Origin of the sequence: Amedibacterium intestinale, assembly GCF_010537335.1 — a bacterium.
GTDB lineage: Bacteria > Bacillota_I > Bacilli_A > Erysipelotrichales > Erysipelotrichaceae > Amedibacterium > Amedibacterium intestinale.
The window spans coordinates 1672471-1903156 of the sequence record NZ_AP019711.1 but is presented as its reverse complement, the minus strand read 5'-3'; the positions used below and the strand labels follow the sequence as shown (position 1 = coordinate 1903156).

Annotated in this window: 201 protein-coding genes, 2 pseudogenes, 1 CRISPR repeat array, 3 riboswitches and 2 other annotated features (2 of these 209 running past the window's edge); of the genes and pseudogenes, 155 read left to right on the top strand and 48 right to left on the bottom strand. The window is 33.3% G+C overall.

Going from position 1 to position 230686, the window contains the following annotated elements; translation table 11 throughout:
* Positions 1-400, top strand: the final stretch of a protein-coding gene (gene mfd / locus A9CBEGH2_RS09535; protein WP_163104666.1) for a transcription-repair coupling factor. It extends 3050 nt beyond the left edge of the window; 400 of the gene's 3450 nt are visible here — the last part of the coding sequence; the start codon falls outside the window, past its left edge; the stop codon is at positions 398-400.
* 235 nt (positions 401-635) lie between these two features.
* The gene (locus A9CBEGH2_RS09530; RefSeq protein ID WP_115716305.1) at positions 636-1475 is read left to right on the top strand and encodes a phosphatase PAP2 family protein; all 840 of its coding nucleotides are present in this window, start codon (positions 636-638) and stop codon (positions 1473-1475) included.
* A 282-nt stretch (positions 1476-1757) separates the two neighbouring features.
* Here A9CBEGH2_RS09530 and A9CBEGH2_RS09525 read toward each other — a convergent pair whose 3' ends face one another.
* Complete coding sequence (locus A9CBEGH2_RS09525; protein ID WP_115716306.1) at positions 1758-2210, bottom strand: DUF1307 domain-containing protein; 453 nt, start codon at positions 2208-2210, stop codon at positions 1758-1760.
* A 288-nt stretch (positions 2211-2498) separates the two neighbouring features.
* Here A9CBEGH2_RS09525 and A9CBEGH2_RS09520 point away from each other — a divergent pair, with 288 nt between their 5' ends.
* From A9CBEGH2_RS09520 to A9CBEGH2_RS09510, 3 genes are all read left to right on the top strand, one after another.
* On the top strand, positions 2499-3494 hold the full coding sequence (locus tag A9CBEGH2_RS09520) for an IS1595 family transposase (RefSeq protein WP_163104664.1): 996 nt from the start codon (positions 2499-2501) through the stop codon (positions 3492-3494).
* Positions 3495-3635: 141 nt separating this feature from the next.
* A complete protein-coding gene (metK, locus tag A9CBEGH2_RS09515) occupies positions 3636-4814 on the top strand; it encodes a methionine adenosyltransferase (protein WP_115716307.1) in 1179 nt (392 codons plus the stop codon).
* 61 nt (positions 4815-4875) lie between these two features.
* Positions 4876-5982, top strand: coding sequence for an SLC13 family permease (locus A9CBEGH2_RS09510; RefSeq protein ID WP_163104662.1), 1107 nt, complete (start codon positions 4876-4878; stop codon positions 5980-5982).
* A 17-nt stretch (positions 5983-5999) separates the two neighbouring features.
* Here A9CBEGH2_RS09510 and A9CBEGH2_RS09505 read toward each other — a convergent pair whose 3' ends face one another.
* Complete coding sequence (locus A9CBEGH2_RS09505) at positions 6000-6440, bottom strand: MerR family transcriptional regulator (RefSeq protein ID WP_115716310.1); 441 nt, start codon at positions 6438-6440, stop codon at positions 6000-6002.
* Positions 6441-6539: 99 nt separating this feature from the next.
* Here A9CBEGH2_RS09505 and A9CBEGH2_RS09500 point away from each other — a divergent pair, with 99 nt between their 5' ends.
* The 39 genes from A9CBEGH2_RS09500 (at position 6540) to A9CBEGH2_RS09310 (ending at position 49158) form a co-directional block, all read left to right on the top strand.
* Positions 6540-8300 (top strand): 1-deoxy-D-xylulose-5-phosphate synthase, encoded by a 1761-nt coding sequence (locus tag A9CBEGH2_RS09500; protein WP_163104660.1) that lies wholly within the window; start codon positions 6540-6542, stop codon positions 8298-8300.
* A 218-nt stretch (positions 8301-8518) separates the two neighbouring features.
* Positions 8519-8725, top strand: a complete 207-nt coding sequence (locus A9CBEGH2_RS09495; RefSeq protein WP_163104658.1) for a DUF4177 domain-containing protein — start codon at positions 8519-8521, stop codon at positions 8723-8725.
* A gap of 124 nt (positions 8726-8849) precedes the next feature.
* Entirely contained in the window at positions 8850-10205 is a 1356-nt protein-coding gene (locus A9CBEGH2_RS09490) for an NCS2 family permease (RefSeq protein ID WP_115716313.1), read from the top strand.
* Positions 10206-10535: 330 nt separating this feature from the next.
* On the top strand, positions 10536-11729 hold the full coding sequence (locus A9CBEGH2_RS09485) for an AAA family ATPase (protein ID WP_115716314.1): 1194 nt from the start codon (positions 10536-10538) through the stop codon (positions 11727-11729).
* Positions 11730-12413 carry an RloB family protein gene (locus tag A9CBEGH2_RS09480; RefSeq protein WP_115716315.1) on the top strand — a complete coding sequence of 228 codons (684 nt, stop codon included), beginning with the start codon at positions 11730-11732 and terminating at the stop codon, positions 12411-12413.
* Positions 12414-12551: 138 nt separating this feature from the next.
* Positions 12552-13220 carry a response regulator transcription factor gene (locus tag A9CBEGH2_RS09475; RefSeq protein WP_115716316.1) on the top strand — a complete coding sequence of 223 codons (669 nt, stop codon included), beginning with the start codon at positions 12552-12554 and terminating at the stop codon, positions 13218-13220.
* Positions 13217-14170 (top strand): sensor histidine kinase, encoded by a 954-nt coding sequence (locus A9CBEGH2_RS09470; protein ID WP_163104656.1) that lies wholly within the window; start codon positions 13217-13219, stop codon positions 14168-14170. The genes A9CBEGH2_RS09475 and A9CBEGH2_RS09470 overlap by 4 nt, the downstream gene beginning before the upstream one ends.
* A gap of 79 nt (positions 14171-14249) precedes the next feature.
* Entirely contained in the window at positions 14250-15017 is a 768-nt protein-coding gene (locus A9CBEGH2_RS09465) for an ABC transporter ATP-binding protein (protein WP_118277795.1), read from the top strand.
* Entirely contained in the window at positions 15007-17040 is a 2034-nt protein-coding gene (locus A9CBEGH2_RS09460; protein ID WP_118277794.1) for an FtsX-like permease family protein, read from the top strand. Before A9CBEGH2_RS09465 ends, A9CBEGH2_RS09460 begins: the two co-directional genes overlap by 11 nt.
* Before the next feature lie 399 nt (positions 17041-17439).
* Complete coding sequence (gene lysS / locus A9CBEGH2_RS09455) at positions 17440-19362, top strand: lysine--tRNA ligase (RefSeq protein ID WP_118277793.1); 1923 nt, start codon at positions 17440-17442, stop codon at positions 19360-19362.
* Positions 19363-19644: 282 nt separating this feature from the next.
* Positions 19645-21141 (top strand): RNA/DNA-binding domain-containing protein, encoded by a 1497-nt coding sequence (locus tag A9CBEGH2_RS09450; protein ID WP_118361099.1) that lies wholly within the window; start codon positions 19645-19647, stop codon positions 21139-21141.
* Positions 21142-21482: 341 nt separating this feature from the next.
* Complete coding sequence (locus A9CBEGH2_RS09445; protein ID WP_118277791.1) at positions 21483-22040, top strand: RNA polymerase sigma factor; 558 nt, start codon at positions 21483-21485, stop codon at positions 22038-22040.
* Positions 22027-22692 carry a hypothetical protein gene (locus A9CBEGH2_RS09440; protein ID WP_118361097.1) on the top strand — a complete coding sequence of 222 codons (666 nt, stop codon included), beginning with the start codon at positions 22027-22029 and terminating at the stop codon, positions 22690-22692. Before A9CBEGH2_RS09445 ends, A9CBEGH2_RS09440 begins: the two co-directional genes overlap by 14 nt.
* 22 nt (positions 22693-22714) lie before the next feature.
* Complete coding sequence (locus tag A9CBEGH2_RS09435; RefSeq protein ID WP_115716339.1) at positions 22715-23095, top strand: hypothetical protein; 381 nt, start codon at positions 22715-22717, stop codon at positions 23093-23095.
* Positions 23096-23509: 414 nt separating this feature from the next.
* Complete coding sequence (locus A9CBEGH2_RS09430; protein WP_115716340.1) at positions 23510-24115, top strand: TetR/AcrR family transcriptional regulator; 606 nt, start codon at positions 23510-23512, stop codon at positions 24113-24115.
* A 171-nt stretch (positions 24116-24286) separates the two neighbouring features.
* Complete coding sequence (locus A9CBEGH2_RS09425; protein ID WP_115716341.1) at positions 24287-24772, top strand: hypothetical protein; 486 nt, start codon at positions 24287-24289, stop codon at positions 24770-24772.
* A 166-nt stretch (positions 24773-24938) separates the two neighbouring features.
* Positions 24939-26315: an MATE family efflux transporter gene (locus A9CBEGH2_RS09420; RefSeq protein WP_115716342.1), complete on the top strand. Its 1377-nt coding sequence runs from the start codon at positions 24939-24941 to the stop codon at positions 26313-26315.
* A gap of 317 nt (positions 26316-26632) precedes the next feature.
* Positions 26633-28003, top strand: coding sequence for an MATE family efflux transporter (locus A9CBEGH2_RS09415; protein WP_199594499.1), 1371 nt, complete (start codon positions 26633-26635; stop codon positions 28001-28003).
* 30 nt (positions 28004-28033) lie between these two features.
* Positions 28034-28717 (top strand): carboxymuconolactone decarboxylase family protein, encoded by a 684-nt coding sequence (locus A9CBEGH2_RS09410; RefSeq protein WP_163104654.1) that lies wholly within the window; start codon positions 28034-28036, stop codon positions 28715-28717.
* 30 nt (positions 28718-28747) lie between these two features.
* Positions 28748-29785, top strand: a complete 1038-nt coding sequence (locus A9CBEGH2_RS09405) for an aldo/keto reductase (RefSeq protein WP_163052218.1) — start codon at positions 28748-28750, stop codon at positions 29783-29785.
* Positions 29786-29807: 22 nt separating this feature from the next.
* Positions 29808-30206: a cupin domain-containing protein gene (locus A9CBEGH2_RS09400; protein WP_118276826.1), complete on the top strand. Its 399-nt coding sequence runs from the start codon at positions 29808-29810 to the stop codon at positions 30204-30206.
* A gap of 15 nt (positions 30207-30221) precedes the next feature.
* Positions 30222-30704 carry a flavodoxin gene (locus A9CBEGH2_RS09395; protein ID WP_163052217.1) on the top strand — a complete coding sequence of 161 codons (483 nt, stop codon included), beginning with the start codon at positions 30222-30224 and terminating at the stop codon, positions 30702-30704.
* Positions 30705-30884: 180 nt separating this feature from the next.
* Positions 30885-32573: an FAD-dependent oxidoreductase gene (locus A9CBEGH2_RS09390; protein ID WP_232057276.1), complete on the top strand. Its 1689-nt coding sequence runs from the start codon at positions 30885-30887 to the stop codon at positions 32571-32573.
* A gap of 163 nt (positions 32574-32736) precedes the next feature.
* Entirely contained in the window at positions 32737-33216 is a 480-nt protein-coding gene (locus A9CBEGH2_RS09385; RefSeq protein ID WP_163052216.1) for a GNAT family N-acetyltransferase, read from the top strand.
* A gap of 194 nt (positions 33217-33410) precedes the next feature.
* Positions 33411-33580: riboswitch (cobalamin riboswitch) on the top strand.
* Positions 33581-33655: 75 nt separating this feature from the next.
* Positions 33656-34141 (top strand): cobalamin adenosyltransferase family protein, encoded by a 486-nt coding sequence (locus tag A9CBEGH2_RS09380; RefSeq protein ID WP_232057275.1) that lies wholly within the window; start codon positions 33656-33658, stop codon positions 34139-34141.
* 69 nt (positions 34142-34210) lie between these two features.
* Positions 34211-34630 carry a DUF4430 domain-containing protein gene (locus A9CBEGH2_RS09375; RefSeq protein ID WP_115716348.1) on the top strand — a complete coding sequence of 140 codons (420 nt, stop codon included), beginning with the start codon at positions 34211-34213 and terminating at the stop codon, positions 34628-34630.
* Positions 34631-34643: 13 nt separating this feature from the next.
* On the top strand, positions 34644-34901 hold the full coding sequence (locus A9CBEGH2_RS12725; protein WP_118276816.1) for a cysteine-rich small domain-containing protein: 258 nt from the start codon (positions 34644-34646) through the stop codon (positions 34899-34901).
* Positions 34902-35022: 121 nt separating this feature from the next.
* Positions 35023-35919, top strand: coding sequence for an ROK family protein (locus A9CBEGH2_RS09365; protein ID WP_163104652.1), 897 nt, complete (start codon positions 35023-35025; stop codon positions 35917-35919).
* A 248-nt stretch (positions 35920-36167) separates the two neighbouring features.
* Positions 36168-37505, top strand: coding sequence for an APC family permease (locus A9CBEGH2_RS09360; protein ID WP_163104650.1), 1338 nt, complete (start codon positions 36168-36170; stop codon positions 37503-37505).
* A gap of 194 nt (positions 37506-37699) precedes the next feature.
* On the top strand, positions 37700-38689 hold the full coding sequence (locus A9CBEGH2_RS09355; RefSeq protein WP_163104648.1) for a nucleoside hydrolase: 990 nt from the start codon (positions 37700-37702) through the stop codon (positions 38687-38689).
* A gap of 18 nt (positions 38690-38707) precedes the next feature.
* The gene (locus A9CBEGH2_RS09350) at positions 38708-39262 is read left to right on the top strand and encodes an ECF transporter S component (protein ID WP_115716352.1); all 555 of its coding nucleotides are present in this window, start codon (positions 38708-38710) and stop codon (positions 39260-39262) included.
* 92 nt (positions 39263-39354) lie between these two features.
* The gene (locus A9CBEGH2_RS09345) at positions 39355-39912 is read left to right on the top strand and encodes a TetR/AcrR family transcriptional regulator (RefSeq protein WP_118276811.1); all 558 of its coding nucleotides are present in this window, start codon (positions 39355-39357) and stop codon (positions 39910-39912) included.
* 327 nt (positions 39913-40239) lie between these two features.
* A complete protein-coding gene (locus A9CBEGH2_RS09340; protein WP_118276810.1) occupies positions 40240-42210 on the top strand; it encodes an oleate hydratase in 1971 nt (656 codons plus the stop codon).
* 123 nt (positions 42211-42333) lie between these two features.
* A complete protein-coding gene (locus A9CBEGH2_RS09335) occupies positions 42334-42957 on the top strand; it encodes a flavin reductase (protein WP_118276809.1) in 624 nt (207 codons plus the stop codon).
* Between the two features lie 140 nt (positions 42958-43097).
* Positions 43098-43538, top strand: a complete 441-nt coding sequence (locus A9CBEGH2_RS09330; protein WP_197739428.1) for a transcriptional regulator, SarA/Rot family — start codon at positions 43098-43100, stop codon at positions 43536-43538.
* 20 nt (positions 43539-43558) lie between these two features.
* Positions 43559-44617, top strand: a complete 1059-nt coding sequence (locus tag A9CBEGH2_RS09325) for an FUSC family protein (protein WP_163104646.1) — start codon at positions 43559-43561, stop codon at positions 44615-44617.
* 85 nt (positions 44618-44702) lie between these two features.
* Positions 44703-45578: a YitT family protein gene (locus tag A9CBEGH2_RS09320; protein WP_118361057.1), complete on the top strand. Its 876-nt coding sequence runs from the start codon at positions 44703-44705 to the stop codon at positions 45576-45578.
* A 158-nt stretch (positions 45579-45736) separates the two neighbouring features.
* The gene (locus tag A9CBEGH2_RS09315; RefSeq protein ID WP_163104644.1) at positions 45737-48445 is read left to right on the top strand and encodes an EAL domain-containing protein; all 2709 of its coding nucleotides are present in this window, start codon (positions 45737-45739) and stop codon (positions 48443-48445) included.
* On the top strand, positions 48442-49158 hold the full coding sequence (locus tag A9CBEGH2_RS09310; protein ID WP_178085862.1) for an SDR family NAD(P)-dependent oxidoreductase: 717 nt from the start codon (positions 48442-48444) through the stop codon (positions 49156-49158). Before A9CBEGH2_RS09315 ends, A9CBEGH2_RS09310 begins: the two co-directional genes overlap by 4 nt.
* 29 nt (positions 49159-49187) lie before the next feature.
* Here A9CBEGH2_RS09310 and A9CBEGH2_RS09305 read toward each other — a convergent pair whose 3' ends face one another.
* Genes A9CBEGH2_RS09305 through A9CBEGH2_RS09295 form a run of 3 tightly spaced genes read right to left on the bottom strand, consistent with a single transcriptional unit; the run spans position 49188 to position 50248 of the window.
* Positions 49188-49469 (bottom strand): ArsR/SmtB family transcription factor, encoded by a 282-nt coding sequence (locus A9CBEGH2_RS09305; protein WP_118276804.1) that lies wholly within the window; start codon positions 49467-49469, stop codon positions 49188-49190.
* Complete coding sequence (locus A9CBEGH2_RS09300; protein ID WP_115716360.1) at positions 49420-50052, bottom strand: 4Fe-4S binding protein; 633 nt, start codon at positions 50050-50052, stop codon at positions 49420-49422. The genes A9CBEGH2_RS09305 and A9CBEGH2_RS09300 overlap by 50 nt, the downstream gene beginning before the upstream one ends.
* Positions 50045-50248 carry an ATP-binding protein gene (locus tag A9CBEGH2_RS09295; RefSeq protein ID WP_118276803.1) on the bottom strand — a complete coding sequence of 68 codons (204 nt, stop codon included), beginning with the start codon at positions 50246-50248 and terminating at the stop codon, positions 50045-50047. Before A9CBEGH2_RS09295 ends, A9CBEGH2_RS09300 begins: the two co-directional genes overlap by 8 nt.
* Positions 50249-50402: 154 nt before the next feature.
* On the opposite strand from A9CBEGH2_RS09295, the gene glyA reads away from it, so the two are divergent.
* Together glyA and A9CBEGH2_RS09285 are read left to right on the top strand one after the other, a co-directional pair.
* A complete protein-coding gene (glyA, locus tag A9CBEGH2_RS09290) occupies positions 50403-51632 on the top strand; it encodes a serine hydroxymethyltransferase (protein WP_118276802.1) in 1230 nt (409 codons plus the stop codon).
* A gap of 89 nt (positions 51633-51721) precedes the next feature.
* Positions 51722-52204 carry a GNAT family N-acetyltransferase gene (locus A9CBEGH2_RS09285; RefSeq protein ID WP_118276801.1) on the top strand — a complete coding sequence of 161 codons (483 nt, stop codon included), beginning with the start codon at positions 51722-51724 and terminating at the stop codon, positions 52202-52204.
* Between the two features lie 2 nt (positions 52205-52206).
* Here the strand turns inward: A9CBEGH2_RS09285 and A9CBEGH2_RS09280 are convergent, their stop codons facing one another.
* Positions 52207-52416 (bottom strand): hypothetical protein, encoded by a 210-nt coding sequence (locus A9CBEGH2_RS09280; RefSeq protein WP_118276800.1) that lies wholly within the window; start codon positions 52414-52416, stop codon positions 52207-52209.
* Positions 52417-52949: 533 nt separating this feature from the next.
* Here A9CBEGH2_RS09280 and A9CBEGH2_RS09275 point away from each other — a divergent pair.
* From A9CBEGH2_RS09275 to A9CBEGH2_RS09250, 6 genes are all read left to right on the top strand, one after another.
* Positions 52950-55223 carry a choice-of-anchor I family protein gene (locus tag A9CBEGH2_RS09275; RefSeq protein WP_163104642.1) on the top strand — a complete coding sequence of 758 codons (2274 nt, stop codon included), beginning with the start codon at positions 52950-52952 and terminating at the stop codon, positions 55221-55223.
* 234 nt (positions 55224-55457) lie between these two features.
* Positions 55458-56429: a choloylglycine hydrolase gene (bsh, locus tag A9CBEGH2_RS09270; RefSeq protein WP_118361051.1), complete on the top strand. Its 972-nt coding sequence runs from the start codon at positions 55458-55460 to the stop codon at positions 56427-56429.
* 395 nt (positions 56430-56824) lie between these two features.
* Positions 56825-57862 (top strand): ABC transporter permease, encoded by a 1038-nt coding sequence (locus A9CBEGH2_RS09265; protein ID WP_147360159.1) that lies wholly within the window; start codon positions 56825-56827, stop codon positions 57860-57862.
* A 1-nt stretch (position 57863) separates the two neighbouring features.
* On the top strand, positions 57864-58829 hold the full coding sequence (locus A9CBEGH2_RS09260) for an iron chelate uptake ABC transporter family permease subunit (protein ID WP_115716857.1): 966 nt from the start codon (positions 57864-57866) through the stop codon (positions 58827-58829).
* A 2-nt stretch (positions 58830-58831) separates the two neighbouring features.
* Complete coding sequence (locus A9CBEGH2_RS09255; protein WP_115716367.1) at positions 58832-59584, top strand: iron ABC transporter ATP-binding protein; 753 nt, start codon at positions 58832-58834, stop codon at positions 59582-59584.
* Between the two features lie 48 nt (positions 59585-59632).
* A complete protein-coding gene (locus A9CBEGH2_RS09250; RefSeq protein WP_232057274.1) occupies positions 59633-60589 on the top strand; it encodes a siderophore ABC transporter substrate-binding protein in 957 nt (318 codons plus the stop codon).
* Positions 60590-60778: 189 nt separating this feature from the next.
* Here the strand turns inward: A9CBEGH2_RS09250 and A9CBEGH2_RS09245 are convergent, their stop codons facing one another.
* The gene (locus A9CBEGH2_RS09245; protein WP_163104640.1) at positions 60779-61678 is read right to left on the bottom strand and encodes an NAD(P)/FAD-dependent oxidoreductase; all 900 of its coding nucleotides are present in this window, start codon (positions 61676-61678) and stop codon (positions 60779-60781) included.
* A gap of 28 nt (positions 61679-61706) precedes the next feature.
* The gene (locus A9CBEGH2_RS09240; protein WP_118277694.1) at positions 61707-62717 is read right to left on the bottom strand and encodes a YeiH family protein; all 1011 of its coding nucleotides are present in this window, start codon (positions 62715-62717) and stop codon (positions 61707-61709) included.
* A gap of 122 nt (positions 62718-62839) precedes the next feature.
* Here A9CBEGH2_RS09240 and A9CBEGH2_RS09235 point away from each other — a divergent pair, with 122 nt between their 5' ends.
* Complete coding sequence (locus A9CBEGH2_RS09235) at positions 62840-63742, top strand: LysR substrate-binding domain-containing protein (RefSeq protein WP_163104638.1); 903 nt, start codon at positions 62840-62842, stop codon at positions 63740-63742.
* Between the two features lie 43 nt (positions 63743-63785).
* Here A9CBEGH2_RS09235 and A9CBEGH2_RS09230 read toward each other — a convergent pair whose 3' ends face one another.
* The 6 genes from A9CBEGH2_RS09230 to A9CBEGH2_RS09205 form a co-directional block, all read right to left on the bottom strand.
* Positions 63786-64508, bottom strand: a complete 723-nt coding sequence (locus A9CBEGH2_RS09230) for a TatD family hydrolase (protein WP_118277692.1) — start codon at positions 64506-64508, stop codon at positions 63786-63788.
* Complete coding sequence (locus A9CBEGH2_RS09225) at positions 64501-65238, bottom strand: ABC transporter ATP-binding protein (RefSeq protein WP_118277691.1); 738 nt, start codon at positions 65236-65238, stop codon at positions 64501-64503. The genes A9CBEGH2_RS09230 and A9CBEGH2_RS09225 overlap by 8 nt, the downstream gene beginning before the upstream one ends.
* A 12-nt stretch (positions 65239-65250) precedes the next feature.
* Positions 65251-66237 carry an ABC transporter substrate-binding protein gene (locus tag A9CBEGH2_RS09220; protein ID WP_118277690.1) on the bottom strand — a complete coding sequence of 329 codons (987 nt, stop codon included), beginning with the start codon at positions 66235-66237 and terminating at the stop codon, positions 65251-65253.
* A gap of 7 nt (positions 66238-66244) precedes the next feature.
* The gene (locus A9CBEGH2_RS09215) at positions 66245-67003 is read right to left on the bottom strand and encodes an ABC transporter permease (RefSeq protein ID WP_115716374.1); all 759 of its coding nucleotides are present in this window, start codon (positions 67001-67003) and stop codon (positions 66245-66247) included.
* 725 nt (positions 67004-67728) lie between these two features.
* On the bottom strand, positions 67729-68163 hold the full coding sequence (locus A9CBEGH2_RS09210) for a very short patch repair endonuclease (RefSeq protein ID WP_118277689.1): 435 nt from the start codon (positions 68161-68163) through the stop codon (positions 67729-67731).
* A complete protein-coding gene (locus tag A9CBEGH2_RS09205; RefSeq protein ID WP_163104636.1) occupies positions 68164-69654 on the bottom strand; it encodes a Sau3AI family type II restriction endonuclease in 1491 nt (496 codons plus the stop codon).
* A gap of 143 nt (positions 69655-69797) precedes the next feature.
* On the opposite strand from A9CBEGH2_RS09205, the gene dcm reads away from it, so the two are divergent.
* Positions 69798-71039, top strand: coding sequence for a DNA (cytosine-5-)-methyltransferase (dcm, locus tag A9CBEGH2_RS09200; protein ID WP_118277687.1), 1242 nt, complete (start codon positions 69798-69800; stop codon positions 71037-71039).
* A 457-nt stretch (positions 71040-71496) separates the two neighbouring features.
* Here dcm and A9CBEGH2_RS12535 read toward each other — a convergent pair whose 3' ends face one another.
* On the bottom strand, positions 71497-73686 hold the full coding sequence (locus A9CBEGH2_RS12535; RefSeq protein ID WP_232057273.1) for a PDDEXK family nuclease: 2190 nt from the start codon (positions 73684-73686) through the stop codon (positions 71497-71499).
* 19 nt (positions 73687-73705) lie between these two features.
* The gene (locus A9CBEGH2_RS09190) at positions 73706-74686 is read right to left on the bottom strand and encodes an FRG domain-containing protein (protein WP_118361047.1); all 981 of its coding nucleotides are present in this window, start codon (positions 74684-74686) and stop codon (positions 73706-73708) included.
* Between the two features lie 734 nt (positions 74687-75420).
* On the opposite strand from A9CBEGH2_RS09190, the gene A9CBEGH2_RS09185 reads away from it, so the two are divergent.
* The 4 genes from A9CBEGH2_RS09185 (at position 75421) to A9CBEGH2_RS09170 (ending at position 79206) form a co-directional block, all read left to right on the top strand.
* Entirely contained in the window at positions 75421-76092 is a 672-nt protein-coding gene (locus A9CBEGH2_RS09185) for a DUF3990 domain-containing protein (RefSeq protein ID WP_118277595.1), read from the top strand.
* Complete coding sequence (locus tag A9CBEGH2_RS09180) at positions 76070-76711, top strand: helix-turn-helix transcriptional regulator (protein ID WP_118277589.1); 642 nt, start codon at positions 76070-76072, stop codon at positions 76709-76711. Before A9CBEGH2_RS09185 ends, A9CBEGH2_RS09180 begins: the two co-directional genes overlap by 23 nt.
* 167 nt (positions 76712-76878) lie before the next feature.
* Positions 76879-78084 (top strand): Fic family protein, encoded by a 1206-nt coding sequence (locus tag A9CBEGH2_RS09175; RefSeq protein ID WP_118277588.1) that lies wholly within the window; start codon positions 76879-76881, stop codon positions 78082-78084.
* Between the two features lie 546 nt (positions 78085-78630).
* Positions 78631-79206: an ATP-binding protein gene (locus tag A9CBEGH2_RS09170; protein ID WP_118277587.1), complete on the top strand. Its 576-nt coding sequence runs from the start codon at positions 78631-78633 to the stop codon at positions 79204-79206.
* 549 nt (positions 79207-79755) lie between these two features.
* Here A9CBEGH2_RS09170 and A9CBEGH2_RS09165 read toward each other — a convergent pair.
* Both A9CBEGH2_RS09165 and A9CBEGH2_RS09160 read right to left on the bottom strand, forming a co-directional pair.
* Positions 79756-80634, bottom strand: coding sequence for a nucleotidyl transferase AbiEii/AbiGii toxin family protein (locus A9CBEGH2_RS09165; RefSeq protein WP_118277586.1), 879 nt, complete (start codon positions 80632-80634; stop codon positions 79756-79758).
* A gap of 12 nt (positions 80635-80646) precedes the next feature.
* Positions 80647-81240 carry a type IV toxin-antitoxin system AbiEi family antitoxin domain-containing protein gene (locus A9CBEGH2_RS09160; RefSeq protein ID WP_118277585.1) on the bottom strand — a complete coding sequence of 198 codons (594 nt, stop codon included), beginning with the start codon at positions 81238-81240 and terminating at the stop codon, positions 80647-80649.
* 265 nt (positions 81241-81505) lie between these two features.
* On the opposite strand from A9CBEGH2_RS09160, the gene A9CBEGH2_RS09155 reads away from it, so the two are divergent.
* The 8 genes from A9CBEGH2_RS09155 to A9CBEGH2_RS09120 all read left to right on the top strand — a co-directional run bounded on the left by A9CBEGH2_RS09155 (position 81506) and on the right by A9CBEGH2_RS09120 (position 95123).
* Positions 81506-82981 (top strand): TIGR02677 family protein, encoded by a 1476-nt coding sequence (locus A9CBEGH2_RS09155; RefSeq protein WP_232057336.1) that lies wholly within the window; start codon positions 81506-81508, stop codon positions 82979-82981.
* Positions 82978-84108 (top strand): TIGR02678 family protein, encoded by a 1131-nt coding sequence (locus A9CBEGH2_RS09150; protein WP_118277583.1) that lies wholly within the window; start codon positions 82978-82980, stop codon positions 84106-84108. The genes A9CBEGH2_RS09155 and A9CBEGH2_RS09150 overlap by 4 nt, the downstream gene beginning before the upstream one ends.
* Positions 84108-88130, top strand: coding sequence for a TIGR02680 family protein (locus tag A9CBEGH2_RS09145; protein ID WP_163104634.1), 4023 nt, complete (start codon positions 84108-84110; stop codon positions 88128-88130). Before A9CBEGH2_RS09150 ends, A9CBEGH2_RS09145 begins: the two co-directional genes overlap by 1 nt.
* Positions 88127-89398: a TIGR02679 domain-containing protein gene (locus tag A9CBEGH2_RS09140; protein ID WP_158572271.1), complete on the top strand. Its 1272-nt coding sequence runs from the start codon at positions 88127-88129 to the stop codon at positions 89396-89398. The genes A9CBEGH2_RS09145 and A9CBEGH2_RS09140 overlap by 4 nt, the downstream gene beginning before the upstream one ends.
* A 210-nt stretch (positions 89399-89608) precedes the next feature.
* Positions 89609-92947 (top strand): type II CRISPR RNA-guided endonuclease Cas9, encoded by a 3339-nt coding sequence (gene cas9 / locus A9CBEGH2_RS09135; protein ID WP_163104632.1) that lies wholly within the window; start codon positions 89609-89611, stop codon positions 92945-92947.
* 100 nt (positions 92948-93047) lie between these two features.
* On the top strand, positions 93048-93941 hold the full coding sequence (gene cas1, locus A9CBEGH2_RS09130) for a type II CRISPR-associated endonuclease Cas1 (protein ID WP_115716387.1): 894 nt from the start codon (positions 93048-93050) through the stop codon (positions 93939-93941).
* On the top strand, positions 93931-94254 hold the full coding sequence (cas2, locus tag A9CBEGH2_RS09125; RefSeq protein WP_115716388.1) for a CRISPR-associated endonuclease Cas2: 324 nt from the start codon (positions 93931-93933) through the stop codon (positions 94252-94254). Before cas1 ends, cas2 begins: the two co-directional genes overlap by 11 nt.
* Positions 94251-95123: a hypothetical protein gene (locus A9CBEGH2_RS09120; protein ID WP_115716389.1), complete on the top strand. Its 873-nt coding sequence runs from the start codon at positions 94251-94253 to the stop codon at positions 95121-95123. Before cas2 ends, A9CBEGH2_RS09120 begins: the two co-directional genes overlap by 4 nt.
* A gap of 55 nt (positions 95124-95178) precedes the next feature.
* Positions 95179-96072: a CRISPR direct-repeat array (repeat unit 36 nt; unit sequence GTTTTGTTACCATATGGATTTTTGCTAGAATGAAAC).
* Between the two features lie 441 nt (positions 96073-96513).
* On the opposite strand, the gene A9CBEGH2_RS09115 is transcribed toward A9CBEGH2_RS09120, so the two are convergent.
* Positions 96514-96699 carry a hypothetical protein gene (locus A9CBEGH2_RS09115; RefSeq protein ID WP_115716390.1) on the bottom strand — a complete coding sequence of 62 codons (186 nt, stop codon included), beginning with the start codon at positions 96697-96699 and terminating at the stop codon, positions 96514-96516.
* 287 nt (positions 96700-96986) lie between these two features.
* Between A9CBEGH2_RS09115 and A9CBEGH2_RS09110 the strand changes: the two are divergent.
* The 7 genes and pseudogenes from A9CBEGH2_RS09110 to A9CBEGH2_RS09080 all read left to right on the top strand — a co-directional run.
* Positions 96987-97562 (top strand): annotated as a pseudogene (locus tag A9CBEGH2_RS09110) (IS1634 family transposase); the annotation flags it as partial.
* Between the two features lie 99 nt (positions 97563-97661).
* Complete coding sequence (locus A9CBEGH2_RS09105) at positions 97662-97961, top strand: transposase (protein WP_118278062.1); 300 nt, start codon at positions 97662-97664, stop codon at positions 97959-97961.
* 20 nt (positions 97962-97981) lie between these two features.
* Complete coding sequence (locus A9CBEGH2_RS09100; protein ID WP_232057272.1) at positions 97982-98848, top strand: IS3 family transposase; 867 nt, start codon at positions 97982-97984, stop codon at positions 98846-98848.
* A gap of 27 nt (positions 98849-98875) precedes the next feature.
* Positions 98876-100045: pseudogene (locus A9CBEGH2_RS09095) on the top strand (IS1634 family transposase); the annotation flags it as partial.
* 1221 nt (positions 100046-101266) lie between these two features.
* A riboswitch (purine riboswitch) is annotated at positions 101267-101366 on the top strand.
* Between the two features lie 60 nt (positions 101367-101426).
* The gene (purD, locus tag A9CBEGH2_RS09090) at positions 101427-102662 is read left to right on the top strand and encodes a phosphoribosylamine--glycine ligase (protein ID WP_115716392.1); all 1236 of its coding nucleotides are present in this window, start codon (positions 101427-101429) and stop codon (positions 102660-102662) included.
* A 14-nt stretch (positions 102663-102676) separates the two neighbouring features.
* The gene (locus A9CBEGH2_RS09085; RefSeq protein ID WP_115716393.1) at positions 102677-104347 is read left to right on the top strand and encodes a formate--tetrahydrofolate ligase; all 1671 of its coding nucleotides are present in this window, start codon (positions 102677-102679) and stop codon (positions 104345-104347) included.
* A 164-nt stretch (positions 104348-104511) separates the two neighbouring features.
* On the top strand, positions 104512-105345 hold the full coding sequence (locus tag A9CBEGH2_RS09080) for a DUF2238 domain-containing protein (RefSeq protein WP_115716394.1): 834 nt from the start codon (positions 104512-104514) through the stop codon (positions 105343-105345).
* A 63-nt stretch (positions 105346-105408) separates the two neighbouring features.
* Here the strand turns inward: A9CBEGH2_RS09080 and A9CBEGH2_RS09075 are convergent, their stop codons facing one another.
* A complete protein-coding gene (locus A9CBEGH2_RS09075; RefSeq protein ID WP_115716395.1) occupies positions 105409-106893 on the bottom strand; it encodes a DUF1846 domain-containing protein in 1485 nt (494 codons plus the stop codon).
* A gap of 306 nt (positions 106894-107199) precedes the next feature.
* Between A9CBEGH2_RS09075 and A9CBEGH2_RS09070 the strand changes: the two genes are divergently transcribed.
* From A9CBEGH2_RS09070 to A9CBEGH2_RS08995, 16 genes are all read left to right on the top strand, one after another.
* Positions 107200-108465: a UDP-N-acetylglucosamine 1-carboxyvinyltransferase gene (locus tag A9CBEGH2_RS09070; RefSeq protein ID WP_163104628.1), complete on the top strand. Its 1266-nt coding sequence runs from the start codon at positions 107200-107202 to the stop codon at positions 108463-108465.
* 50 nt (positions 108466-108515) lie between these two features.
* Complete coding sequence (locus A9CBEGH2_RS09065; protein WP_118277627.1) at positions 108516-109949, top strand: DEAD/DEAH box helicase; 1434 nt, start codon at positions 108516-108518, stop codon at positions 109947-109949.
* A 245-nt stretch (positions 109950-110194) separates the two neighbouring features.
* Positions 110195-111160, top strand: coding sequence for a 3D domain-containing protein (locus A9CBEGH2_RS09060; protein WP_232057271.1), 966 nt, complete (start codon positions 110195-110197; stop codon positions 111158-111160).
* A 61-nt stretch (positions 111161-111221) separates the two neighbouring features.
* Complete coding sequence (gene rnmV, locus A9CBEGH2_RS09055; protein ID WP_118277628.1) at positions 111222-111767, top strand: ribonuclease M5; 546 nt, start codon at positions 111222-111224, stop codon at positions 111765-111767.
* Positions 111764-112615, top strand: a complete 852-nt coding sequence (gene rsmA, locus A9CBEGH2_RS09050; protein ID WP_163104626.1) for a 16S rRNA (adenine(1518)-N(6)/adenine(1519)-N(6))-dimethyltransferase RsmA — start codon at positions 111764-111766, stop codon at positions 112613-112615. The genes rnmV and rsmA overlap by 4 nt, the downstream gene beginning before the upstream one ends.
* Positions 112605-113444, top strand: a complete 840-nt coding sequence (ispE, locus tag A9CBEGH2_RS09045) for a 4-(cytidine 5'-diphospho)-2-C-methyl-D-erythritol kinase (RefSeq protein ID WP_118277630.1) — start codon at positions 112605-112607, stop codon at positions 113442-113444. Before rsmA ends, ispE begins: the two co-directional genes overlap by 11 nt.
* A 139-nt stretch (positions 113445-113583) precedes the next feature.
* On the top strand, positions 113584-114783 hold the full coding sequence (locus A9CBEGH2_RS09040; protein WP_232057270.1) for an O-antigen ligase family protein: 1200 nt from the start codon (positions 113584-113586) through the stop codon (positions 114781-114783).
* 77 nt (positions 114784-114860) lie between these two features.
* Complete coding sequence (locus A9CBEGH2_RS09035) at positions 114861-115946, top strand: radical SAM/SPASM domain-containing protein (RefSeq protein ID WP_163104624.1); 1086 nt, start codon at positions 114861-114863, stop codon at positions 115944-115946.
* 160 nt (positions 115947-116106) lie between these two features.
* The gene (locus A9CBEGH2_RS09030; RefSeq protein WP_115716403.1) at positions 116107-116310 is read left to right on the top strand and encodes a DUF1146 family protein; all 204 of its coding nucleotides are present in this window, start codon (positions 116107-116109) and stop codon (positions 116308-116310) included.
* A 2-nt stretch (positions 116311-116312) separates the two neighbouring features.
* Positions 116313-117959, top strand: a complete 1647-nt coding sequence (locus A9CBEGH2_RS09025; protein ID WP_163104622.1) for a cache domain-containing sensor histidine kinase — start codon at positions 116313-116315, stop codon at positions 117957-117959.
* Entirely contained in the window at positions 117952-119547 is a 1596-nt protein-coding gene (locus tag A9CBEGH2_RS09020) for a response regulator transcription factor (RefSeq protein WP_158572274.1), read from the top strand. The genes A9CBEGH2_RS09025 and A9CBEGH2_RS09020 overlap by 8 nt, the downstream gene beginning before the upstream one ends.
* Before the next feature lie 17 nt (positions 119548-119564).
* Entirely contained in the window at positions 119565-120476 is a 912-nt protein-coding gene (spoIID, locus tag A9CBEGH2_RS09015; protein ID WP_163104620.1) for a stage II sporulation protein D, read from the top strand.
* Positions 120477-120517: 41 nt separating this feature from the next.
* Positions 120518-121138, top strand: a complete 621-nt coding sequence (locus A9CBEGH2_RS09010) for a M23 family metallopeptidase (protein ID WP_163104618.1) — start codon at positions 120518-120520, stop codon at positions 121136-121138.
* Positions 121139-121272: 134 nt separating this feature from the next.
* Positions 121273-122259: a rod shape-determining protein gene (gene mreB / locus A9CBEGH2_RS09005; protein WP_115716862.1), complete on the top strand. Its 987-nt coding sequence runs from the start codon at positions 121273-121275 to the stop codon at positions 122257-122259.
* Positions 122260-122290: 31 nt separating this feature from the next.
* Entirely contained in the window at positions 122291-123388 is a 1098-nt protein-coding gene (locus tag A9CBEGH2_RS09000; RefSeq protein ID WP_118362137.1) for an MraY family glycosyltransferase, read from the top strand.
* Positions 123389-123452: 64 nt separating this feature from the next.
* Complete coding sequence (locus tag A9CBEGH2_RS08995) at positions 123453-123776, top strand: PTS sugar transporter subunit IIA (RefSeq protein ID WP_163052162.1); 324 nt, start codon at positions 123453-123455, stop codon at positions 123774-123776.
* 65 nt (positions 123777-123841) lie between these two features.
* Here the strand turns inward: A9CBEGH2_RS08995 and A9CBEGH2_RS12595 are convergent, their stop codons facing one another.
* Positions 123842-124690 (bottom strand): patatin-like phospholipase family protein, encoded by an 849-nt coding sequence (locus A9CBEGH2_RS12595; protein ID WP_118278028.1) that lies wholly within the window; start codon positions 124688-124690, stop codon positions 123842-123844.
* Positions 124691-124921: 231 nt separating this feature from the next.
* On the opposite strand from A9CBEGH2_RS12595, the gene A9CBEGH2_RS08985 reads away from it, so the two are divergent.
* Positions 124922-125245 carry a cyclic-di-AMP receptor gene (locus A9CBEGH2_RS08985; protein WP_115716411.1) on the top strand — a complete coding sequence of 108 codons (324 nt, stop codon included), beginning with the start codon at positions 124922-124924 and terminating at the stop codon, positions 125243-125245.
* 250 nt (positions 125246-125495) lie between these two features.
* Here A9CBEGH2_RS08985 and A9CBEGH2_RS08980 read toward each other — a convergent pair whose 3' ends face one another.
* Positions 125496-126302: a polysaccharide deacetylase family protein gene (locus A9CBEGH2_RS08980; protein WP_163104616.1), complete on the bottom strand. Its 807-nt coding sequence runs from the start codon at positions 126300-126302 to the stop codon at positions 125496-125498.
* 112 nt (positions 126303-126414) lie between these two features.
* Here A9CBEGH2_RS08980 and A9CBEGH2_RS08975 point away from each other — a divergent pair, with 112 nt between their 5' ends.
* The 8 genes from A9CBEGH2_RS08975 to A9CBEGH2_RS08940 all read left to right on the top strand — a co-directional run bounded on the left by A9CBEGH2_RS08975 (position 126415) and on the right by A9CBEGH2_RS08940 (position 139472).
* Positions 126415-127518 carry an amidohydrolase family protein gene (locus A9CBEGH2_RS08975; protein ID WP_163104614.1) on the top strand — a complete coding sequence of 368 codons (1104 nt, stop codon included), beginning with the start codon at positions 126415-126417 and terminating at the stop codon, positions 127516-127518.
* Positions 127519-127533: 15 nt separating this feature from the next.
* The gene (locus A9CBEGH2_RS08970) at positions 127534-129237 is read left to right on the top strand and encodes a GNAT family N-acetyltransferase (protein ID WP_163104613.1); all 1704 of its coding nucleotides are present in this window, start codon (positions 127534-127536) and stop codon (positions 129235-129237) included.
* Between the two features lie 125 nt (positions 129238-129362).
* Positions 129363-130511 (top strand): Rpn family recombination-promoting nuclease/putative transposase, encoded by a 1149-nt coding sequence (locus tag A9CBEGH2_RS08965; RefSeq protein ID WP_163104611.1) that lies wholly within the window; start codon positions 129363-129365, stop codon positions 130509-130511.
* 199 nt (positions 130512-130710) lie between these two features.
* Complete coding sequence (locus A9CBEGH2_RS08960; RefSeq protein WP_115716416.1) at positions 130711-132078, top strand: MATE family efflux transporter; 1368 nt, start codon at positions 130711-130713, stop codon at positions 132076-132078.
* Between the two features lie 70 nt (positions 132079-132148).
* Complete coding sequence (locus A9CBEGH2_RS08955) at positions 132149-134053, top strand: NAD(+) synthase (protein ID WP_115716417.1); 1905 nt, start codon at positions 132149-132151, stop codon at positions 134051-134053.
* A gap of 1064 nt (positions 134054-135117) precedes the next feature.
* Positions 135118-135831, top strand: a complete 714-nt coding sequence (locus A9CBEGH2_RS08950; protein ID WP_157964981.1) for a Crp/Fnr family transcriptional regulator — start codon at positions 135118-135120, stop codon at positions 135829-135831.
* Between the two features lie 15 nt (positions 135832-135846).
* Positions 135847-137196, top strand: coding sequence for an MFS transporter (locus A9CBEGH2_RS08945; protein ID WP_118277834.1), 1350 nt, complete (start codon positions 135847-135849; stop codon positions 137194-137196).
* Between the two features lie 35 nt (positions 137197-137231).
* Positions 137232-139472 (top strand): CehA/McbA family metallohydrolase, encoded by a 2241-nt coding sequence (locus A9CBEGH2_RS08940; protein WP_115716421.1) that lies wholly within the window; start codon positions 137232-137234, stop codon positions 139470-139472.
* A gap of 29 nt (positions 139473-139501) precedes the next feature.
* On the opposite strand, the gene A9CBEGH2_RS08935 is transcribed toward A9CBEGH2_RS08940, so the two are convergent.
* The gene (locus A9CBEGH2_RS08935) at positions 139502-139993 is read right to left on the bottom strand and encodes a VanZ family protein (RefSeq protein ID WP_163104609.1); all 492 of its coding nucleotides are present in this window, start codon (positions 139991-139993) and stop codon (positions 139502-139504) included.
* A gap of 147 nt (positions 139994-140140) precedes the next feature.
* Here A9CBEGH2_RS08935 and A9CBEGH2_RS08930 point away from each other — a divergent pair, with 147 nt between their 5' ends.
* From A9CBEGH2_RS08930 to mnmG, 12 genes are all read left to right on the top strand, one after another.
* Positions 140141-140455, top strand: a complete 315-nt coding sequence (locus A9CBEGH2_RS08930; RefSeq protein WP_163052152.1) for a hypothetical protein — start codon at positions 140141-140143, stop codon at positions 140453-140455.
* Between the two features lie 2 nt (positions 140456-140457).
* Positions 140458-141939 carry an RDD family protein gene (locus A9CBEGH2_RS08925; RefSeq protein WP_118277836.1) on the top strand — a complete coding sequence of 494 codons (1482 nt, stop codon included), beginning with the start codon at positions 140458-140460 and terminating at the stop codon, positions 141937-141939.
* Between the two features lie 211 nt (positions 141940-142150).
* Entirely contained in the window at positions 142151-143023 is an 873-nt protein-coding gene (locus A9CBEGH2_RS08920) for a hypothetical protein (RefSeq protein WP_118318165.1), read from the top strand.
* Positions 143024-143114: 91 nt separating this feature from the next.
* Positions 143115-143319 (top strand) — a binding site (T-box leader).
* A 37-nt stretch (positions 143320-143356) separates the two neighbouring features.
* Positions 143357-145318 (top strand): methionine--tRNA ligase, encoded by a 1962-nt coding sequence (gene metG, locus A9CBEGH2_RS08915; protein ID WP_118278049.1) that lies wholly within the window; start codon positions 143357-143359, stop codon positions 145316-145318.
* 3 nt (positions 145319-145321) lie between these two features.
* Positions 145322-145564 carry a hypothetical protein gene (locus A9CBEGH2_RS08910; protein ID WP_118318167.1) on the top strand — a complete coding sequence of 81 codons (243 nt, stop codon included), beginning with the start codon at positions 145322-145324 and terminating at the stop codon, positions 145562-145564.
* A gap of 102 nt (positions 145565-145666) precedes the next feature.
* Entirely contained in the window at positions 145667-145870 is a 204-nt protein-coding gene (rpmE, locus tag A9CBEGH2_RS08905) for a 50S ribosomal protein L31 (protein WP_115716428.1), read from the top strand.
* 227 nt (positions 145871-146097) lie between these two features.
* Complete coding sequence (locus A9CBEGH2_RS08900) at positions 146098-146694, top strand: NAD(P)H-dependent oxidoreductase (protein ID WP_163104607.1); 597 nt, start codon at positions 146098-146100, stop codon at positions 146692-146694.
* 77 nt (positions 146695-146771) lie between these two features.
* Positions 146772-147368, top strand: coding sequence for a thymidine kinase (locus A9CBEGH2_RS08895; RefSeq protein WP_118277597.1), 597 nt, complete (start codon positions 146772-146774; stop codon positions 147366-147368).
* Between the two features lie 203 nt (positions 147369-147571).
* Positions 147572-148204: a DUF4230 domain-containing protein gene (locus A9CBEGH2_RS08890; protein ID WP_118277598.1), complete on the top strand. Its 633-nt coding sequence runs from the start codon at positions 147572-147574 to the stop codon at positions 148202-148204.
* Between the two features lie 277 nt (positions 148205-148481).
* A complete protein-coding gene (prfA, locus tag A9CBEGH2_RS08885; RefSeq protein ID WP_115716432.1) occupies positions 148482-149561 on the top strand; it encodes a peptide chain release factor 1 in 1080 nt (359 codons plus the stop codon).
* Positions 149554-150408, top strand: a complete 855-nt coding sequence (gene prmC, locus A9CBEGH2_RS08880; protein ID WP_163104605.1) for a peptide chain release factor N(5)-glutamine methyltransferase — start codon at positions 149554-149556, stop codon at positions 150406-150408. Before prfA ends, prmC begins: the two co-directional genes overlap by 8 nt.
* A gap of 188 nt (positions 150409-150596) precedes the next feature.
* Positions 150597-152453, top strand: coding sequence for a tRNA uridine-5-carboxymethylaminomethyl(34) synthesis enzyme MnmG (mnmG, locus tag A9CBEGH2_RS08875; RefSeq protein WP_163104603.1), 1857 nt, complete (start codon positions 150597-150599; stop codon positions 152451-152453).
* 376 nt (positions 152454-152829) lie between these two features.
* Here the strand turns inward: mnmG and A9CBEGH2_RS08870 are convergent, their stop codons facing one another.
* Entirely contained in the window at positions 152830-153651 is an 822-nt protein-coding gene (locus tag A9CBEGH2_RS08870; protein ID WP_163104601.1) for a M55 family metallopeptidase, read from the bottom strand.
* Between the two features lie 169 nt (positions 153652-153820).
* Here A9CBEGH2_RS08870 and A9CBEGH2_RS08865 point away from each other — a divergent pair, with 169 nt between their 5' ends.
* Together A9CBEGH2_RS08865 and A9CBEGH2_RS08860 are read left to right on the top strand one after the other, a co-directional pair.
* Positions 153821-154429, top strand: coding sequence for a cytidylate kinase-like family protein (locus A9CBEGH2_RS08865; protein WP_115716492.1), 609 nt, complete (start codon positions 153821-153823; stop codon positions 154427-154429).
* 131 nt (positions 154430-154560) lie between these two features.
* Positions 154561-155127 (top strand): beta-glucosidase, encoded by a 567-nt coding sequence (locus A9CBEGH2_RS08860; protein ID WP_118277605.1) that lies wholly within the window; start codon positions 154561-154563, stop codon positions 155125-155127.
* A gap of 909 nt (positions 155128-156036) precedes the next feature.
* Here the strand turns inward: A9CBEGH2_RS08860 and A9CBEGH2_RS08855 are convergent.
* Both A9CBEGH2_RS08855 and A9CBEGH2_RS08850 read right to left on the bottom strand, forming a co-directional pair.
* Positions 156037-159240, bottom strand: coding sequence for a UvrD-helicase domain-containing protein (locus A9CBEGH2_RS08855; RefSeq protein ID WP_118277606.1), 3204 nt, complete (start codon positions 159238-159240; stop codon positions 156037-156039).
* Positions 159224-161896, bottom strand: a complete 2673-nt coding sequence (locus A9CBEGH2_RS08850) for a PD-(D/E)XK nuclease family protein (RefSeq protein WP_157964983.1) — start codon at positions 161894-161896, stop codon at positions 159224-159226. Before A9CBEGH2_RS08850 ends, A9CBEGH2_RS08855 begins: the two co-directional genes overlap by 17 nt.
* A gap of 306 nt (positions 161897-162202) precedes the next feature.
* Here A9CBEGH2_RS08850 and A9CBEGH2_RS08845 point away from each other — a divergent pair, with 306 nt between their 5' ends.
* Positions 162203-163516 carry an MATE family efflux transporter gene (locus tag A9CBEGH2_RS08845; RefSeq protein ID WP_118277610.1) on the top strand — a complete coding sequence of 438 codons (1314 nt, stop codon included), beginning with the start codon at positions 162203-162205 and terminating at the stop codon, positions 163514-163516.
* Between the two features lie 71 nt (positions 163517-163587).
* Positions 163588-164265, top strand: coding sequence for a LytR/AlgR family response regulator transcription factor (locus A9CBEGH2_RS08840; RefSeq protein WP_115716496.1), 678 nt, complete (start codon positions 163588-163590; stop codon positions 164263-164265).
* 27 nt (positions 164266-164292) lie between these two features.
* On the opposite strand, the gene A9CBEGH2_RS08835 is transcribed toward A9CBEGH2_RS08840, so the two are convergent.
* From A9CBEGH2_RS08835 to A9CBEGH2_RS12720, 3 genes are all read right to left on the bottom strand, one after another.
* On the bottom strand, positions 164293-164589 hold the full coding sequence (locus tag A9CBEGH2_RS08835) for a YciI family protein (RefSeq protein WP_115716497.1): 297 nt from the start codon (positions 164587-164589) through the stop codon (positions 164293-164295).
* Positions 164590-165865: 1276 nt separating this feature from the next.
* Entirely contained in the window at positions 165866-167311 is a 1446-nt protein-coding gene (locus tag A9CBEGH2_RS08830) for an ISL3 family transposase (RefSeq protein ID WP_163104599.1), read from the bottom strand.
* A gap of 94 nt (positions 167312-167405) precedes the next feature.
* Positions 167406-167705, bottom strand: a complete 300-nt coding sequence (locus A9CBEGH2_RS12720; protein WP_353511646.1) for a DUF6431 domain-containing protein — start codon at positions 167703-167705, stop codon at positions 167406-167408.
* Between A9CBEGH2_RS12720 and A9CBEGH2_RS08825 the strand changes: the two genes are divergently transcribed.
* The 6 genes from A9CBEGH2_RS08825 (at position 167637) to A9CBEGH2_RS08800 (ending at position 172095) form a co-directional block, all read left to right on the top strand.
* Positions 167637-167804, top strand: a complete 168-nt coding sequence (locus tag A9CBEGH2_RS08825; protein WP_157964931.1) for a hypothetical protein — start codon at positions 167637-167639, stop codon at positions 167802-167804. The two genes, A9CBEGH2_RS12720 and A9CBEGH2_RS08825, sit on opposite strands and share 69 nt — an antisense overlap.
* 327 nt (positions 167805-168131) lie before the next feature.
* Entirely contained in the window at positions 168132-168842 is a 711-nt protein-coding gene (gene rsmG, locus A9CBEGH2_RS08820; RefSeq protein ID WP_118277935.1) for a 16S rRNA (guanine(527)-N(7))-methyltransferase RsmG, read from the top strand.
* Positions 168843-168863: 21 nt separating this feature from the next.
* Positions 168864-169628, top strand: coding sequence for a ParB/RepB/Spo0J family partition protein (locus A9CBEGH2_RS08815; RefSeq protein WP_118277936.1), 765 nt, complete (start codon positions 168864-168866; stop codon positions 169626-169628).
* A gap of 14 nt (positions 169629-169642) precedes the next feature.
* Positions 169643-170422 (top strand): ParA family protein, encoded by a 780-nt coding sequence (locus A9CBEGH2_RS08810; RefSeq protein WP_115716500.1) that lies wholly within the window; start codon positions 169643-169645, stop codon positions 170420-170422.
* Positions 170423-170437: 15 nt separating this feature from the next.
* Positions 170438-171325 (top strand): ParB/RepB/Spo0J family partition protein, encoded by an 888-nt coding sequence (locus A9CBEGH2_RS08805; RefSeq protein WP_115716501.1) that lies wholly within the window; start codon positions 170438-170440, stop codon positions 171323-171325.
* Between the two features lie 109 nt (positions 171326-171434).
* Positions 171435-171532: riboswitch (TPP riboswitch) on the top strand.
* Between the two features lie 44 nt (positions 171533-171576).
* Positions 171577-172095, top strand: a complete 519-nt coding sequence (locus A9CBEGH2_RS08800; RefSeq protein WP_115716502.1) for an energy-coupled thiamine transporter ThiT — start codon at positions 171577-171579, stop codon at positions 172093-172095.
* A 394-nt stretch (positions 172096-172489) separates the two neighbouring features.
* Here the strand turns inward: A9CBEGH2_RS08800 and A9CBEGH2_RS08795 are convergent, their stop codons facing one another.
* The 3 genes from A9CBEGH2_RS08795 to A9CBEGH2_RS08785 form a co-directional block, all read right to left on the bottom strand.
* Positions 172490-173026: a DUF5662 family protein gene (locus A9CBEGH2_RS08795; RefSeq protein ID WP_115716503.1), complete on the bottom strand. Its 537-nt coding sequence runs from the start codon at positions 173024-173026 to the stop codon at positions 172490-172492.
* Positions 173027-173263: 237 nt separating this feature from the next.
* Complete coding sequence (locus A9CBEGH2_RS08790) at positions 173264-174607, bottom strand: dicarboxylate/amino acid:cation symporter (protein ID WP_118362169.1); 1344 nt, start codon at positions 174605-174607, stop codon at positions 173264-173266.
* 99 nt (positions 174608-174706) lie between these two features.
* The gene (locus A9CBEGH2_RS08785) at positions 174707-176170 is read right to left on the bottom strand and encodes a sodium-dependent transporter (RefSeq protein ID WP_115716505.1); all 1464 of its coding nucleotides are present in this window, start codon (positions 176168-176170) and stop codon (positions 174707-174709) included.
* 150 nt (positions 176171-176320) lie between these two features.
* Between A9CBEGH2_RS08785 and A9CBEGH2_RS08780 the strand changes: the two genes are divergently transcribed.
* Both A9CBEGH2_RS08780 and A9CBEGH2_RS08775 read left to right on the top strand, forming a co-directional pair.
* A complete protein-coding gene (locus A9CBEGH2_RS08780) occupies positions 176321-176590 on the top strand; it encodes a hypothetical protein (RefSeq protein ID WP_115716506.1) in 270 nt (89 codons plus the stop codon).
* A gap of 12 nt (positions 176591-176602) precedes the next feature.
* The gene (locus tag A9CBEGH2_RS08775; RefSeq protein ID WP_115716507.1) at positions 176603-177073 is read left to right on the top strand and encodes an S-ribosylhomocysteine lyase; all 471 of its coding nucleotides are present in this window, start codon (positions 176603-176605) and stop codon (positions 177071-177073) included.
* Positions 177074-177310: 237 nt separating this feature from the next.
* Here the strand turns inward: A9CBEGH2_RS08775 and A9CBEGH2_RS08770 are convergent, their stop codons facing one another.
* Positions 177311-178336 (bottom strand): Rpn family recombination-promoting nuclease/putative transposase, encoded by a 1026-nt coding sequence (locus A9CBEGH2_RS08770; protein WP_163104597.1) that lies wholly within the window; start codon positions 178334-178336, stop codon positions 177311-177313.
* 300 nt (positions 178337-178636) lie between these two features.
* A complete protein-coding gene (locus tag A9CBEGH2_RS08765) occupies positions 178637-179629 on the bottom strand; it encodes a Gfo/Idh/MocA family protein (RefSeq protein ID WP_118277611.1) in 993 nt (330 codons plus the stop codon).
* A 133-nt stretch (positions 179630-179762) separates the two neighbouring features.
* On the opposite strand from A9CBEGH2_RS08765, the gene A9CBEGH2_RS08760 reads away from it, so the two are divergent.
* Both A9CBEGH2_RS08760 and A9CBEGH2_RS08755 read left to right on the top strand, forming a co-directional pair.
* Positions 179763-180194, top strand: coding sequence for a (deoxy)nucleoside triphosphate pyrophosphohydrolase (locus tag A9CBEGH2_RS08760; RefSeq protein WP_118277612.1), 432 nt, complete (start codon positions 179763-179765; stop codon positions 180192-180194).
* Complete coding sequence (locus A9CBEGH2_RS08755) at positions 180160-181383, top strand: HD domain-containing protein (RefSeq protein WP_118277613.1); 1224 nt, start codon at positions 180160-180162, stop codon at positions 181381-181383. The genes A9CBEGH2_RS08760 and A9CBEGH2_RS08755 overlap by 35 nt, the downstream gene beginning before the upstream one ends.
* A gap of 124 nt (positions 181384-181507) precedes the next feature.
* On the opposite strand, the gene A9CBEGH2_RS08750 is transcribed toward A9CBEGH2_RS08755, so the two are convergent.
* From A9CBEGH2_RS08750 to A9CBEGH2_RS08725, 6 genes are all read right to left on the bottom strand, one after another.
* On the bottom strand, positions 181508-181792 hold the full coding sequence (locus A9CBEGH2_RS08750) for a hypothetical protein (RefSeq protein ID WP_118277614.1): 285 nt from the start codon (positions 181790-181792) through the stop codon (positions 181508-181510).
* 205 nt (positions 181793-181997) lie between these two features.
* Positions 181998-182924: an ABC transporter ATP-binding protein gene (locus A9CBEGH2_RS08745; protein ID WP_118277615.1), complete on the bottom strand. Its 927-nt coding sequence runs from the start codon at positions 182922-182924 to the stop codon at positions 181998-182000.
* 1 nt (position 182925) lies between these two features.
* Positions 182926-184008, bottom strand: coding sequence for an ABC transporter ATP-binding protein (locus A9CBEGH2_RS08740; RefSeq protein WP_118361637.1), 1083 nt, complete (start codon positions 184006-184008; stop codon positions 182926-182928).
* Positions 184009-184011: 3 nt separating this feature from the next.
* Positions 184012-184941: an ABC transporter permease gene (locus A9CBEGH2_RS08735; RefSeq protein WP_163104595.1), complete on the bottom strand. Its 930-nt coding sequence runs from the start codon at positions 184939-184941 to the stop codon at positions 184012-184014.
* A gap of 1 nt (position 184942) precedes the next feature.
* Entirely contained in the window at positions 184943-185887 is a 945-nt protein-coding gene (locus A9CBEGH2_RS08730) for an ABC transporter permease (RefSeq protein ID WP_115716516.1), read from the bottom strand.
* 77 nt (positions 185888-185964) lie between these two features.
* Positions 185965-187596, bottom strand: a complete 1632-nt coding sequence (locus A9CBEGH2_RS08725; protein WP_118277617.1) for a peptide ABC transporter substrate-binding protein — start codon at positions 187594-187596, stop codon at positions 185965-185967.
* Positions 187597-188067: 471 nt separating this feature from the next.
* On the opposite strand from A9CBEGH2_RS08725, the gene A9CBEGH2_RS08720 reads away from it, so the two are divergent.
* Entirely contained in the window at positions 188068-188646 is a 579-nt protein-coding gene (locus A9CBEGH2_RS08720) for a hypothetical protein (protein ID WP_408609168.1), read from the top strand.
* Between the two features lie 12 nt (positions 188647-188658).
* Here the strand turns inward: A9CBEGH2_RS08720 and A9CBEGH2_RS08715 are convergent, their stop codons facing one another.
* Complete coding sequence (locus tag A9CBEGH2_RS08715; RefSeq protein WP_115716519.1) at positions 188659-190026, bottom strand: MATE family efflux transporter; 1368 nt, start codon at positions 190024-190026, stop codon at positions 188659-188661.
* 142 nt (positions 190027-190168) lie between these two features.
* Here A9CBEGH2_RS08715 and A9CBEGH2_RS08710 point away from each other — a divergent pair, with 142 nt between their 5' ends.
* From A9CBEGH2_RS08710 to A9CBEGH2_RS08685, 6 genes are all read left to right on the top strand, one after another.
* Positions 190169-192031, top strand: a complete 1863-nt coding sequence (locus A9CBEGH2_RS08710; protein WP_158572273.1) for a SpoIIE family protein phosphatase — start codon at positions 190169-190171, stop codon at positions 192029-192031.
* 114 nt (positions 192032-192145) lie between these two features.
* Positions 192146-193345, top strand: a complete 1200-nt coding sequence (gene tilS, locus A9CBEGH2_RS08705; protein WP_232057269.1) for a tRNA lysidine(34) synthetase TilS — start codon at positions 192146-192148, stop codon at positions 193343-193345.
* Between the two features lie 27 nt (positions 193346-193372).
* Positions 193373-193915: a hypoxanthine phosphoribosyltransferase gene (hpt, locus tag A9CBEGH2_RS08700; RefSeq protein WP_118277620.1), complete on the top strand. Its 543-nt coding sequence runs from the start codon at positions 193373-193375 to the stop codon at positions 193913-193915.
* A gap of 32 nt (positions 193916-193947) precedes the next feature.
* A complete protein-coding gene (ftsH, locus tag A9CBEGH2_RS08695) occupies positions 193948-195954 on the top strand; it encodes an ATP-dependent zinc metalloprotease FtsH (protein ID WP_118277621.1) in 2007 nt (668 codons plus the stop codon).
* Positions 195955-196043: 89 nt separating this feature from the next.
* Positions 196044-197375 carry a tRNA uridine-5-carboxymethylaminomethyl(34) synthesis GTPase MnmE gene (gene mnmE / locus A9CBEGH2_RS08690; RefSeq protein WP_118277622.1) on the top strand — a complete coding sequence of 444 codons (1332 nt, stop codon included), beginning with the start codon at positions 196044-196046 and terminating at the stop codon, positions 197373-197375.
* A 15-nt stretch (positions 197376-197390) separates the two neighbouring features.
* The gene (locus A9CBEGH2_RS08685) at positions 197391-198158 is read left to right on the top strand and encodes a TatD family hydrolase (RefSeq protein WP_118277623.1); all 768 of its coding nucleotides are present in this window, start codon (positions 197391-197393) and stop codon (positions 198156-198158) included.
* Between the two features lie 49 nt (positions 198159-198207).
* Here the strand turns inward: A9CBEGH2_RS08685 and A9CBEGH2_RS08680 are convergent, their stop codons facing one another.
* The gene (locus A9CBEGH2_RS08680; RefSeq protein ID WP_115716526.1) at positions 198208-198567 is read right to left on the bottom strand and encodes a metal-dependent transcriptional regulator; all 360 of its coding nucleotides are present in this window, start codon (positions 198565-198567) and stop codon (positions 198208-198210) included.
* A gap of 42 nt (positions 198568-198609) precedes the next feature.
* Complete coding sequence (locus A9CBEGH2_RS08675) at positions 198610-198969, bottom strand: arsenate reductase family protein (protein WP_115716527.1); 360 nt, start codon at positions 198967-198969, stop codon at positions 198610-198612.
* Positions 198970-199183: 214 nt separating this feature from the next.
* Between A9CBEGH2_RS08675 and A9CBEGH2_RS08670 the strand changes: the two genes are divergently transcribed.
* From A9CBEGH2_RS08670 to A9CBEGH2_RS08595, 16 genes are all read left to right on the top strand, one after another.
* On the top strand, positions 199184-199348 hold the full coding sequence (locus tag A9CBEGH2_RS08670) for a hypothetical protein (RefSeq protein WP_157964986.1): 165 nt from the start codon (positions 199184-199186) through the stop codon (positions 199346-199348).
* Positions 199349-199451: 103 nt separating this feature from the next.
* Entirely contained in the window at positions 199452-200069 is a 618-nt protein-coding gene (locus A9CBEGH2_RS08665; RefSeq protein WP_232057268.1) for an L-threonylcarbamoyladenylate synthase, read from the top strand.
* A 99-nt stretch (positions 200070-200168) separates the two neighbouring features.
* Positions 200169-200389 (top strand) — a binding site (T-box leader).
* A gap of 47 nt (positions 200390-200436) precedes the next feature.
* Entirely contained in the window at positions 200437-201090 is a 654-nt protein-coding gene (locus tag A9CBEGH2_RS08660) for an amino acid ABC transporter permease (protein ID WP_115716529.1), read from the top strand.
* Positions 201083-201808 carry an amino acid ABC transporter ATP-binding protein gene (locus tag A9CBEGH2_RS08655; protein ID WP_118277624.1) on the top strand — a complete coding sequence of 242 codons (726 nt, stop codon included), beginning with the start codon at positions 201083-201085 and terminating at the stop codon, positions 201806-201808. Before A9CBEGH2_RS08660 ends, A9CBEGH2_RS08655 begins: the two co-directional genes overlap by 8 nt.
* A 19-nt stretch (positions 201809-201827) precedes the next feature.
* Positions 201828-202613, top strand: a complete 786-nt coding sequence (locus tag A9CBEGH2_RS08650) for an ABC transporter substrate-binding protein (RefSeq protein ID WP_158572272.1) — start codon at positions 201828-201830, stop codon at positions 202611-202613.
* A 216-nt stretch (positions 202614-202829) separates the two neighbouring features.
* On the top strand, positions 202830-203498 hold the full coding sequence (locus A9CBEGH2_RS08645; RefSeq protein ID WP_118277853.1) for an HAD family hydrolase: 669 nt from the start codon (positions 202830-202832) through the stop codon (positions 203496-203498).
* Between the two features lie 94 nt (positions 203499-203592).
* A complete protein-coding gene (gene rpiB / locus A9CBEGH2_RS08640) occupies positions 203593-204033 on the top strand; it encodes a ribose 5-phosphate isomerase B (RefSeq protein WP_115716533.1) in 441 nt (146 codons plus the stop codon).
* A gap of 241 nt (positions 204034-204274) precedes the next feature.
* Entirely contained in the window at positions 204275-206860 is a 2586-nt protein-coding gene (locus A9CBEGH2_RS08635; RefSeq protein ID WP_118277854.1) for a purple acid phosphatase family protein, read from the top strand.
* Positions 206861-206905: 45 nt separating this feature from the next.
* On the top strand, positions 206906-208033 hold the full coding sequence (locus tag A9CBEGH2_RS08630; RefSeq protein ID WP_232057267.1) for a YibE/F family protein: 1128 nt from the start codon (positions 206906-206908) through the stop codon (positions 208031-208033).
* A gap of 157 nt (positions 208034-208190) precedes the next feature.
* Complete coding sequence (locus A9CBEGH2_RS08625) at positions 208191-209126, top strand: substrate-binding domain-containing protein (protein ID WP_118277855.1); 936 nt, start codon at positions 208191-208193, stop codon at positions 209124-209126.
* A gap of 79 nt (positions 209127-209205) precedes the next feature.
* Entirely contained in the window at positions 209206-210147 is a 942-nt protein-coding gene (gene pstC / locus A9CBEGH2_RS08620; RefSeq protein ID WP_118277856.1) for a phosphate ABC transporter permease subunit PstC, read from the top strand.
* Positions 210144-211388, top strand: coding sequence for a phosphate ABC transporter permease PstA (gene pstA / locus A9CBEGH2_RS08615; RefSeq protein WP_199594555.1), 1245 nt, complete (start codon positions 210144-210146; stop codon positions 211386-211388). The genes pstC and pstA overlap by 4 nt, the downstream gene beginning before the upstream one ends.
* An 11-nt stretch (positions 211389-211399) precedes the next feature.
* Positions 211400-212158, top strand: a complete 759-nt coding sequence (pstB, locus tag A9CBEGH2_RS08610; RefSeq protein ID WP_118277857.1) for a phosphate ABC transporter ATP-binding protein PstB — start codon at positions 211400-211402, stop codon at positions 212156-212158.
* 12 nt (positions 212159-212170) lie between these two features.
* A complete protein-coding gene (gene phoU, locus A9CBEGH2_RS08605) occupies positions 212171-212809 on the top strand; it encodes a phosphate signaling complex protein PhoU (RefSeq protein WP_118277858.1) in 639 nt (212 codons plus the stop codon).
* A gap of 194 nt (positions 212810-213003) precedes the next feature.
* A complete protein-coding gene (locus A9CBEGH2_RS08600) occupies positions 213004-213606 on the top strand; it encodes a hypothetical protein (protein ID WP_118277859.1) in 603 nt (200 codons plus the stop codon).
* 102 nt (positions 213607-213708) lie between these two features.
* Entirely contained in the window at positions 213709-214569 is an 861-nt protein-coding gene (locus A9CBEGH2_RS08595; RefSeq protein WP_118277860.1) for a YitT family protein, read from the top strand.
* A 149-nt stretch (positions 214570-214718) separates the two neighbouring features.
* On the opposite strand, the gene A9CBEGH2_RS08590 is transcribed toward A9CBEGH2_RS08595, so the two are convergent.
* The 3 genes from A9CBEGH2_RS08590 to A9CBEGH2_RS12715 form a co-directional block, all read right to left on the bottom strand.
* Positions 214719-214877, bottom strand: a complete 159-nt coding sequence (locus A9CBEGH2_RS08590) for a hypothetical protein (RefSeq protein WP_157964912.1) — start codon at positions 214875-214877, stop codon at positions 214719-214721.
* Positions 214867-216267, bottom strand: coding sequence for an ISL3 family transposase (locus A9CBEGH2_RS08585; protein ID WP_174766936.1), 1401 nt, complete (start codon positions 216265-216267; stop codon positions 214867-214869). The genes A9CBEGH2_RS08590 and A9CBEGH2_RS08585 overlap by 11 nt, the downstream gene beginning before the upstream one ends.
* 118 nt (positions 216268-216385) lie before the next feature.
* Positions 216386-216865, bottom strand: a complete 480-nt coding sequence (locus A9CBEGH2_RS12715) for a DUF6431 domain-containing protein (protein ID WP_353511641.1) — start codon at positions 216863-216865, stop codon at positions 216386-216388.
* A gap of 420 nt (positions 216866-217285) precedes the next feature.
* Here A9CBEGH2_RS12715 and A9CBEGH2_RS08580 point away from each other — a divergent pair, with 420 nt between their 5' ends.
* The 6 genes from A9CBEGH2_RS08580 (at position 217286) to A9CBEGH2_RS08555 (ending at position 225354) form a co-directional block, all read left to right on the top strand.
* On the top strand, positions 217286-219190 hold the full coding sequence (locus A9CBEGH2_RS08580) for an AAA family ATPase (protein WP_118277995.1): 1905 nt from the start codon (positions 217286-217288) through the stop codon (positions 219188-219190).
* Positions 219191-219565: 375 nt separating this feature from the next.
* Positions 219566-220504, top strand: coding sequence for a HipA domain-containing protein (locus A9CBEGH2_RS08575; RefSeq protein ID WP_197739426.1), 939 nt, complete (start codon positions 219566-219568; stop codon positions 220502-220504).
* Positions 220505-220615: 111 nt separating this feature from the next.
* Complete coding sequence (locus A9CBEGH2_RS08570) at positions 220616-220852, top strand: hypothetical protein (RefSeq protein ID WP_118277994.1); 237 nt, start codon at positions 220616-220618, stop codon at positions 220850-220852.
* Between the two features lie 253 nt (positions 220853-221105).
* Positions 221106-221822 carry an AAA family ATPase gene (locus A9CBEGH2_RS08565; protein WP_163104593.1) on the top strand — a complete coding sequence of 239 codons (717 nt, stop codon included), beginning with the start codon at positions 221106-221108 and terminating at the stop codon, positions 221820-221822.
* 465 nt (positions 221823-222287) lie between these two features.
* Positions 222288-224102, top strand: coding sequence for a glutamine--fructose-6-phosphate transaminase (isomerizing) (glmS, locus tag A9CBEGH2_RS08560; protein WP_163104591.1), 1815 nt, complete (start codon positions 222288-222290; stop codon positions 224100-224102).
* A gap of 292 nt (positions 224103-224394) precedes the next feature.
* Positions 224395-225354 carry a hypothetical protein gene (locus A9CBEGH2_RS08555; RefSeq protein ID WP_163104589.1) on the top strand — a complete coding sequence of 320 codons (960 nt, stop codon included), beginning with the start codon at positions 224395-224397 and terminating at the stop codon, positions 225352-225354.
* A gap of 632 nt (positions 225355-225986) precedes the next feature.
* Here A9CBEGH2_RS08555 and A9CBEGH2_RS08550 read toward each other — a convergent pair.
* Positions 225987-227237 (bottom strand): aminopeptidase P family protein, encoded by a 1251-nt coding sequence (locus A9CBEGH2_RS08550; protein ID WP_163104587.1) that lies wholly within the window; start codon positions 227235-227237, stop codon positions 225987-225989.
* Positions 227238-227343: 106 nt separating this feature from the next.
* Between A9CBEGH2_RS08550 and ispD the strand changes: the two genes are divergently transcribed.
* The gene (gene ispD, locus A9CBEGH2_RS08545) at positions 227344-227991 is read left to right on the top strand and encodes a 2-C-methyl-D-erythritol 4-phosphate cytidylyltransferase (protein WP_118277965.1); all 648 of its coding nucleotides are present in this window, start codon (positions 227344-227346) and stop codon (positions 227989-227991) included.
* Positions 227992-228205: 214 nt separating this feature from the next.
* Here the strand turns inward: ispD and A9CBEGH2_RS08540 are convergent, their stop codons facing one another.
* Positions 228206-229549, bottom strand: a complete 1344-nt coding sequence (locus tag A9CBEGH2_RS08540; protein WP_321191735.1) for an MATE family efflux transporter — start codon at positions 229547-229549, stop codon at positions 228206-228208.
* 220 nt (positions 229550-229769) lie between these two features.
* On the opposite strand from A9CBEGH2_RS08540, the gene A9CBEGH2_RS08535 reads away from it, so the two are divergent.
* Positions 229770-230686 carry the start of a glycyl radical protein gene (locus A9CBEGH2_RS08535; protein WP_118277967.1) on the top strand. It continues 1435 nt past the right edge of the window, so only the first 917 of its 2352 coding nucleotides appear in the window; it begins with the start codon at positions 229770-229772; its stop codon lies beyond the right edge, outside the window.

Below are 230686 nucleotides of genomic sequence, written 5' to 3'. Positions count from 1 at the left end.
AGATTATGAAAAAATTACATTATATCAAAGGATTGAAGCAATTCAGACAAAGGAACAGCTTCGTGATATGATGGAAGAAATTAAAGATAATTATGGAAAACTTCCAAAATCAGTACAAATGCTGTTTGAGAAAAAACGACTGGATATTTTAATTAATGAACCAATAGTAGATACATTTATGGAAGAGCCAAAAAGAATTCGTATCAGCTTTTCAGAAAACTGGTCAAATCGTATTGATGGGGTTAAATTCTTTGAACGTATGACAACGATTTCTAAAAACATTCAAATGCGTTTTGTGGATAAAAAGATTTCTGTCTTCTTTCCAAAAAGCAAAGACTGGCTGTTTAAAGTCATTGAAATATTGGAAAGCTGTGAACGCATGGAGTTAAAAGAAGAATAAAGATATAGAAAAAGGGACGTAACAGTTAAGTGATTTTAAAAGTATCACGTAGACTATACGGCCTTTTCTTTTGGATTATTTTATTTACATATTATAGATAAAAAATCTTTTTTTATCATATTAGATAGTTATTTTTTAGTTTACGATAATTTAACAGAATCTTGATTGTATAAAGATAAAGGGAAGATAACTATTGTGTTAAACTTACGAAGTCATAATATGAAGGAGAAAGTGAATGGAAAAAAATAGTTTTAATCAGAAAAAATTCTTCTTAATAGGAATCTGCATCTTTATTATTTTAATGGGGATATTTACATTTACAGATTTAAAAATTGCGATGTGGATATATAATCCGAATAGTATTTTTGGAAGAGTATTTGAAATTATTGGAACATTGCCACTACCAATTGTTGGCGTTTTTGCATGTGTTGCCCTTATTATAAGTAGTGAATGTAAGTTTTGTTTAAAAACGATTATCTCTTGGATTTTTGGTGTAATATTATTGGGATATAACCTTCTTGTAGGGACTATTTGTATAGTGTATCAAGTAAAAGAATCATTGATTCCTATGGTTTTATTTATGCTTATTTGGTTGATCGTTTCAATCTTGCTTTGTTTACGCATAGTACGAAATGGAAAAAGAGAAGAATTAAATCGTGCTGCAATTGTTGGTGTAGTAGGTTGTGCGGTTGCGGTGTTTGGGGTTTCGTATATTAAATCATTTGTTTCTAGAGAAAGATTTTATAGATTAGCAGATCCGCTAAAAGATTTTACTTATTGGTTTGAAATTCAATCTGTAAAAATACAAGATGCAAGTTTTCCGTCAGGACATTCAGCACAAGCAGCAGTTAGTTTTTTCTTGATGTTTGTACCTACTTTTGCGAAAAAATTTGATACGTTAATTTATAAAAGAATTGCCATTGTTTTTGCATCGGTATTTACACTCTGTGTTATGATTTCACGAATGGTTTTGGGAATGCACTTCGCAACAGATGTGTTGTTTGGAGCTACAATGACAATCATAACTTATTTTGTGATGTGGCATATAACAGGCTGGTATCATAAAAAAATATAGATTGAAGAATCTATAGAGAGAATAAGGAAAGCATAGTGAATAAGCTGTGCTTTTTTATTACAAAGCAAATACCACGTGCTGTGCGCGTGGTAATAGAATTTTAGTGTAAAAATCTCCTATGTAATATAATGAAATAGGTGAGGTAGTCAATACAAAAGCATAGGAGGGCGTAGCTAAGCATTGAGGCTGCTAGGCCTCAATGCTCGAAAAATTATGCAAAACAATAGGAACTTATATGGCAAGTTTATACCACCTGTTTTATAGGTGGTATAATTGCATTTGTTATTTGCAGGTAGCACCAGCTGCCTCAAAGTTTTTTACTGCATCTGTTAATTTCAATTCTTTCATTTCTTCTGTAATACCAATGGCCTTTAAGGTATTGGCATCTGCTTTCTTTAAATCAAATGTAACTTCAGCGTTTAAATCTTTTCCTTCAATGGTGAAGTTTGTTTCAACACCGGTTCCCTTTTCAATATTCATTTGTTTAAGTGCAGCATCTCCCATAGTTTTTAAATTATCTTCTGTTAAAACAGAGGCATCTCCTCCAAGCAAGGAACCAGGGATTTTAATATTCATGCCAAGATTATCTACAACTTCATTTGTGGCATCCATCTTGATATCCATGGTAATTCCAGACATATCAATGGAGCATGTTTTGGATTCTTTCTTGTCAGCGTTTTGTGTACACCCTGCCAGTATGATAACTGTAGCGGCAGCGACTAAAAGTTTTTTCATATGTTTTCCTCCCTGCTGTTGTACAGCTTCTTATATTTAAAGTATAACATATAAACTGAGGTTTGAAACCCTTTACAATTAACGTTTTATGGGAATGTTTGTAATTTTGATGATGTTTTATCTGAAACTATATAATAATCGGAATAGAATTATAAGATTATTGTGAAATAAAAAGTGGAAAGATAAAATCTTCGCTTAATTTAACCAATGGGTACCTAAATATGACTTCTTACATAAATAATGTAACAAATAGATATATGATTATTTCAGAAACAGGAGGAACAATCCATGAAACAATCAGAATTATTAAAATCTATTGCTGCTTTAACACCATACCAAAAGAGAAAATTAGAAATCTATGTTATTGATGCTTTGAACCTTAATGAAGAAGACAGGGATTTGAAGCCAAAACGCTGTCCATATTGTGGCAAGGAATCCAGAATGATCAAGAAAGGGTTTAAAAACGGGAAACAGCGTTATATGTGTAAAGATTGTAGTCATATCTTCACTTACAATTCACACACAATTACAATGTACTCCAAAATTGAAAGAAGCATGTTTAAAAAAATCGTATTAGATACATTAAGTTTTGTTTCCGTTAAAAAGACAGCAGCCGACTTGGATCTCTCTGTCCCTTGTATATTTGAAAATCGCCATAAAATCCTTTGTGCACTGGAAGTATTGCTGGACAGCGAAAATATGAAATTAAGCGGAACCATAGAGATTGATGAAACTTTTGAACTTGAAAGCCAAAAAGGGTGCAGGAAGATACAAAGAAAAGCCCGCAAACGAGGCGGGCCATCATCTTATAGAGGATTATCTCATGAACAAGTCTGTATCGTTACCACAACAGATAGAAATGGTCATGAGATATTCAAAGCAGTCGGTTATGGAAAACCAACCAAGAACAGTATACTAGAAAACTTCCTAAAAAATCTAGACCCAAAATCAATTATTTATTCCGATGGAGCATTTTGTTATGATGAACTGGCCAAAAAGGCAAACTGCAGTCTTGTACAATTAAAATCACATTTGTCATACAACACCGTAGAACATATCAACACAGTGAACAGTATACATTTGCTAATAAAAGGTCAATTGATTGCATACAGGGGTATCGCAACAAAATACATGAATCGATACATGAGCTTGTTTGTATTTGTTCGTAGATTTCAGGAAATGGATGATAATGAAAAACTGCCTATCATCTTACGAAGATTGAAAGATTTAAATTTTACCATAACAAGAAAATCTTTAAAAACATATAATTTGCTTTATATTTAAAGGTTCATTTGTTATCTAGGTACCTTTTTGTTAAATTAAGCGAAAATCTTTTGTTTTTTTACTTGTTTAGAAATAGGAAAAGCTGTAAAATAGTAATGCTCAAATTTAGTATTATAAATAGAAAAGAAAAGAGGGATGTATATGTTAAATAAACAGTTTTTTACTTCTGAGTCTGTAACAGAAGGTCATCCAGATAAAATTTGTGACCAGATTAGTGATGCAGTCTTAGATGCGATTTTAGAAAAAGATCCAAATGCCCGTGTAGCGTGTGAAACTTGCTGTACAACAGGTATGGTTATGATCATGGGAGAAATCTCTACAAATTGCTATGTGGATATTCCTTCCATTGCGCGTGATGTTGTATTAGGTATCGGTTATGATCGTGCAAAATATGGATTTGATGGAACAACATGTTCTGTTTTAACATCAATTGATGAACAGTCCAGTGATATTGCGATGGGTGTAGATCACTCTTTGGAAACAAAAGAAGGAAAAGAAGAAGATAACAATGGTGCAGGAGATCAGGGTATGATGTTTGGTTATGCCTGCGATGAAACTCCAGAATTAATGCCATTATCGATTTCTTTGGCACATCGTTTAGCAAAACAGTTAACAAAAGTAAGAAAAGATGGAACTCTTACATATTTAAGACCTGATGGAAAAACACAGGTAACAATCGAATATGAAAACGATCGTCCAAAACGTGTAGATACGATCGTTATTTCTACACAGCATTCAGACAGTGTATCATTAGAAACCATTCGTGAAGATTTGAAGAAACACGTAATTGATGTAATTATTGATAAAGATTTGATGGATGAAGATACAAAAATTTATATCAATCCAACAGGACGTTTTGTTATCGGTGGTCCTCAGGGAGATAGTGGTTTAACAGGACGTAAAATTATCGTTGATACTTATGGTGGGGTTGCTCGTCATGGTGGGGGAGCATTCTCAGGTAAAGATCCTACAAAAGTTGATAGAAGTGCAGCGTATGCAGCTCGTTATGTTGCGAAAAATATTGTTGCGGCAGGACTTGCAAGTAAATGTGAAATTCAGTTAGCTTATGCGATTGGTGTTGCTCATCCAGTAAGTATTCTTGTCGATACGTTTGGTACAGGAAAACTGGCTGATGAAGAAATTGCAGATATCGTAAGAAAAGAATTCGACCTTCGACCAACAAGCATTATCAAGACATTGGATTTAAGAAAACCAATTTATCGTCAGTTAGCTGCTTATGGACACATGGGTAGAGAAGATTTAGGTGTGAAGTGGGAAGATACAACACCTGCAGAAAACTTGAAAAAATATTTGAAATAAGAAAAAACCTTGGAGCTTCCAAGGTTTTTGTATGGAGAAATAAAGTTAAGGGGATATTCGAATGAAAAAAATAATCGGCTTTTGTAAAAAAGATGCAGTATTAAGCATATCTTTTATACTGTGTTTCTTATCGTGCTTTATGATTCCGCCAAGTAAAGCATATATAGGATATATAGATTTTCATACTCTTATTCTTCTATTCTGTTTAATGTTAATTGTAGAAGGATTAAGGGAACAGTATTTTTTCTCCTATGTTGCGGATATTCTTTTAAAGAAAATACATTCTGCAAAGGGACTTGTTTTTTCTTTGGTTTTTCTTTGTTTTATCAGCAGTATGTTTATAACAAATGATGTTGCCTTGATTACTTTTGTACCCTTTGGTATCTTGCTTTTAAACGCAGCAGGAATGGATTCAAAAATTTGTCTTACAGTTGTATTTATGAGCATTGCGGCAAATCTTGGAAGTATGTTTACACCGATTGGAAATCCACAAAATTTATATTTATTTTCCTTATCACAGATGAAATTAACGGAATTTTTATCACTCATGTTTCCGTATACACTGATTTCTGCTGTCTTATTCATACTATTTATTGTTGTGTTTTATAAAAACAAGGAAATTAAAGTATCTGTATATCAAGATAAAAAGTTGAAGTATAAAAACATAAGTATCTATATATTGTTGTTTATTTTATGTTTGCTGTGTGTAGGAAATATATTATCTGATTGGATCTTAGTTTGTATCGTTGTAGCGGTAATTCTTCTGTTAGATGTTTCCCTATTTTCAAAAGTAGATTATTCGTTACTGCTTATTTTTCTTTTCTTTTTTATCTTTATAGGGAATATAAATACCTTGGAGGAACTGCATGAAATTTTATCACAGTGGCTGTTGCATCATGAAAAAATATTTGCGATCATATGCAGCCAATTTATTAGTAATGTTCCTTGCGCAATGCTGCTTTCAGCCTATACAGAAAATTATGCACAGCTTATTATTGGAACCAACCTTGGTGGACTTGGGACATTGATTGCATCTATGGCAAGCTTAATATCTTATAAACAGATTGCAGTTCAATATCCAAAACAGAAAAAGAAGTATCTTCTTATTTTTACGGCATGGAATCTCTTGTTTTTGATATTGCTGCTAGGAGTCAGTACATTTATATAAAAGATGTTATTGTAATATTATCTTTCATGTGTTTCTTTATATAATTTTTGTATATGAGAAGGATACTCAGATACTTTCATGTTTTTTACATGTTGTTCGGTTCCTTCTTTTTTTGCAGTTTCATAATACCACTGTTTAAATTCAATGAGCTTTAAAGATTTCGTTAATAAATTTATTTGATTTTTAATGTTTTCTTCCTGTTTATACATAAAATTCAATCTTGTATCAATCGTTTCATCGCCTAGAGCACACCAATCCATAAACTGTTTGATATCTTGGATGGTTAATCCTGAACTTTTTAGACAATGAATCATTTGAAGGGCTTCGATATCTGCATCTGTAAATACACGTATGCCGCCTTTTGTTCGATTTACATTTTTTAAGAGTCCATGTTTATCATAGTAACGTAATGTAGAAATAGATACTCCTGTTCTTTTTGAGATTTCTCCAATTTGCATAAAATCCTCCTTAAATTATACTTGACCTAAAGTTAGGTTTAGATATTACAATAAGTCTACCATTAAGTTTTTTATTGGTCAAGAAAGGAAGGATATACTATGTATAACGTATTAAACAAAATAAATGGACCCGAGGATGTTAAAAAATTAAGTTTAGAGGAACTAAATGAACTGGCTGAAGATATTCGAGAAGGTCTTTTTCATCGTTTGACAAAAATTGGAGGACATTTTGGACCTAACTTTGGAATCGTGGAAACAGAAATTGCGATGCATTATGTGTTTGATTCTCCTAAAGATAAATTTGTATTTGATGTTTCACATCAAAGTTATCCACATAAGATGTTGACGGGAAGAAAGTTAGGATATATAGATGATGCGCATTTTAAAGAGGATTCCGGATATACAAATCCAGAAGAAAGTGAGCATGACTTATTTAATGTTGGACATACTTCAACTTCCATTTCTTTAGCAACTGGCCTTGCGAAAGCTAGAGATTTGCTTGGAAAAAAAGAAAATGTAATTGCCTTGATTGGAGATGGTTCCTTATCAGGAGGAGAAGCTTTGGAAGGTTTGAATGTTGCCGGTTCTGAATTGAATTCTAATTTGATCATTGTTGTGAATGATAATCAGCAGTCTATATCTGAAACACATGGAGGCATTTATAAGAATTTAAAAGAGTTAAGAGATACCAAAGGAAATGCCGACAACAATATGTTTAAGGCAATGGGATTGGATTATATATATGAAGAGAATGGAAATGATATAGAAGCGATGATTCGTGTATTTGAAAAAGTAAAAGATATTGATCATCCAATTGTGGTACATATCAATACTTTAAAAGGAAAAGGGTATCAGAAAGCTATAGAAGATAAGGAAAACTGGCATTGGGTTCTTCCTTTTGATAAAGAAACAGGAAAAACAACGATTTCTTTCGATGGAAGCGAAGATTATACATCAATCGCAAGAGAATATATCATGAACAAGGCAAAAGAAGATAAAGCGTTTATGGTGATAACACCAAATATGCCGGCAAGTGTAGGTTTGAGTCAAAAAGATCGAGAAGCTTTAGGAATGCAGTTTGTAGATGTAGGGATTGCAGAGGAGCAGGCTGTAGCGATGGCTGCAGGAGCTGCAAAACAGGGAGCAAAACCATTAGTTGTAACAAATACAACCTTTATGCAGAGATGTTATGATCAAATCAGTCATGATGTATGTATCAATAATAGTCCAGTTACCATTCTTTTGAATTATACTTCTTTTGACGGTTTGACAGATGTAACACACTTGGGTATCTTTGGGTTATCCGCATTCTCCAATATACCAAACTTAGTAGTGCTTTGTCCTTCTTCAAAAGAGGAGCTTGTATCTATGCTTTCCTGGTCTGTTGATCAAAAAGAACATCCAGTAATGATCATGTTGCCGGGGAATAAAGTAACAAGTAGAAATGCAGATACTTCTTATGATGCGATTCATACATTTAAGGTAGAACAAGAAGGAGAAAAAGTGGCAATTCTTGCCCTGGGAGATTTTTATCAAAGAGGAGAAGAACTTGCACAGAAAATGAAAGAAACTTTCCACATTCAGCCAACTTTGATCAATCCAAGATTTGCTTCTGGAATGGATATTAAACTATTAGAACAGTTAAAAGAAAATCATGAACTGATGATAACGCTGGAAGATGGTATTTTAGATGGAGGATTTGGTCAAATAATAGCTTCTTACTATGGTGATAGCAATATCAAAGTAAAAAACTATGGTTTACAGAAACATTTCTATGATCGCTATGATCCAGAAGAATTATTAAAACAGGAGAAGATGGATACGCAATCGATACTGGAATATATAAAAAGCGTTTTATAACTTGTGTATAAGAATACATATGAATAGAAAAAAGGTGTTGTTGGGATAAAACAGCATCTTTTGTTTATACCAGTGTAGAGTTATTCTTTGTTATTGGTATTAAGTATTTTACATTTCATAAAGAAAGCTATATAAAATTGTTGGGATAAAAACTTTTTCTCCTGTCCGTTTTTTTGATATAGTATATAGAGAAGTTACTATAATGTGAGGTGAAAGATATGACAAAGGTTGGATTTGTCAGAGTAAAATCAGAATTGTGTGGTTATGGATTAGGAAAAGGTACAAAGTATTCTTTTGATGGTGTGGAGGAGATTATCAAAAAGAGAGTGGAAAACGGGTGGAGCTTTGAAGGTTATATTCCCATTGAAACAAGAGGAACAGGGGATATAGAAACTATGTCCTTGATCTTTCAGAAAGAAGAGTAAAAGCTAGATTTAATATAAAATGTTTTTATGTAATATTTTATACATTTTTTAAATATTATTTTGAAGAATACAATAATAATGGTATAATTACACCGTTGTTTTTCAACAAAAAGGAAGGTATTGTATGTTAGAAAAAATATTTAAATTAAAAGAAAAGAATACAAATGTTAAAACGGAACTGATTGCCGGTTTAACGACATTTCTTGCCATGGCCTATATTTTAGGTGTTAACCCTGCAATTTTAGGAGATGCAGGAATGGATACACACTCTGTATTCATGGCAACTGCAATTTCTGCGGCATTTGCTTCTGTTGTTATGGGGCTTGTCGCAAATTATCCAGTCGCATTAGCTCCAGGTATGGGAGTAAATGCATTATTTGCTTATACAGTTGTATCAGAGATGGGGTATTCCTGGCAGGCTGCATTAGCTGCGGTATTTGTATCCGGTATTGTCTTTTTGATTATTTCTGTTACAGGAATTCGTAAAATGATTATCAATGCAATTCCTGTACAGTTAAAACTGGCAATTGGTGCTGGTATTGGCTTCTTTATTGCTTTTGTTGGTTTAAAAAATGCAGGTATTATTGTCGCAAGCAGTTCTACATTTGTTGCTTTAGGTAAATTTTCTACACCAACGGTCTTGCTTGCAACCTTTGGAATTTTGATAACAATTTTCCTGGTTATCAAAAAAGTGCCTGCTGGTGTCTTTGTAGGTATGGTCATTACCGCAATTGTAGGATTGATTGCTCATGAAGCATTTGGAGTAAGCGTATTGGATTCAGTAACAAAAGCGGAACTTATGCCTGCTTTACCAGGAAATGCAATTACTACAAATTTTGATATGTCTACACTTGGCGCATTTGCATCAGGGTTTGGTGAATTGTTTGCGAATCCAGGAAAAGCATTCGTAATTATCTTCTCTTTCTTGTTTGTTGATTTCTTTGATACAGCAGGAACGCTAGTTGCGATTGGGAATAAAATTGGTTTAGTTAACGAAAAAGGAGAACTTGAAAATGCAGAACAGGCATTAGTTGCGGATTCTATTGGTACAGTAGCTGGTGCTGTTTTAGGTACTTCTACCGTTACTTCTTTTGTCGAAAGTTCAAGTGGTGTTGGTGTTGGAGGAAGAACAGGATTAACTGCGGTTACTGCAGGGGTATTATTCCTTCTATCAATCTTTATTTCTCCAGTTGTTTTAAGTACAGCGGTAAGTGCCGTTACTGCTCCGGCATTGGTTGTTGTTGGTATTATGATGGTACAGCAGCTAGGTGGAGTAGACTGGAATGACATGGTATTTACGTCAGCTGGATTTGTGACAATCTTAGTTATGATTTTATCTTATTCTATTTCAAATGGAATTGCGTTAGGATTTATTACTTATGCTGTTGCGATGATTGCGGCAGGAAAAATTAAAGAAATTAGCCCAATTATTTGGGTTCTTGTATTGATTTTCGTATTATATTTCGGTTGGCTGATTTAATATATACTTATAAATTTATTTGGGCTTTGACAATGATTTTTTGTCGAAGTCTTTTTCTTTATAAAGAATGAGAAAAGTATATAAATGTTATATAAAATGTAAGTTTTATCTATCTTCAGTTGAATTTATTAAAGCTTGTATCACTAAAATAAGTTCTTATAAATGAAATCTCTAAATCTAATTTTATTTCTGTAATAGCCAACATAAATCAATTATTATGATTGGATAATTATATTTTATTGATAAAATAAATAAAATTGTGAAATTATCACAAAAAAATTGACATAATAATCAAAATCTGAGTATATTATATATGGGAGGTGTTGATATATGTTGGTTCAATTTACTTTAAAAAATTTTCTTTCTTTCAAAAATGAAACAACTATAGATATGACAGCAATTCATGCATATAAAGAGCATGAAAGTAACTTGATTGATATTGGAACAAAGGAAAAGTTCCTGCGAGTAGCGGCAATTTATGGAGCAAATGCAAGTGGTAAATCAAATTTATATTTAGCAATGCTTTATTTTCAAAGAATTATTGCGAATTCATTTAATAATATAGATAGGAACGGAAAAAAGGCAATTGATGAATTTTATTTTCCTTTTTCTTTTGTAAAAGAGAAAAAGAACACAGAATTTGAAATTGTGGAAATCGTTGATGGATTTGAATATAAATATGGATTTGAATATAATGATACATCGATTGTAAGTGAATGGATGTATAGGAAAAGCTTAACTACAAATAGAAACATAATTATTTTTGAAAGAAGTATAGATGAAATTCATTTAGGACCATCCATCAGAAAAGAATGTGAGTTGTATAAAGAACAAATTCCTCAAGATACCTTGGCACTTTCCTTTTTTAATAAATTAATATTAAAAACAGATGTTTTTAGTACAGTGTATTCTGCAATTATGGATACCTTAATTGTTCCTACCGATTTATATGATGATAGTAGTTTATTAAAGCCTGTTTTACCAAAAATCATTGATGAAGAAAAAGGAAAATTGTTAGAGTTCTTAAGAGCAATAGATACAGGCATTGTAGACATTGGTTATAAGAAAAAAGATGATGATGTCTTTTTCTATACAAAACATGTAGGAAAAGACAGAGAAGAATATCCGCTAGCATTGTTTAATGAATCAGAAGGTACAATCCGAAGTATTTTGATTTATATTAACGCAAAAACAGCTATATTAACGAATAAATCCATGTTTGTAGATGAACTTAATGTTAAGTTGCATCCTTTACTTTTAAAATTTATTATCGATTTGTTTTATGATGAAGATTCAACTGCACAGCTGATTTATACAACACACGATACAACTTTAATGGATAAAAAATTTTTTAGGAGAGATCAGATCTGGTTTGTTCAAAAAGATGAATTTGGATACTCTGAACTATCTTCTTTATCTGATTTCAAAGTAAGATCTGATGCATCTTTTGAAAAAGATTATTTAGCTGGTGTGTATGGAGGTATTCCACTTCTTAAAGATTTTGAAATAAAAGAGGATAAGTAAATGGGAACGGATGACTTGTTTAAGAAGAGAAGAGCAGCAAGAAAACAGAGAAAACATGAATACAAAATACCAAAAGCTAATTCATTTTTGATTGTAACAGAAGGAGAGAGGACAGAACCTTTATATTTTGAAGGGATAAAAAAATTGATTTCAGAAAAAATAGGTGGGATGGTTGATGTTGTAGAAATACCATTCATTGATATACAAGGGCAAGGAAGTTCAACAGGAAAACTAATAGAAATTACAGACCAAATTGTAAAAGATGCGAAAGTTTTGTATCAAAATATATGGATTGTATTTGATAAAGATGATTTTACTGATTTTGATGATGCAATAGAAGAAGGAAAAAAGAAAGGTTATTTTATAGCTTGGAGTAATCAGTCATTTGAATACTGGTTATATTTACATTTTTACTATTCTGATGTTGCTTTACATCGTCATGACTGGGTAGAAAAGCTAGATAAAATATTTAAAGAATACCAGCTGGGAGATGGATGTTATAGAAAAAATTACGAGAATATCTATGAACTTGTAAATATGTATGATGGTGTAAAGACGGCAATAAAAAATGCGAAGCGAAGAATGTCTGGATTTAACAGTGAAAGAATTAAACCATCACAATTTGATCCAGGAACACAAGTTTATAAATTGGTAGAATGTCTTTTATCGTATTTGGATGAATAAATGTAAACAAGGAGATGATACATTTCATCTCCTTGTTTACATATCATTTCCTAGGAAATAAAAAGTGACATCTATGTTAGAATCCATCTATTCTTATCATTCTTATAGTATAATAAACGAAAAGAGAGTAGGGAGAATATGGTGAAAGTCGCAATTGTAGAAGATGATAAGGTTATTGCGGAAGAGTTATGCAATTATTTAAAAGAGTGGAATTTTTCTGCAGTATGTATGGATATAGAAAAAGATTTGATAAAACAGCTAGTACAGGAAAAAGCCGATATTATTTTGCTGGATGTACATTTGCCGGGAGTGAATGGTATCAGTTTATGCAGACAGCTTCGTCAGCAGCTAGATACCCCCATTCTATTTATTTCCAGTGACGCAGATCGAATGCAGATGGTAAGTGCCTATGAATATGGCGGAGACGATTATATCGTAAAACCCTTTGATAAAATGGTATTGATTGCGAAACTAAACGCATTGGTACGTAGAATGAAACAAAAAACAGGGGGAGATGTTTTATGCTGCCAAGGGGTAGAACTACATTTGCGTACATGCCAGTTAACCTATCAGGGAAAAGAAATGGAAATTACACGAAATGAATTAAAGATTTTAGAAGTATTAATGTCAAATCCAGGTGTTATTGTATCACGCAGTGATTTGATGATGGCCTTATGGAATAGTGATTGCTATGTTGATGATAATACATTAAGTGTAAATATAGGAAGATTAAGAAAAAAATTGGAGGATATCTTTCAGCTGGATGATTTTATTCATACAAAGAAAGGGATGGGGTACTATATATGAAATTTTTAAAAGATTTGTTTAGTCAAAGCATCATCATCTTTATCTTTTTATGTGTGGAATGGCTAGCCCTTTGGTCTTTTCAAATAGAATCTTCTATCATATCCTATATTTTTTATATGCAGATATTTTTAACAGCATGTTATTTTCTTTGTTTTTACATATATAAAAAAGCACAGTATAAACAACTTTGTGAAATGGATGCGAAACAATTTGTGCAGATAGAAAGTAAATCACTGATGCAGGAAGAAGTAAATCGCATGATGCGTGAAGTATTAGAAAACTATACAAAAAGCAAACAAAAATACCAAAAAGAAAATCAGGATAGAGAACGTTGTTTTGAGGTTTGGATTCATCAGATAAAAACACCGATTTTCGCAATGAAGATGCTGCTGGAATATATAGAAGATGAAAAAAGAAAAAAGCAAATGCGTCAGGAACTTTTTAAGATTGAACGTTATACGCAAATGGCATTAAATGTATTTAAAATGGATGAAGATTATATTATTGAAAAATGTTCGATAGAAAAACTGGTACAGGAAGCAATACGTACTTATACTTTGATGTTTGTGGAAAAGGGTTTGCTTTTAGATTTTGTATGTGATGATTTTGTTGTGTTTACAGATAAAAAATGGTTTGTTTTTGTTTTGGAACAGCTTTTAGATAATGCGATCAAATATACAAAAGAAGGAACGATTCACATACACTGTGACAATAATAAGATTTCTATTCGAGATGAAGGCTGTGGAATTAAAGAGAAAGATTTGAAACAAATCTTGAAAAAAGGCTATACAGGAGAAACAGGAAGAAACAGCAAACAGGCAAGTGGCATGGGACTTTATTTTGTGAAAGAAATATGTGAACGATTGCATGTAAAACTATCTTTTATTTCTCATGAAAAGGGACTGGAAGTTGTTTTAAAGCCTGTAAATGAAGAACTTTTTGATAGATGACATAAATGTAAGATGGATGTCATCTAAAGTTAAGGCAAAATCGAAAAGATTTTTTTATACTGGTAGTGGAGGTGGAAGTATGGCAATTTTAACGTTGGAACATGTTGGAAAACAATATACTTCAAAATGGAAAGGCGGACATACCGTCGCACTTGAAGATGTATCTATGCAGGTAGAAGAAAATGAGTTTGTAGTTATTATGGGAGAAAGTGGCGCAGGAAAAAGTACCCTTTTAAATCTTTTGGCCTGTTTTGATGATGTCAGTGAAGGGGATATTAAGCTGCAGGGGAAAAGTCTAGTATCTATGAAAGAAGAAGAGAAGGCAATGTATCGAAGAGATCATATCGGATTTGTGTTTCAGGATTTTTCTTTGCTGGATTCCTTATCAGTAGAAGATAATATTTTACTTCCTTGTGTCTTGTCTGAAAAAAATATAAAAGAGAAAAAAGACTATATGAATGAATTGTGCACATTGCTGCATATTGATGGACTTCAAAAACGTTTCCCTTATGAATTAAGTGGAGGACAGCAGCAGCGCGTCGCAATCGCACGAGCACTTATCAATCAGCCGGAAATTTTATTGGCAGATGAGCCAAGTGGAGCATTAGATTCGAAAAGTAGTATGCAGCTGTTAGAACAGTTTTGTGAATTGCAGAAAAAAGGACAGTCCATCTTAATGGTAACCCATAGCCCTATGGCGGCATCCTATGGAGATCGTGTTGTCTTTTTGAAAGATGGAAAAATCGTAAATGAAATCTACAAAGGAGAAGATTCTCGTCAAGAATTTTATAATCGACTTGTTCACATGTTGAGTGTGGTAGAAAGCAGGGATCTGCATGAGGATTAAATATTATATAAAGCTGGCATGGAAAGATATTAAAACGCAGCCGGGAATTTATCTTCCTTATGCATTGATGATTTCTATTTGTTTATGTTTTCAATATATTGCAGGTTACATGAATATACATTCTAATTATGAAGTATTAAAAATGGGGAAAACGTTAACTCCGTTTATTTTAGGAATGAGTAATACTATTTTTGTTATTTTTGTTGCAGTATTATTGTGGACATTTTCTATAACTTTACGTAGACAGCAGACCAGAAGACAGGGTTTATATCGAATCCTTGGATTAACTAGAAAAAATCTTTTGATCTTAAATATAGTAGAAACTTTTGGGTTGTGTATTATTTCTTTGTTATTTGGAAGTATATTATGTGCTGTATTCGGACAGCTTTTATTTATGATTGCAGGACGCTTTGCCCAGCAGCAGCTGGTAGATGGATTTGGCATAGATACATTTTTATTGTTAGAATTATGGATTTTTTATATAGGTACTCATCTTCTGATTATGATAAGAGATTCTATCTTTATTACAAAGCATAATCCATTAAAGATGTTAAGAAAAGAAAAAACACAGGAACTTCCCAAAGCAAATTTGTTTTATACAGTTTCTGGAATCGTGTTACTTGCAGCTGCATATATTATTTCTTTACGTGTAGATTATTTGTATACAGCGCTAAATGTATTAATGTGGGCTGTTATCATGGTTATCATAGGTACGTATTTTTTATATAATGGTGCAGTAATTTATTTATTAAGAAAACTGCAAAGCAAAGAGAAAATATATTATCGTTCTAAACATATGTTATCTATTTCTAATTTGTTGTTTCGCTTAAGAAGCTATGCGACATCTATGGCTTCTATTACCATTTTATTATCCATGTTAATTTTAACTTTTTCTATGTGCACTTCTTTATATAGCGGAGTAGAAGATACTGTAAGAAAAGACTTTATGGATTATGAATTTAAACTATATGGTTTATTGGATGGGAATGAAGGTAGAGAAGATGATGAATATAACAATGCTAGGACTTTAAATGAGCAGAAGCTTTCTTCATTGATTAAAAAACATCATTTAACGGTAGAAAAAGATACAAAACTGCGTATTGTACAAACATCAAATACAGTTGCTTTACGTGAGAATACGATGTTCATGGGAGCTGTGTTTGCAAGTGGAGATGATGCAGGAATCTATCAAGAAACTACAGATAAAGTTTTAGGAATTAATGCTTTTGGATTAGATGGATATAATGAACTTGCATCAAAGAAAGAAACTTTAAAGGATGATGAAATTCTCCTTTTAACAAATCAGCCCATTAAAGATGTTAAGGTACGTATGTTGAAAGATGATGGAAGTGAAGAGATCATTCAATTTAAAGTAAAAAGAAAGCCATTAAAACAAGACAGTTCTACAAAAGATGTGATTATGATCGTACCTGATGAGAAAGCTGCTTTGTTTAGTCAATATTTATATGGAGTATATGATGATGAAATCTTAAATACACCGAGCAGTTATTATTATATGTCTTTATCAGGAAGTAAGGCTGATAAACTGGCGCTTGGAAAAGAATTACAAAGTGATAAGTATTATCTGGAGTGTGAAGATTACTATACTACTTTTAATATAACCTTAGCAATGTATGGAAGCTTCTTATTCTTAGGAATCTTATTCTGTATCATTTTTATCTTCTCCATTTTCCTAATTCTTTATTATCGTATGCAGGAAGATTTGTACGAAAATAAAAGACAATTTTCTATTTTGTATCGAATGGGATTGACAAAAAGAGAAATTGCCAGAGAATTTTCACGAGAACAGCGTATCATTATTTTAATGCCGCCTATTTTGGCAGTTGTTCATTGTCTGTTTGCATATCCTTCTTTCCATGAGTTCGCAGCTATCTTTGATTTTGGAGAAGGAAGTTTCTCTATGCGTATTCTTGTATTGTGCTGTTTGTTTGTAATCACAGCGTTTGCTATCTATCACATTATCTTACAAATGGCTTTGCGCAGAAAAATTTTAGTGAAATAAGGAAAAATAATCTTTACTTAAGAGAAAGATACAGTTAAAGATATTGTTTATCTTCACTTATAGCATAATTTTTGTTTGAAAAGTAATTATAAATTGACAAATGTTTTTCGCTTATACTATAATCTATGAGGTAATATGGCTATGAAGAGAAAGTACATAAGGTAAGCATGCGAAGAGAGTCTTGTATAAGCTGGGAAAAGATGATGAGGACCTTATGGAAATAAAGACTTGGAGCTTTCCAACAGGACGTAAGATTCACGTTACGAATCGACTTGGAAAAAGTCACTAAGGTTAACAGAGCAATCTGTTAGCGAATTAGGGTGGTACCACGATGCTCAAGCTCTCGTCCCTATATGGAGGAGGGCTTTTATTTTTGTATAAATAGAAAAGGAGAAGACTATGGAAAAACTGACAGAACAGGAAATCATCCGTCGCCAGAAAATGGAAGAATTAAAAGCGATGGGAATTGATCCATTTGGACACGCCTATGAAAGAACACACAAATCAGGACAAATTCGAGAAGAGTTTGGAGAACTTACAAAAGAAGAATTAGAAGAAAAGAATGTTACAGTAAAAATTGCTGGACGTATTATGACAAAACGTCGCCAGGGGAAAGCTGGATTTATGCACATTCAAGATTTGGATGGAAAAATTCAGATTTATGTACGTAAAGATGTACTTGGTGATGATGCGTATGAAGTATTCAAAAAATCAGATTTAGGAGATATTGTAGGTATTGAAGGAAAAGTCATGAAAACAAATCATGGAGAACTTTCTGTTAAGGCTGAAGTTTATACACACTTAACAAAAGCACTTCGTCCTTTACCTGAAAAATTCCATGGATTAACAGACAAGGAAGAACGTTTCCGTCGTCGTTATGTTGACTTGATTATGAATGAAGAAGCAAAACGTATTGCGATTACTCGTCCACGTATCATTCGTGCTATTCAGCATTATCTTGACAGCAAAGGAATGGTAGAAGTGGAAACTCCAGTACTTCAGCCAATTTTAGGAGGAGCTGCTGCACGTCCATTTATTACACATCACAATACGTTAAATATGCCTTTCTATTTGCGTATCGCAACAGAACTTCCATTGAAACGTTTGATTGTTGGTGGATTAGAAGGTGTTTACGAAATTGGACGTTTATTCCGTAATGAAGGAATGGATGCTACACATAACCCTGAATTTACAACTGTAGAAGCTTATATGGCATATTCTGATTTAGAAGGTATGATGGATCTTATTGAAGGTCTTGTAGAATATGTAGCAAATGAAGTTTGTGGTACTACAGAAATTGAATATCAAGGAAAACAGATTTCTTTAAAAGCACCATTTAAACGTTTGCATATGGTAGATGCTATCAAAGATGCATGCGGTGTTGATTTCTGGAAAGAAATGAGCTATGCAGAAGCTTGTGCATTAGCAAAAGAACATGGCATTGAAGTTGAAAAGAAACATAACAGTGTAGGACACATTGTAAACTTATTCTTTGAAAAATATGTAGAAGAAACTTTGATTCAGCCTACCTATTTATATGGACACCCAGTGGAAATTTCTCCATTGGCTAAGAAAAGCGAAAGAGATCCTCGCTACACAGATCGTTATGAATTGTTTATCAATGGAAAAGAATATGCAAATGCATTCTCTGAATTAAATGATCCAATCGACCAGAGAGAACGTTTTGAAAACCAGTTGAAACTTCGTGATCTTGGAGATGATGAAGCAAATGAAATGGATGTAGATTATGTAGAAGCTCTTGAATACGGACTTCCTCCTACTGGTGGAGTTGGTATGGGTATCGACCGTTTGGTAATGTTATTGACTAATCAGGATACAATTCGTGAAGTATTGTTATTCCCTCATATGAAACTAGTCGATGGAAACAAATCTAAAAAAGCAGAAAAACCTGTAGAAAAAACAGTAGAAGCTACAACAGAAAAAGTTGATTTCTCAAATGTAAAAATTGAACCATTGTTTGAAGAAATGGTAGACTTCGAAACATTTGCGAAATCTGATTATCGTGCAGTTAAGATTAAAGCATGTGAAGCAGTACCAAAAAGTAAAAAACTGTTAAAATTCACATTAGATGATGGTACAGGAGTTGATCGTGTAATTCTAAGTGGAATTCATGAATACTATGAACCAGAAGAACTTGTAGGAAAAACAGCAATCGCAATCGTAAATCTTCCACCACGTAAGATGATGGGAATCGATTCATGTGGAATGCTGATTTCAGCAGTACATGAAGAAGATGGAAGAGAAGGATTAAACCTATTGATGGTTGATGATCGTATTCCTGCAGGTGCTAAACTATACTAATACACTTAAAAAAGCTCATTATAATGCGTTATAATGGGCTTTTTAACAGTTTTAGAAATACGTATTTTAAATTTATATTTTGTTGTTAAAGGAAAATAAAAAAGATAATTGAATGATAATAAATGTTGGTAAATTTAATACAAGCGGTGACAAAATGCTCATATTAAAATATGAATGTTGAATAAAAGCTGAATACATATTTGATTTATTAATAGCTAATTAGTATAATGAAGTCGTGAGTTAGTCGTGAGTTAGTCGTGAGTTAGAAAAGGAGGATTTTATATGGCCATACCGGTTTCTATTGAAAAATTGTTAAATGAAAACATTGTTGAATGGGCAAGAATCGAATTTAAAGAAGGATGGAATCCAGACAGTACACTTAAAACTATTAGTGCGTTTGCAAATGATATAGATAATTGGGGTGGAGGATATATAGTAATTGGTGTAAAAGAGGAAAATGGTAAAATACTAAAACCAATTACTGGATTAAATGAAGAATCAGTTGATCATATTCAAAAAGAAATCCTTAAGTATTGCAAGTATTTAAAACCAAATTATGTACCTCAAAGTGAACCGGTATATTATGAAGGGAAAATGGTGTTACTGATATGGTGTCCTGGAGGGTATGAAAGACCTTATCAATGTCCTAAGAGACCAACATCTAAAAACTCTGAAAAAGCATATTATATAAGAAAGTTATCAAGCACAATTGAAGCGACAGATTTAGATGTTAAAGAATTAATAGCTTTGACTCATAATATCCCTTTTGATGATCGTGTAAATATTAAATCTGAACTAACGGACTTAAAATATCCTATTATTAGGAACTATTTAGAAACAGTAAACAGTAACTTATTGAATACTTTAGAACATAAGAGACTTGAAGATTTAGCAAAAGATTTAAGAATTGCTGATGGACCTAAAGAATATTTTAAACCTTTAAATGTAGGACTGTTATTTTTCAATGATAATCCAGAGACTTTTTTTCCATACAGTAGAATAGAGTTAGTCAATATCCCTGATCCAACAGGTCAAGGGATGGAGGAACGTATTTTTACTGGTCCAATAGATCAACAATTAAGAGATGTATTAAGTTATTTAAAGAATAATGTGATCGCAGAAAAAATATTTAAACTTAATGGTCAAGCTGAAGCAATTCGAGTAAAAAACTACAGTTATGAAGCACTTGAAGAATTTATTTCAAATGCAATTTATCATAAGTCGTATCAGCTATATGAGCCAATCACGATTCGAATTGAGAAAGAGCAAATAGAAATAACAAGTATTCCAGGTCCAGATAGGTCAATTAGTGATCGAGATATTTCGAATTATAATATGAGGACAAGGAGATATCGTAACAGAAGAATTGGAGATTTTCTAAAAGAGTTACATTTAGTTGAAGGAAGAAATACGGGAATTCCTACAGCAATCAAAAGTATTAAAGGAAATGGATCTCCTATGCCGAAATTATTGACGGATAAAGAGAGAACTTTCTTTTCGGTAATTATGCCAATTCATGAAAGTTTTAAACAGAATGGAAATATGAATATTCAAGAAAAAAAGGGTAGAAGAACAAAAAATGAAATAAAAGTGCTAATATTGGAAGTGTTAGAGGAGAAGGATTTGTCAGCTACTAGCATTTATAGAAAACTTGGATATTCAGGAAATCTTTCAAAAACATTTAGAAAATGTATAGAAGAATTAGTGTTAGATTCTAAAATAAAGTATCTTGAAGAAAATATCAACGCATCAAATAACTTGCTTACAAAAATAAAATAATAACTGTCAAAAATATGTCAATCTTCTAGGTAGTTTAAAAATAGGTATACAAAAATATGATAGATAGGAAATATATTAAATGTAGTTATAATTCTAAATGGTTAAGCATTTTCAACCACATATGAAATTAATTTGAAAACAAACCTAAAAAAGCTCATTATAATGCGTTATAATGGGCTTTTTTTGCGCTAATTCTACAATGTCTATGTTATTGTAAATATAATTAGTATACAATTTAATATCTTATATTAAAAAAATTTAAATCAGGTGTGAGAAAAATAAATCTAATTCGTTTAATAATTGAAAGAACTTAGATAATCTTTCAGAAAGGGGAAATATCAGTGGATAATGGTGCAGGTAGCTACCGCCGTTTCCTTGATGGAGATGATGACGGGATTGTTGAAATCGTTAGGGATTACAAAGATGGTCTTATTTTCTATATAAATAGTTATGTAAATAATATTCATATCGCGGAAGAGTTAACGGAAGATACTTTTTTCAAACTGATAGTGAAAAAACCAAAATATAGATACCAGTATTCTTTTAAGGCATGGCTATATACAATTGGAAGAAATGTTTCATTAGATTATTTGCGAAAGAATTCAAGAATCTTAGATAAACCAGCAGATGATTACTACAATTATGTTCAAGATGAAATTAATCTGGAAAAAGAATATTTTAAAGAGGAAAGAAAGATATTGGTACGTCATACCATTGATAGGTTGAAACCAGAGTACAGACAGGTCTTATATCTGGTTTATTTTGAAGGTTTTACAAATGAAGAAACCGCAAAGATAACAAAGAAAAACAAGCATCAAATAGAGACGCTTGTATATCGTGCAAAGCAATCCCTTAAATCAAAACTTGAAAAGGAGGGTTTTACTTATGAAGAGTTATGAAGAAATGGCAAGCAGTTTACTACAAAGAAGAGATGCTTATTATAATAAAAGGAAAAAACGTATGAAATATTCATTAACAGTTGCGGGGAGTTGTTGCCTGATCTTGCTTGTATGTTTTGGCTTGTGGCATGGATTCAAGCCTGATGCAGAAATCTCAAAAACTGCAAACATTGAACTTAACATTAATGAAAAAGATACAGCGAATCTTACAGTTACTGATGCTAATATGGATCTTGCAAAGGTTGATGCTGATATTGAAACAGTTAAACTAGATGATATAGTAGATAGATTTGTATTTCTAAAAGAACTCGAAGTTCCAAAAGAATATCAAAATATTGAAAGTTATAACGTCTTTGTCAAGAATCCAGCAACAAATATCTATGATCAATTACACGATTATGTATTCGTATATCAAAAAGATAAAAATCATCGTATTACTTTAACTTTCTCAGAATTAGAAAAGCCGTTACGAGATGTTTATTTTGATGATAATGCAAAAGAATCTAAGATCGACAATACCCCCCTTACAATATTTAAATGGGACGATGCTTATTTAACTACATTCAAATATAACAATATATTTTTTGATATAGAAACAAAAGGTATAACTGAAAATGAACTTATTACTTTATTACAATCAATCATTAAATAAAAACTAAGAAAGGATGGTTATTATGAAAAAAATAGTTTCTGTTCTGATTATATGTGTTGTTTCATTGAGTTTAATTGGTTGTTCTGAAAAATATAAAATGGAGGGAAATATATCTTCAGAATCGCAGATAGAAAAGCAAGAGAATAATGATATTGTGAAAATAGTCTATAATCAACTTAATAAAGAAATGAAGGAAGAAATAAACATTGTTAATGGAAAAACAACAATTAATAAAATTGTTTTAGAAGAAGATATGGGTGATATATTTGATGAGTCATTTATTGGAAAAGAAGTATATATTGTTGAATTTACTATAAAGGATGAAAAAGTAGTACCTAACAATAGAATTGTCTATGTCACACCTGATGAATACAAAGTTATTGGATATGGATGTGTTGATTAATTCATATTGAAATGTATAGAATTTAAAAAAGCTTTTGTATTCGTAAAATAATATGTTTTCTTAAATACACATAGAATATAAATAAAAAGAAAAGAGATTCTTGAATATGGAATTTCACCTATTGATGGTTGATGATTGTATTCCTACAGGTGCTAAACTATATTGATAAACTTAAAAAAGCTCATTATAATGCGTTGTAGTGGGCTTGTTTTAAGATTTAACAGTTTAAATTTTTAATAAGAACAAGATGTAGTGATGTCTTTATTTCAAACAATAAAAATTTATTTAAAGATAATTAAATAAAACTAAAAAAAGATTATGATACAAGTAGAATTCAACATATTGTAACAGCAGATAATCAATGTTAAAATAAGTATAAATAAAGAGAAATGTTTTTATTGCTGGAGGTTAGCTATGCCTAAAGTTTCCTATTCAGATAAAGAAAGAGAATATATTCGACAATCCTTACTGGAAACAGGACTGCAGTTTATCGCAAAACAGGGCGTGCAGCATACAACAATCGAACAAATATATAAAAAAGTTGGTATTTCTAGAACTTTCTTTTATACTTTCTTTTCTTCAAAAGAAGATTTAGTGGTAGAAAGTTTATATTTTCAACAACCAAAAATTCTTGAATATATTACAACCTTGGTAAATGACAATTCCCTTAGTTGGAGAGAAGCACTCACAACTTTTCTAGAAACATGTTGTTATGGAAATGGAATCGTTGTTCTAACGATTGAAGAACAGCAGATGATCTTTAAGCGTTTATCTTCTGAAAGTTATGCTTTGTTTAGAAGAAAACAGGAACATCTTTTTGAAGATATCCTTCGATATTTTGGGATAAAACCAAGCAAAGAGAGAGTTCAATTGTTTATTAATCTTAGCTTAATGCTGATTATATTTCAAAAAGCAATACCGACATCTTTACCTTTGCTTATTCCAGAAGCAGCGAAGGAAACCGTTGATTTTCAAATTAAGACGATTGTAAATTATCTAGAATCAATGAAACAACAATAAGATAGCCTGCAGACTTGTTAGATTATATAGTTTAAATTTAATAAGCACAAATTTTAAATTTTGTTTTTATTTATATGAAAATGAATAAAGATAAATGGAAGGAGATGAAGAAAGATTTTGATGACAGTATTCATTTTTATATAGTATGAAATAAAAACTAGGAGGTCATGTATGGGTTTATTTAATCATTTATTTAAAGGTCCACAAGTAGATATGGAAAAAAGTAATGCTAATGCAAGAAAAATGAGAGAACTGTTTAATTCTAGAGTAGAAAATGGAGATGACTATAAGATTATTTTTGGTTATAGCGAGGATGTAGGTCGCTTTAATTATGGGTTTGTGCATGGCAGTAAAACAAAAATAGGAAATTTAATTGTTGGATGGAAAGAAGAAGATGTAACGATTGTAGTCGTACCAACGATACCTGATTTATCAGAATGTGGAGAACCTACGTATTATCGTAGAAATGAAATACTGAAGGCATATAGAAACAAATATCCAACAGATGCTTTTATTATTTATCCAGATAAGAAAAGTTATATTGGAATTAATGCCTATGACTGGCTAGATGATGAAAAATTATATGTCTATGTTTCTCAAGAGAAAGAGTTGGAAGAATTTACAGATTTCTTTAAACAGAAATTTTCTACAAAATAAGTATATGTAAAAAGGTGTAACTTAAAAAAGAAGCTACACCTTTTTGATGCTTTAATTTTTATAGAAGTATAGTTTTCAGTTAATTTATATGGAAATAAGATGTTTGTTTAAAATATTTTTTTGATATTTATAAAGTGTTATAATATGGATTCGTGGAGGTATTTTTATGCAAGAATCTGATTTAAAATTATTACATGAGAAAGTTCCAAAACTGCTTATTTCTTTGGCTTTGCCAATGATATTGGCACAAATGGTAAATGCCTTGTATAACATTGTTGATCGAATCTATATTTCCTATATCCCTAATATTGGTACAACCGCATTAACAGGTGTTGGGATTTGCTTTCCCATTTTAATGCTGATTAGCGCATTTTCAGCTTTGCTTGGACAGGGAGGAGCACCTCTTGCTTCTATTCGATTGGGTGCTAAAAAAGAAAAAGAGGCACAAAAAATTGTGGGAAATTGTTTCTTTTCATTAACAGTCTGTGCAATTCTGTTAACACTTATCTTTTATATGTTTTCCAAACCGATTTTATTTGCATTTGGAGCTAGTAATGACACGATAGGATATGCACAAAGCTATTTAAATATATACTTAATTGGTACAATTTTTGTACAGTATTCTTTAGGATTAAATCCATTTATTAATGCACAGGGAAAAACAAAGATTGGGATGGCTACAGTCGCAATCGGTGCAATTCTAAATTTATTATTAGATCCTCTTTTTATCTTTGTGTTTCATTTGGGTGTAAGAGGAGCAGCCTTGGCAACAGTTATATCACAAGGAGTATCTGCTTTATGGGTCATTCGTTATTTAACAAGTGAAAAATCAAAGTTGCGAATCACAAGAGAAGATTTCAGGTTTGATAAAAGAATTTTCTGGATGGTAATTTCTTTAGGAATTTCTCCTTTTATCATGAATTCAACAGATAGTTTGGTAACTACTGTGTTCAATATTCAATTAAGTACCATGGGAGGAGATTTATATGTAGGGGCAATGGTGGTGTTATCGAGTGTCATGCAGCTTATTTTAATGCCTTTAAATGGTTTGAATAATGGAGCACAGCCAATTATTAGTTATAACTATGGTGCAGGGGTATACAGCAGAGTAAGACAGGCTGTAAAAACATCTTTTATGATTAATATGAGTTTTACGATTCTGATGTGCTTGCTTTGCGTATTTCTTCCTCAGTTATTGTATACATGGTTTACACCTGATGAACAGTTGAGAACAATCTTAGCGCAGGTCATGCCGCTTTATTATTTTGGAATTTTTATGTTTGGAGCACAGTCATCTTTACAAAATGCATTTTTATCTTTAGGACAGGCAAAAGTTTCTTTAGTACTTGCCTTGTTAAGAAAAGTGATTCTTCTTATTCCATTAATCTATATAATACCGGCAGTAACAAATAGTGGGGTAAATGGAGTATTTTGTGCAGAAGGAATAGCAGATATTTTGGCAGGAACTACGACAACGATTTGTTTTCTAATAATTGGTAAAAAACTATTAAACAAGCCTGATAAAAGACAAAGTAAGGGGTAATAATACTTTGATTTATTAACGAATGAAGATAATAGAACTTTATTTTAGTTATCGAAAAATAGCGATAATGAGATATATAAATCGATATTCAACAAAAGGTGTAACTTAAAGAATATACACCTTTTTATTATGTGTAATAATAGATGCAGAGAATTAGAAATGATGTATTTTATACAAATTAGATAGAAAAATGGAATGTATCGACTTCATGCTTAATAAGCATAAGGTTATATAAATAATAGGTATTAGACATACAGTGTCTTACTTTTTATAATAGAAGTGAATTAAAGATTAGAAATGAAGTAAGGAAAGTGATTATGAAAAGTGATAGTATAGTAATAGAAAATAAAGAAAAGAGAATGTTTTTTACAAATGAAACACTGCGTGCCATGATCATACCATTGTTTCTAGAACAGCTTCTTGTGATGCTGGTAGGACTGGCAGATACTTTTGTGGTAAGTTTTGTAGGAGAAGCTGCAGTATCTGGAGTATCACTGGTAAATTCGTTTAATACGATTTTTATATATTTATTTACAGCACTGGCATCTGGAGGAGCCGTTGTTGTTAGTCAGTATATAGGAAGAAAATGGCATACAAAGGCAAAGGAAGGAATTAGTCAGCTGCTTATGATTTCTGTTTTATTTTCGCTGTTTCTTTCTTTATGTATCTTGCCTTTTGGCAAGTCATTGTTACAGCTATTGTTTGGTCGTGTAGAAAGCAGTGTTATGGATGCATGCATTACCTATTTACGAATATCGGTATTTTCCTATCCTGCATTAGCTGTTTATAATGCAGGGGCTACCTTGTATCGAAGCATTGGAAAAACAAAGACAACGATGCATATTTCTATTTTATCCAATATCATTAATGTGATTGGAAACATCATTGGTGTATTTGTACTTCGTGCTGGAGTTGCAGGTGTTGCTTATCCTTCTTTGCTTGCACGCAGTTTCTCTGCCGTTGTCATTACCGTTTTATGTTTCAAAGAACATGATGGAATACGATATGATAAAAAATATATTTTTAAATGGGATAAAGAAATGCTGTCTCGTATTTTAAGAGTTGCGATTCCTAATGGCATAGAAAGTGGTATCTTTCAATTTGTAAAAGTAGCGCTTAGCAGCGTGATTGCATTGTTTGGTACATATCAGATTGCCGCCAATGGAATTGCGCAAAGCATATGGAGTGTTGCGGCTTTGGTTGGTGTTACGATGGGACCTGTATATATTACGGTTATTGGACAGTGCATGGGTTCAAAAGATATACAGCAGGCAGTTTACTTTTTAAAAAAACTAACAAAGATTACAGTTGTTTTTTCAATAGTATGGAATTTACTAGTTTTTGCCATTACACCATTTATGATAAATTTCTTTTCTGTCGGTGAAGAGACAAAACATTTGGTAATTCTTTTAGTTCTTGTACATAATATATGCAATGCCCTTGCCTACCCTTTTGCCGATCCATTTGGAAAAGGGTTAAGAGCTGCGGGTGATGTAAAATATACTATGTATATCTCGTTAGGAACGACCATCGGTGTACGTTTGATTCTTTCTTATTTATTTGGAATCATGCTTCATATGGGTGTAATGGGAATTGCGTATGCGATGTGTTTAGACTGGATAAGCAGAGGTCTTATATTTTATCTAAGGTTTCGATCAGGTAAATGGAAAGAATTTACCTTGATTTAAATAAGAATAGCAGAAAGGATGGAAGAAAACATGAAATTTTATGAAACAGATGCAGAATTTATGGAGAGATTTCAATATTTTGTAGAAGAGGAAGTGGAAAAGAAGCTGGATAAGGATGTAGATGAAAAAACAAAAAGTTTAGCAATCCTGGCGGCTTTGTTAGGTTCACAGTCGCTTGCGTTATTTAAAGAAAAGGTTTTAGAATATGTTACAGAAACATTGACACCGGTAGAAATAAAAGAACTCGTTTATCAGGCAGTTGATTATGCAGGTTTTGGGAAAGTATATCCATTTTTACAAGCGGTGAATGAAGCTTTCCAGGAAAAAGAAATTGCACTTCCATTAGAAATACAAAGTACGACAACACTTAAAAATCGTTTAGAAAAAGGAGAAGCTGCACAGGTAGAAATCTTTGGGGCACATATGAAGGATGCATGGAAAAGCAGCACGATCAATTATTATTTAGCTTCCAATTGTTTTGGGGATTATTATACAAGAACTGGACTGAATCTAAAACAAAGAGAAATTGTTACATTTTGTATTTTGATGGCACAAGGGGGATGTGAACCACAGGTCATTGCCCATGCGAAAGGGAATATGAATCTTGGAAATGATGCACAGTTTTTAGAAAATATCGTATTGGAATGTTTGCCTTATATTGGTTATCCTAGAAGTTTAAATGCTCTTTCCTGTGTAAACAAAGCAAAAGAGTAGTTATTTTCGTAAGAAAGGCAGGGAATAAAAATGCAATATGTCAGACTTGGTAATTCAGATTTAATGGTATCTCGTATTTGTATGGGATGTATGGGATTTGGAGATGCGCAAAACGGCCAGCATACATGGACCTTGGATGAAGCACATTCTCGTGAAATTATTAAGCGAGGATTAGAATTAGGTGTAAACTTTTTTGATACTGCCATTGCCTATCAAAGTGGTACAAGTGAGCGCTACCTTGGACGTGCACTTCGTGACTTTGCGAAAAGAGAAGATGTCGTTGTTGCGACAAAATTTCTTCCAAGAACACAGGAAGAAATTGATATGGGGATTACAGGGCAGCAGCATATAGAAAGAATGTTAAACAAAAGTCTTGAAAATTTAGGAATGGATTATGTAGATTTATATATTTATCATATGTGGGATTATCAAACACCGCTTTATGATATTATGGAAGGATTAAATGAAATGGTAAAAGCAGGGAAAGTACGCTATATTGGAATTTCCAACTGCTATGCTTATCAGCTTGCACAGGCAAATGCACTTGCGGATAAATATGGATTTGCGAAGTTTATTTCTATTCAGGGACATTATAATTTGTTATTTCGTGAAGAAGAAAGAGAAATGGCAAAAATATGTGCGCAGGATAATATTGCCATGACTCCTTACAGTGCTTTAGCTGGAGGAAGACTTTCAAAACATCCTGGGGAAACTTCAAAACGTCTAGTGGAAGACAGCTATGCGAAATTAAAATATGATGCCAGTGCAAAACAAGATCAAATCATAATCGATCGAGTGAGTGAATTGGCAGATAAATATAAGGTAAGCATGAGTGAAATATCTCTTGCATGGCTTCTTACAAAAGTAGAATCTCCAGTTGTAGGAAGCACCAAATTATCACACATTGAAGGGGCTGCAAAAGCGGTTGATTTGAAATTAAGTGAAGAAGATATTGCGTATTTGGAAGAATGTTATGTACCTCATCCATTAGTAGGTGTGATGGCACAAAATACACAGGAAACTTCTAAAAGTAAACATGTATGGTCAACAGGAAATCAGAAAATATAGAAAAGAGAAAGGAGAAAACAAAATGAAAGACAGAGAAGATCAGATTTTTGAAAGTGGAGAGAAAAACGATGCATTTGCACAGTATTTTGTTGGGCAAAGTTATTTAAACATGTTAACAACATCTCCTGTTGGAGTCGCAAATGTTACGTTTGAACCTTCTTGTAGAAACAACTGGCACATTCATCATAAAGGTGGACAGATTTTATTAGTAACTGCGGGAAAAGGATATTATCAGGAATGGGGAAAACCTGCTCAGGAACTTCATCCTGGAGATGTTGTAAATATTCCACCTGAAGTAAAACATTGGCATGGTGCTGCCAAAGATAGCTGGTTTAGCCATCTTGCGATTGAAGTTCCAGCAGATGGAGCATCCAATGAATGGTGTGAAGCGCTAAGTGATGAAGAATATAATGCTTTATAGGGAAGGAGAAGTCTTATGAAATCTTTAGTTGCATATTTTTCCTGCAGTGGAACTACAGAAAAAGCCGCAAAGTTGATTGCGGATACACTACATGCAGATTTATATGAAATTAAACCGAAAGAACCTTATACTTCTGCAGATTTAAACTGGATGGACAGCTCCTCAAGAAGCAGTGTAGAAATGAAGGATAAGTCCTCTCGACCTGCAATTGGTAATAAAGTAGAAAACATGGAAGCCTATGATGTTATTTATCTTGGTTTTCCAATTTGGTGGTATATTGCGCCAACGATTATCAATACTTTTTTAGAAAGTTATGATTTTAAAGGAAAAACAATTGTTCCATTTGCGACTTCGGGAGGAAGTGGAGCAGGAAAAACAGATATGTATTTACATGCAAGCTGCAGTGAAGAAGTAAACTGGAAATCCACTACAATGTTGAATGGAAATGTTACAAAAGAGAAAATAAAGAAATGGCTGGATAACATGCATATATCTTAAATAAGAGTAAAAAGCATAGTTTTGTAAATAAGAAGTGAAGCTATGCTTTTTTTATACATTAAATAGCAGAAAGCAAGTAACAGGATATTATGATTTATATTTCTTAGAAAGTAAAATGCTTGACACCATTGCCTGGATATCATTAAGATAGAAATAGATATATACTTAGGAGGAATTAAGATGAAATATGTAATTGTAGGAGGCGTTGCAGGAGGTGCCAGCAGCGCTGCACGTTTAAGACGTCTTGATGAGAAAGCAGAAATAATCATGTTTGAAAAAGGACCTCATGTATCTTTTTCCAATTGCTGTTTGCCTTATCGTTTAAGTGAAACGATTGGAAAAACAGAATCACTCGTGTTAATGAATCCAGTACAGTTTGCAAAGCAGTATAATATTCAGGCACGTACATCCAGTGAAGTTTTATCGATTGATAGAGATTTAAAAAAAGTAAAAGTAAGAAATCTTGAGAATGGACAGGAATATGAAGAAACTTATGATAAGCTGATTTTATCTCCTGGTGGAAATGCCATTGTTCCACCAATTAAAGGCATTGAAAATGCGAATACGTTTATTGTGAAAAATGTTGTCGATATCGCAAAATTATATCATTTCTTAAAAGAAAATAATGTAAAGAAAGTTTCTGTGCTTGGTGGAGGATTCATCGGTGTAGAAGTTGCGGAAAATCTGATTGAAGCCGGATATGAAGTTTCTCTGGTAGAGGCAATGCCTCAAATTTTGCGTACATATGATTATGATATGGTGCAAATTTTACATAAAGAAATGCTGGATAAAGGAGTACAGCTGATTGTTGGAGATAAGACAGTCGAATTTAAAGATTCTAATATGATACTTGCCTCTGGAAAAGTTGTTGAAGGGGAAGCGGTTGTTATGGCTGTTGGTGTTGCACCGGATTCTTTCTTGGCAAAACAGGCAGGCCTGGATCTAAATGCGCGTGGCGCAATTAAAGTAGATGCAAATTATCGTACAAGTGATCCAGATATTTATGCAGTTGGAGATGCCATTGAAGTATACAATGCATTAACGCATAAACCTTTCCAGCTGGCATTGGCAGGGCCTGCACAAAAACAGGCAAGAGCAGCTGCAGATCATATTTATGGACGTCCTGTACGCAATAGCGGATATATTGGTTCCAGCTGTATCAAAGTGTTTGATTATAATGCGGCAAGCACAGGACTTACAGCTGCACAATGTGAAGCAGAAGAGATTTCCTATGATATTGCCTATGTGATTCCACAGGATAAAGTAGGAATTATGCCGGAAAGTTATCCGCTTCACTATAAACTGATTTATGAAGTGCCAACCGGAAAAGTTTTAGGAGCACAGGCGATTTCCAAAGGAGATGCCGCAAAACGTATTGATATCGTAGCGACATTACTGAAATTTGGAGGAACTGTGGATGATTTAAGAGATTTGGAACTATGTTATGCACCTCCATTCTCAACTGCTAAAGATGCCGGAAACTATGCAGGTTTAGTTGCAGGAAACTTGTTGCAGAAGACATATCGTCAGGTACGTGTAGACGAAGTCAGAGGACTGGTAGAATCAAATGCATATATCATTGATGTAAGAGAAGAACATGAATTTGCAAAAGGACATCTTAAAACAGCTGTGAATATTCCATTAAGTCAAATTAGAGATCGCTTGGATGAAATTCCAACAGATCGTCCAGTGTATCTTCATTGTAGAAGTGCACAAAGAAGCTATAATGCCACATTGGCTTTACAGGGACATGGATTTCAGAATATCTATAATATTTCAGGAAGTTTCTTAGGAATATGCCTGTATGAATATTATAATGATGTTGTACAAAATCGTGAGCCTATCGTTACAGCATACAATTTCAACTAATGATCAAGAAAGACAATGAGATTCTTTATTTGAGGATTTCCTTGTCTTTTTTACATATGAGGTTTTTAAGTAGTAAAGAGATAGAAAAAAAGTTGCATCTAAAATAGAAAGTGCTATATTTAAAGTTACAGAAAGATAAATTAGCGTTTGAGAGGTTAATGATATGGATATGAACTTACATTTTAGATATGCACAGCGTAAAGATGTTTCCTTGATTTTAAGATTTATTCAAGAACTTGCAGAGTATGAGAAAATGTTAAATGAAGTAGTTTGCGATGAAGAAACTCTTGAGGAGTGGATTTTTGATAAAGAAAAAGCAGAAGTGATTTTTGCTTGTCTGGGTGATAAAGAGATTGGTTTTGCACTATTTTTTCATAACTTTTCTACTTTTTTAGGTAGAGCAGGCTTGTATCTTGAAGATTTATATGTTTCTCCAGAATATAGAGGAAATGGATATGGGAAAGCAATATTAAAGAAACTTGCAGCTATTGCTGTTGAACGAAAATGTGGTCGCTTGGAATGGTGGTGTCTTGATTGGAATAAGTCAAGTATTGATTTTTACTTATCATTGGGTGCAGAACCTATGTCCGATTGGACGGTATATAGAATTGCTGGTGAAACATTAAATAAACTTGCGAAGTAAAAAACTTCAGTTTGACCTTCTTATATTAGGAATAAGACGAATCATGTGTATTATGCTCAAGAATTTGAAGATGAAGTATAATTTTTATCATAATAAAAAAGGAATTCTTGAAAATCTACTCTAAATACCCTACTATGTATAGGGAGGCTGTTTTATAGATTCATAAGGTTTACGTATGAAGATAAAGAATATACAATCAAATACATACAAAATGGTGTAGTAATACTTAATAGGGAATAAAGATAAGCTTTAGCTGCCCCAGCAACCGTGATGTGGACAATGATCGAATACCACTGTAGAAATATGGGAAGGTGATCAAAGGATGAAACGAAGCCGGTAGACCTGCCTTTTGTATACACTTTTTCTTCTGGGCTCAAGAAAAAAGGAATTCCTTTTTGTCTGCCTAAAAACAGACTTTTTTTTAGAAAAGATGGGAAGTATGGGATATTGTGCATATAGTTTTTTAGATGAAGTATCCAGTCAATGTGATTATGAAATCGCAACCGATCGTTTAGCAAGCTTTTTAGGATTAGCCATGCATTATATAAAACATATAGATAAAGAAGATTTGTTGTTTTTATGTGAAACGATTTACCATGCAAATGGCTCTATTCGTGGAAAGAATGCAATTGATGAAGAACGTTTTAAAAAAGTAGAAGCACTCTATAAAAAATATGAAGTACTATATAAAGAATTTTATCTTCCTGTTGGATGTATAGGGGCTTCTTATTTACATGTATTACGAAGTGAATGCAAGAATATTGTACGATGGATCGTAAAGATTCAAAAAGAAAAAGAAGTAGATAAAAATATATATGAGCTTTTTAACCTATTGTCAAATTTATTTTTTGTTATGGCATTATATGAAAATAAAAATGAAAATACAGAAGAATTGATATTTCAATCTTTGTCTTATGGAAATTGAAAAACACGTTCTTTTGTGAAAACAGCAGCTTCCAGAAAAGAAAAAATATAAAATAGGAGAGAGCAGAGTATGAAAAAAACAATTATTTTATCACTGGTTTTAGGATTGGGTATTATGTTAAGTGGATGCAGTGAGAAAAAAGAACCAGCAGGTGAAGAAAAAGAAGTGACACTTCATGTTGTGGTAGAAGATAAGGTAAATGGAAAAGAATTAGTGAATAAAGATATTACACAGACAGGACAAATCAATACTTTGTATGATTTTTTAGAAAAGTGTGAAGAATTGGATGTCGTTTTTAAAGATGGAAGCTATGGAGCCTACATCGATGAAATGAGTGGGTTAAAACAAGACTTTAACAAGGGACCATGGTGGCTGTATGAAAGTGACAATAACGAAACATGTAAAGAAAGTGGGATGTGTCCTGCTGTAGAAGAATTAAAGATTCAAGATGGAGATTCTTTTAAATTCTTATATACAAAGGATATGTAGAAATTAGTTTATCATGAATAGGAATTATGCATGTTTTACCAACAGGGACTGTGAATTTTTTCCTTGTCATAAAGGAATTTCGGAAGAAAATTTTAATTGCCTGTTTTGTTTTTGCCCTTTATATGTTTTAGGAACAAATTGTGGTGGAGCATATCGTATATTAGACAATGGATGTAAGGATTGCACTTTATGTACGTATCCACATGAAAGAAAAAATTATGATGCGATAATGGGGCGTTTTCCGGAAATTGTAAGCATCATGAATAAATAGAGGGTGAGTGAAAGAGTCTACAGGGCTCTTTTTCTATAAGAAAAAATAAAAACAATAGCTGTTTTCTATATTTGAAGAGGGTATAATAAAGCTATATGTATTTTAAAGGAGAGATATTGAAATGAAATATGCAATCGGAATTGATATTGGAGGAACAAATACCAGAGTAGCTCTAATCAATGAAAACTATGAAATAAAGGAAAGAGTCCAGTTTTCAACAGATGCGAATGACCCAGATAAGACAATGGATAAGATAGCAGAAACGATTCAATCTTTTGAAACAGATATCGTAGGAGTAGGAATGTCTTGTCCAGGACCTCTGGATTTAATCAATGGAAAAATTATCCAGACTCCAAATTTACATGGGAAATGGACAGGTTTTTCTGTCAGCAAAGAGTTAGAAAAAAGAATTCAAATTCCTGTATATTTGGAAAATGATGCAAATTTAGCTGCTTTGGCAGAAAGTGTTATTGGAGAAGGAAAAGACTATGATTATGTTCAGTATCTAACTGTATCAACAGGATTAGGAGCAGGACTTGTCATGCATAAAAAAATATTCACAGGGGCTCATGGTTTTGCGAATGAAGTCGCAAATAGCTGTATGAAACATGAAGGGCCAAGTCATGGAATGATTTATCCAGGAGGCATTGAGGCTATATCCAGTGGAACGGCAATTGTCGAGCGTGCAAAGAAAAAAGGATTAAATGTTGCACATGCGGGAGAAGTAAATGATTTAGCATTAGATGGAAATGTGGATGCGAAAGAAATCATGCAGGAAGCTAAGATTTATCTGGCAAATTTTATTGCGAATATACAGGCGTATATTGATCCGGAGATTTTTATTTTAGGAGGTTCTGTCGCATTAAAAATTGATGGTTTTGTAGAAGAGGTAGAAGAATTAGTAAAAATGCGAGTATTTGATGTTGTAAAACCATATGTAAAGGTACGTAAATCTACTTTAAATGAAGATAGCGGTTTGCTTGGAGCAGCTTGTTTAGCATTCTTAACTCTTTCATAGTTCATAAAACAACGATAATATAGAAGAAAGAAACAGGGTATCGTTTTTATCCTGTTTTTTATACAGATTAGGCAAAGAATATGAAACAAGAAAGCAGAGTTAAGCTGAGATTGTTGGAACATGCTTTCTTAATGATGGAATATGATTGAGGGGTATAAAAAGTAAAATTTTATAAAGAAGTAGGATTATACTATACATATAGAAGAAAACATACTATACTATCTCTATCTATTTTAGGAGGATCATGTATGCAGGAGACAAGAAAGTATGGATTGCTGATGGCAATTGCGATGGTCATTGGAATTGTTATTGGTTCAGGAATCTTTTTTAAAGCAGATGATATTCTGGTTTTAACAGGTGGAAATGTAGCTATTGGCTGTCTTGTTTTGATCATTGGTGCCGGAGGAATTATCTTTGGGGGTATCAGCATTGCGGAATGGGCAAAGTTAACCGATGATGCCGGAGGATTAATTAGTTATGGGGAAAAAGCGTATAATAAAACATTTGCGTTTTTAATCGGATGGTTTCAGATGGTTGTATATTTTCCTGCGCTGGTAGCAGTCATATGCTGGGTAGGTGCGAATTATACGATACAGTTATTTTCAAATTTTCCTATGCTGCAATCTCATGTCTGGACAATTACGATTTTCTATATCATCTTGCTTTATCTGGTAAATACATTTTCTCCAAAAATTGCAGGTTACTTACAAACTTCTTCCATGATGGTAAAAATGATTCCTTTGTTTTTGATTGGAATTGCCGGATTATTGTTTGGAGATCCATCCTATTTACAGCTTCATTCTGTAGATGGGGCAGGTATCGTAGCGGGAAGCAGTGCGATTGTGGCGGCAGCCTTTTCTTATGATGGATGGTCTGTTGCACCAAGTATTTGCCATGAAATAAAGAATGCGAAACGAAATCTTCCACTTGCCTTAACAATTGCGCCAATCATGATTCTTTTTGTTTATTTGTTATATTTTTTAGGAATTACATTTTTATTAGGACCAGAAAAAGTTATGGAATTGAAAGATGGGGCATTTGAAGCAGCTGCATCCATGCTGGCAGGTCCATTTGCCGCAAAGCTTCTTCTTGTAACCGTTGTTATATCGGTACTTGGAACATGCAATGGTATTATTTTAGGAAGCTGTCGTATTCCACATGCACTTGCGATTCGAAATGAAATTCCATTTAGTAACAAAATAGCGAAACTCCATGAAAGATATGAAGTTTCTATTTTATCTAATTTTACAAGCTGTATATTTTCCTTTTTATGGCTGTTTATTCATTATTTAACTGTCGAAAATCCAGCGATTCAAGCCTTAGGAATGGATGTATCTGGACTTCCTATCGTTATCATGTATATCTTTTATTTCCTTTTATATATTGGTGTATTACGCTATGCATGGAAGGGTGGTATACAAAGTAAATTTTTTGGATATGTATGTCCAGTTCTAGCATGTATAGGAGCATTGATCGTTATTTATGGAGGATTATCTTCTTCAAATGGGAAAATGTATCTAATTGTTTCTATCTTGTCGCTAGCTAGTGGATACTTGATTCTTTTATACAAAAAAAAGAAAGCATAAAATTCTAAGCTTTTTATTTACAAGTTTTGTTTTTCTATGGTATATAATTACATACACTGGTTTCAAACCTCCCAGTATAATAATAGGCAAATGAAAATTTATAAATGTAGGATATCTTACTTTTTTCGTGACTTTGCTTATTATCAAAAATAGGTAAAGTCTTTTTTATTGAAATATAGAAAGTAGGAAGATATATGAAAAGAAAAATTATTATCGATTGTGATCCAGGCATTGATGATAGTCTTGCGATCATGATGGCACTAACATCAAAAGAGGTAGAAGTTTTAGGAATTACGATCGTATGTGGAAATGCGCCTGTACAGATGGGATTTGAAAATATAAAAAAAGTGTTAAAACATATGAATCGATTGGATGTACCTGTTTATCTGGGAGCAGATAAGCCATTAAAGAAGGAATATGTTAGTGCTTTGGATACCCATGGGGAAGATGGACTGGGAGAAAGCTTTTTAGAAGAAGTAGAAGGATATGAAACTTCTATTACTGCTGTAGAGTTTTTATCTCAGACATTAAGAAAAGAAGAAAATTGTTCGCTTATTGCGATTGGACCTCTTACCAACTTAGCACATTTGATTCAACAAGATAAAGAAGCTTTTTCTAAGATTGCTATGCTGGTGTCTATGGGAGGAACGTATAAATCGCATGGAAATTGTTCTCCTGTAGCGGAGTATAACTATTGGGAAGATCCAGAAGCTGCCGCAATTGTTTATGAGGAAATGGCGAAGATTGGAAAACAAATACATATGATTGGATTAGATGTTACACGTAACATCGTGTTAACACCTACCTTATTATCTTATATAGAAAGACTGGATCCTGTTCAGGGAGAGTTTATTCGTAAGATTACAAAATTTTATTTTGATTTTCATTGGGAATGGGAACATATCATTGGATGTGTAATCAATGATCCACTAGCAATCGCTTATTTCATCAATCCTGCTATTTGTTCTGGCTTTTCATCCAATGTACAAATAGAAACAGATGGCATTTGCAGAGGACAAAGTGTGGTAGATGCTTATGATTTTTATAAGAAAGAAAAAAATGCTGTTGTATTAACAGAAGTCGATGTACAGGAATTTTTCTATATGTTTTTAGAGTGTATTCTTCATAAACATAAAGAAGAGCTTGATTTGTTAGAAAGTTTGCTTGTACACACATATGCGTAAACAAAAGGAGGTATCCGCATGAAACAAAAATTTACAACTTACCATATTACGATACTTGCCTTTGCGATTGTGGTGAATATCGTTGGTGGACAAATTGCGTTGATGTTAAGACTTCCTATTTATCTAGATAGTATGGGAACTATTTTGACCTCTATTTTATATGGCCCTGTCTATGGTATGTTGACAAGCTTATTAAGCGGGATTATTCTTGGAATCACCGTAGATAGTTATGCTTTATACTTTGCACCTGCAGGGATGCTGTTTGGTTTATTGATGGGAATCCTATGGAAAAAGAAGGTTGATAAAACATGGTGGATCTTTGTTGTAGCTTTATGTGTAAGTGTTCCTACATCTTTTGTAAGTGCAGGAATTAGCGCATATCTATTTGGTGGAATTACTTCTTCTGGTTCCAGCTATCTGGTACAGCTTTTATCAAAAACACCTCTTGGTTTAACGCTTAGCTGTTTTATCGTACAGTTTTTTACAGATTATATAGATCGTGTAGTAGAAATAGGTTTGATTTTACTTGTATTAAAGAAACTTCCTAAAAACTTTATAAAAAAGAAAATCTAAAAATAAAGTATGCAGATATTATGGAATGAATAAAGTCTTTCATTTTTTACTGTTTATATCTATAATGCTTTTATAAAGAAACAGGTGAGGATATGTCAAATCGAACAAAACTGGATTTAGAAGCTGCCTTAAAAGACTGTATGTTAAAGAAACCATTTCATAAAATAACGATACAGGATTTAACGGATGCATGTCATATCAGTCGTATGAGTTTTTATTATCATTTTAAAGATTTACATGATTTGGTGGAATGGGTATGTGTAGAGGATGCAAAACAGGCATTGCAAAATAAAAAACATTCTGAAAACTGGCAGGATGGACTCCTTCATGTATTTGAAGCTGTTTATGAAAACAAGCCATTTGTAATGAATGCATACTATAATATTTCCAGGGAACAAATTGAAAATTTTCTATTTAAACTGGTACATGATTTGATCATGCAGGTTATTGAAGAAAAAGCGAAGGACGTCCAAATTAGCGAAGAACAGAAAAACTTTATAGCGAATTTTTATAAATATGGTTTTGTAGGAGTCATGCTTGATTGGATAGCGGATGGAATGAAGGAAGATTATCATTTGATTGTAGAAGATATGCGCATTGCGTTAAAGAATACAATTACAACATCCATTCAAAACTTTACAAAGAATTAGCATGAAAAATATTCTGATACAAAAAAGAGAGGATTGCCGTCCTCTTTTTGCTTTTGGTTGAATTACCAACCTCTTCTATGACATATATATTATAACAAACTTTGTCTGTGAGGATACGATTTCTAAAAACTTTCTAGGAATGAGGTGAAGGAAGATATCACTATATTGTAATGGAAATAACATTATAAATATAATTACAACAGCAATCAAAACTTTACAAATAAGGAAGTTTGATAAAAAATTTATCATTCTTGTATAAGTGTAAATGTATTTGCGTGATGATTTTGCGTATGATAAGACTGTCGATAAGAAAGGTGGTCGTATCCTATGAAAAAGAAAAGTATAGCAATGGCTGCTGCGGCTACAGCAGCATCTACCGGAGCTGTTTTAATGGCAGCAAAGAAAGTACAGCAAAAAAACAAAGAACAAAAGGCAAAAAAAGAAGAAGATATTAAAAATTATCGAAACACAGAACTTGGGAAACATGATAAAAATAAAAAAGGTATTTATTACACAAATGGGAATTATGAAGCATTTGCACGTCCAAAAAAACCAGAGGGAGTAGAGGATAAGCATGCATATTTAATCGGAAGTGGTTTAGCAAGCTTAGCTGCGGCATGTTTCCTTGTTCGTGATGGACAAATGCCAGGAGATCATATTCATATTTTAGAGGCAATGGATATTGCTGGTGGTGCTTGTGATGGTATTTTTGATTCTACACGAGGATATATTATGCGTGGAGGAAGAGAGATGGAAAATCACTTTGAATGTTTATGGGATTTATTTCGAAGTATTCCATCTTTGGAAGTTGAAAATGCATCTGTACTAGATGAATTTTATTGGTTAAATAAAGAGGATCCAAACTATTCTTTATGCAGAGCTACCATTCATCGTGGAGAAGATGCACATACCGATGGAAAGTTTAATTTAAGTCAAAAAGGGTGTATGGAAATCATGAAGCTCTTTTTAACAAAAGATGAAGATCTATATGATAAAACAATTGAAGATGTATTTGATGAGGAAGTATTTAACTCTACGTTCTGGCTATATTGGAGAACAATGTTTGCGTTTGAAAACTGGCATAGCGCATTGGAAATGAAACTGTATTTCCAGCGTTTTATTCATCATATTTCCGGTTTGCCTGATTTTAGTGCATTGAAGTTTACACGTTATAATCAATATGAATCCTTGATTTTACCAATGCAGAAGTATTTGGAAAAAGCAGGTGTTGATTTTCAGTTTCATACAGAAGTAACCAATGTTGTGTTTCAATGTGATGAAAACAAAAAAGTTGCACAGGCAATTGAATGTAAGGTAAATGGCGTAGAACAAGGTATTGTATTAAGTGAAAATGATTTGGTGTTTATCACAAATGGAAGTTGTACGGAAGGAACGATTTATGGTGATCAGGACCATGCGCCAAATGGAGATGCGGAGGTAAGAACAAGTGGCTGCTGGAATTTGTGGAAAAACATCGCAAAACAAGATCCAGCATTTGGACATCCTGAAAAGTTTTGTTCCGATATCGCAAAAACAAATTGGGAATCCGCCACAATTACAACGTTAGATGATAAAATCATTCCTTATATTACTAATATTTGTAAACGAGATCCTAGAACAGGAAAAGTCGTTACCGGAGGAATTGTAAGCTGTCAGGATTCTAGCTGGCTGTTAAGCTGGACAATTAATCGTCAGGGACAATTTAAAGCACAGGATAAAGATAAGGTTTGTGTTTGGGTATATGGATTATTTACCGATGCGATTGGTGATTATGTAAAAAAACCAATGAAAGAATGTACAGGAAAAGAAATTACGATGGAATGGTTGTACCACATAGGTGCACCAGTAGAGCAGATTGAAGATTTGGCAGAACATTCTGCTGTTTGTGTTCCTACCATGATGCCATATATCACTGCTTTCTTTATGCCAAGAGCCAAAGGAGATCGCCCTGATGTCATTGTGGATGGTGCAGTGAACTTTGCCTTCTTAGGACAGTTTGCGCAAACTCCAAGAGATACCGTATTTACAACAGAATATTCCGTAAGAACTGCTATGGAAGCTGTTTATGGTTTATTAGGAGTTGATCGTGGTGTTCCTGAAGTTTGGGGAAGTGTGTATGACATTCGTGAACTTTTAGATAGCTCTGTAAAATTAATGGATGGAAAATCCCCATTGGAAATCCGTTTGCCTGGACCATTAAATATGTTGAAAAAACCTTTACTTAAAACAATACAGGGAACCGTAATTGAAAAAGTATTAAAAGATCATGATGTGTTAAAAGAGGATATGATGTTTTAAGAAAACATAAAACATAAGACTGCTGTTTGTATTAGTGAAGTTAGGCATATCTATTTACAAATCAATCTTTTGGGTACATACTAAAAAGAGAAAGTAAATATAAAATTGAAGGAGGTATTACTTATGAATCAAAAAGCGTTTTTTAATTTAAGTTATGGTTTATATATTATTTCCACAAGTCATGATGGAAAAGATGCAGGCTGTGTTGCGAATACGCTTCAACAGGTAACTTCTTCTCCACAGCAGATGGCAGTAACCTTAAATAAAGATAATTATACAGAGCAGTTAATTGAAAAATCTGGACGTTTTTGCGGTGCTGTTTTAACACAGGATACAGATATGGAAATGATCAAAACATTCGGTTTTCAATCCAGTAAAGATGCAGATAAATTTGAAAAGGTAGAATTTAAACGTGATGTGCATGGGATAGCATATCCTATACAAAATGTGGCTTCTTACTTTAGTGTAAAAGTTGTACAAAAAGTGGATTTAGGCACTCATGTGATGTTTATAGGTGAAGTAGAAGATGCAGAAGTACTGGCCGAAAAAGAAGTGATGACCTATGCATATTATCATCAAGTAAAGAATGGAACAACACCGAAAAATGCACCAAGTTTCCAAGAAAAAACAGAGAAGAGTGGATGGAGATGCAGTATTTGCGGTTATATTTATGAAGGTGATCCACTTCCAGAAGATTTTGTTTGTCCACTCTGTGGAGCACCTGCTTCCGTATTTGAAAAGATATAAAAAGCAAATTTTTAGAAGGACTGGTTTCTTTGAAAAGAAACTGGTCTTTTTTTTCTTTTATAGGTGGGGAAAAGTTTATTGACAAGGGATAAGCATCGTCATATAATTAACAATGTTAAATAAATGGCGGGAGGGTTATTATGCAGAATATTGATTGGCAGCAAATGCTCATTTTTCAACAAGAGCTTCATCAGTTTTCCAGAAACATGCTCGTTCATAAGCAGAAGCAGTTTTTAACATCAAGTGAAAGAGAACTGTTGGCATGGCTTTATCTGGAACCAGAAAAATGTACACCCTTAATATTAAGCAAGCTTAGTGGAATGAAAAAAGAGGCCGTTAGCCGCTGCTTAAAACAGCTTTATGAAAAAAACTGTATTCAAAAACAGAAACAGACTTCTGATGAAAGAAGTTATGTGATTTCTCTTAGTGAGACAGGTTTAAAAGAGTTAAAAAAAGATTATGAAATTATGTTACAACCTTTTTATGATCTATGGAGAAGTATGGGAGAAGACTTTGAACAATTGTTTGTTTTAATATCCAGGGCAAATGAAAAAATGCAGTCTTTATCTATCGATGAATAATAAAAAAGGGGGTATATACATTGAAGTTTTATGATTTATTACAGCTTGATCCAGCTGGATTAAAAAGGTTGATTGACAAAAGCGAATCGAAAAAGCAACGTGGTTTTTTATGGGCAGCCATGTTTTTTCGCTCTATTTTACTTGTATTGTTTGCGATTGTTTTTATAGCTCCTTTATCTAGTGTCTTTGGGAAAGAAAACAATGCGATGGCAGTTTCAATGTTTTGTATTTTACTGGCTGTTCGTTTTGTGGATTTTGGATATTGTATCAAAGATTCTCTGATAAATTTGGGCATTGTTTTTTTACTGCTGCTGATTTCACCGGTTTTAAGTTATTATGTAAATCCTTTGTTTGCATTTTTCATTCATTTTTTATCCTATATCGTTATTTTATTTATTACCTGCGACAAACCAGAAATGGGGAATGGTGGACTATATAGCTTTGCGTATGTTTTTCTTTGCGGCAATCCGGTACAAGGTGTATTGTTTTTCAAACGATTTCTTTTAACTTGTTTCTGTTTTCTGATTTGTGCAGCAGTTTTTTACAAGAAACATAAAGGGAAGCATACGGATATTTCTTTTCAAAGTAAAATTAAACAGTTTGATTTTTATACAAAAAAACATCAATGGCAAATTCGTATAGCTTTAGGAATTAGTTTTATCTTAACATTAGGAGCTTTTTTCCAATTGGAACGTTATATGTGGATAGGATTTGCCTGTGGTTCTTTATTGTCTGATCATAATTTTGAAACAAAATTAAAAGAAAAGTCAATGCATAGAATTTTAGGGGTATTGGCAGGATCTGCCTTGTTTTATGTGCTGTATATGCTTATGCCAAAATCAATGCACTCCATGATTGGAATTTTTGGTGGTATATTGCTGGGATTATGCAGTCAGTATAAACATAAGACAGTATTAAATTGTCTGGGAGCCTTAATGGCCGCTACAGGAATTTATGGTATTCAGGAAGCTGTTATATTGCGAATTACAGATAATCTCATTGGTGTTGTATTTGCATTTTTATTTTTCTTTGTTTATGAATTTTTAATGGAAAAGCTTTATCAAAGAAAAATGGCGTAAAATATTTCAATTCTATTAAAAATATGTAGAAATAAACTTCTTCTATCTTTATAATAGATATGTTAAGAAAACAGGGAGAAGTAGTATGAAAAAGAATCTTGTTTATGAGTATGCATTGATTAGTTTTGCGACATTTGTGATTGCGGCAGCGGTATATTTCTTTTTGATTCCTAGTAAAGTTGTTATTGGAAGTATTTCTGGACTTGCGATTGTAATTGCGGAGCTGGTACCACTATCTATTTCTATGATTACGATGATCTTAAATGTAATCTTGTTAGTGATTGGATTTTTACTTCTTGGAAAAGAGTTTGGAATGAAAACGGTATATACCTCTTTGTTGATGCCTATATTTATTGCGGTATTTGAACAGTTTATTCCATTAAATGGTTCTTTGACAGGAAGCAGTATTTATGATATTGCAGCAGATATCTTACTGGTGGCGTTTGGGCAGGCAATCTTGTTTAATGTGAATGCATCTTCCGGCGGGATTGATATACTTGCGAAAATTTTAAATAAATACTGTCATATTGAAATAGGAAAGGCTGTTTCTGCAGCAGGTATCGTTACTGCCATGACATCCATCCTTGTATATGATATAGGAACATTGATTATCAGTATTCTAGGAACTTTGGCAAATGGGCAGGCAGTAGATTATTTTACAAGCGGGTTAAATCGAAAGAAGAAAATTTCTATTATCAGTGACAATTATGAGAAAATCGAAGACTATATTTTACATACAATGCATCGAGGCGTTACACGATATCAGGTAATCGGCAGCTACAACAAGGAAACCAAAGTGGAACTGGTAACAATTATGGATACAAATGAATATAAAAAATTATTAGTGTTTCTACATCAGTATCCTGAAAAAGTATTTGTTACGGTATCTAATGTAAGTGAAATTTTAGGAGAATGGAATTCTAGTCCGTTCTTAACTTCCAGGGCATCAAGTAAAAAATAAAAGATATGACGGGTTTGATGAAAATATCATTGAACCTGTTTTGATGTTTACAATTTCTATGCAGGAAGTTTTCTTGCTTTTTTTACATAACTTGTTATTATATTCTTTGAGTAGTATATACGATTAAATGAAGATTTATGATAAAGGGGGATATTGTTTTGTCTCAGGATAAAAATATAATTGATTTAGCAGCTACATGTATACAAAAGTGTATGTCTATACAGGAAACAGAAAAAATTATTCCATATATTCTTTCTTATATGATATCAGCTTTTCATTGTGAGAGAAGCTATGTATTTGAAAAAGATGCAGAGGAAAATACATTCACAAATACATATGAATTCTGTGCAGAAAATATTAGCTCGCAGCTGCATCAGCTGCAGAAGGAACCAATGGAGACTTTTTTATGGTGGTTTGATGATTTAAAAGTGAATGACTATGTTTTGATTGAAGATATCGAAAAAATAAAATATACATATCCAGCATCGTATGCTGCTGTAAAATCACAGGATATTCATTCTTTGATTTCTTTGCCTTTACGTATTCATAATGAAATTGCAGGTTTTATAGGAGTTGATAATCCATCAAAACAAAATATACAATCTGTTGTTGAGTTTCTTAAACTGATAAGCGGCTATGTACTTTTAGTAATAAAAAACAGAGACCTAAACAATAAAATGAAATATACAAGTTTACATGATCCACTAACGACAGCATATAATCGCTATTCTTTTCAGGAAGATATAGAAAACAGCGCCTCATGGCTTTCTGCAGGACTTATATACTGCGATATAACAGAACTAAAAAAGGTAAATGATCATTATGGTCATGCGGCAGGAAACAAGCTGATTTTACATTGGTATAAGATTTTAGAAAATGTTTTTACAAAAGATAAGATTTATCGATTAGGTGGAGATGAGTTTATCGTTCTTTGTATAAACAATAAAAAGGATGAATTTCATGAAAAAATACAGAAATTAAAAAATACAATTCAAGAAGATACCTTTCACTTAGCAATTGGCTGTGTTTGGAGTGAAGATAAAAACAAGAACATACATGAATTAATGAAACAAGCGGATTGTTTGATGTATGAGGATAAGAAGAAGTACTATTCCTTTTTGCGTTCTGGTAGCCGAAACGATTATAATTTGATGTATGATGCTACAGCGGCAAGTACTTTTACGACATTTTTAAAAAACAATTTTTTCGATACAGAATTTTTATTAGATTCTCTAAGTGATTCCAGAGTTCCTTATTATGTTTTTGCTGGGGATTTACGTTCTAATATTTTTTATATTACAGATAATATGAAAGAGAAATTTGGGTTTAAAGAGAATATCGTATTTAACCTTTTCTCTGAATGGAGAAAACGAATTTATAAAGAAGAAGATGTGCATATTTATGATGAACAGATAGAGAATATCATGAATGGAAAATGTTTATACCATGATTTAAAATATCAGGTAAAAGACTGCCATGATAATTTGATTTGGATACATTGTCAGGGAAAAGTTAAATGGGATAAAGAAAAAAAGATACCTTTGTTTTTTTCAGGAACTGTGTCTCATCAGGAATATGATTTTATTATTGATAAAACAACGAATTTTCCTAGAGAACATGTATTGATGAACAATATGCTGATACCTGTACAAAAGGATACAGATATGTATGCTATCGGGTTTTCTTTAAATAGCATTAGAACTATAAATGAAGCTTTAGGAAGAAAGAAAACAGATTCTATCATTCGTCAAATTGCATATGCTTTACATGAGAAATTTTCTAACAGTAGTTTTTTTCGCCTGGATGGAATGCGATTCATGGCTTTGTATGAAGCAAAGGATGTCGAAGAAATCAAAAAATTTATGGTAAATGTACATAAGATCATAGAGTATTATTATAATTTATATAATGTTGGCATAGATAGTCCTTGTTCTATTGGATATTTAAAATGTGATCCAAAAGATAATCCGGAAGTTATTTTAGAGAAAACATTAAATGTTATTCGATTTGCGAAAAATGAATTTGATAAAGAATATGTAGAATATGCAGATGACAATATTTATAACTACAAAGAAGATTCTAAGGTTTTCTTATCTTTAAATTATGATATCCAGCATAATATGAATAACTTTCATCTGGTGATACAGCCAATCATAGATATGAATACGAATGAGATTATTGGAGGAGAAACGTTATTAAGATGGAAGTATAAAGGACAAAATGTACCTCCACAAAGATTTATCCCATTACTGGAAAAGAGTAAACAAATTGTGAAAGCGGGTAAATGGATACTTGACCAGGCTTTAAAAAATGTAAATAGAATTCGCTGTTACTATTCTGATTTTAATATCTCAGTTAATGTTAGCTATGTGCAAATATGTGAAGAAGATTTATTTTCTTATATCCATGACACTTTAAAAAAATATGATCTTCCAGGCTCTGTATTAACTATAGAGCTAACCGAAACACATTTTGATGAATATCCAGAAAAGCTTCAGGATTTTATTGGGAAATGTCAGTCTATTGGTATACGCTTTGCATTGGATGATTTTGGAAGTGCATACTCCTCTTTATCGTTGTTATTTAAATATTCTGCAAATATTGTGAAACTAGATAAATCTTTGTTGAAAGAATTACATAATTCAAAGGATAATGAAAAGCTTTTAAAGGCAATTGTAAATGCCTGTCATGAATTTGGAAAGAAAGTGTGCATGGAAGGTATTGAAACAGAGGAAGAACTTCATTTTACAAAACGTGTATTTGCGGATACACTTCAGGGATTTTATTTTTATAAACCAATGGAATTACAGGATTTTTATGAAGTTATGAGTGCGAAATATAATGAAGAAAAGGATATACAGTCATGATAAAAAGAGTGTTAATTACAGGTGGAGCTGGTGGAATTGGAAAATATTTGGCATCCGCATACAGCAAAGAAGGATATGAAGTGTTTGTGCTTGACAAAGAATTATGTTCATTTCAAGAAAAAAATATCCATACATTTCAGGTAGACTTATGTCAAAGCGATGGAATTAAAAAATGTTTTCAACAAATACAGGAACAGTTTGGATGTATTCATATTCTTATTAATAATGGAGCAGTTAGTAAATTTCATAAGCCTGTGAATGAGATTGGAATAGATGAATTTAGCGAAGTGATTCATACAAACCTAATTGGTGCTTTTGTTTGTTGTAAAGAGTTTGTTAAACAGCATGATACTTCCTGTTTTGGAAGAATCATCAATATAGCATCGACACGTTTTCATCAAAATGAAAAAGACTGGGAGGCATATGGGGCATCCAAAGGTGGTTTGGTTTCTCTAACGAATAGTTTATGTGTTTCCTTAAGCAATACTAATATTACCGTTAATGCGATTAGTCCTGGCTGGATTGAAACAGAAGATTATGAGCATTTAACATTAGAGGATCATAAGCAGCATCCATCTGGAAGAGTTGGAAAACCACAGGATATTGTCAATGTCTGTCTATTTCTTAGTAAAGAAGAAAATGATTTTATCAATGGGGCAAATATCATCGTCGATGGTGGAATGACAAAGAAAATGATCTATGTAGAAGAATAAAGGCTCTTGTACGATGGGTACAGGAGCCTTTACTTGCAATAGAATTCTTTTAAGGTTTTCATAACACTAAGAATACGTGTATCTAAAATTTTATAATATACATGTAATCCATGTTTTTCATTATCGATTAATCCAGCCAAGCGAAGGGCAGAAAGATGCTGAGAGAGTGCCGGCATACTAATGCTTTCTATTTTTTCGTGCAGTTCACTAACCGTTTTTTCTCCTTCTTCCAACATACATAAAATCATTAATCGATAAGGATTAGCGATTAGTTTTAGTAGCTGTGAAACTTCTTTCGCTTTCAATTCCATCAATATCACCCTTGTTCTTTAATTTACAGATTGTTTGCGTCATCGTTCCCATTGGGCAGTAGGCGCACCATGTACGTGGTCTGTATAACAACATAGTTATAAAGCCTAAAACACTAGATGTCAACATAATGCTGTACATACCAAAGGCAAATTGCGCAAAACCATCCGATAATAGCGTTCCCTGATAGGCAAAACTCCATGGAAGTTTAAATGTCCATAAAACAGTAACAACTTCTTTTAAATTTTTTGTTTGAGAGAAAACTTGTATGGTTGTGATGATCATGAAGGAGAACATCGTCATAAAAAAGATAAGAAATGCATAGCGAAACCATAAAGAAGATAAAAACTTCGGTGGTTTTTTCTGTCTGGAAAGTTTCAGTTTATTTCCTAAAAGATTGAAAAATTGTCCTCGTCCGCAATAACGATTACAAAAAGATTTATTCCCTTTCCATACCGCAATAACCAAAGGAATCATGAATTCAATCATACCAAGCCAAGCAAACAGGATATTAAAAAATCCAAGGAATAAATAGAATGGTGTATAAATCCATAAATAATCATACCAGTGTTTTTTCTTATGCATGTAACATCTCCCTTTCTTTTATTTCAATAATACCAGCTGGACATGTTTTCTCGCATAAACCACATCCCACACAAGAAGAAGGTGCAACAATCGCCTTCTTTCCATTTTTTACTTGAATGGCTTGTCTTGGACAAATATTCATACAGGCACCGCAGGCAACACAGTTTTTCCCTACATAGGCAATAAATTTTGACATAGCAAAACTCCTTTCGTATTTAAGAATATACTTAAATAACAGAAATGTCAATCCTGTTATGAAAAAAGGGCATTACTCATGCATACTTATAAAAGTCTATGATAAGATAACAGTGAAATCATACAATTGAAATGTGTGGAAAAGGGAGGCACTTATGAAAGATAAGCAAATACAGGAAGCAATTTTAAAAGAAAGAGAACGTCAGTTATATAATATCGAACTTATCGCATCGGAAAACTATGTATCAAAAGATGTATTAGAGGCAGCCGGAAGTATTCTTACGAATAAATATGCGGAAGGGTATCCATCCAAACGTTATTATGGTGGATGCGAACATGTCGATGTGGTAGAAGATATTGCCAGAGAACGTGCGAAAAAATTATTTGGGGCAGAGCATGTGAATGTACAGCCGCACAGTGGTTCACAGGCAAATATGGGTGTGTATATGGCAGTGTTAGAACCAGGAGATACAGTTTTAGGGATGAATTTAACTGCTGGAGGACATTTAACGCATGGACATCCATTGAATTTTAGTGGAACCTTATATAACTTTGTAGATTATGGGGTAAAAAAAGAAGATGGACGAATTGATTATGAGGAAGTAAGAGAAAAGGCCTTAAAAGAAAAACCAAAATTAATCGTTGCTGGTGCCAGTGCGTATCCTCGTATCATTGATTTTCAAAAGTTTAGAGAAATTGCGGATGAAGTCGGTGCTTATCTAATGGTGGATATGGCACATATTGCCGGACTTGTGGCAGCAGGATTGCATCCAAATCCAGTTCCTTATGCAGATTTTGTGACAACAACGACACATAAAACACTTCGCGGACCTCGTGGCGGTATGATTTTATGTAAAGAAAAATATGCAGCGTTACTGGATAAAAAAGTATTCCCAGGAATGCAGGGTGGACCTTTGATGCATATCATTGCCGCAAAAGCAGTATGCTTTGAAGAAGCGTTGCAGCCGGAATTTAAAACCTATGCAAAACAAGTCATTGAAAACTGTCGTGTTCTAGCGGATACTTTAAAAGAAGAAGGGTTCCACATTGTGAGTGATGGAAGTGATAACCATTTATTGCTGGTAGATGTGAAAGGAAGTATTGGCATGACAGGAAAAAGAGCGGAGTATCTGTTAGATGAAGCTGGTATTACCTGCAATAAAAATACCATTCCATTCGATGAAGAAAAACCATTTGTCACTAGCGGAATTCGTTTAGGAAGTGCCGCAATGACAACACGAGGATTTAAGGAAGAACAATTTAAACAGGTAGGAAAATGGATTGCGAAAGTATTAAAAGAAGATAATGAAAAAGTATGCCATGAAGTACGAGAAGAAGTACGTGCTCTTACCAAGCAGTATCCACTTCCTAATGAAGTAGAATAAGAAAGTCGTGTTTACGGCTTTTTTATTTTGTAGATGGAAAAGATGACAGGCGTTTGTAGTATAATATAAAAATAAAAGGAGAGAGAATGATGGAAATATATGTACGCAAAGCCGAAGAAAAAGATATAGATAGAATCCTAAGTTTATTGAAGCAGGTTCTGGAAATTCATGCAGCGATTCGTCCAGATATTTTTGTTAGCGGAACGACGAAATATACGAAAGAAGAATTAAAGATGATTTTTACAAATGAGGAAACACCAGTTTTTGTAGCGGCAGACAGAAATGATACTGTTCTTGGATATGTATTTTGTATGTTGCAGGTAACAAAAAACTACACAAATATGAAAGATCGAAAAACGCTTTATATTGATGATTTATGTGTGGATCAAAACCATCAGGGCAAACATATAGGAACAACTTTGTATGACTATGTGATAGAGTATGCGAAAAAACAGAATTGTAATGATGTAACATTAAACGTATGGGAAGGAAATGATAAAGCTCGCTTATTTTATGAAAAAATAGGAATGAAAGTTAGAAAAACACAGATGGAGTATTTGTTGGAGGAATAGCATTAGGAAAATTCATCTGCTTTAAAATCTCTTTCATAAATAACATAGTCATCCGTTTCTTCAATTAACCTTGGGTTTTCATTTATTTGTATGTTTTCTATTCGTACATCATCACTAATTTCTTCTACATATAAAAAATAAAAGCTATAGGCATATTTAGCAAGTAACATAAGAGATAGAAGTATGATAATGTATGGGAATAATTTCTTCATTTTATGCACCTCTTTTTGTTTCTTTCTACAGGAAGTATAAAATAAAATTCTATACTTGTATTAAAAAATTTATAAAGAAGTATAAATTTTTATAAGAGGTATACATAAAAAGAAATGAAGAAGTGAAATATTGCATAGAGGATGTATAAACATCACAGTGATTTATCCTTATCTGCCTTTGATAAAATTTTATTTAATACTATGTAAGTCGTATTACCAATTGCTTTTTTCAGTGGGTTTAATTTACATGGATAATAATAGGGAAGTGATAACCACCCTTTTTCTTTCCAGTATATTTTATCTGGTTCTGTAAGGTTTTGAAATATTGCTTTTTAAGTGTTATGATTGAAGACCTTTGCTAGTGTTTTAGAGATGGTAAATATGAAGGTTGTTATATAAAAATGACAACGCAGTATGGATTTTATTTTTATGATGTTACTTAAATTTACATTCTGTTCATATAAAGTTTACATGCTCATAACAAATGAATTTTCTGCTTACTGTATAATTCATTTGTAATGGAGGGGTTCATAATGAACAAAATGAAAAAAATTATATTAGGAATGTTATTAAGTGGTGGAGCGACATCTTCTCTTGTTACACCACTATATGCAGAAAATTTAAATGTAAAACAAAATCTTCAAAGTTTTGTTGAAGATGCACAATTAACATTAAAAAGAGAAAGTACATTAAAGCTTGGAGAAGCAAACGCAGATGGTGGAGTTGCAGAAATTGTTTCATACAGCAGTAAAAAAGGGTATGCATATGTTGTAAATGGACAAAGTGGAAAGCTGGATATCGCCAAAGTAAAAAATGGAAAGCTAGAATTGTATAAATCTGTAGATGTAAAAACAATATTAGAAACAAAACTTGAAAATTTTGCATATGGAGATATGACAAGTGTTTCTGTAGATGATATAAATGGAAGAATTGCAGTGGCAATTCAAGAAGAAGCATATAACAAAAATGGGAAATTGGTTGTCTTGGATTATGAAGGTAATTATATTACTTCTTATGAAGCAGGTGTACAGCCAGATATGATTACCTTTGCGGATAATGGGAATTTGATTTTATCTGCTAATGAGGGAGAACCAAGAGAAGGATATAAGGATGATATGTCTAATGATCCAAAAGGAAGTGTTACGATCGTGGATACAAAAACAGATACAGTAACACATGCCGGGTTTGATAATTTTACTGCAGAAGAACTGTTACAAAATCAAGTTCTTTTAGGAAAGGTAAAGAATAAAACAATTTCTCCATCTACTGATTTAGAGCCGGAATATATCAGTGTTTCTCCTGCACAGGATAAAGCATATATTACCTTGCAGGAAGCAAATGCCATTGCGGAATTAGATTTGCATACGAAAACAATTACGAAGGTAAAAGGTTTAGGATTAAAAGATTTATCAAAAGAAGAAAATGCGATTGATTTGCAGAAAGATGAACAATATGATCCAAAAACATATGATGCATTGGCGGCTTATATGCCAGATGCGATTTCAAGTTATGAGTATAATGGAAAAACATATTTGGTAATTGCAAATGAGGGAGATGCCAGAGAATGGGGCGACTATTGTAACGAAGTTAAAATTAAAAAGAAAGATAACTTGAAAGAAGTATATAAAGATATTGAAGATGCACGTATTTTAGACAGTGATCTAACTGCAGGAATTCCTAGTGACAAGCCAGTGTTGTTTGGAGGTAGATCCTTTGCGATTTTAGATGCGGAAAATATGTCTATAGTATATGATAGTAACAATGATTTTGAAGAAAATACAGCAAGGTTTTTACCAGAACAATTTAATGTTTCTAATGATGATATTGAACTGGAAAGCAGAACAATGAAAAAAGGACCAGAACCAGAAAGTGTTACGACTGCTCAGATTGGAAAAGAAATGTATGCATTTATTGGTATTGAACGTACAGGCGGTGTCATGGTATATAATGTAACAAATCCAAAGGAAGCAAAATTTGTAAACTATATGAATTCAAGAGATTTTTCAACAGATCTAGGGGAAGACAATTCTCCAGAAGGTTTAACGATTATTCCGGCAAAAGACTCTGATACAAAAAAACCTATTCTTTTAGCTGCATGCGAAGTTTCTGGAAACCTTGTAAGTTATTCTATTGATGGAAAAGATGTGGCATATAATCCATATCAAGATGTGATTGATAAAATTGAGAATGCAAAAGCAGGTGAAACTATTGATGTGAATGAATTAAAAGAGGGACATATTCTTGATGCATCAATTTTGGAAGCTGCGAAAGGGAAAGATGTAAATATACATGCTGTATATAAAGATATAGAAATCATGTTTCATGGGAAAGATATTTTAAATACAAAAGATTTTGCACTGGATTACGACTTGAATACAGAAAAAGAAAACGTAACATTTGCATTCCAAAATGTATTACCAGGAAAAATAAGTGTGAAATTATATACAGAAAATGTATTTCAGTTAACAGAAGTGAATAAAGAGGTTTTATTTACAAACAATGGTGTAGCAGGAAGTTTAAAATTGTTGGAAAATGGAAAAGTAGAAATTTCATTTACTGCAGATGAGAAAAAGCCAATTGTAATTTCTTATGAAAATACACAGCAAGATAATACAAATGTTTCTGAAGATAATACACAACAGGATAAAGATAATGGAAATGTTGTAGATGATAAAAAAGAGGAAGATAAGCAGAGTGTTGAAGAAACTCCAAAAACAGGAGTGCTGTTTCATCCAGCAGCATGGTCATCTTTTATGGGCGCAGCAGCTGCAGCAATGCTGTATACTAGAAAAAAACTAAAAAAATAATGTTTAAAAAGTTCTATCTATTCAGGTAGAGCTTTTTAACATTTATAGAAGATTTGTTTAAGATAGATAAAAAGAGTTATACTAAAAAAGAGGTTTTGTAAAATATATGTGCAATGCATCCATATCTTTTGGTTAATATAAAGAAGAAATAGTATTTTTTAATATTTATAAATAATATCAGATGGGAATGGTAAATATATAATAAGAAATCATGATAAAGGAAGGTGGAATTATATGTGTACATGTATTGTAATCAAAGAAAAAGATAAATATTTTGGGAGAAATTTAGATTTAGAATATACTTTTAATGAGTGTGTGGTTATTACACCCAGAAATTATCCATTTTATTTTCGAAATAAAGAAGTGATTCATCATCATTATGCAATGATTGGTATGGCTACTGTTGTGGAAGGATATCCTTTGTATGCGGATGCTATGAATGAAAAAGGACTAGCAATGGCAGGACTTAATTTCCCAGGAAATGCACACTATTTTTCATGGGATGACAAGAAAAACAATATTACACCATTTGAATTGATTCCCTATCTTTTAAGTAAATATAGCAAGGTGGAAGAAGTAAGGCTGGCACTTGAAAATATACAACTATTGGATGAATCGTTTAAAAAAGAAATGCCGTTAGCACCTCTTCACTGGATGATCACTGATGGAGTAGATAGTGTAATCATAGAATCTACCAAAGATGGCTTACATGTGTATGATGATATATATGGAGTACTAACAAATAATCCACCATATGAATATCATAAATGGAATATGTACAATTACTTGCATATGAGTCCTGCATATCCAGATAACAAGGTAAGCAGACATGTAGATTTAAAGCCTTATGGAAATGGATTTGGCAGTATTGGTATACCAGGAGACTGTTCACCTGCATCACGCTTTGTACGTGCCTGCTTTGTAAAAGATAATTCTGTTTTTGGTGATGATGAAGAGGAAAATATCACGCAGTTTTTTCATATTTTAGATGCTGTTTCCATGGTAAAAGGAAGTGTTTTAACACAAGAAGGTAAAATGGATTATACAACCTATTCCTGTGGAATGAATCTTACAAGAGGAATGTATTATTATAAAACTTATGAAAATAATCAGATAACTTGTATAAAGCTATTTGATAGAGATTTAGATACAGAAACGTTATATACGTTTGAATTAAACAGAAAGCAAAATATGGATATAAGATAGGTATATGGCAATAGATATTGTTTTAATAGTTTTTTTCTTGAGATAAGTTAAAGTCAGTATGTATTAGAGATACTTTTTGAGTATTCCTTTGAAAAAGAACAGTGATGATTATATCGCATCGCTGTTTTTATATACTCACTTAAAGTGAAAGAGTAAGATTAAAACCATATGCTTTCAATTTTAGAATGTCAGCAATTAAATTTAAGAGAAATTTTGAATATAATTATTGGAAATCATTATAGGATATTTTTATACAATTACTTGTGAATGCAACAAGAAATAAGCGGTTTTATTTTATATAATAATTTTTATATGCAAAAGTTGACAAAGGCTAACAATTTTGATAAACTCAATTGTGTTAGGTGAGGCTAACTATATGGTTAGGAGGATTATTTTTGAAAAGAAGAAATATAACCGTATTATTGATTATTTTATTGTGTATTCTTTCTTTTATTTCCTTATTTATTGGAGTAACAGATATACGCATACAAGATATATTAGGTGGTGATACAAAGCAGTTACAAATGTTATTTATATCACGCTTGCCTCGTTTATTGGCAATCTTATGTACAGGAGTTGGAATGAGTGTAGCAGGATTACTTATGCAAAAATTATGTATGAATAAATTTGTGTCTCCAACTACTGGAGCAACCATTTCATCTGCACAACTAGGCATTTTAATAGCACTTTTATTTTTCCCAGCATCTACTTTGTGGGAAAGAACGTTTTTTGCATTTCTTGCGGCTATGGTTGGAACTTGGATTTTTGTGTATTTTATTCAGAAAATTCAATTTAAAGATGTTATTATGGTTCCTTTGGTAGGTATTATGTTTGGAAATATTATAGGCGGAATTACAAATTACTTAGCTTATAGATATGAAATGACACAGGCTTTGTCTTCATGGCTCGTAGGACATTTTTCACTGGTGATTCGAGGAAGATATGAAATTGTTTTCTTTATTGTACCACTTGTCTTTCTTGCCTTTATATATGCTAATCATTTCAACATTGTCGGAATGGGAAAAAACTTCTCAAAAAATTTAGGTATTAATTATAACTTTGTAATGTTTGGAGGGTTGTCTATTGCGGCTATGATTACAGCAAGTATCGTAGTGATTGTTGGAAGTATTTCTTATATCGGTTTAATTGTACCTAACTTAGTGGCGATGATAAAAGGTGATAAAATTCGTGGTACTCTGATAGATACAGCTGTTTTTGGCGCTTTGTTTGTTTTGATTTGTGATATGTTTGGACGAGTTATTATTTATCCATATGAGTTACCGATTGAATTGATTATCGGTGTCTTAGGCAGCTTGATTTTTATTGGACTTTTGTTTTATCGTTTACGAAATGGAAATAAAAGTATATCTCTTCCATGGCTTTCACAAGGAGGATGCTGTACACAACCGGTTATGAAAGATGAGGAATCATAAAATGGAAAATTATCTATTAAGATATAGAAAAACTTTGTTTTTACTAGGAATTGGCAGTATTCTTGCGATTCTTGCATATTTGTGCTTATTTATGAATATGAATTATGCTGCTTATTTTCTAAGCCTTCGAGTTCCTAAAGTTCTTGTGATGGTCATTGTAGCGTTTGCGATTGGAGGTGCATCAATCGTTTTCCAATCCATTATCCAAAATACAATTGTAACTCCTTGTCTACTCGGGATGAATTCCTTATATTCATTAATTCATACAGGCGTAGTATTCTTTTTAGGATCAGGAAGTGTCTTAATTGCGAATGCGAATGTGTCCTTTGCGATAGATGTAGTATTGATGGGAATTATTGCTACTGTTATATATAGTTATTTATTCCGTAAAACAAAACATAACGTTTTGTATGTATTATTAACAGGAACCATTTTAACAACGTTATTTACTAGTATTCAGACAACATTAACAAGAATTATGGATCCTAATGAATACGATAGTTTATTGGCAAGTCTTGTCGCAAGTTTTAATAACATCAATACGAATATTATTTTGTTTTCTGTCTTATTAATGGGAGCTGTGGTTTTTTTTCTACGAAAAGAACTTGGTTTACTAGATGTCATTAGCTTAGGAAAAACGCAGGCAATTAATTTAGGTGTGGATTATGATAAAACAATCCGTCGTTTATTGCTGGGTGTTACTTTATTTATTGCGATTGCGACTGCATTGGTAGGTCCTATCTCTTTTTTAGGCTTAATCATTGCGAATTTATCAAGAGAAGTATTTAAAACATATCGACATAGTTATTTGATATTAGGTTCTTGTTTGATTGGTACAATAATTTTAATTGCAGGGCAAATTCTTGTGGAACATGTATATAACTTTAGTATGCCAATCAGTGTATTTATTACTGTAGGTGGAGGAATTTACTTCTTATATTTATTGATGCGACAAAGGAGAGCATAGAGATGATCATAAAAAAACTGACGAAAAAATATAATGGTAAGCCGGTTGTAGATGAAATCGACTTCACGATACCAAAAGGAAAAGTAATTTCTTTTATTGGGCCAAATGGAGCAGGGAAATCAACTGTCATGGGAATGATTTCACGTTTGATTGAACAGGATGAAGGAATTGTTTCTTTTGAAGGAAAAGAGTTAAAAGAATGGAATAGTAAAGAACTTGCGAAACGTTTAGCAATTTTAACTCAGAACAATGCGACACAAATGAAATTAACCGTAAAAGAGTTGGTGACATTTGGACGTTTTCCATATAGTAATGGGAATACAACAAAAGAAGATGAAGAAATCATTGAACGTGCCATTCAATATATGGAGCTTGAAGAATTAAAGAATCGCTTTATTGATGAATTATCTGGAGGACAGCGCCAACGTGCATTTATCGCAATGGTAATTGCACAAGATACAGAGTATGTTTTATTAGATGAGCCAACGAATAATTTGGATATTTATCATGCGACCAATATGATGAAGATGGTAAGAAAACTATGTGATGAATTAGGTAAGACCGTAATTTTGGTTTTACACGAAATTAATTATGCTGCTTTTTATTCTGACTATATTTGTGCATTTAAAGATGGAAAAGTTGCAAAATTTGGAACAGTGAAAGAAGTTATGACAAAAGAAGTTTTATCAGATATTTATCGTGTAGATTTTGAAATTCAAGAAGTAGAAGGAAAACCATTGTCTATATATTATTGATAATGTTTTATAAAATGAATGATGATTGAAAAAGGAGAAGATTATATTATGTTAAAAAAATTATGTATGTTAGCGGTATGTGGTTTATTTGTGTTTAGTGCGGTAGCTTGTACAGCATCTAATAAGAAAAATGTAAACGAGGAGAAAACAGTAAGCATCTCGTCATTAAATGGAAAAAAAGAAATGACAACGATTGAGGTACCTCATAATCCAGAAAGAATTGCAGTATTAGACATGGCGGTATTAGATATGCTTGATGCTTGGGGTGTCGGAGATAAAGTTGTTGGTATGCCGAAAGGTTCAAAAATCGATTATTTGATGGATTACAATAATAATAAAGAAATCAGTAATTTAGGAACTTTGAAAGAAGTGGATATGGAAGCATTGATGGCTTGTGAACCGGATATTATTTTTATTGGAGGTCGCTTGAGTTCTCAATATGATGAGTTATCTAAGATTGCACCAGTTGTATATGTTGGTGTAGATTATGAAAAAGGTGTTGTACAAAGCGTGAAAGACAATGCACAAAATATTTCTAAGATTTTTGATAAAGAAACAGAAACGAAAGCTTTAACAGATGGATTTGACAATCGAGTAGAAACCTTGGCAAATGCTGCGAAAGGAAAGACTGCAATGATTGGTCTTGTGACAAGTTCTAATTTTAATACTCTTGGAAATGGAAGCAGAACATCGCTGATTGGGAATGAAATTGGTTTTGATAACTTGGCAAGTGATGTTGATTCTACACATGGGAATGAATCATCTTTCGAATTGCTTGTTGAAAAGAATCCAGAATATATCTTTGTATTAGATAGAGATTCTGCGATTCAAAAAGAAGGCGCTAAATTAGCACAGGATATTATGAATAATGAGTTAGTAAAACAGACAACTGCTTATAAAGAAAATCATATAGTATATTTAACTCCAACTGTATGGTATTTAGCAGAAGGTGGAATTACAGCATTGGATGTAATGTTGAAAGATTTAGAGACAGTTCTTTTATAGGAAAGAAACAGGTGTCTATCAATTTGATAGGCACCTGTTTTCTTTGCTGATTTAATAGAAAACGAGATTTCTGAATGATTAAGGGGGTAAAAATCTATAATATGCAAAAGAATGAGGTAAAATATGAGAAACAATAATGCATATTTTTATATATATGAAAACGTAAGTCTTTATTGTAAATTATATTGTTTAATGTATAGCAGCATGAATACCGGCAATGGCTCCATCTGCAACAGCAGTAGCAACTTGACGTACCTGTTTTACACAAATATCTCCAGCTGCATATACACCAGTAATTGCGGCTTGCTGGTTTTTATCGACAGGGATATATCCATTTTCTAGTTTCAGTTCAGTGTATAAAGAAGTATTAGGAATAGAGCCTGCATATACAAAGATACCACATCCACTTTCCTCGATATGTTTTATACTGTTATCTTTTAAGTCTAAGATATCCAATGCCTCTATTTGTTCTTTTCCATACACAGCATGTAAGCGTGTTTCTAAACAGACTTCAATATTTTTTGCTTCAGATATTTTCTTTTTAAATTCATCAATACATGCCAGGGTTTTCTCAAAATGCAGAATACTTACTTTTGAAGCGATTGTTGATAAATACAAAGCTTCTTTTGCTGCTCCATCACTGCCTCCAATAACATATACATGCTTATGTTTATAATCTTGTGCATCTTGAAGGGCATTAAGACCAATTCCTTTTTTATACAATTCTTTTTCTCCTGGAATGTTTAATTTTCTTGGGACAGTCCCATTTGCTAAAATAATGTTATGTGCCTGATATGTATGGCTTATGGTTTGTACTTCTTTAATTTCACCTTGTAATTTTACTTGTATAACTCGTTCAAACTGAATTTCAATATTGGCATCATTTAACTGCTGTTTTAAGCGATTGGAAAATGTTGTGCCACTTTCATCTTTCATAAGTCCACAATAATGGGTAACATGAGATACCATACTGATTTGTCCACCAATTTGTGACTGTTCTAAAACTAAAACATTACATCCGCGGCTTTTCGCATAAATGGCCGCACTGATTCCAGCGGGACCGCCACCAATAATAAGAATATCATACATATACGATTCCTCCTTTATATAATAAAAGTTATCCAATAAAAAGCTTAATCAACACAATGGCAAAAAGTATTTGACATGCCCCAATCGTTAAACCATAACCTAAAGCTTTCGGTCCTTCTGCAGCTAAATCCTTGAACTTTACACGCATACCAATGGCAGCTAATGCAATGATTTCAAACTGCTGGCTAACCAAATGAGCAAGTTCAGAAAGAGGTCTAGGAATAAGTCCTATCGTATGTAGTATGGCCATAATAAAGAAGCCTATGATAAACCAGGGAATACTGGTTTTGACTTTTCCTTCTGTATGTTTTTTCTTAGAGAATAGTTTTTGATCAGGATCTGTATTTACATGAGAAAATGCATATGCTACAAGAACAATAAAAATGATACGGATAATTTTAAAGATGGTAGCTGTTGGAACATAGGCTGGACCAACTAAGTCTGCAGAAGCAATGACTTGTCCAATGGATTGTAAAGTTCCTCCAATCATAGCACTTGTATGCAGCATTTCATGCTGGTAAAGAATACCGGTAAGAATTGGTAATAGAACCATTAGTACCGTCCCTGTAACATTCACGATCGTAATCGCAATTCCTTTATCTTTCGTATCTGCATCTAATATGGGAGAAACACTGGCAATGGCGCTAGAACCGCAAACCGCATTTCCAGCACCCATTAAAAGACGGAATTTCTTTTTCATGCCAAATGCTTTTCCAAGAAGATAGGCGGCACATATCGTAAGAAACATTTGTGTCGCAATAAATCCAATTCCTTTCAAACCAAGCGCAAAAATTTCACTTAACAATAAGGTAGCACCGGTTAATACGATGGAATATTCTAATAAATTTCTCTCAGAAAAGCTGGTTCCTGCTTGAAAACATTTTTTATTTAAAAAGGTATTTCCACAGAAAACACCAATACCTATCGCAAACAAAGCAGCTCCAATTTGCGGAACAAATTTTGCGATATATTGTGAGATTGCTGCGATAACAGCACAAACCAGAAATCCTGGTCCTTTTTGTATCATAAAATTCTTCATTTTCTTTACTTCCTTCCATTTTTTTCTTATTTCCTACTTGATTATAAATTCATAATTATATAAACTCAAATTAGATATTTTTAAGTAAATATAAGAAAATTTTATATAAAGACGAGGTATTTATGATTGATGTAAAAGTAAAGACATTTTTAACTCTAATGGAAGAAAAAAGCACGATACAATGTGCAGAAGTTTTGCATATTACACAGCCTGCAGTTACACAGCATATTCGCGCATTGGAAAAAGAATATGAAGTGAAGCTTTTTAAAAAAGAAGGACGATGTTTAGTTCCAACAGAGAAAGCTTTGGAGTTTTATCGTATGGCAAAGCAGTTGACTACAATGGAAAAGCATATTCATCTTTCCATGCAGAAACAGCCGGCTATACCACTTTATTATGGCGCAACAAAGTCCATAGCGGAAACGATCTTGCCATCCCTGACTTTTTCTATGCTGCAAGAATATCAAGGAAGAAAATTTAAACTTCTTGTACAAAATACAAAAAGGTTACTGGAGGAACTGGAAGAAGGAAATCTTCATTTTGCGCTTATTGAAGGAAATGTAAATCATCGTCGTTACGTTTGTAAAACATTACTAAATACAAAATTTATTTGTGTATGTAAAAAGAATGGAAAGTATGCAAATTGTACAAATCTGCATGAATTAATAAAAGCTCCTTTATTATTAAGAGAAGAAGGAAGCGGTTCAAGAGATATTTTAGAACATACCCTTCATTCTTTTGATGTGGATATTGAAGATTTTACGATTTGCCATGAATTTGAAAGTGTTTCGCTTATACTGTCTTTAGTTAAGCAGGATGCAGGTATTACGTTTATATATGAGGAAGTCGCAAGAAACTATATAGAGCAGGGGATTTTACAGCCTTTGCTTCCAGATATGTTTTCTATTGAGCGACAATTTACATTTGTTGCTTTGCCTGCTATGCCTTTTACAGAAGATAATGAAAAAATGTATGTATTTCTAAAAGAAAAATTAAAAGATGCATCCAGTGTTATGGATATTTGATACAGATAAATAAAAAGACTTTTCTGTTGAAAGAAAAGCCCTTTTACAATGTTTTCTGTGTTAAAAAGCGTTGTAGATTGTGATAGGTAATTTCTAAAATTTCTTCTGCGGTTTTCTTTTTGATATCTCCTATTTGTTTGGCAATCGTATATAAAGAAGACAGATATTCATCGTCTTGTATATTTCGATGAATGGCCCATGATATCGCATCAATTCCATCACTTTCTATTAACAGGCGATCACAGGGAACAAGCTGGCATACTTTTTGTACACTTTTATCAATGGAAGGGAAAGGACCGATACTGAAGTAACAGTCTAAATCCCTATATTCTTCTATGTATTCCATACAGGAATACCAGTGTACATGATACGTATTTGGATAAAGACGAATACATTCAAGAATTTCTTTTTCCATTCCTTTTGTGTGAAGAACAACTGTTTTTTTATGTTGCATGGCAAATTGCAGCTGTTTTTCAAAGATGTTTTTTTGGATATCAATATCTTTCTTGCACCAGACATTATCCATTCCAATTTCTCCAATTATCTGTGCTTTTTCAAGAAAGGGAAGCATTTCTTTCCAGGTGATGGTATCGCACTTCCATGGGTGGATTCCACAAGAAATGGCATACGATGGATGTTTGGATAGAAATGCTTCTGCTTCTATGCATTCCTTAGGTGTCGTACAGCTGATGATGCCAGATAAAGGATTTGTTTCAAGAATCTTTTTCATCTTCTCACTTAAATGGAAATGTGCATCGCTATACATGATTATTTCCTTTCAACATCTCATGAATGTTTGTACGCAGTTCACTTTGTGCATACAGCCATTCTCTTGTACGATTAGTTTCTGTAATACAAATCTCTTTTTGAATAGAAGCTGGATGCCCATTTAAGATAAGGATACGATCGGATAAATAAATCGCTTCATCAATATCATGGGTTACTAGAATTGTTGTTTTTTTCAGTTTGCTTTTCATTTGTATAAGCCAATCCTGCATATCGCTTCTGGTAATGACATCCAATGCACCAAAAGGTTCATCCAGCAATAAAATATCTGCTTTGCATAGGGCAGTGCGAAGAAAAGCTGCTCTTTGACGCATACCGCCAGATAACTCTTCTGGATATGCATTTTCATATCCACTTAATCCAAAAACAGGAAACAGCTGCATAGCTTGTTTTTGTGCCTGTTTTTTTTCTTTATGAATGCTTCCATATAAGCAAACATTATCTAATATCGTTTTCCATGGCAGTAATAAATCTTCCTGTGGCATATACGCAAAATGTTCTTTTGCATCTTTTACTTCTTTTCCATCAATCCGTATTTTTCCATCATCTGCATTTAGAATACCTGCCAGTATATTTAAGATCGTACTTTTTCCACATCCACTTGGACCTAAAATACTAATGAACTCTTCTTCCTTCACATCTATAGAAAGATGGGAAAGAATCTGTTTCTTAGAAAAAGACATGGATATATCTTGTAGCTGTAACTTCATAAAAACCTCTGTTTATTTTACAAATTCATTTGTGTATTGTGTATCTGCGGATATTTTTTTATCAATCAAGCCATTTTCATACATGAAATCTGTATAACCATCCCATACACTGTCTTTCATAACACCCCAGCTTTGCGCATCTTTTGCGTATTCTTCTGATAAATATGCCTGGCTTTTCTTTAAGAAAGCAATGTCATAGTCTGGAATATATTCGTGTAAGATTTCTGCGGAAGCATCTGGATTATCAATTGCATATTCATATCCTTTTTTTACGGCATTCATAAATTTCTGGACAGTTTGTGAATCTTTTTCCAGCATTTCATTGTTTGTGATAATTACTGGTGTATAGTAATCTAGACGTTCATCTAGTTCATTTAAAGGCATATAATTGAAGTTCATTCCTTCCATTTCAGCTTTTGTGATTGCCCATCCTTTAAATTCCCATAATAAATCAATTCCACTATTTAACTGGGATAAACCATTTCCATCAGCACCTACCATTTTTAATTTTGATGGATCGGCATTTACACTTTTCATGACTGCATTAATAACGGCTTCTTCACTTGGAGACTGCCATCCTGCATATGTTTTTCCTTCAAAATCTTTTGGAGAAGTAATGCCGGAATCTTTAAGAGCGACAAATCCGGATGTGTTGTGCTGTATGATTGTTGCGATTGCCTTGATTGGCATTGGGTCTTGTGCAGTTAATGCATAGGTAACATCTTCCTGATAACTAACTCCAAATTGTCCTTTTCCAGCTGCGACAAGAGCTGCAGAAGTGTTGTTGTCACCAGGTTCAATAATGTTGACTTTTAAACCTTCTTCTTTAAAGTATCCATTTTTCTGTGCTACATAAATTCCTGTATGATTGGTATTTGGTAAATAGTCCAAAACTAAAGTTACTTCTTTTTCGTTTGTGGATGTTGTCTGTTTATTTGCACATCCACTTATCGCAATGACACATAACATTGCCAGTAATCCTGATATAAATTTTTTCATACGTTTTCTACTCCTTATGTTCTTTTTTCGCATGTGGACAGAGCCATTTTTTAGCGATATCCACACATCCATTTAACAATAAACTTAAGATAATAACGACGATTACACTTGCGAATACCTTATCTAGCATATACCCATTTTTCATTCGCAGCATATAGTAGCCAAGTCCAGCAGAAGATGAAATCCATTCTCCTACGATTGCACCGCCAATACAATAGGTGGCACCAACTTTTAGCCCAGAAAATAAACTGGATGCAGCAGCTGGAATTTTCACCATGGTGTAGATTTGAAAACGGCTTGCCTGAAAGCTTCTTAATAAATTGATTTGTTTCTGGGAAACTTGTGCCATACCATCCGCAAAAGAAATGGTGATAGGAAAGTAGCACATAAAAATAACAATCAAAACTTTTGGTGCCATGCCAAATCCAAGCCAGATACTGAATAATGGCGCTAAAACCATGACAGGAACAGTTTGTGTAACTACCAAATGTGGATAAACACTGTTTCGAAAAGTCTTGGATATATCCATAAGGATAGCTGTTGACATCGCAAGAACAAGCGCGATTCCAAGCCCCAGCAAAGCTTCCACAAGCGTTACCATGGCATGGGAAAACAACACACTTCGATTCTCATATAAAGAGATGAGAATACGAGATGGTGAGGGTAAAAGGTATAAAGGTACATGGAATACATCTACACAAAACTCCCACATACCAATAAGTGCAATGGCAACCGCAATCGGCATCCATACTTCTCTTTTTTTCATACATCAATCCCCTCCATACGTAAAAAAAGCCATATCATATTTGTATACGATACAGCTGAAAGACAAATATGATTCCTACAACGGCATTACCCGACAGGTTCAATGGGTCGAAACTTTACAGCTTCCTCTCAGGTCGAAACACGACCTCCCCGCTATTGTTTATTGCGATATAATTATATATTTGATGAAAGTGTGCGTCAATATGTAATTTTTTATGTGAAGTGTGAATAAAGAAGTTTGCATTTATCTTATACAAAAAGTGAGGAGAAAACGATGTACATATTTAATTTATAAAATATTATAATTGTTATTTACTTGATTAAGATGTTTTATAATTGTTTTGATGGCCAAATGCTTTAATAAAAATGCGCCAAATACTTTAATGTATTTCGGCCAAATACTGCAATGAAAATCGGCCAAATGCTTTAATTGATAAAAAAATATCATTATTTTTGAAGCAATGTGAATATTCCTAATACTTATATTGTTATGTACATTAAAGATGATTTTAGAGTCAATCCATCGGAGAAATTAGATATAAATAAATGTTAGAATATAAGTTCAATAAGTCAATTGTATTGATGAAGTGGCTATGACATCACAATAGAACTTTTAGTATAATTTCTTTTTTTAAGGTATTTATTAGCTCTTTGAAATTATAAAGTTTTAATATTTGATGCTAGATTATATAAAAATACATATTGTCTGCGTAACAAAGACTCTATCTACATATTCATTTTTTGTAAATCAACAAAATCATCAATAATACTGACACAGTGCTCTACATCTCTTAAAATTTCCTTACTCCAAAAATGAATAGGAATCCATCCTTGTTCTTTCAATTGATTATCATTAGAAATATCTCTTTCTATATTTTCTTGAATTTTCTCAATCCAATAATCTTTATTATTTTTTATTTTAAGTTTATGTTTTTCAAAATCTTTTCCGTGCCAAAATTCGCCGTCAACAAAAATGGCGATATAATATTTTGTAATTGCAATATCTGGTGAACCAGGTAATTTTTTATAATTTAATCTGTATCGATATCCTTTATGCCACAAAGCTTTTGCAAGTAAGATTTCAACTTTGTTATGCTTCGACTTGATTTTGGACATTCTCTTCGAAATGTCAGGTGTAGTTATGAGTTTTTGATGTTTCATTTACTTTACCTTTAATTGAGATAGGATATAAGTGTTATTAATCCAAAAGCTTTGTGTTGTCATATATTCTCCATTGGGTAATTCATTAGCATCTCTTTCTATGTTTCCAACTATATATCCACTCTTTAATTTATATGCAGATTTTTTGGCGTGTGGACGAATATGTATTATAGGATTATCCGATTTTTTTGGAAGATTATTTTTAATGATTTTTCCATATTGTACAAACTTAACATCATTTTTTATGCAGTCTTGAATATTCTTCCAACCATTATATACAATTGTATTCAAATCATTATAAGGCATATTCCAAAGTTGTGAACCTAGTAATTCATAACAGTCTCCAACGTTTTTGAATATAACGAATAAGAATTTGGTTTCTTCAAAATAATTAAAAATTGTAGAATTTTCCCATTCTTCCTTTACTAAATCTTTAAAAAGAAACGGCGGAAAAGACATATTTTCACGTATAGATCCATTTTGTTCAATGCGTATGGATTTAACTACAATATTTGCTTTTATAAATTCTTTTGCATGATTTCCTTTTATACCTAACATTTTGTATGCGAGGTCAACCCACTGAGCTTTGTTGTTATTATATTCTCTGTTAAATTTATGACACAATTCTTTATCTGTTTTTCCAATATACTGGTTAATAAGATTGGTTACATATGTTTCAAAAGTTATTCCGTCTAGTTCAGCTGCGTTTTTAATAATTGGTTCATATGGGACTTTTTTCTTTTCTACATATTCATGTAGTATATAGTCCATATAGTTGCGTTTAAAACAGAAATTACGTTTCTTTGCGGGAATATGTTCCCCGTAATATTGTGGTTGTAAACTTTTTAAGGCTGTTGCACCCTTTGTACAAGCGCCTAAGTAGATAGTATCTCCTTCGCTTAATTCATGAGCTAAACCAGCTTCGATTTTATTATTTATTTTATTGTAATCATCAATGATGATTTTTAAATCTTCCTTTGGGGGAGAAAATCGACTTACATAAATTATAGGATAATCTAATCTTTCTTTTGATTTATCCCTTAAATAATGTACTAGAAGGATACGTTCAATCTTTTTCCAAAGATGGCTTTTATAAAAATCATGCTCAACAGGTTCATTATATGAAATGTTTGTTATAGATAATCTCTCACCTGCGCTATATTCGCCATTTTTCTTCTTGTTAAGACAAGTTTGCTTTAATTCCATGCCAACTTTTGAGAAATCGGCATCTTGATTACTGTTAGGCTTGTAACCAAAATAATATTTTTCTAAAAAATTTCCTAACTCACCTTTTGATTTTTGATTTGTAATATAATCAGGTTCCTCTTCTTCGATGGATATATTATCATAATTATATTCGTACGGGTTTGTATAGCGCTTTTTACTAGATTTTTCATATTCGCTTAGTATATCTCTAAAAGTTCTGTTTATTAATTTTTCAGCATAATTAAAGATACTATCTTCATTTCTGTCATCATAATTAAACAACATATAAAAACCTCCTTAAATTTTCCCATCGATCTTGTATTTCACAGTGTAATTTTGTATAATAATAAAATCTAAATACATTATATCAATGCTTGATCAATCCTGCTAGATGATGTATAATTATTTAGAAGAAATGGAGGCCATTTATGGAGAAAACGGTAGTTGAATTATTTGCTGGGGTAGGCGGATTCAGAGTTGGTTTAAATGACGTTCATAAATTTGATGAAAATGGAAGAGCAATTGAAAATAGAGATTGGAATTTTGTATGGGCAAATCAGTGGGAGCCTTCTACAAAAGCACAACATGCTTATGATTGCTACTGTACTAGATTTGGAAAAAGTAAAAATCATTCTAATGTAGATATTAGCTTGGTAAATAAATCGGAAATACCTAATCATTCTTTGCTTGTTGGTGGGTTTCCTTGTCAAGATTATTCTGTAGCAAGAAGCTTATCCGGAGAGAAAGGAATTGAAGGTAAAAAAGGTGTTTTATTTTGGCAAATAGCTGAAATATTACAAGAAAAACAAACTCCTTTTGTATTGTTGGAAAATGTGGATAGACTTTTGAAATCACCAGCAAAACAAAGGGGTCGAGATTTTGGGATTATGCTTAGAACTTTCTATGATTTAGGCTACAATGTGGAATGGAGAGTTATTAATGCAGCTGATTATGGTTGTGCTCAAAAAAGAAGAAGGGTATTTATTTTTGCGTGGAGAAAGGAGCTACGTTATAACGAAACTTTAGGAAATGAATATGATGTTTTATTAACAAGAAATGGTTTTTTTGCTACATCATTTCCAGTAGAGGAAGAAATGAAAAATAATAGGTTGCTTGACTTGAAAGACTATAAAGATACTGTTGAAATGACTTTAAATTTTAAAGGTAATTTTGAAAATACAGGGATAATGATAGAGGGTAGAGTGTATACAGGAAGAACAATACCTGTATATGAAAAAGCAATCAAGTTGGAGGAAATTAGGGAAAAAAGAGCTGGTTTAGAGAAATATTTCCTTACTGACAAACAAGATGAAAAGTTTACTGTTTTAAAGGGAGCTAAAAAGGTTCCTAGAAAAAAACCAAATGGTGAGGAGTATTGTTATTCTGAGGGAAATATGGCTTATCCTGATGATTTGAATAGTCCAGGAAGAACCATGTTAACTAGCGAAGGGACCAGTAATAGAAGTACACATGTAATTGAGGATCTTGAAACAGGAAAGAAACGCTTTCTTACACCTATTGAAGCTGAAAAACTACAATCATTTCCTGCTAATTGGACAGATACAGGTATGCCGGAAAGAAGAAGGTATTTTATGATGGGCAATGCATTGGTAACGAGAATTATTAATAAATTAGAAAGAAATTTGTCAATGATAATTGAAGAAGAATGAAAATAGCTAATTGTATATTTGGTATGTATATCATTGACTTTAATTAAAAAGCGAATAGAGTCTTATGTGCATGGCAATGGATTTTTTATGTTAAAAAAGCTCCTATGTTATTGTGATTAACCAGCCAATACACAATAACATAGGAGGAATAACAACAGTAGTTTATTAAATCGGTGCTCCAAGAATAGTTGGGGGTTGCAGAATTTAAACTTTAAGAATTCAAGGGGGGAGCATATACTCCAAAACGCTTTGAAACATTGTTTGGAGCTGGTAATTTAGTTAACTGACTAGCTCCTTTTTGTCGTGTGAACACTTCTGATATCCTTATTGATTTCAAATGTAATGGGCAACATTTGCGGATTTCTGCCACAGGGTAATTTATTAAATGATTTTTTATACAATATAAAGGGTTCTATATAGAACGAATATAATTTTTATGAAATGTAATTCGTGTGAATTACTTCTTTTTATAATATTCTTGATTTATTATTTTTTCTACAGTATTTTTGTTTGCCCAAAAAGTTCTTTTGGTTATTCTTTCTCCATTTGTAAATTCAAAAGTATCGTCTGCATTAGCTGCTTTTGGTCGAACATGAAAAGATTTCTTGGAGCTGACTTTAGGGAATAAAAGAGGATCTCCTTTTTCAAATGCTCGAGTTGTTAATTGGAATACTTCTTTAGCATCGAATAAATAATTTGAAAAGCTGAAATTTTTTATAAATTTTACTTGATAAATTTTATCTGACATTGAATCTTTCTCAATGATAAATACTGGAAATTGTTTAATAATCTCTTTTTTAAACATAGAATTATCAAACTCAATAGGTTTATCATCTGCAAATAGTTCATTAAAGCAACTATTTGGAAATGGAAATGCTTCATTGCATTTTTCGTTTGTTCTTGTGATTACTCTAAAATATGGAATGTTTTCTCCCGTTGTTTCCAAGTAATCAGAAATTACATTTTTGACTGAATATGGAGATTTTATATTTTTTTCTAAATATTCTTTTAAATCATCAAGTTTAATAGTACAGTTGCTTGCCTTTTTTTGATTTATATCATTTTCTACTTTGAATCTATTGAATAATGAATCTGTTTTAAAATCAGATAAAGATAAATTTTGTGATGAATTTGAAAATTCATTTATAAAATCTCTATATTGTAAATCGAAACATTCTTCAATATTTTCGAAAAGGTCTTTTTGGAATTCTGATTTATAAATCATATAGCTACCAAAATAATTTTTGCCATAGCTATTTAACACTATTTGCTTATCTTCTTTATACAATGTATCTCGTTCTTTTTTTGTATCTTTCCACCAGAAGTCTAATTCTACCAACAAATTAAAGGAATCTAAATAAAACTTTTCATTTTTACTAATATCATCATAAGCACTTTCGAGTAAGTTCTTGATTTCTGTTTTGCGGAGATTTTTACTTTTCCCTGGTTGAAGTTTTATTATTAGGTATTTTTTTGTAAATTCAAGAACATTTAGGCCTTCTCCATAAATAGGATGTGAACCTTCTTTTAGGATTTCAATTCGTATTTTCTTTAACAATAAGTTTAATTTATAAACTATTTCTGAATCTGCGAGAATATGTTCCTCTAAAATTGGTACTTGAGTATTTAAACCGCAGGTAATAGGCTTAATGAATTCTTCTTCTCCTTGTATAAAGATAGTTTTTACCATGGTCTTGTTACATGCTTCATTAAGATAATCGATTTCGCTAAAATTATTAAGATCAATTTCAAAAGCTTTGAAGATTTCCGGGATACTCTTCTTTGCATTTTCTAGTTCTAAGTAAAAATTGGTTAGAGTTTGTGCACCATTGATTACACTTACTTTTTTTGGATTTAACTTAATGAATTCTCCACTTCTATCTATAGATTTTTTGTCATATGAAAAAATAGTTATTCCATTATGACAAAACCAAAAATATTTAGGAGAATAAAAGCGTATAATTTCTTCATTAAGATTAAATTCTTCTTTTATTGACTTTAATTTTTCTGAATCTATTATATTTTCTAATTTTTTGTAAATATAAGTGAAGAGATAATTTCGGAAACTCTTTTTGATTTCGTTTACATTTTTATCATGCTCTAGTCCTTTTCTTATGTTGCTTTTAAATAGTTCTGTTCCTGTTATATTATATAATTTCTTTAATTCCAAAAGAGATAAGTTGTAAATATATCCTTTTGGAGTTTCGTCTATATAATCATTTAATATATATTCGTTGAAGTTTGCTGAATCATCAATATTTAACATTATTTCGTCACACATCTCTGTATATAGAGATAGTTTATTGTTAAAATAATGATTTAACATCATTTTATTTTTTGCATTTAAAGTGGCTCTACAGTCAAAAAACTGATTAATTTCATCATCCCAGTTTTTAAAAATCATAATGGGGATGTAAGATACATCATCGGATATTTTCTGTGAATAATTCTTGAAATTAAATTTTAAGTCATTATTGCTACAATTATAAATTAAGTATTTTTCTTCATCTCCGTTTTCTTTGTTGATACCCTCCAGAGTATAGAAATTTTCAGTATCGCTTAATTTTTCATAATTCAGAGACTCGCTAGTATTGTCTAAATTTCTTTCTGTTATGATTCTCTCAAAGATATGTTTTAATTGTTTCATAAATTTCTCCTATGCGTATTTAAATCATTTTGGAATAGAAATCAAAAGTATTATTAATTTTAGAAAATAATTTATTTTTGTTATCAGAGTTATCTGATTTTTTACTAGAATCATTGGTTTCTTGAATTTGATTAGAAACAAATGTCAGTAAATCTTCTTTTTCTTTACGTAAATACCTTAATAATTCCATTTTTTCCTTTTTATATGACATGTTTAACTCGTAACTAATTCTCTCGAAGCAAGATGTTATTTCACTATCTATATTAACTTCTTCGCTTGAAAAAAGATCAGACATAAACTTTTCTTTGATTTGTTTTGCTATTTTATCTTTTTCTGGGAATATTTTTGCTTCATTGATGTGAAAAGCAATATTTAAATAATCTAATATTTCTTTTTTATCTAAAGCATTAATCTTTATTTTTTTATAATAGATACTGTTTATTGGGCTAAAGGTTTCACCTGGGAAAAATATAAACCCTCCACTTTGAGCTTTGATCCTATCATTAGAATAACTGTGTGAACAAACTTTAAAATTTTTAAAATATGATTTAGTTTTCTTAGAATTTAGAATATTTTCATAAAAAGATTCTATATAATTAGAATGAGGTGAATAGTATTCAGGAAAGCAAAAAATATATATGAATCCATCTTTTTCAAGGTTATATGCACAAGCAAAATATAGTGCAACGGACACATTGAGAGTTATATCGAGCATTCGGCTAATTTCAACATAATGTTGTGTTTCTATTGCTTTTTCAATCATTGTTTTATGAAAGTCAATTAGACCATAATCGCAAATGAGTTCAAATAGATGTTTTTCCTTTGGCAGATAAGCTGGGTTACGAAAAATCGAAGGCATTAAACTTGTCTTGCCATAATCCATTGATTCTCCACGAAACGCTATTAAAGGCTTAGAGTCATATTTTATTGAATGCCTTTTTTGCAAGAAATCAACTTCTTTCAGGATAGAAGATAAATATTCTGTTAGTTTTTCACTCATGAGAATTCTCCTTAATTAAATAATTTATTCTAATTAAATTATATTTTAATTTTTACATATAAACAATATTTGATAAAATAATTTCGTTTTTACTTATTAATAGGTTTATGCTTAGAATGAGTATTATAAAAAGATAGTTTAAAAATTAGAGAATCTCTGTAAGTAGCTTTATGGTTTTCTTTTTGCATCAAGATTCATTAACGTATTGAGGGTATTTACCGTCATGAGTAGTTTTTATTGGAATTTCGTAATTTCTAATATATACATACTTATATACACATGTATCTCTTTTTCATGTATTATAGTTAAGGCTGCTAGGAAGTGGTTGTGGTTACTCTTAGTCAAAGGAGATCATTGTTCTCTTATGAAGAGTTTGTTTAAAGCCTTTGTTTATATATATGATAAACAGGGAGGTACATAGTAATGGATATCATTACAGTGATAATTCAAATTGCAAGATTTGGATTGGAACTTTATGATCGTTATAAAAGAAACAAACAAAAACAGTAACCACCTCATGACAAAGGACATTGGTTACTGTTCTTGTTTATAAGAAATAAAAATCAATATTCAGAGTAACCACTTGTTATGCCTAGCAGTCAACTCTTATTACAATTATTGACACCTCTATTATACAAGAAAAAAAGTAATTGTAAACATCAAGTTCACCTAATTAATAAAAAGGAAAATTATGCTTTAGAGATATAATATAATAAGGAGAGTGATTGGTAGAAGTGAAACTATATCATGGTTCAGAAGTTATTGTAAATAAACCTGGATATATAAAATGTGCTAGAAATAAAGATTATGGAAGAGGATTTTATTGTACAGAAGAAATAGAATTGGCAAAAGAATGGGCATGTTCAAAAGGGATAGATGGATATGTAAACAAATATGAATTGGATTTGACAGGATTAAAAGTATTAAATCTTAATTCTTCTAACTATAATATTCTTAACTGGCTAGCTTTACTTGCAGATAATAGAACATATTGGCAAAATGGAAATATTGCAGGAGAAGCAAAAAAATATATTAAAGATAATTTTCTTTTGGATATTTCCGATTATGATATCATTATAGGATACAGAGCAGATGATTCTTATTTTGCATTTGCTCAGGATTTTGTTTCCGGTGCCATATCTTTACAAAAGCTTTCAGAAGCTATGCGTCTTGGGAAACTTGGACAGCAGATAGTATTAAAAAGTAAAAAAGCATTTGAGAAGATACAATATATAGGATATGAATCTGTTTTGGCAGAAGAATACTATGTAAAGAAAATGGATAGAGAAAAAGCTGCTCGACAAGAATATAGAAAGAAAAAACTACAGAGTGAATCTATTCATGAATTATTTATTCTGGATATTATGAGAGAAGGTATTAAAAATGGAGATGCACGCTTATTTTGAAGATTATCTTGAAACTGCACAAAGAATATTAGGAGATATGTTGGATTTTGCAGTGAATTCTTATGGGTTTGATGCAGATGATTTTTTTGGTATGTTTATAGTCTCAGGAGTTGCAGGACAGTTTCAAAATGGAAACCCTTCCTATGTTGCAGGTAAAACCGGCTGTGAAATTGTAAAAGAAGTGATACAGAAAAGTGGATTGAAAGTGGAAGAAATAGAAGATGTGATGTATGTAGATAAATCACCAGAATATTGGGCTGGATGGGCACTTGCTTTTTATCAGTGGTATTCCACAAAATCGTTTTCTCGGATTTTTAGAGCAGTTCCTATACGAGAAATACTACGAATGTATCCAGTATTCCATGAAATGGATATAATGAAGTTTGTAGATGCTATGAATGAAAAAATAAAACAGTTCTATCCGGAAACAAATTTAAAACGTATACGTTGTTATGCAGGATACTCCCAAAAAGAGCTTGCAGATTTATCAGGAGTTTCTATCCGCCAGATTCAATTGTTTGAACAAAGACAAAGAGATATCAATAAAGCACAGGCACTGAGTGTTGCTAAATTGGGGCGAGTATTGGGGTGTCGCAGTGAGGATTTACTGGAAATATAAAGAAAACTGCAATGCTGGTACATTAAACGAATCTTTTTAACATATGAGCACCACCGTATAAGTGGTGTTTTTCTGTAGGGAAAAAGAAGTTTTATAAAGATACGATGATTTTTGTTGTTTATTTTCATATGTTGTGTTAAATAATAAGAAAAAGAAAGGGATACGATATGGAATACACAAATTTAAAGAAACTTTATCATATGAATGAAAATGAATGCAATGCAGTTTATAAAAAAAGATTTGAAAGTGATTCTGCTCATAAGCTAGATATAAAAATTAATGATTATGAGTGTTTTTATATTGTAAATGAAGAAGTGTTGAATTTAATCAGTGAAATTTATAATATGAATATCTGGATAGAAAAAACAATGTCACATACGGATTTTCCTGTCACTGCCAAAGATTATATTTTAGTTTCTACATTAGTCGAAGAAATTAAAAGTTCTAATAAAATTGAAGGATTAAGGAGTACAAGACAGGAATTAAAGGAATTGATTGTTTCAGAACCTCCAAAAAAATATAGAAGATTTTATGGGATGGTTAATAAATATGAGAAATTACAAAAAGAAGAATTTGCAAATATCGAAACATGTGCCCAGGTTCGAAAGCTTTATGATGAAATTTTATTAAAGGATGTAGTAAAGGAAAATCCAAAAGATTCTTTAGACGGGGTGTATTTTAGAAAAGAGAGTGTTGCGATTGAATCTGGTACCAAATGTATTCATAAAGGGATACAGGGAGAAAGCAATATTATTGAGATGATGGATAAATCTTTACGAATACTAAATAATGAAAAAATCAACCCTTTAATAAGGATTGCTGTATTTCATTACCTTTTTGAATATATTCATCCATTTTATAATGGAAATGGAAGAATGGGAAGATTTATAGCTAGTGGATATCTTTCAAAATACTTTAATATATATTGTTCTTTACAGTTATCTATTGCATGTAAACACAAACAGAAAGAATATTATGATGCATTTGAATTAGCAAATGATGTTAGAAACAAATCTGATCTTACACCGTTTATTTTAAGTTTCCTAGAAATATATCTTTCTGGGCTTAGAGAATTACAGGAATATATAGAAAGCACATTATATCGTTATAAAAGCATGAAAAAGAAAATAAATACGTATGTAAATGAAGATAACATAACACTGGTAGAAAGCTTGTTAGAAGTAACTTTGTTTGCAATCGATGGATTAACGATGCAGCAGCTGTGTAAGATGTTTAACAATACAGAACAGACAATAAGAAAAAGGATAAAAATGGTTAATAAGAATTATAAAATCATAAAAATTGATGATACACATAAACCATATAAATATTATGTGGATATAGATACTTTATCAAAATTTGAGAGTAAATAAGAATATGTATTTTATTTGTAATTATATAGATAATCAGAATCAGTACATTGCGAATTTAGAGTGTAAAGCTTAGGTTGGAACTTTATGATTGTTATAAAAGAAACAAACAAAAACAGTAACCACCTCGCGACAAAGGATATTGGTTACTGTTCTTGTTTTCATTAACTAAAAATCAATATTCAGAGTAACCACTTGTTATGCCTAGCAGTCAACTCTTATTACAATTATTGACACCTCTATTATACAAGAAAAAAAGTAATTGTAAACATCAAGTTTCTTTGATTAACATAAGTAAAAAAATTATGATTTATCAATAAGCAAAAGATGTAAAATAGTTCTTTACATATTTATAAAATGAGTATATATTTATACATGTTGTGGAAGGACTTGTGCGCCTTCCATTTTTTATTATATTGCATTGTTGTTAGATATATCAACTTAAGTAAAATGGTGAAACTCTATCTTTGAGGGATTTTCTTTAAGTAAGATGCTCGTAACACAATTTTGCATACAAAATAAATAAGACAGTGATGGTCCTATCCAGCCATTGCTATTACTGAAGCGATTTGTAACGCTATCGGGCATCGTGACTACAATATTAAAGGTACACAAATAGATGTAGATATTTATCAAGATAGAATTGAAATAGTATCTCCAGGAAGTTTTCTTCTAGAAGGACGAGCACAAGATTATGCAGATATTAGTAAGATTCCTTTCAAAAAAAGAAATGAGGCAATTGCTAATACACTTACAATTTGTGGATTAATGCAACGTTATGGCAGTGGCTTTGAAAAGATTCTTGAAGAATACAAACCATATGAAAAAGAATTTCAACCTAAAATCACATCGGAACAAAGTTGGTTTACAATTACATTAATGGATGTGGCTTATACAAATAAGGAAAGTCTTGTTAACTCAACGCTGCAATTACCAAAAATGCAAAATATTGTATATAACACAATCTTGGGTAAACCTGGCATCAATAAGCCGCAAATCTGTACGATTACAGATATAAGTGATGGAAGCGCTAAAAGTATTATTCGCGAATTAACAAAGAAACAGCTCATTCACTTTGTTGGTTCTCCTAAGAAAGATGGATATCATATTCTTTCTGAAAAATAATGATTTCATAAGATGGTCCATTAAATGGTCCAGTAAATTCTTTAATATAATAATGAAATTATCCATTAATTACAAATAAAGCTACTATTAATAGGTGTTCAATTAGAAACTTTGTTATCTTCATCTGCTAAGAGTGACTAATTTTTCAAAAGTTTATCAAAACAGAGTTAAACATATGAATGATTATATCAATGATTTGAAAAATGATATCATGAAATATGCTGATGTTTACTGCTTTTTTGATAGAATGAGTTTAGGTAATATTTTGACTCTTTTTATCTGTTTAGTTTATGGTTTGTAAGAAAAAATATGTAAATCTAGTCAAGGAATTAAGTATAGAAAAGCTCCGCGAATAATATCGTGGAGCTTCTTCCGCACTTAGTGCCATTTACGTTCATATTATATGTGAAGAAAATCAGAATATCAACATTTTTTAATTTGAGTTTCGGGATTTTTTAAAGAAAAGTTCAATATACCTATTAAAATGCAAAAATTTTTGTATTATAGAATTTCGTGTTTTTCTTCGTCGTACCAGTCATCGTTATATTTTTATATCTTTATCGATGTAGATTCATCAATATTCAGTTTATCTTCTACCATATCATGAATTTCTCTAAATATTTTAAACACATCTTTCAGCGTTATATCTTCAAATCCAAACTTTTCGCCATGTTTTTTAAATGAAGATTGAAAAGCAGTAGAATTCTGTAATTCTTCTAATATTTCTTCAAATTCATACAAGTTGTCTATGGTTCCTCTTTCCTCGGATACTTTTATAATCGTATCTGCGAGCAAGTTTTTATCTACTAGCTGAGAACTATCTTTCATAAGAAAATAGATATCATACAAATCGCGCATTCTTGAATTGAATTCTCCTCTATCTAGTGTCGTTTCATATTTTTCAGCTATGATATTTTCTAGCGGATAACTCAACAGCTTGATATCCTCTTCATTGAACATACTTGGTAATGTTGTTCTTATCGCATCTGGATAGATCAATGTATTATTCGAAACATCAATTTTTAAATTCAATGATATGTTATCTTTTCTTGCGTTGATAGAAACGATAAATCCAGCATTTTCGTCATCCTTTTGAGCCTGTTTTATATCAGCAAGTTCATATTCGAAAAAACTATCTGAAGGAGTCTTTAATACTTTTTTCACTATATTTTCCATTTCTGAGATATCATAGATTGTTGTCCTGCAAGTCACATCCAGATCTCTTGTAGTTCTTGTATCCATGCCTAAGAGAGTAGAAACGATAAATCCTCCTTTTAAAATCAGTCTATCTCCATATGGCGAACTGCCTATTTTTTTAGCAAATTCTTCCAGTATGAATCTTTGCTGCATGGAAGGTACATCTACACCTTTAAGTTTGGCTGATTTCTTTATCTCACTCTTCCAATTATCTGTATTTCTATATATCATATGTTCACCTCTTTATGGTTCCATGTGCATGTACACGATGTCTCTTATCTTATCCTGAATCCCCATCTTCTTTGCATATCTTGCCAGTTTTCTTAGGTTCTTATCTTTCCTTTGGAAATAGTTTTTTATAGCCTGAAGGTAAACCTGCAGCTCTATCTTTTTTTGATTTTTGACAATATCGCATATGGTTCTTTCCATGTCGTACACATTTAGTATATTTCCCCATGGATCTTTGATTTCCATTTTTCCAATATCCCATAATTCTTCTTTTACATAATATAGTTTCAGGTTTTCTTTTTCTCTAAGGTGATATCCAGAAATGGTTGTCGCAGTATAAACCATAGGATAGCGATCTACAAGATCATGCAGATATAAAGCTGTTTCATTGCTGTAGATCATTTTATTATTCATCTTTTGATAAATCTTCATCGTATCCGATGTATAGTCCTTGTGGCAGTAAATGCCTCTTTCCACCTTTTCAATGGTTCCATCTTTTTCTAATTCTTTGATGTGATATCTTCCAAGCCCAAGAGAAATCATATCAGAGTACAAAAGGATTCCATTTTCACTTTTTACATATAATTCAAATTCTTTTTTCGAATACACATGAACCACCTCGTATACATAACGTACATATATTATATCATATTTTTGTACGTTATGTATCTTTTGCTATATGCGAAGAAAATCAGAATATCAACAGTTTTTTAATTATATACGTAACAGAGCTTTTACACCAATCATTATGTAATCACAGTGGCAATTCTTTTTATTATTTATATATAGAAGAAATGCAGGTTAATGTTTTGTTTATATGCGATTTGCTGTATACTGTAAATAATAAGAGAATGCTGGAGGGATCATCTTGAAAATGAATGATAAGCTTATAAAGCCAATTCGAGAAGTAAATTATTTACGTGCGGATAATGTGGAACGATATCGTGTAATTATGCGATTTTTTTATGAAGAACATGAAAAGATTCATTACTGGCTTTATAAAGAAGATGTTTTTCAAATGATGAAGGAATTTTCTATGTTTCAAGAGTATACCATGGAACAGTGTCAAAATGATTTACAATCACTAAGTGAATGGGGAAATCTTACTGCTCATCAAGATACGACCAAAGTACAAACTGTACAGGAGTTTAAAAATAAACGATATCGCTATCAGTTAAGTGAATACAGTGTCGCAATTGAACGTTTAACAATAGAGCTGGAAAACTTAGAAGTAGAAGGGGCTTCCTTGCAGCCAACCTTACTGGAGCGTATTCGAAATCAAATAAGCGAAGCAAAACAAATCGTGAATAAAAGCGAAGAGGAAGTATATGGCTGGTGGCATAGCTTAAATGATGATTTTATTCGTTTAAATCAGAACTATCAGGATTATATTCGTACCTTAAACAGCGCAAAAGCGGAAGAGTTGATGAAGTCAAAAGAATTTCTTCTTTTTAAAGATAAACTGATTAATTATTTAAGAACATTTGTGAAGAACCTGCAAAATCATGGATTGGTTATTGAAAGTTTATTGAAAGATCTAAACAAAGAAGAAATTGCTTCTATTTTTGATAAAGTTGTTTCTTATGAAATGAAAATTCCTCGTCTTGGGAAACAGTTAAAGAAAGAAGATGTTTTGGAAAACTGCTATGGAAGATGGGAAAGTTTATACGATTGGTTTGCTGCGGAAAATGGGGAAAATGAAGTGGATCGCTTGTACCATATCACAAATGAAATCATACGTCGTATGACTCGCTATGCACTTCAGATTGGAGAGTTTCAAAATCAGGGAACAAATCGCAGGGAAGAATACCAGCATGTTGCCAATATTTTTTCCAAGTGCACCAATATACTGGAAGCTCATAAATTAAGTGCCATGATTTTTGGATGTGAAACAACACTTCATCTAAAACATATAGAACCAAGAGAAACAGACAGTATTCATAGCGGTGTTTATGAAGAAAAATCAGTTTCTTTATTACTAGAACCAAGAAGCAGAGTCATTCGAAAGAAAACTGTGCGGAAGCCAGCGGATGATTATTCACTTGAAAAGGAAATTCAAAAACAGGAAGTTATTCGCAAAGCGGAAGAGCGACAAAAGAAAATTGATGCTTTGATACATAATGGAAAGATTACATTTTCAACTTTACCGCTCGTTGATCAGGATATACGAAAGATATTATTGGGATGGATTTCCAGGGCAATGGCAGTTAAAACGCGTAAAGCGAAAACGGATCAGGGAAAAGAATATCATGTTGTATATGAAAAAGATGGGGAGTGTAGCGTATCTTTTGAAGATGGGAATTTAGTGATGCCTTGTTTTGAAATCGTATTTGAGGAGGATGGAGAATGAATTGTATCGAACAGCTTTTACAACAAAGATGGATCTTAAAAAAACAAAATCCTCAATTATATTATGAAATCAAAGATAATCAAAAAGAACTTCGTAAAAAACTGCAGGATCGCTTTGGCTATGTTCTTATTATCAATCCTTTACTGGCAAAGCTGGAAAAAATACCGGGTAAAGCAGAAGCATGGATGGGGATTCAGGAGTTTGAAACGATTCAGGAATACCAGATGTTTTGTTACCTGTTAATGTATCTGGAAGATAAAGAAATAGAAGAACAGTTTGTATTAAGTATGCTAAGTGAATATATACAGCTGCGATTTCCTCAGGGACAAGTTTCCTGGAATTCTTACCAATGCAGAAGACAGCTGATTCATGTACTTCAATATGCATTGAAATACAATTTAATACTTCAATCGGATGGAGATCAGGATGCTTTTTTGAAAAATGAAGAAAGTGAAGTTCTTTATGAAAATACAGGAAATTCAAGATATTTTATGCGTACTTTCGCAAGAGATATTCTTACGTTTCAAAATCCGGAAGATTTCATGCAAAGTGAATGGGTGGATATGGAAGAGGATCGAGGTATCGTAAGAAGACAGAGAAGCTATCGTCGTTTATTGTTGTCGTGTGGGGTGTATCCATCCCTAGATAAAGAAAAGGATGAAGATTATACATATATTCGTAATTATCGTGGAAAGATTGAGCAGGATTTTCGATCTATGTTTTCCTGTGATTTGCATGTACATTCTTCCAGTGCCTATTTAATGCTGGAGGAAGATTGTTCCATGGGGAAAATATTTCCGCAAAATGGAGCACTGCATGATTTGATGCTTGTTTTTCACAGCGAAATTCACAAAAAACTTTCAAAGTATACCCTTCGTTTAAGTGCGAATGAAGTGCTGATAATGGAAAAAGAAAAAACGCTGACATTGATGCATACGGTTGTGAAAAGAAATAGAGCACTTCTTCCGAAAAAATATCAGGAAGAAGCTCTGTCTGCACAGAAGCTTGTAGAAAACTTATATACCATGTTTTTATTGTATGGATTCATGGAGGAAGATGAAGAGAACTGTTATTTTTATCCAATCATCGGGAAAATACAGGGAGAATTTGTGGAGGTAAAGGAATAATGGAATTTGTAAGTAAATGGCATCCCAATCGTATGGGAATGGTTGATTTCTGGTATTATACAAATGAAGAATTTCACTTTGATCATGGACATATGCTTCTTAGAGGAAGCAATGGGAGTGGAAAATCCGTAACTATGCAAAGCTTTATTCCTTTGTTGCTGGATGGAAATAAAAGCAGTGAGCGTCTTGACCCTTTTGGAACCAGATCAAGAAAAATAGAAAATTATCTTTTGGAAGAAGAAGGGGGAAGAGATGATCGTATTGGTTATCTTTACCTGGAGTTTAAGCGAGAAGAAAGTGATACGTATAAAACCATTGGTATGGGATTACACGCAAGAAAAGGAAAACCTTTGGATACCTGGTATTTTGTTATTGAAGATAATCGAAGAATTGGTGTCGATATTCAGCTGATGCAAAATGATCTTGCAATCAGCAGACAATCTTTAAAAAATTTAATTCAGGAACAATTATACACTTCTCAAAAAGTATATTGTGAAAAGGTCAATCAGGCATTGTTTGGATTTGAAAGAATAGAAGAATATAAGGAAGCTATTGATTTGCTGCTGCAGCTTCGATCACCAAAACTTTCAAATTCGTTAAAACCTTCTATGTTAAATGAAATCTTAAATAATTCTTTACGTCCTTTAAGTGAAGAAGATCTTCGCCCAATGAGTGAAGCTATTTCCAACATGGATAATATCAAAGATCAATTAGATGCGTTAAAACAAAGCCGACAATCCGCAAATGCTATTTATCAGGTTTATGAACAATATGGAAAAGCCTTGCTGTATGAAAAACTGCACCTTTATCAAAATGCCTATAAAGAAGAAGAGATGCAGAAAAAGAAACAGGATAGTTTCTATAGAGAACAGGAAGAAAATAAAAAGATAAAAGAAGAATGTCTGGAAAAACAGAAAGATTATCAGCGAAAAATAGAACTGTTAAAGAAAGAGGAAGAAGATTTAAATGCCAGTGATCGTTTACGTCTGGTAAAAGAAGTGCAAGGTTTGGAAAAAGAATATGCACAGTTGAAAGAAGAGCTTCAAAGAAAACTGCAGGCTTTGGATAAAAAAGAAACACAATATCATGAAACCAAAAAAGATTATAAGAAACAAAAAGATGAATATGAAGTTTTGTGTATGCAAATTGATGAAAAGCTAAAGGAAATGGATGATTTGCAGGAAGAACTGCAGCTGGAAGAACATGATGCATTTCGATTGGAATTCCAGGAAGAAACAACGAAAGACTATGATTTTACCTATACTTTGCGCTTTGTGAAAGAAAAAGAAGAAAACTTACGTCAGGTAATTTTGAAGTTAAAAGAGTATACATCACAGAAAGAAGTGTTAGAACAGTTAATAGACAGCTGCCAGCAGCGAGAAGATGAAGTACAAAAACAACGATCTCTTGTTTCGAAATATGAGAGTTTATATGATGAAATGCTGGATGAATACCGAGAAGGTATGAATAGCTGGTATGCTTCTTTAAAACAGCTGCATATTGAAAAATCAGCATTAGAAGACATGCAGAAGTTCTTATCTGAATATGAAGAAAGAAAAACATTCCTGCCAATACAAAATATCATTCAGCAGGCTTTTCATATAGATAAGGAACAGCTGTCAACAACACGTATTCAACTTGAAAATGAACAAAGACTTGTTCAAAAAGAGCTGTTGCGTTTACATCAGGAAATAGAAGAATGGGAAAATAAAGAAGATCCTATGCCGTTTATAGAAGATGGACGTAAACAAAACAGAGCATTTTTAGATAAACAGGGGATTTCCTATCGTCCATTGTATACCTTATTAGAATTTGATGAGCAGGTAAATGAAGAGTTAAAAGGGCAGATAGAAGAATATTTACAGCGTAGTAGATTATTGAATGCACTTCTTGTACATAAAGATCAGAAGGAAACTATTCTAAAAAAAGAAATCGGTTCTTTTGATGATTATGTATTTACAGATAAAGAGGTTGAATACTTATCTTCATGGTATTTAAAAGGAAATACTTTACAAGAACTTTACCAGTCTTTATTTGCGTTTTTTGAAGAGCTGCATATTTCTGTCAATGGATTATCTTTTGATGAAGATGGATACCAGATGCATGCGATATATGGAACACTTGCGAAAGATAAACAGGTTGTATTTGTAGGAAAAAAAGCACGTGAACAGTATCGAAAAGATAAAATTGAAGAATTAAAAGCATTAAAAGAGGAACAGCAAAAAGAAGAAACGAGACTGAAAGATAAGATTGCGGATATTTTGGGAAAAGAAGAAATCCTGAAAGAAGAAAGTGCATCTTTTTTGACAGAAGATGATTTACAAAAAGCATTGTTGATGTGGAAAGAGGAAGAAGGACGTTTATCTTTGTTAGAACGTTCTTTAAATGAAGCGAAGAAGCGAGTAGAAGAGAAACAGGCAATGCTTCAAAAACTTTATTTGGATGTTCAAAAAATGGCATCTTCTTTTCCGGTAAAATTGCAGGTAGAAGCCTTTGAGGAATATCGTTCTTCTTTTGAAGATTATAAACAGTATTTGCAGGACATTTGTACGATGTATCCTTCTTCAAGAAAAGCTTTGGAAATGAAATTGTACCTTTCTGTAAAACTAAATGAATTAGAAGAAGATATCGACACTGTGAAATATGAGAAAGATCAACTGGATGAACAATCCATCTTAAAACAACAGCTTCTTGTACAAAAACAGCAGCAGCTAAAAGAACTTGGCGGTGATGATATCACGAAACGTTTACAGGAAATCAGTGATTTGCTGATTCGTCTTCCAAAAGAACAGCTGCAAAATGAAAGAAAGTTAGGAAGCTTGGAAGAAGCAGAAATAAAAATCAATGAAGAATTACGTCATTTAGAAGTGGACCTGCAGGAAAAAGAACAGACAACAGCATTGTATTTGGATATATTAAAAGAGCAGGTAGACAATGGATGCATTCGTATACCATTAGAAGAGTATGATGATTTGGTTGCTACGGTGATGCTTTATGAAAAGCAGAACCCAATTCAGAAAAAATCGGATACGTTAAAAGGAGATGTGCAGGGAGTTTTCTATGCACAGCGAGGCAGTCTTCAAGATTATCAGGTATCTTTTACGATGGATGATTTGTGGGAAGAAGTTGACGGCATTAGTTCCAGAATTCATTTAAAAGCAAAATTTCATGGAAAACAGCTGCCTTTTGAACAGTTGTTAGAACAGCTGGATACGGCGATAGAAACACAAAAACATTTATTAGAAGATTCTGATCGTCATTTATTTGAAGATATCCTGGTAAACATCATTAGTAAAAAAATTAGAATTCGTATTCAAGACAGCAAGCATTGGGTAGAAACGATGAATCGCTATATGAATGCGATGACAGACAGCAGCAGTGGACTTCGTTTAAGTCTGCAATGGAGAAATAAAAAGGCAGAATCTGAAGAAGAATTGGATACGAAGGAATTGGTAGAATTGCTGCAGAAGGATGTCGGTATGTTGAAGGAAAGCGATTTGAAAAAGTTGTCTACACATTTCCGTTCTCGTATTGAATCTGTACGTAGAGTTATGGATGAAGAAGATAATATGCAAAGCTTTCATCAGCTCATGCGTGTTGTTATGGATTATCGTCAGTGGTTTGAATTTAGAATTCTTGCCCAAAAAGCAAAGGATACGAAAAAAGAATTAACAAACCAGCTGTTCTTCTCATTTAGTGGGGGAGAAAAAGCAATGGCAATGTATGTACCATTATTCTCTGCAGTTGCCGCAAAATTTGAAAGTTCCAGAAAAGATGCACCACTTTTAATTGCTTTAGATGAAGCATTTGCAGGTGTAGATGATAAAAATATCAGTATTATGTTTGCATTGATAGAAAAATTCAATTTCGATTATATTATGAACTCTCAGGTACTTTGGGGAGATTATCCAACCGTACATCATTTAGCGATTTATGAATTGTTTAGACCAGACAATGCACGCTTTGTTACGGTTATTCCATATGAATGGGATGGAAAAGTAAAAAGGATGAAGATGGAATGAACATAGAACAAGAATTTTATTTGTTTCTAAAAGAAAGAAAAGGACTTCATCGCTTGTTTGATGCATGGATAACGCAATATGAACGTCTTGGTTATGCTGGGGGAAGTGTGGTAGTAGAAAATGTAAAACAGGAAGAAATGGAGGCAATTGGAACATTTCTTGGATGTGATTTACGAAAACAAAAACAGATCCACATTTATTGGAGACAAATGCAGAAAGCTATGGATAACAGCAGGTTTTCCACCTGTAATATAGAAGAAGTTTTTACGTTATGGAAAGGCAAACCGCTACGTAACAAAAAAGAAGAGCGTCGTAAAAAAGAAGAATTTGAAAATAAAATGATAGAAAAAGTTCTTGAAGAAACCAAAGATACCTATTTTCCTATGTGGTGGGAATTACAGAAAAAACAGTATCCAGAATTTTTTCATAAAGTAAAAAAATTGTTGTTGGAGGATAAGGAAACTTTATTGCTTTGTATACAGGCAATTGAACAGCTTCCTTATCTAACACACAATAAAAAGCCACTTGCTGTATTTGCGGCAGAAATCAGTAAAGATCCTCATTTCTTTGATAAAGGAATGTCTTATCAAATGCTGTATAAAGGGATTTGTTATCGTATGAAAAAAGAGGAGCCAAATACTTTGGAAGAAAAAAACAAACTGTTTTATGATGCAGGGTTGATTCGTGACGATATTTCTAATTACTGCATGCTTTGCCATATCAATGCGGAAATAGAAAATCAGGGGCATGCAGGCTGGAATGGTTTCTTTATGAACTATGAAACATGGAATGTATCTTTATGGAATTTATCACAGATTGATAAGATAAAGAAAGATATTAAAAAGGTGTATATACTGGAAAATCCTTCTGTTTATCGAATGCTTTGTGAGTATGGAAAAAAACATAATATCAATGATATTGGATTTCTATGCACAAGTGGGCAGTTAAATCTATGTGCATATATTTTACTGGATATGCTGGTGGATTCTAAGATACAGCTGTATTACAGCGGTGATTTTGATCCGGAAGGTATTCAGATTGCGGATAAGCTGAAACAAAGATACAAAGAAAATATAGTTCTTTGGCATTATGATGAACATGACTATAGGAAATGTATCAGTAATAAAACGATTTCAGAAAGAAGATTGATGATGCTGCGTAATATAAAGGATTTAAAACTTATACAAGTCAGTCAACGGATTGAACAGGAAAAAAGAAGTGGATATCAGGAAAAGCTGATAGATGTGTATAAGGAAGATATTTTATAAATAAGAAGATAATACGATAAAGAAATAAAGAAAACAAAAGCTCTGTTTTAACATTGAAATAGAGTTTTTTTCATTTATATGTGTTAAGTAATTATTTATAAAAATTGTAATTGTAATATTATGTATAAAAATGATTTGTGAATCTTGGTTTTCTACACTTCTGGCGATATAATAAAAGTAACTATTTATAACATAAAGGGAGGAAAAGTCATGAATTCTTATGTTTTAGGGCTTGATATCGGTATTACATCTGTTGGATATGGTGTTATTGATTTAAAGACTAATAATTTTGTGGATTATGGGGTACGATTGTTTAAAGAAGGTACAGCAGCAGAAAATGAAGCACGTCGTAGTGCAAGAGGACGACGTCGTTTACTATCACGAAGAAAAAATAGACTTGAGGATATGCGTAATTTACTAAAGAAATATCAGATTATTGATGAAAATTTTAAACCTTTATCAAATGTATATGAGCTTCGTAATAAAGGCTTAAGTACTTCTTTAACAAATGATGAATTGGCATCTGCTCTATTGCATCTTACAAAACATAGAGGAAGTGTATTGGATACTGTTGAAGATGATGAAGAAGCAGCAAAAGATAGTGAGAAAACAAAGGCAGTTCTTGGTACAAATGCAAAACTTTTAGCACAAGGAAGATATGTGTGTCAGCTACAGTTAGAACGATTACAATCAGAAGGTAAGGTTCGTGGTCATGCGAATAACTTTAAAACAACAGATTATATTGAAGAAGCAAATGAGATTTTAAAACATCAAAATATTGATGAAAAGTTAAAAGAGAAAATTATTGAAATTATACAGCGCAAACGTGCATACTATGAAGGACCAGGAAGTGAAAAATCTCCTACTCCATATGGAAGGTTTATTGAAGTCGATGGTCAAATTCAACAGATTGATTTAATTGAAAAAATGCGCGGGAAATGCAGTGTATATCCAAATGAATCTAGAGCACCTAAGATGTCTTTAAGTGCTGAACTATTTAACTTTTTAAATGATTTAAATAACTTAACTGTGGATGGTGAAAAACTCACTACAGAAGAAAAGAACCAAATTTTAAAAGTGGTTAGTCAAAAGGGATCAATTACTCTTAAACAAGTCGCAAAACTTTTAGAAGTAGAAGAAGATAGTTTTGCTGGATATCGAATCGATAAAAGTAATAAACCTTTGTTAACAGAATTTAAAGGCTATAAAAAAGTAAAGAAGATATTTAAAGAATGTGGAGAAGATATTTCTTTTCATGATTATGAAAAAATAGACTTTATTATTGAAATTATCACAAAACAAAAAGGGATGCAGGAAAGAAAAACCTCTCTAGAAAATTCAAAATATACATTTACTAATACCCTTTTAGATAAATTGGTTCTTATGAATGGAGTGTCTGGTTATCATGCGCTGTCTTTTAAAGCATTAAGAGAATTAAACAAGGAACTTTACATGACAGATATGAACCATATGCAGATTTTACATCAAATGAATTTGTTTGATAAAAATAGGATTTCTCATAAAGGGCGGAATAATATCATGGCAGATGAAACGGCAATTTTATCACCTGTCGCAAGACGTGCACAAAATGAGACTTTTAAGGTAATCAATGAGCTACGTAAAAAATATGGTGAATTTGATTCTATAGTAATAGAAATGACAAGGGATAAAAACTCTGTTGAACAGGCTAAAAAACAGAGAGAAAGTCAGAGATACTTTGAAGGATTAAATAAAGAAGTAAATCGTATTTTAGAAGAATATGGTTATGATGCGGATAAAGTAAATGGTAAAACGAAAACAAAACTTCGTTTATATATGGAACAGGATGGAAAAAGTGCCTATACTTTACAGCCATTAGATATACGACGAATTATTAGTGATCCTACATATACAGAAATAGATCATGTTATACCTGTATCTATTTCATTAGATGATTCTTTAAATAATAAAGTGTTGATTACACGTATGGAAAATCAATTAAAAGGACAAATGACACCAGTAGAAGCATATCAAAAAGGAAAATTTGTAGACACTGGATGTACTTTGGTAGAGTATATAGAAAGTGTGAAGAATAATAAGAAGTACAATAATAAGAAAAAAGGAAATTTGCTTTTTAAAGAAGACATTACAAAATTCAGTGTTATTCAGCAGTTTATCAACCGCAATTTAGTAGACACCAGCTATGCATGTCGTGTAGTGTTAAATACATTATCAGATTATTTTAAAGATAATGGAATTGACACCAAAGTACATACGGTAGTTGGAAAATTAACAAATAAATTACGTCAACAAATTCAATTAGAAAAAATAAGAGATGAAGATTATCTACATCATGCAGTTGATGCATTGATTGTCGCATCAATCAAGAAAATGGGCTTATTAAATAGTTATTTGATGAAATATACATTTGATAAACTTTATGATGAGATGACAGGAGAAGTAAAAGAAGTTCCAGAAGATAAGGCGTTCTTTGATGAAAAATATATTTCCTTTATTGTTAATTTAAAAACGTTATATATGCAAAGTAATCAATATTATCGTGGAATTTTAGAAAGAAAAGAAATGGTATATGCACCAATAAAAATTTCACATAAAATCAATACAAAACCTAACAGACAAGTTGCAGATGAAACAATTTATAGTACAAGAAATATTGATAATAAAGAAATGATTGTACAAAAATATAAAGATATTTATGAACCTAAATTTGATAAATTGACGAATGATATCCTTTCGGGTGTAACAGAGCAGAAATACTTAATGGCTAGAAATGATCCACAAACATTTGATATTCTGAAACAGATTATTATGCACCACTTTGATGAATTTAAAGATTCAAAAGAATACTATAAAAAAGAAGTTAAGAAAGGTGTAGTAACATATAAACTGGTTGGGGACAATCCTCTATATCTTTATAAAGAAGAATTTGGTCCTGTTAGAAAATGTTCTAAAAAAGGAAATGGACCTGTCATTACTTCGATGAAATATGTAGATGGGCAATTAGGAAGTCATATTGATATTTCTAAAAATTATGATGTCAAAAATAAGAAAATTATTTTAAAACAGGTAAGTCCTTATCGTACAGATATTTATTTATGCAGTGATGGAAAATATCGATTTGTAACAGTGCGGTATAAAGATGTATTCTATAAGAAAGAAAAGCAAAAATATGTAATTGATGCAAATTGGTATGCAGAAGAGAAAAAACGTAAAAAGATTGATGATAATGCGAAATTTATTTGCTCAATGCATAGAGATGAGTTGATTGGTATTGTTCGTAAAGAAGGAGATAAATATATTTACGATGAATCTACAGAACATGGGGGAGAAGTTAAGTATCATGATGGAATCCATTCGGAGATTTTAAAATTTACGGCAACGAATAACGATCAAAATGGAATAATAGAAGTAAAGCCTGTGTTTACATATTGTAAAAAGCAATTAAAACCTGCAATTTTAAATTGTGTTGAGGTTTCTAAATATGCAACCGATGTTTTGGGTAATCTCTATAAAGTAAAACAGAATATCTTGAAATTAGAGTTTGAATAGGGTATAATCTACTTGGTTATATTCTAGCAAAAATCTATATGACCTAACAAAACAAGGGTTTATCCCGGATTCGGCTCTTCGGAGCCTTTTCTTTTTGTCTATGGGTCATAGAGTTATTTATGTAGAAAAATGTGAACATTTGAAATTATACCTAGATAATCTCAAGGTAGAAATAAATGGTAATGACATTTTATTTCCTATTTCAGATATTCAAATATTAGTCATCGATAATTATAAATCCAACATGAGTGTTCCACTAATAAATAAACTTACAGAAAATAATGTATGTACGATTTTATGTGGAATTGATCATTTGCCAAAGAGTTATCTATTACCAATGAATGGACATTTTTCCTCTAGTGGAAATATTGAAAAGCAAATTCATTGGGAGAATGAGAAAAAAGATTATATACATCAAGAAATTGTTCGTTGTAAAATTCTGAATCAGATAGAAATACTAAAACAAAACGAGAAAAGTTTTGAGGTAATAAAGAAATTGTATGATTTTACAGATGATTTATTACCTGGTGATATAACAAATCGTGAAGGATTAGCTGCGAAAATGTACTTTAGAGAATTATATGGGGATAATTTCATCCGTTTTGACGAAGATGTTATTAATGCAGGATTAAATTATGGATACAGTATCTTTCGATCTTTAATTACATCCATCATTGTGGCGAAAGGTTATCTTCCTAATCTTGGAATTTTTCATAAAGGGAAACAAAATATGTTTAATTTAAGTGACGATATCATAGAAGTTTTTCGTCCAATTGTAGATAATTATGTTTATACAGAAATGAGAGAGGATCTATTTTTTAAAAAAGAGCATAAAGAAGCACTCATCCAGTTAACAAATAAAAGAGTTGTCATTGATGACAGAAAGCAAACAGTAGCCAATGCGATTAATGTGATGTTAGATTCTATTTTTCGATATTTCGATGATGTAGATACAAAATTGTTATTTCCTTTACCAATTCTCTATGATTTATGAATTTATGCGTTTGATTTTATTTTTTGACCTTCCAGTAACAACAAAAAAAGATAGAAAAACATATGCACAGTTTAGAAAGTATTTGATTCAAAATGGATATATGATGATGCAGTATTCCGTATACTGCAAAATATTTGCAAATCGAGAAGCAGCAGTGAAACATGTTGCTAATCTAGAAAAAAGTGTTCCTAAAAAAGGACAAATACGATTATTACTTGTTACGGAGAAACAATATGCGAAAATAGAAATTATTACTGGAGGAAAATCAATGCAGGAAACAATTTTGAATAGTGATTCATTTATTAAAATATGAATAAAATTACAATAGATAATGGAAGTAACAGTATTGATATCCAAATGGACCATAAGAAATATATCATTGGGAATAATATGCAGGAAAAAAGAAATCTGGAATTGATGATAAAACAGTTTTTTCAAAAAACAGAAAGTGAATATCGCTCTGAAAATAATTTAGAGGCAAAAATATTAATGGATGGTGAAGCAGTTAGTAATAAACGTATGCTTTTTTTAGAAATAAATCCCTATTATTCTCTAATTGAAGATTGTAAATTAAGCAGTAAATCATTAGTTTTAAAATATTTAGAAAAGAAACTACAGGACAAAATTTATTTTGACACAATTCGTACATTGGATATATTATTTCAATCTCTTGCAGAAGAAGCTAATGATGATAATTTGAAGATTGCTTTTCATGAAATGAATTTTAAGCAGCTTTTAAAAATCCTTGAAGCATATTTTAGTGATGATTTTCAAAAAGATGAATTTGATTTGAGTTATGAAGATGTTATTTTGTTTCAAATTCATTTGATAAATGAAATTATTGCTCATACAGAGGATAAAGATATGATTATTGTATCGGTAAATATTCCAATTATAACAGATACTATTATTGAAGAAATGAAAAGTACTGGACATAGTTTTTTCTTTATCTTCACGAACAATTATTGTGAAAAAATGAAACTTGATGAAGTTATATTATCAGAGGAAGAATTATATGATTTGGCAGATATAAATTCTATATTTTACGAAATAGAGGAAACATATAATGAAATACAGCAAGTGGAGGTATTAAAAGAAAATATGAAAAAGTTTGTGAAATTGAATTATACATATAAGGCATTCAATGTTATCGATGAACTGACACATTTTTCTAATAAGTAGCGAATCGAATAGGTAGTAATTCTCAAATTACATAAAATATGTTATGATATTTGAGGTTTTGTTACCATATGGATTTTTGCTAGAATGAAACAGTTCTATATCACTCAAGTTATCCCAAGATGTTTTGTTACCATATGGATTTTTGCTAGAATGAAACAGTTGTCGATAAAAGGCACATCACAGACCAGTTTTGTTACCATATGGATTTTTGCTAGAATGAAACGCAAAACCTCTTGAAAGCTATAAAATCAAGGTTTTGTTACCATATGGATTTTTGCTAGAATGAAACCGCATGAGCAAAGCAAACAAGCTACAGCTAGTTTTGTTACCATATGGATTTTTGCTAGAATGAAACAATTATGCGGTATTCGATTGTCCGCTTTCCGTTTTGTTACCATATGGATTTTTGCTAGAATGAAACGTATAATTGTTGATTATTGATGTCTTACGCGTTTTGTTACCATATGGATTTTTGCTAGAATGAAACCTTTCCACGTATGCCCACTGGTTCAAGGGAGTTTTGTTACCATATGGATTTTTGCTAGAATGAAACTCTGCAATTGTTGGACAGGTTACCGCATCAGTTTTGTTACCATATGGATTTTTGCTAGAATGAAACTTTACGTGCTCAACAGGCACGAGCAAGTCAGTTTTGTTACCATATGGATTTTTGCTAGAATGAAACGATTGCATGCTAGACATGATTAAGACACGTGTTTTGTTACCATATGGATTTTTGCTAGAATGAAACAATGTACATGGCGGACATAATGCACACACAGTTTTGTTACCATATGGATTTTTGCTAGAATGAAACCTTCTGGATTTTGTATATCTAATTCTACCAGTTTTGTTACCATATGGATTTTTGCTAGAATGAAACTTATCCACGCCTCATTATCGCAGGCATTGCGTTTTGTTACCATATGGATTTTTGCTAGAATGAAACTGACGTCCTTGTCGTATTTGCCCTTCAGAGAGGTATACTCCTTTTTATATTTAGTGACTTCTGCCTGTAGCTTTTCGTTTGATCCGTTGTCTTTTTTCAATGTGTCAATTGTGATGTTACCGAATAAAAAGGGAGCTGTTTAGCTCCCTGTAGGCTTATAGCCTTTTTTATCCAACTTTTTCATTAGGAAAGCCTTGCCGACTTCTTCGTCGATTTTGCTTTCAAGCCACTTACGTTTAGTGAGTATTTTTTTCAAGGACTTTTTCTAATTCTTCTGCCTTGTCCTTGCCTATCTCGACATAAAAAGCTTTTTTTCTTTTTTTCGTTCCCTCATTATGAATGTCTGTATATTTCTCTTTAAGCCTCGGTAGGAGTACCGGCCCTACATCTCTTTTAGGAAGTGACGGAAGTACATTATCTCCGTCCTCGAGGCATATTTTATCAATACATTTGTGAATACCAGAATGACGGTCCTATATTCTTCTCTGTTTCTTCGTCCAGTATTTCTTCTATCTCTTCGTCGCTGAGCCATACAGCCTTAGCGCGTATAGCTTCTATCATTTCGTTAAACTTTTCTTCGCTACCTAGTATTTCTACATGATAGGTGTGATTCTTAGGATCGATCATCGCTCAGCACCTTCGCCTCTATGTAAACTTTTCCATTTTCTATTTTAGCGTCTTTTACCTTGTAGTACAACCCTCGCCCAATAAAATAATACCACTTTTTGATATTTATATTGAGCGTGAGCTAGATTTTCGATATATAGAGCGCGGGAGTTTGACACATATAAAATTTCATAAATTTACTATGGCGCTTTAAACAGGCGCTTTTCTTTTACTTTTTTTGTCAAATTTTATGTTCTATTATGTGCTATATTGTGCTATATGTGTTATTATTATATTGGGTGATGAATATGTACGTTGCAATCAATGGCACTGGCAATTCCAAAAGCATTTATATTATGAGTTCTTATCGCAAAAACAATGGTAAAACTTCTAGTCGCATTTTTAGAAAGCTTGGTCGATTAAATGACCTGCTTCCTCAATTTGATAATAATGAAGAAAAATTATTGGAATGGGCTCGTTCTGAAGCTAAAAAGGACACTTTATCCCATCAACAGGATACTGCACCTGTTCTCATACCTTTCTCTAGCGACAAAAAAATCAAAAAAAATGAAGTTTTGTTATTTAATGTTGGCTACCTATTCCTTCAATCCATCTGTTCCAATCTTCATTTTGACAATATTTGTCGTAATATTAAGAATCATCATAAATTCGAATATGATATCCATCGCATCCTCTGCGATCTTGTCTACGCTCGTGTTCTATATCCTTCCAGTAAACGCTCTTCTTTCTCTTTCGCTCATTCTCTGCTGGAACAGCCAAAGTATAAATTACAGGATATCTATCGTTCCTTATCTATATTGGCCGAGGAATCTGATTACATACAGGCGGAAGTTTATCGAAATTCTAACTTTCTTCATAAAAGAATGATGTTAGAATAAAAACTGGACAGTCCTAATAGAGAAACATGCATGTTTTTGATACAATTATAATACATGTAAAAGAAGTAACATAAGGAGTAAAAAATGGCAAAAAAGAAACCAGTATTTGATAACGATTTTAGAAGCAACGCTGTACGATATGTACAACAACATACAAACCTTACTATGAAAGAATGTGCTGCAAACTTAGGAGTAGGAAGAAGCACCTTATCCAGATGGATAAGCGAATCAAAAAAATCAGAAAACGGTTCTGTAGAAATGAGAGGAACGGGTAATTTCGAATCTGATGAAGCTAAGGAAATTGCACGCCTGAGACGTGAATTGCGTGATACGAAGGATGCCCTTGAAATCTTAAAAAAGGCAATAGGCATACTGGGAGATTAACCTCTGCTGTATATGAACAAGTGGAAGATGCCGCAGAAAAGCAAAGAGAATTTTCTGTTTCCGGTGTGCTTGAAAAATTAGGCATTTCAAAATCTGGATATTATGACTGGAAAAGACGAGATAAAAGCAAAACTGCAAAACGAAAGGAACGTGTTATAGAAAAGATAAAAGAAGTCCATAAAAAGTCATATGAAAATTATGGTGCACCTAAAATCACTCGTGAATTAAGAAAACAGGGAGAAGTGATTTCAGAGCGTACAGTAGGAAAATATATGCGCGAAAACGGCATTAAAGCCCAATATATCAAGCATCGAACAAAAACGACGAGAGACTGTGATTATTCAACGACTCTGGCCAATATACTAAAAAGAGATTTTCAACCAGATGAACCAAATGCAGCATGGTGTACTGATATCACATATATATGGACGCAGGAAGAAGGTTTTGTCTATTTGACAAGTATCATGGATCTGTATTCGCGTAAGATCATAAGCTGGAAACTGAGCAGGACGATGGAAGTAAAAGATGTGTTAGAGTGTTTGGAAAAAGCAAAAGAAAGAAGAAATATGGAAAAACCAGTTGTCATCCACAGTGACAGAGGAGTGCAGTTCGTTTCAAAATGGTATCAGGAATTGACGGCAGGAATGAAGCGCAGCTATTCAGCAAAGGGAAATCCATGGGACAATGCATGCATAGAATCGTTTCATTCTCTAATTAAAAGAGAGTGGCTGAATAGAAAAAAGATCATTGATTATCAAATGGCATACCAAATGGTATTTGAATATATCGAAACATTTTACAATACAGTTAGGATTCACAGTCATTGTGACTATGAATCTCCTAACAATTACGAACGAAGTTTTAAAAATAAAAAATGTATCAATTAAATGTGTCCGAATTCTTGACATAGTACCAGAAACACAAAAGTTCTTTATTATGACTGTACGAACTATTACTTTGAAATCGAACAAGAAGATGAACTTAAAAAATACGGAAAAAGCAAAGAACATCGTCCAAATCCTATCGTAGGCATGGGGTTATTCATGGATGGAGATGGTTTCCCTTTAGCTTTTGATATCTTTCCCGGAAATCAAAACGAACAGAAATCCTTGAAACCATTAGAACATAAAGTTATTCAGGATTTCGACTGTTCCGAATTCATCTACTGCTCAGACAGTGGACTGGCATCACAGAATAACAAACTGTTCAATGATATAGGAGGAAGATCCTATGTCATTACACAGTCATTAAAAAAATTAAAGAAAGAAGATAGAGATATCGCTTTAAATACGAAACAATATCGAAAAGTAGGAAGCAGCACATTCATTGATTTGAAAGATCTTGATGAAAATGACCCAGAGGTATATGAATCCATCTATTATAAAGAAGTACCTATAGAATCTAAAAAGATATCGGAAACTCTTATCGTTACCTATTCTCCAAAATATAAAGCTTATCAGGAAAAGATAAGACAAGGGCAGATAGACAGAGCAAAAAACATGATAAGTAAAAATGGAAAAATCAAAAAGAATAGAAAAAATCCGAATGATCCAAGCAGATTTACAAAGAGGACTTCCATCACAGCGAATGGAGAAGTAGCAGAAGAAGAAATCTACGAAATCGATCAGGAGGCTATAGATAAAGAAGCAATGTATGATGGTTTCTATGCGGTAAGCACAGATATGGAAGGTGATGTAGCGGAGATCATCGCTATCAACAAACGCAGATGGCAGATCGAAGAGTGCTTTAGAATAATGAAAACGGATTTTGATGCACGACCAATCTATCTGCAAAGAGAAGACAGGATCAAAGCGCATTTCCTGATTTGTTCCTTGTCCCTTCTGATATATCGAATATTAGAATATAAATTAGAGAAAAAATATACATCTGAACAAATAATAGATACATTGAGAAAGATGAACGTAACAAAATTAAAAGAAGGATTAGGATATATACCTTCTTACACACGAACAGATTTAACAGATTTACTGCATGAGTTGTTTGGTTTTGAAACAGACAGAGAAATAATAAAACGATCCACAATGAGAAATATTATCAAATACACAAAAGAACATCATATATAGCACAATTCGTTACAAAGACAAAAAGTGCAAAAAAGCTTAATTCTAAAGTCTTTAATGCACTTTTTTCGCTTTCTAACTGTCAAAGACGAGAGTACAACCCTCGCCCAATAAAATAATACCACTTTTTGATATTTATATTGAGCGTGAGCTAGATTTTCGATATATAGAGCGTTACTCGTGCCTCTAGGTGCGCTTAGTATCATAAATGTATTACGCGCTTCAAGTTCTAAACAATCGAACGAAGTAGAGCTGTATATGTATGTAATTTGTAATTATTTTACCTATAAGTCCGATTACTGCTTCCTCAGTTATATACCTGCATCCGCTATATCCTCTTAAAAACCTTACGTCAGTAGCACTATACAGCGTTAAATCTAAGCGTTAATTCTATAGGTATGCACCCCTTAGATATTGCACTATCTAAAAGTTTCATATCTTGACTGTATTTTTCTAGGCTTAGGTTATGGTCTATCACATGATTGACTTTATGCGCTAACGCTCCAGTCCAGCACGTAACGACGTATTTTTCTTCGTCAGTTAAAGAATTAAGCTGTTCTGTCATTTCTTCTTTAGCTTTCTCTGCGCCCATTTTGTCGAGTTCTGGCTGTACGTATTTTTCGTGCCACTCGTCATATGCATATGGCAGGTCGTACTGGCTTTCGTCCTATTCGTCATAACGGGTCTCAGCTCTTGTTGTACACCTGTTTTGTTACCATGTTAAAAATTTTAAGGAAATCTCAGAGACGCTTTATGTATGTCTAGTATTAGCTAGGGACAATCCTAAATATAATAGCTCGATACTATCGGGACATATGGTTGTGGAGAATACGCTAAAAAGAATTTAGAATAAAAACGAGCTTCTTTACAGCAAGGCTAAACAGTATTATATTATAGAGTGAAAAGAGATATGCCCCGAGGATAGAGAATGTAGCGCTATCACACCCTTAGGGTCAAAAGGAATGCGGGACAGGCTACACCCGCCGGGGCACCTTATAAAAATATACAGACGCTTATAACCGGGCGTCTTTTGCTTTAGGAGAGGCAGGCATGGAAAGACTACTAAGACAAATACTCGCGGAACTGAAAAGTATAAATAAAAAGCTATGTGCCCAAACAAGTTTTGTTACCATATGGGTTTTGCTAGAATATTTCCAATCTTTTAAAATTACCAATGTACATAATTCTCTTACCTCTAATCATTGTAAATTCCTATGAAATAAAGTACAATAAAGATGTATTACTTGTATAGAAACATAATTGGTTGATTCGTCTCTACCCGCTGACCGTAAATTAGCGGACTACAAGTAAATCTTTTTACGTTGCACGTGAAGGTTTACTTTAATCTTGCGTGCTTTTTTAATTTTAAAGAAAGGGTAAAAACATGAACGTATTGGTAATTGGTAAAGGTGGAAGAGAGCATGCTTTGGTGTATGCTGTTAGTAAAAGTGCAAAGGTAGATAAAATTTATGCTGCACCAGGAAATCCGGGTATGGCACAGCTTGCAGAGTGTGTTGATATTTCAGACAGTGATGTAGAAGCTTTGGTAGCATTCGCAAAAGATAAGCAAATCGATTTAACGATTGTTGGACCAGAACATACTTTATCACTAGGTGTTGTAGATGAATTCCAAAAAGAAGGATTAAAAATCTTTGGGCCTAGCAAAGATGCCGCACAGGTGGAAAGCAGTAAAGATTTCGCAAAGAAAATCATGGTAAAACACGGTATTCCTACAGCTGCGTATGCAACTTTTGATAACGAAGAAGATGCGGTTGCCTATGTGAAGGAACAAGGAGCACCTATCGTTGTTAAGGAAGATGGATTAAAAGCAGGAAAAGGTGTAACGGTTGCCCAGACATTGGAAGAAGCACTGGATGCTTTACATATTGCTTTCTCTATTCCAAATAATAAAGTAGTGATTGAAGAATGTCTTTGTGGATTTGAGTTCTCTTTGATTTGCTTTGTATGTGATGATATTGTATTGCCTATGCAGATTGCACAAGATCATAAATGCGCATATGATGGAGATAAAGGACCAAATACGGGTGGTATGGGTGTCTACTCTCCAGTAAAGAAAATTACACCTGCCATTATTGATGAAGCTATGGAAACCATTATGAAACCAATGGCAAAAGCAATGATGGAAGAAGGACATCCATTTACCGGTTTCCTATATGGCGGTTTGATGTTGACGGATAAAGGTATTAAAACAATAGAATTTAATGCACGTTTTGGAGATCCGGAAGCTGAAGTTATCCTTCCTAGATTAAAAAGTGATTTTGTAGAAGTAATTGAAAATATCATGAATCATAAAACTGTAGAGTTAACATGGGATGAAGAAGTTACTTTGGGTGTTGTTATGGCGAGTGAAGGGTATCCTGCATCCAGTACAAAAGGAGCTGTTATAACAGGCTTTGAAGATGTAGATTCTATGATTTTCCACATGGGCACTAAAGAAATAGATGGAAATTTAGTAACAGATGGTGGACGTGTCTTAATTGTTGTTTCAAAAGAAAAAACATTAGAGGAAGCGTATAAAAAAGCATATGAAGATGTAGAAAAAATTACCTGCGATAAATTGTTCTATCGTAAAGATATTGGGAAAAAGGATATGCAGTAAGGGAGGAAAAAGGCATGTTTAAGACAGATTTGGAAATTGCTCAGGAATGTATACTAGAGCCAATTCGTGATGTAGCAGCTAAAATTGGTGTAACTGAAGATGATTTAGAATACTATGGAAAATATAAAGCAAAAGTAAGTCTTGATTTATTGAATCGCAATAAGGATAAAGAAGATGGAAAGCTGATTTTAGTAACTGCCATTAACCCAACAAAAGCTGGGGAAGGAAAATCTACGACAACGGTTGGGTTAGGAGATGCCTTAAATCGTATGGGTAAGAAAACGATGATTGCCCTTCGTGAACCTTCTTTAGGTCCTGTTTTTGGATTGAAAGGGGGAGCAGCTGGTGGTGGATATGCTCAGGTTGTTCCTATGGAAGATATTAATCTTCACTTTACAGGAGATATGCATGCAATCACAACAGCGAATAATTTAATTAGTGCATGTCTCGATAATCACATTCATCAGGGAAATGCGTTGGATATTGATATTGAACATGTTACTTGGAAACGCTGCTTAGATATGAATGATCGTACTTTACGTAATATTCGTATTGGTATGGGGGCGAAAGCGAACGGAGTAGAACGTCAGGATGGTTTCAACATCACCGTTGCAAGTGAAGTTATGGCAGTGCTTTGTCTGGCTACTTCTTTAAGTGATTTAAAAACTCGTCTAGGAAATATGCTAGTTGCGTATAATACCAAAAATGAACCAATCTATGTAAAAGATTTAGGTATTGAAGGTGCTTTAGCAATGGTATTAAAAGATGCCATTAAACCAAATATGGTACAAACCTTGGAACATAATCCAGTGTTGATTCATGGTGGACCATTTGCGAATATTGCGCATGGATGTAACTCTATTCTTGCAACTAAAACATGTTTGAAACTGGCAGATTATACAGTTACAGAAGCAGGATTTGGAGCAGATTTGGGCGCTGAAAAATTCTTAGATATCAAATGCCGCTTTGGTAACTTAAAACCAAATGCAGTTGTTATCGTTGCGACCATTCGTGCCTTGAAGCAGCATGGAAATGTGGCTTATGAAGACTTGAAAGAAGAAAATGTAGAGGCGATGCTGGAAGGATGTGCAAATCTTGCAAAGCATATTGATACAGTAAAACAATTTGGTCTTCCTTATATTGTTGCCATCAATGAATTTGCCAGCGATACACCAAAAGAAGTAGAAGCATTAGAAAACTGGTGTAAAGAACATGGACATCCAATGTCTTTATCTCAGGTATGGGCAAAAGGTGGAGAAGGTGCCTTGGATTTGGCTGAAAAAGTAGTTGCTTTATGTGAGGAAGAAAACAGCTATGCACCTTTATATGATGTAGAAGACAGCATTGAAGATAAAATTCATACGATTGCGACAAAAGTATATGGTGCTGATGGAGTTGAATTTAGTGAAGAAGCAAAACAGCAGATTGCCTTATATAATAAAATGGGCTGGGATAAAATGCCAATCTGTATGGCAAAAACACAAATGTCTTTAAGCGATGATGCGAAAAAATATGGGGCACCAAAAGGATTTACGATTACCGTTCGTGAATTGAATCCATCCTTAGGAGCAGGATTCCTTGTTGCCTTAACTGGTAAAGTATTAACAATGCCAGGATTACCTGCAGTGCCTGCCGCAAACAATATGGATATTGATGAGGAAGGGCACATTAAAGGATTGTTCTAAGAATATAATAGAGAGAAACATGTATGCTTGAAGAAAGTGTATTTGTTTCTTTTTTTGTAAGAATATTGATAAAGGGAAAACAGAGAAAATTATGATATATCTTTACTTTATTTGTTGACGGTGTTAGTATAACTATCATGAAATAAAGGATTGGGAGGTTTTGTATGAATAGACTTCGTTTATGGGGAAAAGCAGTGAAAATGGAAATACGAGAACATAAAAGTACATTTGCTGTTTATGTTATTCTTCGTGCGCTGGTAATTGTTATGATGATTTTACAGATTTTAAATAAAAATTATGAAAATGCATTCTTGTGCATATTGACTTTATTTTTATTTATTGTGCCAAGTATTATACAGCTGCAATTTCGTATAGAATTACCGAAAACATTAGAGGTTATTATTCTCTTGTTTATCTTTTCGGCAGAAATTCTTGGAGAAATATCTTCGTTTTATATTTTATTTCCTATGTGGGATACGGTTCTTCATACACTCAATGGATTTCTGGCGGCAGCGATTGGATTTTCCCTGGTGGATTTATTAAATCAGAGTGAACGCATGGAATTTAAATTATCACCGCTGTTTATGGCAATAGTTGCATTTTGTTTTTCCATGACCATTGGTGTTTTATGGGAATTCTATGAATTGTTTATGGATCAGTTTATGGGACTGGATATGCAGAAAGATACGATCATTCATTCTTTTCATTCTGTTTTGCTGGATCCAACAAAAAGTAATATTCCAATTTTAGTAGATAATATTAAAGATGTGGTAGTAAATGGAAAATCATTAGGTCTTGGCGGCTATATAGATATAGGACTATTAGATACAATGGAAGACTTGCTGGTGAATTTCATTGGTGCATTTGTTTTTTCTATCTTTGGATATTTTTATGTGAAAAGCAGAGGGAAACACCATTTTGCGACAAGGTTTATTCCTAGAAGAAAAAAACATAGTCGAGATTATCTTCATATTGTAAAAGAACAAAGTAGAAAATGATTCTGCTTTGTTTTTTTATGCCTATGAAAAAAACTCCCTTTCACACGGAAAGGGAGATATGATTTATTTATGATATAGTTTTTTTGTTTGATAACGGTCTTCGCAGGTTAAATTGATTTTTAGCTTTCTAAATGTATTTGCATCTACCTGCGATAAGATTACTGTACTGTGTGCTTCACAGTCTTTTAATTTATCTAACTGCTGCAAAGCAAGATGAGAAATCGGATTCATAGTTGCACTGATAGAAAGTGCGATTAAAATTTCATCTGTATGTAATCTAGGGTTGTGGTTTCCTAAAGAATTAACTTTTAACTTCTGAATCGGCTCTATAATACTTGGTGAAATCAAAGGGATTTCATCATTGATGTTTCCAAGTGCTTTTAATGCGTTAAGCAATGCAGCTGAACTTGCCCCTAGTAGTGAAGTGGTTTTTCCTGTAACGATACGTCCATCAGGAAGTTCAATCGCAACAGCAGGTGCTCCTGTTTCTTCTGCTTTTTCAATTGCCGGCTGTACACATTTACGATCTTTGTCAGTGATATCTGCCTGTGACATAATGATTTCAATTTTACGAATCGTATTTTCGTCTGTATATCCCTTTTTATAATCGACTTTTGCTTTATAATAACGACGAATGATTTCACAATTGCTTGCTTCTTTTGCGGCTTCATCATCAACGATGCAGTATCCAACCATGTTCACACCCATATCTGTAGGAGATTTGTATGGACTTGTACCCAAAATCTTTTCAAACATAGCATTTAATACAGGGAAGATTTCAACATCACGATTATAGTTTACCGTTGTTTCGCCATAAGCTTCTAAATGGAATGGGTCAATCATATTGATGTCATTTAAGTCAGCGGTTGCGGCTTCATAGGCTAGGTTTACAGGATGTTTTAATGGAAGGTTCCAGATTGGGAATGTTTCAAATTTGGCATATCCTGCTTTGATTCCGCGTTTATGTTCATGGTAAAGCTGAGAAAGGCAAGTGGCCATTTTTCCTGAACCAGGACCAGGTGCGGTAACAACGATCAAAGGTTTTGTTGTTTCTATATAATCATTTTTTCCATACCCTTCATCTGAAACAATGAAAGAAGTATTGTTAGGATATCCAGAAATTGGATAATGAAGGAATACTTTGACACCTAAATTCTCCAAATGTTTTTTGAAAGCATCGGCAGCACTTTGGTTTGCATATTGTGTAATAACAACACTTCCTACATATAAACCTGTTCCACGAAATGCATCAATCAAACGAAGAACTTCAACATCATAGGTAATTCCCATATCACTTCTGATTTTATTTTTTTCAATGTCACTGGCACAAACTGCAATTACGATTTCTACCTGTTCTTTTAACTGCAGAAGCATATTTAATTTACTATCTGGCTGAAAACCAGGCAGCACTCTGGCAGCGTGATGATCATCAAACAATTTGCCGCCGAATTCAAGATACAGTTTATTATCAAACTTATTAATTCTTTCTAAGATATGTTCCGATTGCATTTTTAAATATTTCTCATTATCAAATGCGATTTTATTCATATTAACCACTCCTTTTCTAAAATAATTTAACCGAGGATTATTATAACAAATTTTTTAACTGTTGACTAACGATAAAAGATAATTTTTTCATGATCGTTTATGTATTTTTCTTTTATGCATACCTTAATATATAAGGAAAGATGTAATATGCAGAAAAGAAAATCGATGCGGATTTTACATTGCGATTTTTTTGAAGAAATACATAGCCATGAAGGGAAAAATGCTTTATAATAGTAATGCATTTTTACGATACAGCTATTTTGAGATAGCTTTTTATATAAATATAGAAAGAAAAGGAGATTGGCAATGGAAGAAGTAATAAAAATTAAAGGTGGCAAAAAACTAAATGGTACAGTTCGCATTGGAGGTTCCAAAAATGCGACAGTAGCACTTATTCCTGCTTCCATTCTTGCGAATGGACCTGTTACGATTTGTGGTGTTCCTAGTATTTCTGATGTAGAGTCCTTATCTGTTCTTCTTCAGGATCTAGGTGTTATGGTGGATGTACGTTCATCAGATAGTATTTTGATTGATACAGAAAATATGCAGAATAAACCATTGGTACATGATGCAGTTAATAAATTAAGAGCTTCTTATTATTTTATGGGAGCATTATTAGGAAAATATGGACATGTAGAGATTCGTATGCCTGGTGGATGTTATTTAGGGCCTCGTCCGATTGATTTACATTTGAAAGGTTTTGAGGCATTGGGGGCAACAGTAAAATATGATCATGGATGTTATGTTTTAGATGCACCTGAACTTGTTGGTACAAAAATCTTTTTGGATATTGCCAGTGTAGGTGCTACCATCAATATTATGATGGCAGCTGTACATGCGAAAGGCAGAACGACAATTGAAAATGCCGCAAAAGAACCGGAAATCATCGATGTGGCGACTTTGTTGAATAAAATGGGAGCTCAAATACGTGGGGCAGGAACCAATGTCATTACCATTGATGGTGTGGATGAGTTAAGCGGCTGTTTCCATGAAATTATTCCTGATCGTATTGAAGCAGCTACGTACATTGTTTTAGCTGCTGCAGCCGGTGAAAAAGTAAAAATTGAAAATATTATTCCACATCACTTAGAATCTTTAACAAGCAAACTAACAGAACTAGGTGTTGATATGAAAATTGATATTGACAGTATTACGATTCATGGGGGTTTGGATAATCTTCATCCAATTGATATTAAAACACTTCCATATCCAGGCTTTGCGACAGATATCCAGCAGCCTTTAACTGCACTTTTAACACAGGCACAGGGACAGTCAATCGTTACAGAAACAATTTATACAGAACGTTTTAAACATTGTTTTGAACTGGAAAAAATGGGAGCGAAAATCAATGTGATGACACCAAGCTCTTTTATCAATGGACCAACTCCTTTATCTGGTGCAGAAGTTAGCGCAACCGATCTTCGCTGTGGAGCTTGCCTTGTGATTGCCGGATTGATTGCGGATGGTGTTACTACCATTCGAAATATTTATCATATTGAACGCGGATATGAACATATTGTAGAAAAGCTGACTGCCATAGGAGCTCAAATTTGGCGTGAGGAAATAAACTAAACTACTCTTAGAAGAGTAGTTTTATATTATATATAGAAAGGAGAAAGAATATGAAATTTAAAGATTTTTCGTTTGATGGGAAAATTATACATGCATTAGATAAACTTCATTATATTGATATGTTTCCAATTCAGGAAAAAGTGATTCCACTTTTATATGATAGACAAGATGTGATTGCACAGTCGAAAACAGGAAGTGGGAAAACAGCGGCTTATCTTCTTCCTGTTATTCAAAATACAAGATGGGATGAAAAAGAACCACAGGCTTTGATTCTAACACCAACAAGAGAGCTGGCATTACAGGTAAAAGAAGAATATGATAATATCAGCATTTATCAGCGTTTAAAATGTGTGACTATATTTGGCAGACAGCCATATAAATTTCAAATTGAAGATCTAAAACAAAGAACGCATGCGGTTGTAGGGACACCGGGAAGAATTCTTGATCATTTAGAAAGAGGAACACTTTCTTTGAATAAAATACAATATGTCGTATTGGATGAAGCGGATGAAATGTTGAATATGGGGTTTATTGAAAGTGTGAAAAAGATTATGACATATTTTCCTGAAAATCATACAACCGCTTTATTTTCAGCGACTATGCCAGAGCCAATACTAGAACTTGCACAGAAATTTATGAAAAATCCAGTGCATATAAAAATAGAGGAAACTTCTATACATACAGGGATTCATTATGCGTATGAAATAAAGGAACATGAAAAAACACAGTTTTTAATTCAGCTGTTATGTAAAGAGCTGCCGCAATCCTGTATCGTATTTGCAAAAACACAGGCACATGTAATTGAAGTGTGTGATGCCTTGTATGAAAAAGGAATGAGTGTTGATAAACTTCATGGAGGTATGCTTCAAGAAGACCGTATTCAAAATATAAAAGATTTTAAAAGAGGTTTATTTCGCATTCTTGTTGCGACAGATGTTGCGGCCAGAGGGATAGATATTGAGGATGTAACACATATCATAAATTATGACATGCCAAATGAAAAAGAAACGTATGTGCATCGAAAAGGAAGGACAGGAAGAGCGTTTGGAAAACAAGGAATTACGATTTCTTTTCTTTCTCAATATGATGCTCAGCGAAAAGAAGAACTGGAAGAATACCTGGGATATGCTTTAGAAATTCATGATCGAAATGAGGTAGATCAAATACATGTAGATGAAGAACTGCTGAGAAAACTAGAAGAAAACCCTCAAGTAAAAAAAGACAAAGCAGAAGCACTTCGTAAGGATACAACAAAGCTTTATATCAATAAAGGAAAATCAAAAAAAATAAGAGCGGGAGATATTGTAGGGGCAATTTGCCAGATAGAAGGAATACAAAGTGAAGATATTGGCGTAATACAGGTACAGGAACATCAATCTTATGTAGATATCTTAAATGGTAAAGGAAAAGAAGTATTGAAAGCACTTAACCAAAAGACAATCAAAGGGAAAAAAATAAAAGTGGAGATTGCGAAAGAAAACTGACTTTGACGTAATGTTGAAGTCTTTTTTTTATAAATTCATTGCATTTTTCACAAATGAATTTGTTGTTCTTAGAGGCTTTAAATATCATGTCGGTAGCGATTTCACACAAAATGTAAAAGTGCACAATATGTGAAATAAAACCTAAATTTCACAATAATTATTCGGTATAAAAAAAGAATAAAATTCATAGACTTAGAAAGTAAATCCTTTATTTATCGCATTAATTTAAAAAGGTGAGAAAAAAGATGGTGTATAAAACGCAGATATCAGGGAAAAATAAAACCATAAACATGTTAATAAATAAAAATATTGGACAAGTTATAGAAAGTATGTTAGACTATGGAACGTTCTGTAAAAAAGGAGGAACCTGTATGGTATCAAAACGAATGCAATTCGCTTTACTCATCAGTATCTTCACGTTATTTGGATGTGCAAGTGGAAACTCTGCTACACAAACAGTGAATAAAACAGAATTATTATTTACAGGGGATAAAAAAGCTATCGAGCATGAAAGTATGTTATCAGTAATGCAGCTTTATCACTCTGTGGATGAAAATGATATAAAGGAAATTGCTTTTCTTGAGAATATGAAACCTCAAAATAACGAATCTTTTGTGACAAATGTCCGCAATGCAGATGGTGAGCTTCGAAGTGTAAGTGCATTAAAAACATTAAGTGAGGATGTTGTAAGTACAGTAGAAAAACAAAAAGAGGCAGAAAGAAAAAAGCGAGAAATAGAAAAGAAAACAAAACTTGCCAGACAGGCAGGAATCCCATCGGATGAAAATGGATTGTTTCCATTGTATACGACAACTTATGGAGTTGATTGTTACGGATGCAATTTCAATAATGGACAAGGGAATACAGCAATGGGTGTAAAGCTGGATATAAACAAAGGAGTCCTTCTTCCAAATGGAAGCTGGCAGCCTGGTATTCAGTATGGAAAATATTATGTGATTGCGGCAGATCCAGGTATCCCTATGTGCTCGGTTTTAAAGGTATATGATCATGGACTGCGAGGAAGTGGAATATCTCCAGATAAACCGTTTGAAGCGATTGTGCTAGATCGAGGAGGCGCAATACGTGGAACGCATGTAGATTTATATATCGGCAGTGAAAATTCTGGAGCGATTCAAAAGGTATCGAATACATCAGCCAAGGCACAGATCATTCGTCTAGGCGGTATGAAAAATGGGAGCTGTCCTCTTTAGGTATAGATGCGAGTCTATGCCTTTTTTAAAATCTATGGTAAAATAAATGCGGTGATTACTGGTGAAAATCAAAGAAGTTATCGTAGTGGAAGGTAAAAATGACACGAATGTATTAAAGAGTTATGTGGATTGTGATACGATTGAGACGCATGGTATCAGTATTGATAAAGAAGTCATAGAACAGATTCGTATTGCGAAACAAACACGAGGTGTCATTATTTTTACAGATCCGGATTATCCAGGAGAATATATTCGAAATACCATAAATGAAGCTATTGATGGATGTAAAAATGCCTATATTGAAAAAAAGAAAGCAAGAACAAGCAAAAAAGTAGGTGTAGAACATGCATCTAAAGAAGATATTTTAGAATCGCTGCAGCATTTGTTTACCTATGATAAGAATGCACAGGAAACCTTATCTAGAGAAGATTTTTTATCTTTAGGTTTAAATGGCGGTAAAGACAGTGCAGCGAAAAGAGAAAAGATAGCCAGTGTTTTACATTTGGGAAAACCAAATGCGAAAACATTGTGGAAACGATTAAATATGTTACAAAAAACAAAGGAAGATGTAGAGCATCTGTTAAAGGAAGAAAGGAAATCTGTATGAGAAAACCAATCGCAACCCCCTCTCGAACAAAAGAAATACTGGAAAAACATGATATGTTTGCCAAGAAGAATTATGGGCAGAACTTTTTGATTGAACCAGGTGTCGTAGAGAAAATTGCACGCAGCGCGATTGTTTCTGATAATTGTGTTGTATTTGAGATAGGACCTGGTATCGGTGCTTTGACACAGTATTTGTGCGAGTATGCAAAAAAGGTTGTTTCTTTTGAAATTGATGAAAGACTTCCCGATGTATTAAAAGATACCTTGGAAGAATATGATAATTTTACTTTGGTCATGCAGGATTTTCTGGAAGTTGATTTAAAAGCATGGGTAGATAAGTATCGTAAAGAAGGAATGGATGTTGTCATTGCGGCCAATCTTCCTTACTATATTACAACACCAATCTTGTTTAAGATTTTTGAATCGCAGGCAGATATTGCGGCTATTACGGTCATGATGCAGAAAGAAGTGGCAGATCGTTTCTCTGCTGTGCCAAATACAAAAGATTACAATGCGTTAAGTATTGTTACCCAATATCGCTGTGAAGTAAGAAATGTTATGAAGGTACCTAGAAATGTATTTATGCCAAAACCAAATGTTGATAGTGCAGTGCTGCATTTTCGTTTTCTTCCTTCCAAAGATATTAATGAAGAAGCATTCTTTTCTTTGGTAAAGGCATGTTTTAAACAGAGAAGAAAAACGATTTCAAATAATTATCAGACATATTGTGAGGATAAAGAAAAGGCAAAAGAAGAACTGGAAAAAGCCGGTATTGATGGGAAAAGAAGAGCAGAAAGTCTTGTAATGGAAGATTTCCTGCGTTTATATGAGGTGCATCATGAAATGTAAAGCATATGCGAAAATCAATCTATGTTTAGATGTTGTTGGAAAAAGAGAAGATGGTTATCATGAACTGGATATGATCATGATGCCTTTAGAACTTCATGATGAAATTACGATTGAGCTGGCAAAAGAAGATGTTTATTCTTGTAATATAGAAGGTCTTGTCATGGATGAAACAAACACCGTTGTAAAGTCTGTGGAGTTGATGAGAAAAACATTTGGATTAAAGGAACATTTTCATGTTCATATAGAAAAACATATTCCAGCTGAAGCAGGCCTTGCGGGAGGCAGTGCAGATGGTGCAGCTGTACTTCGAGCAATTCGCAAGCTATGTCATGTTGATATTACGATAGAAGAGCTTGCACAGCTTGGCAAACAGGTAGGAGCCGATGTTCCTTTCTGTGTTTTAAGTCAATGTGCCATCGTAAAAGGAATTGGAGAAAAGTTAGAACCATTTGATTTCTCTTATCCTTTGCATGTTGTTTTGATAAAACCAAATAAAGGAGTTTCAACAGGGAAAGCATTTGGAATGCTGGACTTTCATAAATGTGAACATCCTGATTCTGCAAAGGTAAAAGAAGTGCTTTGTGCACATGAATTTGAAAAGCTGCAGGATGTCATCGCAAACAGTTTGGAATATAGTGCATTTCAGCTGGTACCGGAAATTAAAGACATCAAAAAAGATTTATTGGATATGGGCTTTATGAGTGTGTTGATGTCTGGAAGTGGAAGTACAGTTTTTGCGCTAAGTGAAGATAAACAATTAGCACAAAAAGCAGTAGAAAAATATAAAAAGAAAGACGGGTATTTTGCGCTAATTACATCTTTTCGATAAAAGAAGGATTTGTAGGAATTCTTCTTTTTTTAATCTTTCAAAAACGTAATGATAGAAGATTTCAAAAACGTAATGATAGAAGATTTGTTATTTTATAAGGGGAATGTTATAATAACTGTGTTTTATATAGGAGGACTATATGTTGCGTAGTTTGTCAGATTTCCTGCATAGAAAATTAGATGGATTTACATGTGATGAATACATCATTATGGTTTTGGTATGTTCCATATTTTTGCCATTTTACTGTTCAATGATTGTAATTGCAGGAATTCTTTTTTATCTTCTTATAAAAGGAAGACTGTTAGGGATTATTCGAAATATACCAAAGTCTTATTTCGCAATAGCTTTTTGTATAATTACAACGCTGGTGGCATTGTTTTATAAAAACTGGCTTGGTGCAGTCTGCGGAGTAGCAATTCTTTTGATTTTTTTATTTGTCTTTTATTATCGTACATATATCAATAAAAGGTTATTTGAACTCTTGCTGGATGCGTGCTGTATCATTTCTTTGTTTTGTGTTGTCTGGGCATTGATGGAATATGTTCGTATTATTAATCGTCTAGATTATCATTTTCTTGATTTGGTCATTGAAGACAGTCCGAAAGATCGTGTAAATTCTACTTTTTTTAATGCCAATTATTATGCGATGATAATTGAGTTCATTGTTTTGATTTGTGTCTATAAAATGATGCAGGTAAAAACTTTGCGAAGAATTGTTTTTTATTTGTTTACCATTGCGGCAAATTTATTTGCGTTGTATTTAACAGGTTGCAGAACTGCATGGATTCCTTTTGTTGTGACAGTTCCTTTTATGTTTTTAATGAATAAACGCTTTGGTTTCTTTTCTTTTTCAATGGGTGCTATTGCTGTTTCGGGGATAAGTTTACTTGTATATCCTGAACTTATGCAAAGAACCTCTATCCTGGGAGATTTTCTAAAAAGAGCAAAAATCTGGAAAACAGCAGTGAAAGGAATAAAAGCACATCCATTGTTTGGGGAAGGACCTTTAACGTACTACCATATATATAAACAATATGGAGGACATCCTACACAGCATGCACATAATGTAATTCTTGATCCTTTATTAAGTCATGGATTGATTCCATGTATTATTTTGCTTGTTTATCTTGGAAGCAACTTAAAAGAAGTATGGCTTCTGTTTAAAAGAAGAATCGATATGCGCTTATTTTCTTTGATTGTTGCGTTTCTTCTTACCGTACTAATTCATGGAATCTTAGATTATACGATTTACTGGGTGCAAACTTCTTTGTTATTCTTCATTGTATTTTCCGCAAGCAGTATTTATTTTCATAAAGAAGAGTATTCACAATCAGAGTAAAGTTAATGGATATGGTGCTGTTCAATGAGTAGCGCCTTTTTCAATACATTATTAAAATATAGATAATGAGGTGTAGTATGAAATATATTAGTTTTTTAATTAAACCGGCATCTTCTTTATGTAATATGCGATGTCGTTATTGTTTTTATTATGATGTTGCAGAGCATAGAGAAGTTTCTGCATATGGCATCATGGAAGAAAATACGATGCATGCATTAATTGATAAGGCCTTAGGTCTTGGAGAAGATGCTCATATTACCTTTGCCTTTCAAGGTGGAGAACCTACTATGGCAGGTTTATCCTACTTTACATCATTTTGTGAATATGCAGAAAAGCATAAAACAAAACAGAACATTCAGTATGCCTTACAGACAAATGGAACAAGAATTGATGAGTCATGGTGCGCATTGTTTAAAAAATATAATTTCTTAATTGGAGTTTCTTTGGATGGATATAAGGAGATACATGATTATTTTCGTATGGATCAGTGTTTAAAGGGAACCTTTTCACATGTATTTAAAACGATACAGTTATTAAGACAGTATGAAATTCCTTTTAATATCTTAACCGTATTAACTTCTCAATTATCAAAGCATCCGGAAAAACTGTTTCGTTTTTATAAGCAGAATCAGTTGTCCTATGTACAGCTGATTCCCTGTTTACCGGGTTTAGATGAAAGTGAGAATAAAAATTCATTACATCCGAAAGAATTTGCATCTTTTTATAAAGCTTTTTTTCGTCTGTGGCTTGCGGAATACAAAAAGGGAAACTATATAAGCATTACTTTATTTGATAATATCATTCCTATGTTTAAAGGAATCAGACCTCAGCAGTGTGGTATGCTTGGCTATTGTACACCACAGTTTGTAATAGAAAGCAATGGTGATGTATATCCATGCGATTTTTATGTGCTAGATGCGTATCGCTGTGGGAATATAAAAGAGGACAGTTTGATAAAACTTGTAAAAACAGATGCAATGCAGAAGTTTTTGAAAGAAGAAAGAAGAGAATGCACAGAGTGTAGAAATTGTCCGTTTGTAAATATATGTCATAAAAACTGTAAACGTCTAAATATTACATACTATACAAAGGACTATTGTGGATATAAGGATTTTTTGATGTATGCCAAAGATGAAATGATGATGATTTCTAACAGCTTGTAACTGTGATGTCTGTTTTTAGCCAGTACTTCTCAAGAGTGCTGGTTTTTATTTTGTATTGTATAAATACGTATTTCATTTTGGGATTTATTTAAATATTTTACGAAAGAAGTATCGCGCGTAGAAATATGGTATAATAATGAAAAAATATGGAGGTATTCCTATGTCATTTTTCATTCTCAATATTGGTATACATTTACTTTGTTTTATTGCTAGTTTCTGGGCTTTGTCATCCCTTCGATTTGATCGTTTTTGCGATGTAAGAAAACCAGCAAAGGTACAATGCCTGCTATTGCTTTTATCTTTGGCTTTGGGATATCTGGTGGCACAGTTTTTATTAGCACTTTCTGTATATAATGGTTTATGAAAATGAAAAGATTTCAAAAAATATTGCGTAGTATAGGAATACGACAACGTATGCAGTTTGGCTTTCTGCTGCTTCCATTATTGATGATGCTGATCGTTCTTTTTGTTTATTATCAAATGAGTTCAGATATGATACTGGAAAAAAATGCGAAAGATTTATCACAGTCACTGGAAATTGCACAAGCAGCCTTATATCATAAAACATCACAGATGGAACAGACGATGCAAGATCTTTTACAGGAAGAAATTTTGTACGATTGTTTAGTTGCACAGGAACCTATGAGCAAGGAAGATATAAAGGAACTGGAAAGAAAACATTCCGCTCTTTTGGAAAGAAATGCATTTTCTTTCTTTGATGAACAGAAACGTCTTTTATATCAGGATGGGAAATATTATGCAGAAGATTTACATGATGAGGAAAAAGTTCATTGGAGCTTTGATACAGAGCATAAACAGATTTCTTTAAGCAGTGCGTTAAAAAGAAATGGGAAAGTTTTAGGGTATATTTGTATAGGATACAATGAAGATGTTTTTCATAATATGTTTCAAAAAGAAGAGAAAAATGAAGAGCGTTTGCTGTTTCTATGCGATGAACAGGGCAATTATCTATTAGGGGATGATGCCATGCGAAACTATAACTTTTCTTCTAATAAAGATAAAATCAAGCTGGATAATACAATGTATTACCAAAAACAGTTGAAAGCGAAAGATTTCAACTGGAATCTTGTGGCATTGGCGCAGGAAGAGTATGTAATGAAAGATGTGCAAAGTTTTCGCAATATGCTGTTTTTAAATGTACTGGTCGTTATTCTTGTGGAAAGCATTTTTTCAATGATGATTTATAAAAGTATTTATGATCCTACTCATAATCTTGTAGTATCTATGAGAAAAGCTAAAGAAAGTAATTTTAGGCATGGATTTGTTGAAGATCATGGAAATGATGAATTGCATGAATTGAGTGAGAACTTTAATGAATTGCTTGTAAAAGCAGATGATTTACTGGAAAAAGTAAAAAGTGAACAGGAGCAGACAAGACAGACGCAAATCCAGCTTCTGCAGGCTCAAATTAATCCGCATTTTCTGTTTAATACGTTAAATACATTGCGATATCTGGCAATTTTAAATGAAGATGCACCGGTAAGTGAGGGAATCAGCGCTTTATCACGCCTGCTTAGAAATACAATTGTGGATAAACAGGAATATGTTAGTATTGCGGAAGAAATTCATAATGTGCAGGATTATATCGTTATACAGAAACTGCGTTATGGGGATTTGTTTGAGACGGAGTATATTGTAGACAAGGGTGTAGAAGGTTATCGTATTTTGAAGTTTTTGTTACAGCCAATTGTGGAAAATAGTATTTTACATGCTTTTCGTGAAGATGGGCTGCATCAAAAACTTACGCTTCGTATATATAAAAAAGAAAACTGTCTGATGGTTGTTGTTGGGGATAACGGGAAAGGTTTTTCAATAGAAAAGCAAATGGAAAAACGTTCTCGATTAAGCAATATTGGAATAAAGAATATACAGGAGCGTATATCTTTGATGTATGGGAAACCATATGATATGAAAATTGAAAGTGAAGAAGGAAAAGGAACGATGGTTACTTTGTGTCTTCCTTTAAAAAAAGGGGTTGATGAAGATGTATAAAGTTTTGATTGTTGATGATGAGCGTCTGATTCGTATGACGCTGCAGAATATGCTGGATTGGAAAGAACTTAACTGTGATGTTGTAGCGGCTGTAAAAGATGGTATAGAAGCTTATGGGGTATTCCAGAAAGTACATCCGGATTTGATCATTACAGATTTAAAAATGCCGCAGATGGATGGTATTGAATTGATACGGAAAGTAAAAGAGGAAAGAGCAGATACACAAATTATTGCCTTAAGCAATTATTCTGATTTTGAACTTGTAAGAGATGCAATGAAGGCAGGAGCAGCAGATTATTTATTAAAAGTCACTTTGGATAAGGAACAGTTAGAGAAAGCAGTAAGACAGCGACTTGTACATTGTGAATCTGCACAGGAAAAAGAGGATAGCGAAGAGATTAAATGGTTAAATCATATTAAGCAAACTTTATTGCTTATTAAGAATCAGGAAAAAATAGAAAAAGAAGATGCCTATTTGGAGTCAGCTTTTGTTCAGCCGTATAAAAAAGAATATCAGGTAGCCTATCTGCATGTAGATAATATTCATTTATTTTATGAAGAAAAATATGAGGAACATGAAAAACTGGAAAAATTCTTATATGATCAAATGCGAGACAGTGTTCCACTTGATATCGAATTTAGAAGTTTCTTTTTGAATCACCACACTGCGATCATTTTACTGCAGGGAGGACAAAAGCAGCGAATGGCAAATATCTGTCATACGATGATTCGAAATATACAGCAGTATTTAAATGTTCAGATATCCTTTGTGTTATCTAATGTGATGGAGGATATAAAAGATTTTTATCAGTGCTGTGGGGATGTGTTTGCGGCATCTAGAAATCATTTTTACCGAGGAAGTGGAACCTTGATGTTTGTGGAGGAAAAAGAAGAATATGTGGATTTAGATGTAGCACATATGTCATGGCATAAAGATATTATGGAAGCTATGAGCACAAGAGATTTTCAAAAGGCAGAGAAAATGCTGGAAGAGTCCTTTAATATGATGGAAAAAGAGTGCATAGAACCTTATCAGGTTATTGAATATTACATCTTTATTTTGCATAACATTGAAGGAAATGAAATGGTAAAAGGACATAAGAATATGTATTCGCTGGATACGATTGTAATGAATCTGCGTCATTGTGATACATTTTCTAAACTAAAGGAAGTTTTAATGGAAGGTTTTGTGCTGGTAGAAGAATGGCTGAAAGATGAAAACTTTAACCGTTATCGTCAGGAAGTTGTAGATGTCATGAATTATTTAGATGAAAACTATCAGGAAAAATTATCTTTAAAAGAAATTGCAGAGCATTTTTCTATGAGTGAAAGCAGTTTGTCGCATTTGTTTAAGAATGAAACAGGAATGAATTTAAAGTCTTATATTAATGAGAAGCGTATGAAAAAAGCATTGGAACTGTTATCTAATGAATCTTTTAAAATAAAAGATGTTGCGGCACAGATAGGAATGGAAGATCAGTTATATTTTAATCGTGTATTTAAAAAGTATTATGATTTATCTCCTAGCGATTATCGAAAAAAACTGCAGGAAGAAAGGAATGAAAATCTGGATGAGGTCATAGAATGAAATAAGGGTGTGAAAGATTGAAGGAAATCAGTAAAGGAATTCTTGTTGTATTGATCATTGTGCTTGTTTTTATGCTTTGGGTACATAGTGGAGAAGACTATCTTTTCTGGAAAGAAAATGGGAACTATCAAAGGGAAGAAATACAGAAGGTACATGTTACACGTGTAGATGGAAAAGATCTATATCTGGATATCGAATCTTATTTGGAAGGAGTTATTTCCTCGGAAATGTCGCCAGCATTTGAAATGGAGGCATTGAAAGCACAATGTGTAGCTGCGAGAACCTTTGTTGTACAGCGAGGGTATGAAGTAGATGATACAACCAATACACAGGTATATCGTGATAACAAGCAGTTAAAAGACAGCTGGAAAGATAATTACGATGTATATCATAAAAAGATACAGCAGGCAGTTCAGGAAACAACAGGAGAAATTCTTACATATCAGGGAAAACCAATTTCCGCTTTATTTTTTAGCAGTTCTTGTGGAAAAACAGCGAATGCACAGGAATATTGGGGGAATAAAGTACCTTATCTTGTTAGTGTTGATTCTTCCTGGGATAAACAAAGCGAAGAATACGAAAAAAGCATAACGATGAGCAAACAGGAATTTTCAACAGCATTGGGATTTCAAAATACAGTTCATGAAATTGAAGAGCCGATAAGATATGACAGTGGATATGTAAAAGAAATTCGTATAGATCGTATTGTATTTACAGGCAGAGAAGTAAGGGAAAAATTGAATCTTCGCTCTTCCTGTTTTACGATTAAAGAGAACAAGGATAATGTTGTGATAACGACAAAAGGATATGGACATGGTGTTGGTATGTCACAGATAGGGGCACAGGCTATGGCAGAGAAAGGAAAGAGTTATAAGCAGATTCTTTCGCATTATTATCCTAAGACAAAGATTGAAAAACTTGGTGTATAAAGGTCTTTGAGAAGGGCATACTCATCACTAGAGGTGATGAAATGTATAGTTATGTAAAGGAAAGAAAACTATCGAAGAAAAAATTATTGATTTCTCTTTCTTGTTTGTTGATAGCTGGATGTGGACTTATTTCTTATCGTTTTTATCATCAGCAGCAAAACAAGAAAGAAAGTGCGGTTTTTCAGGAAGAAACACTCCCTGTATTAGCATTGCCGGATGCACAGCAAAAAGGTGTAAAACCATTCTCTGTAGATGCACAGGTCGTTCTTGATTATTATGATGGTAAAGAAAGCGAAATAAACAACATTACACAGTTTGAAGGTGTTTATCGTGGAAATCAGGGGATTGATTATGCATTGAATGATCAGGTTTTTGAGGTGCAGGCAGTTTTTTCCGGAGAAGTCAGCGATGTGCGAAATGATGAACTGTTTGGAAATACAGTTGTCATACAAAGCGGAGATTTAATTATAACCTATCAAAGTCTAGATGCCATACAGGTAAAAAAAGGTGAGCATATTGAGCAGAAACAGACGATAGGAACAGCTGGAAAAAATATTTACAATAAAGATTTAGGAAATCATGTACATATCGTTACACAGGTAAATGGAAAACTGGTAGATCCTGAAACGATATATGATAAAACACTGGAAGAATTGAAATAGTACCTGTTATACGGGTACTGTTTTTATGAAAATAAGCAATTCTTAACACTATATGAAGATTCATGAATTAAGCTTTTTAATTCATAATTTTGTGTTATAATGTTTAATGCCCGTAGAATGGAGGAATGTAAATGATGTTTTCAAAAGAAGTAGGAATCGACTTAGGAACAGCCAATTTATTAATGTATGTAAAAGGCGAAGGTGTCGTTATTGACGAACCTAGCGTTGTAGCAATAGATGCAGAAACTAAAAAATGTTTAGCAGCCGGACAGGATGCGAAAGATATGCTTGGTAGAACACCAGGAAGAGTATTAGCAATTCGTCCATTAAAAGATGGAGTTATTGCGGATTTTGAAGTAACAGAAATTATGTTGAATTTCTTCTTTAAAAAGCTGGCAATCAAAGGGATGTTTAAACGTCCTACGATTTTGATTTGCTGCCCAAGCAATATTACAAGTGTAGAAAGAAATGCAATTCGTGATGCAGCATATCGTGCAGGTGCTAAAAAAGTATATATTGAAGAAGAACCAAAAGTAGCTGCGGTTGGAGCTGGGTTAGATATTGGAAAACCTAGTGGATGCATGGTACTTGATATTGGTGGAGGTACAACAGATGTTGCGGTTATCTCTTTAGGGGAAATCGTATCTAGTACATCTTTAAAAGTAGCTGGTGATACGTTTGATCGCGATATTATTAAATTTGTTAAAGAAAATAAAAAGTTGCTGATTGGTGATCGTACAGCAGAAGAAGTTAAAAAACGTATTGGTACTGCCTGGAAAAGCAGTCTTCATGAAACAATGGAAGTTAGTGGACGTGATCTTGTCAGCGGACTTCCAACAACGATTACCTTAAACAGTGATGAAATTGCAGGAAGTATGGAAGAAAGTTTACAGGATGTTGTACGTGCCTGCAGAACGGTATTGGAACAGACACCACCAGAACTTGCTAGTGATATCGTTACAAGAGGTATTGTGTTAACAGGTGGAGGTGCCTTGTTGCATGGTATTGATGAACTTCTTAGAAATGAACTGCACATTCCTGTGTATGTTGCGGAAAATGCGCTTCGCTGTGTTGCGGAAGGAACAGGTATCCTGTTAGAAAACTTACATTTGGTACGTTAAGTAAAATTCGCATGTAAAGCGAGGTGTATATATGAATTATCTCATGTATTTGCTGATTCCTTTGGTTTTATCAGCATTGCTTACACCGATATTGAAAGTCGTGGCGACACGACTTGAAATTTATGCAGTAGAAAATGAAAGAACGGTACATTGCGGAAAGATTGCCCGTATTGGAGGCGTTGCAATTTACGTATCTTTTATTATCTGCATGGCGGTGTTTATGAAAACCGATATGACGATTAATGGGATTCTTTTAGGTGGGACAATTATGTTTCTTGGCGGATTGATAGATGATATGGTAGATCTTAAACCAAGAAATAAATTACTATTTGAAATAGCGGCGGCAATTGTGTTGATGGTTGTTGGAAAAGTAAGCTTAGATGTTATTCGTCTGCCTTTTGGTATTCAAATTGATATGGGACTTATCTCTGTGCTGGTAACGCTTATTTGGATCATAGGTATTACCAATGCGGTTAATCTGATTGATGGATTAGATGGTCTTGCAGGTGGTATATCTACTATTATTTTAATTATCATTGCTTGTTTATCGGTTGTGGATAACAGGTGGGACATCCATACTATGGCTTTGATTTTAGCGGGAGCTACTTTAGGTTTTCTGATATATAACTGGCATCCGGCAAGTATCTTTATGGGGGATTGCGGTGCCTTGTTTTTAGGATTTATTATTTCCGCAATTTCTTTACTAGGTTTTAAAAGTTCAACGATCATGACACTGGCACTTCCTATTTTGATATTGGCAGTACCAATTATTGATACACTAGGAGCTATTTTAAGAAGAAAATTAAGTGGGCATAAGTTTTCAGAAGCAGATAAAAAACATGTACATCATTTGCTTATGCAAAGATTTGGACAAAGAAATACGGTTATCATTTTGTATATTGTGACAGCTTTATTTGGATTGACTGCATACATATATATCGTAAATAAAACCGCTGGTTTTATTGTTTTGTTTATTATTGCGTTTATTGTAGAGGTTTTTATTGAAACAAGTGGAATGATTTCTAAAAAGTTTCATCCTCTAATTTCTATATGGAATCTTTGTAAGAAAAAAATAACACAAGTTAAACAAAAAAAATGTCAAAAAGAAAAGAAAGAAGGTATCGAATAAGATGCCTTTTTTTATGAGATTATGTTAGAATATATTTCGTATAAAGGCATAAGGAGATGAATGTATGAAACCTTCAGAAATGGATATTCTGGAAATCATATCAGATGCAGGGCAGGCAAAGAATTTTTATATTGAAGCAATTCAGGAAGCTAAAAGCAGCAATTATGAAGGATGTAATGAACTCATACGCAAAGGGAATGAATTATATGCGAAAGCACATCGTGTACATCAGCAGCTCGTATCTGAGGAGGCAAGTGGAAATGAGGTAGTAATAACTTTGTTATTAAGTCATGCACAGAATATACTTGCAAGTGCAGACAGCTTTAAGGTTTTATGCGATGAATTTATTGACTTATATCGAAGAGTAGATGAATTAAGTAAAAGATAGAAAATCATTAAAAAGGGATTGTGGTATTAAGAGAAATTCTCCTACTATATCACAATCCCTTTTATCTACTTGTTTATAAATTCCATTAATGCTTCATAATGCTTTTTCGCATCATTATATCCTTCTTCATATAGTGCTTTTAATTTTGTTATATCTTTTTCTAAACGCCCAATTTCTACAGGTTTGCTTGGGCGGATGACAAAGACACTGCCTTCTTTTTCCATAACACCGATTTCATCTAATGTGCGATTATAAAGAATATGGCGATTTTCCATTGCTTTTACAAACTTTGGATACTTTTTATATGCTTTACGTATAATTGGAAGCATATTGTTTTTTCCTTTGCGATAATCGATAGCACGAGTCAATATAATAATATTCTTTTTATATCCCATATTTTGAAACTGTTTTACAGGGATAGAATCACAAACACCGCCATCTAAGTATTTCTTACCGTTGATTTCCACAATTTTAGAAAGAAGCGGTAAAGAAGCAGAAGCACGAATATTAATGGTATCATTATGCATATTGATACATGGAAGATATTCTGCTTTACCTGTTTCAAGATTGCTGACAACAGCATACATTTTAATTCCGCTTTGATGAAAAGCGTCATAATCAAATAAATCTAGTTTATTAGGAATTTGATTATAAACAAAATCTGCACCAAATAAATCTCCTGTTTTTATTAAAGACTGCAAGCTCATATAGCGTTTATCTTTTAAATACTGTGTACCCGTACGAAAAGCTCGTCCTCTTTGATGAGAAATATAGCTGGCCGCATGGCATGCACCAGCACTAACACCAATAACCCCATCTGCATATATATCATGATCTAGAAAGAAATCAAGAACACCTGCGGTATATAAACCACGCATTCCTCCTCCTTCTAATACAAGTCCTAATTTATCCATCTTTTTCACTTCCTTTGTGAGTAATTATAGCACAAAATGAAACAAGAATTATGTTTGAAATCCTATAATTTCTTTACATTATTGTTAAGTTTTATACTAGGATTATATCATTTAAGGATATGTGCTTGGTTATATAAAATGATTTCTTTGATATATATTTGTAAATGTATAAGGAAAGTGATAAAATATGCATATAGAAAACATGCGTAAATGTAGAAAGGGGAAATTCTTATGAAGTTAATACTTGCGATCATGTCAAATGATGATAGTCCTGCTGTATCAAGTGCATTGACAAAAGAAAACTATCAGGTAACAAGACTTGCGACTACCGGAGGATTTTTACGAGCAGGAAATACAACATTAATTGTTGGTACGGATGATGATAAAGTAGAACGTGCAATTGAAGTGATTGGTGAATATAGTAGAAGACGTACAGAAGTAGTACCAAGCACAGCATCTTATGATATTGGAAGATACGCATCTTTCCCAGTAGAAGTACAGGTTGGCGGAGCTACGATCTTTGTACTTGATGTAGAAAAATTTGTAAAACTATAATCTGTAAAAGAAAAGGTTCGAGGAAATCGAACCTTTCAGGTTGTTGACAAACTATATATTTTGAAAATATATAAAACCAATTTAAAAAAAGTGGTAGAAAGATTCCTTTTACTAGGTGATTTTTGGTAAATGATAGCTTAAAATCACCTGTTTTTTATACAAAAGTGGGGATAAAAAAAGACCGAATGACAAAGTCTGCTCAAAGAGCGACTTTGTCAACGGTCTGAAAGGTTCGAGGAAATCGAACCTTTTATCTGTTTAAGAACCATTCAAATAAAAACATAGGCGTATAGGCATCTACCATATAACGAGGAATTTCATAAGGGGCATCACTTCTTTTCGCATTTCGATAATTTGCATAAGAAAAAGCAAGAGAAACCTTTTGGCTTTTTAAAGATTCCTGTACCTTATCATTGTATTTTCCATAAGGGTATGCCATATATTTGGTATTGGATATATCGGCAGCTTTTTGAATATCTTTTTCCAGTTCTTGTTTGGAATATACATTTATCGCATAGTCATTATCTATTTTTCTATGAATATTATAGAAGTGAGAATAAAATTTTAAAGTATCATTATCGTTTATAAGGTATGCAGGGATGGATTGTTTTGATGGTGGAGAATATGGCTTTTCCTTATTTGAAATATTATGTCCGATCATGAAAACAGAAGCTTGATAACCATATTTTTCAAGGATAGGCTGTGCAATCTTTAAAGTAGAATAATATCCATCATCAAAGGTAAGAACAACCGTTTTATTATCGTATTCTTTTTCACCTTTATACCATGCATAAAAATCATCTAAAGAAATTGTTTTATATCCATGATCATGTAAGTATTTCATATGTTTTTCAAATGTAGAAATACTGGTTGTCCAAGGATCAAAACGATAGTTTTCCTTTTTATGTTCATCACTTGCCAAATGATGATATCCAAGAACTGGAATGGAATCTGTGTTTGGTGTTCTAGGTGTTTCTTTTCTTAGATAAAGGGTTCCTAAGAAACATATAAAAACAAAAACAAGAATTCCGATTAAGATTTTATAACGTTTTTTCATATGTTGTTTCCTTTCTAAAACATACCTATTTTATCATAAAACAGACATAGGGAAAACTTGTAAAGAGAAAAGGAATGAAATACAATAGAAGTAATAGAAAAGAGGAAGTAATATGAAGACGATCATAGAAAATGTAAGATTTTTTCAAGATGGAACGATGGTGTTTGGAGATTTGCATTTAGAAAATGGTTATGTAGAGCGCATTGATTATAAAACACCAAGAGGACTGTCTGACTTGGCAATCCCAGGATTTATTGATATTCATACACATGGATTTCATATGATATCTTGTGAAGAAACAGACCCAAAAATGTTACAGGAGTTATCTTTAGAATATGTAAAAAGAGGGACAACTTCCTTTTGTGCGACATTACGTTGTAAAAGCTTGAACGATTATGCGAAACAGCTGGATATTTATAAGGAAGCATTTAAAGATTTTCGCGGAGGTGCCCGCTATTTAGGAGCACATTTAGAAGGACCGTATCTTTCGGATAATATGATTATGAGCGAACATGGGGAAAAGACACAGGAAATTGACTTGGCAGAGCTGGAAAAGTTTCTTGTGAAGTATCATGAGGATATAAAAATTATGACGATTGCCCCAGAGTTAAAATATGCGATGGAAGCAATCCATATGCTTCATATGTATGGAATCATTGTATCTCTAGGTCATACCAATGCTTCTTATGCATGTGTAAAAGAGGCACTGGAAAATGGTGCAACGCATGTTACACATTTATGTAATCGTATGCCAGAAATCAATCATAAACAAAGCACGATGATGGATGCTATTTTCACATCAAATTGTCTTTGTGAACTGATTTTGGATGGCACGCATATAAAAGATGCAATGGTAGAGTGGCTTATGCCTCTTCTTGGAAGTAAACGCATCTTGGCAGTTAGTGGAAGTGGACGTTATGCAGGATGGAAATATCCAAATGGTTTAACTTTGCATGATCATGAAGTTTTGAAAGATAAATGCGTATATAAAGATGGAATTTTATATGAAAGTACGATAGATATGCTAGATGCATTCCGCTATCTTTATGATAAATTTCCTTTACAGGAATGTATTGAGATGTGTGGAGGCAGCGTAGCTAAAGAGTTCAAGTGCTATACACAGACCATAGGATTAGGAAAGAAAGTGGATTTGGTTGTATTAAGTCATGATTTAAAAATTCGTGATGTCATTATGGATGGAAGAAGTGTGTTATAGGAAAGGGGAATATATATGATAAGAGAAGAAACCTTTTATTACCTTTCTCTTATATCCTACTATAATGTAAAAAAAGTAGGTACTTCACTTAGTAAGTTATGTCAAATGATAGTAAAGGATGAAGAAGTGTTGCGTCAGGCAGAAGAGATAGATGATGCGAAAGGAAATCTTGAAATGATCAAACGCATACCACTAGAAAATTATAGAAGCATGTATCTTGTTTCCTGTTTTGATGATAATAAAAACAGTGGTGTTGTCTATGATATATATGAAAATGAAGAAGCACTATTTGTTGCTTTTCGTGGAAGTGAAATATTAGATGAACAATATCATACAACAGGATGGCAGGACTGGATGGATAACTTTGAGATGTTTCTAGATGGTCCTACATGGCAGCAGCTATTATCACTTCATCAGCTAGAAAAAGAATCTCTTCATAAGCCTTTTTATTTATGCGGACATTCCAAAGGAGGAAATATTGCCTTATACTGTGCTTTGTGTATGAAAGAAGAAAATCTGGATAAACTGGCAGGAGTATATGCGTTTAATGCGCCAGGTATTACAAAAAGTATTCTTGAGGTATATAAAGACAGAGCGAAAGATCCTTCTTTTTTAGAAAAGCTGCATATTTTTGAAAATGAAAATGACTGTATTTCTTCTTTTTTTGAACATTTAAAAGAACCGATTCTATTAAAATCTTCCTCGCCTTGTAGAAATATAGAAGAATTGTATAGAAGTCATCAGTTATATACATTAAACTTTGTGAATAATGGATATGTGATTGCGGAAAAGAAAAGTGCTGTACCTATATTGATGTATCATTTTATCAATGATTTTTTTGTCAATCAGAAAAAAGAGAAATTAGAAACAATGGTACATCGAATGGAAGATTATTTCCAAAGTGATTTATCTATAACAGAGTTATACAAAGTCTTTTTTTATCATATAAGTCAATATACTTCTTTATTTGAAGGGATTCCTTATGAGAAGATGAAAACAATTACCTTCCAGGAATTAATGGAACATAGAAAAAGTAAGATTTTTCTTCGCAATATGAATATCGCATTAATGAATCGAAAAGAATTGATGAATGAACTGGATATGAAAGAAATTACACAGGGATTATTGCATAATTACGAATTGCTTTATAAAGAAACAACAGCAAATCTGCAGGAAAAACTGAATGATAATAACCAAAAAATCACGAAGGCGATACGCTCGATTTTAAATAGAAAAGAGGAAGAGCGATATTTTATGATGAGCAAACATGTTGGTTTTACCACATGGAAGATGGAAGATCTGGATAAGGCTCATGCATTGTGGAATGATATAGACTGGGTAATGGCTATCAATGATAAAAAAGAAATTGCGGAGTATGTAAATGAGGAAATCGAAGCTTATCAAAAACATCAGTTACAATACTTTCCTCTTTATATACAGGAAAAGAATATTTTTATTGGATGTTGTGGAATCCATGTAGATGATAATGGTAAGTGTTTATTAGGAGTCTATATAAAGAAAGAGTATCGTGGCAAAGGGTATGGAAAAGAAGCATTAGAGGCAATTTTGATGTATGCTGTATCCGTTTTCTCTATTAAAAAAATATTTGCGATGAATCCACAAGAAGATGCATCTTATCAGCATCTACTTGTGAATTTAGGATTTGTCATGTGTAAAGAAGAAAATAAAAATATCTTTGTATATGAACTTATTTCTTAAAAATTATATTTATAAGATTCTGTATATTATTAAATCCATAGGATTTTTGAAATCAGAATCTTTTTTTGTATTTTTTCATGATAATTTTCTAGTTTTTTTTGTATTTTTACCTATTGGTTTCGTATATGTATAGTGAAAAGGATAAAGTGTATCCAAACATGCTTTCCATATATCACGATATCGGTATAGACAAACAATATTCTTATTTTATAATGAAGATGGATATCTCTTATCTTTCCTTCATCAATATTATATCCGATCAAGAAGTATCAAAAGAGGAGCTGATGAAGATGGGAAAACAGGATATCGCACTAAAATCTTATTTCAAAAATAATGATCGCTTTGCGGATTTAATTAACACAGGCATATACAATGGTATACAGGTTGTTAAACCTGATGATTTGGAAGAACTTGATACGGATTCATCGCTGTATATCCATACGCAGGGGATGAAGATTCCCCTTGCAAGAGTAAGAGATGTTATCCGAAAATCTGCAGGAGATTGTGAATATGTGATTTATGGGGTTGAAAATCAATCCAGTATCCACTATGCAATGCCTTTGCGTGTGATGATGTATGATACTTTGACCTATGAAGCAGAATGCAGACAGTTTGTAAATACGAGAAGAAACAGGAAAGACAGTGAATACCTTTCTAAAATGCGAAAAAAGGATCGTATTCATCCAGTATTCACACTAGTCATATATTATGGAGAAGCACCATGGGATGGGGCAAGAAGTTTGAAAGACATGATGGTGGATATGCCGAAATGGATGGAAAAAAGATTCAATGACTATCCTATGAAGCTGCTGGAAATAGGAACCTGCACAAATACATTTCAAAATCAGGATATCTTCAATTTCATAAAGATCATACAGCTTTTATACAGTGACAAAGTAGAAGAACTGCAAAGGTATTATGCGAATATAAAAGTAGGAAGAGATACAGCAGAACTGGTAGGAACAATAACGGAAAATGAAGAAATATTAAACTATGTAAAAGAACATAAAGATGAGGAGGAAATCAACATGTGCGAAGCAACGAAGAGATGGGAACAAAGATGGACACGAAAAATTACAGATGGATTCATCAATATGATGGGAGTTAGAAAAGAAGGAGAAGAAAATCTTGCCCCTGAAGAGGCTATTAAAAGATTAAAAACTGAAGGCGAAAAGAAAGGCATAGCGAAAGAGAAAATAGAAATAGCTGAGAAAATGAAAAAGGAAGGATGCAGTAAAGAACTTATAGAGAGAGTCACAGGTATTCTTCTTTAAAATATAGAGAAGAGAATAAAAAGTTTTCTTTGAGAAAGATTAATGAAAATAATATAAATGATAGAGAAAGAAGATACATATAAGTAAAGGTGTCTTCTTTTTTATTGTTTTTAAACAATTTGAAGGAAAAACTCTATCATTACTTTTTTCTGTATAGTGCTATAATATACAGGTATGTAAAAATTAAGGGGATGTTTGTATGAGTAGACGTTATGAGATGGACATGTGTCATGGTCCTTTGTTTAAGAAACTTATTGTTTTTGCCTTGCCTTTGATGTTATCTGGGATATTGCAGCTGCTGTTTAATGCGGCGGATATTATCGTAGTAGGAAGATTTAGTGGGAGTGAGGCTTTGGCAGCAGTAGGTTCTACCAGCTCATTGATCAATTTGCTGGTAAACTTATTTATAGGAATTTCGATTGGTGGAAATGTTTTAATGGCTCGCTATATTGGGGCACAGGATTATAAAAATGCAAGGGAAACCTTGCATACGGCGGTATGTATTTCTTTGTATGGTGGTATTTTAATGATTTTTGTAGGTGTTCTACTTGCCAGACCTTTGTTGGAAATGATGGGAACACCTGCAGATGTTATTAATTTATCAGTGTTGTATATGCGTATTTATTTTATAGGAATGCCGGCTTTTATTTTATATGATTTTGGGGCAGCGATGCTTCGAGCAGTTGGTGATACAAAAAGACCTTTGTATTTTCTAACAATTGCAGGATGTGTAAATGTGATTTTTAATTTGTTTTTTGTCATTGTTTTACATATGGGGGTTGCAGGTGTTGCTTTGGCTACGATCATAGCACAGGGGATATCTGCTGTTTTGATTATTTTGTGTCTTGTTCGCTCAGAAGGAGTGTTACAGTTATCAAGAAGTGAGATAAAGCTACATAAAGATAAAGTGAAACAAATGTTAAGAATTGGACTTCCTGCAGGATTACAGGGAATTATTTTTAGTATATCAAATGTATTGATACAATCCTCTATAAACTCTTTTGGATCGTTGGTTATGGCAGGAAATACAGCTGCCAGCAACATTGAGGGTTTCGTCTATACTTCTATGAATGCCATTTATCAGACATCTTTAAGTTTTACAAGTCAGAATATGGGTGCTAGACAATATAAACGTGTAGATAGGATTCTTTTTGAATGTGTAGGTATCGTTAGTGTGGTTGGTCTTGTACTTGGACTAGGTGCATTTTTACTTGGACATCCGCTGTTAAGTATTTATACATCAAGTGAAGAGGTTATTTCCTATGGTATTGCCAGATTGGGGGTAGTTAGTGCATCATATTTCTTATGTGGAATCATGGATACACTGGTTGGTTCTTTAAGAGGAATCGGTTATTCTTTGATGCCGATGTTTGTATCTTTAACAGGTGCCTGCTTATTTCGTATCATTTGGATTTATACAGTATTTCAAGTTTTCCATACACAGTTCTCACTGTATATTTCCTACCCTATATCCTGGATCTTAACATTGCTTGCCCATTTGATATGTTATGTAATCGTACGTAAAAGAGCTTTTAGAAAAAGGGAAATGCAGGTACAGAATGCATAAAAGTACGAATATGTTCTATGTTAATACATGTGGAATTCTGTTATAATGTTGAAAGTTAGGAGGCATGCTCATGAAAGATGGATATTTAACTTGTGCCTGTGCATCTTTTCCGGTTGCGCTAGCAGATGTAAATCATAATAAAAATGAAATATTGAAAATTATAGAAGAAGTTTCAAAGACAGATACGAGATTGCTGGTGTTTCCAGAACTTTGTTTAAGTGGCTACAGTATTGAAGACTTGTTTCAGCAGCAGCTTGTATTGGATACATGTAAAAGTGCGTTGAAAGAAATTGTTGAAGAGAGTAAAAAATATGATCTTGTAATGGTAATAGGAATGCCTTTGCAGGTAAAAAACAGTCTATATAATGTTGCCGCAGTTGTCCAAAAGGGAAAAGTGCTGGCATTTGTTCCTAAAACTTGTATTCCTACATATCAGGAATTTTATGAAGGACGTCGTTTTATTCCTGCACCAAAAGAAAATCAATCGATTGATTTTTATGGAAAAAAAGTACCTTTTGGTACACATTATATTTTCTCTTGCGAAGAAAATTCTTACTTTACTTTTGGAGTTGAGATTTGTGAAGATTTATGGATTCCAAATTCACCAAGTATTTCACTGGCATTGAATGGGGCAAATATTATTTGTAATCCTTCCGCCAGCAATGAAATTACTACAAAAGCAGATTATCGAAAAAATTTAGTTTCCATGCAGTCTGCCAAATTAATGTGTGCGTATTTATACAGCAGTGCAGGCAATGGAGAAAGTTCTACTGATATTGTATACAGCGGGCATCATATCGTATGTGAAAATGGTACGGTATTAAAAGAAAGCAGAAAATATGAACCAGAAATCATATATGCCGATATTGATGTAATGAAACTTTCTTCTGAAAGAAGAAAAATGACGACATTTGAAAGTGCCTATGATTATGAGGTAATCTCATTTCAAAGTACACCTGTTGATATTCACTTAACAAGATTCTATGATCCACATCCTTTTGTGCCAAGTGAAGAAAGTGCACGAGAACAGCGATGTGAAGAAATTTTTGCGATTCAGACACAAGCGTTGATGCAGCGATTACGTGCTACCAATATTCAGAAAGTGACGATTGGAATTTCTGGTGGATTGGATTCTACCTTGGCATTGCTTGTAACGGTACGAGCATTTGAAAAACTGCAACTTCCATTAGAAAATATCTATGCGATTACGATGCCATGTTTTGGAACGACAAGCCGTACAAAAAATAATGCGACAGGACTTATGGAAGAGCTTGGTGTTACAAGCGAAACGATTAATATCAAAGAATCCGTACTTGTACAGTTTAAAGATTTAAAACAGGATATTAATAATCATGATGTTACCTATGAAAATGTACAGGCAAGAACACGTACAGAAATCTTAATGAACAAGGCAAATCAAATTGGAGGTCTTGTCATTGGAACAGGAGATTTATCAGAAGTAGCTCTTGGCTGGTCTACGTATAATGGAGATCATATGTCTATGTATGCTGTTAATGTATCTGTACCAAAAACATTGATACGTTATCTTGTAGAATATGTAGCACATTTGCATGCAGGAACAAGATTAGAAGAAATCTTGATGGATGTTTTGGATACACCAGTTTCTCCAGAATTACTGCCACAGGAAAATGATCAAATCGTACAGAAGACAGAAGATATTGTAGGTCCATATGAACTGCATGATTTCTTCTTATACCATGTTGTTCGATTTGGAGATCATCCAAAAAAATTACTGCGTAAAACAAAACTTGCGTTTAAAGATAAATACAGTGATGAAATCATAAAAAAATGGATGCGTAAATTTTACTGGCGCTTCTTTACACAGCAGTTTAAAAGAAGCTGTATTCCAGATGGGCCAAAGGTTGGAAGTGTTTCTTTATCTCCAAGAGGAGATTGGCGTATGCCAAGTGATGCAAATGTATCAATGTGGATAAAAGAAATTGATGAATTGTAAAAGAAATAAAGGAGTATACCTTGTGACGTATTTAAAAAGGTATACTCCTTTTGCATAAGAAGTTATTTATTGTCTGTTATATGACTTATTTATATATCTTATTTATGTCTAGTATAAAAATAAGCGTAAGTATCAATTTTCTCAAAAAATATATATGTATTCCAATCTGTTTTTGAAGGTGGTTCATCAAAAGTTATGACAATACCTCCTGTATTATCGAATGCAGAAGGTTTTCCTAATTCATAATAAACTTTATTTTTCAAAACAAATACTTTTTTTCCAGTCATGAAAGAGAGATAAGGTAAATAATTATTATTCTCTAATATGGAATAGGAACGTAATATAAAAATAGGTTTGTATACATAATATTGACGTAAATTTCCAAATGTCGGAAAGAAAATAGAAAGTAGAAAGACTACCAAAATAAATAGGGTTTGAAGAAAAGCTTTCTTTTTAAAAAAACAAAGAAGAGTATATAGTAAAACAAAAAGCCAAAGGATTATAAGAATAGTGTATGTAACATACATATATGGAAATTTTAAAATCATTTTATGAACAAGCATAGATATTGATAAGATACAGATAAGAATATATTGTTTTTTGTCTATATGGAGAAATTTATAAAAAAGACTTAAAAGAAGTGTAAAAAAGGTAATGAAAACTAATGTCATGAGAAAAATTGTAAATTGTAAAAAATGCATATACTTCACCTGATACATCGAATGATCGTATAGTTTAATCCTTTCTTTTTATTCATGTTGTTTACAATAGTTGGATGATATTTGATTAGCATATTATAACATATATCAATGAATATTAATGTTTTATTGAAGTGTAAAATAAACTTCATATAGAATTTTTGATTATCTTTTTTATCTTCATGGTCAAACACGGTAATATAAAATTTACCATAAATTTCTAAAAACTTTTAAAGTGTGACATGTGTCATAGAAAACTATGTAAAAATCATATAAGATGTAAATGAATCCATAAGTCACGAAAGGTTTTATATCGTAAAGAGTAGAATTTTATGTGTAAAATAATGAAAGAGAGGTGGAATGTCTATGAGTACGCATAGTGATTTATATGAGTTGATTCAACTGTCAAAAAACAAACAGAAAAATAGGATGGATATCAAAAACATAAGAGAATCTATGAATTCGCATATGAAAATACGAATACTGGAAGAAGGTTCTTCTATTTTAACGCCAGATATCGTTGGAAACTATGTGGTATTTGTTTTGACAGGTAAATATTTTCATTATCGAACTTCAAAAGCAGGTAAAAGAAATCTTATTGCTTTGTGTCAGGGACCAGAATGGATTGGGATTGACCATGTACTAGATAAAGAAAATGCAAATATTACAGAAGATTTGGTTTTGGAAAAATGTACGGTACTAGATATTGAAAAGGAATACTTCATTGAATGTTTAAAAAGTGATGGAGATTTATCCGTATATATTATTCAAAATTTATTAGGGAAAATGTCTTCTGCTTCTACTCGCGTTGATGTGATGTTATTGAATGATGCGAAAACACAGGTACTTATATGGCTGATTGAATATTGGAACTTTTGTAAAGCGCAAGGGGACGAGTGTGTGATCACATTAAAAAATGAATATATTGCGGAAGCAATTGGAATCAGTACAAGAACGCTGTATCGTGTGTTAAAAGACTTAAAACAGAAAAATATCGTATCTATTCGTAAAAATAACATCGTTGTAAATAAAACGCAGATACATCTAATAAAAGAGATGATTGTGAACAAAAAGTTTTAAGAAAGAGAGAACAAAATGAAAGAGAAAAACTTAATGACTGATATTTTTAAATATTCTCTAGGTGGACTAGGGATAACGTTAGTTACAAATTTAGTAATGACCTATTTTAATTTCTTTTTAACAGATATTTTTGGTATTACAACCTTTGCGGTTGCGGGCATTATGCTGGTTTCTAGAATTGTAGATGCAATTACAGATCCTTTGATGGGAATCATTGCCGATCGTACACATTCTCGCTGGGGGAAATTTCGTCCATGGTTAATGTTTTTTGCACCGGTTTTAGGAGTCGCAATTTTTGTGCTTTTCTATTCGCCACAGATTTCAGAAAGTATGAAAGTTATCTATGCTTATGCAGTGTTTATTTTATATTCCATTATTGTAACGATTGTATCCATTCCTTATTTTGCGCTAGTGCCGGTACTATCAAAAGACGCACATACAAGAACGATTATCATTTCTTGGAAAAGTGTGATGTGTCAGGTAGCCGTTTTATGCATTAGTGTATTTGCACTTCCGATTGTAAATGCATTTGGTGGTGGACAAAAAGGATGGGCTTCTTTTGGGGCATTGATCGGAATTGTTTCAACTTTGTTGATCTGGGTAGCGGCAAGTGGTGCAAAAACACATGATGTGTGTATCGATGCTTCCATCAAAAAAACAAAGGAAAAAACAACAGGAAAAGATATTTCTGTTTTATTTAAAACAAAACCATTACTACTTCTTATCGTAGCATTTGGATTATCATTTTTAGCAAACACATTACTAAATTCTGCGAATATGTATTATTTCAAATATGTATTACATAAAGAGAACTGGATACCAACGGTTATGTTTGTGACAATGAGTGCAAGTATCCTTGCCTCTATGGTTTTACCTAAGCTTGAAGCAAAATTTGGAAAACGTAACTTATTTATGTATACATCTATATTGTGTGCAATTCCTTTATTCATCATTGGTTTTATGCCGACGATGGGGATGGTTGGATTAAGTGTTTTATTGGTTGTATTTGGATTTTTCTATGGTTTGGTAAGTGCATTGCCATGGGCAATGGTTCCTGATTGTATTGATTTTGCACAATGGAAGTATGGGGTACAGCCAAATGGGTTATTTACCGCAACATTTACCTTTATTCAAAAATGTGCAACAGCTATTGGAGGTTTTTTATCAGGAATCTTACTTGGATTTGCTGGATTTATCGCAAATCAGGAACAAAGTGCACAAGCATTGCAGATGATTATAAATTTACGTTTCTTCATACCGGCAGTATTGTTCGTATTAACGATTTTGGCATTGTATTTTTATGAAATTACTCCAAAAAAGACTAAGGAAATTGCGGCAGAATTAGAAAAGAGAAACAATAATTAAGAAATTAATAGAATATTTAAAAATAGGAGGCTTTTATGAATTTATTAAATCAAAAATATTCAAAAGAAGTAAGCGATATTATTAAAAGCAGTGCACAGTATCCTTCTTTAACAAAAGCAGAAGATGGAACTATGTATGTTTGTTATCAGGAATATAAAGATGGACATGACTGCATTGTTGCAGGTGTTTTAAATCAAGAAAAGGATACCTTTAGTGAAGTTGAGAGAATTTCCGGTGAAGGCGAGGCTTTAAAACCTGTATGTGTTTCTAGTGGAAATCAAATTTGGTATGCATGGGGAGAATGTAGAAATCAGGTATGGGGAATTTACTATCGAAGCTATGAAAATGGAGTGTATGGTGAAATTCACTGTGCGGAAGAGGGAGAAGCCTTGTTTTATCCATGTCTGTATGCAAAAGATGGAATTGTATATTTGTTATGGAATCGTCAATCCAGCAATGCGGGTGAAATTGTTTTATCAACGATTGATGAAGAAGGTATTCATGATGTACAGGTGGTTTCCACTTCAAAAGAAACGTATCGTCCAAGTATTTGTATCACAGAAGATCATACAATCTATGTGGCATATGATTCTTTTAACGGAACAACTTACGATGTGATTGTAAGAGCATGTAAAGATCAAGTTTGGACAGAGGAAAAAGTAGTAAATACTTCAAAAACAGCATGGGCAACACAGCCATTACTGGCATCTTTAAAGGATAAAGCTCTTGTATGCTGGTATGATTTCAATCATGGTTCTGATTTCTCTTATCATAGTGCAGTCGTATTTGAAAAAGATGGAAAAGCAAATGTAGAAGAATCTTGCTGTTTTGCCAGAGGTATTGACTGGTATGAAGATATTGCGATTTCATCAAATGCTAAAGGAGAAGTAGCTTTTTCTTATTCATGGGGAAAAACAAAACTGCATGCAAGACACTATGATTATGAAAATAAATGGTCTGATCCGGTTGTATTTACGTATGATGAAAATAGTTTTGCCTCAAACCAGAGAGTTCTTATCGACGAGGATGGTACGATTCACTTGGCATGGCAATATGGAAACCAAAATGGACATAAACCTATTCGAAATGCGAAAGTTGTGTATACATGGCTAAACAAAGATGAATATGATTCTTATGTTGACTTGGAAGCAGAAAAAGTAAGTGACCCTTTTACACGTCCAATCGAAGCTAATAAAACATTAGATCGCATAGATGATGAAGAAGTAAAAACATGGATCAAGAAAAATGGATATGCTGGCAAATTCCCAGTGTATGGAGACATTCATGGACAAAGTGGTATGAGTGATGGTGTTGGAGAAATCGATCAGTATTTTAATTCCGCCAAAGTATGGGGAAAATTGGACTTCACAGCTTTAACGGATCATGATTGTTATCCAGACTGGTTAAGTCAATCAGAATGGGAATGGATTCGTACGACTTCTCAATTATTTAACGTGGAAAATAAAATGGCTACGCTTTTAGCTTATGAATGGACACCAAATGAATATCGTTATGACTTTGGACATAAAAATATCTATTATAAAGGATTTGAAGGAGAAATCTATCGTTCAGGGGATGAAGGCGGTATGACACCGGATCGATTGTTTGAAAGTATTAAACAATACAAGGCAATGGCATTCCCGCATCATCCTGCCGCAAGCTGGAAACTTGTAAGTGCCGCAACGGATTGGGCATTCCATGATGAAGAAGTACAAAGAATGGTAGAAATATTCTCTAGACATGCACCATTTGAGTACTATGGAAATTATTCCAAATATACAAAAAATAATATGCAGATCGAACGATGCAGTGTACAGGATGCTTTGGAAAAAGGATACCATTTAGGTTTTACTGCAGGCAGTGACTCACACCAGATGGAACATGGGGTTGAAGGTGGTATCACGATTTCCTTTGTAGATAAGTTAAATAATGAAAATATTTGGGATAATTTATATGATCGCTTTATGTATGGTACAAGTGGAGCTGGTATTTTAGTATCTTTTAAATGCGATGGAAAAGAAATGGGACAAATCGTAGAAAAACCAGTACATAGCAGTGTCGACTTTACAGTAAGTGTTTTAGGAACGGATAAATTAAAAGTAGAAGTATTATGTAACAATAAAGTAATTGAAGAAAAAGTATCGGATGGAAGAGAATGTGATTTTACCTTTACAAAAGAAGTGAATGAACAAGAGGATTTCTATTATGTAAGAGTAACACAGGAAGATGAACATCAGGCATGGTCAAGTCCTATTTGGGTAAAAGGAAATAAATAAACATAAAAAAGTCTTTGTTTTCAATGGTTTTAAACAAAGACTTTTTTACATATGTAGAAGCTAATGAGTACACCAAAATAATTTAAGATGACATCATCAATATCCATAGATCCGCTAAAAGTAAAAAGCTGTAAAATCTCTACGAGGATAATAAGAAAAAGCATAAAAGGTAGAAAATGAGCTGCTTTTTTCATAGAAGGAAATAATTGTGGAAGAAAAAAAGAAAACGGCATAAAGATGATAATATTTCCATATAGATTGGTATGTGCAATCATGTTGGAATAATAAGGATTGTGATAAATCTGTATCATAGTATGGATGGTTTTAAAGGGATGAAGATTGGTTGCGCTATTCCATTGCTGGCGAAGAGTTTCCAGGTAGTTTCCATTCATCATGGATATATGATCTCTGGAAAATTCAGAAGCAAAAAACAACAAATACAATAAAACAAAAATATATAGAATAAAGAAAAAGGACAGGAAAAACTTATAACATTTTTTGCGAGTGAGATAATGTTTCATAGACACCTTCCTTTTTTCATATGCATAGTATGATACTTTAAGTATTGATTATGCGCAAGAGGAAATTTCTTACGATTTCCATATAATTTTTATGCATATACAATTTTGGAAAGTGTAGTATAATTATAAAAGAAAGGTTGTGTGCTTATGATGATTCATATTTGTGAAAACTGTCATACGCCTATTTCTATGAAAATAATTAGAGGGAATGTACATATATGTTGTCCTGGTTGTCATCAGGCTTATTGTCTTGATCAGAAAAGTATAAAGCGATATATGTTTATTCCATTTTTATGTGTTATATTTGCTGTTATGACAAGTATGCATTTTTTAAAAGATGCATCTATTGACATAAAGACGATTTATATTCTTGGAGTATCTTTTGTTTTGGCTGCGCTGTTTACATGGCTTTGCGTAAAAATAGGGATACTGAAATATGAAAAGAAAAAGGAGAATAAATAAGTATGCGTAGAAATATAAAAAGTAAGACAAAAGAAAGCAGAACACCTTCTAATGTCGCATATCTTCAAAGAAAGGACTACTGGGATTGTTTTCTTTCTTTTGCGTTAGATGTTTCTGTAATGTTATCTCCAATGATGTTGTGGAACCTTATTCTTTTAGCTGTGCTGGGTAGTCTTTTAAGTGTTACCGCAATCTTTATTGCCAATATTATTGTAGGAGTCTTGATGGGGTTGTCTATCTTTTTCTTTAATAGTTCTATTATCAAGAAAACAAAAGGACGCACATTTGGAATGTATCAGTTTGGTTTTGCGATAATGCGTGAAAATGGTAAAAGAGCAAGTCAGAAAGTTTGTTTGATGCATGAGGTTTTAGGAAATGCAATTCCTTTTGTTGTGCTGATGATTTTTACAAATGTTATTGGAGTATTTGTATATTGGGCATTAAATGGAATAATTTTCCTGGTGGATAAAAAGCATCGCAATCTGATTGACTTTTTATTAAGAACATATCTGATTAGAGTAGAAGCTGAAACAATAGAAAGTAAACAGGAAGTGAAGGCTCCTGTTACAGAAAAGAAAGTGGAATCTGTTTCTAAAGTATCATATCCTCGCAATCACATTGATTTAAGGGTACGTTCTAACTTCAGTGCTAATGGGGAATATAATGTGGAAGAAATTTTCCAGATGGCTGCAAAAGAAGGAATTCATACGATTTCTATTACAGACTGGAACAGTGTAAAAGCAAATGCTCTTGCTGTAAATATGAGCAAGCTTTATAATATTAACTATGTTCCTGGTATTGAAATAGGGGCAGAATATAAAGGCAGAAGAGTGCGTGTTCTAGGATATTTTATTGATTATAAGAATGATATATTTACAACAATTGAAAATAATGGCTTGGTAAATGAAAGAAATGCCAGCTTAGAAAGAGTTAGAAGATTTGAAAAGATATTAGGTGTACAAATTCCTGTAGAACGCCTGCTGCATACAAATCGCTTCCAAAGGATTTCTGGAAGATTACTGGTGCGACATGTATTAAATTCTAGCTTATACGATGAATGTGAAGTATTAAAGCCATATCGCAAGATGGAAATGAACAAAGCAGTAGAAATTTTATGTCAGGAATATTTTGCATATGGAAAACCTTGTTATGTGATGATGAAATGTCCTCCTTTGCAGGATGTCTTGGATGTCATATCATTAACAAATGGTGTAGCGGTACTTGCGGATGGAGCTGATTTCCTGCATGATGAAGAACTGATGAAGGATATTCTCTCTCATGGAATCGAAGGAATTGAAGTGTTCCAGTCGGCATATAATAAAAAACAGATGGCTGATTTATTGCGCTATGCACAAAAAGATAAATTGTTAATTACTTGTGGAAGTGGATTTACAAGTAGAAAACAGGGAAATGAATTAGGAGACTGTCATTGCCCGGAAGAAGCAGAAAGTTTAATTATATCTTTGATTCGCGCAAAAATGTAAATACTGATTTAAGACAAACTTTAAGGATGGCTGAAATCTATCATAAAGTTTGTTTTTTTGTTTTATAACATGAATATCCCATAAGGTATATACTAGGATAATGTTTATTGTGCTATAGTGATATAGAAGAAAAAGTAAAAAATAACAGATAAATTTGTATTTTCATCCTTTTGCATCGTAATTAATTATGAAAGATAAAAGAGGTGAAAGAATGATAGAAAATACAGAATTGGGTAGTGCAGTTGAAATTAGAGGAAAAGGAAAGGCGTTTGATGATTACTGTAAAAGAGTATTGTCAAATAAAGATGTAGTAAGTTATATACTTGAAAAACTTATCTTAGATAACAAGGGATATTGCGGTATAAAAGAAAGCAATATCGTAGATGAAAGCATACCAGGTGCAAGAATAGAGTATGATAAACTCTATGAAGTAAAACTTCCTAAAACGAAGATATTTGTAAACATAGAAGCACAAAGCAAAGAAAATCCAGGGTATCCATTGATGAACAGAGCAGTTTATTATGTGAGTAGGTTGATAGCTAAACAAAAGAATAAGTCAGAAGGGTTTATGAAATCAAGGTATGGAGAAATGAAAGAAGTGTATTCCATATGGATCGTAATGGATATGGATGTGAAAAAAGAGGAAATGATAGAAGTACATACATTTCCTGAAAAAGAGGATAAGACATTGATGAATATCATTATGGTATATCCATTAAAAGAAGACAGTGAAAATGAAGTCATCAGATTTTTACACATTTTATTTGTATCGGATATGGAAGTAGCTAAGAAAAAGCAGATATTAGAAGAAAGATATAAAATAAAAATGACAAGAGAACTAGAGGAGGCAATGGATGATATGTGTAATGTAATTGAATATTATGAAAGAAAGACAAGAGTAGAGGCATTGGCAGAAGGGAAAGAAGCAGGTATAGTTGAAGGAGAAGTAAATACAATGCTCAAGGCTATAGAAAAAATAGAAAAAAATATGAATTTGAGCAGAGAAGAAGCAATGGAGATTTTAGAGATTGATGAAGAATTAAAAACTAAGATTTTAGATAGGTTAAACAGAAGGAAATCATAAATTCATTTACGTATTTGTATCCGATATAATCCTTGTAAAAGAAATGCTTGTAATACAGTATGGATTTCTATATAATTGTATATGGTAAAAATCAAAGGTAATGACAGGAAGAGTACTGCATTTTGAAAACCTAGAGAACAGATGGCAGGTGGAAATCTGTATGAAGAAATGACAGGAAAATGGCCCTGGAACCGCTTTTTTGAATGATTAGAAAAAGTCGTGAATCTAGCGTTAAGGATTTGAGGTGTACATTTGTACACGAAAAAAGGTGGTAACACGAATCTCTCGTCCTTTGATGAGAGATTTTTATTTTCTAAAAGGGAGGATTTACTTATGTGTGAAAACTGCAAGAAGAAACCATATTTTATCACTACAGCAATTGCTTATACATCAGGAAAACCACATATTGGAAATACATATGAAATCGTATTGACTGATGCGATCGCGCGTTATAAACGTCAACAGGGATATGATGTATTTTTCCAGACGGGAACAGATGAACATGGTCAAAAAATTGAAGAAAAAGCAAGAGATGCTGGTATTACACCAAAACAGTTTGTAGATAATGTTGCTTCTGTTGTTCGTAAAAACTTTGATATGATGAATACATCTTATGATTACTTTATTCGTACAACGGATGAACAGCATGAAAAACAAGTGCAGAAAATCTTCAAAAAATTATATGAAAAAGGTGACATTTATAAAAGTACCTATGAAGGAATGTATTGTACACCATGTGAATCTTTCTGGACAGAGAGTCAATTAGTTGATGGCTGCTGTCCAGATTGTGGTCGTCCAGTGAAAAAGGCAACAGAGGAAGCGTATTTCTTTAAAATGCAGAAATATGCCGATCGTTTAATTCAGTATATTGAAGAACATCCGGAATTTATTCAGCCAGAATCTCGTAAAAATGAAATGTTGAATAACTTTTTAAGACCGGGACTACAGGATTTATGTGTATCTCGTACTTCTTTTACATGGGGTGTACCAGTCGATTTTGATCCAAAACATGTTGTATATGTATGGGTAGATGCTTTGACAAACTATATTACATCTTTAGGATATGATGCGGATGGAAATCATGGGGAAAACTTTAAGAAATACTGGCCTGCTGATGTACATATCATCGGGAAAGATATTTTACGTTTCCATACAATTTACTGGCCAATTATCTTAATGGCACTTGATTTGCCACTTCCAAAACAGGTATTTGGACATCCTTGGCTATTAGTTGGCGATGGAAAAATGTCTAAATCAAAAGGAAATGCGATTTATGCTGATGAATTAGTACACTATTTTGGTGTAGATGCAGTACGTTATTTCGTTCTTCATGAAATGCCATTTGCTCAGGATGGAACAATTACCTGGGATTTGATGGTAGAGCGTGTGAACTCTGATTTAGCAAACGTTTTAGGAAACTTGGTAAACCGTACAATTTCTATGCAGAATAAATACTTTGGCGGTGTAATTAGCAATCCATTAGAAAAAGAAGCTATTGATGAAGAATTGATCTCATTGGCAATGGATACACCAAAACGTGTAGAAAAAGCAATGGATACCTTGCATGTTGGAGAAGCCATCGATGAAATTTTTGCGCTTTTGAAACGTTGTAATAAATATATTGATGAAACAACACCATGGGTTTTAGGAAAAGATGAAAGCAAAAAAGATCGTTTAGCAACCGTACTTTACAACTTGATGGAAAGTATCCGTATTGCGGCAGTACTTTTAAGCAGCTATATGCCAGAAACTTCTGAGAAAATCTTAGATGAATTAAGTACTTCACAAAGAGATACAGAAAGCTTAAAAGAATTTGGTATGTTAGAATGTGGCCGTACAGTTGATTCTAAACCAGAAATTCTATTCGCTCGTAACGATATGAAAGAATTTATGGAAAAACTGGAAGCTGATAAAAAAGCACAGGAAAAAGCAGAAGAAAAAGCTTCCAAAGAAGATAAAAAAGATGTGAAAGAAGAAATTTCTATTGAAGATTTTACAAAAGTAGAATTAAAAGTAGGGACAATTATTTCGGCAGAAAAACATCCAAAAGCAGATCGTTTGTTAGTAGAACAGATTGATTTAGGAGATGAAACACGTCAAATCGTCAGTGGAATTGCGAAATCATTTAAACCAGAAGAAGTAGTAGGGAAAAAGGTAGTTGTGGTAACGAACTTAAAACCAGTAAAACTTCGCGGGGTAGAAAGTCAAGGTATGATTTTATGCGCAAGTACAGAAGATGATTTGGATATTGTTTCCATTGCGAAAGATCTTCCTAATGGAACGAAAGTAAGCTAGTTTATGAATCCGAAACAAAAGGTTACGATTTTTGGTTACGTAGGACTATTAATTCTTGTAGGACTTGTGTTTATCATCAAAGGATGGCAAGTGCAGGAACAAATACTTCTATTTCTTGGGATTTTGTTGATCGTGATGGGTATTGGAAGAGGTATAATGTTGAAAAAATATCTTCCAGGCGATAATGATGATACAAAATTAGATGATTATTTAGAAGATGAAGAAAAAGAAGAAGATAAAAATTAAAAAAATTATAGTAGCTACTTGCGATATAGACAAAGTATTGTTATAATTGTATAGCACTTACTTTGGGCCCGCATGAGGCTTAAGGCGGAAGGAGAGTATATTATGAAAAAAGGAATTCATCCAGAATACCACCGTATTATGGTAAAATGTACTTCTTGTGGAGCTGAATTTGAATCAGGTTCAACTGCAAAAGAATTGCGTGTTGATACTTGCTCAAACTGTCATCCATTCTTTACTGGACGTCAGAGATTCGCTGCTGCTGCAGGACGTATTGAAAAATTCAACAAAAAATACGGACTTAAATAACAACAATTACAAAGAAAAAAGAGTTATGACAGAAGGACAAATTGTTCAAGAAGTTATGACTCTTTTTTTAATATAGTAATATAGCTATGTATTCTTTATATGCGATAAATGGTCATATGACTTGTAGGAATGCTTAGAAATAAGTACGATATAGATACTTGTAGAAGTAGTATAGTTTTGAAAAATGAAAGAATACTAATACTAGTGAAAAAATAAGGAGATTATTTATGAGTAAAGTATTATATATAAAAGCAAATATTAAAGAAGAAGGGCAGTCTAGAACATTTCAAGTATCCGACCATTTTGTAGAAATGTATAAAAAGAATCATCCGGAAGATGAAGTCATTACACTGGATTTATATAAAGAAGGTATTGATTTTTTAAGACCACAGGATTTAGATTCTGTATTTGGGCCTAAGACAGAAGAAAGTAAACAGCACCCTGTATTGAAATATGCATATCAATTTCAGGAAGCAGATAAATATATTTTTGCTGCACCAATGTGGAATTTATCTATGCCGGCTATTTTAAAAGCTTATTTGAATTATGTCAGTGTTACAGGTATTACGTTTCGCTACACTGCACAGGGACCACAAGGACTTTTAGAAAATAAAAAAGCTATCCATATTACTGCTCGTGGAGGCGTATATGAAGGAAGCGAAGTAGAAATGGGAGATCGTTATCTGCGCACGCTGTTAAATTTCTTTGGTGTATATGACATCTCTACCATTGCGATTGAAGGTTTAGATGTAATCGGAAATGATATTGAAAACATTCTTTCTTCATCAAAAGAAAAAGCTGAAAAACTTGCGGGAACATTTTAATCTAAGAAACAGGAGTGTAAGCTTCTGTTTTTTTGTCTAATTATGTAGTATAATAAACTGCGTTATGAGGTGAAGATATGTATCAGCAGTATAAAGAGGGATGGCTGGAAGTTATTTCTGGCTGTATGTTTGCAGGTAAGACAGAAGAACTTATTCGTAGAATTAAAGTTTTGGAATATGCAAAGAAAAAAATAGCAGTATTTAAACCGAAAATAGATAATCGATACAGTGAAGATTCTGTTGTCTCTCATGCGGGAAGCAGTGTGAAAAGTTTTAATATTAAAAATGCAAGAGAAATTTTTGATTACATAGACGATAGTTATGATGTAATCGCAATTGATGAGGTACAGTTCTTTGATGAAGAAATTGTAGAAATTTGTGATCATTTTGCGGATCAGGGAAAAAGAGTTATGGTAGCAGGCTTGGATATGGATTTTAGAGGAGAACCATTCAGTGTAATGCCGCAGTTGTTTACACATGCAGAGTTTGTAACAAAACTAACAGCAGTATGTATGAAATGTGGCGCACCTGCGACAAGAAGTCAAAGATTAATTGATGGTCATCCAGCTCGTTATGATGATCCAATTATTCAGGTTGGCGCAAGTGAACAGTATGAGGCAAGATGTCGTCATTGTCATGAAGTGCCGGGAAAAAGAACCATTCATAAAGACTAACAATTTTAAATTGTAGAAAGAAGGTTATGCGTAATCTTCTTTTCTTTTTGCGAAAAAACGGCATATATATTGACTATGTAAGATTTTTAAGTATTATATATAACAAAAGTAAATATTAAATGGAGCAGTATATTAACAAGATGCTGTAATGATATATCTTATCATGGGTAGATATTTTCGTATAAAGATTGGAGGGATGTTTGATGGAATTACAGAAAAAAGAACAGGGGAAAAACAAAAGCAGATTTAATGTTTGGAAATTTCTGCTTGCGAATAAATTACTTACCGCAATAGGCATGATAGCTTTGCTTATGGTAGTTGTACTTGGAATAGGAAAATCTTATGTAGCAGAAAGCAAAACTACAAAGCTTGGTTTTGAAGATATTGGGGAACTGGCTACACAAAGTGCATATGTTACGGAAGTAAATGTGACAAAAGCCGCAAGAAATCTATTTGGTATGGAAATTCCATTTACGCAAAGCAAGTATGTATATAGTTATGATGTGAATATAAAAGCAGGATTTAACTTTAATGAGATAGAGTGGAAAGAAACGAATCATGTGATTGAAGTAAAATTGCCAGAAGCAAAAATTTTAAGTACGGAAATAGATATGGATTCCTGCAAGATCTACCATGAAGATGAAAGTATATTTCGACAGATTACATTATCTGAAAACAACAAAGCATTGGCGGAATTAAAAAAGAATGCGGAAAAAGATGCGATTTCTAATGGGTTGTTGGAAAATGCATATGAAAATGCAGAAAAAATATTAACTCCTTTTTTTGAGAAAGAATATGATTTAAAGGAGTATAAGATAAAATTTATTAAGAAATAGGAGATGATTAACAAATGATGAAAAAACTTCGATTTATCTTAATAGGTATTGTTATTCTTATTGCATTGTTTTATTTTGTATTATTTTTAACTGCATAGTATACAAGAATATAAATAATATAGAGGGTGTCTGCTGTAGATATAAGCAGAGGGCACTTTCTTTTTTTATTCTTTTTAGATGTTGAAAAATTCTTTTCATTTTAAGTGTTCAATGGTATAGTATATAAGGATATTTATGCCATTTAAGGCTAGTATAAATAGAGGCAGGAGGTTATGTTATGAGTATCATGATTGAACGTCTGGAAGGTATGGTAAACCGTTATCACGAAATTACGGAAATGATGATGATGCCGGAAATCGTATCCGACAGTAAAGAACTTGCGAAACTTGGAAAAGAACAGGCAGATTTAACACAAGTTGTAGAAACTTATGAAGAATACAAAAAAAGTGCGGAAGCTTTACAGGAAGCAAAAGAACTTTTAATGGAAGATGATAAAGAAATTAAAGAAATGGCGAAGATGGAAATTGAAGAACTTGAGCCTAAAATTGAAGAACTTTTAGGAAAGCTGGAAATTCTTCTGATTCCAAAAGATCCAAATGATTCTCACAATGCGATTGTGGAAATTCGTGGAGCAGCTGGTGGAGATGAAGGAAATATCTTTGCGGGTGACTTATATCGTATGTATAGCAAATATGCAGAAAGCCAGGGCTGGAAAATTGAAATCATTGAAATGGATGATTCTGAGGCTGGTGGATTCTCTTTGGTATCTTTTATGGTAAAAGGGGATGGCGTATATGGCAGATTGAAGTTTGAATCTGGAAGTCATCGTGTACAGCGTGTTCCAAAAACAGAATCACAGGGACGTATTCATACATCTACTGCGACGGTTTTAGTTACACCGGAAATTGAAGCAGAAGATTTTGATATTGATATGAATGATTTGGAAATTGAAACCATGCGTGCAAGTGGTGCCGGTGGACAGCACATTAATAAAACAGACTCTGCTGTACGTATCATCCATAAACCAACAGGTATTATTGTAAAATGCCAGGATGGTCGTTCTCAGCATGAAAACCGTGCAACAGCATTGATGACTATTCGTTCTCGTGTATATGAAGAACATCAGCGTAAACTGGAAGAAGAACAGGGAGCTGAAAGAAGAAGCAAGATTGGTACAGGAGATCGTGCAGAAAAAATCCGTACTTACAACTATCCGCAAAACCGTGTTACTGATCACCGTATTGGATATAACGTAAACCAGCTGGATCGTATCATGGAAGGTAGAATGCAGGAATTATTAGATGCTTTACAAAGTGCTGATCAGCAGGCAAAATTAGCAGGTACAAAAAATGAGTAGTTATAAAGAAGTGCTAAAACATGCACAGAGACGCATGGAAGAAGCAGATCGAGGAGAGCAGGCAGCTTTGCTTTATCTTTTGGAACTGACAAATATGGAAGCACATAATTTATATATGGAATTTGAACAGGAAATGCCAGAAGATATTGAAAAAGAATATGAAGCAGGTATTCAGCGTTTACTGGCAGGAGAACCGTTAGGGCATGTGCTTGGTTTTGAATGGTTTTATGGGTATCGTTTTAAAGTAAATGAAGATGTGTTGATTCCAAGACCTGAAACAGAAGAGCTTGTTGCCAATGTATTGGCTGCTTATGATGAATATTTTCAAGGACAGCAGGTAACTGCGGCAGATATTGGTACAGGTAGTGGAGCAATTGCGATTTCTTTAAAGAAAGAGGAAGAAAACATTCACATGCTGGCAAGTGATATTAGTGAAAAAGCAGTGATGGTGGCGAAAGAAAATGCCGCAAATAACGATGCAGTGGTATCCTTTCTAGTAGGTGATATGTTACAGCCTTTGATTGATCGTGATATCAAACTGGATATTCTTATTAGTAATCCTCCATATATTCCAAATGAAGAAGTCATGGAGGATAGTGTGGTGAATTATGAACCACATGTGGCTTTATTCGGTGGAGAAGACGGCTTGAAATTTTATCGTGTTATCTTTGAGAATGCACCTAAGATTCTAAAAGAGAAAGCATTCATGGCATTTGAAATGGGTTATAACCAAAAAGAAGCATTGAGTACAGAAGCCAGAAAATATTTCCCTGATGCGAAGATTGAAGTCATTAAGGACATGAGCGGTAAAAACAGAATGTTGTTTATCTACTTAAACCTTGAATAGAAAACATAGATTATAGGCAGCTTTGTGCTGCTTTTTGTATTTCGTTCACATATAATGATGTATGGTAAGTGAATACATTATTAAAAATTTAGTATTATTGGAAATTATAGTGTTCTATTTGTTTTTTACAGTCAAAATAAAAGTTCTGTGGTAAAATGTTAGTACGTTTATAGGAAAGGATGTTGTATATGGCGGATATTATTGTCATTGGTGGAGGACATGCTGGTGTAGAGGCAGCACTTGCTTGTGCACGTATGAATAAAGATACCATTCTATATTCTATGCATATTGATATGATCGCATCAATGCCCTGCAACCCAAGTGTAGGAGGACCTGCAAAGGGAATCGTTGTTCGTGAAATTGATGCATTAGGTGGAGAAATGGGAAAGGCTGCGGATGCAACAGCACTTCAGTTTAAGATGTTGAATACAACGAAAGGACCTGGTGTACAGTGTCTTCGTGTGCAGTCAGATAAAATTGCGTATATGCGTTATATGCAGAATAAAGTGTTACATCAAGAGCATCTTGAAGTGCGTGAGATGTGTGTGGAAAAGGTATTGGCAGAAAATGGTGTTGTTCGTGGAGTGTTACAGGCGGATGGTCATATAGAGCCTTGTCATTCTTTGATCATCACAAGTGGAACGTTTATGAGCAGTCGTATTTTAGTAGGACATACTTCTACCAAACAAGGACCAGATGATGAACCTACAACAGATTCATTATCACAAAGTCTGCGTGATTTAGGTATTCATACATTCCGTTTAAAAACAGGAACACCAGCACGTATTCGCAGTGATTCCATTGATTTCAGTAAAACGGAAGTACAACCCGGCACAGATGCTTTTTTACGCTTTTCCAATGAAACGAAGTCCATTCGCCCTTTTGAAAAACAGGCGGTATGTTATCTGACCTATACAAATGCGAAAACACATGAAATTATTCGCTCTCATTTAAAGGATTCTGCTATGTATTCCGGGCTTGTGAAAGGGATTGGCCCACGTTATTGTCCAAGTATTGAAGATAAACTGGTACGTTTTGCGGATAAGGAACGTCATCAGATTTTCCTGGAACCGGAAAGTGAATCTTTAAATACAACTTACATACAGGGATTTTCTACTTCTATGCCACACGATGTGCAGGAAGATATGTTGAAAAGCTTGCCGGGATTAGAAAACTGTATCATTGAGAAATATGCCTATGCGATTGAGTATGATGCGATTGATCCATTACAGTGCAAACCAACATTGGAAAATAAAAAGATTGAAAATCTTTATACTGCAGGGCAAATTAATGGAACAAGTGGTTATGAGGAAGCAGCTGCCCAGGGGTTAATGGCAGGTATTAATGCTGTATTGAAAATGGATGGCAAAGAACCTCTTATTTTACATAGAGATGAAGCATATATCGGTGTTATGATTGATGATTTGGTGACTAAGGGTACAAAAGAGCCTTATCGTTTATTAACATCAAGAGCAGAATATCGTTTGTTGTTGCGTCATGATAATGCAGATCGAAGATTAAGTACTTATGGACATGAAATTGGACTTATCAGTGATGAAAGATTCTCTGCATTTGAAGAAAAAGAAAAAAATATTCAAGAATGTAAGGAGTATTTAAAGACAGTTCGCTTTACACCAAAATCTGAAATTAATACTTACTTGGAATCTATTGAATATGGAACATTAAAAGAGGGAATTTCTGCTTTAGATTTATTAAAACGTCCAAAAGTTACATTAGATGGCATGAAAGATTATCTGGAAATAAAATATGATGATGAAGTACTTTCTCAGGTAGAAATTGAAGTCAAATATGAGGGTTATATCAACAAAGCAAAAAGAGATGCTGCACATTTAAGACAAATGGAAAGGGTAAGTTTACCACAGGATTTGGATTATAACAGTATTCAGCATTTATCTTTAGAAGCAAAACAAAAGCTATCAGAAATACAGCCAATGACGATGGGGCAGGCCTCTCGAATTTCAGGTGTGAATCCAGCTGATATTGCGGTGTTGGCAGTATATTTGGAGCAGTTAAAACGAAGTTAGAAAGATGTAATAAAAAATGATGTAAGACCATTTGCGGATACATCATTTTTTATGTTATATAAAGAAAAATTTTGTCAACTGGCAGATTTATTTAAATAATGTTTTAACAAAACATAATAACAGTTTTAATGGTTTTCTTTTTAATTCCCTCCTTTATTATCATTTCTTTCATTTTATAATTAAGAATGTTCTCTATTCTAACCAAAATTTGATGAGAATGGTTAGAATGATTAAAAATTGGTTAGAAATATACAAATCTTGAATTTTCCTATAATAGTAGTAAATAAGAAAATAATAGAAAAACTGTGCTTTTGGAAGAAATTCGAATTTTTTTTAATAGGCACAGTCTCTTTTTTATCAATGTGTTTGTTAAACATCATGCGAAAGCATTGCATGTTTTGATGATAAAGCGCATCATACGGTACAATGCATCATAGTTATCTTTTTCAATTCGCACTGTACAATTATCTATACGTATCACATTGTCCATACGACTTGCGAATGCTGCATTGCGTTCATGATGAAAGGTAATTTCCATACTATGAGAAGTTACCTCTTTCTTCATAGTTGCATGCGTTAAAGCTTTTGGAATTTCAGTTTGATAACGTTTCATAAGTGTATTCCAGCTGCAGCAAAGAGCACATTGAGAATTAATTGCTTTTTTTGTTTCTACATAAGAAAATCCCTTACCCAATTCTTCTTCTATTTGCTGTTTTAAAAGATTATCTCCACTAACAAGGATAACAGGAACACCATATTCCCAGGCAAGACGAGCATTAATGCCAGCCTCTCCCATTTCCATTCCATCTACTTTAATATTTCGAATCATCGCTCCCCAATTGGTATGTGCCATAATACCTGCTGTATTGGAACGACAATGATAACCAATAAAACATACACCATCATAACTGTCATCAAATCCTTCCATCATGCCATATGGTTTATAAGCACCATTGCTGGAAACAAAAGATACACGTGGATCTAAGCGAGATGGCAAAAGATTATCCATATTGCCATGACCATCATTCACGATAATTTCCTCAACACCATTTTCAAATAAGGCAGAAATAACTAAATTTACTTCATTTATCATGTTGGTTCTATATTCTTCATACTCTGCACCACCTCGCATCGTATAAGCAGGGTTGCTGTTTCCCCATATTCCTTCAATATCTGCAGAGATATAAATTTTTTTCATTGTAAATACCCTCTTTCTGTTATATGTATTATGACATGAATGGAAAGTTTATACAATAAGTGTTGAGAGATGGAGAAGCTTGAAAAAAGAAAATAATATGTAAGCGCACTCATTGATGAAATATATAATAAGGAGTATAATAAGAATAGAAATAAGGAGGTCGACATTTATGAAAAAGACCATTATTACAATTAGTAGACAATTTGGAAGCGGAGGAAGAGAAGTAGGTGAAAAGCTTGCGAAAGATTTAGGTATTCCATTTTATGATAAGGAATTAATTGAAATAGCCGCAAAAGAAAGTGGAATGGATCCTGAATTGTTTGTGGAAGATGACACACGTACAAGCTTGGGATTTCATCTGATTGGTGCTTTAGGATATTCTTTGGGTGGACCATTATCTACGATTACCGAATTATCATTGAATGATCGTTTATATCTGGTACAATCACAGGTTATTGAACAGGTTGCTCAGGAAGGTCCATGTGTAATTGTTGGACGATGTGCAGATTATGTATTAAGTGATCGTGATGATGTATTAAATGTTTATATTCATGCGAATATGAATGATCGAATCAAACGTGCAGTACATTCTTATGAAGTGGATGAACGAAATGTAGAAGATTCTATTCATAAAATAGATAAAAGACGTGCAAACTATTATGAATATTACACAGACAGAAAATGGGGACGTGCAGAAAATTATGACTTAAGTATTAATACAAGTACATTTGATGTGGATGGAGCTGTGCAAATTATTAAAGATGTAATAAAAGACTGATTTAAAGAAGAGTGCAAACCACTCTTTTTAAATATTTGTTCTACCATAATTTCACAAGATTGTTTGACATAGGAGAAAGAAGAAACTGTTATACTGTCAATATAGATATAAACGAGGAGGTTTCTATTGATATGACGTGGAAATTGGTGCATAAAAAATCATATGATATCATAGAAAATGAAAATGGGAAGAATTTGAGTTATCATCCTAATTTGGGTATTCAAATCATTGAAAAAGATGGCTTTGCGTTTAAAGATTTAAATGCGACAGGAAACTTAGATATATTTGAAGACTGGAGGCTTCCACTTACCTTGCGTATTCATGATTTTAAGACACAATTTGGATTATGGCAGGAAAAAGACTGTTTGTATTATCCGAAAGGAAAAATACAGATTCCTGTAGATGTATATGATAACTTGCTGTTTCTATATGAACATAAATTGTTTCATATAGAAGAAGAAAAAGAAGATATGAAATTTATAAAAGAAAACTATCTTTTAGGTGTTTTATTGTTGATGTTTGATAATGATTATGGAACAGGAAAAGAAGATTATTTGTTACAGCTAATTGTACAAAGTGTACAGCTGGGTGTATTGGAAAATGTTATGTATTCTATTTGGGAAGCTGTTCGCAACTATTTGAAAACTTTATCGGAGAAAAGAAATAAAGCCCTAGGGGAAATGTCGTATGTAAGCTAAGTAAAATCAGCTTTTTACTTTTGTTACATCTTGTATTTTCTTTAAACTTTTACAAGATAGCTTTCCATCAGCTCTAAAATTTTTTTGTTTTTTATATCGTAGATAACAGAGCAGAGGGCATTGGCTTCATTTTTACATATATTAAATTGATTGTATCAATTATATTAGAATCCTTGTTAGGATAAATTATTTTTACCACATAAGGATTATATTCTATTACGCTTCTATCTTCATTTTTATCTACAATTATGAGTGTTTGCTAAGAGGCAATGGAGATTGTTTATAAAGGAGATAGCTTGTTCCAGACTTTTGTATTTCATCTATATTATCTAACTTCTAGAGATATAAATGTTAAACCATATTCATGAATGCCATCTTCTGTCTATACAAAAGAGGTTGTATCTCCACTAAGATTCAACGCATATAACTAAAAAATTTAGTTTGACTAAGTTACTGTATTTGCATATAATATGTGTAGGCAAAATATCGTAATGAGCCATGTAAAAGAAAAAGGAGTGCTGCAACACTCCTTTTTTCGTTATGGCCAAAATTGTTGCCTACTTCTTGTTGTCCAGCCACTTGCAGATACAATGGCAAATTGTACCAGCGATAACAGAAGTAAATATCGTAATGATTATCTCCATGTAAAATCACCTCCTCCACATTGGGCAGAGATGGGAAACGTAGTGATTATATCACGAAATATAATTATGAAATGTTTATACATGATATTTAAATATTTAAAAAATAAAAATATATCTTTAGAAGAAAGTACATCATCTTATTCAGTTTCATTTCTCTTTATAACATATAACAGTTACCTTTAAAGGAATGATGATTAAGGAAACCTGCTCAAGAACATAGATTTGTATTTACTTATCAAAATCTGCTATTGAAAAAGACTCGTAGTTATACTTTTATCATATTTTCCAAATGGAAAGAGTAAATATACGTATGTATGTCTTTTGATGGATATAAAATATGCATTGCTTCTTTATACTGGGATAGCTGTGAAGCATATAGCTTTTTAAAATCTTCTTCCTTTTCCAATGCATCTGTTTTAAAATCAATGATCATAATTTTATCTTGAATAGATACAAAGTCCATATATCCGTGAAGAATCATATCTTCTTTTTTCACCATAAAAGGAAGTTCGTGAAAACACTGCCCCTGTAAGGCTTCTTGATAGATGGGATGTTCATACAGAGTTGTGATGGAATGCATCTGCTTATCATATAGCTGTAATCCTAGCATTTCTGCTTTTTCTTTTATGTTTTCAATAGAAAAAGTATCTTCTCCTATGGTTTCCATCAGTTTATGCATCTTTGTTCCATAACTGCTTCCTCGCACTTGTTTATGAAGGTTTAATTCTGGAAGATGTTCTTTTTGAATCGCTGTTGGAGTAATGATTTCCAGTTTTTTTGTATCCTTTTGATATTGGAATGTTTTTGATACAGGATGAATTTCTTCTGGAAGAGGAATGTCGTTCCACAATTGATGAACTTCCTGAATAGTAAATAAAGGGTTTGGGTTTTGCAGGAAGGATTGTAAGATCCAGGAAGAGTATCCATTACGTTCATAAATAGCGGACATGGTAAGTGGGCGATTGTATGTATCCAAAGATAAGACACAATCTACAATATGCATTTCCTGCTGTGCACGTGTGGTCGCAACATATAAGATACGCATTTCTTCTTCCAGTTCTTCTTTATTTTTTTTATGTTCCATTGCTAGACGATACCATGTTGTGCGTACATAACGCTGTGGAAGATCCATACATTTTAAGGCAATTCCCATATCCGCATCACACATACAGAATTCTTTATTTTCCACCATGCTGAAGGAATCAGAAGACCATAAATAAACAACAGGAAACTGTAATCCTTTGGATTGATGAATACTCATAACACGTACAACATCGGCTTCACTACCAATGGGAATCGCTTCTGCTGTCTGGGCATCTTTGATTTGTTCGATCTGTGATAAAAAACCGGCAATCCCTGTCGCATAACTATCTTCAAAATTAACTGCTTTTTCATACAACAAGTCTAAATTTGTTTTCTCCTGCAAGGTTGTATGCAAGGAATAGTAATCATTTGTGTTGTATAAAAGGTTTAACATATCTGGTAAAGACAGTGTTCTTGTGTTTGTTCGAAGATCTTCAAACACGTTAAAATTTGCACTGGCATGTTCTTTAAACCAGGCATAATAGGACTGTGTTTTCTCTTTCTGCAGTTTTGCATGGGCAAAATCTTCTACATTGTATTGGAATAAGGGAGAAGTCATTGCGGCCATAAAAGGAATATCTTCCTGTGGATGTAATAGAGCACGTAAAGTAGATAACATAATTTGTACAGCATTGGACTGATAAAACCCTGATTTTACATCAATGAAATACGGAATGTTCAGCTTATCAAACGCAGCTTTCAGGTTTTCTTTTCTGGCATTGCTTCTGACAAGGACAACAAAATCTTTCCATTTTCTATTTTCTTCTTCATGTTTTCGAAGAATTTCATGGGAAATATAAGACGCTTTAAAATCATTCTTGGATAATATAAGATCATTTTCTTTTTTTATTTCATCATGGAAAATCGCATGGAAACAGATAGGAAGGTTATCTTCGTTTTGTGCAGGAACCCCAGTTTCTACATCATCCTCTTTCGCATAGCTGCAAGAAAAACCATCGGTATTCATCAGCTCTTTAAATAAAATATTATTGAAATCTACGATCATTTTTTTAGAACGATAGTTGTTGGATAAGTAAATAACTTCATCGTTTTCTTTTTTGTTTGTGATCAATCCTTTCATCAACTGCGGTTTCGCATGACGGAAACCATAAATTGACTGTTTGATATCACCAACGCGGAATACATTGTTTTCTTTGCATATCAATAATACAAGTTCATTTTGAACATCGTTGCTGTCCTGAAATTCATCCACCATGATTTCTACAAACTGGTTACGGTAAATATCGGCTACTTCTCCATCTTTTGCCTGTAAAATCTCAAGGGCAAAATGTTCCATATCATCAAAGTCAATACACTGTATTTCTTCTTTGATAGTTTGGTATGCATTTCGATAATCTAATGTCATTTCTACCAGTTTACTAACGATAGGGTATAAGGTTTGGATATCCTGTAGAAAAGTTGTGGAAGAAAATAAGATTGCAAGCAGTTCATCTTCCAATTCCTGTGATTGTTTTCGTAAACGATGATATTCATTATCTTCTTTATCTGGACTGGTAGGGATGATTCCCTGTGCAATTCCACGAAATGCCAGTCGAAAAGCTTCATAATCTTTTTCTTCTAGTGTTTTTTCTACTTCGCCAAGTGCTCCATACTTTTTCATGACAGCTGTTTTTTTCTTTTCTTCTTCACTGTAACGATATTCATATAAATATGCAAGACGATCTAAAACTTCATGATATCGTTCCATTTGTACATGTAGATAGTCAAAAAAGATATCTTGCATAAAAGAAGGAATATCATCAAGGGTATGGATATCATGATACATCTCTTTCATATCTTCCAGCCATTGTTTTGGGTTTGGTTTACTGGAAGAAAGGTTCGCAAGATTTTGAATACAAGCTGCAAGTGCATCGTTATTTTCTGCACGGGAAGAAAACATCATACATGTATGCAGAAAATCCTCATCCTGTTTTTCATATTGGATGTCAAATGCTTTGGATAGTGCTTCACTTTTTGCCTGTTCCATTACCCCATTATCCATAATGCTGGAAATACGGGCAGGATCTAATCCAATGATATAGTAATAATCTTGAATAATAGATAGACAAAAGGAGTGAATGGTAGAAATATGCGCAGTTTGTATAGAAGTCAGCTGTCTTGTAATATATGCTTTTTCTTCTTCCTTTGTACTGGTGTCATAGGCAGACTGCAAGGCTGCTGCCAGTCGTTTTTTCATTTCATTGGCGGCAGCTTCGGTGAAAGTCATTGCCAGTATCGCATCGACTTCTACACGCTCTTCCATAACCAATCGCATCAATCGCTCAATAAGTACCGTAGTTTTTCCACTTCCCGCAGAGGCGGAAACAAGGACATTTTTCTGTTTTGTTTCAATGGCTTTTAGCTGCATCTCATTCCATTGTGGCATCTTCTTTTTCCTCCTCTTTTCGATAGAGCGCATCATCTGGCTCTATAAACGGTTCTTTTTTTGTATATAATCCATGAAAACGGCAAATTTCATAATACTTGCAGAAAGTACAGGCATCTTCATCTGGTGTTAAGGATATATCTGCAGAAAGAATGCGATCTGCGATTTTCTGATAAATCGTTGTAAAGTATTTTTCAATCTGATCAAGACTGTACGTTTTTCCTGCTTTTATGATACCATCTTTGTTTTGACGAACCCCTGCAATGTGGCTTGCATCATCATCCAGAATATCTACCTGATAAGACATTGTCCATCCATTTCTTCGATGTGCTTTTTTCAACAGTGCTTCTTTTTCTTCTTTTCCTATTTCTGTATAGGATACAGGACGACGTTTTAGCTGTCCGGCAATGTTTGGGATATTTTCGTTTTTTAAAGATACATAATATGCTCCCAATACTTCTTTGTGCATCTTCTTTACAACGATGGAGTAAGTTAACAGCTGTAACTGCAATGCCGCAAATACTTTTGGCTCGGATAAGGTTTTTATCGAGCTTTTATAATCCAAGATACTCGCAAGGTTTCCATCGGCATCAATACGGTCAATAATTCCATACAGCTGCAGTTTTACATCTTCTTTTACAGGCAAGGTATAGGTAAAAGGCTCTTCCTGTTTCCATGGTTTTAGATGGGAGTGTTCTTCCATATCTTCCAGTCTTTGCAGTGTCTGTGTTAAATTGGTAAACAATCGTTTTTCTAAAAGAGAGTAACTGCTGGCAGATGAAGGAAAGATTTCTTTTATTTCTTCAATTTCCTTATGTAGTAATTGTTCGATTTTATCTGATGTTGCTTTCGCATATTCTTTTCCCATCGTTTTTGTCAGGGTTTCCAGTACATAATGAGAAAGTGTTCCGGCATAGGAATCCGAGAATGTATACTGCATCGGCTCACGAAGTCCTAATCCATAACGCAAAAAGTAAGAGAAAGGACAGTGAATATAACGTTCCAAAGAGGAAATAGAGCCTTTTAAAACATCATCTTTCACAAATAGCTGTTTTGCGATTTGTGGAGAGATTTCAAGGGATGTTTTCCTTGGCACATAAGAAGTATGAAGCGGGTAAGACTCTGGTTTTCCAAGCATTTGTTCCATTTCCAGTGCTGCCTCCAGACTTTTTCCTTCATAGGTTCCAAGTGGATACGATACGACAAGAACGGGTGCATTCCATAATTGTTTCTCTAGTTGTTTTAAATAATGGGCATAACGATCTTCCATACTTGGATAAGGAAGAAATTGGTAGTAGCTTTCATCAAAAATGCCTTTTTTAAAAGAAAAAGCAGGATAATTGTTTTGTGTTGCCCCTAATATGAACTGGTATTGTTTCTTTGGACAGTTTTGTGTTAGGGAAGTAACGATTGCCCCATGCATCTCCTTGATAGAACCATCATAGGAAATCTTATCCAGGTAAGGCAGATAGAAAGTAAAATCTTCCATGTTTTCTAAATAGGGAAAGACATCATTTAAAAAGTTTTGTACTTTTAGAAATACTTGTAACTCTGTATGCTGTGTCGATAAGGTTTCTTTCACAAGCTCACAAATTGAAAGAAAGACTTCTTCGATGGAAGCAGATGTTAGAAACGGATGCAGTTTTTCTGTAACTTGCTGGCGAACTTCTTCTGCTTTTTGTTGCAGGTGTAACAGTTTTTTCAGATCAAGGGGTGATAATACATGTCCTTGATAATCAATCGTTTGCAGGTGATCAAAAGGCGTTGTAATATTTCCCGGGAAAATTTCAAGATAACTTCGAAGACTTTCGATTCCTTCTACCACAAAACATCCGCAGTCAAGACAGTTTAAAAAATGTTTTTCATCCTGCCGCAAGTAATATTGAAACAAGGCATGAAAACGCTTGGTGATGATACTTGTATGCGAATTGGAAAGAAACGTATGTGGAATTTTGTATCGTTCAAAAATCTGTTTTACAATGGGAGCATATGTCGTATCTGTCAAGGTAATTTGTATGTCTTGTGCAGATATGTCATGTTGAAGAATGTATTGTGCGCATCCTTCAATTTCCTGTCGTTTATTTACCGCATGATAAAACTGCTTTTTTTGACATACTGGCTGCATAGGAATGTGCTTTGCGCCATGTTCTATGAAAAAGTCCACCAGTTTTTGTTCCTTCAAGGAAAACGAAGCATCGTATAGGTAGATGTTTGAAAAATCATGATGTATTCTTTTCTCCAGTGTTTTCTTTTGTATATCTGCAGAAGTTGTAATGGGATATAACGGAAAGAGAATGGCATACAATTCTTTTTGTGAAGCAGTTTCTCTTGGCAGCTGGTCGATAGAAATATCCCATGTTTTCATATCTTCTATAAAGGCATAACATTCCTGCAGAAATGGCAGAGAAGAAGCTGTTTCTTTATATATAGACAATGAAGGAAGCATCTCTTTGATCAATTTTCGATACTGTGAAATAATCGCAATTTCACCTTGTGGTTCTTCCTTTTGCCACGAAGTTAAAAGACTATAAAAAGAGTGCAGATGAATACCAATACATCCTTGGTTTTCTTCTATCAGCTGCTCTCTTAAAAAAGGGTGTAAATACGAAGGGGCTACTATAATATCACCCATACGCAAATCATGTAAAGAAGCCATAACATCCATCCTTTCTTACTAAGAGATATTATATAACAGATAGGTGTGTGAAAAAAGGAAAGAACATGAAAATCTATGGAAAGGAAATATTTTGATAGTAACATTTGTTTGTTGTGCTTTAATTCAGTTGTAACCGAATATAAAATTTAATTTTATCATGAGAAAAGGCTTATAAAAATAATATTGAAAATCTGTTCATGATGAATACGCATCTCTTTCTTTTTATAGATAATCGTTAATATTTTGTATTATAATAAAAGATATGATTTTTAAGGAGGGGTATGTGTGGATAAAGGGAGTACATCGATGAGTGAGGGGTGTATCTGGAAAAAGATTACTTTTTTTGCGTTGCCTTTATTTTTAGGAAATTTATTTCAACAGTTATATAACACAGCGGATTCTTTAATTGTAGGAAACTTTCTTGGAAGCAATGCATTGGCTGCGGTAAGCTCATCTGGGAATTTGATTTTTTTAATGGTTGGATTTTTTAATGGAATTGCGATGGGGGCAGGCGTTGTCATAGCTCGCTATTTTGGCGCAAAAGATGTGGAAAACATGCAGAAGGCGATTCACACTACGGTTGCCTTTGGACTTGTTGCCAGTGTTGTTTTAACGTTTGTTGGTGTTTTGTTGGCACCACAGATGTTAATATGGATGGATACACCATCCAATGTACTGCCATCTTCTATTACATATTTTCGTATTTATTTCGCAGGTTCTTTGGGACTTGTTATGTACAATATTTTTGTGGGTATCTTGCAGGCAATCGGAGACAGCAAACATCCGCTATACTATTTAATTATTTCTTCGATTACCAATATTGTCTTGGATATTGTATTCATTTCTGTTTTTCATTTTGGTGTTGGTGCAGCGGCTTTTGCGACCATCCTATCTCAGTTTTTAAGTGCCTTTCTTTGCCTGGTGTTATTGATGCGAAGCAGAGAATCCTATCGTTTAGAACTAAAAAAGATTACCTTTCATAAAAAACATCTAGGGATGATTCTTCGTTTAGGTATTCCTTCCGGTATACAAAATTCTATTATTGCGATTGCGAATGTAGTTGTACAGTCTAACATTAATGCTTTTGGAGAAATGGCAATGGCAGGATGTGGTGCATATTCCAAAATTGAAGGATTTGCTTTTCTTCCAATTACAAGTTTCACCATGGCACTTACAACCTTTGTTGGACAAAATAGCGGTGCGAAAGAATATGAACGTACAAAAAAAGGAGCTTTCTTTGGGATGATGTGTTCTATGCTTCTGGCAGAAGGTATTGGAATTTTGATTTTTCTATTTGCCCCTGCCTTAACGAAAGCCTTCAACAATGACCCGCAAGTAATACAGTTTGGAGTAGAACGAGCAAGAACCTCTGCCTTATTTTTCTTTTTGCTGGCATATTCTCATTGCGTTTCTGCCATTCTTCGAGGTGTTGGAAAATCCAGTATTCCTATGTTTGTCATGCTGGTATGCTGGTGTGTCATTCGTGTCAGTATTTTAATGTTTTTTACTCCAATTTTCCACAGTATTCAAGTGGTATATTGGGTATATCCGATCACATGGACATTAAGTTCGATTGTTTTCTTTCTTTACTACAAAAAGGCAAATTGGCTGTATGCCTGAAATTAACGTTTACTTTTCTTTGTACCATGTAACATGCTTTGTGTTATGATAAAGAAAAGAGGTGAGGCTCTATGTTGAAAGTTGCTTTGCTGGAAGAAGAAACGGTTGCGAAAGAAATAATCTTTGAGTTAGGCAAGATATTTCAGGGGACTGAGTGGACATTTCAATATTTTTCTTCTATTTCTGATTTTGTAAAGGCAGAATGTGAAGTGGATTTTTCAATCTTATTTATTCAAGGGAAATATGATGTACCACGTTTTTTAGATACTTTTCTTTTAAAAAAATCAGAGCGTATCATTGTTTTTACACAAGATGAAAAAACTTCTTCTTATACTTCTTTTGAAAGAATACTTTATATAAATAAACATCAAATAAAAAAAGAAATGCAGAATATTGCTTCTTCCTTATATAGAGTGAGCAGAGGAGAGGAAGAGTATTTGCTTTCTTATAATTATGTGCAGGTACCTATTAAATATCGTGATATCTTCTATATTGAAAAAATAGATAAACAGCTTATTTATCATACCCAAAAAGGAGAATTTAAAGAACGAAAAAATATGAAAGATGCATATATGGAATTTGAGCCTTATGATTTTTTAAGAATTCATTCCAGTTATTTGGTAAATATGCGATATATTACCAAAATAGATAGTGATAGTGTTTATCTTCAAAAGATAGCTTTGCCATTCGCAAGAAATCGAAAACAGGAAGTTCGAAGGAAAATGGAAAGTTATATTCATAAAAAGTAAAAACAGTGCACCATAGGCACTGTGGAACTACTTTTGAAACCAGAAACTTATCGCTTCTTGTGTATAGTGAGCATCAAACGCTGTTATCTTATAGGTTTGCATACCGGCTTTATAGAAAGGTTCATTTTCTAAATAAGACTGAAGAGCTTCTTTGTTTTCTGCCTTTATTATAAAAATGCCGCCTGTTTGATCTTCTTTCAATCCAGATAATAAATACAGTTCTTTCTGCATCGCTTTTTGTGTATAGGAAATATGTTCTTTTAACAGGGTATCGTTCATAAGTTCTGGTTTCTTTAATACACCTTCTACTATGAAAAATTGCATGAGAATCCTCCTTTATTAATGCATTTATTATATGATTTCGTTTGTTTTTTGAAAATCAATATGCTTCACTTATGTAAATTAGATATTGGTTTTACTGAAAATACCAGATTTCTGCCAGTTTTTCCACTTTTCTTTACTTAGAAAAGTGCGTGGATATAATAAAGGTGTAAAAAGAAAACAGATAAAAGAGAGCGGTGAGAAAATGGGATGTTTACTTCGTTAGATATGTAAAACTTATATAAGAAAAGATGATTTATGAATGGGCGTTTAAACAGTCAGTCTTAACTGTATAAAATATATATCTAACAATTGGAAAATACGGTGTGGATCATCGGAAGTTAAAGCCTAAAGAAGTTTTGGGACAGCAAAACAAGGTATTAGGAAAAGGAAATAGTGATGTTTCCAACGTACATGGTGCGTATAACTCCCAGTATTAGGAATTAGAGTTATATATATTGTAATTGAACGGCATTGAGGTTATAGATTCAAAATAGAGAAGATATAAAAGAGAATGGATAAGTAGATACGATATATATAAATAATAGGGAACTGGAAATAGAGAAATCAGTGAGAGCTATATATATGGAAGATAGACAAGACTGAGAGGGTATCTATGGAAGGGATAAATAACAAAAGTGTTTTGATGAAGCCATGCTTTTAAATGATGGAAGAGATGAGAATACGAAGTTATTTATAAGATCTGTTTACTCTGCGAATTGGAAAAACTGACAAGATTTGTACATCATAAAATAGTTAGAGAGTACAAGCAACATCAGGATCATAATAGAAATGAAGCAGGGGAAAAGAAGCATAAGGCAGATGGAAAATGCAGGGGAAATATAAAACCTGTAACGTGGAAGATACAGTTGGATAAAAGTCCTTATGTGGAAATAATTCTGGAATACAGTAACGATATTACTTAACGATATATGTATTGTAATTTGATAAGACCAGAAAGGAAAAAGGTCGATATCTTATACAAAGACATAAAGTATAAGGAGGTCGCGAATTATAAAATTGAATAGGTAACACCCCTTGGCAGGAAGAATGTGAATATGTCAAGGGGTTTTTGGTGGTTGACTAGGATGGCGTTTTAAGGGTTCTATAAAATGTATCTTCCTATTTTGATATTCCTCCATAGGTATAGGGGTTTAGGTATGGTATTTTTTTGGTGCTCCAAAAATAGTTGGGGTTAGCTGAATTTGATCTTCGAGATTACTTGGGGGCGGCATATACCCTATTTCGTTGAGAGGGTCTAAAGGGCTCATCACCTGTCCTAGGTGGTGGGCTCCTTTTTTTCGACCATCTTTACGCTTTTGTCTTTCTCGTCGATCGCAAATTCTATGCCTTTTTCAAGGACCAACATGCATCGGTTACGGAATCGTTCCCAATTGGTATATCCGTTGGCTGCCTTGGTAATCAGCTTGACGGTTCCGTTGAGTCGTTCCATCAGTGCGTTGTTGAGCCTTTTATATCCGACAGTGATTTGTCCTGTCTTTCTCGAGAGCTTGTATTCGGTTTTGGCTATGTAGAAAGAATTGATGATCTCGGTTTGCCAGTTGGCTAATGTGTAACTAAACTTGACCATTTCTTCTACATTGCTTTCTCTGAAATCGGTAATGACTTTTTTCAAAGCAGCAGGTGCCGTTTCAAGTGTGTTCGAGACATAGAAATCCGTAAGTTCATCCTTTAATTCCCAGGCCGTGTTTATATCCGGATGAATAGATACAAGCGCATTGGCATAATCGTATGGGTTCATATATCGTTTTAGAACCTTATTATATTCTTTTGGTCTTAAAATATCGAAAAGTGGTTTTCCATCGGCGCCTTTAGATCTTGTAAAGTGCTTGAACAGGAGTCCGTTCTTGTGTTTTAACAGATAATAGTTTTCTTCTTGTTCCTGGGTGCGTTTCGATGTGTTGATGCATCGCAGGGGGTTCATGATCCTTAAGCGAACCCTGTCCACTCTGCGGTGCAGTTCCTGTGAAACATGATAATGGTCGACCACATGAATCGCATTTTTGAAATGTTTTTTAATGATCCTGCGGTATGGTTCGTACATATCCGTAATCATGATATGGACCTGATCTATTTCATATTTTGGTATATTTGAGAAGTACTTATCCAAATATTCATATCGTCGACTAGGCAAGATATCGATTGGCCGCCCATTGGTCTGATCGATCAAAAGACAGATGTACTTACTGTTTTGTGTTTTGGAATGAAAGGCATAGTTTTCATCTGTGCACATGATTTCTGGCAGTTTTGCCCTTGGAATCGAAACAACCGAATCGAAGATCGATGAAACAGAAGTTGGAGAAATATGATATCTCTTAGCTGCGTGGGTAAAGGTTTCGCCAGGTTCTTGCAAGTCCTTGAGGATCTGAAGCATCAGATCTGAAGAAATCTTCATGTTCTGGAAGACGAAAGGATTGTATTCATAGAACGTTTTGTGGCATATTGGGCAGATATATCGCCTGGCATGGTATTGAAGAACACATTTTTTATCGGCCAGTAATGAATGCTGGATGGTCTTGGTCACATATCCCTTGATCTTCGTGATGGGATTTCCACATTCAGGACAAGCTGGTCGAGAATCCAAAAGCTTTACATCGATGATCGTCTGTTCATTTCGTCTAATACAGGAACAGGATTCTAAAATCGATGAATCCAGATTGAAGATTGTGCAAATAGAAGCTTCGCAATTGGTAAAGTCTTGCATATTGTGTCACCTCCTGATAAAGCAAGTCTTCGTACACCTTAACTATAAGCGAAGCAGGCATATCTGGATATACATATCAGGTTGGTCGCTGTTTTTATCGACTTAAAAATGCATAAGAACCGAATTTTCGAAAAAGCGGGCTCCGGCGTAAGAAGGCAAGATAATCCGAATCTTCTGAAGATTTTGGAAAAGGTGGGAAAAAACTTTTGATGAATCTGTAGAAATAAGAATCTTCTAATGATCGGTCAGGCTCTTTATTCAAAACCTTTCGGATGGATAAATAGACATGATTGAATCCTGGAACTACAAAAGAAGGAAGAATGATATGAATAGCACCACATTCTTTACACCGACATCGCTGGGCATTGATCAAAACAGTGCGAGTCACAAAGATAAATTTACGAACACGATGTCCATAAAAAATCAAAGAACCCTTCGCATGACAACGAGGACATTCCATGGTATGGATCGTAATATTAAATTTATTGATTAAATTGTCATATGAGCGTTGATTAAATTGTTCATTGTGATTACAATATAGATGTAACGTGAGTGGTACCGAACAGGGCCACAGAAAAGCGGTTGCCGGGGTGAGAAAATATGGTAACTGCTTTTTTTAATGCCTGTTATTATCCTTTCAATCATAGTATAATACGAAACCCCAAAAAGTTTGGAACAAAAAAAGGGCAGGTAAGTTCCTTGCCCCAAGTAATCTTGGGTAACCCCCTAACCCTAACTATTCTTGAATAACCATTTTTTTTATAAAAATGTTTAGGTTCTGCCTCAATTTTGATATAATATAAAATACTGGAGGGATTGTATGTCTATAAAATTTAAAAAAGAAGATTTCTTTTCAATTTTGGAAAAGCATGGAATCGTTTTATCAAACAGGCAAATTGAACAGTTTGAAGTATATGCACAAATGCTTGTAGAGTGGAATCAGAAAATGAATCTTACTGCTATTACAGATTTGGATGAAATCTATGAAAAACATTTTTTAGATTCGATATTGCCTTCCTTCGATGTTCCTCTTAAAGGAAGTTTTTGTGATGTGGGAGCAGGAGCTGGATTTCCAAGTATTCCATTAAAAATCGTATATCCGGATTTAAAGATTACGATCGTGGAAACTTTGGGGAAACGAATAACGTTTTTAAATGCATTGTGTGAAAAACTGGAATTAAAAGATGTAGAGTGTGTTCATGCACGTGCAGAAGAATATGCGAAAGATCATAGAGAGTACTTTGACATTGTAAGTGCCAGAGCAGTTGCTAACTTAACGATGCTTTCTGAATTGTGTATTCCTTTAGTAAAGATAGGGGGAATCTTTTTATCTTTAAAAGGGGCAAATGCACAGGAAGAATATGATAAAGCTAAAAAAGCTATTTCACTTTTAGGTTGTAAAGAAAAACAAAGAGATGAAAAACACTTATCGGATGGTTCCTGCAGAGTTAATTTTGTATTTGAGAAAATAAAACCAACACCAAAGAAGTATCCAAGGGCATTTGCTCAGATCAAAAAGAATCCACTTTAAATTGATATGAGGAGTTAGAAAATGAAAGAAACGAAGATGATTGCGATTGACTTGATTGAACCTAATCCATATCAGCCACGTTTAGAATTTGATGATGATGCGTTGATGGATCTAGCACAGTCTATTCGTGAAAATGGATTGATTCAGCCAATTACAGTTCGAGAAAGCAATGGGAAATATCAAATCATAGCAGGAGAGAGAAGATTTCGTGCTATGCGTTTAAATGGTGCAGTTGAAGTATTGGCAAATGTCATGGATGCCAACGAAATACAGATGGCGGAAATGGCATTGGTAGAAAATATTCAGCGTGAAAATCTAAGCGCAATTGAAGAGGCAAAATCTTATGTGGAAATCATGAAATTTGCCGGTATCAATCAAAGTACATTGGCTTTGCGTATTGGAAAGTCACAAAGTGCTATAGCAAATAAGATTCGTTTGCTAGGTTTGGATAAAGAAGTACAGGAAGCTGTTTCTGCTAAGAAAATCAGCGAGCGCCATGCACGTGCACTTGTTGGATTAAAAGAAGATAAACAGCAGGAAATGTTACATAAAATCGTCAAAAAGGGATGGACGGTTGCACAGACAGAAAGAGTATTGAAACAGGAATCACAAGAAAAAAAACCAGAAAAGAAAGTGATGCTGAAAGGGATCAGCAAAAGTATAAAAATAGCTATTAATACACTGCATCAGGCAGTAAATATGGTAAATCGCAGTGGATGCGATGCGAAAATAACACAGGATGAAACAGAAGATGAAGTTATTCTAACAATTCGTATTCCGAAATAGAGAGGTAGGATAGTATGGGAAAAATAATTGCCATTTCAAATCAGAAAGGCGGTGTCGGAAAAACAACGACATCCTTAAACCTTGCGGCTGGTTTAGGATATTTGAATAATAAAGTATTGCTTGTGGATTTAGATCCGCAGGGGAATGCAACACAGGGAATCGGAGCAAGTGTTGGAGAAGATAAATTATCTGTTTATAATTTGTTGATGGAAGATTATACAGTAGCAGATATTCGTAAAACCTTGACTTCTCCACCAATTGATATTGTACCTGCAAACATTTCTTTAGCAGGTGCAGATTTGCAGATGGTAAGATTTGAAGTAGGAAAAGAAGAATTATTAAAAAACAAATTGGATCAGGTAAAAGATGAATATGATTTCATTATTATTGATTGTCCACCTTCTTTAAGTTTATTGAATACGAATGCCTTAACGGCAGCGGATTCTGTTATTATTCCTGTACAATGTGAATATTATGCCTTAGAAGGGGTTACGCAGTTGTTGTTAACGATTCGTCTTGTTCAGCAATTATTCAATAAAAATTTGGTTATTGAAGGTGTATTGTTAACAATGTATGATGCTCGTACACGTTTAAGTGTAGAAGTACAGCAGGAAGTTCGTCAGCATTTTAAAGATCGTGTATATAAAACGTACATACCAAGAAATATTAAATTGGGAGAAGCACCTTCCAGAGGACAGTCTATATTTGAATATGATGTTCGCTGTGAGGGAGCAAAAGCATATGCCAGTCTGGCAAAAGAAGTTGTTCGTATGAACAAAAAGAAAAAGGCATAGTAGGAGGTGTATGTTGTGGCAAAAAAGGAAAGCGCTGCAAGACTTGGAAAAGGTTTATCAGCTATTTTTGGAGAAGATGTAACCAATGTGCTGGAAGATATTCAGCAAGGGAAAACAGAAGTTCATGAAGATAGTAAGTTTGAAGTAGATGTAAAAGATGTACACCCAAATCCATATCAGCCAAGAAAAACATTTGATGAGGGTAAAATAAAAGAATTAGCAGATTCTATTCGTTTACATGGGGTATTTACACCTATTCTTGTAAAAAAAGCAGTAAAAGGATATGAATTAATTGCTGGGGAAAGACGTCTTCGTGCAAGTAAAGAAGCAGGATTGAAAAAGATTCCAGCAATTCTAATGGATTTTGATGATCAGCAAATGATGGAAATTGCATTGCTGGAGAATGTACAGCGTGAAGATTTAAATGCAATTGAGGAAGCTGTTGGTTATGAAAAACTAATAAAAAAATTAGGTTATACACAGGAAGAACTGGCAAAAAGAATTGGAAAATCTCGTGAGTATGTAGCGAATATGCTTCGTTTGTTAAAACTTCCACCAGTCGTACAAACACATGTTGTAAATCAAGAATTAAGTATGGGGCATGTACGTGCCTTGTTAGGGTTAAAAGATGAAAAACTGATGGAAGAAGTAGCACAAAAAGCTATTCAGTTACATCTTAGTGTACGTGCTGTAGAAACAATGGTAAAAAATATCAATGAGCCAAAAGAAAAACCTGAAACTAAACCAAAAGATATTCATTTGGGACAGGTAGAAAAACGTTTACAGACACGTTTTCAGACAAAGGTAAAAGTTGATGCAAAACATATCAGTATTGCATATAATGGAAATGATGATTTAAATCGTTTATTAGAACTTTTGGGCGGTTTAGATGAAGAATTATAGTTGTTTTAATTGAATTGATGTTACATACATTGATTCTTTTTTATACAATAAAATAGATAATATTATTAATTCGTTCTTGAAACAATTGGAAATTAGAATATAATATAAATGTCAAAGACAGGGGCGCCGAAAGGCTGAGATGTTTTATGCAGTCCCTTATGACCTGAACTAGGTAATGCTAGCGTAGGGAGTCTGAAAGTATTTTTATATTTTCTATTCGCCTTGCGCCTCATTCATGGAGGTGTTTTTTTATGAGAAATGTATCAGTAAAAGATCTAGTTTACATGGCTTTTTATGTAGCCTTATTCATGGTATTAGACACATTTGTAAATACCTTGCATATTATTCAAATGCCAAATGGTGGAAGCCTTGGGATATCTACTCTTGCACTGCTTATGGCAAGTTATCATTTGGGATGGAAAAAGGGAATCATTGTTTCTATTGTTTCAGTATTTGCGCAATTTGTGACAGGACCAATGTATACTCCAGATTTGATTGGATTTCTGCTTGATTATTTCATAGCGTTTTCTGTCTATGGAATTGCAAGTATCTTTCCAAATATCGGATATTTCTATACCGGTGTGTTTGTGACAAACTTTATTCGCTTTATTAGTTCTACCATTTCTGGTGTTATTGTATATCAAACAACCTTATGGGGAAGTATAACTTATCAGTGTACATATTTGTTGCCAACTCTTATATTGGGCATGATTGTTGTGCCACTGCTATATAAGTCTTTAGAACCACAAATAAAAAAGATGCAGAAATAAAGTAAATGTAAAGGCAGGATAAATTCTAAGGAAAGAAAGTTCCTGCTTTTTTATGTTCTAAGACATTAGTGATGTAGCTTCTTTAACTCATGTGTTTCTATTTTTTTCATTAAGTACCTATATAAAAAACAGTCTTGTTTGACTGTTTCAGACCGTTGACAAAGTCGCTCTTTGAGCAGACTTTGTCATTCGGTCTTTTTTTATCCCCACTTTTGTATAAAAAACAGGTGATTTTAAGCTATCATTTACCAAAAATCACCTAGTAAAAGGAATCTTTCTACCACTTTTTTTAAATTGGTTTTATATATTTTCAAAATATATAGTTTGTCAACAACCTGAAACAGTCTTGTTTGACTGTTTGGTTTCTTATAGAGTTTAATAAAAGAAGTTAACTTTAAAAATCTATTCTTTTAGATAAAATATCTTTTCGAATATGTTGTATAAGTGCATCTTCTCCATGATCTTTCAAATAGTTTAACAAATAGTAAGTTCTTTCTACAGTTTTAGGATGCATAGCGATTCTTCCCTGTTCTCCTTCAAAATACTGTAAAGGACTGGAATCTGTATAAGACTCCTTAAGATATGTTTTTGAAGCCGCAATACGATCACAAACCATTTCAATGTTGAAGTTAACAGGCATTTCTACTGCATACATGCCTTGTCGAAAAAAGTCTACCCAGTATTCCCAGTGATGTCGGTTTCTTCCTTTATGATGAAGCCAGCCTTTGGAATATCCAAGGACTTCTTTTTCTTTACTAATTGGACTGCGGTGTCCTTGATAATAGCGGACTCCGCTTATAAATTCAATTGGTGAATATTTTGATAAGTCATGTAGAATTCCCTGTTTATACAATCCACAGCGAAAACATAAGCCTGCAACTTTTATCTTATGAGAAGTAATGGTATAAAAATGTCCCCATAATCGATTCATACTCCACATCCTTTCTTTTATCATCTATTTTATCATATTCTGTTGTATAAATATAAAATTTGCATAGTATGAAAATAATTCAAAAAACAATCGGTAAATGTGATTAGAAAATAGATAATACTTCTTTATTCATAATAAAATGTAGTACATCTTTGTCATTATGTTTATCTTGATATTTCTTAAAAAGATAAGTTATGTTAAAAAGATCTCTTAGAGGAGACCTTTACATATAAAAAATTAACTGTTATAAACATCCTGATCCAGCATATTTTCTTTTTTAGCAACAATTACAGAAGTGGAAGCATCTCCTATGACATTTAAAGATGTTACTAGCATTTCAATTGGACGATTAATTGCCAAGATTAAGGAATATGCAAGTAATGCGGCATCATTTGTGTATCCCATACCTGTCAAGATCGTAAATAGAATCACAGCCCCAGCACCAGGAGCTGCAGGAGTACCAATAGAGGAAATTAATGCTAAGATAGCAATGATCGCCATAGATGTAAAAGTTACATCATATCCTGCACTGATTGCGACAAATAAAGCGGCTATAACCTGCATAATAGCAGTTCCATCCATATTTATGGTCATACCTAGAGGAAGAGTGAAAGATGCGATGTCTTTATGTACGCCTAGCTCTTCTACACATGTTTTTTTGTTTAGTGGAAGAGTTGCAGCACTGGATGATGTAGAGAATCCAAATAAAGCAACTTTTGCTGTTTTCTTAATGAATGGTTTAGGATTAACTTTTGCCATAATAAGTATATATAAAGGAAATCCTATTAGTAAATATGCAAACAAAGCAAAGAATACACATAAAAGATAAGCTAAAGCTGGGAGTAAATATTCAATACCATAAATTGCAAATGTTCTAGTTAACAATGCAAAAATAGCAATAGGCGCAAATTTTGTGATTATGAAAGATAGACATAAAGAAATAATTTTATCTACTTCACGAAAAAGTTTACTTAAGATTTCTGTTTTATCCTTTAACTGGTTCATTGCCAAACCTATACATACGGCTAAAAAAACAATTGCAAGAACGTTCCCGTTTTGTGTAAAAGCAGAAATTAAATTGTTGGGAATGATATTTAAAATAATAATTAATGGGTTAGAACCAGTTGCTCCTTCTTGAATAGCAATACCTTCTGCTTGAACAGACTGAAATGCACCGCTTTGATATACAAGTGTACCAACTATACCTGCCCAAATAAGGGCAAAAATCGTGGTTTTCAAGAAAGTAAAAATGGTTCTTGATGAAATTCTTCCAAATTTCTTTGTATCCGTTATTGCAGATATTGCTAGAGTAATGGAAACAAATACCATAGGTACAATAATCAACTGCAAGGCATTGACAAACAATTGTCCTACAATATAGAAGATACCGATTGCATTTTCTGCACCTTGGGCAGTGATATCTTGAAAGAGTAAGTTATTGATGGTATTCCATATTTCCTGGTTCCCTGACGAAATTAAGTGTTCACGCAGCACGATACATGAAAATCCAGCTACAAGCCCACATACAAGAGCAATTGCCATTTTTAATGCGAGTTTGTTACTACTAGTGTTTGTGTTCATAAAGACCTCCCTGTTTTATCCCAAATTGTCAATATTATACTATAGAATGAGTGATTTTTAAACATCTAAAAAAAACAGAAAGTAATTTCAACTTTCTGTCTATAATTTATTAGCTTTTTGTATACTGTACCAGGCTTGGAGAGGAATATAAAGAATACAACATACGATAAGAATAGGAAGAATAAAATTCCATGGAGCATCAAATTTTTCAATGTATCCCTGAACGAAGATAAACAATACGATGACAGGCAAAATCCATGTAGCATAAAAACGTAATACGTTAGGAAATTTTAAACCTTTTCCAGTGTTTACTTCCTGCAGGAAGTTTTTCCATCCCCATCCATAGCGAGAAGTACAAAATAGTAAATACAACAAAGAACCTAATGGCAGTAAATTGTTGGAAACAATAAAATCTTCGAAATCCTGAATGGTAGTATTCGCTCCCAATGGGGAAATAAAACTTAAAATATTAAATCCGAGCGCACAGGGAAGAGATAAGATCAAAATCAAGATAAAGTTAAAGATAACTGCTTTCTTTCTTGACCATCCATGATCCATTGCGAAAGATATAATGTTTTCAAATACTGCAATGATTGTAGTTAGCGCAGCAAATGTCATGAACAGGAAAAACAAAGTTCCCCAAAGCTGTCCACCTGGCATTTCGTTAAAGACATTTGATAATGTAACAAATACAAGTCCTGGTCCACTGTCTGCATCAACTCCAAAAGAAAAGCAGGAAGGGAAAATAATCAAACCGGCAATAAAAGCAATTAAAGTATCTAAAATACATATATTTAAACTTTCACCAAGAAGACTTCTTTCTTTTCCTATATAGCTTCCAAAGATAGCCATAGCCCCAATTCCTATGCTTAAGGTAAAGAAGGCTTGTCCCATAGCTGCAAATATAGCATTTCCAAAACCATTTTCCATCATTTTATGAAAATCAGGTACCAGATAAAACTTTAAACCTTCAACTGCATTTGGAAGGGTTACAGCACGAATAACTAAAACAAGCATAATGATAAATAAAAAAGACATCATATATTTGGATATTTTCTCTACACCATTCTGCAAACCTTTACTGCATATAAAAAAACCAATGATACTGATGATAACCATCCAGAAGATATTTTGAAAAGGACTGTCCAGCATATCAGAAAATACAGCGCTAACTTCTTCGCTATTGATGTTGTGGAAGGTGCCGAATGCCATTTTAAAACAATAATTTAACATCCAGCCTCCTATGGTTGTATAAAACATCATAAGAAGATAGTTTCCGGCAATAGAACTATATTTGATTAGATGCCATTTTGTTTGTTTTGGTTCTAGAACATCAAAGGATTTTGCACAGGATTTTTGTGATGCACGTCCTATAGAAAATTCCATGGCCATAATAGGCAATCCTAGGATTGCCAAAAAAACAAGATATAAAATAACAAAAGCTGCTCCGCCATATAATCCAGTTATATAAGGAAATCTCCAAACATTTCCTAAGCCTACGGCACAACCTGCAGAGATTAGAATAAAACCTAATCTAGATGAAAATTTCTCCCTATTTTTCATAAATTTACACTCCCTTATGAAAATATTGTAAATTCTTCGAAAGAAAATGTCAAATTTATAATTTCATTCTAAAAAGATTTGATGATGTGTTTATCTTATCTTTTCTATAGGACAGATAAATGTTAAAATAAAGAAAGAAAAGAGGGTATTATGGAGGAACTTTATTTACGTTATCAAAGTCATCTGTTAAAAATGAAGCAGGAAGCGAGTTTTAAGAAATGGTTATATATTGATATAACGGCTAAAGAACTGCTGGCTATCTATAAAGATAAAAATCTTGAAGTTTGTAACAAGGCGATGCTCTCCATGATGCTGGAAGGCGATACTTTTCTAATAACACCTAAAAAACTATATTCAGAAAATCTAGTGATTCGTTATTATGTAGATAATTTGAATATAGGAAGAAGACATATATATTGAAGGAGAGAATTTATGAATAAAATTACAAGTTTTTGTATTGATCACGATATTTTAAAAGAAGGTATGTATGTATCTCGTGTAGATGGAGATGTCATAACGTATGATTTGCGTATGGTAATACCCAATAATGGAGTATATTTAGATAATGATGGTTTGCATACATTTGAACATTTATTCGCAACATATGTTCGTAATTCAAAATGGGATGAAAGTATTGTTTATGCAGGTCCAATGGGATGTCGAACAGGTTTTTACTTTTTGACAAGAGATGATATGTCAAAAACAGAAGCAATTAAGCTTGTACAAGAGACAATGGATTTCATAGCGAATTTTGAAGGTGAAATTCCAGGTGCACAGGAATCTAGAGAATGTGGAAACTATTTGGATCATGATCTAGAGAAAGCAAAACAGTATGCAAGAAGCTATAGAGAAGTAATAAAAGAGTGGAGTGAAGAACAATTGGTATATCCACAGGCAGATTAAAAGAAAACTAGCATAGATTTGTATAACAAAAAGATTATCTGTTCATATATTTATCAGATAATCTTTTTGATTTAATGAAAATCAATTTTCTTCGTCTTAATGTTGTATTTTATTCAAGTTATTGAATGTTGTTTGTGTTAAAATGTTCTTGGTAAAACCTATTTTATTTTGTATTTACCATACTTAAAATGAAACCTCTTCATGTGAATATACACAAAGAGGCTTCTGTATGTAACTCTAATGTAGAAGGATTCCTGTTAGTTTTTCAATCAGAGCATTGTCAAATCCTTCTGCCTTCATTTTCTCTGCTATTTCTATTTTTTCATTTTCCCTTCCTTCAAGAATACCTTTAGCTTTTCCTTTTGCTTCTCCTTCTGTTTTTAATCTTTCAATTGCTTCTTCAGGTGCAAGGCTTTCTTCTCCTTCTTTCCTTACTCCCATCATGTTGATGATATTGTTTGTGTTTCTTCTTCCAATTTCCTCTTCCCACTGTTTCGTTGCTTCACACATATTTAGTACCTCCTCTTCTTTGTGTTCTTCCGCATACTTTATGATTTCTTCATTTTCTGTTATAACTCCTGCCAGCTTTATGACATCTTTTTTTACATACACATCTGCACATTCTTTTTTCATTTCTTCTATCTGTTTTCTGTAGATGTGCTGGATCATATAAACAAGCCTGCTTACATCCTCGTTTTGAAATGCATGTTCACTTGACCGTATTTCCAGCAGGTTCATTGAATAGTCGCTGAAGCTTTTCTCCATCCAGTTTGGCATATCCACCATCATATCCTTCAGCCTTCTTGGTCCATCCCATGGCTTTTCTCCATAATACACCACCAGGGTAAATACAGGATGGATCCTTTCTTCTTTTCGCATCCCTGACAGGAATTCATCCCTGTTTGCATAAACTGCATTCTTTTTGTTTTCTCTTTTCTTCTTTGCACATTCTTCACGATACCCTAAGGCATCGTACATCATTACCCGCAAAGGCATCCCATAGTGGATATGGCTTTGGTTTTCCAGCAGGAAGATGGCATATTCACTGTCCCCTGCAAACTTTCTAATTAGATCTGCCCTTCTTTCAACAAAGACATCTTCCTTCTTTTTTGTCTGAATGCTTCCTGACAGATTGCTGTCTGCCTCCATCAGTTTTTCAGGAAGAATGACCTGTTTCCCATCGTATAAGACCGTGTTGAATAAATCCGCAAAACGTTTGTTGTCCTTCCAGAAATCTCTGGATAAAATATCCAGATTTGACATACGCATCACCTATTTCCTTTCTTTTTTTTACGGATATCGGAAAGATGATACATATTCATCTTCATTATAAAAACATGAATATTGTTTGTCTATACCGATATCGTGATATACAGGGCATACATTACCCTGTTCACTAACTTATACGAAACAAATAGGTAAAAATACAAAAAAAATAGAAAAATTAAAAAAAAGACTATGAAAATAAGAGAACATTAGTTTTACTCTAAAAATCATAGTCTTTTTACATAATCTTGTTTTTTGAATAGAAAAATAAATTTCTTATGTTTTTTTCTTTCCTAATTATATTCTTTTTATCGCATCTGCAGAAAAGATAATTCCACCATCTTTTCGTAAAGTTTCATAAGTTTCCATAACTACTCTGGAATATTCCAGTTTTCTATAACAAGTTTCTAAATCATTTGCATTATATATACGTACAAATTCTTTTGTTTCATAATATAATGCGTCATCATTTTGTTCAACACTTAAATCTTCACTTGTATTTTGAATGTTTACACTGAATTTTGAACATTTGCTTGTTTCTGATTCTAAAGTAATATATCCTTTTTCTCCTTGAATCTGAGAGATGCATTTGCTTCTTGTATCTTTACATCCCACACAGACAGCTTTAAAAGTTGGATATTCTAAAATAGCAACTCCACTTGTATCAATACCATTTTCATGTTTATTAGGATAATAGTGTACATTTAGAGGTTTTCCAAATAAGCCAATGACAAAGTGAAGATTATAAATATTAATATCTGCCAAAGCTCCTCCAGAAAAAGCTGGTGAGAAAACATTTGGTGTTTCACCGTTTAAAAATTTATCATAGCGGCTGGAATATTGTGAGAAATTGCATTGTACCATACGTATGGTACCTAAACGAGAAATCTGTTCTTTGATTTTTAAATAATTTGGCATATGTGCAGTTACAATTGCTTCAAAAAGGAATAAAGAATGTTCTCTTGCATAGTTTGATAATATATCAAATTCTTCTAAAGTAGATGTAAATGGTTTTTCACAAATAACATGTTTTCCTGCTTTCAAAGCTTTTAAAGATTGTTCGAAATGTAAACTGTTTGGAGACGCAACATATACACAGTCAATTTCTGAATCATTCAACATTTCATCCAGGTCTGTATATACTTTTTCCACTTCATATTTTTCTTTTAAATTTTTGGCGTGTTCTACATTTCTTGAATACATGGCAACACAAGAAATTCCTTCATTTTGTTTTACAGCATTTAAAAACCAGTCAACGATAAATCCTGTACCAATGGTTGCGACTTTCATCTAATCACTCCTATCTATTCTTCTTTATGGATACTATACCATATTTTTTTATAAGAAGAATATACAAAAATATGCATACTGTTTTCTTTTTATAAAAAGTGTTAAAATACAGGTAACAGGAAAGTGTGATTGCATGAAAACCATAGATATTGTATGTGGAGTTATTAAAACAGAAAAAGGATATTTAATTGGACAAAGAAAAAGCAATGTTCATGATGGAGTGTGGGAGTTTCCAGGTGGGAAAGTAGAAAATCAGGAAACAAAAGAAGAGGCATTGATTCGTGAATTTAAAGAAGAATTAGGTATTGAAATAAAAGTATTGGGTGCATTATGCAGCATTCACGATGTAAGAGAAGATTGTATATTACATGTGTGTGCGTATGTATGCAAATGGGTAAAAGGTGACATTCATTTACATGCACATCATAAACTATGCTTTGTAGAAGCGAAAGATTTGTATCAATATGCGTTTGAAGAAGCAGATAAAGATATATTAGATGCAGTAAATGCATTGGAAAGGGGAAAGGAGTATGAAGAAAACAGAGGAAAGAAAGGTATTACGTGATCCTATTCACGGGTATATCCATGTGGATTTACAGGTTATATGGGATTGTATCAATGCGAAAGAAATGCAGCGTTTAAAAAGAATTCATCAGCTGGGTGGAGATTATCAAGTCTATCATACAGCGGAACATAGTCGTTTTGCACATTCTTTAGGTGTATATGAAATCGTACGTCGTATGGTAAATGAGGTTCAGGCATTACATGATACTTTAAGTGAATATGAAAAAACAACTGTTATGCTGGCAGGATTGTTACATGATATTGGACATGGTCCATTTTCTCATGCTTTTGAAAATATTTCACAACTTCGTCATGAGGAATATACAGTAAAGATTATTATGGAAGAATCTAGTGAGGTTCATCAGATACTGGAAAATTGTCATCCCCATTTAAGTGAAGATGTCGCAAGTATCATACAATATCGCCATCCAAAAGAATGTTTAAATCAAATGGTAAGTGGACAGCTGGATGCCGATCGTATGGATTATTTATTGCGAGATGCTTATTTTACTGGAACGAATTATGGAAAATTTGATTTAGAGAGAATTCTTCGTACGATACGTGTAAAAGATGGAAAAATCGTAGTAAAAGAAAGTGGAATTCATAGTGTAGAAGATTACATTATGGCTCGTTATCATATGTATTGGCAAGTATATCTTCATCCAGTTGCCAGAAGTTATGAAATCCTGCTTACATCTATTTTTAAAAGAATGAAAGAATTATATAGAAAACATCCAGATTTTGGAAAAGAAGTTTCGATGTTTGTACCTTTCTTAAAAGAAGAAGCAGCAAGTATTCAGGATTTATTCTTATTGGATGAGGGTGCTGCTTTGTATGGTTTTTCCTGTTTAAGAAATAGTGAAGATGAGATTTTAAAAGATTTAAGCAGACGTATTTTAGATCGTAAACTGTTTGAATATGAAACGATTCATGATGAAAAGGAAATTGAAGACATTAGAAAAAGAGTACAGGATATGGGATATGATCCATCCTATTATGTGCATCGAGATATAGTATTCCAAAAACCATATGCTCCATATTCTGGAAAGAATACTGCTCATGCGGTATGGGTATTAAAAGAAGATGGAAGTATTTCAGAATTAGAAGAAGCAAGTGAAATCGTACATGCTTTGACAAAAGCAGATTTAAAAGAAGAACAGAAGGTATATTATCCAAAGGAAAAGTTATAATGAAGTTAGTAGATGATTTGAATATTGCATGTGGAATTTGTTAAAAAGACACCTTTATTATAGATGTCTTTTTGTATTGTCTATTCTTTTGTTTACACAATAGAAACAAGTAGATTTTCTCTCTTTATGTTAAATTATTCTTATTCTTCTTTTTTCTTTCATAGTAAGGAATGATTTCTCTTATAATTAAGTTTACTATTATAATCGTCATAGTTATAAATAAAATAATTTTTTGTTGATTTGGAGTGAGGGCGCTATTTGATAACTTGTCGATGGTTATGTTATCTATGATATTTGAATTTAATATGGTTTTCGCAAGTATATAATCGCTTAATTTAACAAGTGTCCATACAAGAAACAGAATGAAAAAATTCTTTAATAGAATGTTTTTTATATTTTTATGTTTCATACTGAAATCACCTCTTTTTAGTAATTCTTACGTACATCATAAAGAGGAAGGCTAAATTTAATCTAAAGAATAAGTGAAGTATGGTAAATCTTTGCTTGTTAAATGATTATGACAAGTGGAAAAGAAAAAAGCATATAATTCATGGAGAATCATACGCTTTTTTAGGCTTATCGCCTATACAATCTAGTGTAGAAACAAGACTGTACTATTTCGTCCAGGTTTTAAATTCTTCATCTGTACATAACACATAGTGGCTGCCTTCCACCAGGTGCTGTGTTCCTGCTGTATAATCAATACCGCTTGCTTCATAGTCATAATGGATAGAGGTACGATGTCTTTCTACAGCTGGGTTTGGGCTTGGAATAGCACTTAGAAGACTTTTTGTATAAGGATGAATAGGATGGGAAAAAATTTCTTCTGTTGTTCCTGTTTCTACCAGATGACCCAGATGCAGTACGCCAATACGATCGGAGATGTATTTTACCATGCTCAAATCATGGGCGATAAACAAAATGGCTGTTTCTGTTTTTTTCTGTATCTGTTTCATTAGATTGACGACTTGTGCCTGAATGGACACATCCAACGCACTGATAGCTTCGTCTGCAATGACCAAATCAGGATGCATAATTAATGCTCGTGCAATACCGATACGCTGCCTCTGTCCACCAGAGAACTGATGTGGATAACGATTGGCATGTTCCTTAGATAAGCCAACCATTTCCAGCATCTCATACACTTTTTCCTTTCTTTCTTCTTGTGTTTTATAGTCATGATGAATATCTAAACCTTCCGCAATAATATCCATGACCTTTCTTCTAGGATTCAAACAAGCCATTGGATCTTGAAAAATCATCTGCATTTTTGTATGCAGCATTTTTTCTGTTTCTTTATCCATTTTTTTTGATATATTTTTTCCATTAAAATAGATTTCACCGTCGGTAGGCTGATACAGACGTATGATGCTTCTTCCAGTCGTTGATTTTCCACTTCCAGATTCTCCTACAAGTCCATAGGTTTCTTTTGGATAGATGCAAAAAGAAATGTCATCAACAGCTTTTACTGTAAATTTACGATTTACCTTAAAATATTGTTTTAAGTTCTTTACTTCTAAAATGGGTTGTTTTGTTTCCATTTTACATACCTCCTTTTCGCATCTTTTCCAATCGTTTCCTTAATGCTGCAGGCATTTCTACATGAGGTGCATTTTCATGCATCAGCCAGCTGGCAACTTTATGGGATGAAGAACCAGGTACATCAAACATAGGGGGTTCTTTTCGAAAATCTATTTTTAATGCATATTTGTTTCTAGGGGCAAATGCATCTCCTTCAATACGCTGTGTAAGGTTTGGAGGAGTTCCTGGAATGGTATACAGCTCATCATCATCGGTATCCAAATCTGACATAGCACTTAATAATCCCCATGTATAGGGATGTCGAGGATCATAGAAGATTTCATCAATCGTACCTGTTTCAATAATTTTTCCAGCATACATGACATTGACAAAGTCCGCAACCTTTGCGACAACTCCAAGATCATGTGTTATATAAATAACGGATAAGTTCTTTTTCTTTTGAATCTCTTGAATCAATTCTAAGATTTTTGCCTGAATGGTAACATCCAGTGCTGTTGTTGGTTCATCACATATCAATACATAAGGATCACAAGATAAGGCAATCGCAATAACAATTCTTTGTCGCATACCACCGGATAATTGATGCGGATAGTTTTTCATACGTTTTTTTGCATCTGTGATACCTACAAGTTCCAGCAATTCCACTGCCTGTGCATAGGCTTCTTGTTTTGTTTTTCCATAATGATACATCATAGGTTCCATGATTTGTTTTCCAATGGTCATGGTAGGATTTAGGGAAGTCATAGGATCCTGGAATACCATTGCAATCTTTCTTCCACGAATTTCTTTTTGCATTTGTGCTTCTTTTAATTGTAATAAATCTACACTATGAAGTTCTTTGGTTTGTTCATCTTCCCATGTATATTCAATGGAACCACTGTCAATCGTTCCATTTTTTGAAAGGATTCCCATGATGGCTTTTGTTGTGACGGATTTTCCACTTCCAGATTCTCCCACGATGGCAATGGTTTCTCCTTTATACAAGTCTAGATTTACACCACGAATAGCACTCACTTTACCACTATCGGTCTTAAAGGATATATTCAGGTTTCTGATTTTTAGGATACGTTGTCTTTCTTTCATAACTTATCTCTCCTTCATCGTAGGGTCAAAGGCATCACGGATTCCATCTCCAAACAAGTTAAAGCTTAACATCAAAATAGCTAAAATAGCAGCTGGAATCAGCATCATGTGCGGATATATAAGGAATAAATCAAATCCATCATTGATTAAAGTTCCTAAAGAAGCTTCTGGTCTAGGTAAGCCTAATCCAATAAATGCCAGGTATGCTTCATAGAAAATAGCATTTGGAATATTCATCATAAACATAATGATCAATTGTCCAAAAATATTGGGGAGAATTTCTTTACAGATGATAAAAAAACTTCCTGCACCCATCGTTCTGGATGCCAGTACAAATTCTTCTTCTTTTATCTTTAATACCTGTGCTCTGGTAATACGTGCCATACCAATCCATTCGGTGAATGTTAAGGCAAGAATGATAGTAAATAAAGATGCTTTCATGATCGTTAATAAAATAATCAGTACAACAAGAGTTGGAATAGAATTAATGATTTCCTGGATTCTTTGCATGATGACATCTACTTTACCACCAAAATATCCACTAACCAGACCATAGATAATACCGATACATACATCAATAACCATCGCCGCAAAGGCAATAAATAAGGATATACGAGCACCTTTCCAAACACGAATGAATAAATCTCGTCCATAATTATCGGTACCAAACCAGTTGGTGCTATCTGGTGTATGATTGGCAATGGAAGTATTGATATCATCAAATCCCCAGGAAGATAGCATTGGTACAACAAAAGCTAGGATAGTAATAAGAAGAATAAAAATTCCTCCAATGACGGCTCCTTTATTTTCACAGAAACGTTTTAAAATATCTTTCCAGAAAGGCTTTTCTGGAAGAACTTCATCTTTTAATATAACTTCATGATCTTGTGATACAAAGGTAAAATCATCTTCTAAAAAAGTCTTGTCTTCCATACTAATCCCCCTTTCCTAAACGAATTCTTGGATCGATGATCCCATAAGCAACATCGATGATCAGCATCATGATAATATACAGTGCAGCATATAGGAATGAACATGCCAGAATGATATTTACATCATTGGTGTGAATACTGTTGATTAACAGTTTTCCAAGTCCTGGAACCCCGCATATTTGTTCAACGACCATGGTTCCTGTCATTAGATTAACTAAAATAGGTCCTAAAATGGTAATTACAGGAATTAAGGCATTACGAAGTGCATGTCGAAAAATCAGTGTTTTTCTATCTAATCCTTTTGCCTTTGCCAGTGTCATATATTCACTTCCAAGAACACCGATCATTTCGGTTCTGGTAAATCTTGCCACATTGGCAATGACGCTCATGGATAATGCCAAGACAGGCAAAATAGATGAATATAACATTTGAGAACTGTTATAAATGGTTGGAAGCCAATGCAGTTTTACTCCAAAAAGCATTAAAATAAGCAGGGCAAATACAAATGATGGAATGGATACTCCAAGAACAGAGATGATTGTGGAGATACTGTCCCAAATGGTATTTCGATGCAAGGCAGCAAATACACCTAATGCCATACCTACAACAGCACCAAAAATACATGCCAGAATACCAAGCATGAAAGAAATTTTGGCGGCATCAAAAACTAAACCTGCAACTTCCATATCTTTATACATCGTATAGGAAACGCCAAAATCACCATGCAGCATGTTTGTTAAATAATTCCAAAATTGTACTAAAATTGGCTTATCTAAACCATATTTTGCTTCAATAACAGCACGTTGTGCATCCGTAAGTTTCTCGTTGTTGATGGGAGAGCCTGGAAGCAGTTTTGTCAAAGCAAACAAAACTACCAATATGACAAATAAAGTAACTGCAGAAATCAGCAATCTTCTGGCAATATATTTCAACATAGATTTGTCCATAGTTTCCCTTCCTTTCTTATGAAAAAGAGGGGAGCATAGAGTATTTACCAATGCCCCCTCAAGTGGTATTGAATAAATTATTCAGCGATTTCTACGTATGTGAAATCATAAGGTACACCAACAGGTTTTTGAATTAAGTTTTTAACTTTTTGGCTTTGTAGTACAGCGGATCCTTTTTCAAATACAGGAATGAATGCATAATCTTCCATTGCGATTTTTTCTGCTTCTATCAGATAATCCCAGCGTTTTTCAGGATTAGAAGCGGATTTTTTCGCATTGTCCATTGCCTGATCAAAGGCTGCACTGCTGTATTTTCCATAGTTGTTGGTATTTCCTGTTAATAATAAGTTTAAATATGTGATAGGATCAGAGAAATCAGGTCCCCAGCGAGTTAAGGATACATCAAATTCACCATTTCTTTGTTTTGTATAGATACGATCATTTTTCGTAGTCGCAACCATTTCGATGTTTAATCCATTTAACTTACTAAAAGCATTTTGTAAATATTCTGCCATGGTATCCATTGGAGATTCATCAGTTCCATACAATAGACGAAGATCAATACTGTCTTTTCCTAATTCTTTTAATCCTGCATCAAAATATTTCTGTGCTTCTTCTAAGTTGTAATCTGTATATTTATCTGCCGTTTCTCTAAAGTCTTTTCCATCTGGACCAGTAGATAATTTTGTAGGGACAAATCCTGCTGCAGGTAAGGAACCATCTTTTAATACATTATCCGTAAAGTCCTGACGATTGATTGCATAAGATAAAGCTTTACGAATGTTTGCGTTTGCTAAGTCTTCATTTTTGAAATTTATTTGTAAATAGAACAGATAACCTTCTGGGATTTGTTTGAAGTTTTCTGTTGTTTTGTATTTATCTACAAGTTCAGAGTTGATAGTACAATAATCATTTGCTTTGCTGTCAAAGTTCATGGCTGCAGTTTTTGGATCTTGTACTAAAAGCATATTTAATTCTTCCAGTTTTACAGCATCGGCATTATAGTAATCGTTATTTTTTTCAAAAGTAGCTTTGCTTCCTTTTTCCCATGCTGTTAATTTATAGGCACCATTGGAAAGTGTTGTTTCTGCAGAAGTAGCATAGTTTTTCCCCTGTTCTTCTACGAATTTTTCATTTTGTGGATAGTAACATGGGAATGTCATTAAATCAAGGAAGAATGGACATGGATTTTCCAGTTCAATGACTAAGGTTTTATCATCCTTGGCTGTAATTCCTAAAGTTTCCATTGCTTTATCATCCAAAGTTTTTCCAGCTTCCTGATCTGCCATCAGCTTATCTGCATTTTTAACACCGGCACCATCTGTACCAAGCATATAGGCATAGTTTCCAGCTTCCTGAATGATTTTTCTCCATGAATATACAAAATCATTGGCAGTAACTGGATCCCCATTGGACCATTTCGCATCTTTTAATTTAAAAGTATATGTCAAACCATCGTCACTTACTTCATAAGATTCAGCCAATGCATTTGAGGTATTACCGTCTTTATCTCTTCCCATTAAACCATCCGTAAAGGCGTGGATGGCATTGAAAGACATTCCATCATTTGCTTTTGTTGAATCTAGGGAGATGATATCCAGTTCACTTGCAAAATTAAATACATTTTTAGATGAAGATCCACTAGAACCACATCCTGTCAGAGATATCGCCATCATGGTACAGGCGAGTAGAGAAAATAATTTTTTCATGTAAAACCCCTCCTTTGTATTCAAACTTCATCATCCTTATAACAAGTGTCATGTTTGAAGATATGAAATTTATGTTCCTATTATATACACTTTCAGAAAAAAGTTTCAACATATTTTCACAAAATGTTTCAACAATTTACAATACATATACATTTTGTTTCAGTTTGTTTTTCAATCGTGGACACTTCGAATATAAAAAAACCTTCCAACAGAGGATTCTCTGCTGAAAAGCCTTCTTTTATCTTACCACGATAGCACATTGTGTGAAATTATAGCTGGTTTCAAAAACACTTGCATTGTCAATGTCTGTTTCTCAACGATAGATTTTATATTCTGCCGATATATACTGCATTATATTTGCTGTATAAAACATAGGTTTATAGGTATGACAAAAAGCGGATGAATTAATAAAAAAATTCTTTCATTTTTTGTATTTCTCATTTCTTTTGGCGTATATGTATGTTAGAGGAGATGAGAAGCTTGGATATTAAAGAATTAAATAAAATGATTGAGAAGGAGGACAAGGAAGGTCGAATTACAGAAAAATGCTACTGGAATGATTTGTGGAATTGTGTGGTAGAGGAGCAGGCAAATGATTATACGTATGCGGAAGTAAAAGATGCCCTTCCTTTGCTTGTCAGTGAAGTGAATTATCGTCAAAGAAGGTATAAAGCCAATAGTAATGAAATGGGGGTGGATATACGAAAAGGAGATATTTGCTACATTGATTTTGGACCTGCTTATATTAATGAAATTGGTTTTCAGCATTTTGGATTAATCTTGTCTATTTTTCATAACAAAGCCTTTGTGATTCCTATGAGTGGAAATTATGAAGCTTATCAAAAAGCTTACAGTAAAACAAATCCAAAAGGGAAAAGGCATTTAATGAAACTTGGACGTATCAAAGGAATGAATAAGACTTCTGTGTTGTTTATTAACGATGCAAAATTTATTAATACCGCTAGAATCATTGATGTAAAAGCACATTTGGATATACATAGCAATCTATTTAAGGAAATTAAAGAACGAGTCATACAAAGTCTGGAATAAAAAAACTGCATCTTAGGATGCAGGAATTTCATTGGCGTGGATAAGTACATGAATCCATTTTTTAGAACGAAAACGTAAATAGGTAATAATGGCTTTTACGATTTCATCACTAAAGGAAAGAGCTACAACAAGAGGCAAAGAAAGATGCCATACACCAGCCGCTAAAAATGCTAATGGGTTAGCAATGCACCATATACCAAGAACATCGCAATACATACAAAATCTTGTATCTCCTCCAGAGCGCAGGATTCCACAAATCAATACATAAGACATCATTTTTGGAGTGTTATATAAAGCAAATGCGGCAATCGTGGATTGTAAAAGAGCTGTTGTCTGGGCATCGTATTGGTAAATGTTAGAAATAGCGATTCTGCTTGTATAAAGAAGAAGTGACATTACGATGCAGAAGGCTAGATTTATCCATATAAATACTTTGCCATAAGCAAAGGCAAGATCTTTGTTGTTTCTTCCCAGTTCATTGCCAATCATAACAGCACAGGCATTTCCCAGTCCAAAAAAGATGCATTGAAATAAATCATTGATAACACCAGCAACCTGTACAACCGCTACAGCACTTGTTCCTAACAGGCCATAGGCAACGAATAATCCAGTAGTGCCTATGCTCCATGCACTTTCACTTGCGGCAACAGGCAAGGCAGTTTTAATGACTCTTTTACATAATTGTTTATCTAAGTGAAAAATTGTAGAGAGATTTGCGGCAAGAGGGTGGTCTTTGCTTTTGTATACATAACTCATGATAAAGATCAGCTCTACGATACGAGCAGTTAAAGTTGCAATAGCAGCCCCTTTCACTCCTAATACAGGGAATCCAAAATTACCAAAAATCAATCCATAATTCAAAACAGTATTGATGGAAATAGCAAGTACACTGGCAATTGTAGGAATCTTTAGATTGTGAATTGCTCGTGAATTAAAACTCATTAAAAAAGAAAAGGCTGTTAGAATGTATGTAAAGCAGGTAATACGCAAATAGGAAGCACCGATTGAAATGGTAGAGGCCTCTCTTACAAACAAAGAAAGAATCTGTGGGGCAAAGGTAAAGGCGATAAAAACGGTAAATATAGAAAGAAAAAAACCAATCCACATTTCAATCGCAACTACTTTTTGAATTTGTTTTACATTTTTAACACCCCAGTATTGTGAAATAAAAATGCTGGCACCACTGTATAGACCAAAACATATGGTAGAGAAAATAAAATAGATTTTATTGGCAGCCCCGACTGCCGCAAGTTCACTGACTCCAACACTTCCAATCATAAAAGTGTCAATCATATTTAAACTTAAAGAAATGACCTGCTGTAAAACAATGGGTAAACCAATCTTTGCCAGCATCGTTAAAAAAGTACGTTTATTTATCATATGTAGTATCCCCTTATAAATATGTCTGTATTGTATCAAAAATATAAAAACTTGTAAAAAGAGGATGGATTTTTTCAAATTCCGACACAATCGGCATAGACACTTCGTTTATAATGCGATTCGAAAAGAAAGAGGTGTTCCTATGGAAAAGGTCATAATGGAAAAAATGAGAAAGCCATTTGTAATTCGTTCAGGTGATGTGTGGTGTGCACTGTTTGCTTTGGTGTTAGGAAGTGTGCAGGGATTGATGGAACCGATATTGGTGTTTTTGTTTTTAACACATTGTTATCTTCGTTCAACATCAGAAACGATTTCCATGATTTTATTTCTTTTTATAAGTCTGCTTACAAAAGATATGATGTATTTGTATTTTTATGCATTGGGAATTGCTTTTTATTTTGTTTTGATTTATCTTGTAAAACTTTCAAATCGCAATGTATATCAATGGATACCTCTTATAAATGCAATATCTGCTATGCCTTTTGCCTTATTACAGTATAGAAGTTATGGTGTTTTTATCATTGGAAGTATTGTCTATGCCCTAACAAGAGAAATGTTGAAAGAATATAGCTGGATCAAACAATCCTTTGCCTTATCGAATATTATTTATGGTGGGATGTTTATAGGTGCAGGTTTGTGTGCAGGAGAGATATTTCCATCTGTTTCTTATAATCTATTGCTTGTTTTTTTGAGTGGGGCAGCTTTCTTTTGTCATGCAAGGGAAATGATGTTATATGTTGCGGCCTTATTTTTACTTACCGCTTTACCTCAGCCTTTTTGGCTGCTTGTAGCTTTGCTGGTATCTGTTTTTAAAGAAGAAAAAATTGTGGCAGTGACACTTCTTGGTTTGTTTGGAATACAGTATGCAGAAAACTTGTTTCATATTATCTATTTATTTGTAAATGCTCTTTGTATCGTTATTATAAAAAAAGAAATGCTTCCTTTTGTCAGTGAAGAAACAAAACCGCTAAGCATTTCTAAATCACTGTCGCAGGATAATTTATTAAGAAGGCAGCTGCAAAATTATGCCTCTATTTTTGAGTCTTTGCATAGCTACTATGAAACAATGAAGAATCCACATGCAGAACTTTTAGAAAGCATGGCTTTTGCGTTACAGTATCAGGCAGATGAACTTGAACATCCTATGTGTGGAGAAGAAAATAAAACAAGAATCATACAAGCTTTAGAAGGATATCAGTTTGCTGTAGAAAATTTACATATAGAAGAGTTTCGAGATGGGTCTTTGCGTTTGCATATAACCATTTCCAATTTACATAAAAAAGAAATATGTACAACGCTAAAACCTTTATTAGAAGGATTGTTACAGCGAAAAATGAAAGTAATATCGGTAGAAGACCATCGTTTTTCTAAAGGGTATGATGTTGTTTTACAAGATAATTTGCCTTTTGAAATTGAAGTTGATGGAGATAGTTTAAAAAATGCTTCAACAACCAGTGGAGATGCATTTTCAATTTTCCATTTTCGACAAAGTTTGGTCTGCATGATTAGTGATGGCATGGGGAATGGAGAAAAAGCTGCACAGATATCTCATTTGGTAAGCAGTATATTTCAAAAGATGGTGGTTAGCGGTATTCCACAGGATAATGCAATACGCTGCATTAATAAGTTAATGCAAAGTGATACTTATGCAACATTGGATGTTATATGTTTTAATCGTTCCAAAGGGGTTGCTTATTTATCAAAATCAGCGGCTTGTCCAACCTGGCTTTTAAGAGAACATAAATTATATGAATTAAGCGGCAGTGCTTTGCCGGTAGGAATTGTCTCTACCATACAGCCAGATTGTTTTGAAATCGAACTGCAGGATAAAGATGAATTTATTATGATGAGTGATGGTGTAGAGATGAAGGAAGTTTATGCATGGATGAGGGAACGTCAGGAGGATAGTATGAAGGAAGATGTGGAGATCTTTATGGATATACTGAAACGAAAATTACGAAAAGATGATTCTACCATTATTTTGGCAAGAGTAAAGGAACAGTAAAATTTCGCGCTATTTCGCGTGATTTTTTTTGTGAGAATATGGAATATCGTGTGAAAAGCTTAGAATTTAAAAAGAGTGTGCTATAATACACTCATGGAAAACTGGGAAATATTATTGGATAAGAAAGAAACATATATTATAGGGGTTAGTGGAGGGCCAGATTCTATGGCTCTTTTAGATATGTGTAAAAAGCAGGGATATTCGCTTGTTGTAGCACATATGAATTATCAGAAAAGAGATAGCGCATTACGGGATGAAGAAATTGTAAGAAAGTATTGTGAAGAAAATGGAATACCTTGTGTGATTCGAAAGCAAAATAAAACATGTCAGGGAAATTTTCAGGCATTCGCCAGAGAAGAACGATATCGTTTTTATAAAGAATTATTAGATGAATATAAGGCACAGGGAGTCTTGCTGGCACATCATTTAGATGATCATTTAGAAACATATCTGATGCAGAAACAAAGAAAATCACTAGGGGAATGGCATGGAATTAAAGAAAAAACAGAAATTTTTGGCTGTCCCATTCTTCGACCTCTTCTATCTTTTACAAAAGCACAGCTAGAAATGTATTGTAAAAAACAAGGTGTGGCATTTGGAATTGATGAAAGCAATTTGACAGATGATTATACAAGAAATAAGATTCGACATGAACAAATTGAGCATATGACAATGGAAGAGAAACTGAATTTGGCACAGAAGATTCAAGAGGAAAATGAAAGGCTGCTGCAGGAAAATAAAAAAGCAAGACACTTTTTAAGTCAGTGGGATTTTGATGTTTCTTCTTTATTGGAGTTAGATGAAAATCTTCGTTATCGCTGTTTGTTTTTGTGGATAAAAGATAAGACAAAGACAAGTTTAAGCGCAAAACAGCTATCTAAGATACAACAGCTTTTGTATAAAAAAGATAGCTGGGAAATACCTGTAAAAGATAAAATTTTATATCAGGAATATGGTAAACTAGATTTTGATGATGGAAGTGATATATCCTATGCATATGAATATAACAGTTTAAAGTATGGAAAGACACCTTACTTTGAAATTTCAAAAACAGGAAGAGGTGTGGAAGCTTTAACCCTTTCAGAAAAAGACTTTCCAATTACGATTCGAAATGTAAAAGAGGCGGATCGCATTACTCTTCGATTTGGCACAAAGAAGGTGCATCGCTGGTTTATTGACCGTAAAATTCCTAGAAAACAAAGAAAAGTGTGGCCAGTAGTTGTCAATGCGGCCAATAATATCGTACTTGTACCGGGAATTGGTTGTGATATTGCACATTTCTCTAACAATCCAAACATATTTGTGTTAAAATAAATATTAGCTGTATTAGGAGGAAAAACCATGCTAGATGTAGTGGAAAAAGTATTAGTTACGCAAGAAGAAATTATGAAACGTTGTGCTGAAATGGGAAAACAAATCAGCGAAGATTATAAGAATAAAAAGGAGATTCCTTTGGTGGTTGGTCTATTAAAGGGAAGTGTCCCATTTATGGCAGAAATCATTAAACATATTGATTTGGAAATTCAGATAGATTTTATGGATGTATCAAGCTATGAAGGTACAGAATCGCTTGGTAATATTCGTATCGTGAAAGATTTGGATTGTTCTGTAAATAATCTTTCTATTTTACTGGTAGAAGATATTGTGGATACAGGAAGAACTTTAAAAGAAGTTAAACGTATGTTGATGAGCAAAGGGGCAAAAGAAGTGAATGTGGTCTCTTTACTGGACAAACCAGAGCGTCGTGTGGTAGATATAGAAGCAGAATATGTTGGATTTACCATTCCAAATGAATTTGTAGTCGGATATGGTCTTGATTATGATCAAAAATATCGTAATCTTCCATATATTGGTGTATTGAAAAGAGAAGTCTACGAACAATAGACATAGAAAAAAACAAGGAGGACAAATCGTTTATGAATAACAACAAAAAGGTAATTAATTTTCTGCCTTATATTCTGGTTATTTCGATTTTGCTGCTTCTGGTTACGTTTGGAAACGGAAATGCTACAAAAGTTTTCAATTATAACGAATTTTCTGCTAGTGCAGAGAAGATGGAGTTCAAAGATGTTAGGATGTCTGTAGGAACTACGGTTGTTAATATCGTTGGAACATATGAGAACAATGGAAAACTTGAAAACTTTACAGTATCTGTTCCAAAGACAGATGAAAATATTCAGTGGCTAAGTGATATTTTTGCGAAAAACAAAAATACGAAAGTAGAAGTACTGGATGCAAACAGGGAAACTTTCATGGAGATGTTCCTGAAAAATTTCCTGCCGTTTCTATTGTTAGGTGGAGTTGCTATTTTCCTTTTCTCTAAAATGAATGCAGGGGGAAGCAACAAAGCCTTCGAATTTAGTAAATCAAGAGCAAAAATTGAAGGAAACATCAAAGTTCGTTTTAAAGATGTAGCCGGATGTGATGAGGAAAAAGAAGAAGTTAAAGAAATTATTGACTATTTGAAAGATCCTAAACGTTTTACGGACATGGGTGCTCGTATTCCTAAGGGAATGTTAATGGTAGGGCCTCCAGGTACCGGAAAAACATTACTTGCAAAAGCAGTAGCTGGGGAAGCGGATGTTCCATTTTTCTCCATCAGTGGTTCTGACTTTGTGGAAATGTTTGTAGGTACAGGGGCAAGTCGTGTGCGTGATATGTTTAAAAAAGCCAAACAGACAGCACCATGTATCGTATTTATTGATGAAATCGATGCCGTTGGTAGACAGCGTGGAGCTGGTATGGGCGGTGGAAATGATGAACGTGAACAAACATTGAATCAGATGCTTGTTGAAATGGATGGTATGGAAGAAAACAAAGGTATCGTTATTATTGCGGCTACTAACCGTCCAGATGTATTAGACCCTGCACTTCTTCGTAGCGGACGATTTGATCGTCAGATTACCGTAAATCTTCCTGATAAAAAAGGACGTTATGAAATTTTAAAAGTACATGCAAGAAATAAAAAACTTTCTAGTGAAATCAGTTTGGAAAATCTGGCAAAACGTACACCAGGTTTCTCAGGTGCGGATTTGGAAAACGTATTGAACGAAGGGGCTATTCTAGCAGTTCGTGATAAACGTAAAGTAATTACGATGGCTGATCTTGATGAAGCTATTGACCGTGTTATGATGGGGCCGGCAAAAAAATCAAAGAAATATACAGAACAGGAAAAACGTCTTGTTGCGTATCATGAAGCAGGACATGCTGTTATCGGTTTAAAATTGAAAGATGCAGATAAAGTAGAAAAAGTAACGATTATTCCTCGTGGACAGGCTGGTGGATATAACCTAATGACTCCACAGGAAGAAAAGATGTTCCCAACAAAAGCAGATTTCATGGCACAGATTACTGGGCTTATGGGTGGACGTGTTGCGGAAGATGTTATGTTCAATGAAATATCTGCTGGTGCAAGTAATGATATTCAAAAAGCTACTAAAATTGCCAAAGCTATGGTTCGAAGCTGGGGTATGTCATCACTGGGGCCAATTCAGTATGATGATGGCAGTGGAAATGTATTCTTAGGAAGAGATTACAGCAGCGGAAGTAATTATTCTGGTGAAATTGCTTATGAAATCGATAAAGAAATTCGTAAAATCATTAATGAATGTTATGATAAAGCGAAAGAAATTATCGAGGGCAATAAAGATTTGTTAACATTAATTGCGGAAACATTAATTGAAGAAGAAACAATTACAAGTGAACAGATCAATAACCTTGTTGAATATGGAAGCATTCATTCTCCTGAAGAAATAAAGAAACAAGAAGAACAGAATGAAGACAGCAATGTCGAAAACATTCAAAATGCAGAGGAAGCAAAAGTAGCAGAAGAAGAAACTGTTAAGGAAACAAAAGAAAAAGCAGAAGTTGAAAAAAGTTTTGATGATGCTTTAAAAGAATTAACAAAACATTCTGAAGAATAAGAATTGAAAGGTATTATCCAAAAAGGTAATGCCTTTTTTATACATTTAAAATATGGTACAATACCACTGAAAAAAAGCAGGTGAAAATTATGTTGAAAGATACGATTGCAGCGATTTCTACTGCAGCGGTTGATGGTGCGATTTCCATTGTTCGATTAAGTGGAGATGACGCAATAGAAATTGCCAATAGCATCGCAAGTATAAATTTATTGAATAAAAAAAGTCATACGATAAGTTATGGTTTCATTGTTGATCCTATTACATTACAGGAGATTGATGAAGTGTTATTTAGTGTTTTTAAAGCACCTAAAACGTTCACAAGAGAAGATATAGTGGAAATCAATTGTCATGGAGGCAGATTTGTTACAAAAAAAATACTCTCTCTTTGTTTGATGCAGGGGGCAAGATTAGCAGAACCTGGAGAATTTACTAGACGAGCATTTTTAAATGGCAGAATTGATTTAACACAGGCAGAAGCGATTAATGATATGATACTGGCAGATTCTAATGAAAATATGAAACTGGCTATTCATGGAATTAAAGGAAGTGTTAAAAAATTATTAGATCCTTTACTGGAAAATATTTTAGATATTATTGCGAATATTGAAGTGAACATTGATTATCCAGAATATGATGATGTGGAAATGTTGACAAATGATGTGGTGCTTCCAAAAGCAAAAGCATGGTTAGATAACATTGATACAATTTTAGATAGAGCACAAAGTGGAAAAATTATGAAAGAAGGTATTCGCACAGCAATCGTGGGGAAACCGAATGTTGGAAAAAGCAGCCTTTTAAATGCATTGCTGGAAGAAGATAAGGCAATTGTTACAGACATTGCAGGTACGACAAGAGATATAGTGGAAGGTCATATTCATTTAGGTGGATTGACATTGAATTTGATTGATACAGCAGGGATTCGTGATACAGAAGATGTGGTAGAGAAGATTGGTATTCAAAGAAGTTTACAGGCAATGGAGGATGCACAGCTGGTAATTGTTGTATTAGATGGAAGCCGTCCATTGGATGAGCAGGATGATGAACTGTTAGAAATGACCAAAGATAAAACTAGAATTGTTGTTTATAATAAAAATGATTTATATGAGGTATCCGATGGGATTTCTATTAGTGCAGCCAAACAGGAAATCACACCTTTGGTAAATAAAATTCATGAATTGTTTGACCATCATAAAATCGCAATTGAAGAACCTGTATTAGGAAATGAAAGACAGATTGGATTTATGATGAAGGCAAAACAATCGATGCTTCAAGCTGTTGAGGCAATGGAAAATGGATTGGAGCTTGATCTTGTGGAAATTGATATTCAAGATGCCTATACAGCATTAAAAGAAATTTTAGGAGAAGTACATAGAGAAGATCTCTTGGATACACTTTTCTCTAATTTCTGTTTAGGAAAATAAGAAAAGAGGAACGATATGTATACATTAATTGATACCCATTGTCATATAACATGTGATGCTTTATATGAAAGAATTGATGAAGTAATACAAAATGCGAAAGAACATCATGTGGAAAGAATGATGATCGTATGTACAGGTTTTAAAGAGTATGAAAGAGCAGAATCTTTGAAACAGAAAGAAGATATGTTTGATATTGCGTTAGGATTTCATCCATGTGATTTATATGATTTTTCAGAAGATGACTATCTTCGTCTAGAGCAGCTGTTACAAGAAGGAAAATTAGCTGCAGTAGGTGAAATCGGATTGGATTATCATTGGAAAGATGTAGAAAAAGAAGACCAGAAAAAAGGTTTTGTTCGACAGATACAATTAGCTAAAAAGTATGATAAACCTATTTTGATTCATATGCGGGAAGCTACAAAAGATACACTGGATATTTTGCAGGAGTATGCTCCTCATAAAGGGATTTTTCATTGTTTTAGCGGCAGCAGGGAAACGGCAGATATTGTCTTAAATATGGGGTTTCATATTGCTTATGGAGGTCCTTTAACTTTTAAGAATTCCAGAGGTGCTCCTGAAGTGTGTGAACAAATTCCACTTGATAGACTTTTTGTAGAAACCGATTGTCCATATTTAACTCCACATCCCTACAGAGGAAAACAAAATGAGCCTAAATATGTAGAAGTTACATTTGATAAGATGTGTGAGATTAAACAGGTAGATAAAGAAATTCTGGCAAAGCAGATGAAACAAAACTATGAAGCGCTTTTTGGTAAAAAGTAGCGTATATAAAAAGCAGGATACAATTCACATCCTGCTTTTTACATAGTAATTATCTTTTAAATTTTTCAATTTTTTGAAACGTTTCATCACTGATTTGATGTTCAATATGACATGCGTCTTCTTCCGCTGTTTCAGGAGCAACACCTAATACATCAGTTAGAAAAGAAGAAATAACCTGATGTCGATGATATACTTCCTGTGCAATTTTTCTACCTTCATCACTTAAATGAATATCTCCATAACTTTCCTGATGTACATACCCTTTTTCTTTTAATACATTCATAGCTTTATTAACACTGGGTTTTGACACTTTTAACTTAGACGCAACATCAACACAGCGAATTTTTCCTGTTTTTTCAAGAATAAGCAATGTTTCCAAATAATCTTCTAAAGACTCTCCCAATCTCACACTCATCACCTCAATATTTACTTTAAATATACCATACTTTCATTATTGTGAACACAACATTTTAAAATTGTCTTCCTTAAATCCAACACATACACCTTTATCACTTATCAGTAAAGGGCGTTTGATCAGCATACCATTGCTGGAAAGAAGTTCTAACTGCTCTTCTTCACTCATAGCAGGAAGTTTTTCTTTTAAATTCATTTCTTTATAAAGTTTGCCGCTTGTGTTAAAGAATTTTTTTAATGGAAGTTCACTTTGTTTCCACCAGTTTGTTAATTCCTCTTTTGATGGCGTATCTTCAACGATATGGCGATCTTCAAAATCTACAGATAAAGATTGTAGATATTTTTTAGCTTTTATACATGTAGAACATCTTGGGTATTCAATAAATAAAATTTTCATACAAACTTAACACCTCGCTTGCATTATAGTAAATAATTTTATCAGGAAAAGCAATATATATGCACTATAATTTTGATGAAATGATACAATGATAAAAAAATAGAATTAACTACAAATAATTAAAAAAAATAAGAATTGGCCCATGAAAATCAATAATTCTCATGAAATTATGGTAGTATACTTATAATCCATAAAAAAGGGGGAATCGGGGACAATGCATATCGTAGATGAAGAAGAGTTTCGTATGGTTGCTAGTATTATGAAGATAGAGAATGAAGCAGATAATCTTGCCCAATTGAGAAAATGGATGGAAGAAGTGGGCAGTGCGAAAGTTTTAGAGATTATTATTCGTCTGTATTCAACTAGTATTATGGAATAAACAAAGGGTCTGTTTAACAGATCTTTTGTTTCTTTTAAAGAAGGATGTAAAAAATTCGTATTCTGTGTATAATTATGTTAGAATAAACAATAAACAGAAGGTGATGAAATTGAAGACTGAACAATATGAGATCAAGGATATAGAAACTGTAGCAAACTTATTAAAAGAAGGAAAAGTGGTTGCTTTTCCAACGGATACCGTTTATGGACTGGCATGTATTTATGATAATGAAGAAGCTCTAAAAGCTTTGAAAGCGTGCAAAATTCGACCAGAAGAAAAACCGATACCGACTATGGTTTCTTCTTTTCGCCAAATGGAGGAAATCGCAATTATGAGCGAAGAAGCAAGAGATTTAGCGGAAGAATTTATGCCTGGTGCGTTTACGATGATTTTAAAGAAAAATGAAAATCTTCCAGATTATTTAACAAACGGTTTGGATACAATTGGAATTCGTATGCCTGATGATGATTTTATCCTTCATTTAATTGACTTATGTGAAAAACCGCTGCTTGTAACAAGCGCAAATTTATCTGGGGAAGAGCCTGGCAAAACAGGAGAAGAGGTTTTAAAACAGCTTGATGGCAGAATGGATGCAATCGTTATGGGATGTGCAAAAGGAGATAGTTCTAGCACGATCGTGGATGTTAGTGATGGGGATGTGCGTATTTTAAGAGAAGGCCCTATCAGTGAAAAGCAGATAATGAAAGTATTGCATAAGTAAGTTATATGAAAATTGTTTTGAAATAATTTTCATAAAATTCTACCAAAAATTTTCAAAAAAAGCCTTGCAATCTTAGAAAGTATTGTTATAATAAGTAGCATAAAAACTGAGAACAGAAGTAGTACTCTTGAAAAATATCGCATAGAGAGCTGATGGTTGGTGGAAATCAGCGGATCAAGTAAAGAGGAACGTGTCTGGGAGTTGCTCTGTCGAAAGGAAATGGAGGCAGATGCCGTTATACCTTGCGTTAAAGGAAAGAGTGTCGATAAATATAATGTTTATCGGAAGTAAGGTGGTACCGCGAGTCAATCGTCCTTTGTATATAAAGGACGATTTTTTTTCATAGTATAGAACAAGGAGGCAGAAAATGAATTTGAGATTTGGTGAGTTTATTCCCTATATACCATTTATTCTTCAGGGGATTCCAGTAATTATTCTATTATCTTTATCAGCTGCAGCGATTGGCTGTGTGCTGGGATTGATTTGTGCTTTTGCGAAACGTAAAGGTGGTATAGGTGGAGGAATTGCGGCTGCATATATTGATTTCTTTCGAGGAACACCGGTTTATGTACAGCTTTGTTTCTTCCATTTGGCACTTCCTCAGCTGTTAAACTTTAACTGGCCAGGATGGGTTTCCTGTATTATTATCTTCTCATTAAATTCAGGTGCATATTTGGCAGAAGTTATGCGTGCAGGAATTGATGGAATTGATAAGGGACAGATTGAAGCCGCAAAGGCATTAGGGGTAAAAAACAAAGATATTACAAAAGATATTATTATTCCACAGGCATTAAGAAATGTATTACCGGCTATGTTTAATGAATTTATTGCTTTAACGAAAGAAACATCTGTAGTTTCTGTTGTAGGTATGATGGATTTGATGCGTAGAGCAACCATTGTTCAGGGATCTGTGTATATGTTCTTTGAACCATTAACGCTTGTATTGATCTCTTATTATCTGTTAAACAAAGTATTGAGCTTTATTGGATCAAGATTAGAAAGGAAGTTGAAATATGATTAAAGTAGAACACTTATATAAAAATTACAGTGATGAGATTAAAGTATTAAAAGATATCAGCTTTACTTTCGAAGATGGAAAAACTTATGCGATTATTGGTTCCAGCGGTGGTGGAAAATCTACTTTTATTCGCTGTTTAAATATGCTGGAAGAACCAACATCCGGTACCATTACACTGGATGATGAAGTTGTAAATTCTCCATCTACCGACTTAACAAAGATCAGAGAAAAAATGGGAATGGTATTTCAAAACTTCAATTTATTTTCTCATATGGATGTGAAGAAAAATGTAGCGTATGCATTAATGAAAGTAAAAGGTATGGATGAAACAAGTGCTTATAAAAAAGCAATTGAATTATTAGGAAATGTTGGATTATCTCATCGTGTAGATTCTTATCCGCATCAGTTATCTGGAGGAGAAAAACAGCGTGTTGCGATTGCCAGAGCTTTGGCAATGGAACCGGAAGTATTGTTATGTGATGAACCGACAAGTGCTTTAGACCCAGAAATGACAACCGAAGTATTGAAGGTATTAAAAGGGTTATCACATACAGGACTGACAATGATCGTAGTAACGCACGAGATGAATTTTGCGAAAGAAGTTGCGGACTATATTCTATATATGGATAAGGGACAAATTGTAGAATGCACTACACCAGAAGAATTCTTTACAAATGCAAAAACAGAAAGAGCAAGACAATTTATTTCAAATATGTTATAGAGAAGGAGAGGGAAAGATTATGAAAAAAATTATGGCAGTTGTACTTATGGGAGCTTTGTTACTGACAGGTTGTGGAAGTAGTGGAGAAGATGCAAAAAAAGGACACGAAGGAGAAACTTTAACCGTTTTGACAAATTCTGGGTATCCTCCTTATGAAATTAGAAATACAAATGGAGAACTAGAAGGCTTTGATATCGAACTAACAGAAACAATCGCAAAAAAACTAGGATATAAAGATGTAAAATGGGAAGATATTGATTTTGATGCATTGATTGGTGCAGTTAATACAGGTAAAGGAGATATGGTAGCAGCTGGTCTTTCACCAAATGAAGAACGTAAAAAGGGTGCAGAATTATCAGATTCTTACTATAATGCAAGCGAGGATACTACGAACTATGTATTAACTTTAAAAGATGGAGATATCAAAGAAACAAAAGATATCAAAGGAAAAAAAGTAGGGGTACAGCTTAGTACGATTCAAGAATCAACCGTAAATGAGATTAAAGATGAATATGAATTAAAGGTAGATTCAAGACAAAACTATGCACAGATGGTACAGGAAATCAAAAATAAACGTATTGACTTTATTGTAGTAGAAAAGGCAGTTGCGGATGAATATGTTGAAAAAAATGATGATTTAGCAACTTTCAGATTAGATGTTGGTACAGACTCAGAAGGGAATGTATTTGCGTTTAAAAAAGGAAATACTGCACTTTGTGAAGAAGTAAATGGTGTAATCAAAGAAATGAAAGAAAATGGAGAATTGGATAAGTTAATTTCAAAATACTTTGACAAAGAAAAATAATATAACAAAGAAGCGGTGAAAACCGCTTTTTTCTATGAAAAGATAGATATCAAATTATCCTCTTGATTTTACAGGATTGTTGCGATATTGGATCAATGATAAAATATTATTGTATCTTACAAACTTATTTAGAAGCACTTTTAGAAGTTAGTTTTAAATTCCTGCATGTTAGAGAAGTAATCTATAAAAGGAACTAGTGAAAAAGAAGGAGGAAATATGAATAAGATATTAACATTTGATTGTTATGGAACATTACTTGATACTTCCAATTTATATGCATACATACAAAAGATAGGAGATAAAAAGGGCGGATTTGGTAAAAAAGCGGTAGAAATTTTTCATAATTATGAAGATCGTTTGATGTATGGTGAAGATTTTCGTTCTTATGATGAATTATTATATGAAGTTCTTTCTTATTGTGATATGGAAATGAATACAAATGTTTATGTTGCTTCCTATGATGAGATTTTGGATATACATCGTTTTTTTCACCCGTTTTCTGATGTTATGAATGCTTTAAAAGAATGTAAAAAACAGGGATATAGGCTTATATTAATGTCAAACTGTACAAAAGAAATGTTAGAATGGCATCAGAAAAGTTTAGACTATCTTTTTGATGATGCCATTTGCGCAGAAGATTGTCATTGTTATAAACCATCTTTAAACTTTTTTTCCTTAACAGAAGATACGTTTCATCTGTCTGATGCAAACCATTGTCATATTGCGAAAGGATATTGGTGGGATATCGTACCAGCAGCAAAGATGGGATGGAAACGTATTTGGGTGAATAGGGATCATCTTAGCTGTGGAAGAACACAGGAAATGTCGTATTATATGATTGCATCCATGAATGAGCTTGTGGATTGTTTGTCTCAAATACTATAAAATAACTGATATCATTTGTATTAACGTTTTGAGAAACACAGTCTTTCTGTTATAATGTTTATGGAATTAGGAAGGTAAAAAGGAGAGATAAAATATGAAAATTGCGATGGCTTGTGATCATGGCGCGCTAGATTACAAAAATATGATTAAAGAAATGCTTGTCGAAATGGGACATGAAGTAGAAGATTTTGGGACACATACAAAAGATTCTATGGATTATCCAGATACGGTTGCACCTGCAGCAAAATCTGTTGGAGAAGGAAAAAATGATCGAGGAATTGTATTGTGCAGTACAGGAGTTGGGGCAAGTATTACCGCAAATAAAATAAAAGGAGTTCGCTGTGCATTGATAAGCGATCCAGTAAGTGCAAAACTTACAAGAGAACATAACGATACAAATGTATTGGCAATTGGACAGCTTGTAACAGGAGAATTACTGGCAAAAGAAATTGTAAACATTTGGATCAATACTCCATTCTCTAATGAAGAACGTCATCAAAGAAGAATTGATAAAGTCATGGCATTAGAAAAATAAAAAGTAAAAAAACGATAACATGTTATTGGCAGGTAACAACAGTTATCGTTTTTTTATGTTTCAAGACAAATTGAAATAATTAAAACTATCGTTGAATGTAGTAGTTCCTACTTTTGAAATACATAAAAAACAAAGAAATGTAAAGATATGATTTCCTTGTGTAAATATAACGTTAAATGTATTGGATTCATATTTTTCTTATGTTAAAGTATGGGCGTTCAGTTCATGAGGAGGATATAAGATGAATAAAAACAAGGTTTTAAAAGCATCAGCAGCAACGTTGCTGTTAACAATGGGGGCAGTACAGGTAGCACAAACGTATCCTGTTACTCCAATAAAGGTAAAAGCAACTAGAAATACAAAACAAACAGAAAAAGTGCAATTAATCAATGCGAATACACAATGGTCTTATTTGGATAACAATGTAGATCCGGGAACACCAGAAGATCGTTTTGCGTGGACAAAAGATACTTATGATATCAGCGGCTGGGATAAAGCAGCTGGAAAATTTGGTGCTAAAAATGGCAAGTTGGATGATGTAGGTGGAGGATGCACACCTACGGTATTATTAAATCAATATATCAATGGTGATAAAAATAACGGAGATGTTCCTGCATTTTTCTTTAGAACAGAAGTTAACATTGAAAATGCAGAAGAAGTAACGGAGTTAACAGCTAATTTCAAATATGATGATGCCGCAATCATTTATATAAATGGACATAAGGTAGCTGCATATGATGAACCTGATGGTGGCTTTACATCTAATATGGAATATGGTGGTTCTAATGATAGTAGCCCAAAAACAGTTGATATGAAATTATCAAAGGATGATTTAAAAGATGTTTTGCATAACGGAAAAAACATTGTTTCTGTTGAAATTCATCAGGGAAGAAGCAGCAGTTCAGATGTCTATTTTGAAATGAGTGACATGCAGTTATTGTATGGGGAAGAACCTGTTATACAAGAGGATATTAATCTTACTGTAGGCAGTGATGAAACAAGCATGAATCTTACATGGTATGCAAATACGGATGCAGATGGAATGGTAGAAGTTACAGAATACAAGAATCTTGTAAATGGAGAAATTCCTAGTAATTGCAAAACAATTAAGGCATTGACAAATCCATCAAATGATGCTGGTAAACGATATTATCAGGCAACTATCAAAGATTTGAAAGAAAACACAAAATATGCTTATCGTGTTATAAATGGTGATATAGCTAGTGATATTAAAACATTTGAAACAAAAGATTTTGACGGATCATATAACTTTATTTTTGCAGGAGATCCACAGATTGGGGCCAGTGGAAATGCTAAAAGTGATGCAGAAGGATGGAGTGCAACTTTAAATGATGCGAAAGAAAAATTCAATCCTAATTTCTTGCTTTCAGCTGGAGACCAGGTAAATACAGCTAGTAATGAGTCTCAATATGATGGTTATTTAAATCAGGAAATTTTCTCAAGCATGCCACAGGCAACAAGTATTGGAAATCATGACAGTAGTTCAAATTCTTATAATCAGCATTTTAATTTACCAAATGAATCTGCAGATTTAGGAGATTCTACAGCAGGTACAGATTACTGGTATGTTTACAACAATACATTGTTTATGGATATTAACTCAAATAATACCAGCACTGCAGAACACAAAGCATTTATGGAAGATGCAATTGCGAAAAATAAAGATGTTCGCTGGAAAGTTGTAGTATTCCACCACTCTGTTTATTCAACTGCAAGTCATACAACAGATGGAGATATTATTCAGCGAAGAAATGAACTTCCACCAGTTTTTGATGAATTAGGAATTGATGTTGTTTTAATGGGACATGATCATGTTTATACACGTACACATGTTATGAAAGGACAAGAAGTTGTTACGGATACCACAAACTTAAAAAGTGTAACAGATCCTGATGGTATTGTATATTTAACTGCAAACTCAGCTAGTGGAAGTAAGTATTATGATATTAAAACAAATATGGATTTCCCATTTGCTGCAAAAATGGATCAGTCTAAAAAACGTACAATTTCGAATGTTGAAGTTAGTGACAATGAATTTAAAATGTCAACCTATTTATATAATGACAGCAGCTGGGAACTGCTTGATGAATTTAGTGTAAAAAAATCTCCACAAGTAAATAGTGAAGATGTTGTAGTTTCATCTGATGAAACATCAGTGAAAACAGAAATTACAGCTCCTGCTGGTTCTATCGAAAAGGATGCACAGTTCCAGGTTCAGGATATTAAAGAAGGAACAGTTTATGATTATGTAAAATCACAATATAAAGATAAAGAATTTAATATTATTGATATTGCATTGGTAAAAAATAATATAAATATTTTACCAACAGGAGATATTAAAATTAAATTTGATCTTCCAGCTGGATTTGATGTAAATCATTTAGGTGTTTATAAATTATCTGATACAGCAAAAAATTACACTCTAAATAAGCTTTCTTATACAGTAGATGGCTCTTCTATTATCGTAACAACTAAAGATTTAGGAAGTTTTGTTCTTGTGAATGAAAAAGCAGCAACAGATGATGGAAATGGTACAGGTAATACAGGGGATACAGAATCTGGAAATCAGGAAGGACAGGATGTAAATAAACCAGATACAGGTACGCAGACACCACAATTGCCAGAGGTACCACAATTGTCAGACAATGATAAAAAACCTGTAAATTCTGAGAATACACAGAATGTTTCATCTAAAGATGATGTTAAAACAGGTGTACAAATGAATGTAATTCCTTATGCTTTCATGATGGTTGGAGCATTAGGCAGTGCTGTTGTCTTGAGAAAAAATAAAAAAGAATCTAAATAATAAATGATAAAACAGTTAAAAGAGAATAAGGTGGTTTTAATCATAATGATTTTAACCATGTTATTCTCCTTATTATTTAATAAATTTTATAAAAAAGAATACTCAAGAGTAAATAACAGTGCAAATTATTATATTTCTGCAAAGGTTACGAAAGTAAAAAGTAATACTTTAACATATGATGAAAAATTAAAACTAAATTTAGGTCAGCAAAATATCGAAGTAGAATTTTTAGAAGGAAAGCATAAAGGGGAAAGGGTAGAAATTAACAATTATGTAACAGCTGTTCATAATGTAGTAGTAAAGGAAGGAACAAAAATTATAGTTAATGCTGATGAGCCGGAAAACATTGAGCCCTATTATACCGTTTATCAATATGACCGATCATTTGGAATGATTCTTTTTATATCCATCTTATGTCTTGCGGTTATTTTTATAGGTAAAGGAAAAGGCGTGAAATCAATTATTGGATTAGCATATTCTTTGTATCTCATCATTTATGTTTTATTGCCGACTGTATTTTCCGGATATCCGCCTTTGCTCATGACTGTACTTGTAATAGCCTTATCAACAGTTGTCACGTTGCTTTTGTTAAATGGTCATTCTATCAAAACGTATAGCGCAATTTTATCTACGATCAGTGGAGTGTTGCTTTGTTCATTATGCTTTTACTTTATGTCTTTTTTGTTGCATATCGATGGATTTAGCAGTGAAGAAGCAGAGAGTTTAATTTTAATCAGTGCTGAAACAGGATTATCTATAAAAGATATTATGTTTGCAGGAATTTTAATTTCTTCCTTAGGTGCAATTATGGATGTGGCAATGTCGATTACATCTTCTTTATTCGAAATTCGTACACATAAGCCAGATATTACCACAAAGGAATTATTTCATTCTGGACTTGAAATAGGAAAAGATATGATAGGTACCATGACGAATACGTTAATTCTGGCATTTGCAGGAAGTGCGTTTGTATCCTTGCTAGTTTTGTTTTCGTTTAATGTAGATGTTAAGCAGCTGATGAATTCGAATTATATTACAATTGAATTTGCGCAGGGAATTACTGGAACATTAGGAATTGTATTAACGGTTCCTATTGCATCCATGTTATGTGCTGGAATGTTAAGTGAGAAATTTTTTCTGCGCTGCAGCTGGTTTAGGAAAATAAATAATTAAATAAAGATTATTTAAACGGATAGTAAGAATATCCGTTTTTTAATATTTCAATATATAAGGTAAAAAAACAGAATTTAACAATTTCTTAACAAGAATGAAATATGGAATTCATAAACTTGTTGTATTCTATAACTGTCTTCAAGGAGGAGAGTTATAAATGAAAAAATTATTAGCTAGTTTATTTGTAGTTGCAATGTTAGCAGGATGTGGAAGTACAGGCGGAGATGGAAAAGATGCTTCTGCAACTGGATTGAAAGGGGAAATTCATGTATACACTCGTGATTCCACAAGTGGTACAAGAGAAGCTTTTGAAAAAGGTGTAGGTTTTGAAAAGGAATTAACAAAATCTGCAACAGAAGTATCATCAAATGATGATATGGCCGCAAAAGTTGGACAGGATGCAAATGGTATTGGATATACATCCTTATCAACAGATTTTGAGAAAAACAATGTAAAAGCTGTACAGTATGAAGGAGTAACAGCATCTAGTGAAACAGTTCTTGATGGTTCTTACAAATTACAAAGACCATTTAATTACGTTACTCGTGCAAAAGGTGATTTTGGAAGTGAAGATAAAGAACAGTTAGTTGCTGCATATCTAGACTTCATTCAGAATTCTAAAGAAGGTATGACAATCGTTCAGAAAAATGGTGGAGAAGTTGATTTATCAAAAGCAACTCCATGGGCAGAACTTGCGAAAAAATATCCAGTATTAGAAAAAGATAATTCTGGAATTACGATTACAACAGGTGGTTCTACTTCTGTAGAAAAAACAGTAAAAGCAACATTGGAAGCATTCTCACCAATGGCAGGTAACTTCAAATTTGTTATGAACCAGACAGGTAGTGGAGATGCTGTAAAACGTGTTCTTGGTGGAGAAAAAGATGGTCCTAACGCTGCTGATATCGGTTTTGCTTCTCGTGAATTTAAAGATGAAGATGGAGATATCACAAGTGCAATGGAAAGTGGACAGTACTGTATTGATGCCGTTGTTGCAGTTGTACAGAAAGACAACCCAACAAGCAATATGACACAGGCTCAGTTACAGTCTATCTTCAAAGGGGAAACAACAAACTGGGAAGATGTTAAATAAATAAAAGCGTAAGTAATCGCATAAACAGCCTGCGGGTCAGGCTGTTATTTACTGTATAGGAATAAGGATTGGTGATGAAATGAAGACTTATGTCAGAGGGTATATTAGCTCAGAAAAAAATGCGAAAAAACTAAAGAAAGATATGCGAATGCGATTTCTGTTCATGCTGGCTGCACTTTTATCTTCCAGTGCGATTGCGATAATTATCATATTTATCAGCTTGAAGGGAATTTCTCCATTCATGCCTGATTATCAGTATGGACAAGTAAATTTCTTAGATTTTCTATTTGGAACTTTATGGAGAAAAGATCAGGGCGTATATGGAGTTGGATTTATCATCATCAATACTCTTGTTTCCTCTTTTGGAGCATTGTTGATTTCTTTTCCATTATCCGTATTAAGTGCGTTGTTTATTGTAAAGATTGCGCCTAAAAAAGTATCTGCAGTCATGACAACAGTAGTCGAACTTTTAGCATCTATTCCATCTGTTGTTTATGGGGTATTTGCTTCTGGTACCATTACTGTATTGGTTAGTAAATTAGCTGCCAGCTTTGGTTATGTTACCGCTGGTGGAAGTTCCTTACTAGCAGTAATTTTATTACTTGCTATTATGATTTATCCAACAATTACTTCTTTAAGTATTACAGCAATTCGATCTGTTGATCCAGATATTGAGCTTGGAAGCCTGGCACTAGGTGCTACAAAAACACAAACAAACTTTAAAGTTGTGCTGGCAAGTGCAAAATCAGGAATTTTTGCAGGGGCAATCTTAGGTATTGGTCGTGCCTTTGGTGAAGCAACTGCCGTTGCGATGGTAGCTGGAAATAAAATGTTTGGACCAACGGTAAATCTATTTGATACTACACGTACCTTAACTACAACGATGTTATCCGGTTTAAAAGAAACATCCGGTTTAGATTATGATATTCGATTCTCTGCAGGTCTTGTGCTGATGGCAGTCATCCTGCTTTCTAATCTGTTGTTGAATCTTGTGAAAAAGAAAGTAGGGAATGTGAAATGATAGCAGCATCTGAAACAATGAAAAAGAAACGTAAAATAAAAGATAGTGTTTTAAATATCATAACCTATCTTTCCAGTGCACTAAGTGTTTTCGTACTTTTGGCAATCTTTGTATTTATCTTTTCCAAAGGTTCTGGAACATTGGGGTTAAAAATGCTGACGGGAAATTACTGGTCCAGCAATTATATGTTAAGTGTAGAAGAAGCGTATAATAAACCTGGTAATTTTGAGCGTCCATCAGATTTAGATGAAAATGTTTTCTTCAGCAGCAAATGGGGAATTGGTTTTGTAGATGCAAAAGATACAAATAAAGATGATATCATACTTGTAGAATACATCGATAAAAACTCTCCTTTTTTGAAAATGATCGATGAAAGTGTAAAAACAAAAGATAAACGACAAGTGGAAGTAGGGTATCAGGTAGAAAATCTTCCATATACAGATGCGAATGGTGTTGGTGGCATTGGTGGTGCGATTATGAGCCAAAGTGCAAAAGATTTGGCAGATACCTTGGATACACAGGCAGTATCTATTGGAAAAGTCTATTTTAAAACACCAGGTGGAGGAGTTCGCGGTTCTATTATCACAACTTTGTATCTGATTGCTGTATCTTTATTGATTGCTCTTCCTTTAGGAATTGCAGCTGCGATTTATCTGCATGAATATGCAAAAGTGAATAAATTAACTTCCATTATTCGAAGTGGTATTGAAATGTTAACAGGAGTACCTAGTATTATCTTTGGTTTGATGGGGGTAACAGTTTTATTCCCAGTAACACAATTGTTTGGCGCAAAAACTACAAATGTTTTACTAGGTGGACTAACGATGGCAATCATTCTTCTTCCAACGATCATTCGCTCTACGGAAGAAGCACTTATTGTAGTTCCACAGTCTTTGCGTGATGCTTCTTTATCGGTAGGGGCAAACCAAAGTCAAACGATTTTTAAAGTTGTTCTTCCATGTGCAGTTCCTGGTATTTTAACTGGGGTATTGTTAAGTATTGGACGTGTGATTGGTGAAAGTGCGGCATTGATTTATACCATGGGAACTTATGTAAACGATGCACCTACTTTAACAACACAGGGGACATCTCTTGCAGTTCAGATTTATAACATTATGAGTAGTGAACAACCAAACTTTGAACTGGCATGTGCTATTTCAATTATTATTCTTGTATTCGTACTAATTTTAAATATTACAGTAAAATACTTAAGCAAACGTTTCAGTAAGGCATGGTATTAGGAGGAAAACAAATGGAAAACACGATCTTTCATGTAGATAATCTAAATTTATATTATGGAGAAAAACACGCACTTAAAAATGTAGCGCTGGATATTAAGAAAAACAAAGTTACTGCATTGATTGGACCTAGTGGATGCGGGAAATCAACCTTTCTTCGCTGTTTGAATCGTATGAACGATTTGATTGATGGATGTCGTATACAAGGTACGATTGAAATTGATGGAACGGATATTCACAGCGATAAATTAAATGTTGTAGATTTGCGTACACAGGTAGGTATGGTATTTCAGAAACCAAATCCATTTCCAATGTCAATTTATGATAACATTACCTATGGTCCTAAATGTCAGGGTATCAAAAATAAAAAAGTACTGGATGAAATCGTACAGCAGTCATTAGAAAAAGCAGCCTTATGGGAAGAAGTAAAAGATCGCTTACACGATAGTGCCTTTGGTTTATCAGGTGGACAGCAGCAGCGTTTATGTATCGCAAGAGCAATCGCCATGGAACCAGAAGTAATCTTAATGGATGAGCCTACAAGTGCATTAGACCCTATTGCGACTAGTAAAATAGAGGACTTGATTGAAGAATTAAAGAAAGATTATACGATTGTAATTGTAACGCACTCTATGCAGCAGGCATCTCGTGTCAGTGATGATACAGCTTTCTTCTTATTAGGGGAAGTCATTGAATTTAATAATACAAGTAAGATTTTCCAAAATCCTGAGGATAAACGTACAGAAGATTATATTACTGGTAGATTTGGATAGGAGGTAGAAATTATGGTAAAAATTGATAAAGAACTGGATACAATGGAAGCCAATGTCATGAAAATGGCAAGACAGGTAATTAGCATGCATGAAAAAGTAGTGGAAGTATTGGAAAATCCAGATCGTGAAATGGAACTTGAAATCATGCAGGCAGATGACATCATCAACCACATGGAAGAAGAAGTAAACGATCAGGCAGTACGCTCTTTGGCTCTTCTTTCTCCAGTCGCAAGCGATTTAAGAAAAGTTGTGGCAGATATTAAAATTGCATCTGAATTGGAACGTATTGGAGATTATGCGAAAAATGTAGCAAAATACTTATTGAAACAAGATGCGCAGTTCCCTCATGTCTTGGAATATGCACAGCAGATGGAAAAATATATGATCAATATGCTGCAGGAAACAATGAAAGCTTATGAAGAGCGTAATGTGGAAAGTGCATTTGAAATTGTAAAACGTGATCAGTATCTCAATCAGCTGGTAAAAGAAATACGAGCAAGATTAAAAGAAGAATCTGGAGAAAATTTGATTGAAGATGTATTTGTAGTAAGTGGTATGTTACGAAATATTGAAAGAGCAGGAGATCATATTAAAAATATCTGCGAACATATCATTTATATGATGAAGGGGCAGCATTACGACTTTGGTTAAATATATGTAAATATTTCCTGGGGAATAATTGTATAAAAATAAATTAGAAACATTGAAATAAGGGGAAAATAGAGACAGCACATCAGGGATATTTAGACCATTATCTGATGTGTTGTTTTCTATATTTATTTGTTTATTGTTGTATATTATAAAAGTGGAAAAACAATAAAAATAAGAGTTTGAGGAGATTGGATATGAAAAAAATATTTGTTGTTATATGTGCTTTAAGTCTTATGCTTAGCGCAGGCTGTACAAAACAGCAAAATTCTTCTATGAGCATACAGCCTTCAAAATTATCGCAAGAAGAAACTGATATTAAAAACTTGCTTGATCCTGAAAATCAGCAGCAGATTTTTGATTATAACGTTGATGAGCAAGTAAAAAGTGTTGCTTTGCGTGTTTACTGTTTAAAAGATGGAAAATGGGAAATGGAAAGAGAAGGTGCAGTAGCAATGAATGATTCAAAAGGACGTTTTGTTGTGGGATTTGACAAAATGTATAAAGGGGCAAATATCGTTTTTAAAAGTGAACATCTAAAAAATTCTAGTGTTTTAGAAGCATCAGCAGACGATACATCCTTTGATGATTTGGGAACTACAACAAACAAAATAAGTGGAGAGACAAACATAGAATATGAAAAAGATATTCCACTTGCCATTCAGTATTTTTCTTCAAAACCAAACATAGAAGCATATGGGGTAGAAGATTTTTCACATCCTGAAAAATATGATGCTGGACATGAAGCAGTTTATGCAGTTACCATCTGTTTTAGTAAAAAAGAGCTGTCTTCAAACTAATTTGATTGTATAGATTTAATATATATTAAAATATTAAAAAACTAAGGAAGTTTTTCTGTAAATATGGTATTGTTTAAACGTATATATAAGAGGAGAGTCGTGATGGAAAAAAAAGAACAGTTTAAGGAGTTTATTTATATTACGTTTGCAATGCTTTTTATTTCTGCATCTGTATATTTCTTCTTAGTTCCAAGTGGAATTGTAGTGGGAAGTATTTCAGGATTAGCAATGGTTTTATCGCAGCTGTTAAGTATGCCAATGTCTCTTATTACTTTAATCTTAAATGCAGTGCTGCTGGTGGTAGGATTTTTGCTTATTGGAAAAGAATTTGGCGCAAAAACAGTTTATACTTCTTTTCTTCTTCCGATATTTTTGTGGATGTTTGAAAAAATGTTTCCTTTTGAGGGTTCTATAACAGGAAATGCTGTTTTTGATTTAGCAGCTTATATTTTAATGATTGCGTTAGGTCAGGCAATGCTTTTTAGAGTCAATGCGTCTTCTGGAGGTTTGGATATTGTCGCAAAAGTAATTAGTAAATATACGCATATGGAAATTGGGAAAGCAGTTACATTAGCTGGTATGGTAACGGCATTCACTTCGATATTTGTGTATGATGTAGGTACATTGGTCGTTAGTATTTTAGGTACATATGCGAATGGACAGGCAATTGATTATTTTATTGATGGATTTAATAAAAAGAAAAAAATCTGTATTTTATCAAACGACTATGAAGTTATTAAAGAACATATATTAAATCATATGAAAAGAGGAGTTACTCTTTACAAAGCACAAGGTGGTTATGAAAAAACAGAACGCACAGAGCTTGTGACAATCATGACGGTAAATGAGTATCGGCAGTTATTGAATTATTTACAGACAGCGAATATTGAAGCTTTTGTAACTGTTTCTACAATTAATGAAGTAATAGGTACATGGAATATAAAACGAAAAGAAAGTAGATAGATGCATAGTATTTATGGCTTTGTAAAATTACGTGTGGTAAAACTAACAAAGGACAATAAAATAACTTGTGGGCATCAGTACCCCAAAGATGTTTATTGAAAACAAGATGTAAAGGATGAGAGAGCTGATCAGCTCTCTCGTTTTTAATATCAGAATGGAAGAATATTTTTGTTTTTTTCTTTTTCCAAAAGAAGTTTCAATCGTAGATTTTCTACTTCCAGCTCCAGCATCATAAGGCGCTGCTTTTTAATGTAAAGTTCTCTTTTGAGCCATCTTTCTTTACGTTGGTAATAAATTTTATTGTTCATTTTCATTTTCTCCTTCCTTAGGGTATAAGTGATAAGTGGTATCTTTATTCAGTACATAAAGCACTCTGTTTCGGAATCGTTTCCAATTGGTATATCCATTGGAATTGTGCTTGATACATTTGATCGTCCTGTTTCTGTTTTCTATGATCCCGCTGTTTATCTTTCTTCCATGTTCATTCGTGACGATAAAAGAATTTATTATTTCAGTCTTCCATCTGGTCATCGTATTCGCAAAGGATGATATTTCAGGTACTTTACAATCCCTGAAAGCACTGATCAGTTCATTGATATCTTTTCTTGCATTATCAAGATCACTGTTCTTATAGAAATATATCATCCTGTCTTTCAGATTCATGGCTTCTTCAAGTTCAGGGTTATACAAACACATATAATGCAGGATATCGTTATAGTTATAGTATCCCTGAAGTACTTTATTATATTTCTTTTCTCTATTTGGATCTGTATATGCAGGATCGTTTGTGAAGAGAAGCCAGTTGAATTTTTTATAAAGGTAATACTGTTTACGCATTCTTTCAGCTTTTTCTATCGAAGCTGCATCTGCATTTTTCAGATCCATGAGCTTATAGTTCTTTAACTGATTCATCGTACGCAGACGCACCTTGTCTACTCTTCTGTTCAGTTCCTGGATGAGATGGAATTTATCCGCAGCTATGGCGGCATTGGGGAACATCATCTTTGCGACGATCCTGTAGGTTTCCCATAAATCAATAGATACGGCCTTTACAGCACATCTTTCTTCTCGGGGAATGAAAGAAAAGTAATTGATGAGTTCGGACTTTTTCCTGCCTGGAAGAAGATCGATGACATTTTGGGAGTTGAAATCCAGAAGGACACATACATAGGAACTGTTTTCAGATTTGAAACTGTAGACTTCGTCGATATTCAGATATTCAGGAAGTTTTCTTCTGGATATCTGGACATGCCTGTCAAAGATGGACATGGCAGAAGTAGAGGATATATGATTTCTCTGTGCAACGCTTTTAAATGTATCGGCAGGGTTTTTCAGATCTCGAAGGACATTATATACGGTCAATAAAGAGATCTTCATTCCCTTGAAAGTAAAAGGATTGTCCTCATAGAAAGTCTTATTACATGCAGGGCAGATATAGCGTCTGGCCTGGTAATCGATATAGCAGGCTTCCGTATTCAGCATGGAATGTGTTATGCGTTTATGTACATAGCTTTTTACCTTGGAAGTGGGAAAGCCGCAGACAGGACATGAAGTAGTCTTTGGGGTAAGCTTGATCCTTACATGAACACCATCATCCTGATGATTTACCTGGAAAGAATCTATCTGTTCTTTCTGGAGATGAAAGAGATGAAGGATATAGTCGTCACTGATGGACGCAGAAGTAGTATCGTTTTTCATAAAAATCAAAAGAAAACATCAAGAACTGAAAATACAATGGATGTTTTCATCAACCTCCAGTCTATAATGATCATTACAGTGTCATTATGAAGGCAAAATGGAAGGCAGGAAAGGAATCCTATGTGGGAATGAAAAGAAAGCCGCGCAACTGAGCAAAATTTCTATGAAATCTATGAATATGAAAGACGAAAAAATCAGTAATTGAAGGGAAATAGGAAATATTCAGTAAAAAGGAATGATATCGATGAAAGATGGAGTAAAAGTAAACTGGATCAAGAAAAAGGTTAGAATGATCTTTATCAGTATCGTGATCGAGAATGATTTCTATTACATCAGAAGCCAGGAGTCTGGTGTAAGGAATTAAAGAAACAGGAAGGATGGCGTGAGTCTTGTGACAGTGAGGACAAATAATCCTGCATATCTTTAAGGTAATAATACCATTATGTGTAAGTAAAGATCTTTTATAATAAGCATGAAAATGAAATCCAAGATGAGAACAGCATGGACATGTGATGGAAGAAAGTTCGATCTTAGAAATATAGTCGTCATAAGATTTTTGAGATATGTACTTGAGAGAAAAGTTATTAAATGTTATCATAAAGATGCCTACTTTGGGTAAGTAAGAACCTAGGTCGCTAAACTTTGTGGTTCTTACTTTTTTTATATATTGATTTAAAGATATGATAACATAAATGATGATCGAAATAATGAGGAAATATCAGAAAAGGTACCCCAAAGATGATGAGAGCATGAAAAAAGCTGCAGTCACTAAGACCACAGCATAAAGTGTTGTCCTTTCAAACACCACGTAATTTTAGATTACCGTATTTATTAGCATCATCTTCTTTCTTTTTATATTTATAAATCATCTAATATTATGTTTTATTAAGTTGAGTAGAAATAGGAATATATTTTTTTGTAATATTCTTAAGCAATCGTTTTAAAAATAGAAGACAGGGAATACTACAAATACTTAGAGGATGTGTCATACACTATATGGAAATGGATGGTGAAATAATTGAAAGTTTCAATGGATCATAAAACAACGATGCTGCTAGAAAGAGCGCAACAAGAAGCAAAAGATATGGGAAATATGTATATTGGAAGTGAACATCTTTTGCTTGCTTTTGCATGGGATACACAAAATCCTTTATATGATAAATTAAGAAAAGAACATATTGATTATGAGAAGATTAAAAAGGATTTGCTTGTTTTATTTGGCTGTGGGAAATCAAAAGAAGGTGAAGTTTTATACTCGGATACAGTTATAGAAATACTGGAAAAGGGAAATCGAATGGCAATGGAGCGTGCAGAAGAGGAGATGGATATGGATTGTCTTTTATCTGCATTGCTAGGAACAAAGGAATGTGTAGCTTCTCAAATGCTTGATCGTTATGAGATTGACTGTCAAAAGCTTTTAACTGCTTTGCGACATAGCGGTTATTGCGAATTGGATGAATTTAAGGAATTGCGTCGTTTAGGAGTAGATGATAAAGGCAAACAAATAGCAGGAAGAGAAAAAGAACTGCAGCTTATGATATCCATATTGCTTCGTAAAGATAAAGGAAATCCTTTGCTGGTAGGAGATGCAGGTGTAGGAAAAAGTGCTTTGGTGGAACATTTCGCATGGCTTTTGGAACACCAAATGCTGCCAGAGTTATCCTCTTCTCGTGTATATGAACTGCATTTAAATACGTTGGTGGCAGGAACAAGGTATCGTGGAGATTTTGAAGAGAAACTTCAAAAAGTTTTAGATGCACTGATGAAATATCCAGATGTTATTTTATTTATTGATGAGATACATCAGATGATAGGTGCAGGAAAATCAGAAGGAAGTATTGATGTATCCAGTGTTTTAAAGCCATATCTGGCAAGAGGAAAATTTCGTTGTATTGGCGCAACAACAATGGATGAATATGAAACATATATGGAATGTGATCGAGCATTGGAAAGAAGATTTCAGCTTGTTTATATGAAAGAGCCAAGTGAATCGGAAACTTTAGAGATGTTGAAGAAAAAGAAAAAAGAGTATGAGGAATATCATGACGTAAACATTTCTGATGATATTTTGAAATATATGATAGAAAAAAGTGCAATGTATTTAAAAAATCGCAAGTTTCCGGACAAAGCGATTGATGTATTGGATTTATCTTGTGTAAAAGCTCGTTTCTTAAAAAAATCGGAAATAAGTGAAGATATGATTAACAAAGTGGTAGAAGAAGTTAGTGGAGTTTCCATATCTTTTAAAAATCGATTGCTGTCTTTACAAAATATACTGGATGAACGCTTTGTTGGACAGGATACAGTGAAGCAGCAGATTTTGAAACAAGCACGATCTTTATCTGTTTCTATGGAAAATCAGCCACTTGGGTTATGGGTGCTGGTGGGAGAAGATGGAACTGGAAAAGATATGCTGGCGACACTTTTTGCCCAGTCTTTTTTTCAGCAGCAAGATTATTTAAGTATCCAGGACGAACAAGATACACTTTCTGTAATAAAAAAACTTCGCAGAAATCCAAATCAGCTCTTATATTTTCCGCATATGGAACAAGCAAGTACTGCGAAGATTTCATTTTTGAGACAAATCATGGAAACGAACCAGTTACAGCAGGAAAAAGAATGTGCAGATTTAACACATTGTTTAATTGTATTAGAATGGAATACAGAAGAAAAACAAAACACTTTGGATTTTATGAAAGACAAGTGTATGGATAGGAATCTTTCACCAGAGGTTCTAGACTTATGTGATGAAGTCTTTTATTTTTCTGCATTATCGAAGGAAGATAAAGAAAAAATCGTAACGAAAGCTTTAGAAAAGAGAAATATGCAGGTAAATCAAAAAGATTTAGAAGTATTCTTAAATGAAAATCTAACTATAAAAGAAATTCAAAAAAAGATTAGAAATACATTTATAGAAGGATAAATAAGTATGCATAATATATCGATGATATTATATGTGTTAATGTAATATCATCGGTATTTTTGTACATATGTTTTTAAGAAGTAGATAAGTAAATCTTAAAATAGGAGTTTTTGATGTGTTTTCGTTATTGTATCCTCTATGTTAGAATATAATTATATTTTGATTTGAAGGGGGTGCTCAAATGAATTATGAATTAAGACATTTTGATACAATATTATTAAAATTTTCTTCTACAAATGACAGTAGTATCCCTGAAATACATCTTACATGGATAAATGATCATACGAGTATTTATTACCACTGGATTTAAAACTTACAGAAGATGGTCTTTTAAAATGGCTGAAAAAGAGAATAGTACCTAAAAATAGAGCATATGTGCATAGCTTTCTGAGTAAATGTTTTTTAAATCTAAATCGTCCCATGCGTATTATTGATGTATCAAAAGGATTGTCACTGAATGATTGTTACTGGGTTGTTGAAGATGGATTTCAGGGAACTTTTGATAAATATAATTTATACGATAATCGTTTCAGTAATATTCTTGCGTTAATTGCATTTACTGGTTATGGCAGCAGTGTCCGCACTTCTTTAGCTTCTAGTCCTGAATTTACCACAAACGGGATGCTACCTAAATGCTGGAGAAGGGTAAAAGGAAAAGTACAACTTTATAAAGGCGGTACTTTTGGTGCATCGAATACAGGAAATGAACCATACTCTGAATACTATGCTTATCAGATTGCGGAAATTCTTGGTATAGATGCAGTGAAATATGGTTTATCTATGTGGAAAAGTGAGTTATGTTCTACTTGTGAATTATTTACAAGTAAAGAGTATTCTTTTATACCTGTTGGGAAAATCATTACTACAGGTGGGATGAAGGCGGTAGAAGAATATTATCTGAAATTAGGAGATAAGTATATAGATGCATTGCATGATATGTTTGTACTAGATGCTCTTATTTGCAATACGGATCGCCATTTTGGTAATTTTGGCTTTCTTGTGGATAATGAAACGAATACGATTATAGCTCCTGCACCATTATTTGACCATGGAAACTCTTTGTTTAATTTTGCAGGGAAAGATGTTTTTGAATCAGAGGAAAACTTATCTGAATATGCGGATACCTTACTTCCATGTGTATACGATGACTTTATTGGCACTGCAAAAGATGTTCTTACACGAAAACATAGAGAAGGACTTCGTCGTTTATTGAATTTTAAATTTAAAAGACATGTTCGTTATAATCTATCTGATGAAAGATTGAAATTGATAGAGAAAGAAATTCATAAAAGAGCAGCATGTTTATTGAAGTAAGTGTGAATGTATTTATGATTTATAGATTTAGAATTCTTTATATATATACATCCTGTTTTTTTATATATTTTATGTACACTGGATGTATCAATCAAAAGGAGAGGATTCTTTATGAAAAATATGATAGGATTTTTTAAATACATTTTTACAGTGAAAAATATGATTGTTTTTGTTGTTTTGCTTTTAATAATGAATTTGTTTGATGGATTTTCTTTTTTTCTTTATGAAAAAGGTATTAAATTTCCATCACTTTCTGTTGATCCTATGTTAAGTTTTTTATTACTTGGGTTTTTAATAGGAATTAATACTTGTCGTATATATTATGATTATAAAAACAAACAAAAATAAAAAGAAAGATTGTGTAATCTTCCAAGTCTTAATGCTCCTTTATTTATGGCGGTAAATCATACTGTTGAGTTCTATATTGAGGCTATTATCTGTTTTTATAAGAGTGGAAAAACAAGTTCTCGGATAATTTTAAAACATCTATATGATAATTTTCTTATGCAAATAATAATTTTCATAAACTGTCCCAAGGATAGATTTATAGTAATCTAAAAGCTACAGTGATAAAATCAGACATGAAAAATGAGGTGATTTTATGATGAATCAATATGTTGAAGAAATATGGCTAGAAGGTAAAATTAACGAGAATTCCTATTTAAATGACATTCCTGTCGTGCAATATTTAAAAAACGGATGCAGGTTAAAGTTTAAAAATAATGTTACATTTTTTGTAGGAGAGAATGGTACAGGAAAATCTACTATACTAGAGGCAATTGCTGTTAGTTATGGTTTTAATGCAGAAGGTGGATCTAAAAATTTTCAATTTACAACAAGAGAAACGAAATATGAACTTGCTGAACATTTAAAAATAGCGAGAAAGGCATATGCGAAAGATGGTTATTTTCTTCGTTCGGAAAGTTTTTATAATGTTGCTTCTAATATTGAAACAATTGGTGTTAATGGATATGGTGAGCATTCATTGCATGAGCTGTCGCATGGAGAAAGCTTTCTTTCACTTTTTTTAAATAGATTTTGGGGGAAAGGACTGTATATTTTAGATGAGCCAGAAGCCGCATTATCCCCTATGCGACAGATGACTTTAATTTCTCGTATTCAAGAACTGGTTAATGATAATTCGCAATTTATTATCTCAACGCATTCCCCTATATTATTAGCTTATCCTGAGGCAACGATTTATGAGCTTTCTGATAAGGGTATGAAACAAGTAGAGTATAAAGATACAGAAATTTATCAAGTATATAGTGAGTTTTTAAAATGTCCAGAAAGAATGTTGAATTATTTATTAAAGTAGTTATATAGTATTTTTGAAAAATAATATATCAGATAGGAAAGAATGAAGTATAAAAGATTTGCATTATTTAATATATCATAGTATACTTCTACCAGTTATGCTCTGTTGAGGAGGATAGAAAATCAGACATAATAAGCGCCAGAACCGATGGGTTGACGAGGACAATAGTTATCGATATTTCGGCGGGTACTATTGCGGATATGTGAATCGTTAGAATATGAACAAAATCTTTTTATGAGTACAAAAACATATTCACCACATACAAAGTATGATGATTTTAATTTCTTTGATAGACCATCAGCTTTCATTGTTTAATAAAATAAAAAACATCCCTAATATATGAATCAAATGTATGTTTATATCCTAATGGATCTTTTGGTCTATTAAGTGAATTTATAATGGATAACTACATTTAAACATCCATTTTCTTATCATGCTTTATAAAAGATAATGGAGGAAATAAATATGTGTGGAATTATTGCTTATACTGGTAAAAGACAGGCTGTGGATATGTTGTTAGCGGGTCTGTTTCATCTTGAATATCGTGGATACGATTCTTCAGGCATTGCAGTATTAGGAAAGAATAAAATTGAATTAAGAAAGAAAAAAGGTAAAGTTGAAGAGTTGAAAAAAAGTATTCTCTGTCATCCTTTGCCTAAAAGTACAATTGGTATTGGACATACTCGATGGGCAACACATGGAGTACCAAATGAAATCAATTGTCATCCACATCAAATTGGTAATATCACTTTGGTACATAATGGTATTATTGAGAATTATAAGACATTGAAAAATTCACTTGAGAAACAGGGTTATGTGTTTGTATCTGATACAGATAGTGAAGTTGCTGCTGCATGTCTTGATGCATGTTATAAAGAGGAAAGACACGCATTGAAAGCTATGGCAAAAGCATATCAGTTGTTGGAGGGAAGTTTTGCATTTGCGATTTTATTTGAAGATCATAAAGAAGCGATTTATGCGATGAGAAAGCATTCCCCTTTGGTTATCGGACATGGAGAGGATGAAAATTTTGTCGCAAGTGATATTAGTGCTTTTTTACAATTCAGCAAAAAATTTATCACTTTACAGCATGAAGAACTTGCAGAAATAAAAAAAGACAATGTCCATGTTTATAATTTGGAATTAAAAGAAGTCTATAAAGAACCTGAGATAAGTCTTTTAGATGCAAACGGTGTCCAAAAGAATAATTATGATCATTTTATGTTGAAGGAAATTCATGAAGAACCACAGGTTGTAAAGGATACAATCCACTCTATCATGCCTAATGATGTTAGCGATTTATCAAATGCTTTTCCAAATCTAGAAAAATTCAACAATATACACATTGTTGGCTGTGGAAGTGCAATGTATGCTGGAATGGTTGCGAAATATATGATTGAACAATATGTACGCATTCGATGTGAATGTTATTGTGCAAGCGAATATCGATATCAAACCCCAATCTATGATGAAAATACATTAGCTGTTTTTATTAGTCAATCAGGAGAAACTGCAGATACTTTGGCTGCACTTCGCAAAGTAAAAGAATATGGTGTAAAAACATATGCAATTGTAAATGTGATTGGCTCAGCTTTATCGAAAGAAGCAGATCATGTAATCTATACGCAGGCAGGAAAAGAAGTCAGTGTAGCCACAACAAAAGCATATTGTTCACAGCTATGCATTCTTTCTCTTATGACAATACACTTAGCACTCTTGCATAATAAATTATCATCTGAAGATTTAAAAGAAATAAAAGAAGAACTTTCTCTTCTTCCAGATTATATCGAAAAGATGATTGACTATCCTTATTATGAGACATTAGCTCAACAGATTTCAACTCATGATAATGTATTCTTTATTGGAAGAGGAATCGATTATATATTATCTTTAGAAGGTAGTTTAAAATTAAAAGAAATATCGTATATTCATAGTGAGGCATATCCAGCAGGTGAATTAAAACACGGTACGATATCTTTAATTGAAGATAAAACACCTGTGATTGCTCTTGTTAATGAGGAAAGATTGTATGAGAAAACAATGAGTAATATAAAAGAGGTTAAAGCTCGCGGAGCGAACGTATTACTGTTTGTAAAAGACATGAGAAATATTTCCGAAGATGTATATGATGAATGTTTTCTTCTGCCATCACTATCTAAATTTTTGCAGGGAATCGTTAGTATTGTTCCTTTACAAATGCTGGCGTACACTTGTGCAAAGCAAAGAGGCTGTGAGATTGATCAGCCGCGCAATTTAGCAAAATCTGTTACGGTAGAATAACCCAGTAAATAAAAAAAATAAGAGACAATGACCTGATAAGGTATTTTGAATAAATATGTATCCTATTAGGTTAATGTCTCTTTTCTATGCTTATGAATTAAAAACTGTTGTATTTATACCAATATGTATATGGTAAGTTATGAAAAGTTAGCGTATTATGATTATGACAGATATTATCATTCTATTGTAAATAATCTTATCTTAAAAAATTAAGATTCTTGCATTATTTTTTGTATTTTTCCTTCTTTTTCTCGTATTAAGTTATGTAGAGAGTTTTAGGAGGTGAAATACGATGCAGATAGAAGCTGCAGCGGCTATTGATCAGCTGTCAAACAAAGAAATAAGCTATGATGAATACTGCAAGAAGGTTCTTATGAACAAATATGTACTTTCCCATATTTCAAGACATGTCATTACGGAGTTTAAAGGAATGAGCATAAAGGAAGTTTTGACCTGTCTTGAACCAGATACAAAGGAAGGTATCAAACAAAGCGAAAAGATTAACGGTATGAATACAGAGGATATAACAGGAAAGGGTGGACTTGTTCGCTATGATGTACTATGTGGTCTGGGCTTGCCAAATCATGAAGGAAAAGTAGATATGTTCATGAATATTGAAGCACAGGGAAAAGACAATATGGGATATCCATTATTGGAAAGAAGCATATATTATGGAAGTCGTTTGCTGGTAAGGCAGAAGAATACACCCAATGGATTTCAAAAGACAAACTATGAGGATCTAAAGAAAGTGTATTCCATCTGGATATGCATGAAACACAGTAAAAAGAAAAGCGGTGTAATGAATCGCTATTCCCTGCATGAAGAACATTTGGGAACAGCCTATGCATTTCCAAAGAAACATTATGATTTGATGAACATTGTCATGATCTATCCACCAAAAGAAGTAGAGGATATCTATGATGGAACGTTCATGACACTTTTGTACATACTGTTTACATCAGGGATGGATTCAACAAGGAAAAAGGAAATTCTTACAAAAAACTATGGAATACCAATGACAAAAGAACTTGGAAAGGAGCTGGAAGAAATGTGCAATTTAAGTCAGTATATCAAAGAAGAAGGTATCATGCAGGGACGTAAGGAAGGACGTAGAGAAGGGCGCATAGAAGGAATTGTAGAAGGAGTTGAAAAAGGGAAGGCTGATGAAAAAATGGATATCGCAAAGAAAATGAAGGAAAAAGGATATTCTACAAAAGAAATAGAAGAATTAACAGGAATCCTTCTACATTAGAATTACATACGAAAACCTCTTTGTATGCTTATGAAGAGGTTTCGTTTTTAGTGTGGTATAGAATAAGTAGAGTAATAACGAAAAATAAAGAAATACATAAATGTATGTAGTCGGAAACTTAGCAGGAGTCATAATGGAGAGTGAAGAAATCATCAAGTATGCAGAAGAGCTTTTGATTGCTTTTACCTCAATGAATTTGTATAGATGAAAAGTTGATGTGGTGTGAATATATGAATTTACTGGATAAAGAGAAAATGGAGGATAGTATGATGTGGATCAAAGAAAAAAGAACTGGGAAAGGAGCTGGAAGAAATGTGTAATTTAAGTCAGTATATCAAAGAAGAAGGAATCCTACAGGGACGTAAGGAAGGACGCAAACAAGGAATTGTGGTAGGAGTTAAAAAAGGGAGGTTGAAGAAAAAATGGATATAGCAAAGAAAATGAAACTGGAAGGTTTTAGTAAAGAAATGATCAAAAAACTTACTGGGGTTGTTTTGGACTAGTATTTTTTTCAATAGGGGGTTTTTTAACACAGCAGGAAAAATAGTAGGCGATTGAACAAAAGTTAATAAAGAGCTACAACATTTGAGTTTTTTCACTCAAAAAGTTACAGCTCTTTTTGCAGTTAGTTATTATTTATATTGGAATTGGGACATAAAGGCTTCGATTTCATCAGGTTCTTTGATGATGTCTTTACTTAGGTTAATACAGCCATCTTCTGTAACAAGTACATTATCTTCAATACGAATACCGATATTTTCGTCTTCTAAGTAGAGTCCAGGTTCTATTGTGAAAACATTTCCAGGTTTTAGTTTATAACCAGCTATGGAAACATCATGTGTTTCTAAACCTAACATGTGTGAAACGCCATGCCAGTAATAATCAGATATCTGTTTTCCATGTTTTAATAATCCAATTGCACTTAATTCTTTTTGATAAAAAGTAAGCAGTGCATTGTTTAAATCTTTTAAAGTTAGTCCTGGTTTTACCATTTCTATGATTTTCTTATTTCCTTTTAAGACGATTTCATAGATTTGACGCTGGCGTTTTGTGAATTTTCCATTGACTGGGAAGGTTCTTGTGATATCTGCATTCAAGTATTGATAGCTGGCGCCTAAATCACATAGCACCAAAGAGCGATCTTTTACTTTCTGGTTGTTGTCGTCGTAATGCAGAATGGTCGCATTTTTTCCACCAGCAATAATAGAAGAGAAAGAGTGTTCACACTGGTTCATCTTTAAAACAAAATCAAAGTAAGCTTCCAGTTCGTTTTCATAAATGCCGCCATGAGCATGTTTCATCATATTTTCAATCGCTTCTTTAGTGATTGAAATTGCTTTAGTTAGTTTCTTGATTTCGTCTTCATCTTTTATCATACGAAGTTCTGCCATTATTGGCGCAACATTTAACAAATTGATATGTGGATAACGTTGTAAAAGTTCTTTTGAAAAACGAATGGCTTCACTGTCCTCTTGAAAAGCTTCCTGTTTTGTGAAGTCTGCATATACATCGATTTTTTCCATATTGTTAAACATACGTGAAAAGATGGAAGAAAGTGTATCCCACAAATCTCCTACTTCGTATATTTCTTCGATTTCAGAAATATACGATGCATCTTCTGGCAGTATTCTTCCTCCGACCCATTTTGCAAGTTCTTCATCATAAGGTTCTATAAACAAATATTCATAAGTCATTCCCTGTATATTTCCTACAAGTAATATCATATTTTCTTTATCTAAACCTGTCATCCAGTAATAACTTCGATCAACAGAAAAAGGATATTTTTCATCACCTACTTTATAGGGTGCTTTTCCACTGAAAAATAAAGCAATACTGTTGTCTGGAAGTTTTTCCATAAAGCGCTGTCTTCTTTTTTGATACATATAAATACCTCCATTTACTACTTCCTATTATAGCAATACCCTCTTACTTTGCATAGACGATACGATAATTTACTGGTATAATGCAAGTAGTGTTAGGGGTGAATATATGGAGTATACAGCATTAGTTGTAGCGGCAGGAAGTGGAAGTCGTGTTGGATTAGGTTATAATAAAATGTTATATAAACTGCAGAATGGAAATACCATTTTAGAGGAAACGTTACAGGTGTTTCAACAGGATGCAAGGTGTCATCAAATTGTGGTAGTCGCAAGTGCACAGGATATGGAAACATTTCATGAAGTGTGTGATGAAAAAAATATATGTATAGTAGAAGGTGGAACAACTCGTCAGGAATCCGTATGGAATGGGCTGCAGAAAGTAAACTGCTCACATGTCTTGATTCATGATGGGGCAAGACCATGGCTTAGCATCGATTGTATTGATCGAATTGTGGAAAAATTAGAGACGTGCAATGCGTGTTTGTTGATGGTACCGGTAAAGGATACAATCAAGGTTGTGGAAAATGGAATTGTGAAACATACCCCACAAAGAAGTACACTTTGGCAGGCACAGACTCCACAGGCTTTTCGAACAGAATGTATAAAAGAAGCGTTTGAGGTTGCATTTGAAAAAGGGATTGAGGCAACAGATGATGCCCAAATCATGGAGTTATGTGGAAAAGAAAAAGTAGAAGTTGTAGAAGGAAGTTATGAAAATCAGAAAGTAACGACCATAGAGGATTTACAAGGAAAGTAAACAAAGAAGCGTAAGATTTACAACAGCCACTCTGTAAAATCTTACGTTTTTACACTCAAAAATATAGAATATTAGGTGTAAGAGAATACTGCTAGTGTATTTGATTACAGTTAAAATAAAGAGGCTATAACTCCAATAGATAGATCTGTTTAATTAAGATCTTCTATTAATTTATAGCCTTTTTAATTTTTATAAACTATGAGCATAATTCTATTTAATTTTGTTTCATCCAGTTACCTTTTTTATAATATAAGAATAACCATAAGGCACTGGCAAACCATGTAATTGGCCAGCCCATGAAGACAACTCCAATATCATGAAAGATAGGTACACTTGTTAGAATCCATGCCATTCTAAGAACACACCAGCAGCTAATCATAACAATCATAGGAATGGTAGTAATACCAGCCCCTCGAATAATACCGCTAAATGCATGGGATATCGCAAGGAAAATATAACAAGGAGCAAGTATATGAAGCATATACAAACCATAATGAATAACCTGCTGGTTATCTGTAAAGATAGAAAGAACTTGAGGGCCAAACAATTCCAATAGAATAGATATAACTACGGTTGTAGCTACACTCATGAAAATACCCGTTTTCGCACCTTGATGAACACGTTCTAGTTTGTTAGCTCCCATATTTTGTCCTGTAAATGTAGTAAGTGCCATGGAGAAGCTCATGACAGGCAGAATCGCAAAACCATCAATTTTTGTATATGCTCCACATCCTGCCATTGCAACAGAACCAAAAGCATTAATATTGCTTTGTACAATGACATTTGAAAAAGAAACAACACCATTTTGAATACCGCTAGGTAAACCTAAACGAATAATTTCTATTAAGCGTTCTTTATGGAAACGTATCTTTTTAAGTGTTACTTTATATTCCTGCTTTGTTTTTATTAATAAGATAAGAGTTAAAATAGCACTGATGGTTTGTGATATCAGGGTTGCCCACCCAACTCCGGCAATCCCCATTTTTAATACGACAACAAACAATAAATCTAGAATAATATTTGTTATACTAGATACAATTAAAAAATATAAAGGGTTTTTGGAATCTCCTACAGCACGTAAAATTCCACTTCCCATATTATAGACAAGAACAGATAAGATTCCACAAAAATAAATACGAAGATATAATACAGAATTTCCCATAACATCTTGTGGCGTTCCAATCCATTGAAGGATCAAAGGAGAAAGAAGAACGCCTACTATAGTCATAATGATCCCTGCAGCAATACTGAAAGCTAAAGATGTGTGAATGCTGTCTTGTAAATTTTCTATGTTTCTTGCGCCAAAATATCGTGAAATAATAACACCGGCCCCAACCGATATTCCCATAAAAATACTGACAAGCAAATTGATGACTGGGGCACTGGAACCTACAGCTGCCAAAGCTTGCGGCCCTATATAATTACCTACAACGATAGAATCGACAGCATTATACATTTGCTGGAAAAGATTTCCTAACAATAAAGGTACAGAAAATAGAAGAAGTTGTTTCCAAATGGTACCTTCTGTCATTAAACCGCTTTTTCCTCTTTGTTCCATCAAATCATCCCCTTATATAATGTATATTATGACATTATTTTAACATGAAATTTTCTTTATTTTCCAATTCTCTTTCATATTCTTACTTTTTTATAAAGTTACTTTCATATAAAAATAGAAACGATAAAAAACAATAAATATCAATAAAAAATAATAAAATACAATTGAAACCAATAAAGAGATGTACTATAATAAATTTAACAAAGAAAGGAGAGCACCTATGAAACTGCAACAGACACAACGTATTAAAACATTAAAAGAGAAAATGCTGGCACAGCCGCGTTATGCATCGATTGAACAAGCGATGATCATTACAAAGACATATAAAGAAAATGAAGATAAGCCGGTTATTTTGAAACGTGCTTTATCTTTATACAATGCACTTACACAATTGGAGATTGGCATTGAACCGGAAGAAATGATCGTAGGTAATCGTACCAAGGGGGTACGCTATGGGGTTGTATTTCCGGAAGCAGGAAGTTCGTGGATTGAGGAAGAAATAGAAACACTTCCAACTCGTCCTCAAGATCGTTTTCTAGTTCGTCCAGAAGATATACAGACGTTTAGAGAAGTTATTTATCCATATTGGAAAGGGAAATGCATGGAGGATGTTTTAAAACAACGTTATGGCGATGAGATAAAAGCTATTGCGGAAGTAGTAAAAATTAATCAGAAAGATCATGCCCAGGGACATATTTGTCCAGATGTAAATAAATGGCTTAGACTTGGTCCTAAAGGAATCATGGAAGAGGCACAGCAATATTTAAAAACCTGCAATGATGAAGCTAAAGATTTTTATGAGGCTATTCAAATTGTCATGTCTGGTGTATGCACATTTATGATGCGTTATCATGATTTGCTGCTGGAAGAATCAAAAAAAGAAGAGCATGCAGAATGGAAAGATAATATGATCGAAGTAGCACGCATTTGTAAATCTTTAAGTGAGCGTCCTGCACAAACATTCCATGAAGCATTGCAGGCAGTATGGTTTTTATTTACGGTTTTACATATGGAAAGCAATGCCAGCAGTTTTTCTCCAGGAAGATTGGATGAGATTTTAATTCCATATTATGAGAAAGATGTAAAAAAAGGAATCTTAGATGAACAAAAAGCACTGGAAATGATTGAATGTCTATG

Bases quoted from the DNA above. Each gene is read 5' to 3' on its own strand.
- A9CBEGH2_RS09530 (WP_115716305.1), top strand. From the start codon at position 636: ATGGAAAAAAATAGTTTTAATCAGAAAAAATTCTTCTTAATAGGAATC.
- A9CBEGH2_RS09525 (WP_115716306.1), bottom strand. From the start codon at position 2,210: ATGAAAAAACTTTTAGTCGCTGCCGCTACAGTTATCATACTGGCAGGG.
- A9CBEGH2_RS09520 (WP_163104664.1), top strand. From the start codon at position 2,499: ATGAAACAATCAGAATTATTAAAATCTATTGCTGCTTTAACACCATAC.
- metK (WP_115716307.1), top strand. From the start codon at position 3,636: ATGTTAAATAAACAGTTTTTTACTTCTGAGTCTGTAACAGAAGGTCAT.
- A9CBEGH2_RS09510 (WP_163104662.1), top strand. From the start codon at position 4,876: ATGAAAAAAATAATCGGCTTTTGTAAAAAAGATGCAGTATTAAGCATA.
- A9CBEGH2_RS09505 (WP_115716310.1), bottom strand. From the start codon at position 6,440: ATGCAAATTGGAGAAATCTCAAAAAGAACAGGAGTATCTATTTCTACA.
- A9CBEGH2_RS09500 (WP_163104660.1), top strand. From the start codon at position 6,540: ATGTATAACGTATTAAACAAAATAAATGGACCCGAGGATGTTAAAAAA.
- A9CBEGH2_RS09495 (WP_163104658.1), top strand. From the start codon at position 8,519: ATGACAAAGGTTGGATTTGTCAGAGTAAAATCAGAATTGTGTGGTTAT.
- A9CBEGH2_RS09490 (WP_115716313.1), top strand. From the start codon at position 8,850: ATGTTAGAAAAAATATTTAAATTAAAAGAAAAGAATACAAATGTTAAA.
- A9CBEGH2_RS09485 (WP_115716314.1), top strand. From the start codon at position 10,536: ATGTTGGTTCAATTTACTTTAAAAAATTTTCTTTCTTTCAAAAATGAA.
- A9CBEGH2_RS09480 (WP_115716315.1), top strand. From the start codon at position 11,730: ATGGGAACGGATGACTTGTTTAAGAAGAGAAGAGCAGCAAGAAAACAG.
- A9CBEGH2_RS09475 (WP_115716316.1), top strand. From the start codon at position 12,552: ATGGTGAAAGTCGCAATTGTAGAAGATGATAAGGTTATTGCGGAAGAG.
- A9CBEGH2_RS09470 (WP_163104656.1), top strand. From the start codon at position 13,217: ATGAAATTTTTAAAAGATTTGTTTAGTCAAAGCATCATCATCTTTATC.
- A9CBEGH2_RS09465 (WP_118277795.1), top strand. From the start codon at position 14,250: ATGGCAATTTTAACGTTGGAACATGTTGGAAAACAATATACTTCAAAA.
- A9CBEGH2_RS09460 (WP_118277794.1), top strand. From the start codon at position 15,007: ATGAGGATTAAATATTATATAAAGCTGGCATGGAAAGATATTAAAACG.
- lysS (WP_118277793.1), top strand. From the start codon at position 17,440: ATGGAAAAACTGACAGAACAGGAAATCATCCGTCGCCAGAAAATGGAA.
- A9CBEGH2_RS09450 (WP_118361099.1), top strand. From the start codon at position 19,645: ATGGCCATACCGGTTTCTATTGAAAAATTGTTAAATGAAAACATTGTT.
- A9CBEGH2_RS09440 (WP_118361097.1), top strand. From the start codon at position 22,027: ATGAAGAGTTATGAAGAAATGGCAAGCAGTTTACTACAAAGAAGAGAT.
- A9CBEGH2_RS09435 (WP_115716339.1), top strand. From the start codon at position 22,715: ATGAAAAAAATAGTTTCTGTTCTGATTATATGTGTTGTTTCATTGAGT.
- A9CBEGH2_RS09430 (WP_115716340.1), top strand. From the start codon at position 23,510: ATGCCTAAAGTTTCCTATTCAGATAAAGAAAGAGAATATATTCGACAA.
- A9CBEGH2_RS09425 (WP_115716341.1), top strand. From the start codon at position 24,287: ATGGGTTTATTTAATCATTTATTTAAAGGTCCACAAGTAGATATGGAA.
- A9CBEGH2_RS09420 (WP_115716342.1), top strand. From the start codon at position 24,939: ATGCAAGAATCTGATTTAAAATTATTACATGAGAAAGTTCCAAAACTG.
- A9CBEGH2_RS09415 (WP_199594499.1), top strand. From the start codon at position 26,633: ATGAAAAGTGATAGTATAGTAATAGAAAATAAAGAAAAGAGAATGTTT.
- A9CBEGH2_RS09410 (WP_163104654.1), top strand. From the start codon at position 28,034: ATGAAATTTTATGAAACAGATGCAGAATTTATGGAGAGATTTCAATAT.
- A9CBEGH2_RS09405 (WP_163052218.1), top strand. From the start codon at position 28,748: ATGCAATATGTCAGACTTGGTAATTCAGATTTAATGGTATCTCGTATT.
- A9CBEGH2_RS09400 (WP_118276826.1), top strand. From the start codon at position 29,808: ATGAAAGACAGAGAAGATCAGATTTTTGAAAGTGGAGAGAAAAACGAT.
- A9CBEGH2_RS09395 (WP_163052217.1), top strand. From the start codon at position 30,222: ATGAAATCTTTAGTTGCATATTTTTCCTGCAGTGGAACTACAGAAAAA.
- A9CBEGH2_RS09390 (WP_232057276.1), top strand. From the start codon at position 30,885: ATGAAATATGTAATTGTAGGAGGCGTTGCAGGAGGTGCCAGCAGCGCT.
- A9CBEGH2_RS09385 (WP_163052216.1), top strand. From the start codon at position 32,737: ATGGATATGAACTTACATTTTAGATATGCACAGCGTAAAGATGTTTCC.
- A9CBEGH2_RS09380 (WP_232057275.1), top strand. From the start codon at position 33,656: ATGGGATATTGTGCATATAGTTTTTTAGATGAAGTATCCAGTCAATGT.
- A9CBEGH2_RS09375 (WP_115716348.1), top strand. From the start codon at position 34,211: ATGAAAAAAACAATTATTTTATCACTGGTTTTAGGATTGGGTATTATG.
- A9CBEGH2_RS12725 (WP_118276816.1), top strand. From the start codon at position 34,644: ATGAATAGGAATTATGCATGTTTTACCAACAGGGACTGTGAATTTTTT.
- A9CBEGH2_RS09365 (WP_163104652.1), top strand. From the start codon at position 35,023: ATGAAATATGCAATCGGAATTGATATTGGAGGAACAAATACCAGAGTA.
- A9CBEGH2_RS09360 (WP_163104650.1), top strand. From the start codon at position 36,168: ATGCAGGAGACAAGAAAGTATGGATTGCTGATGGCAATTGCGATGGTC.
- A9CBEGH2_RS09355 (WP_163104648.1), top strand. From the start codon at position 37,700: ATGAAAAGAAAAATTATTATCGATTGTGATCCAGGCATTGATGATAGT.
- A9CBEGH2_RS09350 (WP_115716352.1), top strand. From the start codon at position 38,708: ATGAAACAAAAATTTACAACTTACCATATTACGATACTTGCCTTTGCG.
- A9CBEGH2_RS09345 (WP_118276811.1), top strand. From the start codon at position 39,355: ATGTCAAATCGAACAAAACTGGATTTAGAAGCTGCCTTAAAAGACTGT.
- A9CBEGH2_RS09340 (WP_118276810.1), top strand. From the start codon at position 40,240: ATGAAAAAGAAAAGTATAGCAATGGCTGCTGCGGCTACAGCAGCATCT.
- A9CBEGH2_RS09335 (WP_118276809.1), top strand. From the start codon at position 42,334: ATGAATCAAAAAGCGTTTTTTAATTTAAGTTATGGTTTATATATTATT.
- A9CBEGH2_RS09330 (WP_197739428.1), top strand. From the start codon at position 43,098: ATGCAGAATATTGATTGGCAGCAAATGCTCATTTTTCAACAAGAGCTT.
- A9CBEGH2_RS09320 (WP_118361057.1), top strand. From the start codon at position 44,703: ATGAAAAAGAATCTTGTTTATGAGTATGCATTGATTAGTTTTGCGACA.
- A9CBEGH2_RS09310 (WP_178085862.1), top strand. From the start codon at position 48,442: ATGATAAAAAGAGTGTTAATTACAGGTGGAGCTGGTGGAATTGGAAAA.
- A9CBEGH2_RS09305 (WP_118276804.1), bottom strand. From the start codon at position 49,469: ATGGAATTGAAAGCGAAAGAAGTTTCACAGCTACTAAAACTAATCGCT.
- A9CBEGH2_RS09300 (WP_115716360.1), bottom strand. From the start codon at position 50,052: ATGCATAAGAAAAAACACTGGTATGATTATTTATGGATTTATACACCA.
- A9CBEGH2_RS09295 (WP_118276803.1), bottom strand. From the start codon at position 50,248: ATGTCAAAATTTATTGCCTATGTAGGGAAAAACTGTGTTGCCTGCGGT.
- glyA (WP_118276802.1), top strand. From the start codon at position 50,403: ATGAAAGATAAGCAAATACAGGAAGCAATTTTAAAAGAAAGAGAACGT.
- A9CBEGH2_RS09285 (WP_118276801.1), top strand. From the start codon at position 51,722: ATGGAAATATATGTACGCAAAGCCGAAGAAAAAGATATAGATAGAATC.
- A9CBEGH2_RS09280 (WP_118276800.1), bottom strand. From the start codon at position 52,416: ATGAAGAAATTATTCCCATACATTATCATACTTCTATCTCTTATGTTA.
- A9CBEGH2_RS09275 (WP_163104642.1), top strand. From the start codon at position 52,950: ATGAACAAAATGAAAAAAATTATATTAGGAATGTTATTAAGTGGTGGA.
- bsh (WP_118361051.1), top strand. From the start codon at position 55,458: ATGTGTACATGTATTGTAATCAAAGAAAAAGATAAATATTTTGGGAGA.
- A9CBEGH2_RS09260 (WP_115716857.1), top strand. From the start codon at position 57,864: ATGGAAAATTATCTATTAAGATATAGAAAAACTTTGTTTTTACTAGGA.
- A9CBEGH2_RS09255 (WP_115716367.1), top strand. From the start codon at position 58,832: ATGATCATAAAAAAACTGACGAAAAAATATAATGGTAAGCCGGTTGTA.
- A9CBEGH2_RS09250 (WP_232057274.1), top strand. From the start codon at position 59,633: ATGTTAAAAAAATTATGTATGTTAGCGGTATGTGGTTTATTTGTGTTT.
- A9CBEGH2_RS09245 (WP_163104640.1), bottom strand. From the start codon at position 61,678: ATGTATGATATTCTTATTATTGGTGGCGGTCCCGCTGGAATCAGTGCG.
- A9CBEGH2_RS09240 (WP_118277694.1), bottom strand. From the start codon at position 62,717: ATGAAGAATTTTATGATACAAAAAGGACCAGGATTTCTGGTTTGTGCT.
- A9CBEGH2_RS09235 (WP_163104638.1), top strand. From the start codon at position 62,840: ATGATTGATGTAAAAGTAAAGACATTTTTAACTCTAATGGAAGAAAAA.
- A9CBEGH2_RS09230 (WP_118277692.1), bottom strand. From the start codon at position 64,508: ATGTATAGCGATGCACATTTCCATTTAAGTGAGAAGATGAAAAAGATT.
- A9CBEGH2_RS09225 (WP_118277691.1), bottom strand. From the start codon at position 65,238: ATGAAGTTACAGCTACAAGATATATCCATGTCTTTTTCTAAGAAACAG.
- A9CBEGH2_RS09220 (WP_118277690.1), bottom strand. From the start codon at position 66,237: ATGAAAAAATTTATATCAGGATTACTGGCAATGTTATGTGTCATTGCG.
- A9CBEGH2_RS09215 (WP_115716374.1), bottom strand. From the start codon at position 67,003: ATGAAAAAAAGAGAAGTATGGATGCCGATTGCGGTTGCCATTGCACTT.
- A9CBEGH2_RS09210 (WP_118277689.1), bottom strand. From the start codon at position 68,163: ATGAAACATCAAAAACTCATAACTACACCTGACATTTCGAAGAGAATG.
- A9CBEGH2_RS09205 (WP_163104636.1), bottom strand. From the start codon at position 69,654: ATGTTGTTTAATTATGATGACAGAAATGAAGATAGTATCTTTAATTAT.
- dcm (WP_118277687.1), top strand. From the start codon at position 69,798: ATGGAGAAAACGGTAGTTGAATTATTTGCTGGGGTAGGCGGATTCAGA.
- A9CBEGH2_RS12535 (WP_232057273.1), bottom strand. From the start codon at position 73,686: ATGAAACAATTAAAACATATCTTTGAGAGAATCATAACAGAAAGAAAT.
- A9CBEGH2_RS09190 (WP_118361047.1), bottom strand. From the start codon at position 74,686: ATGAGTGAAAAACTAACAGAATATTTATCTTCTATCCTGAAAGAAGTT.
- A9CBEGH2_RS09180 (WP_118277589.1), top strand. From the start codon at position 76,070: ATGGAGATGCACGCTTATTTTGAAGATTATCTTGAAACTGCACAAAGA.
- A9CBEGH2_RS09175 (WP_118277588.1), top strand. From the start codon at position 76,879: ATGGAATACACAAATTTAAAGAAACTTTATCATATGAATGAAAATGAA.
- A9CBEGH2_RS09165 (WP_118277586.1), bottom strand. From the start codon at position 80,634: ATGATATATAGAAATACAGATAATTGGAAGAGTGAGATAAAGAAATCA.
- A9CBEGH2_RS09155 (WP_232057336.1), top strand. From the start codon at position 81,506: ATGAATGATAAGCTTATAAAGCCAATTCGAGAAGTAAATTATTTACGT.
- A9CBEGH2_RS09150 (WP_118277583.1), top strand. From the start codon at position 82,978: ATGAATTGTATCGAACAGCTTTTACAACAAAGATGGATCTTAAAAAAA.
- A9CBEGH2_RS09145 (WP_163104634.1), top strand. From the start codon at position 84,108: ATGGAATTTGTAAGTAAATGGCATCCCAATCGTATGGGAATGGTTGAT.
- A9CBEGH2_RS09140 (WP_158572271.1), top strand. From the start codon at position 88,127: ATGAACATAGAACAAGAATTTTATTTGTTTCTAAAAGAAAGAAAAGGA.
- cas9 (WP_163104632.1), top strand. From the start codon at position 89,609: ATGAATTCTTATGTTTTAGGGCTTGATATCGGTATTACATCTGTTGGA.
- cas1 (WP_115716387.1), top strand. From the start codon at position 93,048: ATGGGTCATAGAGTTATTTATGTAGAAAAATGTGAACATTTGAAATTA.
- cas2 (WP_115716388.1), top strand. From the start codon at position 93,931: ATGATTTATGAATTTATGCGTTTGATTTTATTTTTTGACCTTCCAGTA.
- A9CBEGH2_RS09120 (WP_115716389.1), top strand. From the start codon at position 94,251: ATGAATAAAATTACAATAGATAATGGAAGTAACAGTATTGATATCCAA.
- A9CBEGH2_RS09115 (WP_115716390.1), bottom strand. From the start codon at position 96,699: ATGATCGATCCTAAGAATCACACCTATCATGTAGAAATACTAGGTAGC.
- A9CBEGH2_RS09105 (WP_118278062.1), top strand. From the start codon at position 97,662: ATGGCAAAAAAGAAACCAGTATTTGATAACGATTTTAGAAGCAACGCT.
- purD (WP_115716392.1), top strand. From the start codon at position 101,427: ATGAACGTATTGGTAATTGGTAAAGGTGGAAGAGAGCATGCTTTGGTG.
- A9CBEGH2_RS09085 (WP_115716393.1), top strand. From the start codon at position 102,677: ATGTTTAAGACAGATTTGGAAATTGCTCAGGAATGTATACTAGAGCCA.
- A9CBEGH2_RS09080 (WP_115716394.1), top strand. From the start codon at position 104,512: ATGAATAGACTTCGTTTATGGGGAAAAGCAGTGAAAATGGAAATACGA.
- A9CBEGH2_RS09075 (WP_115716395.1), bottom strand. From the start codon at position 106,893: ATGAATAAAATCGCATTTGATAATGAGAAATATTTAAAAATGCAATCG.
- A9CBEGH2_RS09070 (WP_163104628.1), top strand. From the start codon at position 107,200: ATGGAAGAAGTAATAAAAATTAAAGGTGGCAAAAAACTAAATGGTACA.
- A9CBEGH2_RS09065 (WP_118277627.1), top strand. From the start codon at position 108,516: ATGAAATTTAAAGATTTTTCGTTTGATGGGAAAATTATACATGCATTA.
- A9CBEGH2_RS09060 (WP_232057271.1), top strand. From the start codon at position 110,195: ATGGTGTATAAAACGCAGATATCAGGGAAAAATAAAACCATAAACATG.
- rsmA (WP_163104626.1), top strand. From the start codon at position 111,764: ATGAGAAAACCAATCGCAACCCCCTCTCGAACAAAAGAAATACTGGAA.
- ispE (WP_118277630.1), top strand. From the start codon at position 112,605: ATGAAATGTAAAGCATATGCGAAAATCAATCTATGTTTAGATGTTGTT.
- A9CBEGH2_RS09040 (WP_232057270.1), top strand. From the start codon at position 113,584: ATGTTGCGTAGTTTGTCAGATTTCCTGCATAGAAAATTAGATGGATTT.
- A9CBEGH2_RS09035 (WP_163104624.1), top strand. From the start codon at position 114,861: ATGAAATATATTAGTTTTTTAATTAAACCGGCATCTTCTTTATGTAAT.
- A9CBEGH2_RS09030 (WP_115716403.1), top strand. From the start codon at position 116,107: ATGTCATTTTTCATTCTCAATATTGGTATACATTTACTTTGTTTTATT.
- A9CBEGH2_RS09025 (WP_163104622.1), top strand. From the start codon at position 116,313: ATGAAAAGATTTCAAAAAATATTGCGTAGTATAGGAATACGACAACGT.
- A9CBEGH2_RS09020 (WP_158572274.1), top strand. From the start codon at position 117,952: ATGTATAAAGTTTTGATTGTTGATGATGAGCGTCTGATTCGTATGACG.
- A9CBEGH2_RS09010 (WP_163104618.1), top strand. From the start codon at position 120,518: ATGTATAGTTATGTAAAGGAAAGAAAACTATCGAAGAAAAAATTATTG.
- mreB (WP_115716862.1), top strand. From the start codon at position 121,273: ATGTTTTCAAAAGAAGTAGGAATCGACTTAGGAACAGCCAATTTATTA.
- A9CBEGH2_RS09000 (WP_118362137.1), top strand. From the start codon at position 122,291: ATGAATTATCTCATGTATTTGCTGATTCCTTTGGTTTTATCAGCATTG.
- A9CBEGH2_RS08995 (WP_163052162.1), top strand. From the start codon at position 123,453: ATGAAACCTTCAGAAATGGATATTCTGGAAATCATATCAGATGCAGGG.
- A9CBEGH2_RS12595 (WP_118278028.1), bottom strand. From the start codon at position 124,690: ATGGATAAATTAGGACTTGTATTAGAAGGAGGAGGAATGCGTGGTTTA.
- A9CBEGH2_RS08985 (WP_115716411.1), top strand. From the start codon at position 124,922: ATGAAGTTAATACTTGCGATCATGTCAAATGATGATAGTCCTGCTGTA.
- A9CBEGH2_RS08980 (WP_163104616.1), bottom strand. From the start codon at position 126,302: ATGAAAAAACGTTATAAAATCTTAATCGGAATTCTTGTTTTTGTTTTT.
- A9CBEGH2_RS08975 (WP_163104614.1), top strand. From the start codon at position 126,415: ATGAAGACGATCATAGAAAATGTAAGATTTTTTCAAGATGGAACGATG.
- A9CBEGH2_RS08970 (WP_163104613.1), top strand. From the start codon at position 127,534: ATGATAAGAGAAGAAACCTTTTATTACCTTTCTCTTATATCCTACTAT.
- A9CBEGH2_RS08965 (WP_163104611.1), top strand. From the start codon at position 129,363: ATGTATAGTGAAAAGGATAAAGTGTATCCAAACATGCTTTCCATATAT.
- A9CBEGH2_RS08960 (WP_115716416.1), top strand. From the start codon at position 130,711: ATGAGTAGACGTTATGAGATGGACATGTGTCATGGTCCTTTGTTTAAG.
- A9CBEGH2_RS08955 (WP_115716417.1), top strand. From the start codon at position 132,149: ATGAAAGATGGATATTTAACTTGTGCCTGTGCATCTTTTCCGGTTGCG.
- A9CBEGH2_RS08950 (WP_157964981.1), top strand. From the start codon at position 135,118: ATGAGTACGCATAGTGATTTATATGAGTTGATTCAACTGTCAAAAAAC.
- A9CBEGH2_RS08945 (WP_118277834.1), top strand. From the start codon at position 135,847: ATGAAAGAGAAAAACTTAATGACTGATATTTTTAAATATTCTCTAGGT.
- A9CBEGH2_RS08940 (WP_115716421.1), top strand. From the start codon at position 137,232: ATGAATTTATTAAATCAAAAATATTCAAAAGAAGTAAGCGATATTATT.
- A9CBEGH2_RS08935 (WP_163104609.1), bottom strand. From the start codon at position 139,993: ATGAAACATTATCTCACTCGCAAAAAATGTTATAAGTTTTTCCTGTCC.
- A9CBEGH2_RS08930 (WP_163052152.1), top strand. From the start codon at position 140,141: ATGATGATTCATATTTGTGAAAACTGTCATACGCCTATTTCTATGAAA.
- A9CBEGH2_RS08925 (WP_118277836.1), top strand. From the start codon at position 140,458: ATGCGTAGAAATATAAAAAGTAAGACAAAAGAAAGCAGAACACCTTCT.
- A9CBEGH2_RS08920 (WP_118318165.1), top strand. From the start codon at position 142,151: ATGATAGAAAATACAGAATTGGGTAGTGCAGTTGAAATTAGAGGAAAA.
- metG (WP_118278049.1), top strand. From the start codon at position 143,357: ATGTGTGAAAACTGCAAGAAGAAACCATATTTTATCACTACAGCAATT.
- A9CBEGH2_RS08910 (WP_118318167.1), top strand. From the start codon at position 145,322: ATGAATCCGAAACAAAAGGTTACGATTTTTGGTTACGTAGGACTATTA.
- rpmE (WP_115716428.1), top strand. From the start codon at position 145,667: ATGAAAAAAGGAATTCATCCAGAATACCACCGTATTATGGTAAAATGT.
- A9CBEGH2_RS08900 (WP_163104607.1), top strand. From the start codon at position 146,098: ATGAGTAAAGTATTATATATAAAAGCAAATATTAAAGAAGAAGGGCAG.
- A9CBEGH2_RS08895 (WP_118277597.1), top strand. From the start codon at position 146,772: ATGTATCAGCAGTATAAAGAGGGATGGCTGGAAGTTATTTCTGGCTGT.
- A9CBEGH2_RS08890 (WP_118277598.1), top strand. From the start codon at position 147,572: ATGGAATTACAGAAAAAAGAACAGGGGAAAAACAAAAGCAGATTTAAT.
- prfA (WP_115716432.1), top strand. From the start codon at position 148,482: ATGAGTATCATGATTGAACGTCTGGAAGGTATGGTAAACCGTTATCAC.
- prmC (WP_163104605.1), top strand. From the start codon at position 149,554: ATGAGTAGTTATAAAGAAGTGCTAAAACATGCACAGAGACGCATGGAA.
- mnmG (WP_163104603.1), top strand. From the start codon at position 150,597: ATGGCGGATATTATTGTCATTGGTGGAGGACATGCTGGTGTAGAGGCA.
- A9CBEGH2_RS08870 (WP_163104601.1), bottom strand. From the start codon at position 153,651: ATGAAAAAAATTTATATCTCTGCAGATATTGAAGGAATATGGGGAAAC.
- A9CBEGH2_RS08865 (WP_115716492.1), top strand. From the start codon at position 153,821: ATGAAAAAGACCATTATTACAATTAGTAGACAATTTGGAAGCGGAGGA.
- A9CBEGH2_RS08860 (WP_118277605.1), top strand. From the start codon at position 154,561: ATGACGTGGAAATTGGTGCATAAAAAATCATATGATATCATAGAAAAT.
- A9CBEGH2_RS08855 (WP_118277606.1), bottom strand. From the start codon at position 159,240: ATGCCACAATGGAATGAGATGCAGCTAAAAGCCATTGAAACAAAACAG.
- A9CBEGH2_RS08850 (WP_157964983.1), bottom strand. From the start codon at position 161,896: ATGGCTTCTTTACATGATTTGCGTATGGGTGATATTATAGTAGCCCCT.
- A9CBEGH2_RS08845 (WP_118277610.1), top strand. From the start codon at position 162,203: ATGAGTGAGGGGTGTATCTGGAAAAAGATTACTTTTTTTGCGTTGCCT.
- A9CBEGH2_RS08840 (WP_115716496.1), top strand. From the start codon at position 163,588: ATGTTGAAAGTTGCTTTGCTGGAAGAAGAAACGGTTGCGAAAGAAATA.
- A9CBEGH2_RS08835 (WP_115716497.1), bottom strand. From the start codon at position 164,589: ATGCAATTTTTCATAGTAGAAGGTGTATTAAAGAAACCAGAACTTATG.
- A9CBEGH2_RS08830 (WP_163104599.1), bottom strand. From the start codon at position 167,311: ATGCAAGACTTTACCAATTGCGAAGCTTCTATTTGCACAATCTTCAAT.
- A9CBEGH2_RS08825 (WP_157964931.1), top strand. From the start codon at position 167,637: ATGAATAGCACCACATTCTTTACACCGACATCGCTGGGCATTGATCAA.
- rsmG (WP_118277935.1), top strand. From the start codon at position 168,132: ATGTCTATAAAATTTAAAAAAGAAGATTTCTTTTCAATTTTGGAAAAG.
- A9CBEGH2_RS08815 (WP_118277936.1), top strand. From the start codon at position 168,864: ATGAAAGAAACGAAGATGATTGCGATTGACTTGATTGAACCTAATCCA.
- A9CBEGH2_RS08810 (WP_115716500.1), top strand. From the start codon at position 169,643: ATGGGAAAAATAATTGCCATTTCAAATCAGAAAGGCGGTGTCGGAAAA.
- A9CBEGH2_RS08800 (WP_115716502.1), top strand. From the start codon at position 171,577: ATGAGAAATGTATCAGTAAAAGATCTAGTTTACATGGCTTTTTATGTA.
- A9CBEGH2_RS08795 (WP_115716503.1), bottom strand. From the start codon at position 173,026: ATGAATCGATTATGGGGACATTTTTATACCATTACTTCTCATAAGATA.
- A9CBEGH2_RS08790 (WP_118362169.1), bottom strand. From the start codon at position 174,607: ATGAACACAAACACTAGTAGTAACAAACTCGCATTAAAAATGGCAATT.
- A9CBEGH2_RS08785 (WP_115716505.1), bottom strand. From the start codon at position 176,170: ATGAAAAATAGGGAGAAATTTTCATCTAGATTAGGTTTTATTCTAATC.
- A9CBEGH2_RS08780 (WP_115716506.1), top strand. From the start codon at position 176,321: ATGGAGGAACTTTATTTACGTTATCAAAGTCATCTGTTAAAAATGAAG.
- A9CBEGH2_RS08775 (WP_115716507.1), top strand. From the start codon at position 176,603: ATGAATAAAATTACAAGTTTTTGTATTGATCACGATATTTTAAAAGAA.
- A9CBEGH2_RS08770 (WP_163104597.1), bottom strand. From the start codon at position 178,336: ATGTCAAATCTGGATATTTTATCCAGAGATTTCTGGAAGGACAACAAA.
- A9CBEGH2_RS08765 (WP_118277611.1), bottom strand. From the start codon at position 179,629: ATGAAAGTCGCAACCATTGGTACAGGATTTATCGTTGACTGGTTTTTA.
- A9CBEGH2_RS08760 (WP_118277612.1), top strand. From the start codon at position 179,763: ATGAAAACCATAGATATTGTATGTGGAGTTATTAAAACAGAAAAAGGA.
- A9CBEGH2_RS08755 (WP_118277613.1), top strand. From the start codon at position 180,160: ATGAAGAAAACAGAGGAAAGAAAGGTATTACGTGATCCTATTCACGGG.
- A9CBEGH2_RS08750 (WP_118277614.1), bottom strand. From the start codon at position 181,792: ATGAAACATAAAAATATAAAAAACATTCTATTAAAGAATTTTTTCATT.
- A9CBEGH2_RS08745 (WP_118277615.1), bottom strand. From the start codon at position 182,924: ATGGAAACAAAACAACCCATTTTAGAAGTAAAGAACTTAAAACAATAT.
- A9CBEGH2_RS08740 (WP_118361637.1), bottom strand. From the start codon at position 184,008: ATGAAAGAAAGACAACGTATCCTAAAAATCAGAAACCTGAATATATCC.
- A9CBEGH2_RS08735 (WP_163104595.1), bottom strand. From the start codon at position 184,941: ATGGAAGACAAGACTTTTTTAGAAGATGATTTTACCTTTGTATCACAA.
- A9CBEGH2_RS08730 (WP_115716516.1), bottom strand. From the start codon at position 185,887: ATGGACAAATCTATGTTGAAATATATTGCCAGAAGATTGCTGATTTCT.
- A9CBEGH2_RS08725 (WP_118277617.1), bottom strand. From the start codon at position 187,596: ATGAAAAAATTATTTTCTCTACTCGCCTGTACCATGATGGCGATATCT.
- A9CBEGH2_RS08720 (WP_408609168.1), top strand. From the start codon at position 188,068: ATGAGAAGCTTGGATATTAAAGAATTAAATAAAATGATTGAGAAGGAG.
- A9CBEGH2_RS08715 (WP_115716519.1), bottom strand. From the start codon at position 190,026: ATGATAAATAAACGTACTTTTTTAACGATGCTGGCAAAGATTGGTTTA.
- A9CBEGH2_RS08710 (WP_158572273.1), top strand. From the start codon at position 190,169: ATGGAAAAGGTCATAATGGAAAAAATGAGAAAGCCATTTGTAATTCGT.
- hpt (WP_118277620.1), top strand. From the start codon at position 193,373: ATGCTAGATGTAGTGGAAAAAGTATTAGTTACGCAAGAAGAAATTATG.
- ftsH (WP_118277621.1), top strand. From the start codon at position 193,948: ATGAATAACAACAAAAAGGTAATTAATTTTCTGCCTTATATTCTGGTT.
- mnmE (WP_118277622.1), top strand. From the start codon at position 196,044: ATGTTGAAAGATACGATTGCAGCGATTTCTACTGCAGCGGTTGATGGT.
- A9CBEGH2_RS08685 (WP_118277623.1), top strand. From the start codon at position 197,391: ATGTATACATTAATTGATACCCATTGTCATATAACATGTGATGCTTTA.
- A9CBEGH2_RS08675 (WP_115716527.1), bottom strand. From the start codon at position 198,969: ATGAAAATTTTATTTATTGAATACCCAAGATGTTCTACATGTATAAAA.
- A9CBEGH2_RS08670 (WP_157964986.1), top strand. From the start codon at position 199,184: ATGCATATCGTAGATGAAGAAGAGTTTCGTATGGTTGCTAGTATTATG.
- A9CBEGH2_RS08665 (WP_232057268.1), top strand. From the start codon at position 199,452: ATGAAATTGAAGACTGAACAATATGAGATCAAGGATATAGAAACTGTA.
- A9CBEGH2_RS08660 (WP_115716529.1), top strand. From the start codon at position 200,437: ATGAATTTGAGATTTGGTGAGTTTATTCCCTATATACCATTTATTCTT.
- A9CBEGH2_RS08655 (WP_118277624.1), top strand. From the start codon at position 201,083: ATGATTAAAGTAGAACACTTATATAAAAATTACAGTGATGAGATTAAA.
- A9CBEGH2_RS08650 (WP_158572272.1), top strand. From the start codon at position 201,828: ATGAAAAAAATTATGGCAGTTGTACTTATGGGAGCTTTGTTACTGACA.
- A9CBEGH2_RS08645 (WP_118277853.1), top strand. From the start codon at position 202,830: ATGAATAAGATATTAACATTTGATTGTTATGGAACATTACTTGATACT.
- rpiB (WP_115716533.1), top strand. From the start codon at position 203,593: ATGAAAATTGCGATGGCTTGTGATCATGGCGCGCTAGATTACAAAAAT.
- A9CBEGH2_RS08635 (WP_118277854.1), top strand. From the start codon at position 204,275: ATGAATAAAAACAAGGTTTTAAAAGCATCAGCAGCAACGTTGCTGTTA.
- A9CBEGH2_RS08630 (WP_232057267.1), top strand. From the start codon at position 206,906: ATGATTTTAACCATGTTATTCTCCTTATTATTTAATAAATTTTATAAA.
- A9CBEGH2_RS08625 (WP_118277855.1), top strand. From the start codon at position 208,191: ATGAAAAAATTATTAGCTAGTTTATTTGTAGTTGCAATGTTAGCAGGA.
- pstC (WP_118277856.1), top strand. From the start codon at position 209,206: ATGAAGACTTATGTCAGAGGGTATATTAGCTCAGAAAAAAATGCGAAA.
- pstA (WP_199594555.1), top strand. From the start codon at position 210,144: ATGATAGCAGCATCTGAAACAATGAAAAAGAAACGTAAAATAAAAGAT.
- pstB (WP_118277857.1), top strand. From the start codon at position 211,400: ATGGAAAACACGATCTTTCATGTAGATAATCTAAATTTATATTATGGA.
- phoU (WP_118277858.1), top strand. From the start codon at position 212,171: ATGGTAAAAATTGATAAAGAACTGGATACAATGGAAGCCAATGTCATG.
- A9CBEGH2_RS08600 (WP_118277859.1), top strand. From the start codon at position 213,004: ATGAAAAAAATATTTGTTGTTATATGTGCTTTAAGTCTTATGCTTAGC.
- A9CBEGH2_RS08595 (WP_118277860.1), top strand. From the start codon at position 213,709: ATGGAAAAAAAAGAACAGTTTAAGGAGTTTATTTATATTACGTTTGCA.
- A9CBEGH2_RS08590 (WP_157964912.1), bottom strand. From the start codon at position 214,877: ATGAACAATAAAATTTATTACCAACGTAAAGAAAGATGGCTCAAAAGA.
- A9CBEGH2_RS08585 (WP_174766936.1), bottom strand. From the start codon at position 216,267: ATGAAAAACGATACTACTTCTGCGTCCATCAGTGACGACTATATCCTT.
- A9CBEGH2_RS12715 (WP_353511641.1), bottom strand. From the start codon at position 216,865: ATGATAACATTTAATAACTTTTCTCTCAAGTACATATCTCAAAAATCT.
- A9CBEGH2_RS08570 (WP_118277994.1), top strand. From the start codon at position 220,616: ATGAAAAATATGATAGGATTTTTTAAATACATTTTTACAGTGAAAAAT.
- A9CBEGH2_RS08565 (WP_163104593.1), top strand. From the start codon at position 221,106: ATGATGAATCAATATGTTGAAGAAATATGGCTAGAAGGTAAAATTAAC.
- glmS (WP_163104591.1), top strand. From the start codon at position 222,288: ATGTGTGGAATTATTGCTTATACTGGTAAAAGACAGGCTGTGGATATG.
- A9CBEGH2_RS08555 (WP_163104589.1), top strand. From the start codon at position 224,395: ATGCAGATAGAAGCTGCAGCGGCTATTGATCAGCTGTCAAACAAAGAA.
- A9CBEGH2_RS08550 (WP_163104587.1), bottom strand. From the start codon at position 227,237: ATGTATCAAAAAAGAAGACAGCGCTTTATGGAAAAACTTCCAGACAAC.
- ispD (WP_118277965.1), top strand. From the start codon at position 227,344: ATGGAGTATACAGCATTAGTTGTAGCGGCAGGAAGTGGAAGTCGTGTT.
- A9CBEGH2_RS08540 (WP_321191735.1), bottom strand. From the start codon at position 229,549: ATGGAACAAAGAGGAAAAAGCGGTTTAATGACAGAAGGTACCATTTGG.